We start from the raw sequence: 230,686 nt of genomic DNA, 5'->3' as shown, positions 1-230,686 counted from the left end.
TGGAAGCCAGCGCCGAGCGCATCGACAACCTTCGGTTGGCCTCCGATCGTCTGGAAGCCCGTATTCAACAACTGGAAGCCCGCAAGGCCGCCGAACAGCAACCGCCAGCCCAAGACGCTGCGACCGATAAAGAGGACTGAACGTGTCGCGTTTGTGGCGTTTGTGGAAAATCCTGTTCGTATTCACCAAATACCGTCTGGATGGCCTGATTCCCCTACACTTGCTGCCGCTGAGTGTGCGCATTTTGCTGTGGCTGGCACCGTGGCGTCTGCGCCCGGTACCGGCCAAGCTGAGCCGTGGTGCCCGCTTGCGGATGGCGCTGGAAGCCCTCGGTCCTATTTTCATCAAGTTCGGACAAATCCTGTCGACCCGCCCGGATCTGGTGCCGGAAGACATTGTTCAGGAGCTGAAGCTGCTGCAAGACAAGGTGCCGCCGTTTCCGGAAGACGAAGCCATAGCGCTGATCGAATCGCAACTGGGCGACACCATTGCTAACCTGTTTGCCGAGTTTTCCAGCAAGCCACTGGCGTCAGCCTCGATCGCTCAGGTCCATACCGCCAAACTGAATGACGGCAAGGATGTAGTGGTGAAAGTGGTGCGTCCGGGCATCGAACACACCATTGAACGCGACCTGCAGCTGCTGGAAACCATGGCCCGACTGGCCGTGACCTACTCTTCCGAAGCCCGTCGCCTGAAGCCGCTGGAAGTGGTCGAAGACTACCGCCACACTATTTATGGCGAGCTGAACCTGCAAATTGAAGCCTCCAACGCCACCCAGCTGCGCCGCAATTTCTCAGAATCCGGCCATCTTTACGTGCCGGAAGTATACTGGGAGTACACCCGCAGCAAGGTGATGACCAGCGAGCGTATTTACGGCATTCCAGTGGCCAACATCGACGAACTGCGGGCCCAGAACACCGATATGAAACTGCTGGCCGAACGCGGGGTGGAAATCTTCTTCACCCAGGTGTTCCGCGACAGCTTTTTCCACGCCGACATGCACCCCGGCAACATTTTTGTTTCACGTGAAAACCCACAGGACCCGGAATACATCGGCATCGACTGTGGCATCGTTGGCAGTTTGACCGAAGAAGACCAACACTATCTGGCGATGAACCTGCTGGCCTTCTTCAATCAGGATTATTATCAGGTGGCGCAACTGCACGTCGATTCCGGCTGGGTGCCCGCCACCACCAAGGTGCATGAACTGGCTGCGGCCATTCGCAGCGTCTGTGAACCGATTTTTGAAAAGCCGCTGGCCGAAATTTCCTTTGGTCAGGTGCTGATTCAATTGTTCAGCACCGCTCGCCGCTTCGATATGGAAGTGCAGCCACAGCTGGTGCTGCTGCAAAAAACCCTGCTCAACATCGAAGGGCTGGGCCGTCAGTTGTACCCACAGCTGGACCTCTGGAGCACCGCCAAGCCGTTTCTGGAACGCTGGATGCGCGAACGCTTTGGTCCCAAAGCCGCATTTGCCGAACTCAAGCGCCAGCTGCCGACCTGGATTGAAAAAGCGCCGAAAATGCCGGGACTGGTGCACGGTGCCCTGACTCGTCTGAACCACATGGACGAAAATCAGGCCCAGCTGCAACGGGAAATCATGGCCCTGCGCAAGGCGCTGGAAGAACAGAACCGTCAGAAACGCCATCTGACGCTGGGCTCGCTGGTGTCGTTATCAGGTCTGGCACTGTGGTGGCAAGCCATTGCCCTCGGTATTCCCGAAGTGCTGGGCATTGGCATCGGAGCCTTCGGTCTGCTGTGGATTTTGCTGAAAGCCTGACGCTCAACAAGCGCCATAATGTCGGGTATGCTCGGCGGCTATCAGACAGTTTGAGTCCAGGCATTCAAAAGCCTGCGACCAACACCAACGATTGAATAAAAACGGCCCCGGGCCGAACAAGTGAGAGAGACATGAGCGACTGGCTGGATGCAGTAAAGTGGGATGACAAGGGTTTGGTACCGGCGATTGCCCAGGACCATCAAACCGGTCGCATCCTGATGATGGCCTGGATGGATCGCGAAGCCCTGACCCTGACTGTGCAGGAAAACCGCGCCATCTATTATTCCCGCTCGCGCCAGAAATTGTGGCGTAAGGGCGAGTCGTCCGGCCATGTGCAGAAACTCCACGAAGTCCGTCTCGACTGCGACGCCGATGTGATTGTGTTGCAGGTTGAACAAATTGGCGGCATCGCGTGCCATACTGGCCGGGAAAGCTGTTTTTATCAGGTCTGGCAAGACGGTGAATGGGTCGCCGTTGATCCGGTACTGAAAGACCCGAAAGACATTTACTGAGCCTTATTCATCAAGCCTTGCCGTTCCAAGTCATAGAGTTGTTATTTTTATGAGTGATATTCTTGCCGCCCTGGGCGATATTCTTGAAGAGCGCAAAGGCGCTTCTGCGGATTCTTCCTACGTTGCCAGCCTCTACCACAAGGGTCTGAACAAGATTCTGGAAAAGGTCGGCGAAGAAGCCACCGAGACCATTCTGGCGGCCAAAGACGCTGAAACCAGCGGCGACAACAAGGACGTGATCTACGAAACCGCCGATCTGTGGTTCCACAGTCTGGTGGCGTTGGCCCAGCTGGGTGAACGTCCGGAGGCGGTCATCAACGAACTGGCACGCCGTTTCGACATGTCCGGGCTGGAAGAAAAAGCCTCACGTCAGCCAAAATAAGCGGCGACGGCAACCAAGGAACGAACAGCATCCATGTCTGACTGTATTTTTTGCAACATCGTGGCCGGTAACATCCCCGCCAACAAGGTCTTCGAAGACGATGACTTTCTGGCGTTCCACGATATTGCCCCCAAGGCCGACACCCACTTGCTGGTGATCCCGAAGCAGCACATCGTTAACCTTGACGACCTGACTGCCGAGCACGCCGGGCTGATGGGCAAACTGATGCTGACGCTGCCGAAAATTGCCAGCCAGCAGGGCCTCAGCGGCTATCGCACCATAACCAATACAGGCGCGGAAGGCGGACAGGAAGTCTTCCACATGCATTTCCATATTCTGGGCGGCAGCGCGCTGCCCGGATTCTGATTTCTGGAGAACACACTATGCTCGGCGGTATCAGCATTTGGCAGCTGCTCATCATTGCAGTGATCGTTATTCTGATTTTTGGCACCAAGAAACTGCGCAACATGGGCGGTGACCTGGGCGGTGCGATCAAGAACTTCAAGTCTGCCATGAACGACGATGGCGACAAGAAAGACACAGACTCCGATCCCAAGAGTCTGGCACAGGATCAGAACAACACCATGAACAAGGACGCTGACTTCAGCGAACAGAAAGACAAGGATCAGAAGCACTCCTGATGTTCGATATCGGCTTCCTTGAACTGGTTGTTGTCGGCGTACTGGGCTTGCTGGTGTTGGGCCCCGAACGACTGCCCAAAGCAGCCCGCACCATTGGTCTGATGATTGGCCGTGTGCGCCGTACCATGAACGGCCTGCAAGACGAACTGGAACGCCAGGTACGTGCCGAAGAACTGAAAGAAAAGCTCAAGGACCCCTACGCCACCTTTCTGGATGACGATGAGCGCAAGCCCAAGGCAGTACTGGAAGCCGAGCGGGCAGCCCGTGGTGAAGCCGCGGCTTCGCCACAGGAAATCGATCCCGACGGTGGTCACCGCATCCAGCCGGATGCGCCTGCGACTCAGGATCAGCAGAACAAGCCATGACCCAGGATTCCGAACAGCCCCTGATTGCCCATCTGGTTGAACTCCGCAACCGCCTGCTGAAAGCCGTACTGATTGTGCTGCTGCTGTTTCTGGGCATGTTTTACTTCGCCAACGACCTCTACCTGATTCTGGTTGAGCCGCTGTCAGCGCTGCTGCCGGAAACCCAGGGCGGCCAGATGATTGCCACCGGCGTAGCCGCGCCGTTTCTGGTGCCGTTCAAACTGACGCTGGTGCTGTCGGTGCTGATCGCCATGCCGTTTATCCTGCATCAGGCCTGGGCGTTTATCTCACCGGGGCTGTACCAGCACGAGAAGAAGTTCGCTGTGCCACTGCTGTTGTCGAGCATTGTGCTGTTTTACGCCGGTATTGCCTTTGCCTACTACGTCGTGCTGCCACTGGCATTCGGCTTCTTCACCTTTGCTGCACCGGAAGGCATCTCGGTGATGCCGGACATCTCCAACATCCTCGATTTCATCCTGAAAATCTTCTTCGCGTTTGGCATCGCCTTCGAGATCCCGGTGGCCACTTTCCTGATGGTGCTGAGCGGCATCACCACGGTGCAGTCTCTGGGCCAGAAACGGCCTTATATTTTCCTCGGCTGCTTTGTCGTCGGCATGCTGGTCACGCCACCGGATGTGATCTCACAAACCATTCTGGCGCTGCCTATGTACGCCCTGTTTGAAGGCGGAGTGCTGGCCTCACGACTGATCCGCAAGCCAGCTGACGACACCGACGACGAGGCCCGGTACGACTGATTCTGATCAGTTGTTGTGCGGTTAACGACCAGCGCCACAGGATCTGCTGAAGCCTGTGGCCAATACCTGATACACTCGCCGTTAATTACTCTTCCAAATGCAGGAAATCACCCAAGATGCCGGAAGTTATCCCTGACGACTCTGTCGGTCTGGTTACTCCCCAAACCTTTCATTGTGATACCCCGCTGACCTTACGCAGTGGCCGGGTGCTGTCCCAGTACGATCTGGTGTATGAAACCTACGGTGAACTGAACGCCAGCAAAACCAATGCGATCCTGATCTGCCACGCCCTCAGTGGTGACCAGCACGCTGCTGGCTACAACAGCATGGACGACTCCAAGCCCGGTTGGTGGGACAACGCCATTGGCCCGGGCAAACCGATCGATACCACGCGCTTTTTCGTGGTGGCACTGAACAACCTCGGTGGTTGCAGTGGCTCTACCGGCCCAACCAGCATCAATCCCGATACCGGCAAGCCGTACGGCCCGGATTTCCCGATTGTGGCCGTGCGTGACTGGGTATCCAGTCAGGCCGAGCTGGCCGATCATCTCGGCATCCAGCGCTGGGCCGCGGTCGTAGGTGGCAGTCTGGGCGGTATGCAGGTGCTGCGCTGGTCAATCCAGTTCCCGCAACGCATCGCCAACGCCGTGGTGGTTGCCTCGGCTCCGAAGCTATCGGCGCAGAACATCGCCTTTAACGAAGTCGCCCGTCAGGCCATTGCCAAAGACCCGGACTTCCACGACGGCAATTACCTGGAACATGGCACCATTCCGAAAGTGGGTCTGACCCAGGCTCGCATGCTGGGCCACCTGACCTATCTGTCGGAAGACGCCATGCGCCAGAAGTTCGGCCGCGACCTGCGCGAAGGCAAGCTCAACTACAGCTTTGCCCCCGAGTTTCAGGTGGAAAGCTACCTGCACTATCAGGGCGAGAAATTCAGCACCCGCTTTGACGCCAACACCTACATGTTGATGACCAAGGCGCTGGACTACTTCGACCCATCGGCCGATTACGACCACGATCTGGTGAAGTGCCTCAGCAACGCCCAGTGCAAATTCCTGCTGGTGTCGTTCACCACCGACTGGCGCTTCTCTCCCGCCCGTTCGAAGGAAATCGTCAACGCCCTGATGGAAGCCGATAAAGACGTCAGCTACGCCTGCATCGACTCCGACGGCGGCCACGACGCCTTCCTGCTCGACAACCCGCGCTATCACGCGGTGCTGTCGGCCTTCATGAACCGCATTGCCAACCGGCTGGAGGCCCAGGCATGAGCCCGACGACCTTGCAGTCACTGCGTCCCGACCTCGCCATCATTCAGGAATGGATTCAGCCCAACAGCCAGGTGCTCGACCTTGGCTGCGGCGAAGGCACCCTGCTGCAATTCCTCAGCGAGCACAAAAATGTGCGCGGCTATGGTCTGGAAATCAATCCTGACAAAATCACCGCTGCCATTGCCAATGGCGTCAACGTAGTAGAACAGGACCTCAACAACGGCCTGTACAACTACAAGGACAACAGCATTGATACCGTGGTGATGACCCAGGCCCTGCAAGCGGTGCAACGGCCAGACGAATTGCTGGATGAAATGCTGCGCGTTGGCGACGAAGCCATCGTCACCTTTCCGAACTTCGGCCACTGGCGTACACGCATGTACCTGGCTCTGAAAGGCCGCATGCCGATGTCAGAAACCCTGCCGCACAAGTGGTACGACACGCCAAACATCCATTTGTGTACCGTCAGTGACTTTGAAGAGCTGTGCCAGCAGAAAAATATTCGTATCCTGAGCAAGACGGTGGTCGACGATCATCACCAGGAACACTGGGCGATTCGTTTGTGGCCATCCTTATTGGGCGAAATTGCGGTTTACCACCTGACCCGGAGGTCCTGATGAAACGCTGGCTGAACGCAGTAAGGAACATAACCCTGATGTGCCTGCTGGCCCTGCCCGCCTGGGCAGACCGCGGTGAACAAAAGCAGGTCTTTGGCAATTACGAGGTGCACTACATCGGCCTCACCACCAGTTTCCTGACGCCGGAAGTGGCCCGTGCCTACGGCATTGAGCGTTCCGGCCGCATGGGTATGCTGAATATTTCAGTGCTCAACAGCGCCGAAAAAAGCGACGTGCCACAGCCGGTAGAAGCCAAGGTTAACGGCACCCTGAAAAACCTGATTGGCCAGAGCAAGTCGCTGGAATTCAAGGAAATCAAGGAAACCAACGCCGTCTACTATGTGGCCACCTTCCGCTTTGACGAAGAAGAGGTCTACCGCATCAACCTGCAGGTCCAGCCGGATGGCGTCAGCCGCAGCTTTGATGTGAAGTTCAGCCAACGCTTCTACGAAGAATAACCCCGGAGCCACCATGAAGATCGTCCTCGCCAGTGGCAACGCTGGCAAACTGCGTGAATTCTCACAGCTGTTCGACACCCACTTCGGCGACCAGAACATCGAACTGGTACCGCAAAAGGAACTGGGCGTCAGCGACGCCGACGAAACCGGCCTCAGCTTTGTTGAAAACGCCATTCTGAAAGCCCGCCATGCCTGTGCAGCCACCGGCTTGCCAGCACTGGCGGACGACTCCGGCATTGAAGTCGACGCCCTCAAGGGCCAGCCGGGTATTTATTCTGCCCGCTTTGCCGCCATGCACAACGCAGGTTCAGGCGACGCCGACAACAACAGCCTGCTGCTGCAAAAACTGCAGGGCGTTGCCACAGAGCAACGCAGCGCCCGCTTCCAGTGTGTGCTGGTGTACATGCGCCATGCCGACGACCCAACCCCGCAGATTTTTCAGGGCAGCTGGGAAGGCACCATTCTGACCAGCGCTGCAGGCAGCAACGGCTTTGGCTACGACCCGCTGTTCTGGGTTGAAAGCGAGCAATGCGCCAGTGCGGAACTCGACAAGGCACGCAAGAATCAGATCTCTCACAGGGGCCAGGCCATCCAGCAGCTGATCCAGCGCTGGCGCCGATAATCCCCGACGCGCCGCGGCGAACAACCGCCGAGGCGCGTAGCAAACCGTATAACGGTTATTTCACAGACCTACCGGATAGATGCACATCGTGGAAATTCTCGAACAACTGCAAAACAAGATTAACCAGACCATTCAGTCGCTGGAAAACCTGCAACTGAGCAACATGGAACTGCAAGAAGAACTCGATCAGGCACGCAGCCAGCTGAGCGAAACCCAGCAGGCGCTGGAAACGGCCCAGCAGCAAAACGCCGAGCTGAGCGAAGAAAAGGCCCAGCTGCAGCAACAGCACAACGACGTGACCGAACAGAAGAACGCCATCGAAGCCCGTGTTCAGTCACTGCTGCAAACCCTCGACATCGCTGTGTCTGACCTGATGCCAGTAGCAGCGGATTCCGCTCAGGAAGACGTTCAGGAAGACCTTCAAGACAGCAGCGTACAGGAAGACCTGTACCCGAACGACAACGCGGACGAGCAGATCGTCCAGCAAGCCAACGACCAACTGGCAAACGTTCAATACGGAAACTGAGATCGTGCCCGTTTTGCCGCCATTAAGTCTGTACATCCACGTGCCCTGGTGCGTGCGTAAATGCCCCTACTGCGACTTCAACTCGCACAAGGCCGACGACCAGATTCCGGAAGATGACTACGTGGCGGCGCTATTGGCCGACCTGCAAACCGAACTGCCGTTTGTCAACGGCCGTTCGGTGCAGACCATCTTTATTGGTGGCGGCACCCCCAGCCTGATGAGCGCCGACGGCTACCAACGGCTGTTCGATGGCCTGCGCCAGCAGCTGCACTTTGCCGAAGACATCGAAATCACGCTGGAAGCCAACCCCGGCACCTTTGAAGCCGAGCGCTTCAAAGCCTATCGCCAGTTAGGCATCAACCGACTGTCAATGGGTATCCAGAGCTTCAACGACCTGCACCTGCAAAAGCTGGGACGTATTCACGACAGCCAGCAGGCCCAGGCGGCCATTCGCTCGGCTTTCGAAGCCGGTTTCGACAACATCAACATCGACCTGATGCACGGCCTGCCCGGACAGTCGTTAGCCGATGCCATGTACGACATCGACACCGCCCTGAGCTTCAACACCCCTCACCTGTCGTGGTATCAGCTCACCATCGAGCCCAATACCGAATTCTACAAACGTCCGCCGATCTTGCCGGAAGACGAAACCCTGTGGGACATTCAGGAGGCTGGCCAAAAGAAACTGGCCGAAGCCGGTTTTCAGCACTACGAAATCTCCGCCTTTGCCCAGCCGGGCAAGCAAGCCCGCCATAACCTCAATTACTGGCGCTTTGGCGACTACCTCTGCATTGGTGCTGGCGCCCACGGCAAAGTCAGCTGGTACGACGACAACGGCCAGCTTCACAGCCAGCGTCGCTGGAAAACCCGCGCGCCCAAAGACTACCTCAACCCGGACAAGCAATTTCTGGCGGGCAGCGACAACATCGACGCCGAAGACATGGGCTTTGAATGTCTGATGAACGCCCTGCGCCTGCACGAAGGCATGCCCGTGCGCATGTTTGAACAACGCACCGGCGTAACCCTGGCGATGGTGCAAGAGCCTGTGGATAAAGCCATTTCGATGGGTTTGCTGGAAATCGCAGACGTCGCTCAAGCAGACCTGAACGAACCCTGGATACGCGCCACCGAACGCGGCCGCTTGTACCTCAACGAACTGCTGGGGCTGTTTTTGTAACAGCGTCTGATCGCTTACGATTCATTGCGTAGGTTGAGCCCCGCCCAACTGGTGCGTGGCTCTGATGCGTGGCTCTGATGTGTACGCGAAGCGGCTGCCATCAGACACAGCATCGTTGGATGGCACTCGCTGCGCTCGCTTATCCAACCTACCCGAGATTTTCGTAACGTCCTTGTTTATCCCACCACCATAGATCTGATGCGTGGCCCTGTTGTGTAGGTCTGATAAAGACGCGAAGCGGCTGCCATCAGACACAGCATCGTTGGATGGCACTCGCTGCGCGAGCTTATCCAACCTACCCGGTTTTTCTGAACGACGCTTTATCCCGTTTACACCTTGATATTGACGTTATATAGGCTCTTGGCTTCCTGAAGCCGGTGCAGGGTAATCTCCCGCACGGTGTTCTTACTCAACTCAATATGACGCTTTAACTCAGCGATTGCTTGCACGGTATCCCGAGCCAGAATCAGCCCCAAAATGCGATGGTGCTCATCGTAGGTCGCCTCAATACGACCCGGCTGGGTGAAATCGAGCCTGCGGATGATCTTCAGGCGCTCACAAACGCCCTGATGCAACAAAGCCATTTCCTTGTTACCGGCTGCCGCCACCAATTTGTCGTGGAAGGTTTCATCCAGAATCGCCACCGCATCGGAGTCCGACCAACGGTCGGACTTATCCACCGACCACACGGCCACCAGCTCCGCCAGACGCTCGGCAACGTCATCGGCTTCGCACAGCCGTCGTACCGATTCCGACTCCATCAGGATGCGGCAGTCGTACAAATCCTCGAAATACTTGAAGTCAAATGGCCGCACCTGCCAGCCACTGCGGAAATGCACCTGTACGTATCCGTCTCGCTCCAGCCGGTAGAGCGCTTCCCGAACGGGTGTACGGGAAGCTTCCATACGTTTGGCGATTTCCGATTCACTGAAGCGGTCGCCGGGTAACAGCTGGAAGTCGAAGATGTCTTTCTTCAGCTGTTGATAGATGCGCTCGGCGACGTTCACCGGGCGCTTGGTGGTTGCAGTCATGTGTACTTACTGACCTGTTGATTCGACATCGTCTAAAACCGGCTGGCCCCTTGCCTCTTGGGGAGATCTTATCTCCCCGGCGGCACGCCATCCCCTCTGCTTTGTGCTACCGATTCGCTATTCAATTCTCACTGCGAACGCACAACGAGCACGCCCAGATGCGGCATCCATGCCTTAACTGGGCTAGCCGGCCATCCATGGCCGGACTGCTCTGTGTGTCCTTGTTCAAATTGGCTCATATTGATGCGCAGTTTTCGGTGACGCAAAGCCTCTTTTCAAAGCAACCTTTGAAGTAGGCGTTACTTGCAAATCAGCCTTTCAAACTCTGGATATACGCGCGCCAGCCGCCAAATTCACTGATATGGGTCGCACCTTCCAGACCCGCTGGCTCGCAGATAAAGCCTTTTACCAAACGGCCGTCTTCCAGTTCCAGTGTGCCGATGCCCAGTGGTTGTGGAATCTCTTCCACAAACGCGCCAAAGGCTTCTTCGGTGACCCGCCACACTTCCACAATCAAGGAGTGGCCTGTTTCCTCAGAACCTTCCGGCAGACGTACCAGACCCGGTTTTGGTGGCGTGGTGTTGGCCAGTGCGTAAAGCTGGTATTTCGGCGCGGTTTTGGTTTGCTCCAGCAGCGCGGCGTTGCGGCTGGTGAGCTGATGGTTCAGCGGCATGCCGGTCAGGTGAGCTCCAACCACGGCAACGTCGATGGTTTTTTCACTCTTGCGGCCCAGCAGTACCGGCGCTTCCGGCAGCTTCAGTGCCGCTTCCCAGCGGCTGGCAAAGCTCAGCAAGGCCATTTCCTGCCAGGCCTTGGCAATGATGGTCACGCCGAATGGCAGGCCGTCAGCGCGCAGTTGCGCAGGCACAGCAATAGCCGACAGGTCGGAAAGGTTTACAAAGTTGGTGTACACGCCGTTGCGGGAATTTTCCAGTACAGGCTCGGCTTTCAAAGCTGCGTGGCTAGGGAAATGCGGGGAGGTTGGAACAAACAGCGCGTCGATATCAGCGAAGAAGGCATCGACCGAGCGCATCAGTTCCAGACGGCGGTATTCGGCATTAAACGCCTGCACGGCGGTTGGCGTTTTACCGCCCAGTACAATGCCTTTTACCACCGGGTCGAGTCCAGGAAGGTCCTGTTCCATGAACTCGCCAACAGCAGCGTAGCGTTCTGCTACCCAAGGGCCTTCGTACAACAAGGCCGCTACTTCGAATAGGGGGCCGAAATCCTTTTCGACCAGCTCGAAACCGGTAGATCGAGCCATTAAACATGCTTGTTCAAAGGCTCGTTGTTGTTCCTCATCCCCAAACCACTCCGGGTTGGCGGGTATGGCCAAGCGACGAATCCGCGTCTGTGCAGGTGTTTCATCGGGTCGGGAATACGGGTCGTTTCCGTCAAACCCACCGGCGACACTCAGAACCTGCTCGGCATCCTGGCTGTTCAGCGCAAAGATGGAAACAACGTCCAATGATCTACAAGCAGGAACTACGCCAGAAGTGCTCAACAGGCCTTTGGTGGCCTTCATACCCACCAAATGGTTAAAGCCTGCGGGCACCCGGCCGGAGCCTGCGGTGTCGGTTCCCAGTGAAAATGCCACCTGACCGCGAGCAACCGTCACGGCAGAACCAGAACTGGAACCACCGCTGACGTATTCCGGGTCAAAGCTGTTGGCCACTGCACCATAAGGAGACCGAGCCCCCACCAGACCGGTGGCAAACTGGTCCAGATTGCATTTGCCCATCACCACCGCACCGGCCGCTTTCAGCAATTTAACAACGTGAGCATCCTGCGCGGGAGTGAAGGCAAACTCCGGACAGCCCGCTGTGGTTTCAAAGCCCAGTGCATCAATATTGTCTTTTACTGCGAACGGCACACCAAAAAGGGGCATGTCTGCCACCGACTTGCCTTCCAGTGCAGCCAGTTGAGCCGCCAAAGCGTCATCGCTGGCCAGCGCAATCCAGCCGCTGCCATGGAAGGGTTTATCGCCATCCAGCTCTTCCGCCCGGATGGCCTCCAGCAAGGCCGGCAGCAGCTGTTGCGGGCTATAGCCCTTGTTATAAGCGTTTTTCCAATCGGACAGATTCCAGCCGAGCAGGTTATCTGGCAGGTTTTCAGGTTGGGCTTGAGCGGTAAAAGACATGATGGCTCCAGTTGCACACTAACTTGTATACAAGACAATGTACCAGATCCGTGCCAAGGTATAGAGACCGGGTTAACGAAGCTGGCTGTCCTTACTGCCCCGTCGGTTAATACCCGCGCTGGCTTTGTATTCCTTCTCCAATTCAGACTGACACTGAATGCACAGCCGCACGCCCGGTACCGCCTGTCGGCGTGCCTCAGGAATCGGCTTATCGCATTCTTCGCAGAATTCCAGACTGTCGCCCACACTCATGCTGCTGCGCGCTTGGGCCACAGCATCCTCCACCGTGGCATCAATCTGATCCTGCACCGCACCGTCTCTTGCCCAGCCTGATGCCATCGCGTTCTCCCTTTGTTGTGTTGCACAAAAGCAGTATGAGTATGCGCTTCAAATAACAGGATGGGGTATTGCAGGCGACATACCCGCAGCCATTGCCGACAAGTCGCTACTGTTAGGACATGGAGTGGCTACCAAGGCAGGCCACAGCGTGGGTTTCTAATTCGCTCCCCAGCGCCAATTCAGCCCCAGTTGCACCTCCGTACCCGTGACGGAGTAGCTGTAGACCCGGTTGCTGCTGTCTACAAATTTGTCGAACGCTTCGTTGGTGAGGTTGTTGGCGTCCAGGCTGAGGGTCAGTTTGCGGTTGAGTTTCCAGCTGGCCCAGGCACCAACAATGGCCGAGGCATTGACCCCTTCGCGGTCGTTGCCATTGTTGCCTGGCACCAGCGTCAGGTAGCGGGATCGGGCACGCAGGGTAACGCCCGTTTCAAAATGACTGCCGCGATACCACAGTGAGCCATTCAGTACATGCCGGGATAACCCCGGTGGCGGCAAGGTAATGCTGCCGTCGTCCAGCGGATAGCGTGTCAGCGCTTTACTGAGCGCGTAGCTGGCATCAAGGCCGAATCGGTTCCAAACCGGAGGCAGCCAGCTGAACGGCACCTGTACGTTGAGCTCCAAACCACTGATGTCGGTGCCTGGGCCATTCACCGGCCGGCGGTAATCGTAGGCTCCAGAGCCGCTGTCCTGGGCTTCCCAACCGGGGTTGTAGTACGGCAGTTGGTCGAGGGTGACCGTGCGGGATTCGGTAACAATCAGGCTATCGATGCGGGTATAGAACAGCCCGGCTGCCAGCAAGGCATAGCCCTGGCCGTACCACTCGATGCCCAGATCAAAGGCATGGGCACGGCTTGGACGCAGTTCGGTATTACCGCTTTCGACAATGCGGGCGCTGGTGCGCATCAGTAGCGGAGTGGTCAGGGCATCGATGGATGGCCGGGAGATTTCGCGGCTATAGCCCAGGCGCAGCAACAGGTCGTCACGCGGCTGGGCGACCAAATGCAGCGATGGCAGCCAGTCACCATAACGAAAGTGTTCGTTCACCGGTTCAATTTGGCTGCTGTTACCGGTGCCTGTGCCAGTTGCGTCATCGCTGTCATCAATCAGCAGGCTGCCAATCACCTGCTGGCGGGTAGTGGCATAACGCACACCAACATCGCCACGCAGTGGCCACGGCAGCTGCCACAGTTCAAAGGCGCTTTGCCACCAACCGGCCCATGAGGTTTCCTGCAGCTGGCGTTGCTGGGTTGGGTCTTTTTCCAGCAAGCTGTCATTCAATCCCAGTGCTTTCAGCAGCCCTTGTTGTCCCACTGCCCAGCGGCTCGGCAAGCCAGAGACACCGAGTCCACGGCCAAAATGTCCCGGTGTTGTGTCTATGTAACCCATGGCATCGCCATCGTCACTTTGCCAGGTATAGGAAGCCTGCTGACGCTCGTTAGAGAAGTGCTGATACTTGACGCCCAACCAATGGGTCAGGCCAGAGTTTTGCTGAAACGCCAGTTCGGTTTCCGCCACCTTGTAGCGGTTAACCACTCTGTCTTCGTACAAGGTAACGCGCCAAAGCTCCCACTCAGCCGGGTCTTGTATGTCGAAGCCATAACGATTGACCGAGATACGGTCGTTGCTGCGGAGGTCAAAGCTGAAGTCCTGATCCGGCGCCAGCAGCGAAATATTGTTGTGCAGTGGACTGTGGAACACCGAGGCCTGATAGCCCAATGCCGCAGCAACCGACCAACGCTCATCCAGTGCCAGCGACCAATCCAGCTTCAGTTGTCCAAGGCGGGTGCAGTCTTCTTCATGGTTGTGCTCGGAGCGAATATCAACGTCTGAGAATGCGCCATACACCATGCCCTCGGGCCCCAGCTCAAAGTCATTCACCGTAACGTCGCTGAGGTCCTGGGTGCGAATACCCGCCGACGTAATGTGGTATTCGTGCATGTCCTGCTTGTGGCGGGAGCCCATCAGGGTCAGATCCAAATTCCCCCATGTACGGTTACGCCATTGCAAAACACTGGCGAAACCCAGCGTGGTTAACTGGCGGTTGAGAATGTCATAGCGATTGTGGCGCGGGTAAAACACGCCGCTGTCCAGCTGCTGTTGCTGGGCTTCAGAAAGCTGACTCTGCTCGCCCCAGTCCGCCTGCTGCCAACGCACGGTGGAATACCCTTGCTCGGAGGTCGTCCGTTTGCGGTAACTGACACTGGTGGCCCAGCCGAAATCTCCCGACTGACTCAGCCCCTGAAAACCAGCGCCCAAACTGGCACCACCGGTATCGTTACGAACGTTGGACTCCCCTTGCAAGGTCAGCCACTGCTGGCGCTCGCCTGCCAACAGACTGCGGTCGTCGAAGGGCCTCGGCGTACTCATATCCACCGAGCCACCAATCGCACCTTCCGCCGTCCGGGCGTTGCCCGATTTCACAATACTGATGCGGTTGAACAGGCCTTCTGGCAATACGTTGAAATCAAAACTGCGGGAGTTATTCACCGAGCCCCTGGCATCAATGCTGGTGCCCGTCGCCAGCATCGGCATGCCATTGATGCTGACGCGGGTAAATTCCGAGCCCAGCCCACGAACGCTGATATTACGATCAACCCCGGCTTCCTGACTGAAGGTCACCGCTGCCCGGGTTGCCAGCGCTGCCGTGATCCGGCTTTGGCCTCCCAACTGGCCTGCCGCCACGTGGGCCGCTTCTTCAAGGGTATTGCTGGCGTAACGTGTGGCAATGGAAGGGGCGCTGTCAAAGCGGCTGGCGGTAACCAGAACCTCGGGCTGCCACAGGGTATCCGTGACTGAAGCCTCGGCTTCTGACTTACGGTCGTTAGCTGGATAATGAGTTGGATAAAAAGAAAACACCACGCCAGCAGCTGTCATTCGGAACTGCCAATGGGTGTCCTGAACCGCCAATTCCAGAAAGCGCTGCAGCGAACAGCGCCCCAGCGGCTGGTTTATCCAGCGAGCGTGATCTGTAGCCGACGGCTGAGGTCGTGCCGCCATCACCGCACTGGTGCCAAAGTGACGACTGAGCTGCTCTATCAGGTGTTCTATCGAGGTTTGACTGACGCCATCAAAGAAACAGCCCTGTTCAGAAACAGGCTCAGGCAGAGAATCTGGCAAGGGTTCAGCAAAGGAAGGCCGGGATAACGCGAAAAGTGTCAAGACTGGCAGCAACAGAGCGTACCAGCCAGAACTCCGTTGTCTGGCTGGGCTCAAACTCCAAAGATCAAGCATGCCGCTGATAGTACCCAAACCTGAAAACCCTGTGCCCGACGGACGTTATGGCAGCGTCAGTTCGGTCTGTTGTAGCCAGCTCAACCGTCAGAAAAGAGCAGCCGCTAGAGAAAAACCGAAGGCTGCCAGCACCCGATACGCTACCAAATCGACCTGCCATTCTAGGTCACAGGGTATGACAGAGGTATGAAGCGGCTTCTTTTGTAATAATGAAGAAAAGGCAACCGTAACGACCCCTCTGCATGCTGCTGCTCGTGATCCGATGGCCACTAACCTGACGCCCGATCACAGCCAGCAAGCACACAGACCCACAGTCCGCACTGCATACACCTAACGCCGCAGCGCCAGCACTGGGCCAAACCATCAGGGACACCGTTCTGCCAACGTTTTAGCAATACCTTTTATCCCTTTAACATCAAGGAAACTCCATGAACGCAGAACAACCTTCCCTTGGCGGTGACCCTCATTCCCGTCAGAACATTGTGATTGTGGGTGGCGGCGCTGGCGGCCTCGAGTTGGCCACGCACCTGGGCCACAAACTCGGGCGCAAGCACAAAGCCAAAATCACCCTGATCGACCGCAAACGCACCCACATCTGGAAACCGCTGCTGCACGAAGTGGCCACCGGCACCCTCGACACCGGTACCGAAAGTGTTTCCTACCACGCCCATGGCGCTCGCCATGGTTACCAGTTTGAACTGGGCGAACTGACCAACCTCGATACCCGCAACAAAACCTACACGCTGGCGCCGCGTCTGGACCAGGACGGCAAAGTCCTGATGCCATCCCGCGAGCTGCCGTATGACACCCTGATCATGGCCGTTGGCAGCATCAGCAACGACTTCGGCACGCCGGGCGTTCAGGAGCATTGCTACCTGCTCGACTCTACCCGTCAGGCCGACCGCTTCCATACCGCCCTGATCGACCGTTTCACCGACATTCACCAGAACCGACCGGGTGATCGACTGCGCATTGCCATCGTGGGTGCCGGTGCAACCGGCGTAGAGCTGTCGGCCGAACTGCACCGGGTAACCGAGCTGCTGCGCTCTTACGGCATGGCCGGCATGTCACGCCATCAGCTGGAAGTCACTCTGGTTGAAGCCGGGCCGCGGGTACTGCCAGCGCTGCCGGAACGTATCTCGACCTCGGTAACCCGCGAGCTGATTAACATTGGCGTCAAGGTCAGTACCTCCACCATGGTCAGCTCCGCCGATGAAAACGGCCTGCTGACCAAAGACGGCGAGCGCATCGACGCCGACCTGATGGTATGGGCCGCCGGGGTTAAAGCGCCGGATTTTGTCGGCAAGATTGACGGCCTGTCGCTCAATCGCGGCAACCAGATCGAAACCAACGAATACCTGCAAGCCAAAGACCCCGAAGGCAATGTGATTGACGGCCTTTGGGTGATTGGTGACTGCTGCTCGTTCACCATGGAAGACGGCACCCGTGTGCCGCCACGCGCCCAATCAGCCCACCAGATGGCCAGTTGTGTGTTCAAGAACCTGATGAACCAGCGCGTTGCCAAACCACTGAAAGGCTTCGCCTATCACGACCATGGCTCACTGGTGAGCCTCAGCCGCTACAGCGCGGTTGGCAGCCTGATGGGCAACCTCAGCAGTAAGTCGATGTTTGTCGAAGGCAAGCTGGCGCGCTTGTTCTACATCTCGCTGTACCGCATGCACCAGATCGCGATTCACGGCAAATTCCGTGGCGCATTGATCGTGGTGTTGGACTGGCTGACCCGAGTGATCAAACCCAAGATGAAGTTGCACTAAGCCAGCTCCCCCGAAGAACGCTTTAGCCGCTCTTCGGGGGCTTTGACTACAAAGAATGCACTAAGAACCACTATTCGGCTGGTTTTGTCACCCAAACCATTAATGTCAGCTTTCTTGAGGCGAAAATACCGCGTGTTTATCGCGTCACCACTTGCCAAACGGCAAAGAGATCAGCAAGCTGCCGCCCAAAGCGATCAATCCACCGGAATTTCTGCCCATTTGCCTCCTCCAAGCCCCTATAGCGGCCTTGAGCCACGGGCGACCCTACGAATTTCTGGCTAAAGAACGCGTGCCACTAGCGTTGAATACCTAACGAGTAATATGACGAATCAAACAGCAACGACAACAGATGCCAAGTGCGATATTGGCTTTATCGGCCTCGGTGTCATGGGCGCCAACCTGACCCTGAACCTGGCCGACCACGGTTACTCAGTAGCCTGTTTTGACCTCGACACCGAAAAAACCCAAGCCATTCTGGAAAAAGACCAGGCTGAAAGTGGCGATCAACCTGCCCGCCTGATTGGCTGTGATTCGTTCGCAGATTTACTCAGCAACATCGCAGCACCGCACATCATCATGTTGTCGGTACCTGCCGGTGCTCCTGTCGACGCAGTTTGCGCCCAGCTGATTGAAGCCGGTTTGCCACGCGACAGCATTGTCATCGACACCGGCAACAGCCTGTGGACCGACTCCGTCGAGCGCGAAGCCCGCCTGAGCAAGGATCTGGTGTTCTTCTCGACCGCCGTATCCGGTGGTGAAGTGGGTGCTCGTTTTGGCCCATCGCTGATGCCAGCAGGCAACGCTGACGCCTGGGCACGCATTGAGCCCGTGATGAATGCCATTGCCGCCAAGGTCGACCCAACTAGCGGCCTGCCGCTGGAGTCGTTTGAACCGGGTAAACCCGTCACCGAAGGCGAGCCGTGCGTTACTTACATTGGCCCGGCTGGCTCTGGCCACTACGTGAAAATGGTGCATAACGGCATCGAATACGCCGACATGCAGCTGATCTGCGAGGCCTACCACGCCATGCGCAGCACCCTTGCGATGACACCGGCCGAAATCGCCGCCGTCTTCAGCGAGTGGAACAAAGGCAAGCTGAACAGCTATCTGATGGAAATCAGCGCCGAAGTACTGGCCCAGACCGATGCCACTACCGACGTACCGCTGGTGGATATGATTCTGGATCGCGCCGGCCAAAAAGGCACCGGCCTGTGGACCGCCGTTGGCGCACTGGAGCTGGGCAGCCCGGCACAAACCATCGCCTCTGCCGTGTTTGCTCGCAGCCTGTCGGCCCTGAAAGACGAGCGCCGCGTGGCCAGTCAGCAGCTGTCTGGCCCGGTTGCAGCGCCGGTTTCCGAAGAAGAAAAAGCCGTTGCGATCAGCCAACTGGAGCAAGCACTGTACTGCTCCAAAATATGCGCCTACGCCCAGGGCTTCCAGCTGATGGCAACCGCCTCCAACACCCATAACTGGAACCTGAACTTCGCCGAAATCGCCAAAATCTGGCGTGCAGGCTGCATCATCCGTGCGGTGTTCCTGCAGTCGATTACCGACGCCTTCGAAAAAGACAGCCAGTTAAGCAACCTGTTGCTGGACCCGTTCTTTAACGAACAAATTGCCGAATACCAAAGCGACTGGCGCCAGGCCATCGCCAAGGCCACCATCGCTGGCGTGCCTTGCCCGGCCATGATGTCGGCACTTAGCTACTACGACAGCTACCGCACCGACGTGCTGCCTGCCAACCTGCTGCAAGGCCAGCGTGACTACTTTGGCGCGCACACATACCAGCGTGTGGATAAACCAGCCGAAGAGGCCTACCACACCCAGTGGAGCACGCCGGGACGGCCTGAGGTAAAGGTTTAAGTTCGGATCTTTACCCGTCCAGCCCAGCGTGACAACGCAAAAGCCAAGGCTCCCATGTGAAACATGGGAGCCTTGGCTTGAATTTCCCCTCTGGAACCCGCCTTAGCCCAGCAAAGCCCTGTTGTCACTCAGCCGCTGATCCAGCGTTGTTTGAATAGCCTTGATGGTTGCAGGCTGAACTCCGACGTCTGTTGCAATACTCTTAAACCTCGCCAACACCGCAACGATGTGCTGAATATCCTGCTGCGCCAGACGCCAGTTGGCATATCCCGCATTACTTGCCAGTTTCTGTATCGTTTTCAGAGGTGGTTGTTTGCCGTAGCCACCATAAGCCGTTGCATGTTCATTGAATGGATGCGGGCTGTAGGTCACGTCGTAAAACGGCGCAGGTTGCCACTGCCCTTTATCATGCTGAAGAAATGCCCAGTTTTTACTGTGGTCATCCTGATTGGCAGCAAACAGATTGAACATGGCGCGCCGGAATTGCAGTTGTCCCACCGCTGGAGATCGACACAACTGCCTGCTGGCTTTGATCAAGTCTTCATAGTCGAGGCTGGGCGAGCGGAAATCAGCATCCAGTAACCCGCAAGCACTGTGCATATGCAGTCGACCAGCAGCACCCTCAGATTGGCTCAACCAATCAAAGCGCTTGATCGCCAGCCAGGACCGTGCACCAGACTGCGGCGCGGCATCCAATAACTGCCATTGCGGTGGATTCAATCCGGCTTGTTCAGCCAATGTCAGATACACCGCTTCGCATAAACCTTCTTCGTGGCCCAGCGGCAAATTCCGCGAAGTAAACTTCACCAGCCAGGCGTCATCACCTTGCTGGGGTATGGTTCGACATTCGCCATGGTCGCTTGCCTTCATATACACCTGCGCCTTCGGCCTGGCACCACCAGAGCTGCCTGCGGCCACCAAGGTGCTGAGCACTTCTTCCGTCTGGCCATCAAACACCGACTGGGCCTGTAGCCCCAGCGTTGCCAAATCCAGCTGGTGCCCTTCGGCCGGACGATAATCCGACATCGGTGAAAATGACAAAGCCCCCATCGCACTCTGGCCAACAAAGGCCAGACGGTCCATGGGAGTCAGTTGATGCGGCTGAATGCCGTGCTGGCGGAACACCCGATCCTGCAACAGCAACCCCCAGCCATCCGGCAGACTGTCAGCGAACAGACCGTGCAAACCACCGTGAGGGGCTTTGGGAGCCAGTTGAAGGTCTGTTGTCGCTTGTAGCGTAAAAGGCGACAACCCGGCATAGCCATCAAGATAACCCGGGTCATATTGAAAGAAAGTGCCCTGGCGATTCTGCGCCAACGTCCCAACCGGGACCTGTTGTCCGTCAGACAAGGTACGCTCAACAACCAGCTTCTGAATGGGCTTAAAACTCATCGTCAAGCACCTCGTCGATGGAGGTTGGCATACGCTGTTTGCCGGAAGAAGAAGGCTGGGCCAGCTCATACAGACGCTGCAAATCGTCGAGGCTTTGCCATAGCAGTAACAACTGTCGGAAAGAGATTTGCCCCGTCAGCTCGAAGCGTTTGATCGTTGCCGAAGGCACACTGCTGCGTTGCGCCAACGCATCACGAGATAGCCCCTCAGCCTTGCGCTGCTTGCGAAGATAAGCCGAAAATGCCTGCTGGACATCAGTATCATCGAGTAATCTGAACGAGTTCATAATCAGACCATTTGGATAACATAGTATCTATTTTAGCTAATTTTTAAGAAAAATAGATAATATAATATCCAAACAAATCTTATATTCTGACGCTAGAACTGTATCGTTGCTACGCTCTGGTAGCAACGTGGTGGCAGAGGCGCCCACGTGGAACGTGGGAGTCAGTTCACCTAAGGCCTTCAAATCTGCACCAAGCCTGCCTCCCCCAAAAGCGATGGCGTGCTCTTTGGTCTCGCCTCCAGGCTGCCAGCTGTATCACAATTTTCTAACTCTGCCCGAAAACACATCACAAATAATCACTTCCCTGCTTGGCAAGCTGATTACCCAGAGTTATTGATTGCGCTAAATTTTCGATACTTTCAGGAAGATGTGATGACCAGGGAAGAATTTATCAGACAAAAAACGCTTGAAGCACAGCTTCGAGGCAAGTTTAAAGAAAACGCTCATCTGTTGGAGTTTCTGAGTGCCGAGCAAGTTTTCAAAATATGGAAGGAAAAAGTTGGCCCAACCTCTGCGGAAAAAGCTCTCACAGGCGTAAAAGATTTCGAGGCGGCAAGTAACTATGTCCCTGTCATTTTAGACTCCGTACTACTCGGGAAGATAGCTTCTGACCTTGGCATCAGCGGTAGAATCCAAAGTAAATTTGTTCAAGGTAAACAGTATATAATAGTCAAAGGGAACGCTGGAAACCGATCATTATTGAAAGGCACAAGATATCTAGCGAACAACCTAAAAATCGTTAATCTTGCAATCACTCAGAAAGGTATCAACAACTCTCTTATATCAGGTGCCAGACTGACTCTAATCATAGCTATTCCGATTAACGCATTAAAAGCATGCCTTGAGGACGAGGCAAAGCTGGCGCATTTCATTGGAGAAACAGCATCGGATGTTGTTAAACTTGGCATTGCTTCAATGATCAGTTCAATAACCGTATGGATTTTATACAGCAACGCTATTGCAGCCGGAGCCAGTATTGTTGCTACCGGGCCGTTTGCAGTAGCTATATTAGCCGGAGTTCTTGCAGGGTTAGGCTTAAACTATCTGGATGAAACTTTCCATATCACAGACAAGCTAATAAACGCTTTAGCGGAAATTCCTACTAAACTTAAGGAAGTGGACCGTAAAGCAATTAGATTCGTGAACAAATTTAATGAACATTTAGACTGGCAATATGAGACTGGCCAAGACGTAGGAAGAGGTCTGTTTTACTGATGTTTGCTCCTAAGGCCGCGTTGATAGCTCTGGATGTTATCGCCATAATTGTAGTTGGGCTGGTGATAAATGGATATTCGTCAACACTAACTGAAGTTAGAGATGGCGCCGAGATAATAAGCACTTCGAGGCCATTTGGAATATTTTTATCAACAATATCAATTCCACTCTACCATCTGGTGATTGTATTCGGAAACCGGGTCGGAACCACCTTGGCCCACGGCCTATTTTTTCTGGTGGTTGGAACTACTATAGCCTCCGGTTTTATGATCGATTACGCGGTTGACTCTTACATTGCCAAAAGTGAATACAAAGAATGTGCGAACCTAAAAAACCGCATAAATATAAGTACATTCAACTACTATTCACTTTCAGGTGACTGTATCAAACCGGATTAACCTGCCTGGGGATCACAAATCCCCAAACAGGTTCTTCAAACCGGCCAGTGTTTCCTGACCGCGTTTTTTCTGTTCTTCCGGTGAGCGTTCCACTTTGCCTTCCCATTCGATGTCGTCGGGTGGCAGTTCGTCGAGGAAGCGGGAGTGGGTGGTGTCCATGGTTTCGCCAAATTGGCGGCGCTTGGCGGCGTAAGTAAGCGTTAACGTACGCTTGGCGCGGGTGATGCCCACATACATCAGGCGGCGTTCTTCTTCGATGGTGTCGGCTTCGATGCTGTTGCGGTGGGGCATCAGCTCTTCTTCCATACCAATCATGTAGACGTGTGGGTATTCCAGACCCTTGGAGGCGTGCAGAGTCAGAAGTTGTACCTGGTCGGATTCGTCTTCTTCGGCTTGCTGTTCCAGCATGTCGCGCAGAATGAGTTTGCCGATGGCGTCTTCGATGGTCATTTCATCGCCCACTTCGTCGGCTTTTTCGATCATTTTCGAGATCGAGTCGACCAGAAACCAGACGTTTTTCATGCGCCGTTCGGCCTGATTGGGGGTGCCTGAGTTTTGCATCAGGTAGCCTTCGTAGTCGATGTCGTTAAGCATCTCCTTGATGGCGGCAATCGGGTCGTCGGTATAGGCGTTGCGGGTGATGGTATCGAGCCAGTGGCCGAAGCGGCGCAGACGGTCGACGGCTTTCGGGGTCAGCAGCTGTTCCAGTCCCATTTCGGTGGTGGCGCTGAGCAGGCCGGTGCCACGGGTCGCGGCGTATTCACTGAGTTTTTCGATGGTGGTGGGGCCAATTTCACGACGAGGGGTGTTCACCACACGCAGGAAGGCGGCGTCGTCGGCCGGGTTCACGATCAGCCGCAGGTAACCCATGATGTCCTTGATTTCGTTGCGGCCAAAGAACGACTGACCACCGCTGAGTTTGTAGGGCACCTGGTAGGCTTGCAGCTTCATTTCAATCATGCGGGCCTGGTGGTTACCGCGATACAGCACCGCAAAGTCCTTGTAGCCGCAGCCATAACGCAGACGGCGTTCGACGATTTCAGAAGCCACCCGTTCGGCTTCAATTTCGTCGTTTTTGCACTTCAGAATGCGAATCGGGTCGCCGTAGCCCATGTCGGACCAGAGCCGTTTGTCGAACTCGTGGGGGTTGTTGTCGATCACCCGGTTGGCGGCGTTCAGAATCAGGCCGGTGGAGCGGTAGTTTTGTTCCAGTTTCACCAGCTTCAGATTCGGGAAGTCTTTTTTCAGCAGCGACAGGTTTTCCGGCTTGGCACCCCGCCAGGCGTAAATCGACTGGTCGTCGTCCCCTACCACGGTCAAACCGCCACGGTAGCCCACCAGCAGCTTCACCATTTCGTACTGCGAGGTGTTGGTGTCCTGATATTCGTCCACCAGCAGGTAACGGATTTTCTTCTGCCAGCGGGTCAGGGCTTCGGGGTCGTTCATAAACAGCAGCGTCGGCCCCATGATGAGGTCGTCAAAGTCGACCGCGTTGTAGGCCTTCAGCATGCGCTGATACACGGAGTAGGTCTGGGCGATCATCATTTCCTGCGGGCTGGCCGCCTGATTGATGGCCAAATCCGGGGTGATCAGGTCGTTCTTGAGGTTGGAAATGGTGTTCTGCACCAGGTCGATCATGTCGCCGTCGTCGCCATGTTCGCGCTGCATGACGTCGCGGATGATGTTCTTGCAGTCGTCCTGGTCGAGGATCGAAAAGCCGGCCTTGTAGCCGGTGGCTTTCAGCTCCTGACGAATGATGTTGAGGCCGAGGTTGTGGAAGGTCGATACCGTCAGGCCACGGGCACCGCCCTTGCCCACCAGCGAGCTAACCCGCTCCTTCATCTCGCGGGCGGCCTTGTTGGTAAAGGTTACCGCCGCAATGTGGTGGGATTTGATGCCACAGGATTCAATCAGGTAGGCGATCTTGCGGGTAATTACCGAGGTCTTGCCCGAACCCGCACCCGCCAGTACCAGCAAGGGGCCATCGATGTATTTGGCGGCTTCTTTTTGACGGGGGTTTAGATGGGATAAATCGACCACGGGCGCTTCCTCTGAACTGGCCGGGCATTCTAGCTCAGAGGTGTGTGAATTTCAGTGTGGCAATTGCAAAAATGCCATTGTCAGAGTTGTTCAAAAAGGATTGCACGACGGGTCTTTGGGCCACCGCAAAGCAGGCCTGATGGGCGCAAGCGCACCATCCTTGCGGTGAGTAGGAAAACCTGCGCCCAACAGTTATCCACAGCCTACGATTAGCGGCCGTCCTCTTCTTCCGGCATGTCACCAAAGAACAGTTCGTTCTGGTACTGGCCGGTTTTGCCATTGTGGTATTGCAGCAAGGCGTACACACCCGCTCCGATCACTCCCAACAGAATCAGCAAACCAAAGAAACGGCCCACCGCCGCCCAGGCATTTTTGCGCTTGATGGCTTTTTTGCGATCAGTCGCCATACGCGGTGCTCTCCCGATAAACCCACTACTGCAAAGTGTGGTTCAAATCGGTCGATTTACCAGCCAGTGCGGTCAATCGCTTGTAGGGTCAGCTGCCCGGGTCACCGGTTGCTCCGGCAATTGTTGAATCAGCCATAGCACGGCAACGCCTGCAAACATCACCAGCGTCGACACCAGCAGTGCCAGCCGGTATTCGCCAGTCATGCTCAGCACATAGCCGGTGATGGCCGGTGCCACCATTTGCGACACGCTGTATCCCAGCGTCGCGGCCGCCATGTAGCTGGCCGGATTGTGTGGAAAACGCCGGCCTACTAGTGTCAGGGTCAAATTCACGATGCCAATGAAAGTACCACCCCACAGCACGGCGGCCAGCAGGTTCAGCGCAACCCAGTCACTGATAGCAGGCAGCAACATGGAAAAAGCCTGCAGAACATAAGCCAGAATCAACGCCCGAATCTGGCCGATGGCCACCGCAACCTTGTCCCACAGGAAAGTAGACGGCGCGGCCGCCAAACCAACAATCACCCAGCACCACGGGCCTGCGCCATTCAACAGCGGCAGACGTTCAAGAATATCCACAATAAACGTGGCGCCCATCACGTAACCACAACCACCACAGAAATAGGCCAGCATCATCAGTACCATCCAGCGCTTACTGGTGGCATTAAACGCCGGGTTATCCACCGAGGGTTGTGACGCCAGCGACGCGGGCGCAGGCATCCAGATCCAGGCTGGCACCAAGAACAGCACCCCAACGATGCCCAACAGCAACCACTGCTGGTCCCAGCTCAGCTGCTCCAGCATCAGTCCGGTGCATACACCGGTAACCACAATGCCCAGCCCGGCACCGGTAAAATGCAACCCCAGCTGGGGCTTGTGGCCAGTGCGTATCAGCCAGTTCAATGCCAGCCCGGACGCCAGCAGCAGCCCGGCAATGCCACTGAAGCCGCCAATCAGGCGACTGATGTACCACACCAGCGGATCGTTACTGAGCCCCATGGCCAATGTGCTGAGCACGGCCAGAATCAGGCACAGGCGGTACAGGTAAAATTTGCGATGAGGGTCTTTGGTGAAGGTCGCCAGTAAGGTGCCTGCGGTGTAACCAAGGTAAATAAACGTGGCCAACCAACCGGCTACCAGCGGCGACAAACCCGCTTGCTGCTGCATCACCGGCAGCAGCGGCGTGTAGGCAAAACGGGCAATGCCCAGCGACAACACCAGAGCACACAGCCCTGCCGCCATCACTTTGTAGCGTTCAGTATCATGCTGCCGGGGTTCCGATGCCCGCGGGGGTTCAGACCGGGACAGAAGGTTGGCGTTGGACAAAAAAACGGCTCCGATGAGAAAACAACAACCGAAGCGTCAGACTACGAGGATTCCGGGTTGGCGGCCATGCCGCTTTGGTGGGGCGGGGCATCTGCGCCCATCCATGTCCTGTTATGTCCTGCCTACGGGTTATTCCATCTGGCTACGTAGCCAGTTGATGGCACCTTCAGCGCGTGCTGACAGTGGCCATTCGGCCCGATGGATCAGCCAGAGGGTATCCAGAATGCGCTGTGGCAGTGCCACCACGTCAATGTCCTGCTGACGGCCAAAGGCTTCACGGGCATAACGCGGCAAGACGGTAAAGCCCATGCCTCTGGCCACCGGTTCCAGAATCAGGCCAACCTGATTCACAAAACCGCGGTCTGGCAGGCAACGCACACCGGCGTTGCCAGGAAACACCCTTGCCAACAACCGGGTGGCCATATCGTAGCCGTCCGGATGGTCGATGAAGCCCAGCGCCACCAGATCCTGCCACTGCGACACCTTTGCCCCTTTTGGCACCACCAGCTCCAGCACTTCTTCACAGAAAGCCTCAGCAGCCAGCTTTGGATCGTCCGGCTTGCGAGTCACCAGCCCCAGTTCGTAGCGGTTATCCAGCACCGCTTCGATCACATCCACATCCGGCGCAAAACGGTAGCGGATGGCCAATTGTGGATGTTGTTGCTGCCAATCCAGCAGCAGCGGATAGAGGGTCAGGCCAATGCTGCCGGGGCTGGTAATACTGATCACACCGGCGCCAACGTCTTGCTCGACCAGGCGTGACTGCAAGCGTTTTTCCGCACCGATCAGTTCCTGGTGGTATTGCAGCAGCGCATGTCCCGCCGGAGTCAGTTCCAGCTGGCGGGGATAACGTACCAGCAGTTGGCCGTATTCAGATTCCAGATTGCGGATGTGGTGGCTAACCGCCGCCTGCGTCAGGTCCAGCGACTCCGCTGCCCGAGTAAAGCTGCCATGGGCCGATACGCTGGCAAACGAGCGCAGCCATTGAGGGTTGATCATTACAAAGTTTTATCCAATGTATTACTTGGCGTTAGTTTTCATTATGCATCGGGTTTTCTAGGCTGCACAGACATTTCATTGCCCGGAGCTTCGCCATGAGCACCTACCCGCGTTCGTTTTCCCATATTGGCCTGTCGGTCACCGACCTCGACGCCGCCGTGACCTTTTACACCGAGGTGATGGGCTGGTACCTGATCATGCCGCCAACCGAAATCCGCGAAGATGACAGCGCCATTGGTGTGATGTGCACCGATGTGTTTGGCGCAGGCTGGGATAGTTTCCGCATTGCCCACCTGTCTACTGGCGATCGCGTTGGCGTTGAAATTTTTGAGTTCAAAAACGCCAAAAAGCCCGACAACAACTTCGAATACTGGAAAACCAGCGTCTTCCATTTCTGTGTGCAAGACCCGGATGTGGAAGGTCTGGCGGCCAAAATTGTTGCCGCAGGTGGCAAGCAACGGATGCCGGTACGTGAATACTTTCCCGGCGAAAAGCCCTACCGCATGGTGTATATGGAAGATCCGTTCGGCAACATTCTGGAAATCTACAGCCACAGCTACGAGCTGACCTATTCCGCTGGTGCTTACCAGTCATAACGCGATATTGAGCCCGTAACATCCATGACGAATTTACCCTCTCATTATCGTGCCTGGTGCTGGCAACAGGGCCAGCAACCCGGCGATCTGGTCTCGCAAACCCTGACGCCCAGAGCCTTGCAGCCCAACGAGGTGTGGGTGGCCAACCACAGCATCGGTTTGAACCCAGTTGACTGGAAAGTGTTGGGTAGCAGCAGCTGGAACGTAGGCAAAGTGCCCGGCTGTGATGGCGCCGGAACCGTGATTGCCGTTGGTGCCAACGTCGACCCCGACTGGCTTGGCCAGCGTGTGGCCTACCATCAGGATTTACGCTGCGACGGCAGTTTTGCCGAACTCACCGCCGTGGCCGCCCGTGCCTTGATGGCACTGCCGGGTTATCTGGATTTTGACACCGCTGCCAGCTTCCCCTGCCCCGGTCTGACGGCCTGGCAAGCCATCAGCAAAGCCGCCCTGCAACGGGAAAACGCCATTCTGGTGTCTGGCGCTGGCGGTGCCGTTGGTCATTATCTGGTGCAGTTTGCCCACGCCATGGGCTTATGGGTCGATGTGTTGTGCCACCCACGGCACTGGCAACGGTTGCAGTCGCTGGGAGCCAACCGCGGCTTCGAGCATGTCGAAGCCGCACTGACGGCCGGTCGGGTGTATCACGCCGTGATTGATGCCGTCAGCGAGCAACAAGCCCGCCAACTGGTGCCCGCGTTGCGCGCTAACGGTCATTTGGTGTGTATTCAGGGACGTCTGTCAGAATGGCCCAATGACCCCTTTGGACTGTCGCTGTCGCTGCATGAAGTTGCTCTTGGGGCACTGCACCGTTATGGCGATGACGATGCCTGGTATACCCTGACGCACAAGGGCGAAGCGCTGCTGCACGATATTCAGCAAGGCCGACTGGAACCCGAAACCCTGCATCGCTATGACTTTGAGTCACTGCCCACCGCGTTGCAGGATTTACGCAACCGCCGGGTCAGCGGCAAGCTGCTGGTGCAAACGGTCAGGAACTGACCGGAGCTCGGGCCGCTGACGGCTGCTGCGCCAGACGATCAAGGCTGCGGTAGCCAATGGCTTCCATCAGGTGAGGCTTCTGGATCTCTGCCGATTGCGCCAGATCGGCAATGGTACGGGCCAGCTTCACCACCCGATGATAGCCGCGGGCACTGAGGTTGAGCTTTTCAGCCGCCCGTAAGAACCATTGCTCATCATCGCTGCTTAACTTGCACATGACGTCGCGCTGTTGGCCTGCCAGTTCTGCATTGGTGCAGCCCTGCCGGTCGAGTTGCCGGGTTCTGGCCGCCAGTACCCGTTGCTGAACCTCACGGCTGGATTCTCCCGGTGGCGACTGCTGCAAGATGGCGGTGGGCACCGAAGGGACTTCGACATGCAGGTCGATGCGGTCTAATAGAGGCCCGGAGGTTTGGCCCTGATAGCGGCGAATCTGCTCTTCGTTGCAGCGGCAGCGCCCGGACGGGTCGCCAAAATAGCCACACGGGCACGGATTCATCGCTGCCACCAGCTGAAAACGCGCCGGAAAAGTCACGCTGCGCTGCGCCCGGCTGATGACAATACGGCCGCTTTCCAAAGGCTCGCGCAGTACATCCAGCACCTTGCGGCTGTACTCCGGCAGTTCATCCAGAAACAGCACACCGCCATGGGCCAATGAGATTTCCCCCGGTCTGGGGTTGGTACCACCGCCCACCAGCGCAACGCCGGAGGCGGTATGATGCGGCGCCCGAAACGGCCGCTGACGCCAGCGATCAAGCCAGTCCGAGCCAGTGGCCGCAATGGAATACACCGCCGCCGACTCCAGCGCCTCGCTTTCGTTCATGGGCGGCAAGATACCCGGCAAACGGCTGGCCAGCATGGTTTTGCCGGTACCCGGCGGGCCAATAAACAGCAGGTTGTGGCCACCCGCTGCGGCTACTTCCAACGCCCGTCTTGCCTGTGGCTGGCCTTTTACATCGAGCAAGTCGGCGACGGATACATCGCGCCCTTCATCTGTTAGCTCCGCCTGCACCTTGGGCAGGGTGTCGTCACCGCGCAAGTACGACACCACCTGTGCCAGCGACAAGGCCGTCGACATGTCACACTGTTCCGACAGCGACACCTCGGCTTCATTACCCACCGGCAACACCAGACGCCGCCCGGCCTGACCACAGCGTACGGCGCTGGGCAAGGCACCGGTAATGGCTCTTAGCTCGCCGTTCAAGGCAAGTTCGCCCAGAAATTCATGGCCCTCAACGCTGTCGAGCGGCACTTGCCCGGAAGCCGCCAGAATACCCAGTGCAATGGCCAGATCGAAACGGCCACCGTCTTTGGGCAGATCGGCCGGTGCCAGATTGATAGTGATGCGCTTGGCGGGAAAGTCGAAGCCCGACGTCAGAATGGCACTGCGAACGCGATCCTTGCTTTCGCGCACGGCGGCTTCCGGCATGCCGACCAGACTGAGCGACGGCAAGCCGCCGGAAAGGTGAACTTCGACCTGAACTTCGGGGGATTCAACGCCCAACTGGGCGCGGGTGTGCACACTGGCAAATGACATAAGCAATCCTTGCTATCGTTTGCGGACATAAAGAAACAACGGGGTCGAGTGTATTTCAGGACCCGATTCGGTCAATGGTCAGGCCGGGCCAGCACTCGGGCTGCCGTACTGGTGATCAAGTTGCGATGCCGCGCCAAATCCACGCTATCCTTACAGTTTTCATCGAGTAAGAGGTATTCCGATGCTGGCGCGTCTCCTAACCCCGGCGAAGTCTGTACTGACCGCCGCCCTACCATTGGCGTTGGCGGCCTGTGGTGGTTCATCAGGATCGGACAGTGAGGATAATACCATCGCCGTCAGCGGCCGCCTGTCGGTCGCCGATGGTGTCGCCGTTGACTCCGACATTAACGACATTTTCGCCACCTACGCCAGCAACGACACTCGTGCAGAAGCACAGGCCATCAACAGCCTGTTGTCGGTGCAGGGGTTTGTTAATGCAGAAGGAACCGACGGCGATGTATCCGGCTACCCGGAACTGGAGCGCTTCGATGATGCCGCCGACGTGCAGGATTTTTATCTGGTCAACCTGGCGGCAGCGCAAACCGTCAACCTGCGGGTCATCGACTACAGTTTCAGCTTCGATGATCCCGGCTATTACGGCGATGTCGATTTGCAGGTTCTTGATGCCAACGGCAACTCCGTTGCTATTTCCCACACCGATGGCCCGCTGGAACGCATTACCGTCACCAGTGCTGGTCAGTACTACATTCGGGTGTACGCCTTCGAAGGTGCCAGCAAGTACATCCTGAGCTTCGATTCTGCTTCTACCAGCAGCACCACGGCCGTCAACCAGTTTGTGCCGGGCGAAATGCTGGTACAAAGCAGCGACAAAACCGCTGCCAGTGCCACGGCAACAGCCCGCAGTATTCTCAGCCAACGAGGCCTGCAAGCCGGTAACTCCGACGCCCTTGGCCATCGTGGCCCGACACTGGTACAGTTCGATATCCCAACCGCTTCAACCCAACACGTCAGCCCGCTATTGAATGGCCCAGCCGTGGATGACACCGAGGGTGACTATGAAGCCAAGTTCCAGACCATCATGGCCATCAAGGCCGTCGCCAAACAGGATGGGGTGGAATTGGCCGAGCCAAACTACATTCGCCAACCGCTGGCGACCACGCCAAACGACACCCTGTATCGCTATCAATGGGATCTCGACATCATCGACCTGCCTGACGCCTGGGATATCACCACCGGCGAACGCGCCGATGGTGTCGACGTGGTGGTGGCCGTGATTGATACCGGCATTTACATGGATCACCCGGACCTGAGTGGCCAGTTAACCAGCGATGGCTACGATTTTATTTCCGACACCAACATCTCCAACGATGGCGACGGCATTGATGCCGACCCGGATGACCCGGGCGACAGCAATCTTGCTGGCCAGAGCTCCTGGCACGGTACTCATGTGGCGGGCACCATCGCTGCCGCCAGCAACAACTCCACCGGCATTGCCGGCATTGCCTGGGGCGCCAAAATCATGCCGGTACGCGTATTGGGTGTGGGCGGTGGTAAAACCAGCGACATCGTTCAGGGCATGTATTACGCCGCCGGCCTGAGCAACAGCAGTGGCACCCTGCCAACCCAAACGGCCGACATCATTAACATGAGCCTGGGCGGCACCGAATCATCGACCTTTGAAGCCAACGCCGTCAGCGATATCTACGACGCCGGCGTGTTGGTGGTCGCCGCTTCCGGGAATGACGGCACCAGCGAGATCAATTACCCGGCAGGCTACGATCACGTGATTGCCGTTGGTGCCACCGATGGCTACGACAACATTACCTATTACTCCAACTTCGGCAGCCATCTCGACCTGTCGGCACCGGGGGGGGATGGTTCTACCGATGCCCAAGGTGACGGGCAGGAGGATGGCATTGTCAGCACCGTTGCTGACGACACCAATGGCAGTCGCGAGGCGGCCTATGCCTTGTATGAAGGCACCTCGATGGCAGCCCCTCATGTCGCCGGTGTGCTGGCGTTGATGAAGGCCGTGTACCCGGCCATCACCGTTGAAAATGTTGAAGCGCTGATCGCCAACGGCTACATCAGTGATGATCTGGGCGCGGAAGGCAAGGACAACTACCACGGCTATGGCCGCATCAATGCCCTCAAGGCTGTCACCTGGGCGCAAACTCTGGCCAACGGCGGCAGCGTTGATTTGCCAGTGATTCTGGATACCGACCCGGACACCCTGGCCATTGGTCAACAGGACAGCGCCACCTTTGAAATCAGCAACCGTGGCGCCGGTGATCCAACCATTACCAGTGTGACCACTACAGCCAGCTGGCTGAGCATCAACGTTTCCAGCGTCGACGCCGATGGCTTTGGCAGTTACACCGCCACAGTGGACCGCAGCGACCTGGCCGACGGCAGCTACAGCACAGAAATACGGATTACCTCAACGTCATCCGATTCCGATGACGAAACCACCCTGCCAGTGACCATGCAGGTCGGCGACTTTGATACCGAAGGGGAGATGGTGCAGCAATACGTGCTGTTGCTGGATGAGAATGGCGCAACCGTTGATACCGTGCGCGCGGACGCCAATGGCAACTACCAGTTTGGTGTTGCCGATGCGGGTAACTATTACATCCTCGCGGGCTCCGATATCGATGTCGACAACCACCTCTGCACCGCAGGTGAAACCTGTGGCCACTACCCGAATACTGCGGAACCTGAGCTGATCACCGTCGCTGAGCGGGCTATTAGCGGTCTGGACTTTGAGGTTGATTTACAAACAACCCGTGGCGTCAGCTATCGCCGTCAGTCCAAAGGCACAAGCAGCGACAGCACCGTCATCAATAAAGTCATCTCTCTGGATTAACACCGCTGTTGCAGGGTGGGAGAAAGGGTAGCCGTACTTGCACGCGGCTACCCTTGGTTGCAAATTCATACGGGTATCACTAACGAATTCACCTTGTTGTTGTGACATTCCGACTAGACTCAATCGTTATGGTTATCAATACGTAATTCGGAAAGGGGTTGTTCATGGCTTTTTCGTTGCTGAAACATACACGCACCCAATATTGGCCCGCTCTGGCCTTGAGTCTGATGCTGGTGGGGTGCGGTGGCGCAGCGGGAGGCACGGACGACCCTGTGGATAACACCATCGATTCTGTCACCGACTCTGATACCGACACTGACTCAGATACCGACACCGACTCAGATACCGATACGGACTCTGATACTGACACCGGCTCAGATACCGATACGGACTCTGATACTGACACCGGCTCAGATACAGATACCGGGGCTGAACCAGAGCCGGTGGTCGTCAGCCTCAGCGGCACAGTGACCGCCAGCAGCGGCATTCTGGTTGATAGCGACATCAACGATATCAACGCCGACTACGCCAGCAATAACAGCCTCGCCAATGCCCAGCTGTTCGACAGCCAACTGACCATCCATGGCTTTGTCAGCCAACAGGCGACCGGGGCGATTCTATCGGGCAACGCCGCACTGGAACGTTTTGCCAGCCAGGCCGATGAGTTCGACTACTTCTACACCACCCTCGATGCCGGCCAGCAGCTGGTTCTGACCGGGCTCGACAGCAGCGCAGACAACGCCGCAGAACTGCCAGATCTGGATCTTTACCTGATCAACAACAGCGGCAATCTGGTCGGCCAATCAATCAGTACGGGCAACGATGAAGCCATTACCGTCGCCACCCATGGTGACTATTACCTACTGGTCGCCGCGTTCAGCGGATTCAGCAAGTACACCCTCCGCATTGTCGACGCCTCACAAGCAACGGCTAGCCATAACGGCTCTACCGATGCCTTTGTCAGCGGCGAAATGCTGCTACAAACCGCAGCAACCACAGACCGATCCATCCAGAGCAAGACGCAAACAAAACAGAACGAGCAAAAAGCACTGATGGCATCCGGGCTGACGAGTGGTTTTGAATTAAGCGCTGCCACTCAAGGGCCAACCCGGGTCCGTTTCGAGATCGATACCGCTTCACGTACGGCCTTGAACAGCAGTCAGGATGTATCCGCTGGCGACTACCAGGACAAACTCCAGACCCTGAAGGCCATCAAGCGCGTCGGCCAGCAACCCGGCGTACTGTACGCCGAACCCAACTACATTCGCCAGCCGTTCAATACCCCGAACGACACCTTTTACCGCTTTCAATGGCACCTCGATATCATCGATGGGCCGACTGCCTGGGACATCACCACCGGTGAACGCACCGATGGCAGTGAAGTAGTGGTCGCCGTCGTTGATACCGGCGTATTTCTGCAACATGAAGACCTCGTCGGCCAGCTGACCGGCGACGGTTACGACTTTATCTCCCTGCCCAGCATGTCGAACGACGGCGATGGCCTCGATAACGATCCCAACGACCCCGGCGACAGCACCACTCAAGGGCAAAGCTCCTGGCACGGCACCCATGTAGCCGGCACCATTGCCGCAGCGACCAACAACAACCTTGGCATTGCCGGCGTTGCCTGGGGTGCCAAAGTGATGCCGGTGCGGGTATTGGGCATTGGCGGTGGCACCACGTATGACATTCTGCAAGGCATGTACTACGCCGCCGGACTGCCCAATGACAGCGGTACGGTGCCGAATCAGGCCGCCGACATCATTAACCTTAGCCTCGGAGGCACCGCCTACTCCTTTGCCGAAGAGCAGGCCGTTAACGACATTCATGCTGAGGGTGTGATCATTGTGGCCGCTTCTGGCAACACAGGTAATGACGTGGTCAATTACCCCGCTGCCTACGACTATGTGGTGGCAGTGGGCGCCACCGATAGCACCGACAGCATCACCTACTATTCCAATTACGGCAGCCATCTGGATCTGTCGGCTCCCGGTGGTGACACCCGCCTCGACACCAACAGCGACGGGCAACCGGACGGCATTCTCAGCGGTCTGGTGAACGACTCTGGGACCACACCCACATCCGGCTACGGTTTTTACGAAGGCACTTCCATGGCGGCTCCCCATGTTGCCGGGGTCATTGCCCTGATGAAGGCCGTTCACCCATCACTGACGGCAGAACAGCTCGATCTGCTGATCATGGCAGGTCACCTGAGTGACGACCTCGGAGACACCGGACGGGACGACTACCACGGCTACGGCCGCATCAACGCCTTGAAAGCCGTTACGGCCGCGCAACTGGCAGCCGACGGCGACACTGTCGTGTTACCCGTGGTGCTGAGCCTGGACAGCAGCAGCCTCAACATTGGCTATGCAGACCATGCCAGCGTGACGATCAATAGCATTGGCGGCGGCACACCGGAGTTAACGTCGGTGCTGAGCGATGTCGACTGGCTTTCGGTCACCGCGGAAGCGGTCGATGCACAAGGGTTTGGCCGCTATCAAGTGTTGCCAAATCGCAGCGAACTGAGCGACGGCAGCTATACCGCCACCATCACCTTCAGTACCGACGACGGCACGCAAGCGCAAGTGGCCGTCAGCATTACCGTGGGCGATCTGGGCAGCGAAAGTCAGCTGTCGGTTCAATACGTGATCCTGATGGACGCAGCTGGCAACACGCTGGCTGTGACCCTCGCCGATACCGAGGGCCAATATCAGTTTGATGATGTAACAGGCAATCAGAGTTACCAAATCATGGCAGGATCGGATCTGGATGCCGACCTGACCCTCTGCAGCAACGGAGAAACCTGCGGCCAGTACGGCGGGCAAACCGGTGATGACAGCACAGCGGACGTAGGCGGGGAAGACCTGACGGGGCTCGATATCAGCGTCGAGCTGCAAACCGATGATCAGGCAGCCATTGCACGGCCTTGATCCTGCGTCAGGAAAGCAAGCAGCGGATAGAAAGAAGCAGGAACTGACCCGAGCCGCATGGCCGACTGGTTGAAAACGGAGAACAACCAGCCACACCAGTGCCGCTCGAGTCAGTCCCTGAAACTTTAAAAGGAAAACGATCAGCCGACCAAGGCAGCCTTCACACTGTCAGACATTGGTGTGGTCGCACGGCCAATCAGTGCACTCAATGTTTTACTGTTGTCGAATAAACCACCTTTGGATGCGCCGGTATCGGATTCGGCCAACAGCACCGCCAATCCTTCGGGCAAACCTGCTTGCTTCAATGCACCGGCGTAATCAGCTTCCGGCAGATTCACATACGGAATCTCCTTACCAGACTCGGCACTGATGATGGCTGCCAACTCAGTCAGGGTATAGGCATCGTCACCCGCCAGTTCATAGACCTTGCCAGCCTGATCGTCAGAAGCAGTCAAAACCGCAGCTGCAGCAGCAGCGTAGTCAGCACGAGCGGCAGAAGAAATCTTGCCATCACCGGCACAGCCGTACAGGGCTTCCAGTTGCAGCGCCGCTGGTGCACCCATGGCGTAGTTTTCGCTGTACCAGCCATTGCGCAGCAGCACGAACGGTACGCCACTTTCTGCCAGCAAGGCTTCGGTTTGTTTGTGCTCTGCCGCCAACGGCAGTGGCGACTCTGCGGCGTTCAGAATCGACGTATAGGCGACCAGTGCCACACCGGCTTCCTTAGCCGCTTCGATGGCGTTCTTGTGCTGCACAAAACGCTGACCCACTTCACTGGAAGAAATCAGCAACAGCTTGTCGGCACCGGCAAAGGCAGATACCAGGGTTTCCGGTTTGGTGTAATCGGCTTCATGCACGACCACGCCCTGCTCGGCCAAATCCGCCACTTTTTCCGGGCTACGCACCGCAGCAACGATGTCCGTGGCAGCAACCTTGCCACCGGCCAACAGCTGTTCAATCACCAGACGGCCCAACTGGCCGGATGCACCTGTTACAACAATCATGGGACTCTCCTGTTTTTCTTTCTGTGTAAAAGCGAATGACAACAGGCTAATACCAATGCTAACTTTTAGTAAGTACAAACAAAAAGGTTAGTATCATGAAATCGTCGGCCACCCCGCCAGAAAAGGCCCAACAAGACACCCAAACGGCCACCCTGACCGACAAGCTGAGAAGCGGCGATTTGTTCGCAAGCCCTTGTCCTTCAAGGCAAATTCTGAAAAACGTCAGCAGTCGCTGGGGCGTGTTGATCCTGATTTCCCTGCGCGATGGAACACACAGATTCAGCGAATTGCGCAAGCGCATCGGCGGCGTCAGCGAAAAAATGCTGGCGCAATCGCTGCAAGCCCTGGAAGCCGATGGCTTTGTGCAACGCATCGCCTACCCAGTCGTGCCGCCTCATGTGGAATACAGCCTGAGCAACAGCGGCGAAGAAGTTGCCCGACTGGTCGCCGCACTGGCTGACTGGATTGAAGTGAACACCGATGAGATTGTTGCCGCCAAAGAACAGCGGGCTGCGGAAACTGAAGTCTGAGGTCTGGACAATAGTGTGGGAGAGAGCTTGCTCTCGATAGACACAAGCCATCGGCAGCAAGCTACCTCCCACAGCGTTGTGGAGTAAAGACAAACCTGTAAATCATGAAAAACCGCGTGTCGGCTACCAAAAAACCGCGCATCAAGATGAGCCGTTTTTTGTGAAGGCGAACAGGACATCACGGCCATGGATGGCCGGATAGCACGGTTAAGGCATGGATGCCGCATCCGGGCGAGTTCGTTGTGAGCCAAAGCAAAGAAACGATTAGCGAATCGGTGGCGCAAAGCAGAGGCGGTCCGACGTATCGGGGTGGCCTACCGCCGGGGCGATACTGCGTTCCGGGAGAAGCTCTCCCCAAGAGGTACAAGGCTCAGCTTGCTCTCGATAGGCACAAGCCATCTGCTGCAAGCTCCCTCCTACAACTTTCTTGTAGGTCGGATAAGCTTGCGCCATCCGACAAAGGGACAGCCAAAACACGTCAGATGGCAGTCGCTTCGCGTCTTTATCTGACCTACGATGATTCTCCCGACTCCCGACCACTCTTACAAATGCGCCGCCCGGAAGTGCCAATCACGGGTGCCCATACGGTTGTAAACCGCTTCTCTTAATACCGGGTCGATCTCGGAGGAATTGGGATCAAACAGCCCACACATGGCGAATGCCTTGCGGAAGTTGATTTCGGCACCGAGGTATTCGTACACCACCCGCGCGCAGCAGGGCATGCGTTCGCCACTGCCCGACACCCCGATACGTAACCCCGACAAGCGGGTAATGCGGTTTTTGAACGACGGGAACAGGATGGTTTGGGTCATCTCGTTGCCGGTGAGGGATTCGTAATCCGATAAGAAAATACGGTCGCTGAGGAAACTCACCAACCCAACGTATTTGCCGTGACACATTGGACTATCGGGTGTTTCACGCAGCCGCTCACTGCGCTGGTAATAAATGCCGTCGCCCTGACGCTCGATGCAGACCAGTGTGCGCAAAATCTGGCCGGGGCATGCCATCGACAGGTAATACTCAAAGTAGTACCCCAGATAACGATCGACATCGTCGCTGTTAAAGCCCTGCAAGCGTTGCAGGTGCTCGGATTCCATCGGTGCTTCAGTGGTCGAGACACTGTTCACCGCCACTGGCCGCACCTGAATCAGTCGTCGGAACTGGTCATGGGGCAGCAGAATCTCATGCTCTTCCACCCCAAAGAAGTCGCAAATACGCCGCATGGTGTTGGCCGATGGTCGGGCCTTGCCAGCCAGATAGCGATTGAACTGGGGGCGGTTCAGCGTCAGCTGCCGACACACTTCGGCAATCGAGCGGTAGTAGCTGCTGAGTAATCGCAAATTGTGTGAAAAGTCTTCCATCTGGAATCCGGTGTGACTGGTAGGGATGCGGCTTGCGGGTTGTTCAGCAACACATTATACCAGCCGAGCTGATGCACTTTTGTTCAAAAGTGGCGCTATTTGATGCCACAAAGGCTCCCATTAGCGACAAATAGAGACAAGTCGACAACTTCTTCATCCCGAGCGGCTTTGTTGCAATAAATCCGTCATCAATAAGAACAAATCCCGCTCTGCCGGGATGGAGAAAAAAATGCTCGATTATCTGAATGACCTGCTGTGGGGCAAGGTCCTGATTGCCGTCCTGATCGGCCTCGGTTTGCTGTTCACGGTTGGCTCCCGTTTTGTTCAATTCCGCTACTTCGGTCGTATGTTTGGCATCCTGCGTGCCAGCGAATCTGCTCGTGACAAGCACGGTCACTTGAGTTCTTTCCAGGCGCTGCTGCTGTCGGTTGCCGGTCGTGTTGGCGGCGGTAACATCGCCGGTGTTGCGGTTGCGATTACCTTGGGAGGCCCAGGCGCGATTTTCTGGATGTGGGTGGTTGGCCTGATGGGTATGGCAACCAGCTTCTTCGAATGTACGCTGGCACAGGCTTACAAAAAGAACGATTCTGACGGCGCCTACCGTGGTGGCCCTGCTTATTACATCCGTCGTGGTCTGGGCAAGCAGTGGACCTGGCTGGCCGGTCTGTACTCTGTATTGCTGCTGCTGACCTTCGGTTTTGGCTTCACTGCCATGCAGTCCTACTCCGTTGCGACCTCTTTCGAAGACGCTTTCGGTATTCCTGTTTACCACACCGGTATTGGCCTTGCGTTGATCGTTGGTCTGATCATCTTCGGTGGCGTAAAGCGTATCGCCCGTGTATCTGAAGTGCTGGTTCCAGTGATGGCTGGCGGTTACCTGGCGATTGCGCTGGTGGTTCTGGGCATGAACATTTCTGCAGTGCCTGACGTACTGGCGCTGATTGTGAAAAGTGCTTTCGGTCTGGAACAGGCTGTTGGTGGTGGTGTTGGTGCTGCGATCCTGATGGGCGTCAAGCGTGGCCTGTTCTCCAACGAAGCCGGTCTGGGTTCTGCTCCTAACGTTGCGGCTGTGGCTTATGTTCCACACCCTGCTGCTCAAGGCATCGTGCAGTCGTTCTCTGTGTTCATCGACACCATCATCCTGTGTTCCTGTACTGCGTTCGTGATTCTGCTGAGCGGTATCTACGATCCAGCCACCATTGGTGAGCACGGCGGTGTGGCCCTGACCCAGATCGCTCTGGCAGATCATGTCGGTGAATGGGGTCGTGCGTTTGTTTCCGTCGCCCTGCTGATGTTTGGTTTCAGCACCATTCTGTACAACTACTACCTGGGCGAGAACTCCCTGAGCTTCTTCCGCGAAGGCAGCGCAACCCTGCTGAACGGCTTCCGTGTGGTACTGATCTGTCTGTGCTGCTGGGGTGCCATCATGGATCTGGGTACGGTATTCGCTTTCGCCGACGTCACCATGGGTCTGCTGGCGCTGGCTAACCTGTTCGCTCTGGCGCTGCTGTTCAAGAAAGGTCTGCGTCTGATGAAGGACTACGACGAGCAGCTGAAAGCCGGTATCAAACAGCCGGTATTCGATGCCAAACAATTTGAAGACATGAACGTTGATGCTGCTGCCTGGGAACTGGAACCAGAGCATCAGGCCGTGCTGAAACAGCGCGCCAAATAACACACGCTTCACGGCTTTGACGGGCGGTCGTTTGGTCGCCTCTGCCCGTCACCCCTTGCGCCACTCCACCCCGCTCTCACCGTTGGAGTGGCGCCCTTTTTAACCAAACCTATATTTCTTATTCCCTTACTTCCACATTTTCGGGGTGGACACTATGACTACGCGACGCGAACACGATTTACTGGGTGATCTGGACATTCCGGCCGAGGCCTGGTTCGGCGTTCAAACCCAACGAGCGGTAAATAACTTTGCCATTACCGGCGTGCCTATCAGCCATTTTCCGCAATTGATTCGCGCGCTGGCATTGGTCAAAAAGGCCGCTGCCAAAGCCAACGAAGACATTGGTTACCTGCCAGCCGCCAAGGCCAGTGTCATCATGGATGCCTGTGACGACATCGCCGACGGTGCCTTGCACGACCAGTTTGTGGTCGACCTGATCCAGGGCGGTGCCGGTACTTCCACCAACATGAACGCCAACGAAGTGATCGCCAACCTGGCGCTGCACAAGTTGGGTCATAGCAAGGGCGAGTACCAGTTCCTGCACCCGAACGACGACGTTAACTGCTCGCAGTCCACCAACGACGCCTACCCGACCGCCGCCTGTCTGGCCATTCAATTTGCCGCCGAACCACTGATGGAAGCCATCAAGAGTCTGGTTGCAGCCTTTGAAGCCAAGGGCAAGGAATTCGCCGATGTGGTGAAAATGGGCCGTACCCAGCTGCAAGACGCTGTGCCGATGACCCTGGGTCAGGAATTCGAAGCCTTTGCCGTCAACCTGAATGAAGACATCGACCGTCTGAAAGAAGTCTGTCTGCTGCTGTGTGAAGTGAACCTGGGCGGTACCGCCATTGGTACCGGCATCAACACCCACCCGGATTACGCCAAAAAGGCCGTCAGCTACCTGGCCGACTTCTCTGGCAAGCCGATGGTACCGGCCGCCAACCTGGTCGAAGCCACCTCTGACATGGGCGCGTTTGTGATGTTCTCTGGCGTGTTGCGCCGTTTTGCCATCAAGCTCAGCAAGATCGCCAACGACCTGCGCCTGCTGTCCAGCGGCCCGCGCACCGGCTTTGGCGAGATCCGTCTGCCGCCAATGCAGCCAGGTTCGTCCATCATGCCAGGCAAGGTGAACCCGGTGATTCCGGAAGCGGTTAACCAGACGGCTTTCCAGGTGATTGCCAACGACCTCGCCGTCACTCTGGGCGCGGAAGCAGGTCAGTTGCAGCTCAACGCCATGGAGCCGCTGATTATCTACAATCTGTTGAATTCCATGCGAATGCTGGGTAACGCCTGTGATATGTTCGAAAACAAGTGCATCCGCGGCATTGAAGCAAACCGCGAACGCTGTGCCGAGCTGCTGGAAATCAGCATTGGCAGCATCACCGCACTGGTGCCACACATTGGCTACTCGAATGCCTCCCGCATTGCCAAACAGGCGTTGCACAGTGGCAGCACCGTACGGGAACTGATTCTGTCCGAAGGACTGCTGGATGAAGCCGAGCTCGAACGACTGTTAAGCCCACAGTCGATGCTGGCACCCAAAAGCCGAGACAAGTGAGGGCCATGAATGAATAACACCAAGCGAATACTGGTGATCTACACGGGAGGCACCATTGGTATGGTGCCGTCCGATCAGGGTTACGTTCCAGCGCCGGGCTTCGAAGCCCGGGTACGCAAGCATCTGAATGATGACATTGTTCAGCAATTGCCTGAGTTCGAAGTACTGGAAATGGATCAGCTGATCGACAGCTCCAACGCCGTGCCTGCCGACTGGGCACGGGTCGCGACGCTGTTGCAGCAACACTGGCAACAATACGACGGTTTTGTGGTGCTGCACGGTACCGATACCATGGCCTATACCGCCGCGGCATTATCTTTCATGATAACGCCAATGGATAAACCGGTTATCGTTACAGGTTCCCAGATTCCATTGGGTGTTATTCGTTCAGATGCTGTCGATAATTTAACCAACTCTTTGCTATTTGCGACCTCAAATGAACTGTTTGAGGTCTGTATTTGTTTTGGCAATCGTTTATTGCGCGGTAACCGCGCCAGTAAACTGAAAACCACCGCACTCGATACTTTTGACTCGCCCAACTTTGAACATTTGGGAAAAATGCAAATAGACGTCGAATTGTACGGCGATTTATTACTACGCGGTGACAAAGCCGACTTTTGTATTCCCGAGTTCAGCAATTCGTCCGTAAAACTACTGATGCTGTATCCGGGCATAACCGCCGATATGATCGAAGCGCCTCTAAAGGCCGCTGATACTCGCGCCGTGATCATGATCAGTTACGGCGTTGGCAACCCGCCAGACGCCAATCCCACACTGATTCCGGCGCTTGAAGACGCCATTTCACGGGGCATCGCAGTGGTTAATTTGAGCCACTGTTTATGGGGCGATATTGAGCAGGGAGCCTACTCAACCGGCGCCACCCTGAACCGCATTGGCGTGATTGGTGGACGCGATATCACCCTCGAAGCCGCCTTTGCCAAATTGCACTGGCTCACTTCCATGGGCTTTGACCAGAATGGAATCAGTGCCGGATTTACAACGCCGAAGGCCGGTGAGATCAAGGCTTGAGGACATTGTAAATAAGCCGTCATCATAGGTGTGACATATTTGTCAATTCCCAATTTATTCAATAAAAACGGGAACCATATCATGACATTCGGCGCAGATTGGGTAGATACTCAGGCCACGTGAACGCAGCGTATTTCCGCCATAACCCTGTGATATGAGTCACCTATCGGGAACTTCTAATCATCAATATAAGCGGTTTTACGGTTGATTAACCGATAGGGTTTGTTTTATATACTTACCCGCCAATTGGAAAACGCCTTTAGGCTTACTCTAAAAAACGGAGAACATCATGAAAAAACAGGTTCTGGCTCTGGCTATCGCAGCCGCCACTTCCGCCCCAGCATTCGCTGTTGAAGCTACTACTGACTTCTACGGCTCCCTGCGTCTGAAGCTGACCGACGGTAGCGATTCCGCTATGGACGTTACCAACAACTTCTCCCGTATCGGTATCAAAGGCTCTGTTGAAACTGACCTGGACAACGTAAAAGCCCTGTACCGCTACGAAGTTGGTGTTGGCAAGTGGGACGCTGACGATGAAAGCGCCACTGCTAACGAAGGCAACATCCGCAGCCGTCTGGCTTGGGTTGGCCTGGAAGGCGACTTCGGTACTGTTAAAATCGGTCAAGACTGGACTCCTTACGCTCAGGCGCTGACCTTCACTACCGATATCATGAGCAGCTACTCTCCATACCCATTCATTGCTGCCCACTACCGCGCTGACTCCCAGATCTCTTACTACTCCCCGGATTTCGGTGGCTTCAGCTTCGCAGCTGCAACCATGACCGATACCGACAAGAACACCGGTGAGAACGTTGACTCTTTCGAACTGACCGGTACTGTTAAAGCCGACATGTTCACTGTTTCCCTGGGTACCATTCAGGAAGCAAGCGACACCATGGCTGACGTTATCTCCCTGGGTGTTAGCATGACTGCTGGCGACCTGTACCTGGGTGTTCTGGCCGAACAGCTGGACGACACTGACACTACTGACAGCCAGACTTACCTGAGCTTCGCAGCTCAGTACAACGTACCAACTGGTGCAATCGCTGCATACGCGTACGACCTGGATGACGACGCTGGTTCTACCGGTTTCGCTGCTGAATACCAGCACTCTCTGGGTGACGCAACTACCGTTTGGGTTGAATTTGCTAACGACAGCACTGACGACGCCGACGACGTTCAGAACTACTCTGTTGGTCTGAAAGTAGACTTCTAATTGCTGCTTTAGCAAATTAGTACGTCAGAAAACGGCCCTTCGGGGCCGTTTTTGCGTTTTAGGGGCGATGTATTAGCGACTGATTCCTGACCTCACAACTCTCCGCTTTCCAAACTCACACGCCATCTTCTCAAGCCCGCTGCAAGCGCCACTGCTCTGGCGTCATGCCCACCTGATTTCGGAACATCACAATAAACGCCGAGGCACTGTTGTAGCCGAGATCCAGGGCAATGCTTTCAACCGCTTGACCGCTTTCCAGCAAGGCAAACGCCTTCACCACCTTCAAACGCTGACGCCACTCTCGCAACGACAAGCCTAACAGCCGATCGAATTTACGAATCAGCGTCCGCTCACTGGTGTGCACCAGTGCCGCCAACTGAGCCGCTGTACGCTCATCCGCCGGGTTTTGCCACAAGATGTCCAGTACTGGCCCCAATACGCCGTCATCCGACATCGGCAAGTAGGAACCCTGCACCTCCGCGGCAACCAGTTGATCCACCAGCACGCGCAATAACCGCTGGGTCGCCGCCGCCGGTTGCTGACTGGCATCCCGCAACTGATTCAGCAGCGCCCGGGTCAGGGCATTCACCTGCAGCAAAGCGGCCTGCTGCGGCAGTCCCTCACACAGGTCCGGCCGGATGTAGAAGGAGCCATGACACGCCTGCGCCCGGCTGATGCCATTGTGCTCGGTGCTGGGCGGCAACCAGATGCCAAACTGCGGCGGCGCCACAAAATGAAACCCTTCTACCTGTACCTCAATCGGCCCGGTGTAAGAGCACACGAACTCGCCCCAGGCATGGGTATGAACCGGGTACAGGGTGTCATTGCGGGTAACCGCCGCCCGATACACCAGCGCATCGGTTTCTGCGCCGTACAACACCACACTTTCCTGCGGGTCAGAACTGCCCGCATGGCGGGAATCAAACTTGGGAGACAGCAACTCCCGTTGTGGGCTGCTGCTGGGGCTGCTGTCGGGGCCATGGGCCAGGAAGCGCGGATTTGGCATTTATTCATCCACAGATGGCGTTAATTCAATATCAATATTCAAAAGTGCCAAACCATAATAGCCAATCCAACCCATCTTGTCCGGTGACCATCATGCCCAGCAACAAACCTCTCGATGCCCTAGCCATTGGCCTGATGGTGATCACCACCTTTGTCATGAGCCAACAGCAGATCCTCTCCAAACTGGCCGCGGATGATATGAGCCCAACCCTGCAAATCGGCTTGCGCTCATTGTTCAGCGTGATTCTGATTGGCGGTTGGGTCTGGTTACGCGGTCTGCACCGCAGCTTTGTCAGCGGTGCGGTAGTACCCGGTATGCTGGCGGGCGTGCTGTTCGCGCTGGAATACCTGGGTCTGGGTGAAGGCCTGAAGCATACCACCGCCTCTCACGCGGTGGTGTTCCTCTACACCGCACCGGTGTTTGCCGCACTGGGACTGCATTTCACCGTCGCTCACGAACGGCTGTCCAGTATCCAGTGGCTGGGCGTCTGTGCAGCCTTTGGTGGCATTGCCCTGGCGTTCCTCTGGAACGACACCGTCAGTGGCGAGAGCAGCCTGCTGGGCGATTTCTACTGTGTTTTGGGTGGTCTGGCCTGGGGCGCAACCACGGTGTTGATTCGCAACACGGTATTGAGCCAGGCGCCGGTGATGCAAACCCTGACCTGGCAATTGCTGGGTGCCAGCGTGATTCTGGTTGGCTACGGCCTGATCAGCAACGACAGCCCGATTGTGTGGAGCAACAAGGTGCTGTTGAGCCTGTCGATCCAGACGCTGATCATTTCCATTGCCGCACTGCTGACCTGGTTCTGGCTGCTGCGTATCTATCAGGCGTCCCGGCTTGGCGTCCTGTCCTTTATGACTCCGCTGTGGGGGGTGGCCATGGGCGTGCTGCTATTGGACGAGCCGCTGGAAGCAGGCTTTGTTGCTGGCGCGCTGTTGGTACTGGGGGGCATTTTGCTGGTCAGCGGTGACGACTGGTTGCGTCAACGTGCCATCAAGCGCCAGCAGGCGTTGCAGAGCCCTGCCTCAACAACTACAGCCAAAGACGCCCAAACCGTGTTGTAATCGAACACCCTGGCGGCCCGTTGCGCCGCCATCATGGACAGGAGAGCGCTATGGCCGATGCTAATGACAACAACAGCCAGAACACAGCACGGACTTCCACCCGGAACGCCACACCAGACTCAGTAACAGCTATCAATCATCTTGAACAGTGGTTCCAGCAGTACAAGATGCAGCCACTGATTCAGGCGCCCATGGCCGGTGTGGCAACGCCAGAATTGGCGGCAGCGGTGAGTAATGCCGGCGCACTGGGTTCGATTGGCATTGGCGCCAGCTCCGTTGGTCAGGCCCGCGATATGATTCACGCAACCCGGGCACTGACCAACAAGCCATTCAACGTGAATGTGTTCTGCCATGCTAGAGCCCAACGCGATACCGACTGCGAAGCCAACTGGGTTGCCAGTCTGACACCCTTCTTTGACGAATTTGAAGCACCAGCCCCGACACAGCTCAACGAGATCTACACCAGTTTTATCCACAGCCCTGAAGCCCAGGCCATGTTGTTGGAAGAAGCCCCCGCCGTAGTCAGTTTCCACTTTGGCTTGCCAGACAAAGCACTCATCACGGCTTTCAAGGCCGCTGGCACCCTGACCCTGGCAACGGCGACCAACTTGCACGAAGCCGAACAAGCCCGACAGGCCGGTATCGACGCGATTGTTGCCCAAGGCTACGAAGCAGGAGGCCACCGCGGCATGTTCGATCCCTGCGCCAGCGACCAGCAATTGCCCACCGCCGTGCTGGTACGAATGCTGGCTACCGAACAGCCGTTACCTGTGATTGCCGCTGGCGGCATCATGGACGGCGCCAGCATGAACGCCATGAAAGCCCTCGGTGCTAGCGCCGTACAACTGGGTACTGCCTTTGTGCTGTGCCCGGAATCCGCCGCCAATGCCGGTTATCGAGCGCGCCTGAAAAACGCCGCAGAACACACCACAGAGATGACGCTCGCCATTTCAGGGCGTCCTGCACGTGGGCTGAGCAATCGGCTGACTCGCCATGGCATCGAAGCCGCTATAGCGGTGGCAGACTACCCACTGGCCTACGACGTCGCCAAACAACTGAATGCCGCTGCCAGCGCCAAGGGCAATAATGATTTTGCAGCCCATTGGGCAGGTCAGGGTGCGCCGCTGTCGCGAGAAATGACCGCGGCCGGAATGGTGAAAGTGTTGCTCGAAGAAGCAAACTGGTAAGGCTTATTCCACCGTGACGCTCTTGGCCAGGTTTCGCGGCTGGCTTCTTGGCCAGTTCACTTGGCTGGCCGACGTCGATGCCCTTGATCACGGCGACGTAGTCGTTCAGAGGTTTAGAACACGAACACGTCGCCACAGGTACTCCCCACAACCCATGCGGGTCAAAGCGATCATCGAAGGAGTGATGGAACAGCCGTCGTTGAAGAAAAATCCTTCGGCAGTCGTGGTCGGTATTTTCGAGACCACACTGACCAGGTGATACAGGTTCGACTATCATTCAAGGTTCAATACCTCTTCACATTCCGTAAGACCAACCAAGACAATGAACTTCGATATTACTGCTGTTATCAACATCATGGGCCTGACTGCTGTCGCGGTCTTTGCAATATCCGGTGCACTTGATGCCGCTCGGCAACGCATGGATATTCTGGGCTTCATGCTGATTGGAACGGTCACGGGCATCGGAGGCGGTACGCTTCGGGATCTGGTCTTGGGCAACTTGCCGGTGTTTTGGATTCGGGAGCCTATATGGCTCAGCGTCTGTCTGTTGGCGTCAGCCATCACTTACTTTGTAACGCCCATGCTCAAGTCCCTTTCGAGGGCATTGATCTGGATGGATGCCGTGGGACTTGCCCTGTTTGCGGTAGTAGGGACAGAGGTAACACTCAATTTTGGGGCTCCCCCTCTGATCGCTGTCTGTCTGGGGGTCATCACAGCCACCTTTGGCGGGATTGCACGAGATGTATTGTGCCGCAGCAACCTGACACTGATGAACGACGAGCTCTACATCACCACCGCGCTGGCAGGTTCCAGTGCATACCTGGTGCTTGACGGCTTGGAACTCCCGTCGAGCTACAGCTTGATAGGTGGTTTCTGTGTGGGATTCTGTTTGAGAGCGCTGGCGATCCGATTCAAGATCAAGCTGCCGAATCTTTATAAATAGTGTTCCAACCAACTCCAGACTTTTCTTCTGTGGCGTGAGGACTGACTCCCTCCTGACAGCACAGCAGGAGAGAGTTTTCAGAGAATCTATCGAACAAGCAAGCTGGTAAGGCTTATTCCACCGTGACGCTCTTGGCCAGGTTTCTTGGCTGGTCGACGTCGGTGCCCTTGATCACGGCAACGTAGTAGCTCAGCAGTTGCAGCGGCAAGGTGTAGACGATCGGTGCGATCACGTCGTCACAGGCAGGCACCGGCACCACGATCATGTTTTCAGCGGCGCTGATGGCGGCAGACTCTTCCGCGAAGACGTACAGCTCGCCGCCACGGGCGCGCACTTCCTCAATGTTGGATTTGAGCTTTTCCATCAGGTCGTTGTGAGGCGCCACCACGACGATCGGCATTTCTGCGTCGATCAGCGCCAGCGGGCCGTGTTTCAGCTCACCGGCTGCGTAGGCTTCCGCATGGATGTAGGAGATTTCTTTCAGCTTCAACGCCCCTTCCATCGCGATCGGGTACTGGTCCCCACGACCCAGGAACAAGGCGTTGTGCTTGTCGGCGAAGTGCTCCGCCAGACGTTCAATGTCGTCGTTCATCGACAGCGTTTGCTGAATCAGGCCCGGCAGGCTTTCCAGTGCCTTGGCGATGCGCTGTTGCACAGCACTGGCATCGGCAGCGCGTTCAGCCAAAGCGGCGGTCAGCAGCAGCAAGGCCGTCAGCTGGGTGGTGAAAGCCTTGGTAGAAGCGACGCCAATTTCGGCCCCGGCCCGGGTCAGTACCGTCATGTCGGACTCACGCACCAGCGAGGAGCCCGGCACATTACAGATCGACAGGGTTTTGGTGATGCCCAGTTCCTTGGCCTGACGCAGTGCAGCCAGCGTGTCGGCGGTTTCGCCACTCTGGGAAATGGTCACCAACAGGGTATTCGGACGAATTACCGGACGGCGGTAACGGAACTCGGAGGCAATTTCGACGTTGCAGGAAATCCCCGCCAGCGACTCAATCCAGTAACGCGCGGTCACCCCGGCGTGGTAGCTGGTGCCGCAGGCAATGATCTGAACGGCATCGACGTCGGACAGGTCGCCCAGCGCTTCCAGATTGAGCTGGCCATTCAGCAAACGGCCTTCCAGCGTATTGGCGATGGCCTGCGGCTGCTCGTGGATTTCTTTCAGCATGTAGTGGCGGTATTCACCCTTGTCACCAGCGTCGTGCTCAACCGAGCTTTCGCGCACTTCACGCTCTACCGGCTGGTTTTCAAGGTCGAAAATACGCACGCTCTGACGGGTAATTTCCGCCACATCGCCCTCTTCCAGAAAAGCAAAACGACGGGTAACAGGCAGCAGCGCCAGTTGGTCTGAGGCGATGAAATGTTCGCCGATACCAAAGCCCACCACCAGCGGGCTACCCGAACGGGCGACCACCATGCGCTCTGGCGTCTGGCGATTGATCGCCACCATGCCGTAGGCACCTTCCAGACGACTGCGAACCTGCTGCACCGCCGTGAGCAAATCGGCACCGCCGCTGACCGCACGCGCCACCAGATGAGCGATCACCTCGGTATCGGTCTGCGATTGGAACTGGTAACCATCGGCTTGCAGTTCTGCCCGCAAGGCTTCGTGATTTTCAATAATGCCGTTGTGCACGACGGCGATATCACCGGACACGTGCGGGTGCGCATTGGCTTCGGACGGCTCGCCGTGAGTTGCCCAACGGGTATGAGCGATACCGGTACCGCCAGGCAGGCCTTGTTCCGCCACCGCATCGGCCAGTGCTTGCACTTTGCCCAGACGACGCAGGCGTTGCAGTTGCGGCTCACTGGCACTGGCGTCCAGCACGGCAACACCGGCGGAGTCGTAGCCACGGTATTCAAGACGACGGAGTCCTTCCAGCAGAATTTCAACCACATCACGCTGGGCAACCGCACCCACAATGCCACACATACGAGCTTCTCCTGAACCAAGGCTCTGACGTTAACAACAACCATTTCGCAGACTCAGACATCGCCAATACGGCAGAAATTCCGGCTGCAACAAAAGAGCTGAGGTTAACACAAAGGACTGCAAAGAATTGAGTGACGGGCAGGTTTCGGGCGGGATTTCAGAGTGAATCGACCACCACCTGATTACGGCCACCTTGCTTGGCCCGGTACAAGGCTTTATCGGCCCGTTCAAAGACAGTTTCCAGACGTTCGCCCTTGCGCGCTTCGGCCAGTCCGAATGACATGGTGATGGACACCGGGTCACCCTTGAAGTGGTACGGCAGGGACTCAATGGCCGCGCGCAGCTGTTCGGCACTCTGGCTGGCTTCTGTCAGGGTCTGGGATTGCAGGATGATGACAAACTCTTCGCCGCCATAGCGGGCCAGAAAGTGCGGTTTGGCCACATGCTTGCCGAGGGTTTTGGCGATCAGCTTCAGCACCCGGTCGCCAGCCTGATGACCAAACTGGTCATTGATGCGTTTGAAGTAATCAACATCGGCCACCACCAGTACCAGCGAGCCCCCCTCGTCCAGCTGCTTCCAGAGCTTGCGGGTGTGGGCACTGTAGGCATGTCGGTTGGGTAATCCGGTGAGGGCGTCCTTGTAGGCCAATTGTTGCTGCCGTTCAAACGCTTGCCGCGTGGCACTGGCCTGACGTTCAACGTCCTGCAACCGTTGGTTCAGTGCAACGATTTCCTGCTGCTGGGCTTCTTCGCGCTGCTGTTCATGGGCGTCGAAGGTTTCCAACGCCGAGACGATGGCCACCAGATGGGATTGCAGCCGCGCGCCCAGGGTTTCGAGTTCGCCGTCGTCATTGGCGAGGCTGCGTAAATGCCCCACCTGCTGCTGCACTTCGTTGCTTAAATTCAATCGCGCCTGCTGGCTGCCTTCACTGCTGAAGCACTCTTTTTGCAGGTGCTGTTGCAGGTTCATCAGCTGATCATCCAGCTGGTGCAGGAAGCTCTGCATCGCCGTCTGGCTGGCTGACAGTGCCGTCATGACCAGATCAGCCAATTGCTCCAGCAGGTCCACCAGATCGGGCAAGGAAGGCCCCGCCAGCAGTTGCTGGCGCAAGCTTTGGGCGGCGTCCTGCTGGCTATCCGACAGGTTCAGCTGATCCAGCAAACGCAGCAACCCCTGACACAGGTTCTGCTGCACCTTCATGGCTTCTTGCAACGTCTGGTCATCCGCCTCAACCAAGGGGGAATCTGGCATTGATGCGGTGGCTTCTTCCAAATGGTTGCTGTCTTTGCTAGCGGCGGCTTTCTTGCTGCCAAACAGCCGTTGCCACAGTGACGGGCCTGTTTCAGCTTCCGCATTGGCGCCACCCACTGGGGATGATGGCATGGCATCGAGCCAATCGGCGACCAGTTGCAAGGCACTCAGTGAGGTATCCAGCTCACTGTCGAGCCGTTTGCGTAACGACCGCAGCCGCTGCAGCTCAGTGCTCTCAAGCGGTAAATCCAGCAAGGTGGCGGCAGAATGCTGCAAGGCCTGCAGCAATTGTTGATTCGTCGCCGACTGACGGCTTTCAAAGGAACGGATCAGGGTTGATAGTGAGTCGGTTTGAGGAGCGTTGCCCTGCTTCTTGATTTGCTGTCGCAGGCCCTGCAATTCAGGATCGAGCGCACTGTCCTGTCCCTCTGCCAACAGGCAAACCACCACAAAGGAACGCCGCCAGGCTTCCTGTTGTTGCTTCCACGCCTCCTCATCCTGTTCCTGCTGCTGCAACAGATCGAGGTATTTGGCTCGCCAGCGCTCTGCGTCGCCGAGGGACTTATCCATACGATTTATCCAAACGATTGTTCCATGCGAGGGCCCGCAGGTTCAGTGCATTCTGTAACCAGTATAGATTCCCTTGCCGATTCGGCTAACGCAGTGATGTAACAAACAGTTGCCGCCAAACGGCAGGCACAAAAAAACCGGGCATTGCCCGGTTTTTGCTGCACAGACGACCGTTCAGTTGCCGTTGCGCTCTTTCTCGATGAGGAAGTTAACCACATCAATCATCTTGTCCTGACCACCCGCGGAGCTGGCGGAAACAACGTACTTGCCGTTCACAATCAGAGCCGGAACACCGCTGATCTTGAACGAACGAATGCGCTGGTCAGCTTGCTTCATACGGGATTCCACCGCAAAGCTCTCGTAGGTTTTGTCGAACTGATCGGCAGTGATGCCACCGTGCTGTACCAGGAAGTCGCGCTGGTCGTCTTCAGACAGCAGGCGCTGCTTTTCCAGGTGGATGGCACGGAAAATCGGGGTATGTACCTTGTCGAGGATGCCCAGCACATCAGCGGTGTAGAACAGACGGGCATGAGCCACCCAGGCGCGACCGAACATCGCAGGCACCGCGGTGAATTTCACATCAGATGGCAGCTCGGCTTTCCAGGGCTCAACGTAGTTTTCCAGATGGAAGCAGTGCGGGCAACCAAACCAGAAGGCCTCTTCAACGTGGATTTTGCCATCGGCCATTACCGGCACAGGTTGACTCAGGGTGGTGTAGCCATTGCCGTCGCTGTAGGTATCTGCGACAGCCAGTGAGGCCAGCATCATCAAGGGTACGGCCATCCAACGTTTGATCTGCGCGAGCATAGGGGTCTCCATTTCAATGTCGCAAATTCTTGTTCGCTATTGAGCGTAATTCTCACATAAAGGTTCCGTTACATACTAGGGACCCTCTGAAAAACTCCACACAGCTCTCGGCTCTGGCTTGCTGCTTCGCCCTACGGGGATGGCAGGACAGCCAGGTGCCGTATAAAAACATAAAAAAAGCGGCCGAAGCCGCTTCTTTCACTCTCAGGTTGCCCGAATTAACGCAGGCCCTGAATGTAGTTGGACACGGCTTCGATTTCGGAGTCGTGTAAACGGTAGGCGATGTCGCGCATCATGCGGGTGTCGCCATCGTTCATACGGGTGCCGGCACTGAAGGCGTGCAGCTGCTTGCTGGTGTAGGCATCATGCTGACCAGACAGCATTGGGAAACCCGCCAGGTCCATGCCTTTACCGGCTGGGCCATGACAGGCCATACAGGCTGGTACGCCTTTCTTCTCGATGCCTGCACGATAGATCTTCTCACCCAGAGCCACCAATTCTTCCTTGGCGCCGCCACCGGTCGCGTCTTGCGCGCTGAAGTAAGCGGCCAGGTCGGCAATGTCGTTGTCGCTCAGGTTAGCAACAAACGCGGTCATTTCCGGTACCGAACGATTGCCATCGCGGATGTCCTTGATCTGCTTGATCAGGTAGCGTTCGCCCTGACCGGCAATTTTCGGAAACGTTGGCACCATGCTGTTACCGTCTGCTCCGTGGCAGGCTGCACACATTACAGATTTTGCTTTGCCCGCTTCCGCGTCACCACTGTAGGCGGAGTTCGCGTCACTGGCATGTGCAGCGGACATGAGTCCGGCTGAAACAAAGAGGCTAATCAACAGGTTTTTCATCGTCAGATCCAGGTTGTAAGTGAATTCTTATCGTTGCAGGCGTTATATCTCCACGAGCCTGTTATTTTGGCGTAGACATAAAGGTGATCAGCGCCTTGTATTGTTCGGCTGTGCAATCCATACACAGCCCACGTGGAGGCATGGCATTGAAGCCATTGGTGACGTGGTTTACCAGCGTATCCATACCCTTTTCCAGGCGAGGGGCCCAGGATGCAGCATCATGGGCTGCGGGTGCCCCCAACATGGCGGCAGTTTGAGGAGAATGACAGGCAGCACACGCGGTGTTGTACTTGGCTTCGGCATCGAAGGCCTGCACATTGGCAGAGAGGGCTACTGCAGATACGGCGAACAGGGTAAGAAGTTTGTTCATTTTCAGATCTCTCATCATTATTAGTTTGATACTTCTGAAGGTCTCTCATTGAGCTCTTGGCGGCTTTGTTGAGACTCTTACCCATGAATGATACACGCTGTGGTAAACTGGCAACGCCATTCATTAGGTCATGCATTATATATCATCAAAAACCGGACGGTCATTACGTTTACCCCATGCCAAATCAGCATTCCTTGACTTATACCAAGACCCACTACCTTCGTAGTGCCGCAAAGCTCAGCCAATGTCCTGAGGAGATTACCCGGGAAGTTGCATTTGCCGGTCGCTCCAATGCTGGCAAGTCGAGCGCGTTGAACTGTTTGACCGGCCAAAGAAAGCTGGCCCGTACCAGTAAAACGCCTGGCCGCACGCAATTGATCAACTATTTCCAGATTGGCGAACTGCCACTGGCGATTGTCGACCTGCCAGGATACGGCTATGCCAAAGTACCGGTGGGCGTAAAAAATGCGTGGCAAAAAGAACTGGGTGACTATCTTCAGAACCGGGATGAATTGGTAGGCCTGGTACTACTAATGGATATACGTCACCCACTGACGGATTTCGACACTGGCATGATCCAGTGGGCGGAAGACAACGGCATGCCGTTGCATCTGATTCTGACCAAGGCCGACAAGCTTAAGCGCGGTGCGGCCCAGAACACCCTGCTGCAAGTGCGCAAAGCGGTTAAAGACATGAGCACTCCAGTGACGGTGCAGACGTTCTCATCACTGAAAGCCCAGGGGCTGGATGTGCTGAAGCAGCGCCTGAATGAGCTGCTGGTGCCGGATCAGGAAGACGATGCCGACAGCGCTGAAGCCGACTTGCCAGAGTCTGAAGACTAACAAGCTGTCTTGCTTGCCCTTATTGTCCGAGCGAACATCCGTTCGGCGGGCTACCTGCTAAACCCGGAGGCCACTCCGGGTGACCCATATTCGGCCATCACCAATCTGGCCCCTGTCACAATAAATAACAAAAACCCCACCTTTTTGCTGTTATCGGGAACTTTGTCAACGAATCCCTGTTCTATATTCAACATATTCCCGGTGTGGAATTGTGATGATGCGAACCGTCATCTATTCATAGGTAGTTCTACTCTTCGGTTATTCCCCCAGAATCCGAAGCTGGCCCGCCCGTTTCCCCTTACGCGCGGGTCTTTTTTTGTCTGTTGTTTATGTACCGCTGAGAGATGGAACCTGATGGACACGAGTGCCCATCCTATGGATCACCAGAACGCATAACACCTGCATAGGATGGTGCGCTTGCGCCCATCAAACAGCTGTTCGTTAGTGCGCCTGTTCCCAATTATCACCAATGCCCGCTTCTACCAGCAATGGCACCTTCAGCTCCGCCGCTGCTTGCATGCGCTGTTTAAGGGCTTCAGCAAAGGCTTCGGCTTGCTCTGCTTTCACTTCCAGAATCAATTCATCGTGCACCTGCATGATCATGCGGGCGTCGAAGCCAGAGTCTGGCAGCCAATCGAACACCTGTACCATGGCACGTTTGATGATGTCGGCGGCACTGCCCTGCATCGGCGCGTTGATCGCCGTGCGTTCGGCATGCTGACGACGCGGCACATTGCGCGATTTGATTTCCGGCAGGTACAACCGACGACCAAAGATGGTTTCAACATAGCCCTGCTCTTTGGCGTGCTCGCGGGTGTTTTCCATGTAGTCGGCCACGCCCGGGTAACGCTGGAAGTACAGGTTTACGTAGTCCTGTGCTTCGTTACGGCCAATGCCCAACTGCTTGGCCAGGCCAAAGGCCGACATGCCATAGATCAGACCGAAGTTGATCGCCTTGGCGCTGCGACGCTGGTTATCGGTAACCTCGTCTTCGGCCACTTCAAACACTTCCGCGGCGGTGGCGCGGTGAATATCACGGCCTTCGCCAAAAGCTTTCAGCAAACCGTCGTCGTTCGACAGGTGCGCCATGATGCGCAGCTCAATCTGGGAGTAATCCGCCGCCACCAGCTTGTAGCCTTCCGGCGCGATAAAGGCCTGACGAATACGGCGACCTTCTTCAGAGCGCACCGGAATGTTCTGCAGGTTAGGGTCACTGGAGGACAGTCGGCCCGTTGCTGTGACCGCCTGATGATAGGAGGTATGCACGCGGCCAGTTTTACCAGCAATCATGGTTGGCAGTTTGTCGGTGTAGGTGCTTTTCAGCTTCGACAGACCACGGTGATCAATGATGATTTGCGGCAGCTCAAAGCCGTCTTCTGCCAGTTGCACCAGCACTTCTTCCGCGGTGGATGGCGCGCCTTTCGGGGTTTTCTTGATCACTGGCAGTTCGAGCTTCTCGAACAGGATTTCACCCAGCTGCTTCGGTGAACCCAGGTTGAACACCTGTCCGGCAGCATCGTGGGCTTGCTGCTCCAGCTGTTGCAGCTTCTGTTCAATTTCGGCGCTTTGGGCATGCAGCTTATCGGCGTCGATCAGCGCACCCAGTGATTCCATGGCCGTCAGCACCGGCATGGCTGGCATTTCGATGTCGCTGAACACACTGGCGAGGCTGCCGTGCTTTTGCAGTTTTGGCCACAGGGTCTGGTGCAAACGCAGGGTGATATCAGCATCTTCGGCAGCGTAAGGGCCTGCCACGTCCAGCTCGATCTGGTTGAAGGTTTTCTGCTTGGCACCCTTGCCGACGATCTCTTCAAAGGTCACGGTTTTGTAGCCCAGATATTTGAGCGCCAGGCTGTCCATGTCGTGGCGGGTGGCAACGGAATCCAGAATGTAGCTTTCCAGCTGGGTGTCGAACTCCACGCCTTTCAGTTCGATGCCATGGTTGGCCAGAACGTGGGCGTCGTATTTCATGTGCTGGCCGACTTTCTTCTGGTTTTCGTCTTCCAGAATCGGCTTCAGCTGCGCCAGCACCTCGTCCCGGTCGAGCTGCGCAGGCGCGCCTTCGTAGTCGTGCGCCAGCGGCACATAGGCGGCCTTGCCCACTTCGACAGCAAACGACACACCGACGATTTCGGCTTCCTTGTACACCAGAGAGGTGGTTTCGGTATCAAAGGCGAACAGCTCACTGTCTTTCAGCAGCTTGATCCAACCGTCAAGGCCATCCTGGGTCAGGATGATTTCGTATTCGCCTTTTTCACTGGAAACGGCTGGCTCATTATCTTCAAAACTGCCTTCTGAACTGCCGTCAGCGCTGGTTTCAGAGCTTGCTGCGGAAGCGGTAGAAGACCCTTTGGCAGAAGCTTCTCCGGCATCCGCCAGCTCGGCAATCCAGCCTTTGAATTCCATGGTTTTGAACAGCTCCAGCAGCGCTGGCTTGTCGATCTCGCTGTTCTTCAACTCACCTAACGGCTGCTCAAGTTCGACGTCGCACTTGATGGTGGCCAGTTCTTTCGACAGGAAGGCCTGATCCTTGTGTTCTTCCAGTTTGGCAGCCATGGTTTTGGCGCCACGGAAGGACAGCTCTTTGACCTTGTCGAGGTTGGCGTAAATGTCTTCCAGTGACCCCAGACCGGCGACCAGACCAACGGCGGTTTTCTCGCCGACTTTCGGTACACCCGGGATGTTATCGACCTTGTCGCCCATTAAGGCCAGATAATCGATGATGTGCTCCGGCGGCACGCCGAATTTTTCCTTCACGCCGTCCACATCCATGAAAACATTGGTCATGGTGTTGATCAGCGACACATGCGGGTCAACCAGCTGAGCCATGTCCTTGTCGCCGGTGGACACAATCACCTGACAGCCGCTCGATTCGGCTTGTGACGCCAGCGTGCCAATCACGTCGTCGGCTTCAACGCCTTCAATGATCAGCAGCGGCAAGCCCATGGCACGAATGATGTTGTGGATAGGTTCAATCTGCTCGCGCAGCTCACCCGGCATCGGCGGACGGTTGGCCTTGTACTCGCTGTACATGTCGTTGCGGAAGGTTTTGCCCTTGGCATCAAACACCACCACCATCTGGGCATCCGGATAGTCCTTCTGCAGCCGTTTGATCATGCTGATCACGCCTTTCACGGCGTTGGTGTGCAGGCCGTCCGAATTGGTCAACAGCGGCAAGGCGTGAAAGGCACGGAACAGATAGGAGGATCCGTCGATCAAAACGACTGTTTTGGACGCTGTCTGGGACATAGAAAATACCTGGGAAGTCACGGTATGTGGCAGATATTGATCAAAGCACTGGGGTTGCTGAGCAAGGCCACATACAATAAATCGAAGCTTTAAATTGAAGGGCATCCTAACATGAAGACCAACAATCGTCTGGCTCGTAACGCACGGACGTTACTCTTTTCGCTGGCTTGCTGCCTGCCATTGGCGACGGTCGTGATGCCTGCGCACGCGGCCGGCTCAACCGAAGAAACCGTGACCATCCGCAACGATGGCGACAACACCTATTACGAATTCCGGGTGAACGGTGAACTGGTTGAAATCAAGGTGCAGCCGAAGGTCGGCAAGCCTTACTATCTGGTGCCGTCACCGGATGACGACCAGAACCTGATGCGCCGGGACAACCCCGATGTGGTGGTGCCCAAGTGGGTGATTTTCCGCTGGTAAGTCAGACCAGGGATTGCAGTGCGGTGCGCAGCTCACGGGCATTCCAGATGCCCTGGGCGCCGTACCAGAGGCTGTTCAGACAGGCCAACTGACGGTTGGCTTGTTGCCAGTCAGGCTGTTCCGGATCGATGCCAAGATCGACCAGCAGCATGGCTTGTTCGGCAGGGTTGCCTTCCGACATCTGCACCAGACTGGCGATGTCCCACAGCGGGTGACCTACCGTGGCGTACTCCCAGTCGATCAGTCGCCATTGGTTGTTCGACCACTTCCAGTTGTCCGGATTGGGGTCCATATGGCACAGCGAACGCTCCGGCCCGGGCAGTTCGGCCATGCCCGCTTGCAGTTGCTGTTTGAGCTGCTGCCAGTCGCTGTTCCAGCGCCCTTCCAGACGCTGTTCAATGGCCTGCCAGTACACCTCGGCCTTGGCGCACACGTCCATCACTTCCAGACCGAAATGCCATTCGCTGGTCAGCGGCAGGTCATGCAGTCTGTGCAGACGTTGTTGCAGCTGCGGCCACGGCTGATGCCCCTGTTTCAGCACGTCGCGTAGCGACGGGCCGTCGAGGTATTCCACAATCCAGTAGATATCGTCCGGGCAGCGGTACAACACTCGCGGTGCCAGACCGGCTTCCGCCGCCCGTTGCTGAATGAAGTATTCGTGGTCGCGACGGATATCCAGATCGCCGGAGTTGGCGGCGTTGATGCGGATTACCCAGCGCTGTTCGTTAACGCTGAGCAACCAGCTCTGGTTGGTCAGGCCGCCGCACAGTGGCCGCAGCTGATTGGGCTGCGGCGCCTGTTCAAGCAACTGCCAGAGTCTCCAGTCAGACAACACCCCAGACAACACGTCAGCCGACTGGTGTGTGCTGGAAGCGGCTTGCTGCGCGGACAGCAGAGTAGAAGAAGGCATCCAGTCGATATCAGGCTGACTGACCCAGCGCCAGGTCATCCTGCTGACTGCGGTAATCTTTCAGCCACAGCCAGAAGCCGCCCACTGCCAGTACCACGTAAATGGCCATCAGGAAGGCGGTTGGGTACAGACCGCGGTCGATGTACAGGTAAATCGCCACGGCGTCGATTACGACCCAGTAGATCCAGTTTTCCAGTACCTTGCGGGTCACCATCCAGGTGGTAATCACTGCCCCCCAGGTGGTGAAGGAATCCAGATACGGCAGCGCCGCCGAGGTGTTTTCCGTCAGCAAATAGCCGCTGGTAAAGGTCAGTACGGCGATCGCCAGCAGCACCAGTCCATGCTGTTTAAAGCCCCAGCTTTGTACCGGCAGTGGTGTTGAATCGACGTTTGAGGCCGCACCGCCGCCGCTGTTACTGCCCGAGCGCCAGGCCCACCAGCCGTATACCGCCATGACCAGATAGTAGACATTGAGCGCCGATTCCATCACCAGACTGACATCCCAGAACAGCCAGCTGAAAATGGCGGTACTGCCAAACGCGGCATACCAGCAGAGGTTACTCTGGCGCATGGCGAACACCAGATAGGCAACGCCGAGAATCACAGCAATCCATTCGGCCATGCTCTGTGCGGCAAAGCCTTCAATGATGGCATTTACGATATCAGTCATAGTCAGTATCCGGGGTGGAGAAATCAGCCGTGGGGTTTCAGTGCAGGATCGAGGTTAACCCCCGGGATCATCTTGTAGACAAAGATGGCCTTGCCGTAGGTTTCGAACGAGCGCTTCATTTCGGCGCTGATGGTGTTCATCACCAGATCGTATTCACCAAACACCTGAGTGCTCATGGTGTTGCACTCCACCACCAGGCCTTCTACCGCTTGCAAGCGTTCGATAAACGCCTTGATGGCCGGTTTGTATTCGTCAGCCAGTGGGTATTTGCTGATATCAACGGAAAGCTCCATAGCGGGCTCCTTGCAAGGTTGGGTGTATCGATGAGTTGCCCGGCTGGCTGGCAGTCTGCCTCCCGCCGGGCGTCTGATTCCGCATCAGAAGTAGTATTTGCCTTCTACGCCAAACAACCGTGGGGTGCCGTACTGCACCCAGCGTTCATTGGTATAGCCATCACGCGGGTCGTTACCGAAGTGGAAACCACGCACTTCGTAATCGACGTTGGTCAGGTTACGGCCATACAGCGCCAGTTGCCACTGGCTGGCATCGTAGCCAATGCGAGCATGCCACAGCTGGTAGGCGCTGGATTTTTCGTTATGGCTGTCGGACAGGTAGAAGCTGTCCTTGGCTTCCTGCTCTACCGTCAGGCTGAAGCCGTTGCCCAGCAGGTAGTTCAGACGGTTGGTGAAGCTGTATTCCGGCGACTGAGCCTGCTCGCGTCCGTTCATGCTGAAGGTGCCATCGTCGGTTTCGTACTGATAATCGAGGAATTCGGTTTTCAGGTAACCACCGGAGAAGGCCCAGTCGACTTGCTCGGACAGTGCCAGATCGAACTCCACTTCCACACCGTAGTTCTGACCTTCAGCCGCGTTGGCGAGGTAATCCTGGAAGGTAAAACCACCGGTGTCGTTTGGTATCGCATACGAACTTTTCACCTGCTGGTCCTTGCGCAGGATATAAAACGCGGCAACACGAGTCTGCAGGCGGTCGTTGAGACTGCTGGATTTCAGACCGGCTTCCCAGGCGTAGTTGTATTCGGTATCGAAGGTGCGGTTGGCCTCGCTGATATCCGGGTCGGTGTTGACGCCACCGGCTTTGAAACCACGGGCCAACGAGGCATAGGCCAGCTGGTTCTCGTTGAGCAGGTATTCAGCCGTGATTTTGCCGCCCCACAAGTTCTCGGTGCGATCTTCATCAATGCTGTTGCTGTCGTTGTAGTCGGTCGACCAGCGCTCGGCACGCAAGCCCAGAGTCAGACTCAGCTGTTCATTGATGACGCTGCTCAGCTCACCGTAAAGCGCCTGGGACGCGGTTTCCAGTTCGCTATCGAACGGGCCCGTCCAGGTATATTCACGATCCAGTGATTCGTCCCGGCTCATGCGGTAGTAGCCCACCACCCAATCGGTGCTATCGCCAAACAGACGACCTTGCTCGGATGAGGTCAGGCGCAGGTCCAGTTCACGACGCTGGTAATCACGCAGGTAACGGTCGGTAGACGAGTAGCCATCTGCATCGGCCAGACATTCCCCCTGGGTGGTGTCACACGGGTCCGGTGTATACACAGGGTCGTCAGACATCCAGATGTACTGGCCGTAGGCCCAGTCTTCGTCGTAGCTGTATTCGGTATCCGAGTTGCTGCCAGACAGATGAACGCGCAGGTCGAAGGCGTCAGCGGCTTCGGAAGTCCAGGTCAGTGCAGCAGCGTTGGTGTTCTGCACGTCCTTGCCCGGCTCATCGGAGTAGGTGGTACGGGTGTTATCCAGCGAGAAACCGTCATAGCCGTTATCCACGTTGATACGCAGCAGGGTCAGATCGAGCTGGTTACGGGCATTCAGCTCCACCGCGGCTTTCAGACGCAGCAGTTGCTCGTCGATGTTCTGGGTATCGTCGCGATCCAGATACGCATTGCGCATGTAGCCATCGGAGGTGTTTTTGTGGGCCGCCAGACGCAGTTTCACCTTGTCGGATACCGCACCGGATACCGCCGCACCCAGGGCGCGGGTGTTGTAGTTGCCAAGCTTGCCGCTGACCATGCCTTCAAATTCATCGGTCGGGGCGTTGCTTTCAATGTTGATCATGCCGGCCAGTGCGTTGGCACCAAACCGGGTGCCTTGCGGGCCACGTAACACTTCCACCTGCTGCACATCAAACAGGCCAGCACCACCACCCAAACCGGTCATGTCGATGCCGTCCACGCGCAAACCCACCGACGGGTTCACCGGGTCGACAAACTGGCTGCGCTCACCAATGCCACGAATCTGGTAGTAACGGCCACGGGACGCGCCGGAGCTGAAGTTCACGTTGGGGGCAAGCGACAGCACGCTTTCCAGATGATCGGCGGAACGTTCTTCAATGGCTGCCTCGCCAACCACGGTGGTGGCTTCCGGAATGGTTTGCACATCGGCCTGACGGAAGTCGGCGGTCACCACCACTTCTTCCTCAATGTTATCCACAGTGCTTGCCTGAACGGGCAAGACAACGGCGGCAGTCAGTGCCACTAACAGGGGAGATTTCTGGAACTTCACTGGGGTCAATCCTCTTTAATACTGAGCAAAAGGAGACCCGGTTCAGACGGAACTGCGTAGGTGATTGCGTCAGGCAACCGCTAGAAGAAACCGAACTGCCGCAGAGCTGCGACACTCGCCCATTCCTACGCCGGTACTAACCGGATCAGGTTCTAGGGGTTTATGCCGATGGCAAGTCTCAGGCTACAAAGCGAGCCACCCCCTGGGACGGGCGCAATTATACAGTTTTCGGCCGATAGGCCAAGATTTATACAGGGTTGTACACACTCTCAGGGGAAAACGTCTATTTCCCCTGAGAATCGACGGTCGCTACGGTGTAGCGACAGGCATCATCAAATTCCACTTGAATTCCGCAGTAAAAGACTCAATTTTATAGTCATAGATTTCGTGATTAAGCGCTTATAACAACTCGGGAGAATCCGCTCATGTTGCGCATTGCATTATTCCTGGCCACTAACCTGGCCGTTATTTTTATTGCCAGCATTACGCTGCGATTACTGGGCTTCGAAGGCTATATGAATGCCCAGGGGCTGAACTTCGGCGCCTTGCTGGTGTTCTGTCTGGTGTTCGGCATGGTCGGCTCGTTTATTTCCTTGCTGCTGTCCAAGTGGATGGCCAAGAAAGGCATGAACGTGCAAATCATCGACTCACCGCAGAACGCCGGTGAACAATGGTTGCTGAGCACGGTACAGGAGCTGTCTCAGAAAGCCGGTATCAAAACCCCGGAAGTGGGTATTTTTGCTTCTTCGGCGCCTAACGCTTTTGCCACCGGCTGGAACAGGAACGACGCACTGGTGGCGGTTTCCACCGGTTTGCTGCAACGCATGGACAAGGAACAGGTAAAAGCCGTGCTGGGCCACGAGATTGGTCACGTGGCCAACGGTGACATGGTGACGCTGGCGCTGATTCAGGGTGTAGTGAACGCTTTTGTGATGTTCTTCGCCCGCATCATCGGTAACTTCGTCGACAAGGCGATTCTGAAGAACGAAGACGGCCCTGGCATTGGTTTCTTCGTTGCGACTCTGGTTTCCGAACTGGTGCTGGGTATTCTGGCCTCGTTCATTGTCGCCTGGTTCAGCCGTCGTCGTGAGTACCGTGCCGATATCGCCGGTGCCGACCTGGTCAGCCCGGTGGCTATGATCAGTGCACTGGCGGCGTTGCAAGACGCCTATGACCAACCGTCCGAACTGAACGGCGAACTGGTGGCCTTTGGTATTCGTGGTGAAGGCAAGCTGTCTGCACTGGCAGCGTCCCACCCACCTCTGCCTGACCGTATCAACGCCCTGAAGCAGCGTTACGGCGTGTAATTGCCCTGGCGTCTGGCGTCTGACGATCAACATCCTGAATGCCAGACACAAAAAAACCGCCACTCTTACGAGGGGCGGTTTTTTATTACCCGAAAGTCAGGTCGCGGATCAAACGTCAGCGATGGACTTCAGTGGGTAGTTGGCAGGCAGTTCGGAAACCTTTGCCACACCAGTGTCGATAGCAGCTTGTGCAACCGCACCAGCAACCACGCCCAGCAGACGGGAATCAACGGCTTTAGGAATGATGTAGTCCTTGCCGAATTCCAGAGCATCCAGACCGTAAGCGTCCAGAACTTCCTGAGTCACAGGCTCTTTCGCCAGCGCAGCCAGTGCCTTGGCAGCAGCCAGTTTCATTTCTTCGTTGATGCGCTTGGCACGTACGTCCAGAGCACCACGGAAGATGAATGGGAAGCCCAGTACGTTGTTTACCTGGTTAGGGTAGTCAGAACGGCCAGTTGCCATGATGGCGTCTGGACGAGCTTCAGCAACGACTTCCGGCATGATTTCCGGAACAGGGTTGGCACAAGCGAAGATGATCGGGTTTTCAGCCATGGTAGCGATCTGTTCGCCAGTTACCATGTTTGGACCAGACAGACCCAGGAAGATGTCGGCACCGTTCAGTGCGTCGTCGATGGTGCGCTTGTCGGTATCAACAGCGAACATGGACTTGTACTGGTTCAGGTCGTCACGACCGCTGTGGATCACGCCTTTACGGTCACACATGAAGATGTTTTCTGGCTTCATACCGGCCAGGATCATCAGCTTGGAGCAGGAGATCGCTGCAGCGCCAGCGCCCAGTACGGCCATTTTGGCGTCTTCGATCTTCTTGCCAACCACTTCCAGTGCGTTCAGGGCACCGGCAACGGTCACAATCGCAGTACCATGCTGGTCGTCATGGAATACCGGAATGTCACACTGCTCGATCAGGGTGCGTTCGATTTCGAAGCACTCAGGAGCCTTGATGTCTTCCAGGTTGATGCCACCGAAGGTGTTGGCAATGCGACGAACGGTGTCGATGAACGCTTGTGGGCTTTCGCTTTCCACTTCGATATCGATGGAGTCAACGCCAGCGAAACGCTTGAACAGCAGGGATTTACCTTCCATTACTGGCTTGGAAGCCAGTGGACCCAGGTCGCCCAGACCCAGAATTGCAGTACCGTCAGAAATTACGGCAACCAGGTTACCCTTGGCGGTGTATTTGTAGGCATTCTCAGGATCGGCGGCAATTTCCTTTACCGGCTCAGCCACACCTGGGCTGTAGGCCAGTGACAGGTCGCGAGAGGTCGCTGCAGGCGTGCTCAGCTCAACGCTGATTTTGCCTGGCTTTGGAAATTGATGGTAATCCAGAGCTGCTTGCTTGAAATCTTCTGACATAGTGCTCATCCAGTCGTTTTTTGTGTTGTGAATACCTCACGACCGCTGCCTAACACCATTGTCTAACTGGACAGCGGGCAAAGAGGGGCATCTTTAATAACAAAAAGAAATTGGCTTTTCCACTAAATCAATGGAAATGGTGACTATAAGCAGAACAGACATTTATGCCCATTTTTCACAGCTCAGTTGGTAGAAGTACCTACAGGGAAGCGTAATGTCACTCTAAGTCCCGGTTCGCAATTGCGGGCATATACATTTCCTGAATGGAGTTCGGCCACGCGATAAACCAGCGCCAGACCAAGGCCGTAACCGGAATCAGAGCCGATTTTGGGACTGCGAGCCGGGTCAATCTGGGTGAATGGCGTGAAAATACGCTCCAGCATGTCGTCTGGCACCCCTGGCCCCTGATCCTGAACCGAGATTTCGACCCACCGTTCGTGCTGTTGCACGCTCAGGGTCAGCACACCACCTTCTGGCGAAAAACGGATGGCATTGCGCAGCAGGTTGTCGACCGCACGCTCCACCAGCATCCAGTCCCAGTGGCAGGCATCGAGGTCGGCCTGAATATCGGTGTTGAGGGTCAAACCCTTGTCGTCTATTTCCACTTCGGCATCCATCAGCCAGATTTTGACGTGATGGGCCGGGTTATCGGTTTCGGCCTGCAACTGACCAGCGTTGAGCTGTGCCAGCCGCGCCAGATCGAGAATCTGGGCAATCAGACCATCCACCTGCTCGACCGCCCGTTCAATGCGGTCATGTTCTTTCAGCACAATGCCATCGGTGTCTTTTTTACGCGCAATGCCCAGTGCCATTTGCAAGCGGGTAAGCGGCGAGCGCAGTTCGTGGGAGACATCGCGCAGCAACTGTCGTTGGCTTTGCAGCAGCCGGTTGGTCGCCCCGGCCATGCTGGCCACTTCAGCGATCAAGACACCAATTTCATCGTGACGGTTCTCATCGGCACCCAGCTCGGACACGTCGAAGTTGCCCTGCGACATTTGCCGCACCACCCGCTGCAAACGCCGCATTGGGTGCGTCAGGCTCCAGACCAGCGCGAAACACAGCAGGGTCACCACCACAAACACCACGATCGGCAACACCCAGCGACGGTTGTCGTCGAGGAAGTTCGACCAGGCCTGACGGGAAACCCCCATATACAGGTAATTGCCGCTTTGCACTGGCCCCAACATCAGCCAGCCATCGTTCTGGCCGTACATCACCTTGCCTTCCAGCGCCGCGGTATCGGCAAACTCTTCGAGATCGTGGGGTAACTCACCGACCCGGTTTACCTGCACCGACACCAGATTCCAGCCGGGCTGCAATTGGCTCCAGAGCATGCGGCCCTCGGCCATGATCGGGGGTTGGCGTTCAATCAGCGATACCAGCAAACGGGCATCGTTCTGGGAGGCGGGTTTGATAAAGTCGTTGGAGAGCCAGTCGCTGGTCACGACCGCAACGGCCATTGCCAGCGACAACGCCAGCCAAAACCAGAGAAACACCTTGAGGTATAGGGATTGATACCAGCGTACTCTTTTCTGGCCTGGACTGACGGTTTTCATAACATGGAAGGAATCAGGATTTCACCAGCAGGTAGCCACGGCTGCGCACGGTCTTGATCCAATCACCACCATCCATACGGCGGCCCAGTTTCTTGCGCAGGTTGCTGACGTGCATATCAATCGAACGGTCGTAAGCCATCAACGCACGGCCCAGTGCCGCCATCGACAGGTTGTCCTTGCTGACCAGTTCACCGGCGTGTTCCATCAGGCATTGCAGCACACCGAATTCGGCGCCCGTCAGGGTCAGGTGTTCGCCACTGATGGAAACACTGCGATCGGTCGGTTTGAGGGTCAGATCGCCCACCGCCAGAATGCCATCGTCGCTTTCGTGAGCAGGCTCGCCCGCCAGCTCAATACGGCGGAACAGGGCACGGATACGCGCCACCAGCTCATGGTGATGATACGGCTTGGCAATGTAATCGTCTGCGCCGTGCTCCAGACCCAGCACCCGATCAACGCTTTCGCCACGGGCAGTCAGCATGATCACGGGAATGGTCGACTCAACACGCAACTTGCGCAGCAGTTCGAAACCGTTCAGCCCCGGCAGCATAACGTCGAGCAGCACCAGATCGTAGCGGTCGCTAAGGGCTTCCGTCAGGCCGGTTTCACCGTCGTGTACGGCGTTAACTTCAAACCCTTCCATGGAAAGGTATTCTTGCAGCAGTTCGCCCAGTTCAACGTCATCGTCAATAAGCAGTATAGATTTCATCATGATCCTCCGGCCGCCAGTCTAGGCGCTATCCGGTCTATCCCAAATCGGGTTTACGATAATTTGCAACGACCCGCGCAGTGTCGCGCAAGCCGGGTTAATGATCCATTAAGGTTGCCATCCAGCGGCTTTGCGGGCGGGTTTCCAGGGCGATTTTCACCACCATGGTCAGCGGGATCGACAACAACATCCCTACCGGCCCCAACACCCAGCCCCAGAATACTAACGACAGAAACACCACCAGCGTTGACAAGCCCAGGGTTCGACCCATCATTCGAGGCTCAATCACATTGCCAAACAGGGTGTTGACCACCATGTAGGTAATGATGGTGGCCAGCGCTTCCGCCGGGCCGAGCTGAATCAGCGCAACCAGTACCGCTGGCACCGCTGCAATAATGGAACCGATATTGGGGATATAGTTCAGCAAAAATGCCACCAGTGCCCACATCGGCGCGTAATCCACCCCGATGATCCACAACACCAGACCAATACTGACCCCGGTGCCCATGCTCATCAGGGTTTTGATGGCCAGATACCGTTGCACCAGTGCACTAAAGCGTTCGAAATTGCTTAACGCTGTGGTGTGCTCACCGAACGCCCGTTTCAGTTTGTCCGGCATGCCCGAGGCTTCCATCAGAATAAAGATCACGGTGAACAGAATCAGGAAGGCATTGGTGAGTACACCGCCCAGGCCATTGAAGACGGTGGCGACCGCGTTCATGGCCACGCCAGGATTGATGTACTCCTTGAGAACATTTTTGGGCACGTCGATGCCAAAGCCCTGCACCCAGTCGATGGTTTGCGAAAACAGGGATTGCAGTTTGGTTTCGTAGGTTGGCATGTCCTGATAGAAGGCATTAATGGTGCCCCCCAGAAACATCGCCAGCGCCGATCCCAGCACCAGAAAACCAACTACCAATATCAGTACGGCCAGAATGCCCGGCACGCCACGACGCCCCAGCCAATGCAGCAGCGGCGCACTCATCACCGCAATGAACACCGACAACAGAAACGGCACAAGCATGTCTGCCGCACTTTTGATACCCGCAATAACGATAATGGCGGATGCCAGCGTCAGTAATACACTGCTGGCCAATTGAGTATTATTCGACACGTTCCACTCCATGATGCATGGTCGATCTTTAGCATTTCTCCACGGAAGGTACATCACTCCCATGAAATTCGCACCACAGATACTTTCCCGCTGCGGCAGACTTGGCAAAGGTAATTTACTCGCGTATAGTCCGCGACCTTCTGCGGAAGTGGCGAAATTGGTAGACGCACTGGATTTAGGTTCCAGCGCCGCAAGGTGTGAGAGTTCGAGTCTCTCCTTCCGCACCATTCCTGATTTCAGGGGCCGGTTATGATTGGCTTTCTGATCCTGCTGTTTTTTCTTGTTGCTGGCATGTTCGCCCAGCAAACCCTGTCATTACCCATCCCGGCATCCATTGCTGGCATGTTGCTATTGCTGACGTTTTTGCTGTTGCGCGGCTCTGTGCCTCAGTCGTTGCGCCAAACCACCCAGTTTTTAGCCCCCTGGCTGCCGATGTTTCTGGTGCCCGTCAGCGTTGGCATTGTGATGCACAAGCAGCTGCTGGCAGACCATGGCCTGATGCTGTTGATGATTCTGACCGTCAGCCTGATTCCCGGTGTACTGGTGTGCGCAGCCTGCATGCACATCGGTGTTGCTGCGAAAGTTGCCGCGAAAGAAGGCAACGCCAGTGGGGAGAACGACCAATGATGACCCTGCTGCAAACCCCGCTGTTCTGGGCCATGCTGACCATTGCCGCGTTTGTACTGAGCCAGCAAGCCTATCTGAAGCTGCGCAAGCCGGTGTTCCTGCCACCGATTTTGTTGGCCATCGTAATCCTGATTGCGGTGCTGCTGCTGACCCATACCGATTACGCCGTCTATATGGAAGGCGGTCAGTACCTGCACGACATGCTCGGCCCCTTGATTGTGATGCTGGCCGTGCCGCTCTATCAGCAGCTCAAGCACATGAAAAAACACTGGCTACGGATCATGCTGGCGGTGTCCTGCGGCAGCCTGACTACCGTACTGGTGGCCTGGGGCATGACCGTTTGGCTGATTGGCGACCCGCTGATCAGCACCACCATGGTGACCAAGTCGATCACAACACCGGTGGCGGTTGCCATTACCAACCAGATTGGCGGCAACGCCTCGCTGGCGTCAGGTTTTGTAATTATTACCGGAATCCTCGGTGCCGTGCTGATTGTGCCTATACTGAAACTGCTCAATATGAATCAGCCAGCAACCGCGGGGTTGAGCCTGGGAGTGTGCGGCCATGCCATTGGCACCGGCCGGGCACTGGAACTGGGCGAAACCGAGTCGGCATATGCCGCCATGGCCATGACCCTGACGGCCACCCTGCACGCAATTTTACTGCCCTGGCTGATGCTGTGATGCCCTTGTTTGGCCGCTGACGTTCTGTCGTTCAGGGCCTGCCTGGGCACCTTAACCAGAACCAGCCAAGGGATTGCCATGTCACTTGTAGCCCGTCAGCTCGTGCTGTTGCTGACCCTGTTTCTGATTGCCACGGCCATGATGGCAGTCAGTATTTTCGACATTCTGGATCAGGCTGAAAAACTCAACGGCCTTGATGACGCAGTGTCGATGCTGGCGGCCGCCCTGATCCTGATGTTTCTGGCTGGGCTCGCCAGTCTGGTGTTGTTTTCCGGCTACTGGCGCAAAAACCGCCACCACGTGCTGCGCAAGGGATTCAGCTGGGACCACGTCAATGGTCTGGTGCTGCACATCAACAGCAAACAACAGATTCTGGATGCCAACCCCCAGTTCGAACAGCTGTTCGGTTTGCGCAAGGGCCAGTCGCTGAACCAACTGCAAGCGGGCGACGAAAGGCAGGAAGTCGCCAAGCAGCTGCGCCACGCCCTCACCACCCAATCCATGGTGCAGTTTGAAGTCAGCTTGTTGGATCAGGCCGACGAATGGACCCGTTGGAGTGTGGTTGCCCGCCCCTGGCAAAACGATGAGCACCGCGCAGGCAAAGGCCAGACCGACTGCCTGCTGCTGACCGCCGATGACATCAGCATGCGCTTTTTTGCCGAAGAGCAATTGCGCGAAGAACGCCAGCGGCTGTCGACTTACATCGACACCATGCAAACCCTGCTGATCGTGTGCAATCAGGACGGGCTGGTTTTGCACACCAACCCGGAAGCCCAAAAGCGTTTGCAGCTGCCCGAACACCAGATCAAGGGCTACCCGCTAACCTACCTGTTGCCGAGCCATGCCAGCGCCATTCTGAACCAGCAATGGCAAAACCTTCTCAGTCGCGCCAGCGGCAGCCTGACCACCGAATTCCCGCTGATTACCTCCACCGGCAAACAGCACATCATTCGCTGGCGCATGACGGTGCTGAAACTGTCAGGCCAAACCCAGGTGCTACTGGCGGGGCTGGATATTTCAGAGGACGTTGCCAACAAGGAAGCGCTGGAATCCGCCAACATCAAGATTCGCGAAGCGCTGGCTCAGGCAGAGCAGGCCAACCGCTCCAAGTCGGTGTTTCTGGCCAACATGAGCCACGAGATTCGCACACCGATGAACGGCATTCTGGGGGCCTCCGAACTGGCACTGGACACCGAGCTGGACGAAGACCAACGCCACTATCTGGATATTATCCACAGCAGCAGCCATGCCCTGTTGGATATTCTGAACGACATTCTCGACCTGTCGAAAATTGAATCCGGCAAGCTGGAACTGGAACAGATCGAGTTCGACCTCGACACCCTGCTGACCGAGCTGCATGCGCTGTTTCGGGAGCCTGCCCGTCGCAAAGGACTGGATCTGGTGTATTTGTACAGCGGTGAATTGCCAGTGTTCTGGCTTGGCGACCCCAAACGCATTCGCCAGATCATCACCAACCTGATCAGCAACGCCATGAAGTTCACCGAGCAGGGACGCATCAGCATTCGGGTCGATGGCCAGCTGGACGACAAGGGCCAACAGCAACTGAACATTGCCGTCACCGATACCGGCATTGGCATTCCGCCCGAGAAGCAGCAACAGATCTTTTCTGCCTTCCGTCAGGCCGACAGCAGCACCAGCCGCCGCTTTGGCGGTACCGGTCTGGGGCTGACCATTTGCCGTTACCTGGCTCGCGCCATGCAAGGTGAAGTCAGCCTCCACAGCGTGCAGGGCGAAGGCAGCACCTTTACGTTATCCATCCCGCTGACCGCGGCGCAACATCAGCAGTCTTCCGCGATGGCTGCCGAAGCCAAGCGGCATGCACGTCTGAAAGGCTCGGTGTTGCTGGCTGAAGACAATGACGTTAACCGCCGGGTGGCGGTGAAGATGCTGGAGAAGCTCGGTTTGCACTGCACGGTGGCGGAAGATGGTCTGGCAGCGGTGCAAGCCGTTCAGAGCCAGCACTTTGATCTGGTGTTAATGGACATCAACATGCCGGTGATGGATGGCATTACCGCCACCCGTCGTATTCGCGAATCGGACATGCCCAACAACAACCTGCCGATTCTGGCGCTGACCGCCAACGCCATGATGGAAGATCGCCAGCGCTGTTTGCAGGCCGGCATGAACGGGTTTATCAGCAAACCCATCAAGGTCGATGCCTTGCGCATCGCCATTGCCGAAGCCCTGCCACGGCTGACGTTCAATTAATTCGGAGACCCTCTGAAGAGATTCGCTGGCGGCGCTTACAGCACCTCGCCTTCAAACTGCCCCGCCAGCCAGCTGCGCGCCAATGACAATGCTGCCAACGCTCGGCCTTCGGTGAAGTCGTCACGGGCAAACAAGGCATCCAGCTGATCCAATGGCCACGGCACCAGCTCCAGCGGTTCTGGCTCATCGCCTTCCAGTTTGGATGGCGTCAGCCCACGCGCCAGCACCACATCAATGCCGCCACTCATGTAGCTGGGCGACAGACTCAGGCGCTTGAGATACACAAATTCGCTGGCGGCAAAGCCAATTTCTTCCTGCAATTCCCGGTTACAGGCATCACGGATGGTTTCGCCCATGTCTACCGCGCCCTTTGGCAGCGTCAGGGTGTAATCGTCAATACCGCCGCCGTATTCACGGATCAGGGCGACCTGATTGTCGTCCATCAGCGCCACCATCATCACCGCCCCATGACCACCGGAGACCAACCGCTCATAGGTGCGCTCGACGCCATTGCTGAACTGCAAATCGACCGATTCCACCGTAAACAAGCGGCTACGGGCGACAACAGAACGGTGCAGAATTCGAGGTTTTTTATCCATATCAGCCACGCTTACAATAACCTCACATGAAAAAAAGTAGGTGAGCGGAGTATAAACCCCATGACTGTAATCGACTGGCAGCAGATTGATATCGTACTTCTGGACATGGACGGCACCCTGCTGGACCTGCACTTCGACAACTATTTCTGGCTCACTCACGTCCCTGCTGAATACGCCCGCCTGCACAACCTCAGCCTGGATGACGCCCTGACCGAGCTGAACAAAAGCTTTATTGGCCTGCGCGGCACCCTCAACTGGTATTGCCTCGACCACTGGACCGAACTCACCGGTCTGCCCATCGCCGAGCTGAAGAAAGACGTCGCCAACAAAATTGGCTGGCGTCCGCATACCCGGGAGTTCCTGACCCGCCTTGGCGACATGGGTAAACGCCGGGTGATTGTCACCAACGCTCACCGCGACAGCGTCGACCTGAAACTGCTGCACACCGGCCTGGACCAGTACGTCGATCGCATCATCAGCTCCCACGATTACCGCGAACCGAAAGAAAGTCAGGCATTTTGGCAGCACCTGAGCCGTAACGAAGCCTTCCAACCCGACCGCGCCCTACTGATTGATGACAGCCTCGCTGTGTTAGAATCGGCGCAACGCTGGGGCATCGGCCAACTGCTGGCCATCCAGCACCCGGACAGCGCCAAACCGGCTCAGCCGCAGGATCGCTTCCCCGGCATTCATCATTTCGACGAACTGGACATACTCCAGGGAGAGTAACGACCGCGTGACTGACAACAGCCAGAAGGTACGCCTCGACAAATGGTTATGGGCGGCCCGTTTTTTCAAAACCCGCTCGCTGGCCAAAACCGCCATCGAAGGCGGCAAGGTGCATTACGAAGGTCAGCGCTGCAAAGTCAGCAAAATGGCCGACGTCGGCGACACCCTGCTGATTCGTCAGGGCTTCGACGAGAAAGAAGTGGTCATCAAGGCGTTATCGGAACAGCGCCGTGGCGCACCGGAAGCCCGCTTGCTTTATGAAGAAACGCCCCAAAGTATCAAGGCCCGAATGGACAAGTCCGAACAGCGCAAGGTGCTGAAAGCCTCGATGCCAACCCCGGACCACAAACCCAACAAGAAAGAGCGCCGCGATATGCGTCGCTTTGAAAAGATCTACCAGGATCTCTGACCCGACAGGTGAATTGAATGACCCAGACCAGTGCGGACCAGCTCCAGCGCTTCTCTTTTGACGACGTTGCGATTCGTGGCGAAGTTGCCCACTTGAATCAGGCCTATCAGGACGTCCTGAGCCGTCATCAATACCCGCAACCGATTGCTGTGGCGGTGGGCAAACTGATGGCCGCCACCGCGATGCTGAGCGCCAACCTCAAGTTCAAGGGCCGTCTGACCTTGCAAATTCGTCTGCCGGGCAACATCTCGCTGATTCAGGCAGAAACCGACGAACAAGGCCAGTTGCGCGCCATCGCCCGCTACGACGAAAACCAGCCCAGCGAAGAACTGAGTTTTGAAGACGGCCAGATGGTGATCACCATTGAACCGGATCAGGGCCAGCGCTATCAGGGCATCACCCTGATTGAAGGCGGCGACGTTGCCGCCGCTCTGGAAGAGTATTTCGTGCAGTCCGAACAGCTCGCCAGCCGCTTCTGGCTGATGTGCGATGGCCAGCAAGCGGCTGGTTTCATGCTGCAGCAGCTGCCGTCCAAGCGCACCGACGACGACATTGACGCCTGGGACCGGGTCAGCCACCTGGCCGCCACCATCAAGCAGCAAGAACTGCTGGAGCTGGCTAACGAAGAGTTGCTGCACCGCCTTTACCACGAAGAAAACGTGCGCGTGTATCCGGCCAGTTCTCTCAGCTTCCATTGCACCTGCTCACGTGACCGTCTGGCCAACGCCCTGCATCAGGTCGGCAAAACCGCCATCAGCGAAATGATTGAAGAAAGCGGTCACATCGACGTTAACTGCGAATTTTGTCAGCAACACTACCGCTTCGACGAAACCGACATGAGCGAATTGTTCCCTGAGAATAATTTGCATTAAGTGATATAGTACCGCGCCGCTATTCCCTGGCAGGCAATAGCGGCCACAGAGATCTACTAACACTCGTAAGGTCAGCAGAATAGCAGACTGTTATACGGGTTATTGATCTGGCCAATGGCCAGACACTTAGCGCAAGGCTGGTTTTCTGGCATACTTGCGCGTCTCTCAGCACAAGATCACTCGAAAGCACACGAGTGAATGAACAAAACGACTGGTAATGGCCCAAAAGGCCACCGCAACTGCGAGGACCCATCTGGGTATCGATATGACCACTGTATACACGGATTTATCTACGCCTTTTCTGGTAGAACAAGCGATTGCTCGTGGCGAAGGCGAACTGCAAGACAACGGCGCACTGGTAGTAAAAACCGGCGCACGTACTGGCCGTTCCCCGATGGACAAGTTCATCGTTGAAGAGCCAAGCAGCAAAGACGCTATCGACTGGGGCAACATCAACCGTCCATTTGATGCCGACAAGTTCGACGCCCTGTGGGACCGTGTAGAAGAGTTCGTATCCCAGACTGATAGCTTCGTTTCCCACGTCCACGTAGGCTCTGACCCGCAGCACTACCTGGCCGTTAAAATGACCACCCAGACTGCCTGGCAGAACCTGTTTGGCCGTAACCTGTTCATCCTGCCAGAAAGCTACAACCCTTCCGACAAGGAAGAGTGGCAGATCCTGAACGTTGCTGGCTTCGAATGTGTTCCAGAGCGTGACGGCACCAACTCTGACGGTTGTGTGATCGTTAACTTCGCTCAGCGCAAGGTACTGATCGCTGGCATGCGTTACGCCGGTGAAATGAAGAAGGCCATGTTCGGTGTGCAGAACTTCCTGCTGCCAGAAAAAGACGTACTGCCAATGCACTGCTCCGCCAACGTTGGCGAAGATGGCGACGTTTGCCTGTTCTTCGGTCTGTCCGGTACCGGTAAAACCACCCTGTCCGCCGACCCTGAGCGTTACCTGATTGGTGACGACGAGCACGGTTGGGGCAAGGGCACCGTATTCAACCTGGAAGGTGGTTGCTACGCCAAGACCATCAACCTGTCCAAGAAGAACGAGCCAATCATCTGGGACGCCATCCGCTTTGGCGCCATCGTTGAAAACGTAGTGATTAACGAGACCACTCGCACTGCCGACTACGACGACACTTCCCTGACTGAAAACGGTCGTTGTGCCTACCCTCTGACTCACGTTGAAAAGCGTGTTGAAGAGAACATGGCTGGCGAACCAAAAGCCGTTATCTTCCTGACCTGTGACATGACCGGCGTACTGCCTCCAGTGTCCATCCTGAACAACGAACAGGCGGCTTACCACTTCCTGTCTGGCTACACCGCACTGGTTGGTTCAACCGAAATGGGCGGCGTGAAAGGCCTGCGTTCTACCTTCTCTACCTGCTTCGGCGCACCATTCTTCCCACGTCCAGCTGGCGAATACGCCGAACTGCTGATCAAGCGCGTGAAAGAATTCGACTCCCAGGTGTACCTGGTCAACACTGGCTGGACCGGTGGTCCAAACGGTGCTGGCGGTGAGCGCTTCTCCATCCCGACTACCCGTGCTGTGATCGCTGCGATCCAGACTGGTCAGCTGCGCGGTGTTGAAACCGAAACCGTTCCTGTGTTCGGTCTGGAAGTTCCAACCGCACTGGAAGGCGTTGACAGCAAGGTTCTGAACCCACGCAACGCATGGGCCGATCAGGACAAGTACGACACAGCAGCACAGCAGCTGGCTGGCCAGTTCATCGAAAACTTCAAGAAGTACGATGTATCTGACGCCATCCTGGCAGCCGGTCCGAAACTGGACTGAGTGACTGACCTGTAGAAAATGCCCCCACGGCCTTTGGCCCTGGGGGCATTTTTTTGCTCGCTTGCCGGGCCACCCGCCGCTTTTCTTCCGTTAACCCGCACCAGAAGGGCTTGAAAAGCCCCACCACATCACGCCATTTGGTCATCCAATCGATATATGATTGCGCCCCTTCAATAACACAAGGAAGTATCTACGATGGCTTTTTGGGGCATATTCGTCGGCGTCGTCTGTATTCTGGCGATCATTGGTTTGGGCTTTGTGCGCTCAGCACAACGTATGAAAATTGAACGCATTCGTTCAGAGCTGGAAAGCCAGGGCAAAACGCCGGACGAAATCAACGAGCGACTGGATGCGCTGGGCTACGACATACCAACCCAGGTCACGCCGGTACTGATCAGCGCTGCCGTACTGTCCTTTATGCTAGGCGCATTCAACCAGATATTCTTCTACGCCGAACCCGGCTATATCTACCACGTCCGCACCATCACTGGTGACGAAAAAGTGGTCTCGGACGTGGGCTATAACGTCTACCTGTTTGGCCGTTACAACGCCTGGAAGCGCTCCATGACCGTGCAAGCCATTGCCGGCCGTTCGGAGCGACTGGATGCCGAAAGTGACCAGTCTGACGCCAGCGCGATACTGCCACCACTGAACATCATGTTCCTCGATCAGGTTGATGCCGATGCCGAAGCCACCGTGCGCTTCTCGATTCCGGAGGACGAGCAAAACTTCCTCAAACTGGCCCATGAATACCGCTCCCCCGAGAACCTGCTGCGCACCGCTCTGATGCCTGCGTTCAAGGAAACCCTGCAAGCCACCGCGTCATTGATGAGCGCGGAAGAGTACTACTCGGGCAGCCGCTCCGAATTCAATACCGAATTCGAAAATCAGATGAACAGCGGCATTTACATCGTGCGCCGGGAAGAAATTCTCAAAAGCACCGGCCGCAAAGTCACCAGTACCGCCAACGCCTCTCTGGGCAAAAACCAACAGGAATACGGCGACGAAACCAAAACCACCTTTGTGGTTAACAAGGTACTGGGCGAAGACGGCCAACCTCGCCGCAAAGTACAGAAATTCACCAATTTGGGCATCGCCGTACTGGACGCCCGCGTCACCGACATGCGCCCCAACAACAAGTTTGTTGAACGCATGCAGCTGAAGCAAAAAGCCTCCGCCGACCGCGCCATCGCCCGGGAACAACGGATACAGGAAGAAGAACAGCGCTTGCTGGCAATCGCCAAGGGTGAACGCGAAGTGGCCGAGCGTCAGGCGCAAGCCAAGGTGGAACAGATTCAACGGACGACTGAAGCAGAGACCGAAAAGCAGCTGGCTTTAACCAACGCCCAGAAGCTGAAAGAACAGGCGGAAATTGCCAAGGAAACCGCCCAGATCGAACTGGAGAAAGCCCGCATCGAAGCGGAAACCCAGCGCACCCTGGCCGATGCTGAAGCCTACCAGAAAGAAGTGATTCTGAAGGCCGACAACGCCCTTGCCCAAAAACTGCAAGCTGAAATCGAAATCCAGAAAACCTGGGCTGACGCCTTTGCTCGCCGTGCCGTCCCTACCAACGTCTTTGGTAGCGGCAGTGGCTCAGGCGCACCGACCGGTTCGGACTCCGAAGTCCAGGCCTTTATGCAACTGCTGACGCTGGATGCTGCCAAGCGGTTGAGCTACTCACGCGAGATTGAAGGCAAATAAGCCAGTTACAGGCATTCTACACAGGGTAAATCCTGCCAAAGGGCGGGATTTACTCAAAATGTCACTGGTTCGTGCTACCCTAACCCCTGTATATTTAACCATACAAACTGTGTTTTCCAGCGATCACAGAGCCATCGAATTCAGAAGAAACAAGACGGACCCCCTTCCCTATGCTGCTCGAATCCATTGGCCAACGCCTGGCCGAAGAACTCAACATTCGCCCGCAACAAGTCAGCGCTGCTGTTGGCCTGTTGGATGAAGGGGCAACGGTTCCCTTTATTTCCCGCTACCGTAAGGAAGTCACCGGCTCGCTGGACGACAGCCAGCTGCGGACGCTGGAAGAACGCTTGCGCTACCTGCGCGAGATGGAAGACCGCCGCGATGCCATTCTCAAAAGCATTGAAGAACAGGGCAAACTCAGCGACGAGCTGAAGCGCGACATTCTGGGTGCCGATACCAAGACCCGTCTGGAAGATTTGTACCTGCCGTACAAGAAGAAGCGCCGCACCAAGGGCCAAATCGCCATTGAAGCCGGTCTGGAGCCGCTGGCCGATCGCCTGTTAGACAACCCGGACCTGAACCCGGAAGCCGAAGCGGCCGCCTTTATTAACAGCGAAAAAGACGTCAACGACACCAAAGCTGCGCTGGATGGCGCCAAGTACATCCTGATGGAACGCTTCGCTGAAGACGCCAACCTGCTGGCCAAACTGCGTCAGTTCCTCAAGCAGGAGGCCACGCTCTCGGTGCGCGTGGTACCGGGCAAGGAAAACGAAGGCGCCAAGTTCGCTGACTACTTCGAACACGACGAAGCTTTGAAAAGCGTGCCAAGCCATCGTGCGCTGGCGATTCTGCGTGGCCGCAACGAAGGCGTGTTGAATTTTTCACTGGCCACCGCTGCCGAGTTGGAAGACAAGCTGGCCAGCAGCCCTTGCGAAGCCATGATTGCCGAGCACTTTGCCATTAAAAACGAACAACGTGCTGCCGACCGCTGGCTGGCCGAAGTGGTGAAATGGACCTGGCGCATCAAATTGCTGACGCACCTGGAAACCGAACTGGTTGGCCAGCTACGCGAAGTGGCCGAAGAATCTGCCATCAAGGTATTCGCCGACAACCTCAAGGACCTGCTGCTGGCAGCACCTGCGGGTTCCAAGGTGACCATGGGCCTGGACCCGGGCTTGCGTACCGGTGTGAAAGTGGCGGTTGTGGATAACACCGGTAAGGTGGTCGACCACAGCACTGTTTACTGCACTCCGCCACAGAACAAGTTCGCCGAATCCGAAGCGGTGTTGATGGCCATGATCGCCAAACACGGCGTACAACTGATTGCCATCGGCAACGGTACCGGCTCCCGTGAAACCGACAAGTTCGTCGGCGACATGCTGAAGAAGATCAATCCAAAACTGGACGCCAGCCAGAAGGTCCAGAAAATCATGGTCAACGAAGCCGGCGCGTCGGTGTACTCCGCCTCCGAACTGGCCGCAAAGGAATTCCCGGATCTGGACGTGACCATTCGTGGCGCCGTGTCCATCGCCCGCCGTCTGCAAGACCCGCTGGCGGAACTGGTGAAAATCGAACCGAAGTCCATTGGTGTGGGCCAGTACCAGCACGACGTGAACCAGAGCCAACTGGCGCGTTCACTGGACGCCGTTGTTGAAGACTGTGTGAACTCGGTTGGTGTCGACCTCAACATGGCCTCCGCGCCGCTGCTGAGCCGTATTTCCGGTTTGAACAGCACACTGGCCAACAACATCGTTGCCTTCCGTGACACTAACGGTCGCTTCAACAGCCGTGACGACCTGAAACAGGTACCACGCCTGGGGGCAAAGACCTTCGAACAGGCGGCAGGTTTCCTGCGCATTATGGACGGCAGCAACCCACTCGACGCGTCAGCAGTGCACCCGGAATCCTACAAGGTGGTGCAAACCATCGCGCAAGAATCCGGCCGTGATATCAAGAGCCTGGTGGGCGACCGTGGTTTGCTGAAAGCCGTCAACGCCGAGAAGTTCGCCACCGAACAGACCGGTGTGATCACCATCAAGGACATTCTGGCCGAGCTGGAAAAGCCGGGCCGCGATCCGCGTCCTGAGTTCAAGTTCGCTGAATTCCAGGAAGGTGTCGAAAAGATCTCCGACCTCAAGCCAAACATGGTGCTGGAAGGCGTCATTACCAACGTCGCCGCCTTTGGTGCATTCGTTGATATCGGCGTGCATCAGGACGGCCTGGTGCACATCTCGGCACTGTCCGACACCTTTGTGAAAGACCCGCGCGACGTCGTCAAAGCCGGTGACATCGTTAAAGTGAAGGTGATGGAAGTCGACGTACCACGCCAGCGTATTGGCCTGTCGATGCGTATGAGCGACGACGCCAACGAAAAAGCCGCGGAAAAACTCGGTGGTGGTGATAAGCGCAGCCAATCCCGTCGTTCAGGTAATGGCGGCGGCAAGAGCCAAAAGACGTCTTTTGGTGGCAACCAGCAAGGTCAGGGTGCCATGGCTGGCGCACTGGCTGCAGCGTTTGCCAACGCAAAGAAGAAGTAAGTAGAAACAAAGGCCCCTGATTGGAATCATCAGGGGCCTTTGGATTACGTCGCTGCTGAAAACGTCCGAATGGTCTTCATTGTCTGTTTAGCCAGATCACTGTTTGGAAACTCCTGCAACGCCCGTTCGAAGGCAGCAATTGCCTCCTCTCCACGCTCCAGCTGCACCAGACAGCTGCCGATATTCACCAGCGCTAACTCCCGGTAACAAGGCTTGCTACAAGACAACAGAAACAGATAACGCCCCTTATCGATCCACTGGTGCCGACTGAAAAAGTCGTAGCTGTCCTTGAAGTGCTGCATCGCCTGTTCAAAATTCCCGGCATGAGCTGCCGACATACCCGCGCGATGATGCCTTGCCACCCCGCGTCTCAAGACCAGGAACAAGACAAAATACGCGACGATTGACCATGTGAAGGCATCACCTGTCTGCAACCAGTTAAACAGCGCTTCAAAGCCGAACATCACGGCAAGATGGATAAACAATGTGTACCACGCTACTTGCTGCGTGGTTGGTTTACTGGAAAACATGGCTGCTCCTTAGCCTGCGTCTATCTTGTCGAAGGAGGGTTTAAACCCCTCATCAATGGACAGGTAGAAGGATTTTATATAGGCATATTTCTCTTTGATTTTTGGATACTCTGAAATCAGTGATCTCATTTTTTCCGGCTCAGAGAAAATCATGCCAACATATTCGTTGTAATCATTCTCGACTCCCGTCTCGCCGTAATAGGAAACAAGGCCTCGTTTGAAGTAATATTCTTCTTCTTTTATTTCAACGTCGCGCTCCAGCACAGCAATAAAATAGAAAGGATTTTTATCCGACTCATACTTAAAATCCTTACCCAGAATATTTCTCCAGCCGATCTCATCGAAAGAGTATTTTTCCATTAGCATGGAGCTAAGCTCATGATGGAACGTAGAAGCAACATATTCATCTGGTACAACCCCAGAATCTGACTCCGTAGCTATGTACAAAGCGCCGAGGCCGGGATCATAGGTCCCTCCTGAGCTTAGCCCTCGATTTACCAGATGAGACACTATAACGACAATTTTAAGATCAGATTTAACACTATCTGGAAGCACTCGTACTTCGTCACTTAACAATTCAAAAAGATGAATTACCCTGGCTTTGGACTCAACCGGCTCACCCGAGTTTTCCGTTCCAATCTGACTAGTACTCTTCCAGCTCTCGGGAGTGACATCACCAGTCAAACCATTACTGAACTTAACACCAAGTGAACTTTCGAGTCGGCTATCATATTCTTCAAAAATAGTAACCGACTTCAAATAGTCTATTATTCCGTATCCTTTCGACTGAACGATAATTTCAATCGAAAGGAAAAGAAAAAAAGAATAAACAACATACTTAAGGTTTTTTTTACTCATCAACAAGGTCTATATCCGTATCCACATTGGCAATCGCAGGTGTTGAAACGCCCAGAATCCCGGCTGCCCATGTACGAGCTTTACCCGCTGTTTCATACACTACTTTTTCAGTACGTTGAGCAAAGCTGATCAAACTCGACTCTATCTTTGTAGCATAACGGCCTAGTCGCATTGTAATTCTGCCAATCGGTTTGGTGCCTATTACTAATGCCCCCCGAATCATCGCGGCTGCAAGCGCAAAACAGACGGCGTCGTCAGCAATACCAAGACCTGCGGTCAGAAAGTCCTCAATAATCGTCCCAACGATAAGGCCCACTGCCGTGAGTATGATTCCACCTGCGCCCAACGAACTACCCAAGTCATCCCAAATGGTCTCACTCTGTTGCTGAAACGCACTACGATCACCTTTTTTACCCTCGGGATTATCCATAACAGCAACGATTGCTACCGTAATCTCTGTCCCCAAAACCGTCGCACGTCCCACCTTGGCCTTGGAAAAGTTGAAGGTTTGGCTACCTTTCAGTGCGGGCTTTCCATCAACCACCGCGGCTTCCATACTGACTTTTACACCGTTGAGTTGTGCCGCAATTCCCGAGGACAACTTCACCGAGCCCGTTGCTTTATCCAATTCCAGCTTGGTATCTGCAATCAACTTACCAACGATTGTTTCAGCTTCTTTTTGAGTAGCCAGCTCAATAGCGCCAGACTGCTTGATGGTGGTCGACAAGTCAGAGTCGTTTTTGATTTCCACCAGCAGTTTGCCCTCCATCTCCATCGTCATGGTGACCATGGGTGTCTTCACCTTGCGAAGCTCGACTTTGCCCAGATCAATTTCTACTTTTGGAGCGTCAATCATCTTTGCCTTGGCATGCCCAAGTGGCTTCTCTCCATTGGGCAACGACTTGTTGCTGCACATATAGCGACTGACGATACGATCTTCATTGACGCCCTTGGCGGAGAGTTGTTTCCGCTTCTCGATGATTTCGTCTCTGACCCGAATCATCTTAATGCGATCCACCGCCTTGGCTTTGTTCGCCGCTGGAATCACCAGCTTCTGGCCAACCAGAATCAGATCCGGGTCCAGAATCACGGTGCCAGTCTCGCATACGACCCGAGGCTGGTTGTTGTAGTTGAAAATCACCGGCCACAGGGTCGGATCTTTATAGAAGCGTTGCGACAAGTCCCAGAGGCAGTCGCCTTTCTGGACGGTATAAGGGGTGTTTCGATCGGCTTGCATTCGGGCATTCCTTGCGCGGTCAATAAAATTGCCGCCAGTTTCATGCCCTGTTTTGCTTAATTCCGGTAAGTCATCACAGTTCAGAGCCTGTAGACGAAACTTTATCCCTGTATGAGACCTGTGCAGCGATTTGGAAAAGTGATTTTCTGTTGTGCCCGATTCGCCCCGTACTACCGCTGGCCAGTTTCTTTTATACTGCGCCGATATTTGCCCGGAATCGAGACGACCTTGGCCACTACAACTTCCACCATTGCCTCCCGAGATCCTGCGTACCAGCAAGCACTGGATATGCTTGGAGATGACACCGTTGCTGCGGCGCTGGCGCGTTTGCAGCGTGGTATCGAAAAAGAGGGGCTGCGTTGCTCCAATGAAGGCGTGATCAGTCAGAAACCGCATCCCAAAGGTCTGGGTTCAACGCTGACGCACCCGAGCATCACCACGGATTATTCGGAAGCGCTGCTGGAGTTTATTACGCCGGTGTATGGCAGTGCCCACGAGGCCATTGCCAGTCTGGATGTCGCGCACCGTTTTGCTTTCAGCCAGATGGAGGCCGAGCTGATCTGGCCAAGCTCCATGCCGTGTGTGCTGAATGGTGAAATGTCGGTCCCTATTGCCGACTATGGCAGCAGCAATATTGGTCGTCTGAAGCACGTTTACCGTCATGGTTTGTGGCACCGTTATGGCCGCATCATGCAGTGCATTGCCGGTATTCATTACAACTTCTCGGTGCCGGATAGCCTGTGGGAGGCGTTGAAGCAGCAGGATGACGTGGCTGGCGAATCCATGCAGGATTTTGTCTCGCGCCGTTATTTTGGTCTGATCCGTAACTTCCGCCGTTATTCCTGGCTGTTGTTGTACCTGTTTGGTGCTTCGCCAGCGGTGTGTCGCACCTTCCTCGAAGGCAAACAGCACAACCTCGAAACCCTGCATAAACACACCTTGTACGCCCCTTACGCCACCTCCCTGCGTATGAGCGATCTGGGTTATACCAACAACGCTCAGGCCGGCTTGCGCGTGTGTTACAACAGCGTTGATGACTATGTCCGCACCCTCGGTGCCGCAATGGAAATCAAGGAGCCGCGTTATCAGGACATGGGGGTTCAGAACGACGCTGGCGACTACATGCAGCTGAATACCAACCTGCTGCAAATTGAAAACGAGTTCTACAGCGACATTCGCCCTAAACGGGTGGCCAAACACGGCGAAAAACCGTTGCAGTCGCTGGACCGCTACGGCGTTGAATACATCGAAGTGCGTTGTACCGACCTGAACCCGTACCTGCCGGTTGGCATCGACGTGCCACAAGCAGCCTTCATGGATACCTTCCTGATGTACTGTCTGCTGAAAGACAGTGCGCCGATTGATGATGTTGAATTCAACTGTCTGCGCCAGAATCTGGAAAAAACCGTGATGCGCGGCCGTGAGCCGGGGCTGATGCTGAGCCGCTGCCGCGAATGTGGCGGCGACGATATTTCCCTGCAAGACTGGGGATTGGAGTTACTCGACGACATGGCCGATCTGGCTCTGCGCATGGATCAGGCCAACCATCACAGCTTCCATCAGGACTCACTCCAGCAACAGCGCCTGAAGGTGATCGATGCCAATCTGACACCGTCCGCCATGGTGCTGAACACGCTGAAAGAAACCGGTATGGAATTCGCTGAATTTACGCTGGATCAGGCCTGCCAACACCGCAAGGCAATGTCCGAGCCTCTGACTGGCGCCACCGCCCAGCACTGGAAAGACAAGGCCAAACGGTCGCTCGAAGAGCAGGCCGCACTGGAAGCCGGCGACGACATGCCCTTCGATCAGTTCCGGCATCAATACCTGAATCGCTGAGCGGCTTTAAGTACCCGAACCAACCAGTCAACCAGAACAAAACAGGCCAGCATTGCTGGCCTGTTCAGGTTTGGCACCAGGGTCCCTAGTTTTGCACCACAAAGGTATTGAAGAACAGGTCATCCACGTAGGGCATGCCTTCCAGCCGTTGCATGGTGCGACGCATCTCTTCCAGCGCCAGCCCGCGTATCGACTCACGTCCCTGCGACGAGTTAATTACCTTGGGTTCCTGGGCACTCAGCAGGAACACCAGCGCGTTACGCAACGACGGCTTGTGCTGGGTGACCTTTCCCGCCGCTTCCGAGGACGACACCTTGAGGGCAATCTCCGTACGCAAGTAACGCATGCGGCCAGTGCTGCCAAAGTTGATCACCAGCGCGGGCTCAAAATAGATGTACTGCACGCTGGAAACGCCCCCGGCTTCCTCCTCGGCACGCGCCTCTGTGCCCAGCAGTGCCAGCAGCACCACAAAAACTCCCATGAAGCGGAACATAATCAACTCCCGATGGCCTTACTTTGCTGATTTACCATCAAGCTTAGCAGGGGATCGGCGCTTGTCCGGTCACTGCGCAAAAGGAATGACACAAGGCCGTGATATATTCAGGCCACTGTCGATATCAACCGAACCATTTGACTTCAGGGAAGCACAATGAGCCCCACCCCTCTTCGTTTTCTGTACCTCGCCGGATTCTTTATTTGCGCCGCCTTGCTGGGCACCGCCTACTACTTCGAAATTGTCGAGTTTATGGAGCCCTGCCCGCTGTGTATGGCCCAGCGTTTCTTTGTGCTGATGGTGGGTATTTTCTGTTTGCTGGCATTCCTGTTCGATAACTTCCGGATTCCTTCCCGGCTGTCGCTGGGGCTTGGCAGCGCCTTTGCCATTGGTGGCGCCTTCGTCGCCGACCACCACGTCTATATCCAGAACCTGCCACCGGAAGATGTACCGGCCTGTGGCCCCAGCTTTGAGTACCTGATGGACACTCTGCCACTGGACGCCTTGCTGAACATCATGCTGGAAGGCAACGGCAACTGTGCCGATATTTCCTGGATGTACATGGACATGAGCATGCCGCAATGGATGCGTTTGATTTTCATCGTGTTTGCGGTGGTTGGTGTGATCAGCCTGATCATCAGCTGGCGTCGTGGCAACCGTCTGCAAGCGGCCTGAACAAGCACAGACACCCGAAAACGCAAGCGCAAAAAGGCAAAAAAGCTGCTTGATTGCGCCTCTGGCCCGGGCCTATATTGGTCGACAGGGCCGGAAGAACTACCGTAAGAATCACTCCAGGCCTATGGCAAACCCTTGCGACACAGCAAGGTTTCCAGAGACCGCAACAGGAGCCCGCTATGCTCGAAAAAGTCAACAATGCCAAGGAACGCTGGGGTGGAGTTCACACCGTCGTTGATACCTGGCTGAACAGCCGCCAGGCGCTGATCGTTCAATTTTATAATCTGTCTGCCGCCAAGCCGCTGTGCCCGGAACAGCCACCACTGGCTGAACTGGTGCAAGGCTTCTGCCAAACCATGATGGATTACTGCTCAGCAGGCCATTTCGATATTTACGAACGCCTGATGACGGAAGCTCGTGAGTTTGACGATGGCGGTGTCGAGTTTGCCGAAACCATCGTGCCACGTCTGGATGAACTGACCGGCGTGTGCGTCGACTTCAACGACAACTACGACCGCTACTGCGATATGGAACAACTGGGCAAGCTGCCTGCGGCGCTGTCGCTGTTGGGTGAAGTGCTGGAAGAGCGCTTTGCGCTGGAAGACCAGCTGATTGAGCGTTTGCACACTGCCCACGCCGAAGCCGTTGCCGACTGATCCATCGGCCTGATCAGCGTTGGTCTGTCGCCCGACAGGCCAGCGCTATTAATTCCAACGTTATCCCCCGTCTTCCCCTTCTCGCTTTCTCCTTTTTGCTTATTCACTGTTACCAGCGATTTGCCGGACACTGCCCGCAACATGCCCTCTGGTGGTCTAGACTTAATGGACTTATCCATCCGTCGTGTCTGAACAGACAGGAGAGTCCCACGATGACGAAAGGCATCGTCAGCCAGCTACTGGGCCTGATTCTGGCTATTGCCGCACTCAGCGGCTGTATGCCACAGGGTGAAAGCCCACAGGATCAACGTGAAGTCGCCCGTCAGGGGCTTTACTCTGCCCGCTTCAGCCACGACGGCAGCTGGCTGTTTGTGGGCAGTTTGCATCATGGCGGCAGCCTTTGGTCCAGCTGGCCACCAGAGCGGCACTTCGACTGGAATCACGCCGAAGGCGCGCAAACCGAAATTCTGGCCAGCGCCTTTTCCAACGACAAACGCTTCGTCGCCACCGCTTCCAATCGCACCATTGTGCTGTGGATTCGCCAAACCGGCGAAGCCTTCAGCTTCTGGAACGCCCCCGGCGATATTCTCGACATTGCCCTGACAGGCACTGGCCGTTACGCCGCGCTGGCCATGCAGGATTATTCCGCCACCATTTTTGATATTCAGAACGGCGGTATTTACCACCGTTTGCAGCATCAGGGGACGGTCTTTGATGTCTCGATTGATGGCAGCGATCGTCTGATCGCCAGTGGCAGCGACGACCTCACGGCACGGGTCTGGCAGCTGGAAAGTGGCAAGGAGTTGCTGCGGCTGCAGCACGGTAATCAGGTCAGAACCGTGGAATTAAGCCGCGATGGCCGCTGGCTGTTTACCTCGGCCATGCGGGAACCCGGCGTCATCTGGGACAGCAGCAGCGGCCGCAAACTGGTCGAGATTGCCAAACCCGCGGGCCACTATTCCGCCGTGAAGTTTTCCCACGATGGTCGTTATCTGCTGACGGGCAGCAGCGATGGTCTGGTCGCTGTCTGGAAAACCAGCGATGGCAGTCTGGTAAAACAATGGAAACTGGGCAGCACGTTCAGCTGGAACCAACCCCGGGTACTGGTGGAAGACGTGGCCTTTGCGGGCTCGTATTACTACGCGGTGACCACCGACGGCCAGCTATTCCGAATGAAATAGCGTTGGATCAGTTCTGCATCAGCGCGTCCATGTCCTTGGTGCGCTGGTTCAGCATTTCTTGAATTTGCTTGGCATCTTCCATCGCCTGCTTGGCCGCCGCAGGGTTCATAAAGGCGTCTTGCGGGGCAATTTTATCTTCCTTGGGCTCGGCCTTGGCCAGAGTTGCCTTCGGTTCAGGGGCTTTGACCGGAGCCAGAATATTAGCCGCGGTATCAATACTGACAGCAATGGCATTGGCACCAGCCGGTGGTTTTTCACCAAAGTGCCAGCTGCCGTTGGCATCCTGCCATTTGTAATAGGTTTGGCGGGTTTGCTCCGTCGACAGTGTGGTGTCGATCATGGCTTCCATCTGCTCGCCCATCTGGCTCTTCATCACATAAGGGAAGGCAAAGGCACCTCCCACAACGATTGCCAGTACGATCCATGTTTTTGTCGATAACATCGGCCTGTTCCCTTGGGCATGTATTTGAGATAGCGTTTTACAGTTCTATACACGCACCAGTGTATCCCAAACCCCAAATACGACAAAGCAGAGCGGCTGCTCTGCTTTGTTGTTCAGGCCAACGCGCAACCTGAATATCAGAAGTCGAACTGAGCCGACAGGGTGACCTTGGTCGGCGCACCCGGCCACAGTTTCAGGGCATTACGGCCACCGCTGTAGTACACCTCGTTGGTCAGGTTGGCGACGGTCAGTGAGTACTTGCTGCTCATGCGCTCGTAGTACAACGCCATGTCCATCACGGTGTAACCCGGCAAGCGCACGCGACTGCCAGATGCCGTACCGGTGTATCGCTCAGACTGGTATTTGGCACCGAAGCTGCCACCAACGAAGCCACCAGCCACCATTTGCGGGTAGTTGTAACGGGTCCATACCGAGCCGGAATGTACCGGTGCAAAGGCCGGTGCGTTGTAGCGGGTATCGGCGTCGGTGGTATCGGTAATGCGAGCATTGACCCAGGCGTAGTTGGCTTGCAGCTGCCACACGTCCGACAGCTGGTACTGACCGTTGAACTCGGCGCCACGACTGTGCACGCTGCCCAGCAGCTCGTTATCACCGGCTTCGTTTTCTTCAACGATGTTGTGTTTGTTGATATCAAAGTACGCCAGTTGCAGGTTCAGGCGCTGATCTTCAGAGGCGTACTTGGCACCCACTTCGTATTGCTCGGCCTGCTCCGGGTCCAGCTGCTCGCCATCGGCGTCCAGCGTGCCCACGGTTTGCGGATCGAAGGACTCGGCGTAGCTGGCGTATACCGAGGTCGTCAGGGTTGGCTGATACACCACACCGGCGTTGTAGTTGGTACTGCTGGTGCGGGTAGCGTCACCGCTGTCGTTATCGATACGGCGGTAATCACCCTGCTGCTGGTCGTAGCGGGCACCGGCAACCAGCGTCCAGGCATCGCTCAGGTATACGCGGTCAAAGGCGTACACACCGGCGTTGTAGAGCTTCCAGCGGCGCATGCTGCCCGGTACATCCGCAATCGATTCGTCTTCCTGATAGTAAACCGGGTCGGCAATGGAAATCGGGGTGCTCGACGTACGCCAATCCAGACGATCGTACTGACGGTATTCGTAACCGCCGTTGATGCCCACCAGCAAATCGTGACGCACAGCGCCATCGAATGACCAGGCCACGCTGGTATCGAGGAAGTGGTAAGCACGACGGTTAAGCTGATGACGGTCACGACGACGCAGGGTGCCATCGCTGTTGACCCGGTTGTTCTCGTAGCGCTGGTTTTCGTCTTCGTGCAGCACGCTGCGCCATTTCACGTTCAGGGTGGCGTCACGGTTCAGCTGCTGAACGTAGGAAACGCCCAATGCGTAGCCTTCATCGCGTTCAAAGTCGCCCGGCTCCTGATAGTAGGTTTCGATTGATTCAACCGAATCCAGGTCAGTGCCATCGGCCAAAGCCAGACCCTGGTCTGCACCGCGTTTCTCGTAGGTGTATTCCAGTTGCACGTCCAGACGGCTGTCGGCCCATACCCGTGAGAAGCTCGGGTACAGGTAACGGGTGTTGGTGTCGACGTAGTCGCGGAAGCTGTTGCTGTGCTCAGCACCACCGATCAGGCGATAGAGGTATTCGCTGTCGTCATCCATGGCACCCGTAACGTCAAACGAGCCGTTGTAACCGCCCTTGTTCTGATTAACGTAGTTCTGGTACGAGACATCCGCTTGTCCGTGAAATTCTGCTTCCGGCTTTTTGGTCACCATGTTGACCATACCGCCTGGCTCCATCAGGCCGTACAGCACCGATGCCGGGCCTTTCAGCACATCGACACGTTCCAGGTTGGCCGTTACCGGCGCACCAAAGCGAGACACCAGACCCGGCAAACCATCGACCTGCACGTTCTGCAAGTCGGCCGACATACCACGGATGGTGAAGGAGTTGGCTGCTTCACCCGAGCGCGATACACCGGCCAGATAGCCGTAGGCCGCTTCCAGCGTGCTGGCTTTCAGGTCTTCCAGCATGGTGTCGTTGATGGTGTTCTGGCTGAATGGCGTCTCCAGCTGGGCAGCTTCCATCTTCAAGGCGGTGCTGGACGATTGTTCGAACCAGGATTGCTGTTTGGCGGTCACCACCAGAGTGTCGACCACGGCGTCAGAATCCGCAGTGGCAGCGTTGTCATCGGCATATGCCAACGATACAGAAGCACTGGCAACAGCCAGTACCAGAAGATGTTTTGAAGTCATAGATACAACCAGAGGAGCAGAAGCGAGCGGGCAGACGCCCTTGAAAACGCGGCAGTTTATACAAATGACAATAATTATCAATTATGTATGAGATTTGATCTTTTTGTCCTGTTTTGAAACATTTGAACAGTATGCTTGCTTCTTGCTCATCGCTCACTGCCGTTCAACCTTGCCGATTCCAACAGAATGTCGGTATTTCTGAGGGCCAGAGGGCAATTTCACGGGAATTTTTCGCGTCAACTTCTAGACTGTTAAAGAGATTCCGGATGCAGGTGGTTGCAATATAAGGGCATTACTGGTTAAAACATAGCCAGCAGAGCACTCGCCATCGCTCATTTTGATCCGGAACGGAACCATCGGTAGACGAGCATGTTGCAAACAGCGGAAGCACAACCAGACGTGCGTGTGATTCAGCACGAACAACCCTTTCGGGTGTTGGTTGCCAACGCCAAGGGTGGCTGTGGCAAAACGACGCTCGCCACCAACCTTGCCAGCCTGTACGCCAGTCAGCACCTCAATACGGCGTTGATCGACTACGACCCGCAGTCATCCGCCACCGAATGGCTGCAAGCCCGCGACCACCTGCTGCCCGCCATTCATGGTGTGGTGGCCTGCAAGGCAGCGCCGGGGCAAGTTACCCGCTCGTTTGATGTACGGGTGCCAAGTGACACCCAGCGCATCATTATTGATACCCCGGCAGGTCTGACCGGCAACGCCCTCAGTGACCGCATTCGCCAGTGCGATGCCGTTATTATTCCGGTGCTGCCCTCCGCCATTGATATTAGGGCCGCCACGACCTTTATTCGCGACATCATGCTGAGCCACAGTTTTCGCCAGACCAGCCGTTCCATTGCCGTTGTTGCCAACCGCACCCGCAAGAACACCCTGGTGTACAACAAGCTGGCGCTGTTTCTGCGCAGTCTGAAGATTCCCTTTATTACGTCGCTACGTGATACCCAAGGCTATGTTCGCACCAGTGAATTGGGACAAGGCATGATTGATGATCCCGGCCGGGACCCAAAAGACGAGGCCCACTGGGAGCCTCTGTTGGAATGGCTGGACGATGTCCACGCCAGTATTGAATTCAAACGCAAGCTGGGGCGTTAATTGTCTCCACTGGGCTGCGAGGCATCGTCCTCGTCGTTCTGCTCCATGTCATCCTGCTCCACGTCGTCGTCAGCAGACTCAACCTCATCGTGATGATCAGCGGCTTTTGCCACCACAAACGCCAGCAAGTTATCCACAAGGGCGTTCATACAAGCCGGTGAGACATCGGCACCATCCAGCTTCAGCACCTGACGCAGGTTTTCCGTCACGCTGTCGCGCAATGGCTCGTCTTCCGGGCATTCATCGGCAAATTCATCCAGCACCACATGCAAACCGGCCATCGCCAGATGCTCGGCTTCCAGTTCAAGGTCCTTGATGCGTTCACGGAACTGGCCACGGACGTCGTCCCGACCGGCCTTGGGCAGGGTTTGTCGAACCCCGCGCAGTGGCTCCACCACCGAGCTGCGCCAGCTCAAATAGCCTTCCAGCGCCAGATCAAAATCCTCGTCGTCGGGCCAGGCACCGTTGTCGGTCGCCAACCACAAGGCACCCAGCAGCAACAGCACGTCGGCACCCTGCTGTTGGCATTCCAACAGAATGGTTTCGGCGTCCTCAAACGGGTAGAAATCCAATGCGAACTGCCACAGTGGGTTGTCCAATGATTCTGTGGCACACTGCGCCGCCATTGCCGCTTCCTTTTGTCGTCGTAAAAAATGATCGAATTTAATCAGGTTTCCCTGCAAAGGGGTACGCAAACCCTACTGAAAAACGCCAGTCTTCGCATTCATGATGGCCAAAAGCTCGCTTTGATCGGTCCCAATGGGGCAGGCAAGTCGAGTCTGTTCGCCCTTTTGAACGGTGAACTGAGTGTAGACGGTGGCGAGCTGGCCTTGCCAGCAAAATGGCGCAAGGCGCACATGGCGCAGGAAGTGGTCGCCACCGACCGCACCGCGCTGGACTACGCCATCGACGGCGACAAGACCTACCGCGAAATCGAAGCCGGCATTGCCAACGCCAAAGACGACAACGAACTGACCCGCTGGCTCGACCAGATGGACCAGCACAAGGGCTACGAAGTACCGGTAAAAGCCGAACAGCTGTTGCACGGTCTGGGCTTTTCACAATCCGATCTCAAGCGTTCGGTAAAAGACTTCTCCGGTGGCTGGCGTATTCGTCTGAATCTGGCTCAGGCGCTGATGATGCCGTCCGACCTGTTGCTGCTGGACGAACCCACCAACCACCTGGATCTGGAAGCGACCCTGTGGCTGGAAGGCTACCTTCGCAAATACCCGGGCACCCTGCTGTTTATTTCCCACGACCGCGATTTCATCGACGGTGTGGCCGATCATATTGTCCACCTGCACGACCAGCAGCTGACCGTGTACCCGGGCAACTACAGCGCCTACGAACGCATTCGTGCCGAAAAACTGGCCCAGCAGCAAGTGCTGTTCGAGAAGCAGCAAACCCGTGTGGCCGAAATCGAAAAGTTTGTTACCCGCTTCAAGGCCAAGGCCTCCAAAGCCAAGCAGGCCCAAAGCCGCTTGAAAGAACTGCAACGGATGGAGCTGATTGCACCGGCCCACGTCGACTCACCATTCCGCTTTGAATTCCCGTGCTACGAAAAGATGTCGACGCCGTTGCTGACGCTGGATCAGGCCGATCTTGGCTATCAATTGCCAGACAGCACCACCAAAACCCTGCTGCCCAACGTTGGCCTGTCGATCGTTCCAGGTCATCGCATCGGCTTGCTGGGGCCCAACGGCGCCGGTAAATCCACGCTGCTGAAAACCCTTTGCGAAGAAATCCCGCTGTTGACCGGCAAGCGTACCCACGGCGAGCACATTCGCATTGGCTATTTTGCCCAGCATCAGCTGGAGTCGCTGGATACCTCGGCCTCCGGCATGCTGATTCTGCAACGCCTGAAGCCCAAGGCCAGCGAACAGGAAATCCGTAACTTCCTCGGTGGTTTTGGCTTCCACGGCGACCGCGCATTGGAAGTGATCGAGCCTTTCTCTGGTGGTGAAAAAGCCCGTATGGCGCTGGCCTGCGTGGCCTGGATGAAGCCTAATCTGCTGATTCTCGACGAACCAACCAACCACCTCGATATCGAGATGCGTGAAGCGTTGACGCTGGCGTTGCAGAACTTCCCCGGCGCCATTTTGATCGTCAGCCACGATCGTCACCTGCTGAAAGCTTCGGTAGACGAATACTGGCTGGTCGATCACGGCAAGGTACAGCCGTTCGATGGCGACCTTGACGACTACCATCATTACCTGAATCAGCGTGAAAACATCGCCGTTACCGACGCATCAGGCTCAGATTCAGGCACCGCCCCGAAAGCGGCTCCAACCGTCGACCGCAAGGAACAGAAACGTCTGGAAGCCGAGCGCCGCCAGCGTCTGGCACCACTGCGCAAGAAACAACAAGCCGCAGAAAAGCTGGTCGAAAAGCTGCAAGGCCAGCTCGACAAGGTCGAAGAGCAATTGGGCGACGCCAGCATCTATGACGACGGTCGCAAGGACGATCTGCGCAAGGCGCTGGAACAGCAAGGCTCCATCAAGAGCCAGCTGGAAGACGCCGAAATGGAATGGATGGACCTCACCGAGCAACTGGAAGACGCTGACTGAGGCGCCGCTCTGCTCTACACAGCTGCTTTGCACCTGCGACAATTGGTCTCACCCCGGTCGCAGGTGCTGACAGTCAGGCTGTTTTACACTGGCGCTTTGAATTTGCCGACCCCAGCCTGCTGTTGTTATGTCCTCCCCCTCACCCCGAAACCCCCGTTCTGGCAAACGCCAATCCCGCCAGCTGTGGCTGACCGTGCACCTGTGGCTGGGACTCAGTGCCGGGCTGCTGTTTGCGCTGATTGGCCTGACCGGCAGCGCGCTGGTGTTTTACCCGGAAATCGACGAGTGGCTGAACCCTCACATTGTGGTGGCTGACGACTGCCAGCCGCAGTCCCTCGACGTGATTTACCAGAGCCTGTTGGCAGCCCATCCCGAACGCTCGTCCGGTTGGCGACTGGAGATGCCATCGGCGCAGCAGTCAGCCCTGACCGCCCGTTATATGAAACCGGCAGAAACTGCAGGCGAGACCTTCGCCCCTTTGCTGGTATCCATTAATCCCTGCACGCTTGAGCAAACCCCGAGGTTTTGGGGCCAGACTCTGATGACCTGGATCTATCAGCTGCACTTTGAGCTGCTGGTCGACCTGCCCGGCCGTTTGATCGTCGCCGTGGTCGGCGTTCTGGCGCTGATCTCAACCCTGTCGGGCTTGTATCTGTGGTGGCCCAGCCATTGGCGCAAGTGGCCGCAAGCACTGCGTTGGCGGCCTTCCGGCCACCCGGTTCGCAATAACCTGCAACTGCACAATCTGGCAGCGCTCTACAGTTTGCCGGTGGTACTGGGGCTGATTGTGACGGGCGTGATTCTGGCGCAACCGGGCTGGTTCCAACCGGCCACCGGTGCGCTGTTACCGAGCCGTCCTACGCCGGATCTGACCGCGGCACTCGCACAGACATCACCATCAACAGAAACAGAAACACCCAGACAGCCGCCGATCAGCCTGGAACAGGTACTGACAATCACCCGCCAGACACTGCCCGGCGGTGATATCCGCTGGCTCTACCTGCCAGCAGACCCAGCCGGCGTTGTGATGGTAAGGGTGTATATGGATCAGTTCAGCCAAGGAGAAGCCAGCTACCGGTTCGCCAACAACAAGCTCTGGATCGATCGCCGCAGCGGCGAGGTAATAGCACAACGCCGCGTTGCCGACGCCCGTGCTGGCGACCTATTCTGGCAGTGGCTGCACCCGCTCCACAACGGAGAGGTGTTTGGCCTGTTGGGCCGGATGCTGGTGTTTGTTAGCGGCCTGGTGCCCGCACTGTTGTGCTGGACTGGCTGGGTTCGCTGGCGGCAAAAACGCCGCGCCCGGCTTCAATAAATCCACTAGCTCCAGCTCAAATAGCTCCAGGTCAGAACTCCAGTCGTCCCTCGTGGTAACGGCTCTTGATACCGTAATCCTGCTGGATACGCTCGGCCCACTGAGTAGCAATGGCTTCAAAGATGCCCTGCTGACGCAGCTGCTCAGCGGCGTCCTGCCAGGCTTTGGCAGTGGTTTCGGAGGTGCCCGAGCGCGACATCATCAGGTAGACGTCATTCGAGCGCCGACGGTACAGCTCCTCGAATTGCTGGCAATCGACGGCCAGCCGCAGGCATTCGTGAGCCATGCCCAATGGCTCGAAGAACAAGGCTGAAATGCGCTGGCTTTGCAGCTTGCGCACATTAAGACCATGACGCGCCACCGCCACCAGATTGTCGAAGCCGTTCTGGTGGAGGAATTTTTCACGCACATCGCCGCGTACTACCCCAATGCTATCGAGCCGACGGGCCTCTTCAACATGACCAAACGGCATCAACCGGCCCTTGAGGCCATACAGCACCCAGGGCTTGTTCAGCACCGGCGTGATCATATGGTATTTCTGCTCGCGTTCGGGAGTACGGGTAAAGCCCAGCAGCAGTACATTGGGCTGGGTATCGGCCATCTCTAACGCCCGTTGCTCGGGCATCATGACAATGTGGTCGCGGTTGCCCAGCTGGGTTTGCATGGCCCGCACCAGATCAATCACATAGCCATCCAGCGTACCAACGTCATTGCGAAAGCTGGCCGGTGGCTCGTCCACCGCAATGATGGTCAGTGGCGCTGCCAAAACCGGCAACGCCAGACAACACAGCAGAATCAGGCTGTAACGGACGCGAGAGAACATACAGGCACACTCCACCCTAAACAAAAAGCTAAGGACCCTCTGAATAACTCTGCACAGCTCTGCGCGAGTCCTGCAGGTTGTCAGAACAAGGCGGCGAATGCAGCGGAATGACGAGTCCTTTCCAAGTTCGCCAACACCGTTCTGGCGGGCTGCAGGCAGCACCCTACGGGGAAGACAGGGCATTGCTGACTCTGTGTCGCTGATTTTTGACTTGACCCGTCAGGCCTACAAATCAGCTTCGTGATTCAGCGTCGCCCTGTCATCCAGAGCGGGCACTGAGTTATTCAGAGGGTCCCTAATGATCAAAAGCTGAGAACCAAAAGCTTTAGCCTAGTCGCAAATGTGCCCGTGTGCCTTGCAGGAAGGGAATCAGGCCTGTTTAGCCGGTCTTGGCCAGCCCAGCACGACCGACAGCAGCAACATCAGTCCCAAGGCCCAGCAATAGCCAACTGAACCAACCAGCATCAGTGGTGACAGGCCAGCAATCGACGCGGCCAACAGCATCTGCGCACCGTAAGGCAGAATGCCCTGAATCACACAGGAAGCGATGTCCATCAAACTGGCGCTGCGACGCGGATCAACCTGATAGCGCTCGGCAATGTCCTTGGCCAGACTGCCGGAAATCAGAATTGCCACGGTGTTATTGGCCGTACAGGCGTTCGACAACAGCACGCTCGCCACAATACTGGTTTCGCCCAGACGACGGTTGCCACTGTTGGCGGCCACCCGGCTGAAGCGATCAATCTGATTGGCAATCCAGTTGAGGCCGCCCTCCGACTTCATCAGCGCCCCCAAACCACCAATCAACAACGACAGAATCAGGATTTCCTGCATGCCGGTGTAGCCGGCGTAAATATCGGCCGACCACTGCTGCACGGTGTAATCCGGCACATTGATCAAACCAATCACACCAGAGAGGAAAATACCGGTTAGCAGCACCACCAGAACATTCAGGCCGGACACCGCCAGAATCAGTACCACGGCATAGGGCAATACACTGATCAGACTGCTGGTCATCGGCTCAACCGGCACCTCGCCGCTGCCCTGGAAGAACAGCCAGACCAATGTCAGCAGCGCCGCAGGCAAGGCAATGCGGAAGTTCAGGCGGAATTTGTCTTTCATACTGCAACCCTGGGTGCGAGTCGCGGCAATGGTGGTATCGGAGATGATCGACAGGTTATCACCGAACATGGCACCGCCCATCACAGTACCCACGGTCAATGGCAAGGCCATGCCAGTGGCATCACTCAAACCCACTGCAATCGGAGCCACCGCGGCGATGGTACCCATCGAAGTCCCCATCGCCGTCGCCATTAACGCCGTAACAACAAACAAGCCCGGCAGCACCAGCATGGATGGCACCAGCTCAAGGCTCCAGTGCACCGCCGCTTCGACACCGCCAATGGCCTTGCCCATGCTGGCAAAACCACCCGCTAGCAAGAAGATCAGCAACATGGTGACGATGGTCTGGTCACCACAGCCTTTGATGAAGGTTTCAACACGTTCGTTGATGGAGCCGCGGGCCAACAGCAGCGCCAGCACAATGGCAGGCAGAATGGCGACCGGTGCGGAGATTTTGTAGAAAGCAAAGTCGGCACCTTGCAGTTGGTAGTACACACCACTGCCAATAAACAGGGCCAGAAACAGCAGCATGGGCAGCAGCGCCCAGGGAGAAGATCGGGTCATGGAATCACTCGCTTGTTAACTATTGGCGGCGATTCTACGGATTAAAAAAGCGAAGAATAATATCTTTTGGTTATGAGTAAATAGCAGTGAAATCGCCCCCTGAAACATCATTCAAAGGGCGAAAAACAACTGAATTGAGCCGAATAAGGCGTTATGACTTTTTGGTTGGTCGCTGCCAGCCATCAATGTTGCGTTGCTTGCCTCGCGCCACGGCCAGTTGGTTGTCATCCACCTTGCTGGTAATGACCGAACCGGCGGCAATGGTGGCACCAGCGCCTACTTCCACCGGAGCGACCAGCGCCGAGTTGGAACCAATAAAGGCGTTGTCGCCAATGCGAGTCAGCGACTTGTTCACACCGTCGTAGTTACAGGTGATGGTACCAGCACCGACGTTAACGCCTTCACCGACGTCGGCATCGCCAATGTAGCTCAGGTGATTGACCTTGGAACCGGCGCCAATGCGAGCTTTTTTCACTTCGCAGAAGTTACCTACGCGGGCGCCGGTATCGAGATCGGCGCCCGGACGCAGGCGAGCGTAAGGGCCGATGTTACAGCCTTCGGCGAGGCTGGCATTGTCGATGTGGCTGTAGGCTTCGATGCGGCTACCAGCGGAGATTTCGCTGTCGCGCACCACGCAGTAAGGGCCGATATGAACACCGTTGCCCAGAATCACATGGCCTTCGAACACACAGCCAACGTCGATAAATACATCCGAACCAACCACCAGTGAGCCGCGTACATCCAGTCGTGCCGGATCGGCCAGGGCAACACCCAGCCGCATCAGGTCGTCAGCCTGGGTCGCCTGATACACACGCTCCAGGGTTGCCAGTTGCAGGCGGTCGTTAACCCCTTGCACTTCAAACTCGCTGGACGGGTGTTCGGCCACCACTTCAACGCCTTCTGCCACCGCCAGTGCCACAATGTCGGTCAGGTAGTATTCACCCTGAGCATTGTTGGACGACAACTGCGGCAACCAGCGCTTCAGGTGCTTGGCCGAGACCGCCAGAATGCCGGTGTTTACTTCACGAATCTGGCGCTCGGCTTCGCTGGCGTCTTTCTGCTCAACAATGGCCTGTACCTCTCCAGCGGCATTACGCACGATGCGGCCGTAACCGGTCGGGTTATCCAGTTCAATGGTCAGCAAGACCAGTGCGCCGGCGTTGTTCGCGCTTTCGTTGTCATCAGAAACAGCCGTTTTCGCCAGCAAACCGGCCAGGGTTTGTGGCGCGATCAAGGGCACATCGCCATACAACACCAACACCACGGCGTCGTCATCAACGTTGGGCATGGCCTGCGCCACGGCGTGACCAGTGCCTTTTTGTTCCGCCTGTACCGCCCACTGCACCGGGTAATCACCGGCTTTACCGATGACGTCGCGGACGCTGTCAGCACCGTGACCAATCACCACATGCTGCTCCGCCCCCTGCAACTGCCCGGCGCTGTCGAGCACATGCTGCAGCATGGGCTTGCCGGCCAGTGTGTGCAGCACTTTTGGCAGTTCGGACTTCATCCGCGAGCCCTTGCCTGCAGCCAGCGTTACCACCGCCAGCTTCTCTGGCAGTACGGCACGTTCAAGGCTGGCGTGAATCGTCGGCGATGGCACTCGGTTGGCAGAGGAGCTGTTGGACATATTGAAACTCGCGGTGGCAAATGAAATGAAAAGTCACGACTACAGATAGCAAACAGGCCGCATTTTAGCGGCCTGTGCAGGAAGATCCAAAGTGCTGGGTCAGTTATTTCAGCAGACGGGAGAAGAAACCGCCTTCGTCATGCTCGTCAGCGTGTTCGTCGGCATGATCGTCATGGTCGCTGTGATCGTCGTCACTGTGTCCTTCATGAGCATGTTCTTCATGAGCATCTCCTTCGTGCTCATGTTCATCATGGGCGTGTTCATCATCAGCATGTTCTTCTACAGCGTGGCCATGATGATGGTGGTGGCCGTCGTCGCCGCCCTCGTACACGGTGTTGTCCAACGCCGTTGCGGCCTTGTCATCCACCGCCGACAAGCAGCGGTAAGCGCGCTCGGCCATGTCTTTCAGCAAGTTGGGATAACCATCCGCCGACAATGGAATCTGCATCGCCATCGGGTCCAGCTCTTCGCGGCCAACCTGCACACCGTCAACCAGACGATCGACCATGGCCGGTGAGAACTCCGGCTCCGAGAATACACATACCACGTCGCCGCGCTGCAATTGCTGACGCATTTCCTGCAAGGTACGCAGGCCCGGCTTCTGTTCCGGGCTGAGGGTAAAGGCACCTTTCATGTTCAGGCCCATGCTGTAAACCCAGTGGTCGTAGGCACGGTGGAACACAAAGAAACCGCGGTCGCGCACCGGTGCCAGTGTCTCATGGGCATCCTGTACAGCCTGATCGAGGCTTTGGTCAAACGCGGCCGGGTCAACCTCCAGCTGCTCGGCAAGACGGTGTTGCAGCTGGCGAGCAACGGCAACCGAAAACCACCAGTGGGGGTCATTGCGGGCCTCATCACCAATTAACGCCGGATCTTGCTGGTACAATCGCTTGCCTTCTTTGGCGGCGTTGATCCACACCTTGTCGGGCCAGCGTTTGGCAAAACCGGCCAGGTACGGCTCGCTCTCGGGACCTGCCCAGACAATGATGTCGGCATTCTGGATCACATCGATATCCGATGGACGCAAGGAAAAGTCGTGCGGGGTCATGCCCGCAGGCACCAGCACCTCAATATTTTCGGGTGCGACAACCGACGCCGCAATCAGCGCCAACGGATGCACACTGGCCAGCACACGCGGGCTGTGATCGCCGTTTTCAGCAGCTTGAGCTGCAAATGAGCAGCTGGCGGACAGTGCGACCAGGAAAGAAAGTGTAAAAGAAATCAGAATGTTCATTGTGTCTCGCGTCGACTGTCGTAAAATTGCAATGTTATAACTCAAGGTTGGTAAAGTCATGAGCGCAAACGTTTATTTACCCCACAATCATTCTCATTGTGTCGAAAATGCCATCGACCGCGCTCGCGCGATCTGTGAAGAACGCGGTGCTCGCCTCACCAAGGTACGGCTGCGCGTGCTGGAGCTGATCTGGCAAAGCCACAAGCCGATGGGGGCTTACGACCTACTGGGCATTCTCGCCAGCGAGGGCTTCAATCCGGCGCCGCCAACCGTGTACCGGGCACTCGACTTCCTGCTTGATCTGGGACTGATCCACCGTCTGCACTCGCTCAATGCGTTCACCGGCTGTGATCATCCGACCACAGAACACCCATCCTGTTTCTTTGTTTGCGAACAATGTGGTCAGGCTCAGGAACTGGCCGACGAAAAACTGCAAGCGCTGACCGCCCAGGTTGAAACTCTGCTGGGCGTCAAGGTTAACCACCAGCTCACCGAACTGTCCGGCCTGTGCCCGGCCTGCAAGCCGGAGGCAGCTGCCTGAGCATGGCCGACAACCTTCTGATCCGTGCCGACCAGCTCAACCTCGCCCGTCGCCACAAACAGGTGCTGCAAGACATCTCGCTGCAAATCAACGCTGGCCAAATCGTTACCCTGATTGGCCCCAACGGCTGTGGTAAATCAACGCTGGTACGGGTGCTGCTGGGTCTGGAAGGGGTCGATTCCGGCACCATTCAGCGCCGCAAAAACCTCAAGGTGGGCTACATGCCCCAGCAACTGCGACTGGAGCCACGGCTACCCATCACGGTAGACGGTTTTCTGAAATTGTCCCGTGGTGCCACCCGCAAAAGCATTGATGGCTGGCTGCAGCGGCTGGGCATCACCGGCTTGCAGAATCAGGATATTCAGGATCTGTCTGGTGGTGAATGGCAGCGGGTGCTGCTGGCCCGGGCCCTGCTGCTGAAGCCTCAGCTGCTGGTGCTGGACGAGCCGGTACAGGGAGTTGATGTACAAGGCCAACACGAACTTTACCGGCTGATTCCGCAACTGCGCGATGAACTCGGCTGCGGGGTGTTGATGGTGTCTCACGACCTCCATCTGGTGATGGCCGCCACCGACGAAGTGATTTGCATGAACGGCCATATCTGCTGTTCAGGCCACCCGGAACACGTGTCCAATTCGCAGGAATACATCGAATTGTTTGGCCAGCATTCCGCACCAGTGGCTGCCTACACCCACCACCACGACCACCATCACTGCCTCGATGGCCACGTCGAGGACGAACCGGTGTGCCACGACCCGGCACACCTGCACGACCACAGCCACACCTCTGCCAAGGCCCCTTCAAGCGAGCAACCATGAACGACTGGATGATGAATTACTGGTGGCTGATGCCGCTGCTCAGTGGTGTATTGCTGGCCTGCGTGACCGGCCCGCTGGGCAGTTTTGTGGTGTGGCGACGGATGGCATTTTTTGGCGACACCCTGGCCCACGGCGCCTTGCTGGGCATTACCCTTGGGGTGCTGTCGGACCTTAATCCGACGCTGGCACTGGTACTCAGCTCCGCCGTACTGGCACTGGTGCTGTATCCGATGCAGCGCATCGAAACCCTCAGTTCCGACACCTTGTTGGCGATCATCTCCCACAGCATGCTGGCGGTGGGTCTGGTGGTGCTGAGTCTGGCTCAAGGCGTACGGGTCGACCTGATGGGCTATCTGTTTGGCGACCTGCTGGCCGTGACCGGCGACGATGCCTTGATGGTGGCTGCCGCGGCAATGGTTTGTCTGGGGCTGATTGCCTGGCAATGGCGTGGCTTGCTGGCCACCACCATCAGCCAGGAGCTGGCCAGTATTGATGGCTACCCGGTGTCCCGTCTTAACCTGATGCTGGTATTGATACTGGCGCTGGTGATTGCACTGGCGATGAAAATCGTCGGCATTCTGTTGGTCAGCGCCATGCTGATTATCCCACCGGCTGCTGCTCGCAGCCTGTCCCGCACGCCGGAACAAATGGTGGTGATCGCCGCGCTGGTCGGGGTATTGGCCGTGATTGCCGGTATGTCGGCATCGTTCTACTGGGACACTCCGGCGGGCCCCAGCATTGTGGTTGCTGCCACCTTGATGTTTGTTGCCAGTCTGGCGGTCAAACGACGCTGATTATTCCTGATCAACGAGGGAACAAGGGTAAGGAGCCCTAGTCTCCTTCGTTGATCAGCGCCAATTCCAGCGGATACTCGCCCGAAATATCGATCAGGGTGACCCCACTGCCCCATGTCAGATAGGCCAGCTGCTGGTCAATAATCAGATCATCACAGGGCAGCCAGCCGTAGTTATTGCGCTCTTCCACTGCGCCGCTTTCCAGCACATCAAAACGCCACAAGCCGGATTCGGTACATACCCACAGCTGCTCATCGGCCAGCGCCAGCCCTTGTGGCTGATTGAGCTGGACCTCATCGATCAGCAGCGGATTGGTAATGTCTGAAATATCGTAAGCCAGCAAATGGTTGTTATATATGCTGCCGCTACAGAAGCCACTGGCATCATTCGACAAGGTAACGTACATGCGGTTACCACTGGCAATCACCGGGTCGCAACTGCGGGCGTGCTCAACCGCCGTTTCCAGCGCTAACTGTCCCTCATCATCGACCGTAGCGATCAAAGTGCCCGTGGTGGTGCCAAACATGACGCGTTCATCACCATAGGCGAAGGCCGTTTCCAGCGTTCGATTTACATACACGCTGTGCACGAGTTGCAGTACCCCGGCAGGACTGGTGTCGGTCTGTGGATCGTGAATGGCATAGCTGTTGATCTTGCTCTGATCAGTGACCACCAGATGGCCATTTTGTATGGTGAAGCGCGACGTCGAGCCGGACTGGCCACTTTGCTGGCCAGAGGAAGAACCACTGTCACCACCCACCTGGCAGCCGCTGAGTCCGATTGCTGTAACGAATACCGTAGCTAATGCCGCAAGCTGTGCTGTAGCGCGTTTGATCGGTTTCATCACGGTTGCTCCTGCCATTGGCCATAGAGGCGAAGGCGCCCCTTGTCGGTTTGGTAACCAATCACAACGCCTTCGTCCGGCAGCGTCGATACACCCCAGACGTATTCCCCGATATCCAGATCAGCGTCATCGGTGAATTCGTCCGGCGCAACATAGGTGAATACGTTGAAGTAGCGGGTCTCGCTGCCCGGCTCATAAAGGCCTTGTTGCAGGCTGGCCAGATCAATGGCAACCAGATCGGTGAAGGCATTCACGTACATCACATCATCCTTGATGCTGATGTCAGTGACGCCCGGCACCGGCAAATACACCTGCCGGGTCGGGTTCTGCGGGTCGCTGACATCAAAAATATGAATACCGCGCCAGCGGTCAACCACCGCCAGCCAGCCATCCAGCACATACAATTTTCCGGTCAGTTGCAGCGTGGCGGTGTTGCCGTATTCCGGGCTTATGTCCGCACGGATCTCACTGCTGCTGAGATAAACCAGCGTGTCGCAGTCACCTTCATCGCCACAATAGCAATCGACGCACTGTGTACAGGCCAGCTGCAACGCAAACAGGGGAAAAAGAGATAACCGGGCAACCGGTGTATGAAAGTGCGCTTTGGGCAGCGCATTGAAAGCGTGAGCCAGCAACAACAGTGGCATTGCAGCCAGCAGCGCCAGCACATCAAAAACATCGAACGTGGCCGCCGAAGATAGCGATTCTGACAGCCATTCCAGCACCACGCTGACCGCCAGCAGGGCAAACCACAGCCGTGGCCGATAACGCTCGGGAACCCAGATGGCAGCCAGCGTACCGGCGGCCAGCATCCACACAAACGAGGGCAGGGAGCCGGTAACGACGGTGCTGGTGCCAAGCCAGCCATCGTGGCGACCCCATTCAACAACCGCTGCTGCCAGCAGAACCCATGCTGTCCACAACCATGCCCTCCACAACCATGCCGTAGAAAACCACGGCAGCCGCAACGAGCACCTGACCGAATTAATTGCTGAAGTGACCACCGACTTGATCATCCATTTCATCCCTGAAACCTGACGTTGAACCAAGCCTACCATGCAGGCCTTGACGTGAGAATGACACTTCCTTGCAATTGGATCTTACTGCACCAGCTCAGTCAGCAAGGTCGTCATTTTGCCGGGCCAGAACGGCGGCTCAATGTAGCCACGGTAGTGCCAGTCCGGGCTGACCACCGCGAGGTTGGCCGAATGATCCATCAGATAAGCCATGCCGTCGCCCCGCTCCACCCGGGCATAAAAGCCATTCAGCTCGCCCGCCACCGAGCGCAGGGAATCCGGGTTGCCCGTCAGCGCCACAAACTCCGGATTGAAGTAGGTCATGTACGGCTCCAGTGCAGCGGGGGTATCACGGGCCGGATCGATCGAAACAAACACCACCTGCCACTGCGCTCTTACCCCTTCCGGCAGCTGCTTCCAGACCCGGTTCAGCTCCGCCAATGTAGTCGGGCAAATATCCGGGCAGAAGGTGTAGCCAAAGAACACCAGCTTCCAGCGCTTTTCAAAGCTGGCCTGATTGCGAGGCACGGCGTACTGGTCAACAAACTCAAAGTCCGACACCTGCCGGCTACTGCCAAACAACACCGCACCGTCCTGCTGCCAGGCCGGATAGCGTTCCGGTTGATGGCTCGAACAGGCAATCCCGAATGCCAAAGCCGCCAACAGGGCTGCAAACAGGGCCGAGGCCAGTACAATCGCACCTTTCATTGTTTCTCTCCTGACTATCTGACCTGAGTATATCAGCCATGACCCGCACGGATTCTGCTTCACCTGACACCGCCCTTGCGACACAAGGTCGCATCTGGGCAATCGCCTGGCCGGTAATGCTCAGCAACATCACCGTGCCCTTGCTGGGCCTGGTCGACAGCGCAATTCTGGGACACTTGCCCAACGCCGCCTACCTGGGCGCGGTGGCCATCGGTGCCCAGCTGTTTACCATGCTGTGCTGGAGCTTCGGCTTTCTGCGCATGGGCACCACGGCACTGTCTGCCCGCAGCCATCAGGCCGATGCCCAGCATCAGGTGCTGATCAACGCCATCTGGCTGGCGCTGCCGCTGAGTCTGACCGTGTGGCTGCTGGGCACCTTGCTGTATCCCCTGGTGCTGCCCTTGATGGACGCATCAAACGAAGTCGAAGCCGGCGCGGCTACTTATCTGGCTATCCGGCTGTTCTCCGTGCCCGCGGTGCTGTTGCAATACTGCTTGCTGGGTTGGTTTATTGGCCGTGGCCAAACCCGTGTGCCACTGGTGATTATGACCGTCACCAACCTGATCAACGGCGGGCTCGATGCGCTGTTTGTGTACGGTTTGGGTATGACCACCGACGGCGTCGCCCTTGGCAGTGTGATCGCCGATTGGAGCGGACTGGCAGTTGGCCTCTACTACGCCCACCGCAGCGGTGCCTTTCAGCCGCTGCTAAGCCAGCTGGACAAGGGACTGGCTGGACTGTGGCACAGCCGCCCCGACTGGCCAACGCTCAAACCTGTGGTACAGGTGAACCACCAGCTGTTTGTACGCACCCTCACCCTGTTGCTGGTGTTTGCCTTTTTTAATGCCCAGGGCGCCCAGCAAGGGGAGCTGGTGCTGGCCACCAACAGCCTGATCATTACCCTGCTGCTGCTGATTTCCAACGCTCTGGATGGCATTGCCCACGCGGCTGAGAGCCTCACCGGACAGGCGCTGGCGCGGTTTGCCGGCAATCGCTCGCAAACCACCAAGCAGGGCGCTGTGGATTCTGAAGACAGTGTGGCGCACACCACCCGACAGGTACGAATCACCTTCCTGCTTACCGGTGTCAATTCTCTGGCACTGGGAATATTGATGACGCTGCTGTTTGCGTTTGGCTCTCACTGGATCTGGCCAATGTTAACCAACAACCAGGACTTGCTGGCGGTTTTGGACCAATATCAACACTGGTTGATCTGGCTGCCAATGGTGGGTTGGTGGAGCTACTGGCTCGACGGTTTATGCATTGGCGCAGGAGCAACGGCGACCATGCGAAACGCCATGCTGGCGGCGGCACTGCTGGTGTTTGTGCCGTTGTGGTGGCTACTTGATGGTCAGGGCAACAGCGGCCTGTGGATCAGCTTTTATGCCTTTTTACTGGCACGGGCGCTATTTGTGATCCAGTTCTCAGTCTCCTTGTACAGACAACCTGTCAATTATGCACCGCGTTCCTGACGTCACTGGCGAGGGCGTCAAGTTTTACTATACTTTTACTACAAGGAACGAAAAGCAAACCTAACCAATTGATTTTATTGGTATTTTTAAAAACGAGGCCACAATGTCAGATTCGGCAGTTTCCATCCTCAGTGTGCAACCCTCGCTGGCTGGCCAAAAAGCCGGGCTGGAAAAACGCATCACCGCGCGGCTGAACCAGCTCAGCCGGGTTGTGCAAACCGCAGAGTCGAAGGCTGTCGCCCAGCTGAGCCAGTTTGTGATGGACTACTGCATGTACTTTCTGGAGTTGGAAAACACCCTCGCCGATAACGCGCCCAAATTGCTGCAACGCATTCATTCGGCCATGCCGCTGTTGGAAATGTGCGCGCCAGTGAACAGCTGTGGCAGCGTGATGCTGATGCGCCGCGCCTGGTTTGCCTTGCGGGTTGCAGAAGAGATGAATGACCTGTGGCTCAGCCGCACCGGCGAAACCCTCACCAACCACGACCTGGCCACCGCCAACATCGTGGTGCAGGCACTGCTGGACGAAGACGACGCCGACATGATCGACAGCCTGGTCAACAACAGCTGTCGCCATCCGGAACGGCTGTTTTACAACACCCACGCAGTGGACCAGCAGCCGGGCAAGGTCTCCCGCATTTGCCAGCACTGGCCTTGTCTGGCCGATGCCTTCGGCCTGCCAAGCGCTATCGTCTGACGGAGCCCTTAGTTACTCGCTTAACTACGCCCTTAGCTACGTTCTTAACTACGCCCTTAACTACATCCTTAACTATGCCCTGCCGGTGCGCCATCCAGTGCCGGTAGCATGTCTGGCACCCGTTCAACCATAAAATCCAGCAACGCCCGTACCCGGGCGCTGCTGCGCATGTCCTTGTGGTACACAAACCACATGAACGACGGATCTTCCTTAACGCCAAAATTCACCGGCACCAGCTCGTGGTGGATATTACTGGCACGCTGTAGAAACCCAACCGGGCCGATGCCCATGCCTTCCGACACCGCCGAGAAAATATCGGTAAAGCTGTTGCTCTCGAAGACAATCTGGTCGGGATTGATATTGGCCATCAACTCGCGAATGCCCGACATCTGACGCTTGCGCCCGGATGGCAGCACCCACTGGTGGTGTTTGACCTCGGCCAGATTGGTCGGCACGCCATAACGGCGAATGTAAGACGGCGACGCGTAGTATTGCATCGACGCCGGAATCAGCTTGCGGGCAATCAAATCCGGCTCGGTTGGCTGAGCGCCCATCCGAATCGCCACATGCACATCGCCGCTCACCAGCGACGCCCGCTCGTCGGTGGCCATCACCTGCACCCGAATTTGCGGATATTGCTCACGGAAGGCATGCAGCATGGGGGCAAAAAACAGCGAGAAGTCCGACACCGTGGAAATACGCAGCGTTCCGGATGGCGAACTTTCCTGAGTCGCCAGGCCACTATACAAACGCAGCATGTCGTCAGCGATAGGACGCATCCGCGCCAACATGAATTGCCCGGCATCCGTAAGCTGGTAACCGCGCTGGTGACGAATGAACAAACGCACGCCTAACTGCTGCTCAAGCCGCGTGATACGGCGCAATACGGTGGAATGGTTCAGCCCCAACCGCTCGGCAGCACGGCTCAGGGTGCCCAGTTCAGCCACCCGGTAGGCGACGTGCAAATCGTCCCAGTTGAAGTCTTCAGCTTGCATGTTTGCAATCTCACCGAAAAGTTTTGTGCATTTTTGCACAATTATTGTCGATCTTTCGCTATTTTTCTCAGAACCGGATTTGCGTACTGTGAGTCATTATCAAATACCGGAACCGCAACCAACCATGATGAAAAATACCCAAACCGGCTACGGCCTGGTGGCCATTCTGTTGCACTGGATCATGGTGCTGGCCATTTTTGGCATGTTCGGCCTTGGCTTGTACATGGTTGAACTGACTTACTACGACAGCTGGTATCACGGCTCGCTGGAAACCCACAAAGCCATTGGTGTGCTGGTTGCACTGGTGTTTGTGGTGCGCTTTGGCTGGCGTCAGCTGAATCCGTCACCGGCCGGTCTGTCGACCAAGAAGCTGGAAAACACCGCCGCCCATTTCGCTCATCTGGGTTTATACCTGGTGATTGCCGTGCTGCTGGTCAGCGGCTACCTGATTTCTACCGCCGACGGCCGGGCCGTCGACGTGTTTGGCCTGTTTTCCGTACCGGCGACCCTGACCGAGCGTGGCTCGCAGGAAGAAATTGCCGGTGAAGTACACGAAATTCTGGCCTGGCTGTTGATGGCCATGGTGGCTGTGCACGCGCTGGCGGCACTGAAGCACCACGTCATCAACAAGGACAACACTTTAAAACGCATGCTGAAGCCGGGCTTGTGAAGCCGGTCGCAGCGTCACCCTTAACCGTACGAAATACTGAATCTCTCCCGATCTGAATCAGGGAAGACCAAAAGGAGTCCGACCATGAAAAAACTGCTGATTGCCCTGTCCGTATCCGCGGCAGCCATGACCGCTACCGTTGCCAACGCCGCTGACTACGTGATTGACACCAAAGGTGCCCACGCGTCCATCAACTTCAAGGTGAAGCACCTGGGTTACAGCTGGCTGACCGGCCGTTTCAACAGCTTCGAAGGCGATTTCGAGTGGGACAAGGCCAAGCCTGCCGACTCCGAAATTGAAGTGACCATCGACGTGGCGTCCATCGACTCCAACCACGCCGAGCGTGACAAGCACCTGCGCAGCAAGGACTTCCTGTACGTTGACGAATACCCAACCGCTACCTTCAAGAGCACTGGCTACAAAGCCACTGGCGAAGGCAAAGGCGAACTGACTGGCGAATTCACCCTGCGTGGCGTAACCAAGACCCTGACCTTCCCGGTTTCCCAGCTGGGTGAAGGCAAAGACCCATGGGGTGGCTACCGCACCGGTTTCACCGGCACTACCCAGATCATGCTGGGCGACTTCAACATGGACGGCTACCTGGGTAACGTACCGGTAGAACTGGAACTGAACGTCGAAGGCATCCGCAAGTAAGCCTGACGCTTTTCCAGCACCTTCAAAAAAGCCCTGTCAGAGTCATCTGACAGGGCTTTTTGTTGATTGGCGGTTTGCTCTGCTTTCGAACGGCTGAACGCTGGTGCTTACATCAGCCGTTCGGCGAGGGTATTGGCCAGCTCGGTTTGCAGCTTTTCTGCCACCGCTTCAGAAGCTTTTTGCCAGGCCACCGTTTCCAGCCCGGAAATGCCGCGAGCAGTATCACTGAACGACGACAGCACCCGCTGATCGGCGTCCTGAATCTGCACTCGTGCTTTAACAAACGCGTAGTAGCGATTGTCCTGGGTGCGATTGGAGCGTTCAGCCGAGACATCAAACAGCAGGTCGTAGCTGCCAGCCTGTTGAACCTTCAGCCCCTGCGACGTCAGCGCCTGCAGCAATTCCCCCGACATGGAACGGGCGGTGGCATTGCTGAAGTTCACCTTCACCACCAGCGTATCCAGCAAGTCCAGCACCCGCTGCTGCAACTGACGATGGTTTGCCAGCAACGGCGCAGCCTTGTTGTCCATAGCCACCAGCGCCAGCTTGTCGGCATAGGCCTGACGTTCTGCCAGCAGGTTGAGCACTGGCAACATCACCCGCAGTTGTTGCAGGGTATCGCCTTCGGGCTGCACCTGAGCGTACTGGTCCAGCTGCTGTTCCACTTCGGTAATTTGCTGGCGCAAACGCGCAGCGGCAGCATTGCGATCCAGCTCGGCCAACGCATAGGCGGTGCCATTGACCACCGAGGCCTCCTTGATGATTACCTCATCGAGGGTCACTTCCGCCACCTGACTGCGAACTTTCTGCTGCACCCGACGCTGCACTGAGGTTGCTTGCCCGGAAGCGTTGGTTTCGGTGGTGATGGACGAGAAGTCCCCTGAAATCGTCACCCGTAGCTGGCTGACCAGATCAATACGAGCCAGCTCGCCGGCCCGTCGTACCGCCGAAGCGGCATCACCAATCACTTCGATGCTGCCAACGCCGTAGGCCATGCCACTGCGGTGTGGTGGGTTTACCGACCATTCCGGAGCACCGTTCAGTGCCGCCAACGAAGCGGCCTCGGCGCGCTGCGCGGCCGTCTGGCCGGTATCGGTCGATGGCATACCGGCACACGCCGCCAGCATTGCGGTAGACGCCAGCAGCGCCAATGGCTTGATCACCATACGAAAGTGCTCCTTGTATCAGATCGGCTTACAAGCTGTAGGACGACTTGTTCTGGTACTTCTGGATTTTCTTCTGGCCGTTCCACACTTCGATGTTGCTTTCCATGTCGATCAGCTTCAGATCCACCTGATAGAAGGTCACGCGCTCATCGTCGACCTGATCAACAATTGAATTGATGGTGCCAGACAAGGCGAAATCAGCCGCTTGCTCCTGACCCTGCTGCTTGGCTTGGGCCGCATTCAATTCCTGGTCTGCACGTTCTTCACGAATCGCCGCACGCTCGTCGCCGCCAGCAACAAAGTTGGCCTTGCCGGAGCGGATGATGCTGCGCTTGATGTCGTTGATGAAAGTGTCCACAGCGATGTGTTCGTGGGACTTGTTGCTGATGCGCTGAATGATCACCGTTGGCTTGCGGTTGTTGTTCATTTCAAACTCGGTGGCCCACGGGAACGACACCATGTCGGCAATCATTTCCTCAGCGACCAAACGCGAGTCGGTGGCATTCCAGCGGTCTGACAGGGCAATCTCTTCCTTGGCATCCACCCGCTTCACCTCGGTTGAGGTGCAACCGGACAGGGCGGCCAAAGCCACGCCGCCAACCAGAGCGGTTTTCATGATGCTGTTCAGGGTGCGTGAAAGTGTCATTCTTTGCGTCCTCTGCCTGTGTGGACTGGCCGTCAGACCAGCAATATCAGTAATCGGTTATTAATCAGTAATCGGTTGTTGGCGTGTTGCCCATCGAGCGCACTTGCCATAGACCAATCTGACCCGGTTTGAGTGTCATTCGGGTATTGTGGTTCTCACGGATACCGGTTTCCAGCTCGGATGTCAGTGTCAGGTCGTATTCCCCTGCCGCCAGAGTCATGCGCCGGATACGAATGTCCTGCGGCAACAGCTGCCAGCTGCGGGTTTCCGACGCCTCGGTCAGCTGGGTCAGCAAGCCACCGGCAAAGGCCAATAGCCCGGAAGAATCCACCGAGCTGCCAATGCTCTTCACCGACAGCGCCTTGATGGCCGAGCGCGCCAGCGCCTGCTGAATTTCCGAAGACGACGTCAGCAACTTTTGCTGCAAGCCCATTTGCGCCGGGCTGGCGGCTTTTTCCAACGTCAATCGCTGTATCTGCTGTAAGGTGCGGGCATTGGTTTGGCTGCTGGTTTGGTTACTGGCTTCGCTATTGTTTGCGATAGTAACCGGAGCAATCTGCAAATTACTGCTGCCCAGTACCGGCAAAGGCTTGTAGTACGGCACGGTGACGCGCAAAAAGCCACTGATCGCCGTGTCCAGATTCAGGTCTTCCACCGTGCTCCACAGCGGCCCCAGATAAATGGTTTTCACAAATGGGGTGATGGGGAAATTACCGGCCTTGGCATCCAGATACGCTGTAATGATGTTGTAGACGCCCTTGTCGGCGTAGAGCATGTAGAACCAGGTCCAGGCGTCACGGCCACCCGAGATCGGCCGGATTTTCAGCGAACGGGTGTTGGGGTCGGCCCACATTTGCAGGTTCATTTCTTCCAGCGGCGGCGCAAAACCCTTGTGCTCAACCACCATCAGCTGGGCATCGTCAGGGCTGGCCTGTTGCAGCTCGTTGCGTTGTTCGGCAGTCAGTTTGTGTTCGGCAATGTCCTTGATCTCATCGTCAAAGCCACCGCTGAAACGCATCATCCGAGCGGTATCCAGCCACGCCTGACGGGTCATGTCGGTGCCCAAACGAAACTGCTCGGCATAGCCCTGCTCGTAGCTTTCCGCTGCCTTGCGGTAGCTGATGCGGGCATCGTCGTACTCGCCGTTCATTTCAAAGCTGAGGCCGGTGAGGTAATGAGCCAGAGCATCGTCGCGGTAAATCAGGGTGTTCTTGTCAAACTGATCGCCGTTAAGCGCACTGAGCAGCTTCATGATTTTGTTGAACGAGCTGTCGGAGTCGGCCTTGGCTTCCTCGTAATCCCCCAACTGATCGTTGAGGTCATTGAGCTTGATGATCATGCGGCGGGCTTCTACCCGCGCGCCGTCCAGTGCATCCAGCTTCTGGTTACGGCTGCTGGCCTGACTGGCCAAGCCCAGGTAATTGAGTGCCTTGTAGTAATTGATCAGCAGTTTTTCATGCATCTGACCGGCGTAATCCGCCTGACGGGCGTTGGAAAACATCGCCAGGGTCTGATTCATGATGCTGGTGGTTTCCAGCTGTTCGGAAACCCGTTCTGCTTGTTCGAAAGATTGGTTACTGGCGGCGTAGTCGCCATCCAGATGCTGGATAACGCCCAGCTCCAGAAAGTACAACAAGCGGTCGGCGCCATTGGGCGACAGGGCTTGTTTGAGCTTGTCCTCCGACGCCTGAAAGTTACCTTGCTTGAGGTCGTTGTACATGGGCTGTAAGCCCGCGCTGTAGGTCGCACAGCCGTTCAGCCACAGCAGTAAGCAGGTAATGGTCAGGAATCTTGTGCAGTGTGACAGCACGCGATTTCTCTCCTTGAAAGCGGTGCAATCAGTCTAGCCGAGTGTGCCCAAGTGACCAATGGGTTTGTGGAAATCGCGGGTCTGGGGTCTGGGGTATGGGGTCTGGGGTCTGGGGTCTGGGGTCTGGGGTATGGGGTCGGGCGGGCGTGCAGCCTCTGGGGGCTGGCCAATAGTGTGGGAGGGAGCTTGCTCTCGATAAGCCATCGGCAGCAAGCTGCCTCCTACAAAACAGCAGCTCGTAGGCTGGGCCATGCCCGGCAATTGTTGGGCGGGGCCCAACCCACAAAAAGCAGATCGTAGGGTGTATTGGCCGAAGGCGTAATACACCACAACTGCCCGGCCTAAGAATTACTCCTTCGGCTCCAACCCCATGATTTTCAAAGGCTTTTCTTCGTCATCATAAAGCGCCTTGCCGTCCATCGGGGTAACCCGAGTGGTCAGCTCGGTGGCCAGCGCGTCTTCCTGCGCTTGCTCGGTCGAGGTTTGTACAAAGCCGCAGGCAATGCATTCGCGCACTTCCTCACCGGCGTCGTTTGAGAACATCACCGTCTTGTCCATTTCGGCGCACCGTGGGCACACCACGCCAGCAATAAAGCGGCGTGGGCGTTGAATGGCTTCGGACATCAGGCAGTTTCTCCTTCAGCAACGTCAATGCCGCAGTGGCGCAGCAGCGGTTCCACCGATGGCGCACGGCCACGGAAGTTTTCAAACAGCACTCCGGCTTCGCGGGAGCCGCCCTGGCTGAGGATCTCATCCAGGAAGCTCTGGCCGGTGGCCTTGTTGAAAATGCCTTCTTCTTCAAAGCGGGAGAAGGCATCGGCACTCAGTACTTCAGCCCACTTGTAGCTGTAGTAACCGGCGGCGTAACCACCTGCAAAGATGTGGGTAAAGCTGTGCTGGAAGCGGCTGAAATCAACGGTTGGCACCACGGTCACTTTCGAGCGCACGTCGTCCAGCAGTGCTTGTACATCGGCACCCTGATCGCGGAATTCGTGATGCAGGCGGAAATCGAACAGCGCAAATTCCAGCTGGCGCACGGTCGCCATAGCGGACTGGAAGTTCTTCGCTGCCAGCAGCTTGTCGAGCAGCTCCTGTGGCAGTGGCTCGCCGGTTTCGTAATGGCCAGAAATAAACGCCAGTGCTTCCGGCTCGTAGCACCAGTTTTCAAGGAACTGGCTTGGCAGCTCCACCGCATCCCAGGCCACGCCGGAGATACCGCTCACTGCGGCAACGTCCATACGGGTCAGCATGTGGTGCAAACCATGGCCGAACTCGTGGAACAGCGTGGTCAGCTCGTCGTGGGTCAGCAGCGCAGGCTGGTCGCCCACTGGCGGGGTGAAGTTACACACCAGATAGGCCACTGGCAGCTGCAGGCCAGATGCGGTGTTACGACGGGTACGGCACACATCCATCCAGGCACCGCCACGCTTTTTCTCGCGGGCATACAGGTCCAGATAGAACGACGCCAACTGCTGGCCGTCTTTATGAATTTCAAAGAAACGGGCGTCCGGGTGATAGGTATCGAAATCGGTCTTCTCGACGAATTCCAGATCGAACAGGTTCGATACGGTTTTGAACATGCCCTGAATCACGGTATCCACCGGCAGGTACGGACGGATGTCTTCCTGCGAAATGGCGTAACGCTGCTGACGCAGTTTTTCGGCGTAATAGCCCACGTCCCACGGTTGCAGGTCGTCGGCACCAAATTCTTCTTTGGCGAAGGCTTTGAGCTCGGCGATTTCACGCTCGGCCTGTGGCTTGGCTTTAACCGCCAGGTCATCCAGGAAACCCAGCACCTGATCGGCGGATTCGGCCATTTTGCTGGCCACCGACAATTCAGCGTAGCTGTTGTAGCCCAGCAGTTGCGCCTTTTCGTAGCGCAGCTGCAGGATTTCCTTCATCAGGTCGGTGTTATCAAATTGACCGGCGTTAGGGCCAATTTCAGAGGCCTTGGTAACGTTGGCGCGATACACCTCTTCGCGCAGCTCGCGGCTGTCGGCGTAGGTCAGAATCGGATAGAAGGACGGGAAGTCCAGCGTCACCACATAGCCGCTCAACTCTTTCTGCTGAGCCAGTTGGGCCAGTAGTTGTTTGGCGCTGTCTGGCAGACCGTCCAGCATGGATTCATCGGTAATGTGCTTGTGCCAGGCGTGGGTGGCGTCCAGTACGTTTTCGCTGAACTTGCTGGTCAGCTCGGACAAACGCTGGCTGATGTCGCCAAAGCGCTTCTTCTTGTCTTCCGGCAAATCCACACCGGCCAGATGGAAGTCACGCAGTTCGTTGTTGATGGTGGTTTGCTGCTGCACGCTCAGCTGGTCGAACTCCGGCGAGGCTTTCAGCGCTTTGTAGGCATTGCACAGCTCGGTGTTCTGGCCAATTTCAGTGCTGTACTGGCTCAGCAGCGGCAAACAGGCATTGTAGGCTTCACGCAGGGCTTCGGAGTTTTTCACGCCGTTGAGGTGGCCAACAGGCGACCATGCCTTGCTCAGTTCGTCGTCCCATTCTTCGATCGGCGCGGCGAAGTTATCCCAGCTCGGCGTCTCGCCAGAGGCTTTCAGCTCGGCCAGCAAATTGGCCAGACGCTCGCGATTGCGGTTCAGCAGGGATTCAATCGCTGGTTTGACGTGGGCAGGTTCAATCGCCGAGAAGGCTGGCAGAACCTGATTTTCGAGCAATGGATTCGACATAAGTGCGTTCCGATAATCACTGGGTCATGACGTACAGGGGACATCTGTTTAATCCGGTGCTCGCTCACAAAGAGCAGTTCAGAATTAAAAACATGTCCCCTACAGTATTTGGGCCGAATCGCGGGTTTTCAAGTAGCGCGGCGGTTTTCACCGCCGCAATGGTCAAGCCGCTGAATCAGCACGGCGACGGCGACCTCTCATCCCCAACAGTGAGATGGGCAGTAACAGCGGTAACAACAACCAGCCGCTGCCACCGGATGAACCGCCGGATTCCGAACCTGGCTCTGGCTCGGGTTCAGGCTCGGGCCAGCTGAGATCCAGCCCAGGCCACACATCCGTGATGCCGTCGCCATCGCTGTCACCCATATCGTGGCCGGCGACGGTCATCACGGGCGCTTCGCTGTCGCTGCCAAAATTCCAGTAGCCGCTGGCACCAGACGTCGCAAACCCCGTAAAGACCAGCCCGTTGCAACCATCTTGCTGGTTATCTGCGCACTGGATATCCGCCAGACTGGCAGTCGAGGCAACCTCGCGGTAACCCGCCAGTTCGTTGCCGATGGCATAGCGGTTACTGAAGTCGGAAGGCCAATAGGCTTCCGACAGATTCAAATAAATGCCCTCGCCGACCAGCGCACCAGTGAAGTTATTGCTGTGCTCGTCGTTCACGCGCACCAGGCTGATGACCCGCTCAAGCTGCGTTCCGTAGTTCAGCACCGGATCACTGTCCTGACCCAGCACTCCGCCAATGCGAGCGTAGTGATCAACCGCCGGGGCGGCCGCCACCGTTCCGGTGAGCAGCACATCACGAATACTGTCATAACTGCTGTTGCCAATCAGACCACCGAGGGTGCCGCCAATGTTGCCGTCCACCCATGCCGGCGCGGCGGTCATATCGACTTCGGCGTAGGCCCACTGCAACTGGCTGTTGTTGCTGTAGCCAACCACGCCGCCGGCCTGGGTAACATTTTGAGCTGTCGTGCGCACCGCCACCGCGGTAATGGCGCTGGCGGTTCCCATGCCACCCGCCACCGCGCCGGTGTAAGTACCATTGCGAATATCGGCATCCACTATCAGATTGCTGATGGCCGGACTGTCGTCCATAAAGCCCAACAAACCGCCCAGATATCGGCTGTCGTCGCCATCCATGGTGACTTGCGCCTGAATATTGCTCACCTGGGTACGCCAGCCATAGCCCAGCAAAGCCCCGCTGTTGTCGCCCCCTTGAATTGAAGCGTGCAGGATCAGGTCGTGAAGGTTGGCTTCTTCGGCGTAGGAAAACAGGCCAGTGAAGGATTCACCCGGGCGGTTGATGGTTAAATTCAGAATCCGGTGGCCGTTGCCGTTAAATTCAGCCGCCAGCTTCATGGCAAAGCCGTCGCCTATGGGCGCAAACCCCAAACCTTCGTTCCAGTAGGCATCGTCGGCATCAAATTCGCCGTTGAGGTTGGTGTCGAAGTTGAGATCGTTGGCCAATTCATAACCATGACAGCCCGCTTCCGGACAGCCATCGGAAACGCCGTAAAGGGTTTGGCCATATAGCATTTGCCAGCCACTGCTGTCGTCGTATTCATGGCGAATCTGATCGAGGTCGGCGAGGTCGTTAATTTCAATCAGGCCGTCATTATCAAGGTCGTAATCGTCGCGCTCTGCTGTGTTGCCAGACTGGCTGGCGGCAAGCAATAACGCACTCAACAGGATGTGATGAGGGTTCATGCGAGCTCCTTTCGCGGTGCTTCTGTGTTGTGTTTTTTATTTATCTTATTGTTAATTACAACGATATTATCACCGCTGAAAAAATCGAAAACCCATGGCGATAAAATGACCACACCGAGGCGGCAAAAATGCCAATTCGTTCTCATCCGCCAGCGGCCTTGTGACACCCTCCCGTCCTTTAACAAACTCGCGATGCATTGTTCCGCTGTTCTCCCTTTGCGGCGCACGTTTGCGGTGAAATACTGTCTCCCTAGGGCTGTTTCCTTAAGGCAGCCTCCCTGCTGTTGCTACCTGCCACTCTGGACCTTCCATGACCGAATACTTTATTCAGGCGTTTATTTATCTGGCCGCTGCCGTGGTGCTGGTGCCACTGGCCAAGCAACTTGGGCTTGGCTCGGTGCTGGGCTATCTGATTGCCGGGGTACTGATCGGCCCGGTACTGGGGCTGGTAGGCAGCGAAACCACCACCATTCAGCACTTTGCCGAGTTTGGTGTGGTGATGATGCTGTTCCTGGTGGGGCTGGAGTTACAGCCCAAAGCCTTGTGGGGCATCCGCGACCGGCTGTTCGGCCTCGGTGGTCTGCAAGTGGTGCTGACCAGCGCACTGGTTGCCGTGGCAGCCCATTGGCTGGGGCTGCAATGGCCCACCGCCGTTGCGGTGGGGATGATTTTGTCGCTGTCGTCGACCGCCATCGTGTTGCAGACCCTTAACGAGAAAAACCTCAACAAAACCGATGGCGGCACCAGCGCGTTTTCGGTGTTGTTGTTTCAGGACATCGCGGTGATCCCGATGCTGGCGCTGTTCCCATTGCTGGCGCTGCCCGAGCTGCAACAGGCAGGCTCTGCCGCCGCCAGCCACGGTGACGACCTCAGTCTGGTGGCGCATCTGCCGATGTGGGGCAAAACCCTCGCGGTACTGGCCTCGGTGGCTGCGGTGGTGCTGGGTGGCCATTTTCTAAGTCGGCCGCTGTTTCGGTACGTGGCCAAGTCCCATGCCCGCGAGATTTTTACCGCCACCGCGCTGATGTTGGTGGTTGGCATTGCAGCCCTGATGCACCTGGTAGGACTGTCACCGGCACTGGGGGCCTTTTTGGCCGGTGTGGTGCTGGCCAGCAGTGAGTTTCGCCATGAAATTGAAAGCGATATGGAGCCGTTCAAGGGGCTGCTGCTGGGGCTGTTTTTTATCACCGTCGGGGCCGGTGTCGACTTTGCCTTACTGGCCTCGCAGCTGCTGACCATTGTTGGGCTGACGCTGGCGCTGATGCTGGCCAAAGGTCTGGTGCTGGCGGCGCTGGCACGCTTGTTCAAGCTGAAAACCGGCGACCGCTGGCAGTTTGCCATGAGCCTCGCCCAGGCCGGTGAATTCGGCTTTGTACTGCTGACTTATGCCTACAGTGTGCACGTGTTGTCGGCCGAACAATCGCAGCTGCTGTCGTTGGTGGTGGCCTTGTCGATGTTCCTGACTCCGGCGCTGTTTATCCTGCTGGAGAAGGTGGTGTTTCCCAACCTGAGTCGCAGCGGCGATCAGCGCGACGCCGATGCCATTGAGCATCATGGTCCGGTGATCATTGCCGGAGTTGGCCGCTTCGGCCAGGTGGTGAATCGTCTGCTGGTGTCCAATGGCTTTGATACCGTCTTGCTGGACCACAAGATCAGTCAGATTGAGCTGATGCGCCGCATCAACGTCAAAGGCTATTACGGCGACGCCACCCGGCCCGACCTGCTGGAAACCGCCGGTATTGCCGAAGCCAGCCTGCTGGTGATTGCCATCGACGAGAAGAAGCACGTGCTCAATCTGGTGCGTTTTGTGAAGCGCCGCTACCCTCATGTCAAAATCATCGCCCGGGCGTTCGACCGGGGTCATCACTACAAACTGCAGGACGCAGGTGCCGATTTTGTGATCACCGAAACCTACTATTCGGCACTGGAAGCCGGTAGTCAGGCGCTACGAATGCTGGGTTACAGCGATATCGTCGCCGAACAACGCAAGGCGGTGTTCAACAAGACCGAAGCCCGTTTCCGCGAAAAACTGTACCTGAGCTGGCGCGATCAGGGCGGTGAAAAAGGCTTTAACGATCATTACCGGGGTCTGGTGATCAACCTGCAGGAAGCACTCTACAAGGCGATGCAAAAAGCCGATGAACTCGATACCGACGAAGCGTTTGAAGACGACACTCGCACCGTGATGCCGGTAGCCGAGTATGTATCGAGCAAGGCGGTGTCGGAGGTGGTGAAAGAGCGCAAGCGTCGGCAGCAAGAAGAACACAGCGACGAAGACGATAATTTACCGGCCTAGGGACCCGGTAGGCGATAACGCTGTAGGAGGGAATTGATTCCCGATGCTAGGGCTGTCCGTGTTTGTTCCAGGGCTTGGGGCTTGGCATGGCTACGATAGTTTCGAGAGCAAGCCCTCTCCCACAGCTATTTCACACAATTATTTCACACAGCTTTTTACCGCCGCACTCTCCCACAGCTCTCTCCCACAGCTCTTCAGACAAATAGGCTCAAGGCAGCGGTGTGTATTCCTGATCATCGCCCGGAATCGTGGCAAAACGCTGCTGCTGCCAATCATCCCGGGCCTGTTCTATTCGACTCCAGTCGAACGAGACAAAATTCCAGTTAATCCGTGGAATCGTTGGCCAGTGGTCGCCGCCCAGCATCAGGATTCGGCTGTGTTGCAGCGCAGTCACCATGTCTTCGGTGTCCAGCAGCAAAAAGTCGCCGTCACAAAACAGTTCGTCGGCCACCATGATCCGGCCTTCGAGCACATACACCGCGCACTCTTGCGCTTCTGTCGGGGCTTGCAGCAAGGCGCCGGTTTGCAGGGTCAGGTCGAGGTAACACATCGGGCTGTGGGTGTTCACCGGTGAGGTCTGGCCATAAGCAACACCGGCAATCAGGATACCGTTGACCCCGTCCAGCACTACGGCTGGCAGTTGATCACGGCGGTAGTGGTCAAAGGCGGGCTCGCAGTCGGCCTGTTGTGCCGGTAACGCCACCCAGGCCTGAATGCCATTCAGCTGGTGCCTGACACCACGCACCGCTTCGGTTTCGCGCTCGGAATGCACAATGCCCTTGCCGGCCACCATCCAGTTCACCTCTCCCGGCAGGATTTCCAGTTCGTTGCCCAGGCTGTCGCGATGAAGAATCGAGCCTTGCAGCAGGTAGGTGATGGTCGACAAGCCAATGTGCGGGTGTGGTTTCACGTTCAGGCCAGTACCCGCTTCAAAGGTCACCGGGCCCATGCGGTCGAAGAAGACAAACGGCCCCACCATGCGTTTTTGCCCATGCGGCAAAATGCGCGTCACGCTGATGCCATCCAGATCCCGTGTTTTGCCTGCCAACAAACGCGCCATGGTGCCCTCCCAAATCCCGTTTTACACCATGATTCCGAAGCCCCGTCAGGCGGTCAACCGGGAGATAGCAAGACACTCTGTTGAGGTTGTTTCCTGGGTTATTCGAAAGGTTGTTTGAGGGGTATCTGGGTGGTTGTTTCGATTACAGAACGATCTGTCCCTATAATGTAAATACGAACAATTATCGTTGACGAAACGCTAAAAAACACTTCAAATAATAACGATTCTCGTTATTGTCGGAGTATGCTGTGCGATACTGGCGTCGTTTGGTTCTTTTGTCATCCATCACCGGTTTAAGCTGTGCTGTCGGGGCACCATCCGCCCTTGCTGCCGCGGTGCCCGCCTCGCAAACCGCTGATTACAGCAGCGACGAAACCGACGACAGCCCGATGATGCTGCAACCTATGGTCGTCACCGCCAGCCGCACGCTGGAACCACTGGCCAACACCACCATGCGTACCCAGGTACTGGAAGGCGAAGACATCGAACGTCTGCAAAGCCGCGATCTGGCTGACGCCCTGCGACTGGTGCCGGGCATTCAGCTGCGAGAGATTCACGGCCGCACCGGCAAGGAAGTGCATCTGCAAGGCTTCAATGGCGACCGCGTGCTGGTGCTGGTCAACGGCCAGCCAGTATCTGCGACCACCGGCTCTACCGTCGACGTCACCCAGCTGACCGCACTGGACGTTGAACGCATTGAGGTGGTGCCTGGCGCGGCCTCTTCGCTGTATGGCAGTGCCGCCATGGGCGGTGTGGTGAACGTCATCACCCGCCAGCAGCCCAGTCAGCTGCGCTTGCTGAGCGAAGCCGGCAGCTACGGCGACGACGAACTCAGCGATAGCCTGGCACCACAACGCCACTATCTGGTCAGCGCCGGACTCAATTCAGAGGCCTGGAGTGGTCAGGTCAGCATCGACCGTCGGGATTCTTCAGAAGTTGACCTTAACCCCGATAGCTATGCCTCCAACGGTTTCGACGGCAGCAAAACCAACTCCAACGCACAGCTGGGCTATCACTGGAATACCAGCGATGCCAATAGTGGCGGCGTCAATGTCGGTGTCAGCCACTATCTGGAAGACCTGCAACAACGTCTGAGCGAAACCACCAACAAATACGAAGATCTGGTGCGCCGCGGCATTAATCTGTCGGCTTACCAGAACAGCGCCAACGGCCGCTTTGGCCTGACGGCCATGGCCCAGCAGCAGTACGACGCCACCCTGCAAGAAAACACCGACAGCAACATCGACGCCGGCCGCTTGCAACGTAAGGCTCACTATCGCCAGCAAAAAGTCAGTGCCGAGTGGGCTTCCGCCGGCGACCTGCTGTCGCTGGCGAACGGACCAACGCTGCAACTGGTGGCAGGCATCGAGCACTTTCGTGAAGACATCAAACAGCACAAACGCCAGTTAAAGCTGGGCGACCTGCAGGATTATGAAACCGATACCGACGATGCCTCCGACGGCGTTGTTGTTACCGACAGCATTACTTACACCGACATTGGCGATGGTCTGCTGGAGATGCGCTCAGTCGAGGTCGGTGGCAAGCGCAACAGCACCGATGTGTTCAGCCAGGCGACGCTCGGCCTGGGGCCAAAAAATCCGGATTCCGGCGCCGCTGACTTCACCATCGGAGTGGGCTTGCGGGCGCAATACGACAGCGACTTTGGCAGCCATCTGGCCCCTACCCTGAGTGCCCGTCAAAACTGGTCAATGGGCGGCGACTGGCAGCTGCAAACTCGCCAAAGCTGGGGAGCAGGCTACCGGGTCGGCAACCTCAAGGAACGCCACTACACCTTTGACCACAGCATTTATGGCTACATCGTCGAAGGCAACCCGGATCTGGAGCCAGAGCGTTCTGTCAGCACCCAGGCATCGGTACTGGTCACCAACAAGCACAGCTGGCATGTCGAAATGTCGGTATTCCAGAACCGCATCGGCGACCTGATTGAGACCGAAAACACCGGCACCATCGATCCCTCAACCGGCGCCACCATCTACAGCTACGGCAACATCGAAGAGGCCCGCACTCGCGGCTATGAGCTGTCGAGCCAATGGCAAATCAACCGCGACTTGCAGCAGCGGGTGTCCTTCAGCTACCTCGACGCCCGCGACCTCGGCAGTGATTTACCGCTGCCGAACCGCGCCAAACATCACGCCAAGCTGATCTGGCTGTGGGACGCCAGCGACAACATCAACCTCAACCTGATGGGTGAATACGAAGGCAGCTTCTACTCATCCGTCACCGAAACGGCGCTGGAAACCTCACCGGCCTACTGGCGCTGGGACCTCACCGCCAGCCTCAGCAGCGACTGGTACGGCTTTGACCAACGCTGGTTCGGCGGCATCAAGAACCTCACGGATAGCGTCCGCAGCGGCGATGACAACTACGACCGTCGACCCACCGAAGGCCGTTACATCTACGCCGGTTTCGACTTCCGATTCTAAAAAAAAGCAGCACACAACAACGAATTACCTATACAGAGAACAGGAGCCCAAGCAATGAACATCACCTCCAAACCCAACGCATTACTGATGGCCATGATGGCCGCCGTGGCCCTAACTGGCTGTGGTTCCGACAGCGATTCAGACGACAGCAGCGATAACGACAGTGACGTTGCCGCCTACACCACGTTGCAAGTGAATGCCGCCAGCTACACCGACTGGCAGTACGTTGACCTGGAATCCGGCGCCGTGCTGACACTGACCGCTGAAGAAGCGGCAGCATCAACAGAGTGGGATATCGCCCTGCGTCGTACCGCCATCATGCTGAACGGTGGTGATTCTGGCCCGGGCTCCGTACAAGCAGCCGTTGCTGACGCCCAGGACGAGTTCTATGACGACGAAGACGCAGCCAACGCCTCCGTGTTCCTGAATGCCGATGCCGATATCGAAGCCGAAGCCCTGAGCGTTGCCTACGACACCAGCACTCTGACCTACCAGGCTGACGCCAACGAACCAGCCACTACCGACTGGTACAGCTACGACTTCACTACCCACACCATCAGCGCCGATACCAGCGTTGGCTACCTGCTGCGTCATGCCGATGCGGCAACCTACAGCAAGGTGTTCATTACCGAAGTCAGCTCTTCCGGCATCAGCCTGAGCTACGTCACCCAGGCCGCTGACACCGTTCAGTTCGCCGAAACCGAAGTTACTTTCAGCGCCACCTTTGCCGATGACGCCAGCAGCTCCGACGCTACCCTGATCTGTCTGGATCTGGATACCGCAGCCGCCGTCGACTGTGACAGCAATGAGGATTGGGAATGGATGTACCAGTACGACGCCGCCAACCGCGCCGTTAACATCTGGACCAACGGCGGCGTATACGGCTCTGGCAATGCCGCCGTGTTTGGCCCGATCAGCAGCACAGACCTGGCCGACTACACCAGTGCAACCAACGTTAACGGCTACGACATTTCCAGCCACTACAGCACCGACAGCAGCACTGGCCTGTTTGCCGAACAAAGCTGGTACGCCTACAACCTGGAAGGCGCACACAAGCTGTGGCCAAACTTCCGTACCTACCTGATTGACCTCGACAGCAGCGACGAAAGCAGCGCCCAAATTGCCCTGCAAGTGTCTGACTACTACAGCCTGGGCGACTCCGGCAGCCCGGAAATCCGCTTCCGCACCCTGGCCACCGAGGAATAAGCATGACCACGCCACTCGATTTCAAATCACTGCCGTTGGCAGAAGCGTGGCAACGGCTGGTCGAAGACCAGCCGAAACTGCGTATTCGTGATGCCGCCGAATTGCTGGACACCAGCGAAGCCGAACTGCTGGCCAGCCAACTCAATGGTGGCGAGTTCCAGCAGCAAACCGTGCGTCGTCTGCAAGGGCCGTTTGGCCCCTTGCTGAAGCAGCTGGACCAGGTTGGCGAAGTCATGGTGCTGACCCGCAACGCCGCCATGGTTCACGAGAAAACCGGTCAGTTCAAAGACCTGACCCTGCACGGCCCGGCCGAGCGCCAAATGGGTCTGGCACTGGGCACCATCGACCTGCGTCTGTTTCTGAACCACTTCGTGTTTGGTTTTGAAGTGGAAAACCAGACGCCTCATGGCCTGCGTCGCAGCCTGCAATTCTTTGACGCCAGCGGCACCGCCGTTCACAAGGTTTACGCCCGTGACGGCAGCGACCTGAACGTTTGGCAGCAACTGGTGAGCGAGTTCCTCGCCGCCGACCAAAGCGCCGAACTGAACACCACCGCCGTGGTGGAAGAATCGCTGCTGGGCGCGCCGGTAGAGCTGGACGCCGACGCCCTCAATCAGGACTGGAAAGCACTCAAGGATGTGCACCACTTCCAGGCCATGCTGAAAAAGCACAACCTCAATCGCGTACCGGCCTACGAGGCCATCGGCAACGAATTTGCCATGCCACTGGCCACGGAAGCCTTTGAGCAGGCGCTGGAAAGCGCCCGCGAAACCCAAATGCCAATCATGGTGTTTGTTGGCAACAAGGGCTGCATCCAGATCCACACCGGCCCGGTTCACAACCTCAAGCGTTTGGGCCCGTGGTTCAACGTACTGGATGACGGTTTCAACCTGCACGCCAGCACCGACCAGATTGGCTCTGCCTGGCTGGTACGCAAACCCACCAGCGACGGCATCATCAGCTCGCTGGAAGTGTTCGACCGTAATGGCCAACAACTGGCCATGCTGTTTGGTCAGCGCGAAAACGGCCAGCCGGAACGCAGTGAATGGCGCACCTTGCTGCAAAGCATTGCCAGCCTGCACAAGCTGGACATCCCGCAGGAGCAAACCGCGTGAGTGCCGACACCATGAATCTGAAAAAACTGCTGGGAGCAGCCATCTTGCTGTTGGGGTTGGCCGTATTACTGGCCGCCCCCAAAGCCGATGCTGCCACCCCGGAGCAGGGCCAACGGGTCGTCAGTATTGACGGCTCGATCACCGAAATCGTTTATGCACTGGGCCAGCAACAACAGCTGGTGGGCGTTGATACCACCAGCCGTTACCCGGTCGAAGCCCAGCAACTGCCGCAGGTAGGTTACATGCGTCAGCTGTCGGTAGAGGGCATCCTGTCGCTGCAACCGGATCTGATTCTGACCACCGAAGACGCCGGCCCGGCCAGCGTGTTTGAACAGCTGCAAGCCGCCGGTGTGACCATTGTGCGCACCCGCAAGGACTACAGTCTGGAAGGTGTGCTGAACAAGGTCGACGTGGTCGCCAAAGCTCTGGGCCAACCCGCCACGGGCAACGCCCTGAAACAGCAAATTGAACAGCAAGTCCGCAAGGCACTGGCCCGTATTCCGGACCAGCCAGCACCGGCGACGCTGTTCCTGTTAGGCGCTGGCAACCGGGGTTTGATGGCCGCCGGTCACGGCACCCAGGCCGAAGCCATGCTGCAAATGCTGCATACCCGTAACGCGGTGGACTACCCGGGCTACAAGCCCATCAGCCCCGAAGGCGCAATTCAGGCGGCACCGGAGGTGGTGATTGTTGGCCATACCCAACCGGGCGCAGCGGATCAGGTCAGTGAAACACTGGCGATGACACCGGCGATGCAGCAACAGCGCATTCACGCGGTGGACGTCAGTCTGACACTGGGCTTTGGCCCACGCCTGCCGCAAGCGATAGACCAGCTGGTGGATCTGATCTGGTATCCACAGTCCCTGCCATCTGAAACGGCTACCGCCGAGTAATCTGTGCCATGACCACCGCCTCAGCCGATTCTGTTCGTAGCAACACGACGGACAACAACGACAGCAACAGCAGCACCTCAGACAGCAGCACACCTATTGTGAACCGCCAGCGGCTGTTGTGGTTGCTGTTGCTGAGTGGCCTTGGCGCAGGAGTCGTGATTGCGCTGTGCTGGGGGCCGGTGGCAATCAGTCCCTCACAGGTGTTCGATTCGTTGTGGTCGTTGCTGCACGGTGATGCCATTGCCGGTTCCAACGACTGGGTTGTGCGCGAGCTGCGTTTACCCAGAGTGTTACTGGCGCTGTTGGTCGGTGCCGGTTTGGCGGTGGCGGGTGTGGTCACCCAGGGCGTGTTCCGCAATCCATTGGCCGACCCCGGCCTGATTGGAGTTGCCAGCGGTGCCGCATTGGCAGCGGTGGCGGTGATTGTGCTGTCGGATTCGATCCTGTTTTTCTGGGCCGATCTGACCGGTCCATTGGCACTGCCATTGGCCGCTTTTGGTGGCGGCTTGCTGGTCACCTGGGTGATGTATCGGCTCGGCACCTGGCGCGGTGAAACCCAGGTCGCCATGCTGTTGCTGGCCGGGGTCGCCATCAACGTATTAACCGGCGCGGCGACCGGCGTGCTGACCTATCTGGCCGACGACCAGCAACTGCGCAGCATGACCTTCTGGTCGATGGGCAGTCTGGCTTACGGCCGCTGGCCGGAAGTGATGGCCATGAGCCTGTTTATCCTGTTGCCCGTGCTGCTGTGCCTGCGTTACGGCCGTGCGCTGAACGCCATGCTGCTGGGTGAACAAGTGGCTGGCCATCTGGGCCTCGATGTACAACGCTGCAAACGCTGGCTGCTGGCCGCCGCCGCACTGATGGTCGGTGCCGGTGTGGCGGTGGCAGGCATTATTGGTTTTATCGGCTTGGTCGTGCCGCACTTGCTGCGCCTGATCATCGGTCCGGATCATCGCCTGTTGCTGCCAATGTCGGCGCTGGCGGGCGGTCTGCTGCTGTTGGTAGCCGATACCCTGGCCCGCAACGTTATTGCCCCGCAAGACTTGCCAGTCGGCTTGTTGATGGCCTTGATTGGCGGCCCACTCTTCCTGTCGATGCTGCTGCATCAAGTCCGTGGCCGTATGGGCTAACAGAGGGTCATCATGTCTGACGTTATCCAAATCGAACCTGTGTCCCGCCCAGTAGAACAAGCCGAGCTGCTGACGCTCGACGGCGTGGCAGTAGAACGCCATGGCAAACAACTGCTGCACCCTACCCGGCTGACGCTGGGCTGTGGCGAGAAACTGGCCATTCTTGGCCCCAACGGCGCGGGCAAATCGACCCTGCTGAAATGTCTGGCCGGTGATATCCGCGACTACGCTGGCCACATTCATTTCGACCAGCAACCGCTGACAGCGCTGAACGGCAATCACCGCGCCCGTCGCATTGCGGTGATGCCGCAACATGCTGAAATGATGTTCCCGTTCCGGGTCAGCGAAGTAGTAGCCCTTGGCCGCACGCCCTTTACCGATGAAATCGTTACCCGTCACTGGCAGGAACGGGCCATGCAACTGACCGAATGCTGGCACCTGCGCGACCGTCGCTATCCCAGCCTGTCCGGTGGTGAGCAACAACGCGTGCAACTGGCCCGGGTACTGGTGCAAATCTGGCAAGCGCTGGAAAACGCCACCGACAACCATCTGTTACTGCTGGACGAGTGCACCTCGGCCCTCGACCCAGCCCACCAGCACAGCATCATGGACGCGGTAAACCGATTCGCCACATCCGGTGTTGGCGTGATCGCCGTGATGCACGACGTCGCCCTTGCCGCCAGCTGGGCCGACACCGTTGTGCTGCTGAAAAACGGCGCAGTGATGTACCACGGGGACAGCAGGGGGCTCACCGACGCCCAACTGTTGGCAGACTGCTACGACCTGCCCATTGAGCTGGCCAAACGCCACGCCGCCAGCAACGCCCTCTGGATGTAGCGCCAGACCAGCAAACCATTCGCGGCCAGAAATTCTCATAACCAGAAATTCTCATCGCTAATAACCACGAGCCGCACCCATAAAAAAACCGGATGTTCCATGTGGAACATCCGGTTTTTTAAAACGATGCTGGCGCTAGCGCGCCAGCAAATCAGGCATCCAGAAACGGATAGTCGGTATAACCCTCGGCACCCGGGGTATAGAAAGTGTTCTGGTTTGGCTCGTTCAATGCCGCACCGGCTTTCACACGCTCCGGGAAGTCCGGGTTAGCCAGTACCGGCACACCAAAGGCAACAGAGTCGGCTTGCTTGTCGGTAATGGCCTGAGCCGCTTCTTCGGCGCTGTAACCCATGTTCACCATCAAGTGGCCCTTGTAGTTTTCCCGCGCTGGCGTCACCACATCGGCTTTTTGCACACCGAAGAAATCCGCTCGCATGATGTGCAGGTAAGCCAGATCAAAGCGATTCAGTTCTTTCGCCAACCAGGCCGTCCAGCCCACGGGGTCTTCGGTTTTCATATCCTGGAAGCTGTTCAGTGGCGACAAACGCAGGCCAACCTTATCGGCACCAATTTCTTCGGTAACGGCCGTTAGTACCTCAAACAGGAAACGGGCACGGTTTTCAATCGGGCCGCCGTACTCATCCGAACGGGTGTTAGCACTTTCACGCAGGAACTGGTCAATCAGGTAGCCATTGGCACCGTGTACTTCAACACCGTCAAAACCGGCCTTGATGGCGTTGGCCGCGGCCTTACGGAAATCTTCCACAATGGCGGCAATTTCTTCTTTGGTAAGCGCCCGTGGCTTGGTGTATGGCTTTTTGCCTTCCGGGGTGTGGGTTTCGTCGTTAATGGCAATGGCCGAAGACGATACCGCTTCCTTACCACCGTTTAGCAGCGGATGCGCTGCACGACCGGCGTGCCAGATTTGAATCACAATTTTGCCGCCCTTGGCGTGTACTGCGTCGGTTACCTGCTTCCAGGCCGCCACTTGTTCGTCGGAGTAGATACCCGGGTCGTTACCAAACGCCGAGGTTTCCGGGCTGACCATGGAGCATTCGGTGATCACCAAACCGGTGCTGGCACGCTGGCTGTAATACTCGGCCATCAGCGCGTTCGGAAGATGGCCTTCGGCACGGGCACGGGTCAGCGGCGCCATGGCAAAGCGGTTGGCCATGGCAATAGAACCGGCATTAACCGGCGTAAACAGGGATTCGGTGTTCGACATGATCGATCTCCAGGGCATGTATGTACCGACACTATATGGGCCTTGCGAGTGGGATTTTCAGGGGCCATTTTGGTAACAGACCGTTGCACTGGTGTATCGGTCTGGCAGCGCTGTCAGGGGCGCTGCGCTATCAGCTCAAGCGGTATCAACAACGCCCATGAACCTTGCGTTCAAGGCCATCCGGCGGCACAGTGCAACAACAAAGAGCCACACCTACACCCATACCATGGCTGTTATCAGCCCTGCCAATAACAATCATCAGCCGCGACGATGACGGAGTTTCCATGAGCAAAAGCGTACGCCCTTACCAGCAACACACCCCAAAATTGGGCGAGCGCGCCTTTGTCGATTGCAGTGCAGTGGTCATTGGCGATGTGGAACTGGGCGACGACAGCTCGGTGTGGCCATTGGCGGTGATTCGTGGCGATATGCACAAGGTTCGCATTGGTGCCCGCACCAGCGTGCAAGACGGTGCCGTGCTGCACATTACCCACGCGTCCGACTACAACCCCGGCGGCTACCCACTGATCATTGGCGACGACGTCACCATTGGCCATCAGGCCATGCTGCACGGCTGCACCATTGGCAGCCGTGTTCTGGTAGGCATGAAGTCGATGATCATGGACGGTGCGGTGGTTGAAGACGAAGTCATTGTTGGTGCCGGAGCAACCGTGACGCCAGGCAAGGTACTGAAAAGCGGCTGGGTTTACATGGGCACCCCGGCCAAACCGGTGCGCGAGATTACCGACAAGGAACGCAGCTTCTTCACCTACGGTGCCGGTAACTACGTGAAATTAAAGGACAAGCACCTGGCCGAAGGTTACGACAAGGACGACTGAGTCATTACCGAAGCGATTACCACGAACCTGACCGCCCTTCGTACCGCAAGTCTGACAGCTACGCGGGATTTGTCGGCAGCCCAGCCGCTGTCTATAGTGATGAGTCCCCTGCTGCCAGCGATTCATCTGTTTTCATTCGCCGAGGTTCCCCATGACTGACATCTGCATGTTCCCGATTCCGGACTGCGTGACCTTCCCCGGCACCGTATTCCCGCTGCACGTGTTTGAGCCGCGCTACCGTCAGATGATCCAGCACTGCCTCGACAACGACGCACTGGTCGCCATTTGCCACACCGAAAAACTGGTCAGCCTTGGCAAGCCCAATGACAATCTGAAAGCTGCGTTGCGCTCCAATCAGGCCACCTACAAGCCCTACCCGGTGTTTTCTGCTGGCCGCTGCGAATTGCTGGAAACCACCGACGACGGCCGCCTGTACCTCAACGTGCACATTGAACAACGCTTCAAAGCCATCGCCGAAAAGCAGACCCTGCCGTTTATGGTGTTTGAGTGCGAACCCTTTGAAGACCGGGTACTGGACGACGAAGAACAGCAACTGGCGGAACAGCTGCACGAGAAAATTCTGAAACGACTACAGGCGCTGGCGCAAAACGAACCAGCATTGCAAGAAGCCATGCCGATTGAACTGTGGGCCACTAAAACCCCGATGGAATTCAGCTTCGAGCTGTTTGGTGTGCTGTCGTTTGGCGCCGAAACCCAACAACAGATCCTGGAAATGGATTGCGTCACCGAGCGGCTGGCGTACGCGCTGGAAATGCTCAATCAGGCCAGCGAATAAACGCCAGCCTGTTCAACGCGCCTGTCTTGAATATATTCACAACGCATAGGATGGGCACTTGTGCCCATCAAGCCGATTTGCCACCACAACAAGCACTCTCTGCCTTCGCCACAGGCCCGGCCGACGCACTGCACGAAGAGCCAGCAGCCGACGGCGCACAACAGCTGCTACTGACCTCTGCCCCGCTTGCCAGGCTGGCCCGCGCATCACGCAAAATGCCCCAGGCAGAATGAATAATAATCAGCGCCACCAGCGTGGCGATCAGCCAGTCCGGCCATGGCGATTCAAACCACACCACCAGTCCGGCCGCCACCAGCACACCGACATTGGCGATCATATCGTTACGGGAGCAAATCCAGCTGGCACGCAGATTAATGTCGCCAGAACGGCGGCTGAACAACAAACCAAAACACGCGGCATTCACCACCAGCGCCAGCGCTGCAATCCAGCCCATGGTATCGGCTTCCGGTGTGCTGCCCTGACTGATGCGCCAGCCCACATGCACCAACACCCCCACACCCAGAACCATCTGCAACGAGCCATTCAGCAGCGCCGCGCGGGCCTTTTCAGTCACGCCGCGCCCCACCGCATACAGGCTCAAGCCGTACACCAGTGCATCGGCCAGCATATCGAGCGAATCGGCCATCAGGCCACTCGAGCGGGCCATCCAGCCAGCGCCAAACTCGACCACAAACATGGCCGCATTCAGCACCAACACCGTCCATAACAAGGTTCTTTGGCTTTGGTCTTCGGCCGACGGCCCACAGCAACCGGACATAACACACTCCTTCGGGGATTCCCGATCATTGACAGGAGCATGCTAAACCTTCAAGTCACTATAAGGTCAATCACCACAAGCCGACGGATGTAACCTCGCCGCAAACACCTTAATCCGCCACGCTGGTGTACATGCCGGTGATGCTGTCCATCTTCTTCAGAATGCTTTCCATGGTGGTATTGATGTTGGCCGGTACCGGCTCCTTACCAGCACTCAGGTCCAGACCCGGAGACGCAAAACGCCAGTACACCGACACCGAGTCCAACTCCTTGCTGATCTCGGCGGTGTTCAATGGCGACGCTTTCAGCTCATCCAGCGTTTTAAGAAATTCTTCCGCCGACTGCTGCAATTCTGCCGCCTGATTATCGCGGTCGACCCCCCAATAGATGGCGCTGTAAGCCTTGGCGATACGCTGCGACAACATGCTCTGGCGGCCCGACAAATTAACGATATCGGCGACGTGATGACCCGACTCCTTCTCAATCGCCTGCGCCAACGCATGAGACGCCGTCAGCAACTGCTGGCTAAGCGGTAACAGCTCCGCAGCGGCCTCCCGCGACGTCATTGCCGACATGGCCTCCGGCTGAAACGCCATCCAGACATCGTCCACGGCCAGCCAGTCGGACTCCAGCGAATGCGATTCGGCGTAACCCTTAAGCTCCTTCAACTGCTTCTGAAACAGCTCGACCGACTCCATCCGCTCGGCATTGGCCTTGTCTTCCCGCACACCAGCGCCATACAAGAGGTAATTCTTCATCATACGCTGGCTCAACATGCGCTGACTGGCAGCCATATCCATCGCTTCAAACTCGCTCAAGGCATGAGCGCCAAGCGGCAATAAACCGGCCAGCACAGTGCTGATCAGCAGACCAATACGTAGAGATTTCATCGCGACAACTCCGTAAACACGAATCCAGAACTGAGAACGACCACACACAGTGGCTCGGGAAAGGGACATTAAACCGAAAAAGGGGGGAATTCACCCCAAATGAGAGTATTTTTCAATCAATCCTTGGCATGGATCGGGTCGGCCTCGCATTTTCCTGACCGCCCACGGGATTTATTTCCAGCGGCCTGAATCACACAGCACAGAACCAAGCCCATGAGAGCGATATGAAAATCCAGCAACTCGCCAAACAAACCGGCATCAGCAGCCAAACCATCCGCTACTACGAACAGATCGGCCTGCTGCCCGAGGCCAAACGCGGAGAAAACGGCTACCGCAGCTACGGCGACAGCGATATTGAACGACTGGTATTTATCCGGCGCTGCAAAGCCCTGCACATACCACTGGCCGACATGAAACGCCTGGTGCAACTGAAATCGGACGCCGCCGCCCCCTGCGAAGAAGTTGACCGCATCATCCGCAACCAACTGGTGGAAGTGCAGCATCGGCTGGAAGAACTTCAACAGCTGGAAGCCACGCTCAAAGCGTTATCCACAGGCTGCCACAACGACACCGTATCGAACTGCGAAATCATGAAAAAGCTGGCCACCAGCGAACAAGCGGAATGACCATCGGCAGCAAGCTTCCTCCCACAACCATGCAGAATCGTAGGATGTAATAGCGGAACGCGTATTACATCAGAACCAGTAGCGCGCATTTAGCAAGCCAGCGCCTGCAGCCCGATAGCACCTGGCAAATGTGGGAGCGAGCTTGCTCGCGAAAAGACCATCGGCAGCAAGCTACCTCCCACAGCCATGCAGTATCGTAGGATGTAATAGCGGAACGCGTATTACATCAAAGCCACGGCACACCGGCTCATCTCCTCTCAATTAAGGCAAACGAGCCTGCACATGCCCGGGCAACCACTGCAACGACCAACGACGCGCCACCTGCCACCACGCCGACAGCAACAACAACGCCGAGCCCAGCAGCAAACCCACCACTGCATAGCCCGCCTCGCTGGACTGGTACACCCCTTCAAACAAGGTGTAAAACGCAAAAATCACATACGCCAACGACGACACCATAAAGGCCCGGCGATCAATCACCAGCGACAGCCACACCAGCAGCAAATAAATACCCACCACCAGCCAGGACGCCAAACTGTCTGCGCTTTCACCAACCATCTGCACGCCCATAAACAACGGGTGAACAATCAAAGGAGCCGACAGCAAATGCAGCCAGAAAGCCACATCCGAGCGATAACTCAAACGCTGGCGATCCGACAGATCCCACCACATCGCAAACGCAAAGGTCGCGACACCCGCCAGCAAGAACAAACTCCACAGCCAGGACTCCGGCCAATACTCCACCACCAGACTCAGCAAAAACCCCATCACCGTCGCGGTTAACGCCGCAATAGTCACCGGCACCCGAAAACGCCACCAATGCAGTCCCACCAACAGCGCCATCAGCAACAGCCCGGCACTGCCATACAAATCTGACTCACGGACTTCCGCCGCAGTCAAAGCGCCAAACACCAGAACATGCCCCAGCCCCGCCACATAGCTGATCAACAAAGCCACCGCTGGCAACGCCATACGACGGCGACGTACAAAATACTCCGACAGCCCCCAGGACGCCGCCGCCACCGCCAAACCGGGAACAATATCCCCGGACATCAGCATCCACAGCGACACCAACACCACCGTGCAGGCAATCACCACAAAAATATCGTTAAAGCCCGTCAGCAGACGAAAGCTCTCCTCATCCACATGCGGCGTCGCCCGCCGCTGCTCCACCATGCCGCGAAAACGCTCAACCGCCTGACGATTAAACACCCCCTGCTGAACCGCCGACTCCAGATCTTCATCCGTGTACATAACACTCTCCTCAATAGACCACAGCGATCATAAAGGCTGACAGAACCCCGTGATAGACAAGAACCAATCTCAAACACAGAAATGCAAAATACGTAACGGGATTCGAGAAAAAGAAGGGCGGATAGAAGAGAGAAAAGAAAGGCAGATGAGTGGGTATGAGCCGAATAGCCACTCTATTCGGCTTGATTATTGAGCCGAATAACCACATTATTCGGCTCATCGTTCAAAAAACACTCGATACTCATGCAAACACACTGGATCTGGCAACACAGCAACTGGCCCGACTTCCACTGGGATGAACAGCAAGTTCAGCCCCTGCTTAGAAGCGTGCGCATGAACATCGGCGTCCTGATTGGCAAAACCGGCGAGCAAACCAACCCGGCTCAATCACTGGATACCTTGCTTGCCAACGTGCTGTCGTCATCCGCGATTGAAGGTGAAAAGCTCGACGCGCGCTCTGTACGATCGTCACTGGCCCGCCGCATCGGTGTGGATGAACAGCAACCCTCCCCGGTAAGCGAGCAGTCCGAAGGCATTGCCCAGATCATGGTCGACGCCATTCATCAGGCACACACACCACTGACCCTTGAACGCCTGTTCCAATGGCACCACTGGCTGTTTCCGGCCCCGGAAACCATGATCCTCAGCCGTCCTGAACACATCGGCGAATTGCGTGGTGATAGCCCAATGCAGGTGGTGTCAGGCCGCGAGGACAATCCCACCGTCCATTTTGAAGCACCGCCCCGTGATGTACTGACAAACGAAGTCGAACGTTTTATCGACTGGTTCAACAGCAGCAGTGCAGATGCCCTGCTTGACCCGCTACTGCGCGCTGCATTAGTACACCTGTGGTTTGTCACCTTGCACCCGTTCGATGACGGTAACGGTCGTATCACTCGCGTACTGACCGATATGGTACTGGCTCAGGCCGACGAGCAAGGCATTCGCCTGTACGCCATGTCTGTTGCGATACTGGAACGCCGCGCCAGCTACTACGAGATACTGGAAAATACCCAGCGTGGCGATCTGGATATAACGAAGTGGATACTCTGGTTCCTGCAAACCCTCGACCACACCATTAGCCAGGCACAACAACACATCGACCGCACACTGGCCAAAACCCGCTTTTGGCAGCGGTTCCACGATGCCGGGTTAAGCAAGGAACAGATCAAGGTACTCAACCGCCTGCTAGATGGCGGCGAAAACGGCTTTGAGGATGGAATCAGTGCAGGCCAATACCAAAAGGTCGCCAAGGTGAGTAAAGCCACCGCCACCCGACACCTTGCCGACTTACTCGACAAGGGCTGTATCGAAAAACTGCCGGGTGGAGGTAGGAGTACGAGATATACAGTAAATCTGTAACCCTGGGAGCGCGGGCCGCTGGCCCGCAAGATTCATACATTAGCTGTGTAACCAACCACTTTATCTATCCTTGGGATAATTTCGCAGCAGCTTTCCACATAAAGGCAGGCATGGGCTGCTCCAGTTCCCATGTAATATTCATTGGTTGCGAGCCTGTGTGAGCCACGTAATTCACACAGCCCAAATTCACGAACCCCATGGTACGGCCATCAATGCCTTTTGCCCTTTCACGAACGAACAGCACGCATTTCTTTCCGTTAACTTTTTGATTTATATAGCTTAAACCTACTCCTTTATCTGGCCGTGCACTGTTCTGCGTTTGCCAATGGAATAGCGTTTCTGTGACGGCGTAATCGTGGTACATCACAGCAGGAGAGAAGTGTTTTTCGGATTTTTCCAAAGTCACAAACATCAGCTCAACATCGCTATCTTTGATGGCTAAACGTCCTTCGCGGGAGGTCGATTTTTTCTCAAATGTAGAAGCAGAGAAGCCCGCCAATATTTGCTCACGGGTGTAGCGGCTATGAACCTTAAGTGGGGCATCATAAGCTGTCATCGGTGACTGCTCGACGTGATCCATTTGTTCTATAAGGTGCTTCAGAACCGTCGTCAGCTCTTGCTGCAAAGGTTTATTGGCCAAGGCAGATAAGCTGCTTTCTAGCGAATCAAAACCACCTTCAGAGCCCGATTTTTCCCAGAAGGCGTAATGTGTCATCAGCCCATATGCTTGCTCATCTTCTGTTTCCAATGGCATACGGAAGTTAGAACGACACAAGCGTTGTAAGAATTGAAGGTAATCCAGACTGGTGCAGACCATAAGATGCGAGTAAATAGCACGCCCATATGCGGCTACTAGCTCATCGCTTGCTGAAGGTTCGTTCACTTCATTCAAGGCACTTTCGACTAATGCACTCCAACCTCGAAGATTGCCAACCTTCAATCGATAAATATCCTCTAGCTGTACCTGAGGGTTGATCGTCAGAAAATTTTCGAGTGTTGGTTCTAAGTTCGTCTGATGCGGGAAATTACGAATCAACTTCCGCAAGCCATTGAGGTTCAAAACGGCAGCAGAAATATTCTTCAGCACTTGCTCCTGCGTTTGCTTGTCAATTTGCAGCTGACAGCCTGCCGGTAAATGTGGGAAACCATCTTCAACTTCTGATTTGATCGACGTCTGAGTTTTTCCGACCAAAGCCCGCAGGCGAGAAGCGAAGTCGTACTCCGCGCGCGACTGCCCAACGAAATCGAGCACAGTGCAGCTGTCTTTGCCTTCTTTAAGGCGTAGCCCTCGGCCTAATTGCTGCAAGAAAACAGTTAAAGATTCCGTAGGACGCAAAAACAACAAGGTATCAACCTCGGGAATATCGACACCTTCATTGAACATATCGACAACGCACAAAATGTTGATGGCGCCACTGCGCAGCTCAGCACGAAGTTGGTCACGATCAGAACTGTTTGCAGACGTTAGAACAGCTGCTTTAAAACCTCTTTGCTTGAATTGCTCAGTCGTGAATTCCGCATGGCTTTGGTCAACGCAGAATGCTAACGCTTTGAAACTCGATAGGTCCGTCAGTAACTCTTCCATGGTCGCGATAATTTTCTGAATCCGTTCAGGGTGTTCACGATAAAGCCGGCTCAACTCTGCTTGCTCGTATTTTCCCTGCTTCCATGGAACAGCCGTTAGGCTTACATCATCGTGGATCATGAAGTAATGGAACGGTGACAGTAAGCGCTGATTGACGGCTTCAGGTAGGCGAATTTCAGCCGCGACCCGATGATCAAAATCGGCCAATATATTCTCGCCATCTTGGCGCTCTGGCGTCGCTGTCAGGCCGAGCAGAATATCAGGGCTGAAGTGCTCCAATATTTTTCGGTATGAGCTAGCTGCGACATGATGGACCTCATCAATCACGATAAAGTCGTAGTAATCGGTGGAAAGATTTAGCTGCTCATTGGCGAGTGCATTGTTCAGCGTTTGTACCATTACAAACAGCTGCTCGTATGATTCAGGGGTTTGCCCCGAATGCCACAAGTCACCCCACTTGCGATCTCTTAGAACAGCGCGATAACTCGCTAGCGCCTGTTTCAGAATTTCTTGTCGATGCGCAACAAACAGAAATTTGGCCGCCGGGTGCTGTTTTACATAACGCGCAAAATCAAACGCCGATATCAGGGTTTTTCCGGTGCCAGTCGCTGCAACAACTAAATTACGTTTACGACTATGAACCACCCGTTCTACATCGAGCTTTTCTAAGATTTCTTTCTGATGCGGAAATGGCGTGATGTCGAAGTAGATGTCAGGGCCGTTGTCTTCGCTGCTGCCTCGTTCAGCGCGAAGCGCCTGACGCAATTTTTGCTGACAAGGCTCCGAGCCGTCATACGGCTCAAAGTCTTTGGAATTCCAGTACACCTCAAACGTGTTCAGAGATTTATCCAGAATATGCGGGATTTCTTTCGAGGTAATTTTAAGGTTCCACTCCAAGCCACTGGTCAACGCTGAGTGGGATAGATTTGAAGAGCCAATATAGCCCGTGTGGAAGCCCGTTTTGCGCTTGAACATATAAGACTTCGCGTGGAGTCGCTCTCGCTGGGTGTTGTAGCTCAGCTTGATTTCTGTATTGGGCAGCGAAGACAGAAATTGGATTGCTTTGTAATCCGTCGCCCCCATGTAGGACGTCGTAATGACTTTGAGCTTACGGCCAGATTTCGTGAATTCCTCTAGCTCGTCTTTGAAGATTCGAATGCCGGTCCATTTGATGAAGGAAACCAGCAAGTAAATTTCATCGGCAGATAGAATCTCTCGCTTTATTTCGCCATCGAGTGACAGTTCCGCGTTACTACCGCAAAACAACTCGCTTTCTGAAAGCCCTGTTAACGGCGTTATACGATCAACGTGATTTTTAAGATTGGCCGCGACAGGATTCTGCTCTTGTAGAAATGCCGTCAAGATTTTCCCCTGCATATCCAGCAGGTTGCCACTTACGACAGAAGGGTCTTTGACTTGCTGAGCAACCCAGCCAATCAACTGATTGGCAAACTCCAACTTTGCTTGAACAGGATTCTTGGCGGGAGGCAGCTCGTCCAACGCGATCGTTAGCAGGTGAGTTAAAAAACGAGCGAGCCATAACGCAGCTTCTTCTTTGTCTAGGTCTCGTTCTCCGGCATAAAAGCCCGTTGCAGGCAGCGACTCTCTCAACGACTCTGTAATGAGCTGCTCGTAAATTCCCTGTTCCATCTGTCTCTCCTAAATAATAAACAGATAGTAACAGCGATAAGGTTTCAAAAAAGAATCAAAAAATACGTTATATCAATTAATCACCACCCATCTGATACCAAGTCAGAGAGCAGCAAGTCCCTAAGCCCCCAAGTTTGCAAAGATGGAAAGTCGTTCAAAAGAGACTCCGCAAACGAACGTACCGACTGATTCGAAGTCTCTCGATCGAAATCAAACGCCGCGTAAGACAAACCATTAGGCATCTGCACGTATATCGAGGCAGCCACTATTTCAGAAACTAATTCCGTCTCTGTTGGATCAAGCCGACGCCAATGGGTAACTCCGTCTTCGACATAATCGACGACCATGTGAACAAGCGTCAGACCAAGTGCAGTATGAATATCTTGGTCGTTAATCATTTTGGGAATCATAGAGCGTTAGTCCTCATCCACCACTTCAACAAACCCGTCCGCAGCAACTTCCGTGATGACATAACCCAGCCGGTTTACAACGCTGAACCCACTACAGAGCGTCGGCCATTCCTCACCACCGTCCAAGTAAGTCCATACACAATGTGGATCGGCTTCTAACGCTTGTTTTACCAATTCAAATTCTTTACCTGCAATGCCAAGCAAACAGCCGCCATAGGCTGCGTTGCTATCCAGAGGATTCGTTATTGGCCGGTATTGTTCGAAAAATTCGCGGTCGTTGATCGTTTTCATAGCGGTGCCTTTGCTAGAGGGAATACTCCTGGTCTAGCAGCACCTGCCGTTTAATCAACCACCTCCACCACACCCTCTGGCTCCAGTTGCGTTACCACGTAGCCTATCGCCCGTACGGTGGTAAAGCCGCAGCTGAGTACGCGGCTGCCGTCTTTCTTTTCAATCAGCGTCCATACCTGTTCGGGGGTTTCTTGCATAAAGGTCATCACGCGGTGGTAGTCGGGGTTTTCCTTACCCAGTAGCCAACCGTGGTAGTCGGCGTTGTTGTTGAACGGGTTGGGCATGGGGCGGTAGTCCTGTTGGAACTGTGCCTGGCTGATGGTGCGCATGGTGTGGCCTTTTTGTGGTCGGTGGCGTGGTTCTTGTTAGTGTGCTTCTTGTTAGCGGAGGCAGACACTACAGGAGTTTTGTCCTGAAGGCAGGTTATTAGGGGAACTGGCTTTGATATGGCTTTGGTCGCCATGACACCCCGCCGGAAAGCGGCTAGTCTTTCAGAACAGTTTTCGTACACGCACATGCATACGGTCATAGACACCGGAAGACGAACCGACAACAACCAGGGAGAGGTTATGAAGCAGGTAGACGCGACTCTTTTAACCATCGAGGATCTCAAGGCACTGGTGTACGGCGCTTGTTTCTGCGCTTCCGGCGGTGGTGGTCCCATCAGCATGGCGCTGACGTTTTTGCAGAAGATGCAGCAGCCTGTGCCGCTGGTGTCTTTGGAGCAGCTGGATCACAGCCAACTGGCGTTGGTGCCTGCCGATATGGGTTCACCCGATGCAGCGTTGAAGGGGCTGGGCTATACCGCGCCGGTGAATGCCTGCAAAACCCTGCGGGCGTATTTGCAGCAGCAACATCAGTCGGTCGGCTATCTGATGCCAATCGAGATTGGTGCGGTGAACAGCCTGATTCCGTTTTATCTGGCTGAACAACTGGGTTCGGGGCTGGCGGTGATCGATGCCGACCCGTCCGGCCGTTCGGTGCCGCAATTAAACGAGACCCTGCTGGATTTATCCCAACAGGCCATTTGCCCGGCGGCGGTGGCGTCTGATACACACACCAGCTCAGACAACAGTACGCCCCCTGCCCTTTGCCGTTATTCCGGCGAACCCTATCACTCCGAGCTGATCACCGAGCCGCTGTCGGCCACCGAGCTGGAAGACAAGGCCCGCCAGATTGTGTCCGGGCCAGAATACCAGCAGGTGGGCGGGCTCAGTTGCTATCCGTTGTCGGCGGAGTGGCTGGCCACAGCTCAGTCATCGTTAGTGACGGGTTCGTTGCACAAGGCGGTGAAAATTGGCCACCAGCTGTTGAAAAATACCGATGCCAGCCAGCTTTCAGCAGCACTGAGCGCCAATCAGATCGAGCATTATTTGTTGTTCCGCGGCACGCTGACAGACATTCAGAACCATACGGTGGGCGGTTTTGATCTGGGTAAGTTGGTGTTTGAAGGTGCCGCACCAGCGGATGGCGACAAGGCCAACAATGTCGATCAAGGCTCGTCCGGCACAGCCAAGCCGGCGTTCTGGGTCTACTATAAGAACGAGAGTCTGATTGCCTGGGACGTCCAGCAGCAACAGCCGCGGGTGTTAGCACCGGATTGCATCAATCTGCGGCTGGTAGAAACCCACGGCGACAAAACCGCCGGTTCACCCCTTTCGACCGCTGATATTGCCACTGGACAGCTGTGCGAAATCTGGGGAACGGCGTGCGCACCAGCGATGCGCAACAGCCAGTTGGTGGCGCGTGTTCAGCAGGACATCGCCCAGCTCAGTAGCCAGTTCCCTGAGCTCCAGTCGTACGACCTTGGCTATCGGACACTCAGTGACCTGAACGCAACGTCTTGATAACAGCGGTGAATATGGAACCAACACAGCTCGATCTGGAGTCCAGTCTGTTCTGGGGGCTTTGGCACAACTCCCCCGATAATATGTTCATTCTGAAGGTGCAACCTGACGACTACTACATCATGAGCACCAATCAGTCGCTAGCCTCCACCGTTGATCAGTCCATCATCGACATGAACGGCAAGCCGTTGCGCAGTATTCTGCCGCCGGATTTCTGGAATTTCGTCACTCCCAACTACCAGCGCTGCGTCGACGAGCGCAAACCCATCCAGTACGAAGAAGAAGACACATTCACCGCCGATACCATCACCTACTGGAGCACCTTGCTGTCGCCGGTGTTTGGTAGCGACGGCAATGTGGAATACATTTTTGGTATTTCCCGCAACATCACGGACCTTAAACACGCCGAACAGCGGGCCCAGCAGGCAGCCGAAGAAGCCGAGCGTGCCAACCGGGTAAAAACCGCATTCCTGGCCAACATGAGCCACGAGCTGCGCACGCCGCTGAACGGTATTCGTTCGGCCACCGAATTGATGGCTGAAGCCGACTCCCGCAATGAACAGTCGGAACTATGTGGGCTGATTTCTTCCGCCACCGACGCCATGACACGCCTGACCAGCGATATTCTGGATTATGCCCGCATCGACTCCGGCCATCTGCGGATGGAATCCCGGCCGTTTTCCCTGCGCGCCTTGTGCAGCGACGTCAGCCAGCTGTTGCACGTCAGCGCCCATAACAAAGGGCTGGTGATGAGCTGTCACCTGGACCCATTAATACCCGACGCTCTGGTTGGCGATGCCGGGCGCATCAAGCAGGTGCTGCTAAACCTGGCGGGCAACGCCATCAAATTTACCGATGTTGGCCATGTGGATATTGCGTTGCGGCTGGTACAGCAAGGCGATGGCACCATCCGGGTACAGGGCGAGGTATCGGATACCGGCATCGGCATTCGTCAGGAAGACATTGGCCGGCTGTTTCAGGCTTTCAGCCAGGTCGACGATTCCACCACCCGGCAATATCAGGGCACCGGTTTGGGGCTGGTAATCTGCAAGGATTTGCTGGAACGGATGGAGGGCCGGATCGAGGTCGACAGCGAGTTCGGCAAAGGCTCTACCTTCCGCTTTGAGTTTCAGCTGGACGTGGCAGAGCAACAACCAGACACATCCAGCACCGCGACTTCTCAACTCGACGAACACAGCGACAGCCTGGCCGGAATCAAGGTGCTGTTGGTGGAAGACAACATCATTAACCAGACCGTCGCCACCAAGCTGCTGGAAAAAGAGTCGATGGAAGTCACCATCGCCCACCACGGCAAAGCGGCACTGGAGCTGTGCGAACAGCGCACCTTTGACGTCGTATTGATGGACTGGCACATGCCTGTGATGGACGGGCTGGAAGCCACCCGGGCTATTCGTCAGCTGTCGTGGCAGTGGCAAACCATTCCCATCATCGCGTTAACCGCCAATGCGCTGGAGTCCGACCAGCTCACTTGCCTGGCAGCGGGCATGAACGCCGTGATCACCAAACCCATGAACCGCGACTCGCTGTTTGCCACCATTCGCAAGCTGCTGGCTGGCCAGGGCTAGTTGTTGGACTCGACCGGATTTGGTTGAAGAGAAATAGGCGGAACCGGCTTGGGCAGAATATCGCTCAAACGCAGCTCTATTTCCTGCAAGGTGATGTTGGCGTCGGTCGACATCAACAAGGCGATGGTGCCCGTCACCACCGCTGCGGCCAGCGAAGTGCCATCCAACAAACGGTAATCATTCTGGTTGGCGGTACTGGCAATGGCTTGGCCAATGGCGTGGTAATCGATGCTGGGGCCATGATTACTGCTGTCCAGCTGCACGTAACTCTCGTTGTAGGCACCCACCACAATGGCGTTGGCCAACGCCGCTTCAGTGCTGCCTGAACGAATCAAACGCCCCTCGTTGCCAGCCGAGAATACAATCGGCAAACCGCGCCCTGCCCGGCCATGCAAGGCCAGTTCGTTAATCACTTCGGCCACTGGCTGCATCAGCATCGGCGAAGTCCAGCTGCAATTCACCACATCGGCTCCGGCCAGCGCCGCCAGGTGAAAGGAAAGGATGGTGTCCGAGGTCCAGCTGTCCGGTTGTCGAATGGCAATCAGGGCGGCATTGGGGGCAATGCCTTCCGGTGCCCGCTGATCTTGTCGACCAAACAGAATACCCGCCACCCGGGTGCCATGGGATTCCTGCAACGAGGTCGGTATGGCCGACATGCGGCGGTTTTCGGCATCAAATTCAAACCGCAGGGGCACGTGCTGAAGCTGGGAGTGCTGTAAATCGAAGCCGTCGTCGATCACGGCAATGGTGACCCCTTCACCGTGCGTGCGTTGCCACAGAAACGGCAGCGCCCGAATGCGATAAGGGTTGCTGCTGTCGCGCTTGGCCAGCTCTTCTTCGTCGACTTCCTGAGGCAGCGCATGAAATCGTGTGCCCAGCGGCATGATGTCGGGCTGCACCAATTGCACGCCCGGCAGCTGTTGCAGTTTTGGCAGCCATTCGCGCAGGCTGTCGAACTCATGGAACTCCAGCCGCCAGAATTGCTTGCGGCCCTTGAAAATCGGCTTCAGGCTTTTAATGACGGAGTCTTGGGCCAGCAGCTTGTCGGGTTCGAAGTCCCGGTTGGTGCCTAATACAGCACGGTTCGACACTCGCACACGCTGCTTGCTGCTGCGTACGCGATAAATCCCCGGGCTTTCCTGACGCAACACCAGAGTCTGACCGAAGTTGGTCAGCTCAATGTCCGTCGGATCTGCCTGAACAGACGGTATACCGGCAACCAGAACCCATGCGATGACATAAGCGAAAACGCTTTTCATCGACACCCCTCACAAAATTAAAAATCTGAATGTAATTTTTTGTAGCGTGAAGTGTAATTATTAACCGCTCAACAACACAACTCCCTGACCGCCCAAGACCCATCACAGGTCTCTTTCCAAGCTATCCAAACGTCGGTTTTCACTTCAAAATAGCGAATCTGTACTGATTCAATATAGCCCCGATATACCGCAGCGCCATCGCACACCACCCCTGTACGTTTTTTAGCCAGACACCATCGCCATGCCTGATAACCTTGTAAAAAGCACGGCCGTTAACCGATTGCGGCAACAAGAAAAAGCCCAGTCCCGACGGCCGTTCATTACCCGTGGCTCAAGACTGCAACGCTGCGATCACTGCTTGCTGGCGGAAACCCTGTGTATCTGTTCGGAAACGCCGGATGCGTGTGGCCAAACCGCCGTGTGTTTGCTGTATTTCAAGGGTGAGGTGTTCAAACCCAGCAACAGCGGTCGCCTGATTGCTGATGTACTGGCCGACAACCACGCCTACCTGTGGAGCCGCACCGAGCCAGACCCGGCGCTGCTGGCGTTACTGAGCAATCCCAACTACGCGCCGGTGATTATTTTCCCCAGCCAGTACGCCGAGGCTGAGCGCAGCCTGAGTGACCAGCCAGCCATCGACGGCTTTCAGCAACAGGCACAGCAAGACGGCAAAACCGTGTTATTGGTGTTTTTGGACGGCACCTGGCGCGAGGCCCGCAAAATGTTCCGCAGCCACTGGCTGAGCCAACTGCCGGTGCTCGGCATTCAGCCGCAACAAAGCAGCGGCTACGCCTTGCGCGAAGCCTTCCATGAACATCAGCTCGGCACCGCCGAAGTGGCGATCGAGGTGTTGAGAGCACTGCATGACCATAGCGCCGCCGATGCCTTACAGGCGTACTTCCGTTTGTTCCGCCAACGCTATCTGGAAGGTAAGCCGGGGCGCGACTGATGGCGTCAGGGGCCCTGAATTGGCTTTAATTCACGCTTGCTCTGACTTGGGTTGTACAGAGTGAAGCCTCGGGATGTACAATTCCGACCGTTTATTTTCCCAACCGCATTCAAAAAGACAGATTCCCATGGGCAGAGCGTTTCAAAACCGTAAAGAATCCATGGCCAAAACGGCCGCGGCAAAAACCAAGGTCTACTCCAAGTACGGCCGTGAAATCTACGTAACCGCCAAAGCAGGCGGTACCGATCCGGCTGGTAACCTGGCACTGCGCTCCCTGATCGATCGCGCCAAGAAGGACCAGGTTCCTACTCACGTAATCGAAAAAGCCATCGACAAGGCTTCCGGTACCGGCGGTGAAGATTACCAACCAGCGTTGTACGAAGGCATTGCACCGGGCGGCGCCATGGTGCTGATCAGCGCTCTGACCGACAACCCGAACCGTACCTTCGGCGAAATCCGTGGTGTGTTCTCCAAGTGCAAGGCGAAACTGGGCTCCCAGGGTTCTGTTTCCCACATGTTCGATCACCGCGCAATGTTCGTATTTGCTGACGAAAGTGAAGACGAATCCATGGAAGTGCTGCTGGAAGCCGATGTTGACGTAGCCGACATCGAATGCGAAGACGGCATGGTGACGGTACTGGTTCCACCAACTGAATTCTTCAAAACCAAAACTGCACTGACCGAATGGCGTGAAGGCATTGATTTTGAAGTGGAAGAAATCACCTACCTGCCACAGATGCCGCACCCGATCAGCGGTGACGATGTTGACCAGTTCGAGCGTTTTGCTGGCCTGATCAACGATCTGGAAGACGTGCAGGAAATCTACCACAACGGTGAATTTGAGAGCTGAGTTCGGCTTTGCTTTCGATATCAAAAACGGCGCCTTGAGCGCCGTTTTTTGTGGCTGCCATATTATCAGTTCAGGTACTGATTGCTGGCGGCTTGTCTGAGTTCAGGCCTATGTCAGGCATCCGTGCGGATGTTCACGCCCTTGTATTGATCTTCCATGATGGTTTCAAAACGTCGGTTGCCCGGTGTGCCCCGGCGACGGTTACGACGGTTGGGCAAGGCCGCTTGTGGTGGCTCGACAACCGACGTGGCGGTTTCTGGCTGCGCTCCGGCGGCGGCCATCAAACGCGTGTAGGCGTCCTGGATTTTACTGAAGCCATCCGTGCTCATTTGCGGGTTGTGGTCGGGATGAAACGCCCGTACGAGACGCCGGTACGCCTGTCGTACTTGTTCCGCGTTCGCTCCGTCTTCCAGACCCAGCGTGTGATAACAATGTTTGAGATTGGATGCAGTCACAGCAAGAGACCATTCGATTACAACTGATTACAAACACTAACCAGATACCCACGCACAAACAATCGGTAAGACCGAATTGTCAGGTTGTTTTTCATACAACCAATAAAACTATCACTAAAGCCTTCCCATTAGCTGTCGACGCGCTGAAACAGCGCATGAATTCGTCATTGGATTGTCATGCAGGTGTCAATGACCAGTCACTGAACGGTCATACGATATTTCTCAATTTATTAAAACGCCTGTTCGACAGGCGAATAATTGCGAGGGTATTCGGATGACGCTGGACATGATGAAGAAAACCGCCTTGGCCGTTGCCATGGCGTCTGTATTGGCTGCCTGTGGCTCGGATGGTGATGACGGTGCACAAGGCGCTACCGGTGCAACAGGCGCGACTGGTGCAGCGGGAGCGACGGGCTCAACCGGAGCAACAGGCGCCGCAGGCGAAAACGGCTTCAGCGGCCAGCTGGTTCAGATTGGCCGTTACGAGTCTGGCATCTACGACGATGGCGGCGCTGAAATCGTCGCCTTCGACGCCACCACCAACAAGCTGTTTGTGGTGAACTCCGGCGACGCCGTTGTTGATGTGCTGGACCTGAACGATCCAGCCGCACCAACCAAGCTGGCCAGTATCACTGCTGCGGATGCCGGTGTTGCCGATTTCACCGTTGGCGGTGCCAACAGCGTTGCCGTCAGCAATGGCATTCTGGCTGTTGCGGTAGAAGCCGATACCAAGCAAGACAACGGTCGCGCCTATTTCTACAACGCCGACACCCTGGCCTTCATCGCTGCTGTGGAAGTGGGTGCCCTGCCGGACATGATCACCTTCAGCCACGACGGTGCCTATGCACTGGTTGCCAACGAAGGTGAGCCAAACGACGACTACAGCGTCGATCCGGAAGGCTCGGTTTCCATCATTGCCATCACCAACGGTGTTCCAGCTGCCACGGCCACCACCGCCGGTTTCAGTGCCTTTAACGCCAGTGAAGCCGACCTGAAAGCCGACGGCGTTCGCATCTTTGGCCCCGGTGCCACCGTTGCTCAGGATCTGGAACCGGAATACATCACCGTGTCTGCAGACAACAGCACCGCGTTTGTGGCGCTGCAGGAAAACAACGCGCTGGCGATTATCGACATCGCTGCGGGCAGCGTCACCGACGTGGTTGCGCTGGGCTACAAGGATCACAGCCTGCAAGGCAATGGTCTGGATGCCAACAAGGAAGACAAGGTTGCCAACATTCAGCCACAGCCGCTGATGGGCATGTACATGCCAGACTCCATCTCTTCCTACAGCTTCAACGGCAACACCTACATTGTGAGCGCCAACGAAGGCGACGCCCGTGACTACGCAGGCTTCAGCGAAGAGTCCGATCTGGCCGACCTGACCCTCGACACCACGGCTTTCAGCAGCGACCAGATTGCCACCCTGCAAGACGCCGACGCCGGTCTTGGCGGCCTGACCGTTTCCGCTGTTGACGGTGACACCGATGGCGACGGCGATACCGACGTTATCTACAGCTACGGCGGCCGTTCCTTCTCAATCTGGAACGCCGCAGGCGAACTGGTGTTCGATTCCGGTGATCAAATCGAGCAAATCGTTGCCGATACCACGCCGTACTACTTCAACGCCTCCAACACCAACAACAAGATCGACAACCGTTCCGACAACAAGGGTCCTGAGCCTGAAGGTCTGGCGATTGGCGAAGTGAACGGCAGCACCTATGCCTTTGTGGGTCTGGAGCGTCAGGGCGGCATCATGGTGTTCAACATCACCAACCCGTTTGCCCCTCAATTTGTAAGCTACGAGCTGAACCGCGACTTCTCGGTCGACATTGGTGAAATCGAAGATGGCAACCTGACTGCTGCGGCCGCTGGTGATCTGGCACCGGAAGGTCTGGCCTTTGTGTCCGCCGACAACAGCCCAAGCGGCAACGCGCTGCTGATTGTGGGTAACGAAGTGTCCGGTACCACTACGGTGTACGAGTTCAAGTAACCGCTGTTTGGGCGTCGCTTGCGACGCCCATAAAAAAACCGGCTTTTGAATCATCAAAAGCCGGTTTTTTGGTTTCTCTTTCTGCAGTGATCAGCAGCGATTAACGACGACGATCACCACGCAGCATGGCCAACACGGGCTCAACGTCCGGGCGCTTGCCACGCCACACGTGGAAGGCTTCTGCAGCCTGTCCCACCAGCATGCCAAGGCCGTCAATGGTACGTGCCACACCGCGCTCTACCGCCCAGGCGTTAAAAACGGTCAGGTCAGCGCCATACATCATGTCGTAGGTAACGGTATCGGCGTTCACCAGCGAGTCTTTCAACGGTGGCAGTTCGCCGCCCAGACTGGCCGAGGTGCCGTTGATGATCAGGTCGAATGTGCCTTCCAGCTCGTCAAAGCCACAGCCTTTGAGAGTGCCCAGGTCGGCAAAGTCATCGGCCAACGCCTGTGCCTTGCTGACGGTACGGTTGGCAATCACCAGCTCTGCCGGTTGCTCGGACAGAATCGGCTGCAACACCCCGCGTACGGCACCACCAGCGCCCAGAATCAGAATGCGGCGATTTTTCATCGAAACACTGTAGCGATGCAGGTCGGCGACCAGTCCGGCACCGTCGGTGTTGTCACCCACAATGGTGCCATCGTCCAGCAGCTTTAGGGTATTCACGGCCCCGGCGCGGCTGGCCCTCTCGGTGTGACTGTCGGCAAAGCGAAACGCCTCTTCCTTGAACGGCACAGTGACATTCATGCCCTTGCCGCCGCCGTGTTCAAAGAACATGCGGGCTTCGCGTTCAAAGCCATCAACCGGGAACAGCAGCGCGGTGTAGAGGATGTCTTCGCCGGTTTCAGCGGCAAACGCCATCTGGATTTGCGGCGATTTACTGTGGCCGATCGGATTTCCGACGACAGCGTAACGGTCAGTCATCTTTCTGGTTCCTTAGCTGGGGCCACGGTCAGACCGCCGCCCGTCATCATCAAACCCACTCTTTGTGGGGCAAAAAGTCGCTGTACAAGCGCGCTTCCGCAGAACCCGGTTCCGGGTTCCAGTCGTAGTCCCAATGCACCACCGGTGGCATCGACATCAGAATCGACTCGGTACGACCGCCGGTCTGCAAACCAAAAATGGTGCCGCGGTCGAATACCAGATTGAACTCAACATAGCGGCCGCGACGGTAACACTGGAACTTGCGTTCCCGCTCGCCCCAGGTTTCATGCTTACGGCGTGCCAGAATCGGCACATAGGCATCAATAAAGCCGTTGCCCACCGCCTGCATAAAGTCGAAGCTTTTGGCGAAGTTCAGCTCACCATCCCAGCGGTTCAGATCGTCGAAGAACAGCCCGCCAACACCGCGACTTTCGTTGCGGTGCTTGAGATAAAAGTAGTCGTCGCACCACTTTTTGTATTCAGCAAAGACGCCGTCGCCAAAGGGTTCACAGAGATCCTTCGCGGTTTGGTGCCAATGCACCACATCGTCTTCGTAAGGATAGAATGGTGTGAGGTCGAAGCCACCACCAAACCACCAGACTGGCGCTTCGCCTTCTTTTTCGGCCACAAACAAGCGTACGTTGGCGTGAGAGGTCGGCACGTAAGGGTTTTGCGGGTGAATCACCAGCGATACTCCCAGCGCCTGAAAACTGCGACCGGCCAACTCAGGGCGGTTAGCGGTTGCCGATGCAGGCAACTGCGCACCTTTCACATGGGAAAAGTTAACACCGCCCTTTTCAATCACGGCACCGTTGGCCATCACCCGGGTGCGGCCACCGCCAGTCAGTTGCAGGGCACCTTCCGATTCGCCCCGTTCCCAGGCGTCTTCCTCAAAGCGAGCCTTGCCGTCTTCGGCTTCAATGGCGGCACAGATGCGGTCCTGCAAATCCAGCAGAAAGGCTTTGACGGCCTGAACATCACATTGGCTGCTGTCAGTCATAGCAAATCCTTGTGGTTTGGCTCAGCGCAAACGAGCGCCGTCCAGTGTACGAATTTCAGAAGGTTGGGCGCGGCCACCCAGATCACCCGGCAGGATGAAATCCAGCTGGCTGCCGAAATACGAACGCAGCTTCAGCGGCGTGCGAGCTGGCTCGGCACCGGCCGGGTTGGCCGAAGTCGACACCAGCGGCCCCACTTCCAGACACAAGGCCCTTACCAACGGGTGGTCAGGAATTCGAACCGCCAGCGACGAGTGGGTTCCGCGCAGCATCGGGCTAACCTCTGGCTTGCACGGCAGCACCCAGGAAACCGGCCCCGGCCAGCTGGCCTGTACCAGCTCAAGGTCGGCATCAGACAGTGGTTCCAACCAGTCTTCCAGTTGTGACAACGACGCTGCCACGACCACCAGCCCTTTGTGCCAGGGGCGCTGTTTCAGATCGAGAATACGTTGGATGGCGTCGTCATCGTCGGGCAGACAACCCAGTCCCCAGACGGCTTCGGTGGGATAACCAATGACACCACCATGGGCCAGCGCAGACGCGGCCTGACGGAGGTGCCAGGAATTGATGAATCTGGCCAAAAGGAAATTTCCTGCATGGATAACGGCTTTATTTTGGCATTACTTTAAACCTGAACGGACAATAAGTCAGCCGCGCGTCCACGCCACACAGCGTTTACAGCAGCCATCAAAAGCCCCTGAAAGAGCGCATGGATCAACGCAAACGGCGATAGCCACCCGCTTCCTGCCGCAACCAACCGTCCAGTTCCAGCTCCAGTAACTCGGCCAGCAGCACCGACACAGCAGCCCCAGTGCGAATGGCCAGCACGTCCAGACTGGTGGTGTTGGCAAAGTCGAGTTGCTGTACCAGTGCAGGCACCTGGACTGCGTCCGGCGCTGGCGTTGAATCCGCCGCGAGCTCGCTATTGGCCGATGGGCTGGTGAGGTTGAATAGCCCCAGTTCTTCCAATACATCACCGGCATCCCGTACCAGCGTGGCACCGTCGCGCAATAACAGGTGACAGCCTGCTGCCAGTGGGTTGGTGACCGCCCCCGGCAAGGCCATCACATCGCGGCCCTGACTGGCGGCCAATCGGGCAGTAATCAGAGAGCCGGATTTTTCTGCCGCTTCGGCCACCACCACAATCTGGCTCAAGCCACTGACAATACGGTTTCTACCGGGAAAGAAGGCTGGCAAGGGCGCGGTGCCCGGCGGCAGCTCGGACAGAATCAATCCGGTTTCGGCGATGCGCTGGTACAAACGACGATGACGCTTGGGGTACACCACATCAATGCCACAGCCCAGTACCGCTACCGTCGAGCCGCCCGCAGCCAGTGCGCCGTCGTGAGCGGCACCATCAATCCCCAAAGCCAGACCACTGACCACACAGACACCGGCCTTGGCCAGATCATGGGCACACTGCCAGGTCCATTCGCGGGCATAAGGTGTCGGGTTACGACTGCCAACCAAAGCCACCATGGGCTGTTTCAGCACCTGCGGGTTGCCGTACCAGTTCATCCACAAGGGCGCATCCGGCAGGCTGGCCAAGGCTTCGGGGTAGCTACTGCAATCGCTGCCCATGATGCCCTTGTGGAAACCGTCGGGCCATTCCAGCAGAGCGTGGAAGTCGCCATGATCCAGCGGTTGCTGCAAGGCTGCCAAGGCGTCCGGGGCAAGCCCCATGGCCTGCAATTCGGCGTCGCTGGCGTTGGCCAAGGGAGCCAAACCACCCAGCTGTTCGCGGAGGGCATACAACGACTGGCGACCGATTCCCTTAACCCGGGAGAGCTGCCACCAGCGTCCTAGAAGATGCTCTATCGCCGCTACTCGCGCCGACAGGCTTGTTGTCTCGTCCATAAGTCAGTCCGGTAATTGAAATGTGCCGGAACGGGCCATCCGTGCCCGTTGGGGTAACCTGCTGAGGTCCTCGTAGCAGGACAGTCAGCAGGCCTTATCCGTTATTACGGATTTTCAAAGCCATCACCCACCCGCAGTGGGCGGGTGGCTTTCATCACCAGCGCGTAAGACAGTTTGTCGAACGTGCGGAATACCATCATGGTGCCGGCACGTTCCGCTGGCAAGCGTACTTTCTCTTTGGCAACACGGTCATATACCACCGCACCGGCCTTGTGGATCACCAGAATATCGCCTGGCTCCAAATAGTCACGTTCACCGCGGTTGATAACAACCACATCATATTGACCAACCTGGGATACCCCGCCGGATACCGCCATGATCTGGCCGGTGACGTCGTGTTTAGGGCTTTTCGGGAAAAACTGGGTCACCAGCTCACGATCTTCGGTTGGCAGCAGCAAATCGCCAATGGAAGCTTGCTGGGTGGTGCGATCCAGTTCCAGCGTGGCAATGTCGTCGTCGCGGGCACGCACTCGGGCCAAGCCCACATCCACCGCTTCCAGACCCAGCTGTTCGCCGGTTTCCGGATCAACGTACATCTGGCTACGACGGAACACGCCGTAGGCTTCGGCGTTGTGGGTGTCGAAGTCACCACGGGCGTAAATCTTGCTGCCAGCGCCCATCAGCAGGTGATCGTCTTCACCGGCAATGATGCGTGGAGCGTTCTGCAGCTCTGCTTCGTCGACCACACGGTGCTCGGTCAGATAGCCACGAATGGCACTCATCGGAATCGCCGGAATCGCCGATTCAATGGATTCAATGCGGGCGGTGGCGGTCAGTTTCACGGTACGGCTGGCCTGACCACGGGAGATCACACCCACGCGGGTTTCACCGTTTACCTGAATCAGGCCGATCACATCACCGGGAAAAATCAGGTGAGGGTTTTCAATTTGGCTATTCTGATACCAGATTTCCGGCCACTGCCAAGGGTCGTTGGTGAACTTGCCAGAGATGTCCCAGAGGGTATCTCCCTTCACTACAACGTACTGACTGGGCGCGTTCGGAAGCAATTGCAATGCCGATGCACTGAGGGAAAACCCAATCAGCCCGATAGCCAGCAAACGCTTGAAGGTTTTGCTCATCCTCTATTCCCTTTATCATCCACAACTGAAATAAACTGAATTCACCGGGTTGGTGGCACAGCGTGCTGACGCATTGGCAATTGATAGCCAGTAGCTGCATGCAAGCCCAAGTGTAACAAGCCATCAGCACCAAGTTCTATAAAAGTACCCTGAGCCATGGCACTACTACCCATACTTGAATTTCCAGACCAGCGTCTGCGTACTGTAGCGAAACCTGTCGAACAAGTAGATGACCGAATTCGCAAGATCATCGACGACATGTTCGAAACCATGTACGACGCCCCGGGCATCGGCCTTGCCGCCACCCAGGTCAATATCCACGAACGCATCATTACCATTGATGTCAGCGAAGACAACAGCGAGCCGCTGGTTTTCATCAACCCCGAGATTACGGTACTTGAGGGTGATGAGGAAACCATGCAGGAAGGCTGTCTGTCGGTGCCTGGCTTCTACGAGGAAGTGACCCGCATCGAACATTGTCTGGTGAAGGCCATCGACAAGGACGGCAAGCCGTTTGAACTGGAATGCACCGGCCTGCTGGCTGTCTGCATCCAGCATGAGGTGGATCACCTCGAAGGCAAGCTGATGGTGGATTATATCTCGCCGCTGAAGCGCAACCGCATCAAGGACAAGCTGGAAAAGAAACACAAGCGCGAAGCGCGGTCGGGTAAATAACCCGACTTTTACAAGGCACCGTGAATGGCTTTGAACATTATTTTCGCCGGCACCCCGGATTTTGCCGCCGAGCACCTGCAAGCACTGGTCGCCAGTGAACATAACGTGATTGCTGTCTACAGCCAACCGGATCGTCCGGCTGGCCGCGGCAAGAAGCTGCAACCCAGCCCGGTTAAAAAAGTCGCGCTGGAGCACGACCTGCCGGTCTACCAGCCGCTGAACTTCAAGCAGGCTGAAGACGTTGAACAGCTGCAAGCGCTTAACGCCGACATCATGATTGTGGTGGCCTACGGCCTGATTTTGCCGAAGGTGATTCTGGATGCGCCGAAACACGGCTGCCTCAACGTCCACGCGTCTATTTTGCCGCGCTGGCGCGGTGCTGCACCAATCCAGCGTTGCATCGAAGCCGGCGACAAAATGACCGGCATCACCATCATGCAGATGGACGTTGGCCTCGATACCGGCGACATGCTCAGCAAGGTGACCACCGGCATCAATGCCGATGACACCGGCGGCAGCCTGCACGATCGTCTGGCCGACATGGGCCCAGCGGCGCTGCTGCAAACCCTGCAACAGGTTGAAGCGGGCGAACTGAAGCCCGAAGTGCAAAACGATGCGCTGGCCAACTACGCCCACAAGCTGACCAAGGAAGAAGCACTGATCCACTGGGACGACAACGCCGAAGGCATCGCCCTGCGAGTGCGTGCCTTCAACCCGTTCCCGATGACCTACACCGTTCTGGGCAACGATCGTATCAAGGTATTGCAGGCCGAGGTTCTGGCCGACGCCAAAGCCACGGTGCAAACCCCGGGTACGATTCTGGCGGTCAGCAAGCAAGGCATCGACGTTGCCTGCAACGACGGTGTGCTGCGTCTGACCAAAATCCAGCTGGCTGGCAAAAAGCCGATGAACGTCGCCGACGTCATCAATGGCCAGCCGACTCTCTTCCAACCTAACTACGTGCTGGCCAGTCAACTTTGAGCGATTCCAACTCCCCTGCTTCCCCACAAGGTCATCACCAACCCGGTAATGACCCGTGGGCGAAAGCCAAACGCCTGCAATCCCACAATGTGCGGGCGCTGGCCGCCATCGCCCTACAACGGGTGGTAGAAGGCGCATCGCTCAACACCGTGATGCCAGACATCGAGCGCCAATGCCCGGATGAAGACCGTGGTTTTCTGCGCGACCTGATTCTGGGCAGCTGTCGCTACCATCATCGCCTTAACGCGCTGGCCAAAATGCTGCTGAACAACTCCTTCAACAACGAGCAGGCGATCCTGCACCAGTTGTTGATTGTTGGTCTGTACCAGCTGGATGTTCAGCAAAAAGAGGCCCACGCAGCGGTGCACACCACCGTTGAAGCCGCGTCCGAGCTGGGCCACGATCAGGCCCGCGGAGTGATGAACGCTTGCCTGCGCCGCTATTTGCGCGAACAGGAAGAACTCACCAAAGCCATCGCCAACAACCCGGTAACCACCACCAGCCACCCGAAATGGCTGGTGAAAATGCTCACCAAGGGCTGGCCCGAGCAGTGGCCTGAGATTCTGGCCAACAACAACGAACTGCCGCCGCTGTGCCTGCGCGTCAACGAACGCGAATACAGCCGCGACGAGTACCTGGCCAAGCTGTTCGAAGCCAACATTGATGCACGCTTGGCGCACCACAGCGACAACGGCATTTATCTGGCCGAACGCTGTGACATTACCAAGCTACCGGGCTTTGCCGACGGTGCCTTCAGCGTACAGGACGAAGCCGCCCAGTTGGCCGCCGAGCTGCTGAACCCGCAAGACGGTGAAAAAGTCCTCGATGCCTGCTGCGCCCCGGGTGGCAAAAGCTGTCATTTGCTGGAGCTGGCCGACATCGACCTGACGGCGGTCGACCTCGAAGCCTCACGCATGACCCGCGTTGAAGAAAACCTCACGCGCCTGAAGCTGAACGCCAAACTGATCAGCGCCGATGTGATCGACAGCGCCAGCTGGTGGGACGGCGAACCGTTCGACGCCATTTTGCTGGATGCGCCGTGTTCGGCCACCGGCGTGATTCGCCGTCACCCGGACATCAAGCTGCTGCGTCGTCGTGAAGACATTGAACAGTTGGCCGACGTACAAGCAGCCATTCTGGATGCCTGCTGGGCGATGCTGAAGCCTGGCGGCCGTTTGCTGTACGCCACCTGCTCGGTATTGCCGCAGGAAAACAGCGAGCAAATCGAAGCCTTTTTGAGTCGTCATGCCGATCTGGTAAACAAACCAGCGCTTTTGTCACTGGACAAGCCGTGGGGAAGCGCCTGTAATGCCGGTCGTCAACTTTTCCCGACGCCCGATGGCACCGACGGCTTCTACTACGCCCTGTTGCAGAAGCCCGTTGCTGACACGGACGCCGTACCTCCAGCCCAGTCTCAGGGAGAGGCGGAGCACGTATGAAGATCATTATTCTGGGTGCCGGCCAGGTAGGCGGCACACTGGCCGAAAACCTGGCCGTTGAGCAGAACGACATCACCGTGGTCGACACCGACCAGAGCCGTCTGCGCGAGCTGCAAGACCGCATCGACATCAAAACCGTTTCCGGCCATGGCTCGTTTCCCTACGTGCTGCGCGAAGCCGGTGCCGACGATGCCGACATGCTGGTGGCCGTCACCAACTCTGACGAAACCAATATGGTGGCCTGTCAGGTGGCGTACTCCTTGTTCCGCACCCCGACCAAGATCAGCCGTATTCGCTCCAGCGCGTATCTGAAACAAAAAGACCTGTTCCGGATCGATGCCTTTCCCATCGACGTATTGATCTCGCCTGAACAGGTAGTAACCACTTACATACGCCGTCTGCTTGAATATCCGGGGGCCTTGCAGGTACTCGACTTCGCTGACGAACGCGTACAGCTGGTTGCGGTGAAAGCCTATTACGGCGGTCCGCTTGTGGGACAGGCGATCCACCAGCTGAAGAGCCACCTGCCCGACGTCGATACCCGGGTGGCGGCGGTGTTCCGTCGCAACAAGGCGATTGAGCCGACCGGCGATACCGTGATTGAAGCCGACGACGAGGTGTTCTTCGTCGCGGCCAAGGCTCACATCAAAAAGGTGATGTCGGAGCTGCGTCGGGCCGAAGATTCCTACAAGCGCATCTTTATTGCCGGTGGCGGCAACATTGGTTATCGCCTCGCCAAGGCGCTGGAAAAAGACTTCAACATCAAGATTCTGGAACGTCACCCGGAACGGGCTCGCTACCTCAGCGAGAACCTCGACCGTGCGGTGGTGTTGCGCGGCACGGCCACCGACAAGGCCTTGCTGGAAGAAGAAAACATCGAGAACACCGACGTGTTCTGTGCTCTGACCAACGATGACGAGGTCAACATCATGTCGTCGTTGCTGGCCAAGCGTTCCGGTGCCCGCAAGGTGATGACCCTGATCAACAAGGCCGCCTACGTCGACCTGGTGCAGGGCGGTGCCATTGATATCGCCATTTCGCCGCAAACCGCCACCATTGGCTCGCTGCTGACCCACGTTCGTCGTGGCGACGTAGTGAACGTTCACTCCCTGCGTCGCGGCGCAGCCGAAGCCATTGAGGCCGTTGCCCATGGCGATGCCATGTCGTCGAAAGTAGTTGGCCGTGCCATCAAGGACATTCAGCTGCCACCGGGTACTACCATTGGTGCCATTGTGCGCGGCGACGAAGTAATCATGGCCACCGGCGACGTGGTCGTCGAATCCGACGACCACGTGATTCTGTTCGTGGTCGACAAACGCCACATCGCCGATGTGGAGAAACTCTTCCAGGTCGGTCTGGGCTTCTTCTGACGGGCTGGGAGGCCACTCATGCATTTATCAGTTATTGCCCGGGTACTGGGTATATTCCTGATGCTGTTCAGCCTGACCATGTTGCCGCCCATGCTGGTGTCGATGTGGTTCAACGACGGTGCGCTGATGGCCTTCGCCAGCGCCCTGCTGATTACCTTCGGTTTTGGTTTTGTCTGCTGGCTGCCGGTACGTTCGGCCCATCACGACCTGCGTACCCGCGACGGCTTTGTCATCACGGTGCTGTTCTGGATGGTACTTGCGCTGTCGGGGTCGATTCCCTTTATGCTGTCCGAAAGCCCGGGGCTGAGCTTTACCGACGCCTTTTTTGAGTCGCTGTCGGGCTGGACCACCACGGGTGCCACCATCATGACTGGCCTCGATAACCTGCCGGAAAGCATTCTCTGGTATCGCCAGCAGCTGCAATGGCTGGGCGGTATGGGGATTATCGTATTGGCGGTAGCGGTATTGCCGATGCTTGGCATTGGCGGCATGCAGCTGTTCCGCGCCGAAACCCCGGGGCCACTGAAAGATTCCAAGCTGACCCCGCGCATCACCGAAACCGCCAAGGCGCTGTGGTACATCTACCTGAGCCTGACGGTGTCCTGCGCGCTGGCCTACTGGTTTGCCGGGATGAGCGCCTTTGATGCCATCGGCCACAGCTTTGCCACCGTGGCGATTGGCGGCTTCTCGACCCACGATGCCTCCATTGGCTACTTCGACAGCGCCACCATCGAGATGATTGCGGTGGTGTTTATGCTGATTTCATCACTCAACTTTGCGCTGCATTTTTTCGCCCTGCGCTACCACTCGTTCCTGCATTATTTCCGCGATGCCGAGCTGAAATTCTTCCTCACCGTGATGGGCGGCGGCATTGCCCTGACCATTCCGGCACTGTGGCTGACCGACACCTACGGGCTGGCGGAATCCGTTCGCTACGGCATTTTTGAAACCGTGTCGGTGGCCACCACCACCGGTTTTGGCACCGCCGACTTCTCTACCTGGCCGATCTTCCTGCCAGTGCTGCTGTTTATGATGGCGTTTATTGGTGGTTGCGCCAGCTCCACCGGCGGCGGCATGAAGGTGATTCGGGTGCTGCTGATCTTCAAGCAGGGTTCCCGTGAGATCAAACGCCTGATTCACCCCAATGCGGTGATTCCGGTGAAGATCGGCCGCGACCCGGTATCCGAACGGGTACTGGAAGCCGTCTGGGGGTTCTTCGCCCTGTATGTGATTACCTACATGGTGATGATGATTGCCTTGCTGGCCACCGGCCTGGATCACGTAACGGCGTTCTCCGCAGTGGGTGCCTGCCTCAACAACCTTGGCCCGGGTCTGGGCGAAGTGGCGGCCAACTACGGCAGCATCAGCGACGCCGCCAAGTGGATTTGTGCGCTCACCATGCTGCTGGGACGGCTGGAGATTTTCACCTTGCTGGTACTGATCACCCCGGCGTTCTGGCGCGGTTGATTCGCCCCTTGCTCGCGCCTGAGCGACGCCAATAAAAAAGCAGCCAACTGGCTGCTTTTTTTGTCCTTTAACACATCGTCGTTACGGCACACCCGCGGCTTTGTAGGGGTTCTTGCCGCCATCAGGCTGACGTTTGAAGCGCTTGTAGGTCCACTGATATTGCTCTGGTGCCGCGGCGGCTACCGCCGCCACCGAACGGTTCATGGCCGCGCAGGCTTCATCGGCGTTATCGCTGTAAATACCGTCATCCGGCTTCATAAAGTACAGGTCAAAGCCATCGGCGTTGGGACGTCGTACGGTGTAGGCAAACAAGGCCTGGGCCTTGGTGCGCTGCAATAATTCAAACGGCATCCGTGGAGTCAGTGTGGAGACGCCCATAAAAGGAACAAACACCCCACTGCGTACTTCCGGCTCCTGATCGGGCAGGAATCCCGCCACACCGCCTTTTTGCAGGGTACGAAACAGCGCTTTGACGCCGGCAGGCGTGGTCGGAACCAGCTTTGCACCGGAGGATTCACGGCGATCGCGCATCCACTGATCGAACACCGGGTTCTTGGCCGGTTTGAACATCACCGTCAGCTCCAGCAGCGAACTCAGGTAGTAATTGATCAGTTCCCAGTTGCCCTGGTGCGGTGCCAGCATCAGCAAGCCGCGCTCATCGGCCATCGCTTCGTCCAGCAGCTCCTTGTTGTGAACCTGCTTGATGTACTTCAACGCTGCCTGCTGCCCCTTGCCCCAGAAGCCGCCCATTTCAGCGCCAACAATGCCGCTGTGCAGGCACACCTGCTTCAGCCGCTGTTCGCGCTCGGCGTCGCTCAGGTCGGGATAGCACAAGCCAAGGTTTACCCGCGCCACTTCGCGGGCCCGGGTCCGACGCCAGTACATGCCATGGCCTATCAAACGGCCCAGCCCTTGCGCCGCAGCTAGCGGTAGCAAGCCCATGGCCTTGATCAGGCCGATGGTCAGTTTTCCGGAAATTGCTTCCACGTTCATATCTCGGTGTTGGTCCAGCAGGCTCGGAAGTGTACGGCTTCGACAGCGCCTTACAAGTCTGCGTTCACCCATGCTGGCTGGCCGCCAGCATGGGGCTGCGGTTTTTCAGAGCAGCTGGCGTGGCTGGTCTACACTGAATGGCAGTAAACGCAGGGGTTTCCATGACAACAGCAGCTCAACAACTGGGCCAGAAGCAGATTCTGGTCATCGATGACATGGTCGAGTCGCGCAGTGCCATCAAGCGCATGCTGGTGCAATTGGGCGGCGAGAAAATCGACACCGCCACCGACGGCGATGATGCCATGGCCAAAATACAGGCCAAGGATTACGATCTGGTGATCTCGGACTACAACCTTGGCAAAGGCAAGGACGGCCAGCAGATTCTGGAAGAAGCCCGTTACACCAAACGCCTGAAAGCCACTTCGATCTTTATTATGGTTACCGGCGAAAACGCCTCGGACATGGTGATGGGCGCGCTGGAATACGAGCCCGATGCCTACCTGACCAAGCCCATTACGCCACAGATTCTGGCCCAGCGACTGAAACGCATCATCAACACCAAGAACATCATGCAGGAGATGCTGCAAGCCATTGATGGCGACCGCACCATGAAAGCCATTGAGCTGGGCAACAAGCTGATTGAACGCCAGCCGCAATTCATGCCCGCCATCATTCGCCATATCGGCCCGCTGTACATATTGCACAAGGAATACAACAACGCCATCCGGGTGTATTCGATGGTGCTGAACGACCATTACCGCTCATGGGCGCGACTGGGACAGGCAATTTGCATGCACCGGCTGGGCGATTCGCTCAGCGCCTTGGCGCTGCTGAAAGAAACCCTCCGCCGCCAACCCCGCTACGTGCAATGCTACGACTGGATGGCGCGCATTTACCTCAGCATGGAAGACCGTCAGAAAGCCCAGCAGCTGCTGGAGCAAGCAGTCAGTATTTCGCCCAAGGCGGTGTTGCGACAGCGTGAGCTGGGCCAACTGGCGATGCAAAACGAAGATTGGGAAGTGGCCGCCAACGCCTTCGACCAGGCCGTGCGGCTGGGGCGTAACTCGTGCCATAAAAACATCGACGCCTACCTTAACCTGGCCGACTGCGCCCACCCGCTGCTAATGGATGATTCCGTCGCTCATCGCCGCCTGGGTCAAAAAGTTCAGCGAGCTTTGGCGGAATTGCAGACGGACTTCAACAACAAAAGCGCGATACAATATGCCGGTCTTCTCGCTGAAGCCCGCATCTGTCATGCCATGAAGCAGCCGGAGAAATCCAACCACGCGCTGAACATGGCCGAGCTGATGTTCAAGGAAATGGAAGCCGCGCCGGTTGAGGATGCGCTGTCACTGACGTCCACCATGATCCAGTGTGGTCAGCACGTCAAAGCCAACGACTTGCTGCGCACCATCGACGGCATGCAGCTGACCCCGGCCCAGCGCCAGCGCATGGAAGAGCAAATGAGTTTGCTCGACGAAGCCGAGATTCGCCAGAACAGCGACCGCATCAATGCCGAAGGCATTGGCTTTTACGAGCGTGGCGAACTGGAAAGCGCCCGGCAGTCGTTTGACATGGCCTGCGCCTACCCCGAAGCCGGCATCAGTGTGATACTGAATGCCATTCAGGTACGCGTCAGCATGATCAAGCAGCCCGGTTGCAGCAGCGAACAACGCCAGCAACTGCTGCGCGAATGCCGCCCGCTGTTCAAGCGCATCGGCATGCTTGGCGAGAACGACGACCGCTACCAGCGGCTCGAAACACTCAAAGCCAACTTCACACGCTTGCTCCAGGAGCCAGCAACATGAAATTTGATTACATGGTCGGGGCTGTTATCCACGACCTGAAAAACCAGCTCAGTACCCTGCTGGCCTGCGAACAGGAGGCCCTCAGCCAGATTCCTGAACGCTATCATCACGTGCTCAAACCGGTGCTGCAAAACACCAACCGACTGCAAAACGACACCTTGCAGATGATGACCCTGTTCCGCATGGAAAAGGAGCGCGACTACCCGCTGGACGACGCCTGGCCCCACGACACCGTGTTGGACGCCATTGCCTCCATCCAGATTCAGTTTCCGAACATCAAGTTCACCAACGACATCAGCGAAGAGCTGCAAGGCTTCTACAACGACGACCTGCTGCACATGGCGCTGATCACCCTGATGACCAACAGCGCCCAGGCCGGAGCCACCGCCCTGCGCCTGACCGCCACCATCGACAACGCCTGGTTGATCATCCGGGTCGAAGACAACGGCCACGGCTTCGACCAAAGCGTGCTGAATGGCGACACCATCACCACCAAAGTGGGTGGCAGTGGCTTGGGCCTGTATCTGGTTGGCGAGATTGCCCGTCACCATAAATTTGGCGAACAAGTCGGCAAAATCAGCTGCAGCAACCTGCCCAAGGGCGGCGCCGAAGTAAGTATTCACATACCTCATTACTGAGGCAGATCAGGCATCGCAATTATCCCGAGTGCCAAAGGCACCCGGGTGCAAAGCGATGGTTTTTTTGGGCATATAGAAATATGGGGTTATGAGCTGTGGCGTTGAGGGAATGTGACGACGTGATCCACTGCATACCGAACTTCGACAACAACAGCACACAACAGACACGCCATCTTCAAACCTCTCTCACACCGCTCATACGTCGGTCACAGATCCGCGTGAGGCCCAAACACCTCGTAGTGAATACGCTGCAGACTCACTCCCAACACCAACAACTGACGCTTGATCGCTGCCATAAAACCGACCGGACCACAGAGATAAAAATCACCATCGGCCAGCGGTAATTGTTCCGCCTCCCCAGCCAGCGCCATGGTGCCGCGACGCAGCTGCTCTGCGACTTCATCCCCTTCCCGATACCAACTGATTTGAGTAAACGGCCGCTGCGCATTCAACTGCACCAACCGCTCACGAAAGCTGTGTTGCTGCTGCCGTTCACAGGCATGCAGCCAGACCACTTCACGCCGGGATTGCTCGGCCCAGAGGGTTTCCAGTATTGCCATCATCGGGGTCACCCCAACACCAGCAGATATCAGTGCCACCGGGGTATCAGCAGGTTGCAGCCAGAAATCTCCCACCGGGGCAAACAGCTCAACCTCGTCACCCACTTGCAGTTGGTCATGCAGGTAGTGCGACACCACTCCTGGCTGGTCAGTCCCTTCGCGTTTCACCGAAATGCGGTAGCTATCGGCCCGCCAGGCATCTGATAGTGAGTACTGACGAATCTCCTTGTGGCCATTTTCATTGGGCTGAACTTCAATGCCCAGATACTGGCCGGGCTGATAACGCGCCACCGGGCCACCATCCACCGGCACAAACCGAAAGCTGCAAACCAACTCGGATTCCGGTGTTTTCTCAGCCAGTCGAAAGCGACGACGTCCCCGCCAGCCGCCCTCAGCCGCTTCATTGGACTGATAGATTTGCGCTTCGCGCTCAATAAAGATGTTCGCCAGCACACCGTATGCCGCCGTCCAGGCATCCTCAACCTCAGGGGTGAAGGCTTCTCCCGCCAGTTCGCGCAAGGTCTCGATCAAGTGACTCCCAACAATGGCGTACTGTGACGGTTGAATGTTGAGGCTTGCGTGTTTGTTGGCAATGCGCTCAACCAGCACAACCAGCTGGCTCGGCTCCTCGATGTGCGTGGCATAGGCCGCTATCGAAGAGAACAGCGCCATGGCCTGACGCCCACTGTGCTGGTTCGACATATTGAAAATGTCTTGCAGTTCGGGGTTATGGCGAAACATACGCTGATAAAAGTGCTCGGTAATCGCCGTTCCGGCCGACTGCAGCAGTGGAATGGTACTTTTAACCACATCAATTTGACGTTGGGACAACATGGAAGTAACTCCTTCAGAGGGAAGGTCCCGACCGGCAACATGCCAACCAGAGACCCCGGGATTCAAAAACGGGATACCGGCTCAGGCTTGCTGACGCAGCCACTGGTTACGTTTGTTTTCGGCAACAAAGCGCATGATGAAGCCGAACTTGATCAGCGTGGCCCACAGCAAGGTGCTGATGTGAAACAGCCCTTGCAGCAGCAACGAAAACTGCTCCGCCAGGGTGTAGCTGAACACTACCGATAGCAGTGTCATCAGCAGCCCCAGCAACATCGCCCAGTTGCCCGCAACGAACAGCTGCTGGTACCCAATCAGCTCTGCAGGCAGCACCTGCGAGGAGGAGAGGTGAAGAGATGAGAAATGAAGAGAAGACCACATAACACGCTCCTGGCTCAGTATCTTCTCTGGCTTTAGCGACTTCCGTGCCAGCCAACAAAATCCAATAAAAACAATAAGTTAAAATCACAACGAGCCAAATAGAGTCATTTGGACTACACTAACAAAATGTTAAAACGACTTCAGGGTGTCAAATTGACTCACATATCCATCAATGCGCTGATCGAACTGGCGCTGGACCTGAGCCGTAGCTTGTCGAGCAACGATCGTTTCGAGCGCCTGCTGGCGACCGTACGACAAGCCATTCCCTGTGATGCGGTGGTGTTACTGGCCAAACAAGGGGAGCTGCTCAAGCCGCTGGCACAGCAAGGCCTGACTCCCGACAGCATGGGTCGCCGCTTCGAGATCGACAGCCACCCACGTTTTCAGCACATCTGTCGTAGCCACAACGCCCTGCGTTTTGCCGCCGACTGCGAGTTGCCAGACCCCTACGACGGCTTACTGCTAACCGACGATCACGACCTGCCCATTCATGCCTGCATGGGGCTGCCGCTGATGTTTGAAGACACCCTGATTGGAGTTCTTACACTCGATAGCCTGACCCCCGGGGAATTTGACGACATTCCTGAACGTACTCTGGAAATCATTGCCGCCATGGCAGCCGCCAGCCTCAACACCGCGCTGACTCTGGCACTGCTGGAACGCAATTCCGCCCGCGCCGAAGCATTGGTGAACGAACTGACGCGCCCTATGCCACACCAGCAACAGGTCGACATCATTGGTCAGAGCCTGCCGATTCAACAGCTCAAAACCGACATCCAGACCGTGGCGCAATCCGATCTCACAGTACTGATCCTGGGCGAGACCGGCACCGGCAAGGAGCTGGTCGCCCAGTCCATCCACCAGCAATCCCGTCGCCGCGAGGGCCCCCTGGTGTACATCAACTGCGCCGCCTTGCCCGAAAACCTGATCGAAAGCGAACTGTTCGGCCACGTGCGCGGCTCATTCACCGGAGCCACCCAAAACCGCACCGGCAAATTCCTGCTGGCCGATGGTGGCACACTGTTTCTGGATGAAATTGGCGAACTGCCTCTGGCACTGCAAAGCAAGCTGCTGAGAGCCCTGCAAAGCGGTGAAATCCAGACGCTCGGAGAAGACACGCCAAGAACCGTCGATGTACGCGTGATTGCCGCCACCAATCGAAATCTGGCCGATGAAGTGCGCGACAATCGTTTCAGGGCCGACCTGTATCACCGCCTGAGCGTGTACCCGATTCAGGTTCCTCCTTTGCGAGAGCGCGGCAGTGATATCGCTCTGCTGGCCGGTTTTTTCGCCGAACGCAGTCGCCGCAAGCTGGGCATTCGCAACCTCCGCATACAGCCCGATGCCATTCAAGCCATGCTGCACTACAACTGGCCGGGCAATGTGCGCGAGCTGGAACATCTGATTGACCGTGCATCCCTGCGTGCCCGTAGCCGCTCGCAGCGCACCGGCAGCAGCGGCGTAATCGACATCGAACGTGCAGACCTTGGTACTCTGCTGGATGAGCACGCTGTGCCAGTAAGCGCGTCTTTTACTGCTACAACGACAGCTACAAGTACAGTTGCAACCACAGCCAGTACTCCCTCTGTGGCTGAAGCAAACGCAATAACCGGCCTACGTGACGCCACCGAACAACTGCAACGACGGCTGATTATGGAAGCGTTGGAACAGCATCAGGGCAACTGGGCGGCGGCTGCCCGTCAGCTACAACTGGACCGCGCCAACCTCAGCAGACTGGCCAAGCGATTGGGCATTCATGTCCAACGCTCGGTGCACACACAGCCACCGGAATAAACAAACCGCCTGACGAACCACAGAACCCCAGCCAATTGCCCCTGTGAACCCGCGTCTGCCCTGCTATAATCGCCGCCTTTGTTTTTTCGCGGTTATTACGGACAACCGCCATTCCAAACCCCAGGGGTAGAAGCTGTGAGCCAGAGTCGCCATAACGTCAAAACCTTTCAGGGCATGATTGCCGCCCTGCAAGAGTACTGGTCCGATCAGGGCTGTGTGATTAACCAACCACTCGATCTTGAAGTCGGCGCCGGTACGTTCCATGTACACACCTTCCTGCGCGCGGTTGGCCCGGAGACCTGGAACTCTGCCTACGTTCAGCCAAGCCGTCGTCCAACCGACGGTCGTTACGGCGAAAACCCGAACCGTCTGCAGCACTACTACCAGTTTCAGGTAGTGATGAAGCCCTCGCCATCCAACTTCCAGGAGCTGTATCTGGGCTCCCTGAATGCGTTGGGCGTCGACACTCTGGTGCACGACATTCGCTTCGTAGAAGACAACTGGGAATCCCCAACACTGGGTGCCTGGGGTCTGGGTTGGGAAGTATGGCTGAACGGCATGGAAGTGACCCAGTTCACTTACTTCCAGCAAGCCGGTGGTCTGGAATGTTTCCCGGTGATGGGTGAAATCACCTACGGTCTGGAACGTATTGCCATGTACCTGCAGGAAGTAGACTCCGTTTACGACCTGGTCTGGACCTACGGCCCGGATGGCAAACCGGTAACCTACGGCGACGTGTTCCACCAGAACGAAGTGGAGCAGTCCACCTACAACTTCGAACACGCTGATGTCGATTTCCTGTTTCAGGCCTTCGACCAGTACGAAAAAGACTGCAACAAGCTGGTGGCCGCCAACCTGCCACTGCCAGCCTACGAGCAGACCCTGAAAGCCTCCCACACCTTCAACCTGCTGGATGCTCGCGGTGCGATTTCCGTGACCGAGCGTCAGGGTTACATCCTGCGTGTGCGCACCCTGGCCCGTGCCGTAGCGCATTGCTACTACGACAGCCGCGCCGAGAAGGGCTTCCCACTGGCCGAAGAAGGCATCCGTGAGGAAATCCTTGCCAAATGGCAGGCCGACAAAGAGAAGGAAGCGGAAAAAGCGCGCAAGAAGGCTGAGAAAGAAGCAGCCAAGCAGGAGGGTAAATAATGGCAACTCAAGATTTTCTGGTCGAACTGGGTACCGAAGAACTGCCACCGATGGCACTGAAGTCCCTGACTGACGCCTTTGCTGGCGGCATCGAAAACGGTCTGAAAGACGCTGGCCTGAGCTTTGGCGAGATCGAAATTTTCGCCGCTCCGCGCCGCATGGCCGTGCGCATTGCCGATCTGGCCGACAAGCAAGCCGATCAGGAAGAAACCCTGTTTGGCCCACCAGCCAAGATCGCCTACGACGCCGATGGCAACCTGACCAAAGCCGCTCTGGGCTTTGCCCAGCGTGCAGGCGTTGAAGCGGCGGACCTGAAAGAAGCGCCGGAATCCGAAGGCAAGAACGCTGGCAAGCTGATGATCCAGCGTACTATCGCAGGCAAGAACACCGTTGAGCTACTGGCCGACATGGTTCAGAACAGCCTCGACAAACTGCCGATTCCAAAGCGCATGCGCTGGGGGGCTTCCCGCGTTGAATTCGTGCGTCCGGTACAGTGGCTGGTGATGCTGTTTGGCAACGACGTCGTCGACGCCGAAGTGATGGGCCTGAAAGCCGGTCGCTTGTCCCGTGGCCACCGCTTCCACGCGCCTGCCGAAGTGAGCATTGACTCACCGGCCAGTTACCGTGAAACCATGCGTTCCGTGTACGTCATGGCCAGCTTTGAAGAGCGTTCCGAGCTTATCGCCAAACAGGTGGCTGCCGAAGGTGAAAAGCTGGGTGGCGAAGCCATCATCGGCGACGACCTGCTGGAAGAAGTGACTGCCCTGAACGAGTGGCCGGTGGCACTGGCAGGCTCCTTCGAAGAAGAGTTCCTGACCGTTCCGGCGGAAGCACTGGTGTCTTCCATGAAAGAACACCAGAAATACTTCCACGTAATGAAAGACGGTACCCTGCTGAACAACTTCATTACCGTCTCCAACATCGAGTCGAAAGACCCGACTCAGGTGATTGCCGGTAACGAAAAAGTGATTCGTCCACGTCTGGCCGACGCCAAGTTCTTCTGGGACACCGACCGCAAGCAGACTCTGGAAAGCCGCTTCGAGAAACTCGAAAACGTGGTGTGGGTGAACGCGCTGGGCTCCATCGCCGACAAGGCTCGTCGTATCTCTACGCTGGGTCAGAAAATCGCTACCGCCACCGGTGGCGACACTGCGCTGGTAGAACGTGCCGCCAAGCTGTGCAAGAACGATCTGGTTTCCCAGATGGTGTTCGAATTCACCGACCTGCAAGGTCTGGCCGGTAAGTACTACGCCGAAAACGACGGCGAGAACGCCGAAGTCGCGCAGTCCATCATCGAACAGTACATGCCTGCCTTCGCAGGTGACGAACTGCCAGCCAGCGCCACCGGTACCGCCATCGCTTTGGCCGACCGTCTGGACTCACTGGCGGGTCTGTTTGGCATTGGCCAGCTGCCAACCGGCTCCAAGGACCCGTACGCCCTGCGTCGTGCGTCTTTGGGTGTGCTGCGTATTCTGGTTGAAAAGCAGATTGATCTGGACCTCAACGAACTGATCGACTGGGCGTTGGACAACAACTGGTCTGCCGAACTGAAAGCCGACACCAAAGCCACGCTGGTTGAATACATGTTGGATCGTTTCCAGGCCTGGTACAGCGACGAAAACATCCCGGCCGAAGTGTTCCAGTCCGTGCGCGCACTGGGCGTGACCAAACCACTGGACATCGACCGTCGTGTGAAAGCCGTACACGCCTTCTACCAGCTGGAATCTGCCCAGGCACTGGCCGCCGCCAACAAGCGGGTATCCAACATCCTGGCCAAGAATGAAGGCGACAAGGTAACCGCCGCTGTGGATGCTGCCCTGTTCCAACAGGACGAAGAAAAAGCCCTATTCGAACAAATGACCGGCCTTGCCGACCTGACCGGCCCACTGCTGATCAAAGGCGACTACCAGGGTGCCCTCAACGCACTGGCACAACTGCGCAACGTGGTTGACGCCTTCTTCGACAACGTCATGGTCATGGCCGACGACGAAGCGGTGAAAACCAACCGACTGGCACTGCTGAAGCAACTGCGCAGCATGTTTGTTGGTATTGCCGACATCGGTCTGCTGCAGGGCTAACGCTCGTTCGCCAGTAATTGATCGACTGCACGATCACATCAAAGCCACCGAACCTGTGTTCGGTGGCTTTTTTGTATCCTGATGTTTTGTGCATTGGCAAGTAACCCGTCTTCAGCGATACCCAGTCATACCAACAACTGACTGCGGGCCAGCACTACTGAATTCTCAGCACCAACAGCTGCTTCGGCTGTTGAACCAGTGACTGTTATTTCAGCTGAGCTATGCGCCACTGTGACGGCCAGCATGATCTGCTGGTACTGCCCCCAGAACGTTGCTCGTCCAGCTGCATCAATAGAATCACTGACCATCTCAACGCTACCTTGTCGCAAGCACATCCTCCCAAACTCTGCCAGATCAATGCCTCGCCCCTGTTGCTTGACCCAACTTTCATAGCAACACCACCAACGATACCAAAGCTGTACTTTGCTCAATGGCTGCTGCTTCGACCAATGTTCTTGCAGATCAACAGAGCCGAACAAAGCCACCATGTCGTCCAGTGATCGCTTTTCGGACAGCCGTTCTATATCGACACCCACCGCAGCGTCGGGATCAATAGCACAGGCCAGCTGTGCGCAACTGTGAGAAAGTGAAACGCCCATTTTCCTGGCTTCCAGCATTGATATAGCGGCTTGCTCTACTAACAAGGCCCCTGATTGTTGCTGACCAATCCGCCAATCGTGGGGCTGGCCACCAAAGCGCTCGGATAATGACAGCCGCAAAAACCAGTGACCCGCCAGATAGGTCAGACGCCTTGACGGAGAGGTCATATCTCTCAGTCGCCCCGTTTCACTAGCGCTCAGCCAGAGCTGATCAGGCGGAGGGGAGATGGCGGATTGTTCGGCCAGGTGGACGGTACAGCCGGATAAATACTCGCTCATAGACCCCAGATTGTTGTTTATTGGTTAGTCAACAAAGCGGCCGAAAAGCGTCTTTACGCTTGCCTGACGATGTCTGGCCAGTACAATACGCCGCCAATTATATGGATGAGAGTGTTCCGTGTCCGGTATTAAATGCAGCGTCAGGGATTGGGCCGTATGGATGCCGGTTTCAGATGACTCGAACAGCAATAGCCATCAGGTCAGCGCACCGTCACTGGGCCTGATTCCGGCCATGATGAGGCGCCGACTTGGCCAGCAGGGCAAGATGGCTGTTTCCGTGTGCTCGGCACTGATCGAGAAGCAGCCACAGCTGCCAATGGTTTTTTGCAGCCGCCACGGTGAAATCCAGCGTTCACTGGAAATTCTCACCACTCTGATTGATGGCGAAACGCCGTCGCCAATGGCATTCAGCCTGTCGGTCCACAATGCCGTCAGTGGCATACTGTCGATTGCTACCCACAATACCCACGCGATTACTGCCATGGCAGCAGGTGAGCACGCCATCGTCAATGCACTCACCGAAGCCTGCATGATTCTGCATGCCAATGATCATGACGCAGTACTGTGTGTGATTCACGACCTGCCATTGCCGGAATTGTATGACGATGCAGGCATTGATCCGGCTGAGCCCTACGCCATTGCCCTGCTACTGGAACAAGCTGGTGATTGCCCGATCAGTATCGACTTCGAGCACAAGCAAAACACCCAGCCTGGCATGCTGGAGCAGGTAGCGATGCTGGCTGAGTTGCTGCACGGCAACACTGAACAAGTGCCGCTGGCTGCTGCCCAAATTACACGCCTGCCGGTGACACCGTGAGCAGCCTGCTGAGCCGTGTATGGCGTACAGTCGCAACCGCATTCTGCTTCGCCACATTTGGTGTTGGCGGTAGCCTGATTGCGCTGATCGTCAGTCCGGCACTGGTCTTGCTGGTGCGCCATCAGCGGCGGCGTCAGGCTCTGGGAAAACGTTTTGTCAGCCTCTGTTTCCTGTTGTTTATCAACCTGATGCGAGCCGTCGGCGTGATGACATACACCATTCGCAACCGTGAACTGCTGGAGCAGCCGGGACAACTGATTCTGGCCAATCACCCATCACTGATTGATACCATTTTCCTGATCGCCTTCGCTCGCAATGCCGATTGTGTGGTGAAGGGTAAACTGCTGAAAAACCCTTTTACCTGGGGAGCTATACGGCTCACAGGCTACATTGCCAACAGTACAGCAGAAGGGGTGATCGCGGCTGCCGGAGACTCTATGAAGTCAGGCAACAATCTGATCATTTTCCCAGAAGGGACCCGTACCACGGCGGGCAAAGCACAGGTAATGAAACGCGGGGCGGCCAATATTGCTATCAAGACAGCAACCAACATCCGGCCAGTGGTTATCCGCTGTGAACCCGCGGCATTAACCAAGGAAATCAAGTGGTACCAGGTTCCCAAACGCCGGGTCCATATGACTCTGGACGTACGCCCGACCATTTCGGTAGAACAGTACGCCAATTCGCAAAACCAGGCTCTGGCGGCGCGTCAGCTGACGCAGCAACTGGAGCAATATTTTAATAAGGCGGTGAGCACGACTCCGGCACCTGACGGCGATCAGAATAACGGATGTCTGAATCAACCACTCAGCCGCTCACTGTAGTAGAAGTAGGACCGAAACCATGACAAGAGATGAAATCAGCGGCCACGTAACCCGTGTCATTATCGAACTGTTCGACATTGAAGAAGACAAGATCAACGACGATGCCCGCCTGTACGAAGACCTGGATATCGACAGCATTGATGCCGTCGACATGGTCGTTGAAATGAAAAAGATCACCGGCAAGAAGATCAACCCGGAGAACTTCAAAAGCGTTCGCACTGTCGGCGATGTGATCACCGCCGTTGAGGCGCTATACCAGAACTAACTGGCCGCGAGTCACCCATGAAGCTGTTCTTTACCATTGTGATGGTGGTGCTGTCGGTATGTTATCCGCCTGCAGTGTATTTGGGTCTGCAATATTTCAGTGCCAAATATCTCGCCTTGCTACTGCTGACGCTGGGGGTCGCACGTAGCCTCACCAATGGTGCCCTGAACAGCAGTAGCCGCTGGATCATGGTTGGCTTGCTGGCGCTACTGTCAGGCTGGACCTGGTTTGCTGAAAGCGATGTTGCCCTGAAGCTCTATCCAGTACTGATCAGCCTGAATTTGCTGGTGCTGTTTGGCTGGAGCTTGTGGCACCCGCCCACCATCGTCGAAAAACTCGCAAGACTTCAGGATTCCAACCTGCCCCCCAGTGGTATCGCCTACACCCGCAAGGTCACCAAGGTATGGTGTGGCTTTTTTTTGGTCAACGGCAGCATCGCTCTGGCGACAGTGCTGCATGGCAACGACCAGCTCTGGACCCTGTACAACGGACTGATTTCCTATCTGCTGATGGGAACCCTGATGGCCGGTGAATTTCTGGTTCGCCGCCGCGTAAAGGCACAACATGGTTGATTCCCTCACCCGCTTTGAAAGCCGCTACCAACAGCCGGCTAACCCACACGCCCTGTTGTTTGCAGGTAACGAAGGCCACCTCGACGTCGCCAGCTGGCTACAACGTGTAGCCGACTGGCAGGCCCGACTCGACCAACAGCAGGCCAGCGCCACACCTCTACGACGTTGCGCGGTATTTCATCCCGATCTGGCGGAATTCAGCGCCATTGTTTTTGCTCTGTGGTCGCGCAAACTGATTGCCTGTGTTCCAGGCGCCAATAACAGTGGCACCATAGAAGCGCTGGAACCTTTGGTAGATGCGTTCGCTGGTGACTTTCCAGCCACCAGCAAAACCTGTTTACACGCTGCCGCCGGATCAGGCCGCGAGCCGCTTCAAGCGTTGCAACAACCATTGGATTACGATCAGGAACTGCTGGAAATCTTTACTTCCGGCTCCTCTGGCGAACCCAAGGCGATCACCAAAACATTGCGCCAGATGGCCGCCGAAACCACCGCGTTGGAGCAGCTCTGGGGCGCAGACCTCGCCGCTGCCAGCTGTGCTATCGGCACCGTCAGTCATCACCATATTTATGGCATGCTGTACCGCCAGTTGTGGCCATTGAGTCAGGGCCGCCCGATGTGGCGAGATACCTGTGCCTTTATCGAGGACGTCACCCAGGCTATCGCCACGCTGGATGAGTCATCGTTCATGCTGATCAGCAGTCCGACTCACCTGTCGCGACTGCCAGACAACTTCGATTGGCAACCATTGCAACAATACAGCCGCATGCTGTTCAGCTCCGGTGCGCCACTCCCGGAGGATGCCTCCATTGCATCGGCAGCAGCGTTTGCGACCAATGTGAACGAGATTCTGGGCAGCTCCGAAACCGGTGGTATCGCCTGGCGTCGCCAGCACCGTGTTGACCAGAGTCACTGGACTCCGGGTCCCGGTATTAATGTGCGTGTCAGCCCCGATAACCAGTGCCTCGAGATACGTTCTCCGTTTCTACCGGACATGGAGTGGTACGCCACCACCGACCGGGTGCAACTGAATAATGACAACACGTTTACCTTGCTGGGCCGCACCGACCGTATTACCAAGGTCGAGGGCAAACGCCTGTCGCTGACAGCCATGGACAATCAACTGCAGACCAGCGAGCTGGTTCGCGAAGCCCGATCTCTGGTACTGCGTGGCCACCGCGATGAAGTGGCGGCGGTCATCACGTTGTCGGTAGCTGGCCTGCAGAGACTCCAGCAAGCAGGCCGAAAGGCACTGTTTGATGAGCTGCGCGAACAGCTGCTGAATTGGTTTGAACGGCCGTTACTGCCGCGCAAGTGGCGCATCGTACTGGACATTCCCCGTAACTCCCAGGGTAAGACCCTACTGCAGGATCTGATCGATTTGTTTGCTCCCAATAACGACATGCCGGTGATCATGACCGAACATCGCATCGACAATGGCATTCAGCTGGATTTGCAGATTCCGGCCCAATTGCGCTGGTTTGAAGGCCACTTCGACGATCATCCAATCCTGCCAGGTGTGGTGCAGACCGACTGGGCCATCAACCTGGGGCAAAAATATCTCAACCTGCAAGGCGAGTTTCAGGGCATCAAGAACCTCAAGTTTGCCAATCCGATCCTGCCCGGTGATCGCGTCAGTCTGACGCTATCACTGAAGGCACGGGACAGTTCCCACGATCTGGTATTTGCCTATCGCCACGACGACAAGGCCCATTCCAGCGGCGCGATCAGTTTCAGCGATCCGCATTAATACCGCTGGCCAATAACAAACAGGACGACAACACAAAGATTATGGTTACCTTCAACGGCTCCCGTCTAAGCATCGAAGACATCAACGCGCTGGCACTGCAACAGCAACCGGCGCAACTGGATACCGACGCAGCCTTTCGCCAGCGTATTCGTCGCGGCAGTGAATTTCTCGACAACCTGCTGGCCGAAGACGGCGAAATTTATGGTGTGACCACCGGCTATGGCGATAGCTGTACCGTCACCATTCCGCCAGAGTTGGTGGCCGAGCTGCCAAAGCACCTGTACACCTTCCATGGCTGTGGCATGGGTGCCATTTTGCCGGTTGAAAGCGGTCGTGCAGTGCTGGCTACCCGTTTGGCCTCGTTGTGCCAGGGCTTCTCCGGTGTATCTGAAGCCTTACTGGAGCAGCTCGAACGACTGTTGCAACACGACATCGTGCCGCTGATCCCGGAAGAAGGCTCTGTTGGCGCCAGTGGCGACCTGACGCCACTATCGTACGTCGCGGCGGTACTGTGTGGTGAACGAGAGGTGTACTTCAAAGGTGAGGTCCGCGCCACCGCCGAGGTCTTTGCTGAACTGGATATCCAGCCATTAACCCTGCGTCCGAAAGAAGGCCTGGCGATCATGAACGGCACTGCGGTGATGACGGCCATCGCCTGCCAGGCGTTCAGCCGGGCCCGTTATCTGGAACAAGTGGCCACCCGCATTACCGCGCTGGCCACCATCGCCGCCAAGGGCAACGCCCACCACTACAACGAAATCCTGTTCAGCGCCAAGCCCCATGCGGGCCCTCAAAAAGTTGCCAGCTGGCTGCGTGACGACCTCGAAACCGGCAAGCCGCCGCGCAATCCGAACCGCCTGCAGGACCGCTACTCGCTGCGCTGTGCGCCACACGTTATTGGTGTACTGAGCGAAACCCTCGACTGGAACCGCACCCTGATCGAGAACGAACTGAACAGCGCCAACGACAACCCGATCATCGATGGCGAAGGCGAACACGTGTTACACGGCGGCCATTTCTACGGCGGCCATATCGCCATGGCGATGGACACCCTCAAAAACGCGGTTGCCAACGTCGCCGACCTGCTCGACCGTCAAATGGCGATGCTGGTTGATACCAAGTTCAACCACGGCCTGCCGTCCAACCTGTCCGGCGCAGAAGGCCCACGCAAGGCCATCAGCCACGGCCTCAAGGCGGTACAGATTGGCGTTTCAGCCTGGACCGCCGAAGCACTGAAGCACACCATGCCTGCCAGTGTGTTCTCGCGTTCCACCGAGTGTCACAACCAGGATAAGGTTTCGATGGGCACCATTGCCGCCCGTGACTGTCTGCGTGTATTGCAACTCACCGAACAGGTCGCTGCGGCCTGCTTGCTGGCCGCGGTGCAGGGTCTTGAGCTGCGCATCAAACAGGGCGACATCGAGGAAGAGGCCGTTTCTGCCACCCTCAAGGCGACTCTGGCCGCAGTCCGTGAAAGCAGCCCGTTCCTTGCCGAGGATCGCCCACTGGAACGTGAACTGCGCCAATTGGTAGACCGACTGCAACAACAGCGTATTGCGCTGTATGAGAGCCATGCATGATCAGTGCGACCGTTGACATCAAGGTGCCCTTCCACGACGTCGATATGATGAACGTGGTGTGGCACGGCCATTACGCCAAATATCTCGAAATTGCCCGTTGTGTGCTGCTCGACAAGATCGGCTACAACTACAACGAGATGAAAGAGTCCGGCTATGCCTGGCCTGTTGTCGACCTGCACATCCGCTACCCGGGGCCTGCTGTGTTTGGGGAGACCATCCAGGTCACGGCAACGCTGTCGGAATGGGAAGACCAGCTGAAGATCCGTTACGAAATCCGCAACCAGCACGGCAAACGACTGACCCGCGCCACCACCACCATGGTGGCCGTTGATATGTCGACCCAGACCATGTGCTATGAATCGCCGCAGATCCTGCTCGACAAGATCAAGGCGGCGCAGCCGTGAACCGCAGCAAGTTCCAACGGCTGCCTGCTGTACTGTCAGGGCTGCTGCTGAGCGGCCTTTGCGGCACTGCGGTTGCACAGCAATCGGTGCAACAAACGGCACCAGAACAGCGGCAGGAAATTGCGTTCGAGAACCAACTCGACAGCGCCGCAGTGGCGCAAATCCTGACGCCCACGGACGCGCTGGCAGGTAGCTTTGAGCAACAGAAATACCTTGCCGTACTGCCACGGCCACTGAACTCCAGCGGTCACTTCGACTATGCCGCAGGCAAGGGCCTTGAATGGGCAATCGAAAAGCCGATTGCCAGCACCGTTATCATCAGTGAGCAGGGCATTTCGCAGCAACAAGGCGGCAAGGTAGTGTGGCAGAGTGACGCCAACAGCGCCGAAACCAGCACCGTCGCCAACATCATGGCCGCAATTTTTGCGGGCGATCTGCAAACCCTGTCGGCCACCTTTGATATCAGCGGCCAGCAAAGCGCCGATAACCAGTACTGGCAACTGCAGCTGACGCCACAAAGTGATGTGCTGAAAAACTTCTTCAACCGCATCGACATGAGTGGCCAGCTCAACAGTACCGGGCAAAACCTGCTGCGAGGACTGACACTGCACGAGGCCAACGGCGATCGCACCGAAATTCGCTTCAGCCTCACCCGCCTTCATGACCAATAAGCACGCTTCCCAGCCAAACGCCCAAACACAGGCGCAGCCAGATACACAGTCACATTTGCTATCCAACAAACTTTGGCTCGGTCTGGCGGTCTGGCTATTGGTAATGTTGGCGGCCACCGCCTCGCTGGTGTGGCAGACCCGACAGGGGCTGTCGTTTGATACCAGCATCATGTCGCTGCTGCCGAAAGGCCAGGCCAATCCGGCGGCGGATTTTGCCAATGACAAGTTAACCGGCAATGCCAGCCAGCAACTGTTGCTAATCGCCTCCGGCGACCGTCAGCAAAGTCTGCAAGACGCCAATATGGTAACCGCCGCCTTGCGGCAATCCGGCTTGTTCAAACAAGTGCAAGGCAAGGCCGACAGCCAGCAAGTCCAAGCCATGCTGCAAAGCCTGGCCGGCTGGCGTTACCAGCACCTGACCAGTGAAGATCGCCAGGCGTTAGCAGCGCTGGACCTGACAGCCGATGACCCAACATCCGCCCTATCCTCCGGCCAACCAGACTCAGACAGTGCCAATAACGAACTCATCAACCGCGCCATTGGCCGTTTGTATTCACCGCTGGGCGGCAATCTGGCCCAGCATCTGGTCGATGATCCCTTACAGCTGTTCGATCACTGGCGTCAGCAGGCGATTCCCGATCTCGGCATCCAGCTGCAGGACGACTGGCCGACCCGAATTGAGCACACCGACAGCGGCGAGCAGTGGCACCGAATCATTGTCGCCGAGCTCGACGGCAGTCCGTTCGCCATGGGCTATCAGGCGCAGGTGTCAGCACTGCTGCACAATCTTGAACAGGCCAGCCAGCAGCTCTCCTACACCGGCCTGATCGTGCATGCGACCTGGGGCGCCAATCAGGCCCGGCAGGAAATTTCCACCATCGGGGCACTATCAATGGCTGGCATTGTGCTGTTGATGCTGCTGGTATTTCGGCGTCTGAGCTATTTGCTATTGGTATTTTTACCTTTGCTGAGCGGCTGTGTGCTGGCAATGGCAGCCAGCCTGCTGATCTTTGATCGGGTCCATATGATCACGCTGGCCTTTGGTGCCAGTCTGGTGGGCGTGGCCATCGACTATTCGCTGCACTTCCTTTGCCATCGGCTCGAACAGGTGGAAGACGGCGATGCCCGCTATGACAGCCACAATAACACCCCCACCCCCGATAAGCACAGCCAGCATTCAACGGTAGTGGCAGCCATTACCCTCGGCATGATTTCCAGCGTGCTGGCTTATCTGGCTCAGGCGGCAGCGCCATTTCCCGGTTTACAGCAAATGGCGGTTTTTTCAGCGCTGGGCCTCGTCGGAGCCTGGCTTACTGTCGTTGGGCTACTGCCGTGGCTTACCCGTCGCCTGCCCACCAGCGCCCGACCACAAAGGATTCTCGCCGGGCTGGATCTGGCTCGTCAGCGCTGGCCGCGGATTCATCAACCGCTAGTTGCGACAGTGATTGTGATACTGGCACTGGTAGCACTGATCCGGCTGCCACAGCTGCCTTTTGATGACAGCATTGTGCGCCTGCAAACCTCGCCGCTGAGCCTGTTACAGGCCGACCAGCGGGTTAACCAGATTGCTGGTGGCACCTCATGGGCACGTTATCTGCTGGTGTCTGGCAGCAGCGAGCAGGATTTGCTGCAGAACGCCGAGCAATTGCAGCCCGCGCTCGAACAGCTGCGGGCAGCGAACAACGGCCTGCGTATTATCAGCGTCAGCCAGCAGCTTGCTTCGCTCAAGCGCCAGCAAGCCAATACCGAATTGCAGGCTGCGACTGTGTATCAGCACGGCGGTTTGCTCGATCAGTTCCTCTCACAGCTGGGCGCATCTGAACTGGCCAGCGCCGCTCGTGATGACTTCAACAGCCAACGCCAGCAGCAAGTCCGCCCTGAACAATGGCTGGCCTCGCCGTTAAGCGATAGCAGCCGCCACCTGTGGCTGGGCCAATTTGATGGCCGCTTTTATAGCGTGATCAATATGGCAGGACAGATTCCTGCCGACATTAATCAGCAGTTACAACAGGCCCTTGATGATTCCGGCCTCAGTCAACAGGTGTTACTGGTCGACCAACCGGCGGCTATCAGTACGGTGCTGAGTCACTATCGCCACAGTATGTTGGGCTGGATTGTGCTGGCGTATCTCGCTGTGCTGGTATTGCTGACATTGAAGTATCGACTGCAAGCCTGGCGCGTGGTCGCAGGGCCAGCGTTGGCTAGCCTGCTGACACTGAGCTTACTGTCGGCACTGGGAATGCAGCTGACGGTATTCAATCTGCTGGCGTTATTACTGGTACTGGGGATCGGTCTGGATGCCGGTATTTTCCTGATCAACAGCCGCAATAGCCTTTACACCTGGCTGGCGGTGTTTATGTCCGGCCTGACGACCCTGCTGGCGTTTGGCCTGTTGGCGCTGTCGAACACGCCAGTGCTGATGTACTTCGGCAGCACCGTACTATGTGGTGTGATACTGGTGTGGTTGTTAACCCCCGTTTTCACCTTGCAGCGACATCCGTCCTGATTTGCTTCCGGTATCCATCATCCATGTATGAACAAAGCCCGATACGCTTTTTGATCCTGCCCCTACTGTTACTGGCCTCGCTGGTCTCTGGCTGTAGCCTGCTACAACCCAGACCAGAGGACTTGCAGCTGCCCTTGATGCCTCCAACCGATTATCCATTTGAGGGCCAGGTCACTCAGGTTGTCAGCAAGGTTGATGATGAATCTTCCAGCCTGCTGGCGAGTTGGTCAGTGCAAGATGGCATCATGACGCTGGTGGGCCTGACCGCGACCGGGCAGGAATTGTTGCGCGCTCGCTATGATGGCATTGAGCTGACTGAAACAGTCTCTCCGCTGCTGCCGTCACAGGTGAACGCTCGCGTTATCCTGGCCCAGATCCAGATGGCTTACTGGCCACTGGAATCAATCAACAAGCGTCTGAACGGCAGTCCATGGCAGCTGATGGCAGTGTCGGATGGCCGCCGCTTGGTTTATCATTCGCGCCTTGTTTTGGACATTACGCCTGAAACCATCACTGCCGATGAGCACGGTGGTTTCTGGCACACACTGCTAATTTCGATTCCGGTTGCCGACCAGCAGATCCGGATCACAACGCTCGATATGGACAGGAAGTGATGCAGCACAATCCCGTGTATCTCAATCAGTTGGGTATGGTCTGCTCACTGGGGAACGACACGCAATCGGTCTGGCAAACGCTGCAACAAGCCGACGCCCAACCACTGATGTTATCCGAGCAATGGACCAACCGGCCGGTATATGTCGGCGAAGTCCGCCATGGTTTGCCTGCGCTTGAAGCACTGCCGGAAGCGCAGCGCTCGCGTAACAACCAACTACTGCTGTGTGCCTGGCAACAGCTACGCGAAAGCTTCGAAACGCTCAGCGCCAATGTTTCACCTGAACGGATTGGTATCGTTCTGGGTTCCAGTACCAGCGGTATCGCCGAAGCCTGCACTACGGTCGAAAACTGGCACAAATACAAGGTTCCGGCCTCTCCCACTCGCTATGCGATTCAGGAAATTTCAGCGCCCGCTATGACCCTGGCAGATTGGACCGGTGCCCAAGGCCCTGCATTTGTGATTTCCACCGCATGCTCTTCCGGAGCCAAGGCACTGGCCAGCGCTCGTCGGTTGATCCAGCAAGACGTCTGCGATGTGGTGATTGCCGGCGGCGTAGACTCGCTGGCCGCCATGACACTGAATGGCTTCGACGCACTCGAGAGTATGTCAGACGGTTTGTGCAACCCATTCGGAAGGGATCGCGATGGCATCAACATCGGCGAAGGTGCCGCAATTTTTGTGATGAGCAAAACCCCTGCTGCTATCAGCCTTGCAGGCTGCGGGGAAACCTCTGATGCCCACCATATTTCAGCACCTCACCCGGATGGTGCCGGTGCCATTGCTGCCATGACCCAAGCCCTGCAGGATGCCGACGTCGCAGCCAGCAACATTGATTATATCAACCTCCACGGTACCGCTACCGAGCAGAACGATCGTATGGAAGCCAAAGCCGTTTACAGCGTATTTGGCAGTGAGGTTCCATGCTCATCAACCAAGCGCCTGACCGGCCACACGCTGGGGGCCGCGGGGGCCATTGAAGCCGGATTGTGCTGGCTGACCCTGACCGAACAAACCGCGCTGCCACCCCATCGCTGGGACGGCAATGGCGATACCGAGCTGCAACCCATCCAGCTCACAAACGGGTCCCTGCAGCAATGCGAGAATGTGCAACAACCCCCTCGCTTGGCGCTGAGCAATTCCTTCGCGTTCGGCGGCAACAACATTTCACTGATATTTGAACGACAGCATGGCCACTGAAACTCCTTGCCCATACCCGGTAGACGAACTGGTACCGCATTCAGGCGATATGAGCTTGCTGGATGAGGTGGTTTCTTTCAGCGAAGAGACCCTGACTGCTCGTGTTGTGATCGGTCCACAGTCCACGTTCTTCCGCGACGGTGGTGTTCCTGCCTGGGTCGGGATTGAATACATGGCCCAAGCCGTTGCTGCCTGGGCCGGTTGCGGTGAAAAGCGGACTGGCGGCGACCCCAAAGTTGGCTTTTTACTCGGCAGCCGCAAGTTCAGCAGTAGCTGTGCGGTGTTCCCGCAAGGAGCCGAACTGATTATTCACATTGAACGGGAACTGCAGGACGACAGCGGCCTGGGCTCGTTCCAGTGTTCACTCACATTTGATGACCAGCAGCAGCAAGCACGCCTGAATGTATTTCAGCCGCCTGACGCAGCTGCTTTTATGGAAACCGCCAAGGGATAATTTATGTCTGATTCCAAAACCGTTCTCGTAACCGGCTCCAGCCGTGGCATTGGCAAGGCCATCGCGCTGCGCCTAGCACGTGAAGGCTTTGACATCGTCGTACATTGCCGCAGCAAACGCGAAGAAGCCGAACAGGTTCAGGCAGAGATCGAAGCCCTTGGCCGCACTGTCAGAGTACTGCAGTTTGATATCGCCGACCGTCAGAGCACCCGCGCAACCCTTGAAAGCGATGTTGAAACCCACGGTGCCTACTACGGTGTGGTGGCCAATGCTGGCCTGACCCGCGACAATGCTTTTCCGGCGCTTACCGATGACGAGTGGGACTCGGTGATTCACACCAACCTGGACGGTTTCTTTAACGTAGTGCAACCGCTGACCATGCCAATGATCCGCCGTCGCAAACCAGGCCGTATCGTTGCCATGTCGTCGGTTTCTGGCGTTACCGGCAACCGTGGTCAAGTCAACTACAGCGCTTCCAAAGCTGGCCTGATCGGCGCCTGCAAGGCACTGGCGGTCGAACTGGCCAAACGCAATATTACGGTTAACTGTGTCGCTCCTGGCCTGATTGATACGGATATGATCGATGAACACATTGTCGATGAAGCGATGAAAATTATTCCAGCCAAACGCATGGGCAAGCCGGAAGAAGTCGCTGCAGTGGTCAGTTTCCTGATGTCAGAGGACGCAGGCTACGTCACTCGTCAGGTGATTTCAGTGAATGGAGGTATGTGCTGATGCGTCGTGTGGTGATTACCGGTATGGCGGCGATTTCGCCAATCGGGCAAGACTGGGAAACCATTGCCAGCAATCTCAAACAGCTCAATACGGGCATTCAATATATCGAGGAGTGGGACAAGTACGAAGGTCTGAACACCCGCTTGGGTGGTCCGGCCGACTGCTTTGAAAAGCCAGCCCATTACAGCCGTAAGGCCACCCGCAGCATGGGGCGCATGTCGATCATGGCGACACGGGCGACCGAGTTGGCACTGCAACAGGCTGGCCTGCTGGATGACGAATCCATCAAGGACGGCCGCATGGGCGTGTCTGTTGGTTCGTCTTCCGGTACCCCGGATGCTATCGGTGAATTTGGCCAGATGCTGTTCAACCACTCGGTGAACGGTCTTAACGCCACCTCTTATGTACGCATGATGCCGCATACCGCGCCGGTCAATATTGGTGTTCATTTCGGCCTCAAGGGCCGGGTCATCACCACATCCAGTGCCTGTACGTCCGGTAGTCAGGGCATTGGTTACGCCTATGAAGCGATCAAACATGGCCACCAGCAAATGATGGTCGCTGGTGGTTGTGAAGAGCTGAGCGCAACCCAGGCTGCGGTGTTCGATACCCTGTTCGCCACCAGTACCAATAATGATCGCCCGGATCGGGCACCACGCCCGTTCGACAAGGATCGCGATGGTTTGGTGATTGGCGAGGGTGCCGGCATCGTGATTCTTGAAGAACTGGAATCCGCCCGTGCCCGTGGGGCCACTATTCTGGCTGAGATAGTCGGCTTCGGTACCAATTCCGACGGCGCTCATATTACCCAACCCAATGCCACCACAATGCAAATTGCGATGGAAATGTCGCTACGTGATGCCGGGCTGACAGCCGATGACATTGGTTACGTCAGTGCTCATGGCACAGCAACCGACCGCGGTGATGTAGCTGAAAGCCAGGCAACCTTCAAAGTGGTTGGCAAAAAGCCGATCAGCTCATTCAAGAGCTTCACCGGCCATACTCTGGGTGCCTGTGGTGCACTGGAGGCAATTGTTTCAGTACATATGATGAACGAGGGCTGGTTTCACGCCACCGCCAATCTGGAAACCCCCGACAGCGATTGCGCCGACCTTGACTACATCATGGGTGAGGCCCGCAAGATCGAAACCGCTCATGTCATGAGCAACAACTTCGCCTTCGGTGGAATCAATACTTCGTTGATTCTGAAGCGCTGGAAAGGCGAATAACCGAGCCGTTTCATGAGCCAAATAAAAAAGGGTAAGTGACCATTCACTTACCCTTTTTTATTTATCGCTACTGGCGCTACTGCAATCACGCACTGCCATGCCACAGCCAATTCATACCTTCAGCCCCGACAAATCTCAACGATGGTATTGAGACGACGCTCAGCCTGTTTAACAAACGGGTTATTCAGATCCCAGGCGTAGCCAGCAAGAATTGAACTGATCATGGCGCGAATCTGTTCACTGCCGTTCTGATAGAAAATGACGTCCTGAAAACGACCGTCGTACCAGGCTTCGACAAAGGTACGGAACACATCCACACCGTGCTTCAATGGCTCGGCGTATTCCGCTTGCCAATCTACCGCCTTCCCTTGTAAATGGCGATCCAGAACATCAGCCGCCATCGATGCCGACTTCATTGCGATGGTGACACCGGATGAAAATACCGGATCGAGGAATTCACCGGCATTGCCCAGCAAAGCGTATCCAGGCCCAACAAGACTCGTCACATTAGCGCTGTATCCGTGAATCTCGTTGACGGGGTCCGGGTATTCAGCATTAGCAAGCAGACGACTCAGGTGCTCGTCTTCCGCAACCAGTGCCTTTAATCGCTCTTCAGATTCCAGGTGACGGTATTGATCGAAAAACGCCTCTTTCGCCACCACGCCCAATGAGCACTTGTTGTTTGCAAATGGGATTAACCAGTACCAAACATCACGATGCTGCGGGTGAACAGTGATCAGAATTTTTTCACGATCAAACTGCTGGCAGTCAATGTTATCGATCACATGAGTAAACAGAGACTGGCGTACCGGAAAACCGGATGGCGCTTCCAGATCCAGCAATCGCGGCAGGACCCTGCCAAAGCCGGAAGCATCCAGCAGAAAGCGGGCTGTTACAGCGAAGTCCTTGCCATCCCCATCAACGCCATGAACGGTGACGCTGTCGTCGGAGTTCTCGATGGTACGGATTTCATGGCGATAGTGAATGCTCACTCCTTGTTTTGCGGCAGAGTCAGCGAGAATCTTGTCGAAGGTGGCGCGCTGGACCTGAAAGGTGGTGCCATGGCCCGGTGAAAACTTCTCCCGAAAATCGAAAAAGCTATAGTCGTTGGCAAAGCGGAAAGCCGCACCATTTTTGAACTGGAATGCCGGTTCTGCCTGCACAGCCTCCAGCATGCCAGCCTGCTCTACAAACTCCATGCATTGCGGCAGCAGGCTTTCACCAATGGAAAAACGCGGAAAGGTTTGTTTTTCAAGAATAGTAACCTTGTAACCCTTACGCTTTAACAAGGTACCGGCGACGGCACCGGAAGGCCCGGCGCCAATGATTACTACATCTGCCGACTTTTCTGGGTGGGGCATGTATCGATCGTCCTTATTTCCTTTCAGTCCGAACACATGTTCGGGCCCTACGTAGTCAAGCTGGCATATTACATGTCAATGGCCAGCTTGATGATGACTAATCCATTAATTAGTTCTGTGACGCTGGTATCTTCAAAATCGAGCGTGGATAATACGCGCCCATTACGCGCAGGCAACAACGACATACAAAAGGAAAACCCCGGTGAGCAACCTTGACCTCCAGATCAAACAACTGATTATTGATTCTCTTAATCTGGAAGACATTACCCCGGATGAGATCGACAGTGACGCGCCACTGTTTGGCGATGGTCTGGGCCTGGATTCCATTGATGCACTGGAGCTTGGTGTGGCAATCAAAAAGACGTTCAATATTGCCCTGACAGATAACTCTGAAGAAAACCGCGAACACTTTGCATCTGTAAATGCGCTGGTTGCCCTGGTTGAAGCACGCGCCGCTTGATTCGGAGCACACGGACGTGACCTATTGCTTCATCATCCCCTGTTACAACCACTCAACCACCCTGCAGGCCACCGTTGACGGCTTGCTGGGCTTCGGTCTCCCCATCATAGTGATTGACGATGGCTCGGCTGCAGAACACGGTGCCCGTATTCGCAATGTCTGTGGTCAATATGCAGACGTCACCTTGCTGAACCAGTCACCTAACGCAGGTAAAGGCGAAGCCGTTATTGCCGGTATACGCCATGCCAAAGATCAAGGTTACAGCCATGCTTTACAGGTGGATGCCGATGGTCAGCACAATCTCGATGATATCCCTGCCATGCTGCGCGCTTCGCAGCAAACCCCGACGGCACTAGTCAGCGGTCGTCCGATCTATGACGATTCGGTGCCTAAAGCGCGCCTGTACGGCCGTTACGCCACCCATGTGTGGGTCTGGATCGAAACGCTGTCGCTGGATATCCCGGACTCCATGTGTGGCTTCCGGATCTATCCGGTCGCTTCCTTCTGTGATCTCGCAGACCGGGTTCGCATTGGCCGACGTATGGACTTCGACACGGAGATCATGGTGCGCCTCTACTGGCGCAACGTGCCGGTGATTTTTATACCGACCAGGGTTATTTATCCGGAAGGTGGAACCTCCAATTTTCAGGTATGGCGCGACAATGTCATGATCAGCTGGATGCACACCAAACTCTTCTTCGGCATGCTATGGCGCTCACCGGTGCTACTGGCTCGCAAGTTTGCCGGTTAACGGTATGAGCGACCGAAAAATCAACGAGACCGATAAACACTGGTCGGAAGTGCACGAAAAAGGTACGTCACTGGGGCTGAATTTCCTGCTATATACCTACAAGTATCTTGGCAGGCCCGTCTTTACTCTGGTGGTGAGTTTTATCATCGGCTATTTCTATCTGTTTGCCCGTACCCAGCGACAAGCCGCCAAAGACTTTCAACAGCAAGCTGCCCACTTGCGTCGCAAGCGAGGCATGGCGGAATGGAAACCCAGACCTTTCAGACAGTTCCTCAATTTTGGCCTGTCAGCACTCGACAAGGTCTCGGCCTGGACCGGTGATATTCGCGAGAAAGACATCGACTTCGCCAACTTCGAGGTAATGAAGCGTGCAGTAAATAGCGGTAAAGGCGGCGTTATTCTGATTTCCCACCACGGCAACATGGAAATATGCCGGGCGATCGGTAAAGAAATACCGAACCTCCGCATCAATGCTGTGGTTCACACTCGCAACGCAGCCAAATTCAATCACCTGATGCAGAAGGTAGCACCTGACTCAGGCCTTAACCTGTTCGAAGTGACATCATTTGGGCCGGACACTGCGATTCGCATGATGGATAAAATCCAGCAAGGTGAATTCATTGTGATTGTTGCTGACCGTACTTCGGTACAGCACCGCGAACGCAGCGTTGATATTGAATTCATGGAGCGCGTTGCCTGGTTGCCGGAAGGGCCATTTGTATTGGCCTCTATCCTTCGCTGCCCGGTGCATTTCATGTCCTGTGTACGCCGTGGCAAACGCTTTGCAGCTGACTTCACACCGTATCGGGAGCCTCTGATACTGGACCGCAAAAATCGCCAACAGGCGATTCGTACAGCGGCCCAGGACTATGCCAGCTGGCTGGAGACCCAAGCGTTACATCAACCAGACCAGTGGTTTAATTTCTTCGATTTCTGGAAAAAACCAGAGCACGATCAGGAGAACGCCGGAAAAAAATAACCCGAAGCTGTCTGTCACATCTTCGGGTCATCAGGTTACTCCTTGATGCTTTCTACCTTGCCGTTTTCATCAAAGTTCACCAGAAAGGTATTAAAGCGACTGTTCCAGTAACGCCACACATTGCTTTCCAATGATGGAGTGACATGCTGGGGTGGGAAACCAATCGCAAGGGTCACGCCCTTCTTGCTCATCCCCTCGTACACCTGTCCGTTCTTGAGGCCTTTCCGGTCGATTTCACTCAGGTCTTGCAATGCCGAGTCGTCGCAGCGAGTACCGAAGTATTTCTTCAAGTTTGTATCAAAATCACCACTGGCCTTGTGGAAAACGTATTGATAACGCTGACCTTCGTAATTGAATAGCAGCTGGCTGCTATTCACATCAACCAGTTCCACTTCAGAACAACGTGGGATCAGGCCGTCTTGCTGATAGTTGATTGAAAACAGCCGTTTACGTGCAACGTCCGGGTGCAGGTTGGTCTGGGTATAAACCGTTTTGGCATCGAGCATCGACTCGCCATCGACCATCATTTCCGGGGATGAAGAACAAGCAACCAGCAGTGTACTGGTACCCAATGTGGCAAGCAGGGAAATATTTTTCATATAACTCACAATCCTTTGATCAAAGGCAGCGGGCGCTGCGATCTTACTACCGCAGAGCCTTACTGCAGTGGCGCGAGACTAACACAAGTTCAGCCACTGGAACGCGCTTGCTTCGCTGTTTTGGAAATCATCCCCAAACCGCTATGCTGCTGCCACGATTGACCTTGTGAGTGGAAACCATGACCAACCCCCTGATCATCCTCGATCGCGACGGCGTTCTTAACGAAGACACCGATGCTTACGTAAAATCCGTTGATGAATGGATCCCGTTACCCGGCAGTGCAGCGGCGGTTGGCCAATTGTGCAAGGCAGGTTTTCAGGTGGCGATTGCGACCAACCAGAGCGGTTTGGCGCGGGGCTATTTTCAGCCGTCCGACCTCGATGCCATGCACGCCAAAATGACTGCGCTGGCCGCCGCCGAAGGTGGCGAATTTGCTCATATTGCGTTTTGCCCACATGGCCCGGATGATCACTGCGATTGCCGCAAGCCGTTGCCGGGGCTGATTCACCAGATCGAGCAGGCGTTAGACAACTCCGCCGAAGGCGCGTGGATGATTGGCGACTCGATTCGTGATCTGGAAGCAGGTGCAGCGGCCGGTTGTAAGGTCGCACTGGTACGAACCGGTAAAGGTGCCAAGTCCGAGCCCAGGCTGGCCGCTCACGAACAGTTGTTCGAAGCGCCGGTATTCGACGATCTGGCGGCGTTCACCCGCTTCCTGCTGGACGGTGCCCATTAAGTGCTATTGGAAGCCAAAGGGCTTTCGGGTACTGTCACAACTGGCGTTCCGGTTCCCTGCCGGAAACAGTCATAGGAAATGACGTAACAATCAAAACTTTCAGGCAATGGTATAAACGCACCTGAACGTTTCATCACACAGGCCTGTGCAGGATTTATGAGCAATACCAGCCAAACGGCGATTGAAAACGCGGCATCCCAACCGTTCAGCCACAAGCTGAGAAGCGTGCTGTTCTACATCTGGCTGGCGCTGGTTACCATCTTCTGGTTTGTCCCTTCCATGCTGATTGGCATGCTGCTGCCACTGAAGGCCCGTAACTTCTGGATCATGGGCATCTACTGCCGCATGTGCATGTTCGGCCTGCGTTGGATTGCGGGCATTCGCTGCGAAGTGGAAGGTGCCGAGAACATTCCTCGCGATGGCCGTGGCCACGTGATTCTGAGCAAGCACCAGAGCACCTGGGAAACCTTTATGCTGCCCACCCTCATCTACCCGCACGTGCAGGTGGTGAAGAAAGAGCTGGCGTATTTGCCGCTGTTTGGCTGGGCGCTGTGGATGATCCGACCGATCTTTATCGACCGCTCGAAGAAAGCCAACGCCCTCAAACAGGTAGTGCAGCAAGGCTCTGAGCGACTCAGCGCCGGTGTGCATGTCTTGGTGTTCCCGGAAGGCTCCAGAATCCCGTCAGGCAAGCGTAAGGTATTTTCCAAAGGCGGTGCCATGCTGGCCAGCAAAAGCGGCGCTCCGGTGGTTATGGTGGCCCACAACAGCGGTGATCACTGGCCTAACACCCATTGGGTGAAGTCCCCGGGGGTTATCAAAGTGGTGTTCAGCGAACCGTTTGAATCCGCCGGCATGACCACCGCCGAACTGAACGCCAAAAACGAAGCCTGGATCAACGAAACCGTTGAGCGTATTTCCGAAGTGCCATTCACGGGCGAATACGTCGAAGCGGCAACCAGCGGCAAGCGTTTCTGATTCAGCGCTTCGCACTCCGGCAACAGAAACAAAAAAAACTCCCCTTAAAACGAAGCGGAGTTTTTTTTGTAACTCTATTTTGCTTAAGGCTGAGTACGCTTTTCCGATCCCAAATCGCTCTCCATGTCGTGTGGTGCTTCTTCCAGCAAAAATGTATCCGGCACCGCAAACGCCTCGTTACTCGTACTCTTGTGACAGGTTGCATAGATCTGGCGGTTGGTCGCCACAGTACAGCTCTTCGCAGACCCCATGCCATAAACCGAACAGGCATCGTCAGCCGCAGCCCACTGGGCGGCAGTACAATCTTTTTCGGCCATGGCAGGCATCGCCAGTATCAGACCAGTCAGACAAAGTAACTTTTTCATGTCAATATCCCTTTGTGTCTTGTGGAATGTGGCGGCCAAACGCCGCCCACAAACTCAGTAAAAACAAAGCGAAGAGTTGAAACTTCACCCATTTGGGTGACTGCTGCTGTGATGGGCTCTGGATCACAGTTTTGCCGTGATTGATCACGGCAGTAATGGCCCCGGCAATAACGGAGCTCCCTCAAAAACGAAAAAACCTCCCCTTCGAAAGAAGCGGAGGTTTTTTTGTGTCCGTAGACAAGAGCAACGAACAAAGAGAACGACAACGAAGGCAGCCATCTTGCTGCCTCTCGTTTTCTGGTTACAGCACCTGTTTACAACACCCGTCACAACACCCGTCACAACACCATGGTCGCCAGCCAGCCAGCGGCCAGCAACGGCAGGTTGAAGTGCAGGAAGGTCGGGATCACGGTGTCACGCATGTGGTTGTGCTGGCCGTCGGCGTTCAGACCCGCGGTTGGGCCAAGGGTGGAATCCGAAGCCGGGGAACCAGCATCGCCCAGCGCACCAGCGGTGCCAATCAGGGCCACAATCGCCAGCGGGCTGAAGCCCATCGCCATACACAGCGGCACGTAGATGGCGGCAATGATCGGAATGGTCGAGAACGACGAACCAATACCCATGGTCAGCAACAAGCCCACCAGCAGCAGCAGGAAGGACGTCAGCGCCTTGTTGTCGCCCAGGAAGTCCGCAGCACCATTCACCAACAGGTCGATGTGGCCAGTGGTTTTCAGCACTTCAGAGAAACCGTTGGCGGCGATCATGATAAAGCCAATGGAAGCCATCATCTTGATGCCGTCCAGAATCACCCCTTCGGACTCGTTCCAGCGGATTACGCCGGTAGCCGAGAACAACAGGAAACCGGCCATCGCGCCCAGCACCATGGAATCAGTAATCAGCTGAATGGCAAACGCCGCAACGATAGCAACACCCGCAACCCACAAGGACTTGGCGTTGTATTCGCGCTGGCCATTTTCGGCCGCGTCGATTTTTTCGAGGCTGTATTCACGTGGCTTGCGGTAGCTGACAAAGCCCGCCACCAGCAAACCGAACAGCATGCCTGCCGCTGGCAAGGCCATGGCTTCCACTACCGATACACCTTCAACATCCAGACCAGCCGCTGCCACCTGACCCAGCAGGATCTTGTCCAGGTAAATGGCACCAAAGCCCACCGGCAGGAACATGTAAGGGGTGATCAGACCGAAGGTCAGTACACAGGCAATCAAACGGCGATCCAGCTTGAGCTTGGCCATCACCATCAGCAGTGGCGGCACCAGAATCGGGATAAAGGCGATGTGAATCGGCACCAGGTTCTGCGAACACACGGCGGCGACCAGCAGCATTGCCAGCAGACCTTGAGCCAGCCACTGGCTACCGCTTTCGTTCTGCACGCCGACTTTTTTCAGCATCGAATCCGCCAGCAATTGCGGCAAGCCCGACAGCGAAATCGCGACGGCAAATACACCCAGCATGGCGTAGCTTAGGGCAATGCCCGCGCCGCCGCCAATGCCATCGTTAAAGGCGTTGAGAGTATCGTTGATCGACAGGCCGCCAACCAGACCGCCCACAAAGGCAGCCACGATCATCGACAGCATTACATGCATTCGGGCCAGGCTCAGTACCAGCATCAGTACTACGGCCACGACAACAGCGTTCATTCAGCAGAGTCTCCAGACGTTAATGGGTTCAGACAGCAGGGCGCTGCCCGGAAGAGGAATTCAGAAAAGGCGCGGAAGTTAACACAACTGAAACTTGCTAACATCCGACTGTAGCAATCTTCACGTTGTTCTTTGGCTACGCCACTGCAAAACAGGAAAATCGCCCATGAGCGCTACCCAAAAACTGTTTTCCCGCTACCTGCCCACCATCCAGCCCGGGCGGCTGCAATGGATAGGATTACGCACCGAACGCCGTGGTGCCGTACAGATGGTAGAACACACCCGCGCGGTGAAAGAACTTGGCCTAACGGGCGACAGACGTTGCGAAGGCACACCGGGCTCCGCCCGTCAGGTAACGCTGATCATGGCCGAACACATCGACGTGATTGCCCGCCTGCTGCAACGCGACCAGATCGACCCTGCCCTGCTACGCCGCAATCTGGTAGTAAGCGGCATCAACTTGCAAGCACTGCGACACCAGAAGCTACAGATCGGCGAGGCCATCTTTGAACTCACCGCCCAATGCCATCCATGCAGCCGTATGGAAGAAGCCCTTGGCCCCGGCTGCACCGCTGCCATGCTGATGCACGGCGGGCTCTGCGCCAAAGTGATTCAGAGCGGCGATATTCGGGTGGGCGATGCGGTGGTGCCGGTGCTGGAGAAACCAGAAGAGCAGCTGGGGTTGTTTTAAAGGGATGGACGCTGTGGTCGCTAGACGTCGGAAGTCTGACGTCTGAGGCAAAGCGGTTTACTTGTAGGAGCGAGTCGGGACGCTCAGCCTTACTGTGCTGGCTCCCACGCTCCGCGTGGTATGCCAGAGGAGATTACGCCAGAAGCGACCGTAGGACGTATTAGCCGAAGGCGTAATACATCAACGAGTGCCTGCGGGTTTCCACGTTCCACGTGGAACATGGCATCCCTGTTCGCGAATGAATTCGCTCCTACAAACAGTCAATGCAGAACGCGTATTCATTCCTGAGCAGCAACTGTCTGATGGCAGCCGCTTCGCGTCTTTATCAGTCCTACATATCTTATTCATATTACGTCAAATCATGGGCGCAGACGTTTCACGTGAAACACCGAATCTCTATTCGCGAATGAATTCGCTTCTACAAACAGTCGATGTTAAAGGTGGTATTACCAAGCAGTACCTGTCTGATGGCAGCCGCTTCGCGTCTTTATCAGACGTACAAATAGTATTCACACGGCGTTAATAGATGTACGGAGAGATGTTTCACGTGGAACGCAGCACTGGATTCGTGAATTAGATAGCACGTCCCGATTCGCTCATACAGAAAACGTTCTCGCTCTCCTACCACCATAAACACAAACCCCAGAAACAAAAACGCCAGCTCAATGAGCTGGCGTTTACGTGCTATCTGAGTGTTTCACGTGAAACACTCAAGTAGACATCAAAGCGGTTGGATTAGTCCACCAGACCTTTGATTTCAACTACCGGGTTTACGTCGGCGTCGTAGTCTACGCCGTCGATACCGAAGCCGAACAGGCGCAGGAATTCTGCTTTGTAGCCTGCGAAGTCGGTGTCGGTGCTGATGGTTTCAGTAGTGATTTTGTCCCACGCAGCTTCAACGGCTTTTTGCACTTCTGGCTTCAGTTCCAGTTCGTCAACACGGGCACGGCCTTCTTCGTCCAGACGAGGGGTGTCGGTGTACAGGCATTCGGTATACAGACGGTACAGCTGTTCGATACAGCCTTCGTGAGTGCCTTCTTCCTTCATCACCTTGAACAGCAGGGACAGGTACAGAGGCATGATTGGAATGGCGGAGGACGCCTGGGTCACAACGGCTTTCAGTACGGCTACACGAGCGTCACCGCCCTTCTCGGCCAGCTTGGAACGGATGTCCAGAACCTTCTTGTCCAGATCCTGTTTGGCCTGACCGATGGTGCCACCCCAGTAGATATCGCGAGTCACGTCATCGCCCAGGTAGGTGAAGGCAGAGGTTTTGGCGCCGTCGGCCAGTACACCGGCTTCGTCCAGAGCGTCCATCCACATCTGCCAGTCTTCGCCACCCATAACGGCAACGGTGTTGCTGATGTCTTCGTCGGACGCCGCAGTCAGGGTGAATTCCTGAATTTCTTCTTTGTCGGTGTTGATGCCCAGCAGGGTCACGTCTTTGCCGATTGGCTTCAGGGTGCTGTTGTACACCACGCCGGTTTTAGGGTGGGTGCGACGAGGAGCCGCCAGAGAGTAGATCACCAGATCCACCTGACCCATGTCTTCCTTGATGGTGTCGATGGCTTTTTGCTTCAGTTCGTCGGTGAAGGCATCGCCGTTGATGCTCTTGGCGTACAGGCCCTCGGCTTCAGCGAACTTGTGGAAGGCTGCGCTGTTGTACCAGCCGGCAGTGCCTGGCTTCTTCTCTGTGCCTTCTTTTTCGAAGAACACGCCCAGGGTGGATGCTCCCGCACCGAACGCAGCAGCGATACGAGCAGCCAGACCGTAGCCAGTGGAGGAACCGATTACCAGTACGCGCTTTGGCATATCGATGCTGCCCTGCGCTTTGATGAAGTCGATTTGCTCTTTGACGTTGGCTTCACAACCCGTTGGGTGTGTGGTTACGCACATAAAACCGCGAACGCGTGGTTTGATAATCATGGATCATTCCTGTCGGCATGTATTCGGTAACAGCACGTCGCAGCGGGTTTCCATACACGACGGCCAATGTTTTGTGGCGGTTATTGTAACTGCCCTGCCCTTGCTTGCCAGCCCATCTTGAGGACATGGACTGTTGAACGGACTTGAGGTGTTTCACGTGGAACACCATGATGTTTTGTTCTGTGTTTTGCATTCCCATCAGGGCAAAGCAGAGCCCACCCCGGCGATTCTGGCCAATCAGGCTACTCAGGAGCCGCGAACAACAGACACAAAAAAGCCCTTGGCGGTTCAACCGACAAGGGCTTTTCAATACCGCTAAAACAGGATCAGAAATCCAGGTTCGCTACGTTCAACGCGTTAGACTCAATGAAGGCACGACGTGGTTCTACTTCGTCGCCCATCAGGGTGGTGAACATCTTGTCGGCAGCGATGGCATCTTCAATGCCTACTTGCAGCATGCGACGGGTGTTCGGGTCCATGGTGGTTTCCCACAGCTGTTCCGGGTTCATCTCGCCCAGACCTTTGTATCGCTGAATGGTAAAGCCACGCTTGGCTTCGCCCAGCAACCACTGCACGGCATCCCAGAAGTCCTTGATCGGGAAGACGCGTTCGCCACGCTGGATGTAGGCATCTTCTTCCAGCGTGTCAGACAGCTTCTTGCTCATGGCGGCCAGCTTGCGGTAGCCAGAGCCTTCGAAGAACTCCTTGTCGAGCACGTATTCACGGGCCAGACCGTGGGTTACTACTTCGATCTTGACGTTGTAAACGTCGCGCTCGCCATCTTGCTGATGCTTGACGTTGAAGTGGCTGCCACTGCGGCCTGCGTCTGGCAGCGCTTCGTCCAGGCGCTTGGCCCAGGCTTCCATGGCACTTTCATCAGACAGCTGGCTGGATTCCACCACAGGCAGACTCAGCATTTCGTGCAAAGCAGCTACCGGGTACAGGTTCGCCAGACGCTGAATGGTTTCCTGCGCGGCGCGGTACTCGGCCACCAGCTCGGCAAAGGCCTGATCGGTAATGGCTGGAACGTCGGCAGATGGGTACAGGGCGGCCTTTTCCAGTGCCACGTGGGTCAGATACTCTTCAAGGGCGTTCTCGTCCTTGATGTACTGTTCTTGCTTACCACGCTTGATTTTGTACAGCGGTGGCTGAGCAATGAATACGTGACCACGCTCGATGATTTCCGGCATTTGACGGAAGAAGAAGGTCAACAGCAGCGTACGAATATGCGCACCATCGACGTCCGCATCGGTCATGATGATGATGCTGTGGTAGCGCAGCTTGTCCGGGTTGAACTCTTCACGACCAATACCACAGCCCAGCGCGGTAATCAGGGTGCCAACTTCCGCAGAGGACAGCATCTTGTCGAAGCGGGCTTTTTCAACGTTAAGGATCTTACCTTTCAATGGCAGGATCGCCTGGGTACGACGGTCTCGGCCCTGTTTGGCGGAACCGCCGGCCGAGTCACCCTCCACCAGGTACACTTCGGAAAGTGCCGGGTCTTTTTCCTGACAGTCGGCCAGTTTGCCTGGCAAACCAGCGATGTCCAAGGCGCCTTTACGGCGGGTCATTTCACGGGCTTTACGAGCCGCTTCACGGGCACGGGCAGCGTCGATCATCTTGCCCACAAGATCTTTTGCGGTTTGCGGGTTTTCCAGCAGGTATTCCTGGAACAGACGGCCCATTTCCTGCTCAACCGCAGGCTTCACTTCGGAAGATACCAGTTTGTCCTTGGTCTGGGAGCTGAACTTCGGATCAGGCACTTTCACCGAAATAATGGCGGTCAGGCCTTCACGGGCGTCGTCACCGGTGGTGGATACCTTGTTCTTTTTATCCAGACCTTCCTGAGTGATATAGGTGTTCAGGGAGCGAGTCAGCGCCGCACGGAAACCGGCCAGGTGGGTACCACCATCACGCTGTGGAATGTTGTTGGTGTAGCAGTGAATGCTTTCCTGGAAGGTGTCGTTCCACTGCATCGCCACTTCAACAGAGATACCGTCTTCACGCTCAGCGTTGAAGTGGAAGACTTCGTTCAGCGCCGTTTTACCTTCGTTCAGGTATTTAACGAAGGAAGCCAAACCGCCTTCAAATTCAAACAGGTCTTCCTTGTCCGCCACGCGCTCGTCTTTCAGGTGAATACGCACACCAGAGTTAAGGAACGACAGTTCACGCAGACGCTTGGCCAGGTAGTCGTAAGAGAATTCGGTTTTGGTGAAGGTCTCTTTCGACGGCAGGAAGGTCACCGCAGTACCCGAGGTTTCCGATACGCCGACTTCTTTCAGCGGGTAATCCGGTACACCGTGGGTGTATTCCTGCTCGTACAGCTTGCCACCACGACGGATGGTCAGCTTCAGTTTTTCAGACAGGGCGTTTACCACAGAAACACCCACGCCGTGCAGACCACCGGACACCTTGTAGCTGTTGTCGTCGAACTTACCACCAGCGTGCAGTACGGTCAGAATCACCTCAGCGGCCGATACGCCCTCTTCCGGGTGCAGTTCGGTTGGAATGCCACGGCCGTTATCGGATACCGATACCGAGTTGTCCTGATGAATCACCACGTCCACCTGATCACAGTGGCCAGCCAGTGCTTCGTCGATGGAGTTGTCGACCACCTCGAACACCATGTGGTGCAGACCGGTGCCATCGTCAGTATCACCAATGTACATACCTGGACGTTTGCGCACGGCGTCCAGACCTTTCAGTACCTTAATACTGGACGAATCGTAACTCTGCTCACTCATTCGGTGTTCCTCTTAAACGTAACTGCCAGCCGCGTCTGAATGGGGCGCGTCTGGCTGGCAATTGAATGCGGGTATCAGCCCTGCGGCTCTTCTGCGTTTGCTTGATCAAGCCGGGGTTCTTCCCGGACCTCGCCGCGTTCCACGTGGAACACTTTGTAGTCAGACGGGCTCCAGCTTTCCATTAGCTGCCGCTTTTCAATACTGGTGATAAAGACCTGACATTTTAAATCTTCCAGCAGCTGGCATAAAGCCAAACGATGGCCAGAATCCAGCTCTGACGCCAGGTCGTCGACCAGATAAATGGGCGCAGTACCACAGTGCTGTTTGAATAGAATGCCTTGTGTCAGCTTCAGCGCCGCCACAACGGTTTTTTGTTGGCCACGCGACAGCACATCTGCTGCCGCCAGCTTATCGACCTTGATGCGCAGCTCGGCACGGTGCGGCCCGGATTGGGTGTAACCGACCTGCAAGTCGCGCTCTCGCTGACGGTTTAACACGTCAGCCAGATTGGAATCTTTTTCCCAGCCCGGGTAATAGGCCAGGCGCACCTGAATATTGGGATCGAGCGCCTTGAGGGTTTCTTCAAACCGCGGCACAAACTGCTCGATGTAATGAATCCGGTGCTGATGAATTTTTTCGCTGGCTTCCACGAAGCCGCTGTCCCAGGCGTCCAGCCAACTCTCTTCTTTTTGCTTCAGCACGCTGTTGCGTTGCTTCAGCACCTTGCGGAATACCCGCCACTGTTCGATAAATTCCGGCACCACATGGAACACACCCCAATCGAGAAACTGGCGGCGGTCTTCCGGTGAACCAACTAACAGGCGGAAGGTATTGGGTTCTATCACCTGTACGGGCAAATGCGTCGCCACATCCGCCTGCGAGGTCAGCACCGAGCCGTCAAAGCGGAACAGCACGTCGCCATTGCGCAGGCGCAGGCTGTAGAGTTCCTTGAGGTCTTCATCTTCCATATCCACAGCGCTGTTTTCGTCAGCGGGTTCCGTCGACAAACCACAGCGCAGCTCCAGCCGGTCGGCTTCATGCTTGATCAGCTGTTTGATCTGATTGGAACGGAAAGACTTGCCAGTCGACAGCAAGGCGATGGATTCCAGCAAGGAGCTTTTGCCACTGCCGTTATCGCCGTAGATAAAGTTCACCCGCGGGTGAGGCTGGAGGTCGAGTGGCGCAAGGTTCCTTACGCCACTGACAGAGAGTTGCCGAATCGGCATAGAAAGAGGTCCTGAGACTACAGACGCATTGGCATCACAACGTACAGGGAATCACCAGACTCCGGCTCTTCCAGCAACGCGCTGCTGTTAGCGTCAGACAGGGTCATTTTCACCTGTTCGGTGTTCAGTACCGACATCACGTCCTGCAAGTAGGATACGTTGAAGCCCATTTCCAGACCGCTGCCATCATAGGCAACCGCAAGGGATTCTTCCGCCTCTTCCTGCTCCGGGTTGTTGGCAAACACTTTCAGCAGATCCGGGCCCAGCACCAGACGTACGCCACGGTACTTCTCGTTGGACAGAATCGCGGTACGCTGGAACACCTGACGCAGTTCCTGACGGTCGGCCAACAGCACGTTGGAGCCGTTCTTTGGAATCACGCGGGTGTAGTCCGGGAACTTGCCGTCCACCAGCTTGCTGGTGAAGGTGAAGTTTTCAGTCCGGGCACGCAGGTGGTTGTTGCTGATCGACAGGGTGACGCTGTTCTCGCCTTCAGTCAGCAGCTTCGCCAGTTCCAGTACGCCCTTACGCGGTACGATGATCTGGGAGTGCTCGTCCGGGCCAGCCACATCCACACAACAGGTCGCCAGACGGTGACCGTCGGTGGCGACCGTGCGCAGGGAGTCAGCACCCACTTCAAACAGCATGCCGTTGAGGTAGTAACGAACGTCCTGTTGCGCCATGGCAAAGCTGGAGCGGTCGATGGCACGACGCAGCACTTGCTGTTGCATGGTGAACTGTTGTTCTTCGCCAACAGATTCAATGTTCGGGAATTCAGTAGCCGGCAGCGTCGACAAGGTAAAACGTGAACGACCAGAGCGTACATTCACACGCTGGTCTTCCAGCGCGATTTCAATCTGGGAGCCATCCTGCAAGGAACGGCAGATGTCCATCAGCTTCTTGCCGGGTACGGTAACTTCACCTTCAACCCCAACCTCGTCCAGGGTAACGCGACCGATCAGTTCCACCTCAAGGTCGGTACCTGTCAGAGACAGCTGTTGTCCACGCACTTCCAACAGTACGTTGGATAGCACCGGCAGGGTCTGTCGTTTTTCAACAACACCCGCTACCAGTTGCAGGGGGCGTAACAAAGCTTCCCTAGAGATTACGAATTTCATGGTTCTCCACTCAGGTCCTAGGTTGTCAGTGAACGCAGCAGATTCTTGTAGTCCTCAAGCACGTCTGCGTTGGTCTGTTGCAGCTCTTTTACTTTACGGCAGGCATGCAACACCGTGGTGTGGTCCCGACCACCAAAAGCTTCGCCAATTTCCGGCAAGCTGTGGTTGGTCAATTCCTTGCTCAAGGCCATCGCCACCTGGCGTGGACGAGCAATGGATCGGGTCCGGCGCTTAGATGATAAATCAGAGATCTTGATTTTGTAATACTCAGCCACGGTACGCTGAATATTATCAATGCTTACCTGGCGCTCTTGCAAAGCCAGCAGGTCTTTCAACGATTCCTTGATAAAAGGAAGGTCGATCTTGCTACCGGTGAACTGGGCGCTGGCGATCACTCGTTTAAGGGCACCTTCCAGCTCACGCACGTTCGAGCGAATACGCTGGGCCACAAAAAAGGCGGCGTCATCCGGCAAGTCTACACCGCTTTGCTCGGCCTTTTTCATCAGAATGGCTACCCGGGTTTCCAGTTCTGGCGGTTCAACGCCGACCGTCAGCCCCCAGCCGAAACGGCTCTTCAAACGTTCTTCCAGACCGTTGATCTCTTTTGGATAGCGGTCACAGGTCAGAATCATCTGCTGGCCGCCTTCCAACAAGGCGTTAAAGGTATGAAAAAATTCTTCCTGGGAACGTTCCTTGCCCGCAAAAAACTGAATGTCGTCAATCAGTAAGGCATCCAGCCCCCGGTAAAACCGCTTGAACTCGTTAATGGCGTTCAATTGCAGCGCTTTTACCATGTCCTGCACAAAACGCTCGGAGTGAACGTAGAGCACTTTGGCGTTGGGGTTCTTGGTTTGCAGGAAATTCCCCACGGCGTGCATCAAGTGAGTCTTACCCAGACCGACACCGCCATATATAAAGAGGGGGTTATAAGAGCCGCCAGCATTTTCTGCCACCTGGCGAGCCGCCGCCTGAGCCAACTGGTTCGACTTACCTTCAACAAAGGTTTTGAAGGTAAAGGAAGGGTTCAGGAACGAACGGTGCTTCAAACCACCTTCTACCTGCACTTCGCGACGCGGCGCCGGTTGCTTTGGCGCGGCCATCGCCGGCGCAACCGGTGCAGGTGCTTCTTCTATAGTATTGCTACCGTGACCAATGAAGTCATCCTGGATCGGCTCATCATCTTCCGCCCGCGCGCGGGTTTCAGCAAAGCTTGGCGCTTGTGGCGCAGCCGGGGCTGGCGGAGGGGGTGGCGGCGCGGTGCTGGCTTGTGGCGCACGGAACATCGGCTGGGATTCCCCTACCGTCAGATCCACGTGCGTCAGACGACCGCCATTCAGCTCAGAAAGAATTTCCTGAATGCGAGTCAGGTACTTGTCCTTGACCCAGTCCTTCACAAACCGGTTGGGTGCACTCAGCACCATGCGCTGGTTCTGCTCGGAAGCAATCAAGGGCCGAATCCAGGTGTTGTACTGCTGGGTTGGCAATTCATGTTCCAGATACCGCAAACACTCTTCCCACAGAGCCGTCACATACACCTCTTTTCACGACATAGCTTAAACGAGGCGCTAGTCTATCCAATGACTCCCACGTTATCCACAAGTTAAACAGAGATTTAATCAAAACCCAGTAGAAATGCGTATTCCAGAGCTGTTAATCTGTGGAAAACCGGAGCACAAATGGAATTTTCATCCACAAAAAATCGTGACGGGAAATGACCAGCCTACCAAAGCGCGCTTTTTTCCACCCCTTCCGGTCAGCTTAATCCCATTCTCATCACCGTAAACTGACAAGGTTTTGAAGATAAAAAATCCTTTTAAATCATGGCGTTAAATGACTTATTCACAGTCTTGGCGCGACATAACAGCAGCAACTTCAACAATCACTCTTTTTTCTCATCACCAAACATTGTTCATCAGTACTGAAAACTGTTCGAAAACCGCCAAATCGGTCACCAAAATTGGTTATAAATCCGCCATTGCCATTGGGGTCGCTTTCTCATACAATTGCCGCCCTTAAAAATTGACCCCAAAACTCAACCGGGTATCCGATTATGAAACGTACATTTCAACCAAGCGTTCTGAAGCGCAAGCGTAACCACGGTTTCCGTGCACGTATGGCTACCAAGAATGGCCGTCAGGTTCTGGCACGTCGTCGTGCTAAAGGCCGTAAGAGCCTGTCTGCCTAAGCGAGCTAAATGCTCCCGACCAACGGGTTATCAATGACTGAATTTGGCTTTGGCCGTGATGCCAGACTTCTGAAACCGGCTGAGTTCAAACGGGTTTTTGATAACACCGGGTGGCGCGGGAGTACTCCCCACTTGCTTGTCCTGGCTTCTTCAAACCAGCAACAGAATGCTCGTCTGGGCTTTGTGCTGGCCAAGAAGCAAATCAGACATGCGGTTGACAGGAATCGTGTCAAACGTCTGATTCGCGAATCCTTTCGACATCACCAGCATGAGCTTGAGTCCCGTGACTACGTGATTCTGGCCCGCTCCGGTGTGACGAAACTGGACAACCGTGAGTTACGTGAGATGATTGACGCCCTCTGGTTTCGACTGAAGCGACCCAATCATGGCAAGTCCGGTAACAAACACAAAAAGCGTCGTTAAGCTTCCCGCCAAAGCGCTTTTGTGGCTTGTCGGTGTGTATCGATACGCCATCAGCCCCTTGTTGCCCTCCCGCTGTCGTTTTTATCCGACCTGTTCTGCCTATGCGGTAGAAGCTATCCAGAAACACGGTGCACTCAAAGGCAGTCAGCTGACCGCCCGGCGTTTGTGCAAGTGTCACCCATGGGGCACCCATGGCGTTGATCTGGTTCCTGAACCGAATTCTTCCCCTTCCAACTGTTGTCAACGGAAACCCTGAACATGGATATCCGCCGTACGGTTATTTACGCTGGCTTGGCGATCACAAGCTACATGCTCTTCATCAACTGGAATAACGACTACGGTCACCATTCCACGGTTGATACTCCCATTGCGATTGAGTCTGAAGTCAGCTCTGACGCTCCGGTAACCGCCTCTTCTGCGGACACCGAGCTGCCTGCTGTTGCCAGCGATGCAGTGGCTCCGACCACCACCGCCAAGGCACCGAGTGGTGAGCTGATCACTGTCGATACCGATGTGTTGAAAGTCACCATCAACCCGAACGGTGGTGAAATCACCGAGGTGTTGCTGCCACAATTCCCGGTTTCCATCGACAAGCCAGACGTGCCGTTTGTGCTGATGGAAAACAACCAGCGTCGTACCTACGTGGCCCAGAGTGGTCTGATTGGGCGTGACGGTGTGGATACCGATGGCGCTGCGCTGTACCACGCTGAAACCAACCGTTACAGCCTGGAAGACGGCTCTGACGCGGTGGAAGTGGTGTTGTCGACGGAAACCGACAAGGCTCTGATCGAGAAAGTATTCACCTTCAAGCGTGGCGAATACCTGATTGACGTGCAGTACCGCATCCACAACCGTTCCGACAACGACTGGCGCGGTATTTTCTACGCCCAGCTGAAGCGTGACGGCTCTGCCGATCCATCCCAGAGCGGTGGTATGGGCATGCAGTCCTACCTCGGTGCGGCGCTGACAACCAGCGAAAACCGTTACGAGAAAGTGACGTTTGACGACCTGGAAGACGACAGCTTCAAAGCCGTTGAAGAAGGTGGTTGGGCAGCCATGCTGCAACACTACTTCCTGTCTGCCTGGGTACCGGCACAGGATCAGCAGCACACCTACAACGGCCGTTATGTGCGTGGTAACTACATCTTTGGTTTCTACGACCAGCCGCTGAACGTGGAAGCTGGTGAAACCGCGACCACTGGCGCCAAGCTGTACGTCGGTCCTAAGGACCAGGACAGCCTTGAAAACATCGCTGAGAACCTGAACCTGACCGTCGACTACGGCTGGTTGTGGTTCATCGCCCAGCCGCTGTTCCACGTGCTGACCTTCTTCCACAGCCTGATCGGCAACTGGGGTGTGGCGATTATCCTGCTGACCCTGTGTGTGAAGCTGCTGTTCTTCTACCCGTCTGCAATGAGCTACCGCTCCATGGCCAACATGCGTAAGGTTGCGCCGGAAATGCAGGCACTGAAAGAGAAGTACGCCGATAACCGCGAGAAGCTGGGTCAGGAAATGATGAAGCTGTACCGCGACAAGAAGATCAACCCGCTGGGTGGCTGTCTGCCAATCCTGATCCAGATGCCGGTTTTCATCTCGCTGTACTGGGTACTGATGGAATCCGTTGAACTGCGTCAGGCGCCGTTTGCACTGTGGATTCAGGACATGTCCGTAATGGACCCATACTTCATCCTGCCACTGATCATGGGTGCTTCCATGTTCATCCAGATGAAGCTGAACCCGACTCCGCCAGACCCGATGCAGGCGCGTGTGATGCAATTCATGCCAATTGTGTTCACCATCTTCTTCCTGTGGTTCCCGGCTGGTCTGGTACTGTACTGGGTAGTGAACAACATTCTGTCCATCGCTCAGCAGTACTACATCACTCGTCAGATCGAGCGCGAAGCCTGATTTCGTTTGCTTGATTGACCTGAAAACGGGAGCTTCGGCTCCCGTTTTTCGTGGTAAAACTGCGTTATCTGTTCCGCCATGCCGCAACGTCATTGAGGATTGCCATGATTGAGTCCATTCATCAGGACACCATTGTCGCTATTGCCACCGCTACGGGCCGTGGTGGAGTCGGCATCATTCGCCTCTCAGGGCCGCAGGCGCGTGAAATCGGCCAGGCTGTCATACAGCGTGAGGCAAAGCCGCGATACGCCCACTACGGGCCATTCACGAGCTCTGACGCCGTGGTGCTGGATGAAGGCATTGCGCTGTACTTTCCTGGCCCCAATTCGTTCACTGGCGAAGACGTGTTCGAACTGCAAGGCCACGGTGGCCCGGTGGTGCTCGATCTGCTGCTGAACGACTGTGTCGCGCGAGGTGCCCGGCTGGCTCGCCCTGGTGAGTTTTCCGAACGGGCGTTCCTCAACGACAAGATGGATCTGACCCAGGCCGAGGCCATTGCCGACCTGATCGACTCAGCCTCTGAACAGGCTGCGCGCTGCGCCCTGCGCTCGCTGCAAGGGGAGTTTTCCGCCCGGGTGCAAACCCTGCTGGACGCGCTGGTGCAACTGCGTATCTACGTCGAAGCCGCGATTGATTTTCCGGAAGAAGAAATCGACTTCCTGTCGGATGGCAAAGTCGAAGGCATGCTGCGCGATGCCCGTGCTGCGTTGGCGGATGTGATTCAGGCGGCCAACCAAGGGACCATTTTGCGCGAAGGCATGAACGTGGTGATTGCCGGGCGTCCCAATGCAGGTAAGTCCTCACTTCTGAACGCTCTGGCCGGTCAGGAACGGGCCATTGTGACCGACATTGCCGGGACCACCCGCGACGTTCTGCGCGAACACATTCACATTGATGGCATGCCCCTGCACATCATCGATACCGCGGGCCTGCGTGATGCGCCGGATGAAGTGGAGCGTATTGGTATCCAGCGCGCCTGGGACGAAATTCGCCAGTCCGACCGGGTGCTGCTGATGATCGACAGCACCAGTGCTGAAACCGATCCACAGCAGCTGCTGCATGCGCTGTACGACGAAAGCGGCCTGCAGCAGCAAACCGATGCCTTGCTGAACAGTGGCCGGATTACGGTGGTGCGTAACAAGGCCGACGTTTCTGGCGAACAGGTTGGCTTTGGCGACCGCGATGGCTTCCCAACCCTGACCCTGTCAGCGCGCTCCCGGCAAGGGGTTCAGCTGCTGCGTGAGCACCTCAAGGACGTGATGGGTTACGACAGTGCGTCGGAAGGTGGCTTCCTCGCCCGTCGTCGTCACGTCGACGCTCTGAACCGGGCGGCAGAGGCGCTTGATAACGGCATGCACCAGTTGTTAGGTATGGGCGCAGGAGAACTGCTGGCTGAAGATTTGCGGGCGGCGCAGAAAGCGCTGGGAGAAATTACCGGGGAGTTCAGTGCCGACGATTTGCTGGGTGAAATCTTCGGGTCGTTCTGTATCGGTAAATAAGGTCAGGCCACTGAAGGGCTATACCGATAAAGCGGATGTTACGGAGTAAGCGAATACTCACTCCGTAGCACTCGAATCAGGTGTGACGGCTGCGGCCAATCAGTTCCCTGAGCGAATAAAACACAGCTCTTCTTCACGGTCGTGATCGGCTGGAATTGAGGATACGGTGGTTTGCTCAGAGGTTTGTTGGCTGGTTTCCATAGTCTTGGGTAGAGATGCTCGTCAGAGGTTAAATGATGAACAAATTCTAACGCCAAAACCCACAGTCGATTTACCTGATCTTTTTCACAAGAACGGTGAAAAAACCAAAAAAGTGGAAAAATGAAAGACAGCTGCCCATGAATGCTGAAAGCACTGGACAGCTGTTCTTTTCAGGAAAGGCATTACTGAAATGGCTTTCAGAATCAGCCTGAGCAGGTGTTAAAGCGAGGCGATCCAGTCCTGTACGGCCGCCAGATTGACCGCATCGTTGCGAACCCGGTCGGCGACCAAAGCGCCTTGCAGGGACGACACCACCACCCGTGCCAGGGCTTCGCGGCCCAACGACATAAAGCGCACGTTAGCCAGCGACTCCAGCACCCATTCATACAAGGCATCGTAGAACTCATTGGTGGCAGCAAAACTGTCGGCCGTCAGCTCGTGGGTGCCCGCCGAATAGGCGCTTGCCATGCACTGGCGGTCTTTGGTGAAGTATTCAGTAAAGACATCGCACAGCACCTGCAGCCGTTGCTTGCCGCTGGTGCCTTCGGTGCGCTCTTCCAGCAGCTCGAAAAAGGCCTTCTGATAGTCCTTGATCAGCTCCAGCAACAAGGCGTCGCGGCTCTTGAAGTGGTAATGCACAGAGCTGGATTTAATGCCTGCTGCCTTGCCCATTTCGCGGAAACTCGCGGCAGCCAGGTTTTTGGTACAGATCTGGTCGGTCGCAATCGATTTCAGATGTTCTCTGGTGTCACTCATGGCCCTTCTCCCTGTGCAGAATATGATCAAAAGTCTATCGGTTGTTAGGAATTATGAGAACGCCCGGAAGTGGATTTTGTTCAAAAAATTAACAATTACCGACTAAAGTCCGAGCCAAAGCGGCCGTTGCTGTCTCTATGCCCTTGATAACGCCCTTGTCAGTGTCTGCCCGAAATCCTTGTGGTGCCGCTGCTGGCGGTGAATTTCTTGACTATGGTTAAGGGACTGAAACGGGAGCTTTACCTATGCGCTTGATCGCCTCCACTGCCCTGGCCTTGCTGTTGGCCGGCTGTATATCGGTCGACAACGACGATGACGTCACCAACGAGCTGGGCAACGAAGTCAGCCGTGAAACCCTGACCCTGAACGGCTTCTGGGATGGCCAGTTTGATCAGACCGGCGACCTGCGGGTACTGATCTACCAGGGCACGGTGTACGCACTGGATGCTACACAGGGCTACTACGGCACCATTTCGCTGGATGAAACCACCCAGATCGCGGTGATGGAGCTGACCTCCTACCTGATCACCGCCAGTGATGAAACGGCCTTGCACTACCTCGCCGATGGCACCACTCAAAGCTATGTGATGGAAGGTCTGGCCTACTCGACGACCACCAGTGCCGACACCCTGGTAGGCGACTACGAGAACGACACCAGCGCGGGCAATTTCCTGCTGTCGGACGACGGCACCTGGGACAACAACGCCAGTATTTCCCAGGTGGTTGGCCAGTGGAGTGCCGGGGATTACTCCCTGTACATCGAGCCGCTGGCCGGTACCGCGAGCTTGCGGGCGATTACCTCGGTTACCGGTGGTTGCACCTTTGATGGCTACATCACTCCGGTCGACAGCGACTTTAACCTTTACAGTGTGTCGATCACCGAACGTAAGAACTGCGACGACTACAACGCCAAGGATGTGCGCGGTTACGCGACCCTGACTGCCAATGGCGAGTTGGAGTTTTTCATCCGTGGTTCCGAGCTTGTTTACTACATGATTTTCTCTGCCGTGGCGGCAGATGACGAAACCGACGCCTGAGCGCAAGCCTCACCCCTCCTTCTTTCTTGAATCCATTTCCAGCGAAGCCCTGTTTTAACTGCGGCTCGCTGGCCTCTTTTTTGGGCGAATCTTACTTTTTCTTATTGACTGTTTGGTCAAAAATCCTGTTTTGGCTGTAGATAAGTCTGTTGAAAGATGTGGCAAACCCTTGTTATTGAGCGGTAAATTCTGGTGAAAACCTGCTTTCTGAAATTTCCGCTGTTTTTGAAACTGATTCTTCATTCTTGAGTTATAAACAGCCAAAACCCTTGAAATAACTGGGAAAATTTAAGTTATTCAAGGGTTGTGGAAAAGGTTATTTACAGCTTGTTTCAATGAATATCTGGTGTGGATGGTTGCTTTGTTCAAGAATTGCACAGCAAGCTATCTGTGTGCGGGGGAAGTTGGTATACTCCGCGCCCTTTTCCCCTTGAGTATGTGAGGTTGCAGTGGAATATCCCGTTCGATATGACGTGATTGTGGTTGGCGGTGGTCATGCTGGTACGGAGGCGGCCCTTGCGGCAGCCCGTGCCGGAAGCAAGACCCTGTTGTTAACCCACAACACCGACACCGTCGGCGTGATGTCCTGCAACCCGGCAATTGGCGGCATCGGCAAGAGCCATCTGGTGAAGGAAATTGATGCCCTCGGTGGTGCCATGGCGATCGCCACCGATCTTGGCGGCATTCAGTTCCGTACCCTTAACAGCCGCAAAGGTCCGGCGGTTCGTGCTACGCGTGCCCAGGCTGACCGTCAGCTGTATCGGGCGGCAATTCGCAACATCGTCGAGAATCAGCCCAATCTGGAGATCTTCCAGGCGGGCTGTGATGACCTGATCATGGATGGCGACGGTGTGGGTGCAACGGTGTGCGGTGTGGTGACTGACAGCCGGGTACGCATCCACTCAACAACCGTGGTGCTGACTGCCGGTACTTTCCTGGGGGGCAAGATTCACATTGGTCTGGAAAACCACGCCGGTGGACGTGCTGGGGATATCCCATCGATTGCACTGGCCCAGCGCCTGCGCGAGATGCCATTTGATGTGGGTCGTTTGAAAACCGGTACGCCGGCGCGAATCGACCGTCGCAGCGTCGACTTTTCCGTTATGCAGGAACAGTGGGGCGATACCCCTCTGCCCGTGATGTCGTTTATGGGGTCGGTAGACCAGCACCCGGAGCAGGTGTGCTGCTACATCACTCATACCAATGAAAAGACCCACGAGATCATTCGCAACAATTTGCACCGTTCGGCCATGTACTCCGGCAACATCGACGGTGTGGGTCCGCGTTACTGCCCTTCTATTGAAGACAAGGTGACCCGCTTCGCCGACAAGGACAGCCACCAGGTATTTGTTGAGCCGGAAGGCCTTAACAGCAACGAGCTGTACCCCAACGGTATTTCCACCAGTCTGCCGTTTGATGTGCAGATTGATTACATCCAGTCGATGCGTGGTTTCGAGAACGCCCACATTACCCGTCCGGGTTACGCCATTGAATACGATTACTTCAACCCTCAGCAGTTGAAGCACTCGCTGGAAACCCGCTGCATCAATAACCTGTTCTTCGCCGGTCAGATCAACGGCACCACAGGTTATGAAGAAGCCGGTGCCCAGGGTTTGCTGGCCGGCACCAACGCCGCCTTGCGGGCGATGGAAAAAGACCTGTGGGTACCGCGCCGTGACCAGTCCTATATTGGTGTATTGGTCGACGACCTGATCACCATGGGGACCAAGGAGCCGTACCGCATGTTCACCAGTCGGGCGGAATACCGTCTGGTGCTACGTGAAGACAATGCCGACCTGCGCCTGACCGAAATTGGCCGTGAGCTGGGTATTGTTGATGACGTGCGTTGGGCCGCCTTCTGTGAAAAGCGCGAAGCCATCGAGCTGGAATCCCAGCGCCTGAAAACCACCTGGGTGCAGCCAAAAACCGCCGAAGCGGAGGCGCTGGAAGGCCTGGGTGAGGCGGCGATTACCCGCGAGTACAACCTCCACGACCTGCTCAAACGTCCGGGTCTGACCTACGACCAGATCGCGACTCTTAAGGGTGAGCCGGCATCCGCTGATGCCCGGGTTGCCGAGCAGGTGGAAATTCAGGCCAAGTACGACGGCTATATAGCCCGTCAGTTGGAAGAAATTGAGCAGCTGCGTCGCTACGAAAACACCCGCCTGCCAGAGGATCTGGATTACTCGGCCATTGGTGGTCTGTCCAATGAAGTGAAGCAAAAGCTGCAAGACCTGCAGCCGGAAACCCTCGGTGTGGCCTCTCGCATTCAGGGCATTACCCCGGCGGCCATCAGCCAGATTCTGATTCATCTGAAAAAGCGCAATCTGGCCAACAAAACCGTCGCCTGAACCGTCACCTTAACGGCCACCTGAACCCCTGACGGCATCGGGTGGCCTATCTGAATCGACGGGATTGCAAGAATTCCGTCACAGTTCATGACGGCGGGTATGCCCTTTGTGCTAGTATCCGCCCCCTTTCGCGAATGGGTCGCAGCCTGCGATCCATTGTCCGACATTGGCAGTCTGTTGTTGTCGGTATTTCGCGCTAGAATCGAGTCTCTCCCCGAACCGGATAAAAGATATATGTCGCTGCTGGCTGGTATTTCTGAATCCATGCGTCGCCGCCTGATGGCCGGTTTGCAACGCATGCAGCTGGAACCCACCGAACAACAGGTTGAATTGCTGCTGGGCTACTTGTCCCTGCTGATCAAATGGAACAAGGCCTATAACCTGACCTCGATCCGTGACCCTGAAAAAATGGTCGATCTGCATTTGCTCGACAGTCTGGCAGTGGTGTCCTTCTTTGCCGAAGGCGAAAACATCATTGATGTGGGTACCGGTCCGGGCCTGCCAGGCATGATTCTGGCCATCATGTACCCGAACAAACGCCTGACCCTGCTCGACAGCAATGGCAAAAAGACCCGCTTCATGTTCCAGGCCAAAACCGAACTGGGTTTGACCAACGTGACCATCGTGAACGACCGGGTTGAGGCGTATCATCCACCAGAACCCTTCGATATGATTGCCAGCCGGGCGTTTGCCTCATTGCAGGACATGGTTAGCTGGTGTCAGCACCTGCGCGCTGACAATGGCCGCTTCCTGGCCATGAAAGGCCAGTTTCCGCAGCAAGAGCTGGATGCACTGCCAGCGGGATATGAACTGGAAGCCTCGTATCCTATCGAAGTGCCGGGTGTCGAAGGACAGCGCCATATGTTGCGTCTGAAAGCCGTTGATCAACACTGATATTTCTCCAGAGTGGCAAACTATGATTTTGGCGATCACAAACCAGAAAGGTGGGGTCGGAAAAACCACCACAGCCATTAACCTGTCGGCATCGCTGGCGGCGACCAAGCGCCGGGTGCTGCTGCTCGATCTGGACCCGCAGGGCAACGCCACCATGGGCAGTGGGGTTGATAAGTACTCGCTGGAAAACTCTCTCTACGAAGTGCTGACCAAGCGTTGTGAGATTGAAGACGCCATCGTGCCAGCAGCCGATGCCGGTTATGACCTGTTGCCATCGAACGCCGACCTGACGGCTGCTGAAGTGGAGCTGATCAACGTGATTGGTCGCGAACAGCGCCTCAGCAAGGCACTCGACCGGGTGCGTGACCGTTACGACTACATCCTGATCGACTGTCCGCCGTCGCTGAACATGCTGACGATCAACGCGCTGGTGGCATCCAGTGGTGTGGTGATTCCAATGCAATGTGAGTATTACGCCCTGGAAGGTCTCAGCGCGCTGATGGAAACCATTGATTCCATCAAGGACGCCTACAACCCGGAACTCAAGATTGAAGGCCTGTTGCGGACCATGTACGACCCACGCAACGGTCTGACCAATGAAGTATCGGCTCAGCTACAACAGCACTTTGGCGACCGTGTCTACGACACTGTGATTCCGCGCAACGTGCGACTGGCCGAAGCCCCCAGCCACGGCATTCCGGTATTGATGTACGACCGTAATTCCCGTGGTGCCATCGCCTATCTGGCGCTGGCGGGTGAAATGAATCGTCGCCATCGTGCAGTGGCCGCCACTGCCCAGTAAGACTACGGAACTAGATATGACCAAACGCAAACGTGGCCTTGGCCGAGGCCTCGATGCCCTGTTGGCAGGCAGCCAGGCGGTAGCAGACGAACCCGCTGTCGAGGTGGCCGAAGCCGCTGCGGCACCGGTAGCAGAACCCGAAGTCCGCAAGGACGGTGAACTGACCGAGCTGGCACTGGACGTGTTGCAGCCGGGCCAGTACCAGCCTCGTCGTGATATGGAGCCTGAAGCCCTCGAAGAGCTGGCGGCCTCGATCAAGGCCCAGGGTCTGATGCAGCCAATTGTGGTGCGTCGCCTGGCCGCAGACGACCAGCGCTTTGAAATCATCGCCGGTGAGCGTCGCTGGCGTGCCAGTCGACTGGCTGGACTGGACGTGATTCCGGTGCTGATCCGTGATGTGCCGGATGAAGCCGCCATTGCCATGGCGCTGATCGAAAACATCCAGCGCGAAAACCTCAATCCGATGGAAGAAGCCATTGCCCTGCACCGCTTGCAGCAGGAATTTGAGCTGACCCAGCAGGAAGTGGCCAAGGCGGTGGGTAAAAACCGCACCACCATCGCCAACCTGTTGCGTCTGATGAAGCTCAACCCGGACGTCAAGACGCTGCTGGAAAATGGCGACATCGAAATGGGCCACGCCCGTGCGCTTTTGGGGCTGGAAGGTCAGGCCCAGAGTGATGCCGCGGCACAAGTGGTCGCCAAGGCCTTGACCGTGCGTCAAACCGAGACCCTGGTGCGTGCTCATGAGCAAAAACAGCAGCAGGAACAAGCGCCCAAAGCCCGCCCGGATGCCGATGTCGAGCGACTGGAACGTGTGCTGGGTGAGCGTCTGGGGGCCAATGTCTCCATCAGCCATAACGCCAAAGGCAAGGGCAAGCTGGTGATCAATTACAGCAGTCTGGATGAGCTGGACGGCATTTTGGGCCACATTCAATAAGCTGGCATTGCAGGGTATGAGACCAAAGTGTCATGCCCTGCAGGCACATTTGTCCTTTTTTACCCCTTCCCCTGTCCGTAAAGCCCTGTAACCACGGCGCTGGCGCCGGATACCCCCTCCTTTTGTTGATCTGTCTCCCTGTCCAAAGCACTACGACCAAATAATCAACGTCAAGAACCGTAACTGGTTGAAGGGCAAAGGGGTTGCCCATATAATCACCGCGCTTTTGCATCGGCCTAAGCAGAAATCCAACAATGAAACGAGGTCGGTTTGTCTACTGTGCCGCGCCCGCCAGCGTATCGAATCGTCATCTTGCAACTGACGCTGGCCCTGATTTCTGCTTGTGTTGCCTGGATACATAGCGATGTAGCCGCCAGGTCGGCGTTAATGGGAGGACTCACCTGTGCAGTCCCCAACGCTTACTTCATCTGGCGCGCGTTCCGCTATAGCGGTGCCCGGTCGGCACCGAAAATCGTGCAATCGCTTTACCAGGGCGAAACCTGGAAATTTGTTCTCACGGCGCTGTTTTTTTCTGTCATCTTCATCCGCGTCGAAGACCTGAATGCACTTGCACTGTTTGCAGGATTTATGACGGTGCAGCTGGGCCATCTGGCCTCAGCAAAAGTCTCAAATTTTTAAACATCTGGATTGAGAGTGTACGATGGCTGGAAACTCCCAAGAGTATATTGCGCACCATTTAACCAACCTTACATTTGGCAAATTGCCTGAAGGTTATGTTCGTCAAGACCACGACGGTAACGAAACGGTACTGACAGAATCCACCTGGACCATGGCTCACAATGGTCAGGAAGCAGCGGATATGGGCTTTATGGCCTTCCACGTTGACTCCCTGGGCTGGTCCCTGGCAATGGGTATTCTGTTCTGCTGGTTGTTCCGCAAGGTCGCCAAGTCTGCAACGTCTGATCAACCAGGCAAGCTGCAGAACTTCGTTGAGTCTGTTGTGGGCTTCGTTGACGGCACTGTGAAAGAAACTTTCCACGGTCGTAACCCGCTGGTTGCGCCGCTGGCCCTGACTATTTTTGTCTGGGTTTTCCTGATGAACTCCCTCAAGTGGCTGCCGGTTGATCTGGTACCGAGCATCGCTCACGCCATGGGTCTGGAATACTTCAAGATCGTACCAACAGCTGATCCTAACGGTACGCTGGGTCTGTCGCTGGGTGTCTTCCTGCTGATTATCTACTACAGCATCAAGGTCAAAGGCATCGGTGGTTTCACCAAGGAACTGACGTTGACCCCGTTCAACCACCCGATTGCAATCCCGTTCAACCTGTTCCTGGAAGTACTGGGCCTGCTGACCAAACCACTGTCTCTGGCACTGCGTTTGTTCGGTAACATGTACGCCGGTGAAGTTGTATTTATCCTGATTGCATTGCTGCCGTTCTACATCCAATGGGGTCTGAACGTGCCGTGGGCTATTTTCCACATCCTGGTGATTCCGCTGCAGGCGTTCATCTTCATGGTTCTGACTATCGTATATCTGAGTCAGGCCCACGAAGACCACTAAGGCGAATCGACAGTTAAATTTAACCTGTAACAAACTTACTTAATCAAACTTTAGGAGTCTCAAATGGAACTCGTATACATTGCTGCAGCAATCATGATTGGTCTGGGTGCCCTGGGTACTGGTATTGGCTTCGCCCTGCTGGGTGGCAAGCTGATCGAAGGTACTGCACGTCAGCCTGAGCTGGGTCCACAGCTGCAAACCAAAACCTTCCTGATGGCAGGTCTGCTGGATGCTGTTCCAATGATCGGTGTTGGTATCGCGATGTACCTGATCTTCGTTGTAGCAGGCTAATCACCCGAGCGATCCAGTGATGGATCGTCTTGATGAAACCTGACCAACGAATTCGTAAGAGGTAAATCGCCGTGAACATGAATCTGACCATCCTGGGTCAATTGATTGCCTTCGCGATTTTCGTCTGGTTCTGCATGAAGTACGTCTGGCCACCAATTACCAGCGCCATGCAGGAACGTGAAAAGAAAATTGCCGATGGTCTGGACGCAGCAAACCGTGCAGAACGCGACCTGGAACTGGCCCAAGAAAAAGCCGCTTCCCAACTGCGTGAAAGCAAGGAAAAAGCGGCCGAAATCATCGAACAGGCTAACAAGCGTGCTAACCAAATCGTCGACGAAGCCAAAGATACGGCCCGCGCCGAAGGTGACCGCATTGTTGCCGCTGCTCAAGCTGAAGTTGAGCAAGAGGTAAACCGCGCGAAAGAAGCTCTGCGCAAGCAGGTATCTGAACTGGCCGTTGTCGGCGCAGCCAAGATCCTGGGCAAGTCAGTCGACGCATCTGCTCACGCTGATGTACTGAACCAACTGACTGAAGAGCTTTAAGCGAGGTTGCCATGGCTGAATTAACTACTCTCGCTCGGCCATACGCCAAAGCCGTGTTTGCTGAAGCACAAGAGAAGAATGCACTGGACGCCTGGTCTGACGATCTGGCCGTTCTTGCCGCCTACACTGCAGACGCAGATATGGCCAAGGTGCTTGAGCACCCTTCTCTGACTGCCAGCCAGCAAACACAGGCTCTGGTAGACGTATGTGGCGACAAGCTTAATGGCGCAGCCAAAAACCTGGTAAACGTTCTGGCCGAAAACAAGCGCCTGCCGTTGCTGACCACCATCGCTGCCATGTACGAAGAGTACAAGGCAGACCTGCAGAACTCGATCGATGTTGTTGTGACATCCGCGTTCGCACTGAGCGATGAACAGTCAGACAAACTGGCCCAGGCACTGAAAGCCAAACTGCAACGCGATGTACACATGTCCAGCGAAGTTGATGAGTCTCTCATCGGTGGCGCTGTGATCCGTGCAGGCGACCTGGTTATTGACGGCTCAATCAAAGGCAAGCTGTCAAAGTTGGCCGAAGCGATGAACTCCTAATTGAGGGACGATTGCATGCAGCAACTGAATCCATCTGAGATCAGTGAAGTCATTAAAAAGCGCATCGAAAGTCTCGATGTGACTTCACAAGCCCAGAACGAGGGCACCGTCGTATCTGTATCCGACGGTATCGTTCGTATTCACGGTCTGGCTGACGCCATGTACGGTGAAATGATTGAATTTGAAGGCAACGTATACGGTCTGGCACTGAACCTGGAACGCGACTCTGTTGGCGCGGTTATCCTGGGTGATTACCAGGATCTGGCTGAAGGTCAGACTGCCAAGTGTACTGGTCGTATTCTGGAAGTACCTACTGGCAAGGCTCTGCTGGGTCGTGTTGTAGATACTCTGGGTAACCCAATCGACGGCAAAGGCCCAATCGAAGCCGCAGAAATGCGTCCGGTTGAGCGTGTTGCACCAGGCGTTATCGCCCGTCAGGGTGTAGACCAGCCACTGGAGACCGGCTACAAGGCCGTTGACTCCATGGTACCGGTAGGCCGTGGCCAGCGTGAGCTGGTGATTGGTGACCGTCAGACTGGTAAGACTGCGATGGCGATCGACGCCATCATCAACCAGAAAGGTACCGGCGTTAAGTGTATCTACGTTGCCGTAGGTCAGAAGCAGTCTTCCATTGCTAACGTTGTACGTAAGCTGGAAGAGCACGGCGCTCTGGAACACACCATCATCGTTGCCGCTGGTGCAGCCGATCCTGCAGCAATGCAGTTCCTGGCTCCATACTCCGGTTGTGCGATGGGTGAATACTTCCTGGACAACGGTGAAGATGCTCTGATCGTATATGACGATTTGACCAAGCAAGCCTGGGCATACCGTCAGATCTCCCTGTTGCTGAAGCGCCCACCAGGCCGTGAAGCATACCCGGGTGACGTTTTCTACCTGCACTCCCGTCTGCTGGAACGTGCATGTCGCGTAAACGCTGACTACGTGAAGTCTGTAAGCGGTGTTGAAGGCAAGACCGGTTCCCTGACCGCTCTGCCAATCATCGAAACCCAGGGTGGCGACGTTTCTGCGTTCGTACCGACCAACGTAATTTCCATTACTGACGGTCAGATCTTCCTGGAAACCAACCTGTTCAACTCCGGCGTACGTCCGGCGATGAACGCGGGTATCTCTGTATCCCGTGTAGGTGGTGCTGCACAGACCAAGATCATCAAGAAGCTGGGTGGCGGTATTCGTCTGGCTCTGGCTCAGTACCGTGAACTGGCGGCATTTGCCCAGTTTGCTTCTGACCTGGACGAAGCTACCCGTAAGCAGCTGGAACATGGTAAGGCCGTAACCGAGCTGATGAAGCAAGGTCAGTACGCCCCTATGTCTACTGCTGAAATGGGTCTGGTGATTTTCGCTGCTACTGAAGGCTTCCTGGAAGACGTTGATGTAGCCAAGATCAAGTCCTTTGAAGCTGCTCTGCTGAGCTACGCCAACAGCGAATTTGCTGAACTGATGGCGAAGATCAACGTTAAGGGCGACTACAACGACGAGATTAAGGCTGGCCTGATTGAGTGTATTGAAACCTTCAAGAACTCACAGTCCTGGTAAGTCCTGTGCTGGCGGCCCCTCGGGTGCTGCCAGCTGGATTCAACCTTCAACGTAAGGCAGCTTAATTATGGCAGTCGGTAAAGAAATTAAAGAGCAGATTACGAGCGTAAAAAGCACGCAGAAAATTACTTCAGCAATGGAAAAAGTTGCTGTAAGTAAAATGCGTCGCGCTCAGCTGCGTATGGAAAAAAGCCGCCCCTACGCGGAAAAAATCCGTAACGTAATTGGCCATCTGGCTAACGCGACTTCTGAATACCGCCATCGTTATCTGCAAGATCGCGACGTGAAACGCGTTGGTTACATTGTGGTTTCCTCCGACCGTGGCCTGTGTGGCGGTTTGAACAACAACCTGTTCAAGCGTGTTGCCCAGCAGTCCAAAGAATGGAAAGACCAGGGTGTTGATGTGGACTTCTGCTCCATCGGTGCAAAAGCTTCCCTGTTTTTCAACAACTTTGGTGGCAACGTTCTGGCTTCTTCTGCCCACCTGGGTGATGCGCCTGAACTGTCCAGTCTGATCGGTGCGGTGAAAGTGATGTTGGATGCGTACGATGAAGGCAAGATTGATCGCCTCTACATCGTCCACAACCGCTTTGTGAACACCATGACCCAACAGCCGGTTGCGGAACAAATTCTGCCGCTGAAAGCAGATGAAGAGTTCACCCGTGATCACTCATGGGACTACATCTACGAGCCTGGTGCTGAAGAAATCATCGACAGCCTGCTGGTTCGCTTCATTGAGTCTCAAGTGTATCAGGGTGTGGTTGAGAACAACGCCTGTGAACAGGCTGCGCGTATGCTGGCGATGAAAAACGCCACCGATAACGCGGGCAGCATGATCAACGACCTGAACCTGTTGTACAACAAGGCTCGTCAGGCGGCGATCACCCAGGAAATCTCTGAAATCGTTGGCGGCGCCGCGGCTGTATAAGCCGGGCACATAGGTTTTAAGTTAAGAGGAACCGAAAATGAGCGGATCTATCGTACAGATCATCGGTGCCGTAATCGACGTGGAATTCCCACGCGACACAGTACCAAAGGTCTACGACGCCCTGACCGTTGATGGTACCGAAACCACCCTGGAAGTTCAGCAGCAGCTGGGCGACGGCGTAGTTCGTACTATTGCAATGGGCTCCACTGAAGGCCTGAAGCGTGGCCTGAACGTGACTAACACTGGTGCTCCAATCTCCGTGCCTGTTGGTACCGAGACTCTGGGTCGCATCATGGACGTATTGGGTCGTCCGATCGACGAATGTGGCCCTATCGGTGAGAAAGAGACCTACTCTATCCACCGTAAAGCGCCAAGCTTCGACGAGCAAGCAAACTCCACTGACCTGCTGGAAACCGGTATCAAGGTAATTGACCTGGTTTGCCCATTCGCCAAGGGTGGTAAAGTTGGTCTGTTCGGTGGTGCCGGTGTAGGTAAAACCGTAAACATGATGGAGCTGATCAACAACATTGCGAAGGCACACTCCGGTCTGTCCGTATTCGCTGGTGTTGGTGAGCGTACTCGTGAAGGTAACGACTTCTACTACGAAATGGCTGAATCCGGTGTTGTAAACCTGGACGACAAAGCCGCTTCCAAGGTAGCAATGGTTTACGGTCAGATGAACGAGCCGCCGGGTAACCGTCTGCGTGTTGCACTGACTGGTCTGACCATGGCCGAGAAGTTCCGTGACGAAGGTAAAGACGTACTGTTGTTCGTTGACAACATCTACCGTTACACCCTGGCGGGAACCGAGGTTTCTGCACTGCTGGGTCGTATGCCTTCTGCGGTAGGTTACCAGCCTACTCTGGCTGAAGAGATGGGTGTTCTGCAGGAGCGTATTACCTCCACCAAGAACGGCTCCATTACTTCTATCCAGGCGGTATACGTTCCTGCGGATGACTTGACTGACCCATCCCCAGCGACCACCTTTGCTCACCTGGACTCCACCGTAGTACTGTCCCGTGACATCGCGTCCAAAGGTATTTACCCGGCGATCGACCCACTGGATTCCACCTCTCGTCAGTTGGACCCACTGGTAATCGGTAACGAACACTACGACGTAGCTCGTGGCGTTCAGAATGTTCTGCAGCGCTACAAAGAGCTGAAAGACATCATCGCGATTCTGGGTATGGACGAACTGTCCGACGAAGACAAGCAGCTGGTAGCCCGTGCTCGTAAGATTGAGCGCTTCCTGTCTCAGCCATTCCACGTGGCCGAGATCTTCACCGGCGCTCCTGGTAAGTACGTTTCACTGAAAGAAACCATCCGTGGTTTCCAGGGCATCCTGAACGGTGAATTCGACGAACTGCCAGAGCAGGCCTTCTACATGGTTGGCACCATCGACGAAGCGATCGAGAAAGCCAAAAACATGTAATCCGGGCTGGCGGAATTAACCCCGGTTGATTCCGCCTCCTCAACCTGAGGACAACGTTATGGCGATGACCGTACACTGCGATATCGTCAGTGCAGAAGAAAGCCTCTTTGGTGGTCTGGTAGAGCGAGTAATCGCTTCTGGCCAGATGGGTGAACTGGGTATTGAGCCGGGCCACGCTGCCCTGCTGACTCCCCTGAAGCCTGGCCCAGTCCGTGTCGTCAAACAAGGTGGCGCGGAAGAGGTTATCTACGTTTCAGGTGGATTCCTGGAAGTTCAGCCGAATGTCGTAACCATTCTGGCTGACACCGCAATTCGCGCTGATGACGTTGATGAAGCCGCTGCACTGGAAGCCAAGAAGCACGCCGAGCAGGCACTGGAAAATCAGAGTTCCGACCTTGATTACTCCCGCGCCCTGACTCAGCTGGCTGAAGCCGCAGCTCAGCTGCGTACCATTCAGCAGCTTCGCGAGAAACTGGGCAAGCACTAAGCTTTACCGGTATTCTTCTGAAAGAACCCACTCTGTTTACTCAGCGTGGGTTTTTTTATACCTGTGATTTGTGCTGCTGAAACGCAGCCAGCTGCGGCGATATATACTGGCCAGCAGCTTCGCGAGAAACTGGGCAAGCACTAAGCTTTACCTGTTTCAGAAAGAACCCGTCCGATGTAAGTCTGGCGGGTTTTTTTGTGCTTGGCGTCTGGCATGAATGTTGAATGTAGGCTGGGCCCCGCCCAGCAAATGTTGGGCATGGCCCAACCTACGTTTGTGATGATTGGCACCGCTGCCATGTAGGGTGCGCACTGCGCACCGTCTGATATGCTGGATGCAAACACTGGTGCGAGTTACACACCCTAACGCTCGCTGAACACCTGCCAGGCACTCTCCACCACCGAGGCATGCCGTCTGGCCAGTCGTGCATGGTCGCTGTCGTAACCACCTCCGATCACGGTCACAACCGGGATGCCGGCTTGTTGGCAGCGTCGTAACACCCACTCATCCCGCGCTTGTATGCCTTCCAGCGTCACGTTCAGGTGGCCAAGGGCGTCATGCTCCCAAACGTCGACACCAGCGTCGTAAATCACCAGATCGGGTTGTTGCTGTTCTAACAGCTGATCGAAGGTTTCCCTGACGACCTGTAGATAGGCGTCGTCATCCAGATAGCGCTCGAGGCCAATATCGAGGTCGCTCTGACTCTTGCGGAAGGGGAAGTTCTTCTCGCAGTGGATCGAGCAGGTGAAGGCTCTGGGCTCGTCCGCCAACAGGGCTGCCGTGCCGTCGCCCTGATGCACGTCGAGGTCGAAGATCAGTACCGAGTTGACTTCGCCCCGGCTGAGCAGGGTTTTGGCCGTGTAGGCGAGGTCGTTAACCAGACAAAAGCCGGAGCCAAAGTCATAGTGAGCATGATGGGTACCACCGGCAAGGTGACTGGCCATGCCATGTTGCAGTGCCAGTCGGGCGGCCAGCACGGTGCCGTTGGGGGCAGTAAAGGTCCGGTCGACCAGTCCCTGACTCCACGGCAGTCCCAGTCGCCGCCAGGCTTTGGGTTCAATGCTGTCGTCCTGCAAGCCCATCAGGTACACCGGGCTATGGGTAATGGCCAGATCGCTGATGCTGGCTTCCGCTGGCTGGTAGAGGTTGTCTGCTGTGGCAATGCCCTTGGCCACCAGATGATCGTACAGGCGTACGAATTTCGACATCACAAAGCGGTGCTCAGCAGGAAACGGGCACGAATAGTTTGGGTGGTAAACCAGCGGCAATCTCATGTTTCTACAGGTGACAGGTAGTCGATAAAGTCCTTGGGGTTCAGCGGTGCGCTGAACAGGTAGCCCTGGAATTTACCGCATCCGTGCTTCAGCAGGTAGTCATGCTGTTCACGGGTTTCGACCCCTTCGGCGATGATCTCCAGTTTCAGGTTACGACCCAACTGGATGATGTAGTCGATGATATTGGCGTTGGCCTTGTCGGCGTTGTGAATGTGGTTCACAAAGCTGCGGTCGATCTTGAGGGTCTGGATCGGCAGGCTTTGCAGGTAGCTGAGCGACGAGTAGCCGGTACCAAAGTCATCCAGCGAGACGGCGTAGCCGAGCTTCACCAGTCGGTGAATCAGCTCTCGTACCAGGCTCTTGTCGCGTACAAAGACGCCTTCGGTGATTTCCAGTTCGATCATTTCCGGCGCCAGGTTGGCGACTTTGGTGTGGTGCAGCAAACGGTCGAGGAATTCCGGGTCGAGGAATTGCGCCGGGCTGATGTTGATCGCCAGACGTTCGAATCCGGCGGGCAGGCAACCTTGCTGAATCCACTGCTGCAACAGGCTGCAGGATTCCGACAAGATCCAGTCACCGAGGTCGACAATCAGGTTGGCTTCCTCGGCGGCGGCAATAAAGATATCCGGCCGTACCGGCTTGCCGTGGTTCATCCAGCGGCACAGCACTTCAGCGCCGGTCACGCAGTTGTTTTCATCCACCTGAGGCTGGAACACCAGCGAGAACAGCTGGGCCTTGATGGCGTCGTGAAGGTCGTTGACCAGATTAAGCTTGTCCTGGGTTTCCCGCTGCATGTGTTCGTTGAACAGGCTCCAGGCGTTACGGCCGTTGGCCTTGGCGTAGTACATGGCGGTATCGGCCTGACGAATCAGGTCGGCCGCGGTGGTTTGCTGAAACGGGAACACCGAGATGCCAATACTGGCCGACAGGTGGAAGGTGTGGCGCTCATACACAAAGGGTTGCCGGAACTGCTCCAACAGCTGGGAGGCCAGCGTGGTGGCGCGGTCGATGGAGACGTTGACGTCGGCCACCAGTTCACCCTGTACCACCAGAAACTCATCGCCGCCAATGCGGGCACAGAGGTCATCGTCATTGCTGGAGTGTTTCAGCCTTGAGGCGGCCTCCCGCAAAATGGCGTCGCCAACCGGGTGGCCCAGCGAATCGTTGATGTTCTTGAAATGGTCGAGGTCGATAAACAGCAAGGCACCAAACAAACCGACGTCGCGGGCGGTATCGAGCTGCTGCTGGACCACGCTGAGGGCCATTTCGCGGTTGCCGAGGTTGGTGAGGTTGTCGTAGTGGGCGCGGTATTCAATTTCGACTTGCTTGCGGTGCAGCTCGGTGACGTCGCGGATCACCCACAGCACGTGTTGTTGATCGTTGCCGGAGTCGGCTTGCTGAAACGGCGACATGCGCGATTCCAGATGCATGCCGGCATGGTAGAGCGATTCAATGATCAGCTGGCCCTGCTCCAGCGCTGACTGCCAGCAATGACGCACCTTGTCCTGCTGGCTTTTGTCGATCCATTGCCACATCAGGGTGCCGGTGACACTCTCGTCCAGCTCCGGGATGTCGGTATTGCGAGAGCCAAACCGTTCGCAGATGCAGCCATTGCTGTCGATCACCAGCGCCAGGTCGGGAAAGGTCTGGGAGAACGCCCGCTCCAGTGCATGCTGGTGTTTAACCCGCCGGATCGAGTCGCGCAAGTGATGGTGCAGCTGCTCGAAGGCAATACCCAGCTGCTGGAATTCGCGGCTGCCGGATATCGCCAGCGTGGTGCCGGAATCGTTGCGGGTCTGGGAGTCGATGTATTGGCGCAGCTGTCGCATCGGGGTCAGTACCTGACCACGGATCAGACGGGCCATGCCATAGAAAAACAGCAATAAAATCCCCAGCACCAGCGCCAGCTTGTTGGAAAACTCCGACATCATGGCCTGGTATTCGCCACTCAGGTCATAGCTGGCGTAGATCGCTGCCCGCTCCATCTGGCGACTGCCTTCCGGGTAATAATGAATCGGCAGGACAATGTGCAGCAGATTGCTGTCCGGCTTCATCGACAACGGCTCGAAGGGTTCGACCTCAATGGCCGTGGCCTGGTTGGTCGCCCCCGGATAGCGTCGACCAATATCCGCCCGGCGGGTGGAAAACAGGTAACGATTGTTTTTGATCAGGTCGATGCGTTGCACGGTCGGGTGCGTGGCCATCATGGCGATGGTGCGGTCGGCCAATTCAAAATCGTCGTTGGTCAGTGCGTGTTGCACCTGTTGTTTCAGCACCGACAGCTCGTAGCGGATTTTGGTGTTCCAGTCGGAGGTGAAATTCTTTTCCGACAAATCAAACAGGAAGTAGCCGACCGATACGCTGACGGCGATGACCGCCAGTACCGTCCATGACAACAGCACTTCCCGGATGGAGTAGTGCTTGATCGGTTTTCCCTCGGGCTGCTGTTTCACTGCATAGCTCCCAATACAACGGCATCGGTGACATGTAGGGGGGGATACTCGCCTGAAGCGAGCAGGTCCTGATCATTGAGAATTCGATGCAACTGCATGGCGGTTTGTTGCACCGGTGCTGCCTGACTTTCTTCAGGTGGCTGCAAAAAGGCGAGGTTCTGGGTCAGGCTGGGAATATGAATGCCCTCCCAGGCACTGCTGATGTCGTCCAGCCCAAGGCGCTGGTTGGCGTAGCGGAGGGCTTCTGGCTGTTGCTGCTGCAGTTGCTGCCAGGCTTGATGAAAACCGCGTACCAGCGTAATCAGGGCACCCTTGTGGCGATTTACCAGATCGCTGTGAACCACCATCACATCAACGATCTGGCCGGGAATATCGGCGCTGGTAAACAGCGTGCGAGCGCCCAGCTCTTGCAAGTCATTAAGGACCGGCGTGAAGGTCACCACGGCATCAACGTCGCCAGCCAGATAGGCTTCCAACTGCTGGTTAACGTTCATAGGAATGATGGTGACGTCTTCGCGCGACAGACCGGCCTGTTGCAGCAACTGGGTGGTCATCAAGGCCCCGAGGGCGCTGGTTTCAGCAGCAATGCGCTGGCCTTTCAGGCCTGCCAGGCTGAGAATGCCCGGCTTGGCCACCACCGCATCGGCCCCCTGGGACTGGTCGCAGATCATGATGATGGTCAGGTCCATGCCTTCGGAGGCCAGCAACAGGGCCTCATCAAGGGTCAGGGCTCCGCCTTCCAGCACGCCCTGACGCAGGCCATCCATCACCGCCGAGGCATCCGGCATTTCCACCAGACGAATATTGGCGGGCTCCAGCAGATCCAGCTCTCGGGCAACGTACATCGGCTCGTAGCCCGGCCAGGTGTTGGAGCCGATGCGCAACAAGGAGGTCTCCTGCTGACAGCCGCCTAACAGCGAAAACAGGGCAAGGGTGAGCAGGAGTCGTACAGCAGCCACGAGGCCTCCAGGATAAAAAACTACGTGAAGTGTAGCAGTGGATTGGTCGCTTATCAGACCAATGGCGAGTGTTTTGGCGGGTGGCTTTGTGTACCCTGTTTCAGAGGCTCCCTAATCCGTTTCCGTTTCGGGCAGGTCATTATGAAAAAACACAATAAAAAGAATAAAGCCGAAAATCAGGCCATTTCCCGCTTTGAAAATTTCTTCTATCGCTTTGTGGCGTGGTTTCCGATCCTGACGTTGCCGTCAATCGTGTGGGAAATGTTTGCTGCGGAGGACTATGCACCGGCATCGCTGATCGCGGTGATGCACGCCGTGCTGGTGTTCCGTTTTGTCACCGTGGCCCAACAGCAGGGCTGGTTCAAACGTTTTTTCGGTAAGAAAGCGGCGGGATAAAGTAGTCTGGGGTCTGGGGTCTGGGGTCTGGGGTCTGGAGTCTGGGCCGGTAGGTTGGATAAACGAGCGCAGCGAGTGCCATCCAACGCTTAGGGGCTAATAACTTTCCAGCGCCAGGATCGCATCGCCAGATGGCTTGATGGGCACGAGTGCCCATCCTATGCGCCGACGCCCGACGCCCGACGCCCGACGCTTAACGCTGTGCCAGCAACGCCTTGGCACGACCAGCCGCAGCACGTACCTGGTTCGGTGCGGTGCCACCAATGTGGTCACGGGCAGCCACAGAACCTTCCAGAGTCAGCACGTCGAAGACGTCTTCGGTGATTTCGGTGGAGAACTGCTGCAGTTCTTCCAGCGTCATTTCGCTCAGATCCTTGCCAGTTTCTACGCCGTAACCCACCGCTTTACCCACGATTTCGTGTGCATCACGGAATGGAATGCCCTTGCGAACCACGTAGTCGGCCAAATCGGTCGCGGTAGAGAAGCCACGCTTGGCGGCTTCATACATGCTTTCCTTGTTGGCTTGCAGGTGCGGAGCCATGTCAGCGAAGGCACGCAGGGAGTCACGCAGGGTGTCGACGGTGTCGAACAGCGGTTCCTTGTCTTCCTGGTTATCCTTGTTGTAGGCCAGTGGCTGGGACTTCATCAGGGTCAGTAGGGAGATCATGTGGCCGTAAACACGGCCGGTCTTGCCACGCACCAGTTCCGGCACGTCCGGGTTTTTCTTCTGCGGCATGATGGAAGAACCGGTGCAGAAGCGATCTGGCAGATCGACAAACTGGAACTGGGCAGAGGCCCACAGCACTAGCTCTTCCGAGAAGCGGGACATGTGCATCATGATCAGTGACGCCGCGCTGGTGAATTCAATGGCGAAGTCACGATCAGAAACGGAATCCAGGCTGTTTTCGGTCGGTGCATCAAAGCCCAGCAGTTCGCAGGTGTAAGCGCGGTCGATCGGGTAAGTGGTACCGGCCAGTGCAGCCGCGCCCAGTGGCATCTGGTTAACGCGCTTGCGGCAGTCCTGCAGACGGGCGTAGTCGCGGGTCAGCATTTCGTTCCAGGCCAGCAGGTGGTGACCAAAGGTCACTGGCTGAGCGGTTTGCAGGTGGGTGAAGCCCGGCATGATGGTGTCGGCTTCTTTTTCGGCCAGTTCTACCAGACCCTGTTGCAGGCGAGTCAACTCAGCGGAGATCACGTCGATCTCGTCGCGCATGTACAGACGAATATCGGTGGCCACCTGGTCGTTACGGGAACGGCCGGTGTGCAGCTTCTTGCCAGTGATGCCGATTTTCTTGGTCAGACCGGCTTCGATGTTCATGTGCACGTCTTCCAGCGCCACAGACCATTCGAATTCACCGCGTTCGATTTCAATACGAACTTCTTCCAGACCACGGATGATGTCGTCACGCTCGGCGTCGGTCAGTACGCCCACCTTACACAGCATTTTGGCGTGGGCGATGGAGCCCTGAATGTCCTGACGGTACATGCGCTGGTCAAAGTCCACAGACGCCGTGTAACGAGCGACAAAGGCATCGGTTGGTTCGGAAAAACGGCCGCCCCAGGAGGCATTGGTGGCTTGATCAGTCATGGGTATCCCTCAGAAAACGCAGTTTGGCTGCATCGGTCAATTCAAAGCGCAACAGTATACCTGCGCAGCGGTGGCGGGTTAACCCGAATACACCGCTGACGGCGGGTCAAATCACGCTGATGTGGAACAGGCACTTGCCGGGATAGCGGGCGGACGCCACACTGGGCGCTTTGTGACCCTCACTGGTACTGCCCGGATGTCGATGCCCGCAAGGGCGGCCGAACACAGCCGCAAACAACAATTACTGGAAGCTTTTTTCCTGCCCGACCTTTGCAACACCCGCGCAATCCTCTATTTGCTGGCGGTCAGTGAAGGTCTGGTGATGATTCTGACGCTGATGGAATCCACTCTGGAAGCCTTCTCGATGCAGCGTTTTGGGCTGGTGTCGCTGTTTGTGCAGTGGGTAGCGCTGATATCGGTGGCCTTGCTGTGTCAGTTACGGCGGCTGTTGGTTGGCTTGCAGGTGCTAACCGCGTCGCTGCTGGCGTTGCTGCTGGTGCAGCTGGTGACATTGGCGGTGGGGTTGATGGCCGACTGGCTCTGGCCCAGCCTGGCCTACGATACCGACTGGCTCTGGCTCGGGCGCAATGCCTTGGTCAGTGCCTTGGTAACGGCGCTGGCGCTGCGGTACTTCTATGTGCAAAGCCAGTGGCGGATGCAGGCGCAGGCGGAGCTGCGGGCACGTCTGGCGGCCTTGCAGGCCAATATTCGGCCGCATTTCTTTTTTAATACCCTCAATACCGTGGCGGCGCTGATTGTGACGGACCCCGACAAGGCCGAAACCATGTTGCTGGATTTGGCCCAGCTGTTCCGGGTGGTGTTGAACGGCGACGACCAGCCATCCACGCTGGCGCAGGAAGTCGAGCTTGGTCAGCGTTATCTCGATATTGAACGCACGCGTCTGGGTGAGCGTTTGAGGGTTGAATGGCAGCTGCCTGAGCCAATGCCGGATGTGGTGCTGCCGTCGCTGGTGTTGCAGCCGCTGCTGGAAAACGCCATTTACCATGGGGTGCAGCCCATGCGTCAGGGCGGTTGGGTGCGAGTGAATGCCCGTCAGCTGTCGCCCCGGCAGTTGTGCATCGAAGTAACTAACGCCCGTCCGGAAAAACCGACCGCTCGTGGAAATGGCATTGCCCAGCAGAACATCGGTGCCAGACTGGCGGCCATGTTTGGCGATGACGCCCGGCTACAGATTCATGAAACACCCGAGCAGTATCAGGTTCGGCTATTGGTTCCGGTAGCCGCATGAGGAGTTGATGATGGGATATCGAACCTTGCTGGTGGACGACGAGCCATTGGCCCGCGAACGGTTGGCCCGCCTGTTGGAGGCCCACCCACAATTTGAACTGGCAGCGGCCCTCGACAGTGGCGATGCGATGCTGGAATGGCTGCAACAGCACAGTGCCGAACTGGTGCTGCTGGATATTCAGATGCCTGGCCGCACGGGGCTCGAAGCCGCTGCTGAGCTGACCTCGATGGCCCAGCCACCGCTGGTGGTGTTCTGC

Annotated in this window: 208 protein-coding genes, 1 tRNA gene and 1 riboswitch (2 of these 210 running past the window's edge); of the genes, 125 read left to right on the top strand and 84 right to left on the bottom strand. The window is 56.3% G+C overall.

Going from position 1 to position 230,686, the window contains the following annotated elements; genetic code table 11:
• The 14 genes from G516_RS0102045 to hemW all read left to right on the top strand — a co-directional run.
• A protein-coding gene (locus G516_RS0102045) for a ubiquinone biosynthesis accessory factor UbiJ (protein ID WP_028292249.1) crosses the window boundary here: on the top strand, positions 1-140 show its final stretch. It extends 550 nt beyond the left edge of the window; the window shows 140 of its 690 coding nt (coding positions 551-690); the start codon falls outside the window, past its left edge; it ends in the stop codon at positions 138-140.
• A gap of 2 nt (positions 141-142) precedes the next feature.
• Positions 143-1,780: a ubiquinone biosynthesis regulatory protein kinase UbiB gene (gene ubiB, locus G516_RS0102040; protein WP_028292248.1), complete on the top strand. Its 1,638-nt coding sequence runs from the start codon at positions 143-145 to the stop codon at positions 1,778-1,780.
• Between the two features lie 131 nt (positions 1,781-1,911).
• Complete coding sequence (gene hisI / locus G516_RS0102035; protein WP_028292247.1) at positions 1,912-2,292, top strand: phosphoribosyl-AMP cyclohydrolase; 381 nt, start codon at positions 1,912-1,914, stop codon at positions 2,290-2,292.
• Positions 2,293-2,341: 49 nt separating this feature from the next.
• Positions 2,342-2,674 (top strand): phosphoribosyl-ATP diphosphatase, encoded by a 333-nt coding sequence (locus tag G516_RS0102030; protein ID WP_028292246.1) that lies wholly within the window; start codon positions 2,342-2,344, stop codon positions 2,672-2,674.
• Between the two features lie 33 nt (positions 2,675-2,707).
• Positions 2,708-3,040 (top strand): histidine triad nucleotide-binding protein, encoded by a 333-nt coding sequence (locus tag G516_RS0102025; RefSeq protein ID WP_028292245.1) that lies wholly within the window; start codon positions 2,708-2,710, stop codon positions 3,038-3,040.
• A gap of 17 nt (positions 3,041-3,057) precedes the next feature.
• Positions 3,058-3,315, top strand: a complete 258-nt coding sequence (gene tatA, locus G516_RS0102020; RefSeq protein ID WP_028292244.1) for a Sec-independent protein translocase subunit TatA — start codon at positions 3,058-3,060, stop codon at positions 3,313-3,315.
• On the top strand, positions 3,315-3,680 hold the full coding sequence (gene tatB, locus G516_RS20655; protein ID WP_051218838.1) for a Sec-independent protein translocase protein TatB: 366 nt from the start codon (positions 3,315-3,317) through the stop codon (positions 3,678-3,680). Before tatA ends, tatB begins: the two co-directional genes overlap by 1 nt.
• A complete protein-coding gene (gene tatC / locus G516_RS0102010; RefSeq protein WP_028292243.1) occupies positions 3,677-4,435 on the top strand; it encodes a twin-arginine translocase subunit TatC in 759 nt (252 codons plus the stop codon). Before tatB ends, tatC begins: the two co-directional genes overlap by 4 nt.
• Before the next feature lie 116 nt (positions 4,436-4,551).
• On the top strand, positions 4,552-5,706 hold the full coding sequence (gene metX / locus G516_RS0102005) for a homoserine O-succinyltransferase MetX (protein WP_028292242.1): 1,155 nt from the start codon (positions 4,552-4,554) through the stop codon (positions 5,704-5,706).
• Complete coding sequence (metW, locus tag G516_RS0102000) at positions 5,703-6,323, top strand: methionine biosynthesis protein MetW (protein WP_456090128.1); 621 nt, start codon at positions 5,703-5,705, stop codon at positions 6,321-6,323. Before metX ends, metW begins: the two co-directional genes overlap by 4 nt.
• Complete coding sequence (locus G516_RS0101995; RefSeq protein WP_028292240.1) at positions 6,323-6,781, top strand: DUF4426 domain-containing protein; 459 nt, start codon at positions 6,323-6,325, stop codon at positions 6,779-6,781. Before metW ends, G516_RS0101995 begins: the two co-directional genes overlap by 1 nt.
• 13 nt (positions 6,782-6,794) lie before the next feature.
• Positions 6,795-7,403, top strand: a complete 609-nt coding sequence (gene rdgB, locus G516_RS0101990) for an RdgB/HAM1 family non-canonical purine NTP pyrophosphatase (RefSeq protein ID WP_028292239.1) — start codon at positions 6,795-6,797, stop codon at positions 7,401-7,403.
• Between the two features lie 88 nt (positions 7,404-7,491).
• Entirely contained in the window at positions 7,492-7,929 is a 438-nt protein-coding gene (locus G516_RS24995; protein WP_245582586.1) for a hypothetical protein, read from the top strand.
• A gap of 4 nt (positions 7,930-7,933) precedes the next feature.
• Positions 7,934-9,106: a radical SAM family heme chaperone HemW gene (gene hemW, locus G516_RS0101980; RefSeq protein WP_322785965.1), complete on the top strand. Its 1,173-nt coding sequence runs from the start codon at positions 7,934-7,936 to the stop codon at positions 9,104-9,106.
• Between the two features lie 329 nt (positions 9,107-9,435).
• Here hemW and G516_RS0101975 read toward each other — a convergent pair whose 3' ends face one another.
• The 4 genes from G516_RS0101975 to G516_RS0101960 all read right to left on the bottom strand — a co-directional run bounded on the left by G516_RS0101975 (position 9,436) and on the right by G516_RS0101960 (position 15,733).
• Complete coding sequence (locus G516_RS0101975) at positions 9,436-10,137, bottom strand: GntR family transcriptional regulator (protein WP_028292236.1); 702 nt, start codon at positions 10,135-10,137, stop codon at positions 9,436-9,438.
• A gap of 310 nt (positions 10,138-10,447) precedes the next feature.
• On the bottom strand, positions 10,448-12,277 hold the full coding sequence (gene atzF, locus G516_RS0101970; RefSeq protein WP_211225042.1) for an allophanate hydrolase: 1,830 nt from the start codon (positions 12,275-12,277) through the stop codon (positions 10,448-10,450).
• Positions 12,278-12,349: 72 nt separating this feature from the next.
• A complete protein-coding gene (locus G516_RS0101965) occupies positions 12,350-12,616 on the bottom strand; it encodes a DksA/TraR family C4-type zinc finger protein (protein WP_028292234.1) in 267 nt (88 codons plus the stop codon).
• Positions 12,617-12,772: 156 nt separating this feature from the next.
• A complete protein-coding gene (locus tag G516_RS0101960; RefSeq protein ID WP_028292233.1) occupies positions 12,773-15,733 on the bottom strand; it encodes a TonB-dependent receptor in 2,961 nt (986 codons plus the stop codon).
• A 542-nt stretch (positions 15,734-16,275) separates the two neighbouring features.
• Between G516_RS0101960 and G516_RS0101955 the strand changes: the two genes are divergently transcribed.
• Entirely contained in the window at positions 16,276-17,622 is a 1,347-nt protein-coding gene (locus G516_RS0101955) for an NAD(P)/FAD-dependent oxidoreductase (RefSeq protein ID WP_051218837.1), read from the top strand.
• Positions 17,623-17,943: 321 nt separating this feature from the next.
• On the top strand, positions 17,944-19,485 hold the full coding sequence (gene gndA / locus G516_RS0101950) for an NADP-dependent phosphogluconate dehydrogenase (RefSeq protein WP_028292231.1): 1,542 nt from the start codon (positions 17,944-17,946) through the stop codon (positions 19,483-19,485).
• A 102-nt stretch (positions 19,486-19,587) separates the two neighbouring features.
• Here gndA and G516_RS0101945 read toward each other — a convergent pair whose 3' ends face one another.
• Both G516_RS0101945 and G516_RS0101940 read right to left on the bottom strand, forming a co-directional pair.
• Positions 19,588-20,877 (bottom strand): type II toxin-antitoxin system HipA family toxin, encoded by a 1,290-nt coding sequence (locus G516_RS0101945; RefSeq protein ID WP_028292230.1) that lies wholly within the window; start codon positions 20,875-20,877, stop codon positions 19,588-19,590.
• The gene (locus G516_RS0101940) at positions 20,867-21,163 is read right to left on the bottom strand and encodes a helix-turn-helix domain-containing protein (protein WP_028292229.1); all 297 of its coding nucleotides are present in this window, start codon (positions 21,161-21,163) and stop codon (positions 20,867-20,869) included. The genes G516_RS0101945 and G516_RS0101940 overlap by 11 nt, the downstream gene beginning before the upstream one ends.
• 372 nt (positions 21,164-21,535) lie before the next feature.
• Between G516_RS0101940 and G516_RS0101935 the strand changes: the two genes are divergently transcribed.
• Positions 21,536-22,378, top strand: a complete 843-nt coding sequence (locus G516_RS0101935) for a hypothetical protein (RefSeq protein ID WP_028292228.1) — start codon at positions 21,536-21,538, stop codon at positions 22,376-22,378.
• Positions 22,378-22,776 (top strand): hypothetical protein, encoded by a 399-nt coding sequence (locus G516_RS0101930; protein WP_028292227.1) that lies wholly within the window; start codon positions 22,378-22,380, stop codon positions 22,774-22,776. The genes G516_RS0101935 and G516_RS0101930 overlap by 1 nt, the downstream gene beginning before the upstream one ends.
• A 12-nt stretch (positions 22,777-22,788) precedes the next feature.
• Here G516_RS0101930 and rep read toward each other — a convergent pair whose 3' ends face one another.
• The 4 genes from rep to G516_RS0101910 all read right to left on the bottom strand — a co-directional run bounded on the left by rep (position 22,789) and on the right by G516_RS0101910 (position 27,548).
• Positions 22,789-24,816 carry a DNA helicase Rep gene (gene rep, locus G516_RS0101925; RefSeq protein WP_028292226.1) on the bottom strand — a complete coding sequence of 676 codons (2,028 nt, stop codon included), beginning with the start codon at positions 24,814-24,816 and terminating at the stop codon, positions 22,789-22,791.
• 209 nt (positions 24,817-25,025) lie between these two features.
• On the bottom strand, positions 25,026-25,223 hold the full coding sequence (locus G516_RS0101920; protein ID WP_028292225.1) for a hypothetical protein: 198 nt from the start codon (positions 25,221-25,223) through the stop codon (positions 25,026-25,028).
• 72 nt (positions 25,224-25,295) lie between these two features.
• The gene (locus G516_RS20650) at positions 25,296-26,465 is read right to left on the bottom strand and encodes a YbfB/YjiJ family MFS transporter (protein WP_036533811.1); all 1,170 of its coding nucleotides are present in this window, start codon (positions 26,463-26,465) and stop codon (positions 25,296-25,298) included.
• Positions 26,466-26,678: 213 nt separating this feature from the next.
• Positions 26,679-27,548, bottom strand: coding sequence for a LysR family transcriptional regulator (locus G516_RS0101910; protein ID WP_028292224.1), 870 nt, complete (start codon positions 27,546-27,548; stop codon positions 26,679-26,681).
• A 95-nt stretch (positions 27,549-27,643) separates the two neighbouring features.
• Here G516_RS0101910 and G516_RS0101905 point away from each other — a divergent pair, with 95 nt between their 5' ends.
• Both G516_RS0101905 and G516_RS0101900 read left to right on the top strand, forming a co-directional pair.
• Entirely contained in the window at positions 27,644-28,144 is a 501-nt protein-coding gene (locus G516_RS0101905) for a lactoylglutathione lyase family protein (RefSeq protein WP_028292223.1), read from the top strand.
• Positions 28,145-28,168: 24 nt separating this feature from the next.
• Positions 28,169-29,146 (top strand): zinc-binding dehydrogenase, encoded by a 978-nt coding sequence (locus tag G516_RS0101900; RefSeq protein WP_028292222.1) that lies wholly within the window; start codon positions 28,169-28,171, stop codon positions 29,144-29,146.
• Here G516_RS0101900 and G516_RS0101895 read toward each other — a convergent pair.
• Entirely contained in the window at positions 29,136-30,680 is a 1,545-nt protein-coding gene (locus G516_RS0101895) for a YifB family Mg chelatase-like AAA ATPase (RefSeq protein WP_028292221.1), read from the bottom strand. The two genes, G516_RS0101900 and G516_RS0101895, sit on opposite strands and share 11 nt — an antisense overlap.
• Positions 30,681-30,861: 181 nt before the next feature.
• Here G516_RS0101895 and G516_RS20645 point away from each other — a divergent pair, with 181 nt between their 5' ends.
• Both G516_RS20645 and G516_RS0101885 read left to right on the top strand, forming a co-directional pair.
• Positions 30,862-33,507 (top strand): S8 family serine peptidase, encoded by a 2,646-nt coding sequence (locus G516_RS20645; protein ID WP_051218836.1) that lies wholly within the window; start codon positions 30,862-30,864, stop codon positions 33,505-33,507.
• 164 nt (positions 33,508-33,671) lie between these two features.
• On the top strand, positions 33,672-36,440 hold the full coding sequence (locus G516_RS0101885; protein ID WP_028292220.1) for a S8 family peptidase: 2,769 nt from the start codon (positions 33,672-33,674) through the stop codon (positions 36,438-36,440).
• Positions 36,441-36,580: 140 nt separating this feature from the next.
• Here the strand turns inward: G516_RS0101885 and G516_RS0101880 are convergent, their stop codons facing one another.
• On the bottom strand, positions 36,581-37,444 hold the full coding sequence (locus G516_RS0101880; RefSeq protein WP_028292219.1) for an SDR family oxidoreductase: 864 nt from the start codon (positions 37,442-37,444) through the stop codon (positions 36,581-36,583).
• 95 nt (positions 37,445-37,539) lie between these two features.
• On the opposite strand from G516_RS0101880, the gene G516_RS0101875 reads away from it, so the two are divergent.
• Positions 37,540-37,974: a winged helix-turn-helix transcriptional regulator gene (locus tag G516_RS0101875; RefSeq protein WP_051218835.1), complete on the top strand. Its 435-nt coding sequence runs from the start codon at positions 37,540-37,542 to the stop codon at positions 37,972-37,974.
• A 542-nt stretch (positions 37,975-38,516) separates the two neighbouring features.
• Here G516_RS0101875 and G516_RS0101870 read toward each other — a convergent pair.
• On the bottom strand, positions 38,517-39,335 hold the full coding sequence (locus G516_RS0101870) for a helix-turn-helix domain-containing protein (protein WP_036533808.1): 819 nt from the start codon (positions 39,333-39,335) through the stop codon (positions 38,517-38,519).
• A 229-nt stretch (positions 39,336-39,564) separates the two neighbouring features.
• On the opposite strand from G516_RS0101870, the gene G516_RS0101865 reads away from it, so the two are divergent.
• The 4 genes from G516_RS0101865 to G516_RS0101850 all read left to right on the top strand — a co-directional run bounded on the left by G516_RS0101865 (position 39,565) and on the right by G516_RS0101850 (position 44,813).
• Complete coding sequence (locus G516_RS0101865) at positions 39,565-41,010, top strand: alanine/glycine:cation symporter family protein (protein WP_028292216.1); 1,446 nt, start codon at positions 39,565-39,567, stop codon at positions 41,008-41,010.
• Positions 41,011-41,164: 154 nt separating this feature from the next.
• Positions 41,165-42,568 carry an aspartate ammonia-lyase gene (locus G516_RS0101860; RefSeq protein ID WP_028292215.1) on the top strand — a complete coding sequence of 468 codons (1,404 nt, stop codon included), beginning with the start codon at positions 41,165-41,167 and terminating at the stop codon, positions 42,566-42,568.
• Between the two features lie 9 nt (positions 42,569-42,577).
• Positions 42,578-43,597 (top strand): asparaginase, encoded by a 1,020-nt coding sequence (locus G516_RS0101855; protein WP_028292214.1) that lies wholly within the window; start codon positions 42,578-42,580, stop codon positions 43,595-43,597.
• A 289-nt stretch (positions 43,598-43,886) separates the two neighbouring features.
• The gene (locus tag G516_RS0101850) at positions 43,887-44,813 is read left to right on the top strand and encodes a porin (protein WP_028292213.1); all 927 of its coding nucleotides are present in this window, start codon (positions 43,887-43,889) and stop codon (positions 44,811-44,813) included.
• Positions 44,814-44,943: 130 nt separating this feature from the next.
• On the opposite strand, the gene G516_RS0101845 is transcribed toward G516_RS0101850, so the two are convergent.
• Positions 44,944-45,819, bottom strand: coding sequence for an AraC family transcriptional regulator (locus G516_RS0101845; RefSeq protein ID WP_084644802.1), 876 nt, complete (start codon positions 45,817-45,819; stop codon positions 44,944-44,946).
• Positions 45,820-45,911: 92 nt separating this feature from the next.
• Between G516_RS0101845 and G516_RS20640 the strand changes: the two genes are divergently transcribed.
• The 3 genes from G516_RS20640 (at position 45,912) to G516_RS0101825 (ending at position 49,013) form a co-directional block, all read left to right on the top strand.
• Complete coding sequence (locus tag G516_RS20640) at positions 45,912-46,883, top strand: DMT family transporter (RefSeq protein ID WP_051218880.1); 972 nt, start codon at positions 45,912-45,914, stop codon at positions 46,881-46,883.
• A gap of 50 nt (positions 46,884-46,933) precedes the next feature.
• Positions 46,934-48,070 carry an NAD(P)H-dependent flavin oxidoreductase gene (locus G516_RS0101835; RefSeq protein ID WP_245582585.1) on the top strand — a complete coding sequence of 379 codons (1,137 nt, stop codon included), beginning with the start codon at positions 46,934-46,936 and terminating at the stop codon, positions 48,068-48,070.
• Positions 48,071-48,392: 322 nt separating this feature from the next.
• Entirely contained in the window at positions 48,393-49,013 is a 621-nt protein-coding gene (locus tag G516_RS0101825; RefSeq protein WP_028292209.1) for a trimeric intracellular cation channel family protein, read from the top strand.
• A gap of 112 nt (positions 49,014-49,125) precedes the next feature.
• Here the strand turns inward: G516_RS0101825 and glmS are convergent, their stop codons facing one another.
• The 5 genes from glmS to G516_RS0101800 all read right to left on the bottom strand — a co-directional run bounded on the left by glmS (position 49,126) and on the right by G516_RS0101800 (position 54,793).
• Positions 49,126-50,949, bottom strand: a complete 1,824-nt coding sequence (gene glmS / locus G516_RS0101820; RefSeq protein WP_028292208.1) for a glutamine--fructose-6-phosphate transaminase (isomerizing) — start codon at positions 50,947-50,949, stop codon at positions 49,126-49,128.
• Positions 50,950-51,106: 157 nt separating this feature from the next.
• Positions 51,107-52,771: a GGDEF domain-containing protein gene (locus tag G516_RS0101815; RefSeq protein WP_028292207.1), complete on the bottom strand. Its 1,665-nt coding sequence runs from the start codon at positions 52,769-52,771 to the stop codon at positions 51,107-51,109.
• Positions 52,772-52,945: 174 nt separating this feature from the next.
• Positions 52,946-53,578 carry a thiol:disulfide interchange protein DsbA/DsbL gene (locus tag G516_RS0101810; protein WP_028292206.1) on the bottom strand — a complete coding sequence of 211 codons (633 nt, stop codon included), beginning with the start codon at positions 53,576-53,578 and terminating at the stop codon, positions 52,946-52,948.
• A gap of 218 nt (positions 53,579-53,796) precedes the next feature.
• Positions 53,797-54,381, bottom strand: coding sequence for a c-type cytochrome (locus G516_RS0101805; RefSeq protein ID WP_456090127.1), 585 nt, complete (start codon positions 54,379-54,381; stop codon positions 53,797-53,799).
• A 103-nt stretch (positions 54,382-54,484) separates the two neighbouring features.
• Complete coding sequence (locus G516_RS0101800; protein ID WP_028292204.1) at positions 54,485-54,793, bottom strand: c-type cytochrome; 309 nt, start codon at positions 54,791-54,793, stop codon at positions 54,485-54,487.
• Positions 54,794-54,987: 194 nt separating this feature from the next.
• Between G516_RS0101800 and yihA the strand changes: the two genes are divergently transcribed.
• Complete coding sequence (gene yihA, locus G516_RS0101795; protein WP_028292203.1) at positions 54,988-55,635, top strand: ribosome biogenesis GTP-binding protein YihA/YsxC; 648 nt, start codon at positions 54,988-54,990, stop codon at positions 55,633-55,635.
• Between the two features lie 441 nt (positions 55,636-56,076).
• On the opposite strand, the gene polA is transcribed toward yihA, so the two are convergent.
• Positions 56,077-58,884, bottom strand: coding sequence for a DNA polymerase I (gene polA, locus G516_RS0101790; RefSeq protein ID WP_028292202.1), 2,808 nt, complete (start codon positions 58,882-58,884; stop codon positions 56,077-56,079).
• Positions 58,885-58,995: 111 nt separating this feature from the next.
• Here polA and G516_RS0101785 point away from each other — a divergent pair, with 111 nt between their 5' ends.
• The gene (locus tag G516_RS0101785; protein ID WP_028292201.1) at positions 58,996-59,307 is read left to right on the top strand and encodes a DUF2782 domain-containing protein; all 312 of its coding nucleotides are present in this window, start codon (positions 58,996-58,998) and stop codon (positions 59,305-59,307) included.
• A gap of 1 nt (position 59,308) precedes the next feature.
• Here G516_RS0101785 and G516_RS0101780 read toward each other — a convergent pair whose 3' ends face one another.
• The 4 genes from G516_RS0101780 to G516_RS0101765 all read right to left on the bottom strand — a co-directional run bounded on the left by G516_RS0101780 (position 59,309) and on the right by G516_RS0101765 (position 63,412).
• Positions 59,309-60,256: a choline/ethanolamine kinase family protein gene (locus G516_RS0101780; RefSeq protein ID WP_028292200.1), complete on the bottom strand. Its 948-nt coding sequence runs from the start codon at positions 60,254-60,256 to the stop codon at positions 59,309-59,311.
• Positions 60,228-60,887 (bottom strand): nicotinamide riboside transporter PnuC, encoded by a 660-nt coding sequence (gene pnuC, locus G516_RS0101775; RefSeq protein ID WP_028292199.1) that lies wholly within the window; start codon positions 60,885-60,887, stop codon positions 60,228-60,230. Before pnuC ends, G516_RS0101780 begins: the two co-directional genes overlap by 29 nt.
• Before the next feature lie 23 nt (positions 60,888-60,910).
• A complete protein-coding gene (locus G516_RS0101770) occupies positions 60,911-61,180 on the bottom strand; it encodes a hypothetical protein (protein WP_028292198.1) in 270 nt (89 codons plus the stop codon).
• Positions 61,181-61,264: 84 nt separating this feature from the next.
• Positions 61,265-63,412: a TonB-dependent receptor gene (locus tag G516_RS0101765; RefSeq protein ID WP_028292197.1), complete on the bottom strand. Its 2,148-nt coding sequence runs from the start codon at positions 63,410-63,412 to the stop codon at positions 61,265-61,267.
• A gap of 105 nt (positions 63,413-63,517) precedes the next feature.
• Positions 63,518-63,625: riboswitch (TPP riboswitch) on the bottom strand.
• 212 nt (positions 63,626-63,837) lie between these two features.
• Between G516_RS0101765 and htpX the strand changes: the two genes are divergently transcribed.
• Entirely contained in the window at positions 63,838-64,719 is an 882-nt protein-coding gene (htpX, locus tag G516_RS0101760; RefSeq protein WP_028292196.1) for a protease HtpX, read from the top strand.
• Between the two features lie 108 nt (positions 64,720-64,827).
• On the opposite strand, the gene G516_RS0101755 is transcribed toward htpX, so the two are convergent.
• The 4 genes from G516_RS0101755 to G516_RS0101740 form a co-directional block, all read right to left on the bottom strand.
• Positions 64,828-66,093, bottom strand: a complete 1,266-nt coding sequence (locus G516_RS0101755; RefSeq protein ID WP_028292195.1) for a malic enzyme-like NAD(P)-binding protein — start codon at positions 66,091-66,093, stop codon at positions 64,828-64,830.
• Between the two features lie 182 nt (positions 66,094-66,275).
• Complete coding sequence (locus G516_RS0101750) at positions 66,276-67,649, bottom strand: HAMP domain-containing sensor histidine kinase (protein WP_084644800.1); 1,374 nt, start codon at positions 67,647-67,649, stop codon at positions 66,276-66,278.
• Positions 67,650-67,662: 13 nt separating this feature from the next.
• The gene (locus tag G516_RS0101745; RefSeq protein ID WP_407635446.1) at positions 67,663-68,361 is read right to left on the bottom strand and encodes a response regulator; all 699 of its coding nucleotides are present in this window, start codon (positions 68,359-68,361) and stop codon (positions 67,663-67,665) included.
• A gap of 94 nt (positions 68,362-68,455) precedes the next feature.
• The gene (locus G516_RS0101740) at positions 68,456-69,472 is read right to left on the bottom strand and encodes an AI-2E family transporter (protein WP_245582584.1); all 1,017 of its coding nucleotides are present in this window, start codon (positions 69,470-69,472) and stop codon (positions 68,456-68,458) included.
• Between the two features lie 142 nt (positions 69,473-69,614).
• Here G516_RS0101740 and G516_RS0101735 point away from each other — a divergent pair.
• From G516_RS0101735 to G516_RS23635, 4 genes are all read left to right on the top strand, one after another.
• Positions 69,615-69,699: transfer RNA gene (locus G516_RS0101735), tRNA-Leu, on the top strand.
• 22 nt (positions 69,700-69,721) lie between these two features.
• The gene (locus tag G516_RS0101730) at positions 69,722-70,099 is read left to right on the top strand and encodes a CidA/LrgA family protein (RefSeq protein ID WP_028292191.1); all 378 of its coding nucleotides are present in this window, start codon (positions 69,722-69,724) and stop codon (positions 70,097-70,099) included.
• Positions 70,096-70,782 (top strand): LrgB family protein, encoded by a 687-nt coding sequence (locus G516_RS0101725; RefSeq protein ID WP_036533795.1) that lies wholly within the window; start codon positions 70,096-70,098, stop codon positions 70,780-70,782. The genes G516_RS0101730 and G516_RS0101725 overlap by 4 nt, the downstream gene beginning before the upstream one ends.
• A gap of 78 nt (positions 70,783-70,860) precedes the next feature.
• Entirely contained in the window at positions 70,861-73,011 is a 2,151-nt protein-coding gene (locus tag G516_RS23635; RefSeq protein WP_051218833.1) for a PAS domain-containing hybrid sensor histidine kinase/response regulator, read from the top strand.
• Between the two features lie 35 nt (positions 73,012-73,046).
• Here the strand turns inward: G516_RS23635 and nudE are convergent, their stop codons facing one another.
• A complete protein-coding gene (nudE, locus tag G516_RS0101715) occupies positions 73,047-73,610 on the bottom strand; it encodes an ADP compounds hydrolase NudE (protein WP_028292189.1) in 564 nt (187 codons plus the stop codon).
• Positions 73,611-73,670: 60 nt separating this feature from the next.
• Between nudE and yrfG the strand changes: the two genes are divergently transcribed.
• From yrfG to G516_RS0101685, 6 genes are all read left to right on the top strand, one after another.
• The gene (gene yrfG / locus G516_RS0101710) at positions 73,671-74,339 is read left to right on the top strand and encodes a GMP/IMP nucleotidase (protein ID WP_036533792.1); all 669 of its coding nucleotides are present in this window, start codon (positions 73,671-73,673) and stop codon (positions 74,337-74,339) included.
• Between the two features lie 7 nt (positions 74,340-74,346).
• Positions 74,347-74,748, top strand: a complete 402-nt coding sequence (hslR, locus tag G516_RS0101705) for a ribosome-associated heat shock protein Hsp15 (protein WP_028292187.1) — start codon at positions 74,347-74,349, stop codon at positions 74,746-74,748.
• A 17-nt stretch (positions 74,749-74,765) separates the two neighbouring features.
• Positions 74,766-75,620 (top strand): Hsp33 family molecular chaperone HslO, encoded by an 855-nt coding sequence (hslO, locus tag G516_RS0101700; protein ID WP_028292186.1) that lies wholly within the window; start codon positions 74,766-74,768, stop codon positions 75,618-75,620.
• A gap of 217 nt (positions 75,621-75,837) precedes the next feature.
• Complete coding sequence (locus G516_RS0101695; protein ID WP_084644799.1) at positions 75,838-77,424, top strand: phosphoenolpyruvate carboxykinase; 1,587 nt, start codon at positions 75,838-75,840, stop codon at positions 77,422-77,424.
• Between the two features lie 195 nt (positions 77,425-77,619).
• A complete protein-coding gene (locus G516_RS0101690; RefSeq protein ID WP_245582583.1) occupies positions 77,620-79,125 on the top strand; it encodes an SPFH domain-containing protein in 1,506 nt (501 codons plus the stop codon).
• A gap of 170 nt (positions 79,126-79,295) precedes the next feature.
• On the top strand, positions 79,296-81,662 hold the full coding sequence (locus G516_RS0101685; RefSeq protein WP_028292183.1) for a Tex family protein: 2,367 nt from the start codon (positions 79,296-79,298) through the stop codon (positions 81,660-81,662).
• 44 nt (positions 81,663-81,706) lie between these two features.
• Here G516_RS0101685 and G516_RS20630 read toward each other — a convergent pair whose 3' ends face one another.
• Genes G516_RS20630 through G516_RS0101670 form a run of 3 tightly spaced genes read right to left on the bottom strand, consistent with a single transcriptional unit; the run spans position 81,707 to position 84,287 of the window.
• Positions 81,707-82,192 (bottom strand): tetratricopeptide repeat protein, encoded by a 486-nt coding sequence (locus G516_RS20630; RefSeq protein ID WP_051218832.1) that lies wholly within the window; start codon positions 82,190-82,192, stop codon positions 81,707-81,709.
• A gap of 9 nt (positions 82,193-82,201) precedes the next feature.
• Complete coding sequence (locus G516_RS0101675) at positions 82,202-83,050, bottom strand: hypothetical protein (RefSeq protein ID WP_028292182.1); 849 nt, start codon at positions 83,048-83,050, stop codon at positions 82,202-82,204.
• Complete coding sequence (locus tag G516_RS0101670; protein WP_028292181.1) at positions 83,043-84,287, bottom strand: LysM peptidoglycan-binding domain-containing protein; 1,245 nt, start codon at positions 84,285-84,287, stop codon at positions 83,043-83,045. Before G516_RS0101670 ends, G516_RS0101675 begins: the two co-directional genes overlap by 8 nt.
• A 228-nt stretch (positions 84,288-84,515) precedes the next feature.
• Here G516_RS0101670 and gshA point away from each other — a divergent pair, with 228 nt between their 5' ends.
• Positions 84,516-86,126 (top strand): glutamate--cysteine ligase, encoded by a 1,611-nt coding sequence (gene gshA / locus G516_RS0101665; RefSeq protein WP_245582582.1) that lies wholly within the window; start codon positions 84,516-84,518, stop codon positions 86,124-86,126.
• A gap of 85 nt (positions 86,127-86,211) precedes the next feature.
• Here gshA and G516_RS0101660 read toward each other — a convergent pair whose 3' ends face one another.
• A complete protein-coding gene (locus G516_RS0101660; protein WP_051218831.1) occupies positions 86,212-86,619 on the bottom strand; it encodes a flagellar basal body-associated FliL family protein in 408 nt (135 codons plus the stop codon).
• A gap of 156 nt (positions 86,620-86,775) precedes the next feature.
• On the opposite strand from G516_RS0101660, the gene G516_RS0101655 reads away from it, so the two are divergent.
• The 3 genes from G516_RS0101655 to G516_RS0101645 all read left to right on the top strand — a co-directional run bounded on the left by G516_RS0101655 (position 86,776) and on the right by G516_RS0101645 (position 89,131).
• The gene (locus G516_RS0101655; protein ID WP_028292178.1) at positions 86,776-87,294 is read left to right on the top strand and encodes a disulfide bond formation protein B; all 519 of its coding nucleotides are present in this window, start codon (positions 86,776-86,778) and stop codon (positions 87,292-87,294) included.
• A 179-nt stretch (positions 87,295-87,473) separates the two neighbouring features.
• Entirely contained in the window at positions 87,474-87,950 is a 477-nt protein-coding gene (locus tag G516_RS0101650; RefSeq protein WP_028292177.1) for an Rsd/AlgQ family anti-sigma factor, read from the top strand.
• A 212-nt stretch (positions 87,951-88,162) separates the two neighbouring features.
• Entirely contained in the window at positions 88,163-89,131 is a 969-nt protein-coding gene (locus G516_RS0101645; RefSeq protein WP_028292176.1) for a WD40 repeat domain-containing protein, read from the top strand.
• 7 nt (positions 89,132-89,138) lie between these two features.
• On the opposite strand, the gene G516_RS0101640 is transcribed toward G516_RS0101645, so the two are convergent.
• Entirely contained in the window at positions 89,139-89,573 is a 435-nt protein-coding gene (locus tag G516_RS0101640; RefSeq protein ID WP_028292175.1) for a DUF4124 domain-containing protein, read from the bottom strand.
• Between the two features lie 137 nt (positions 89,574-89,710).
• Positions 89,711-91,819, bottom strand: a complete 2,109-nt coding sequence (locus G516_RS0101635) for a TonB-dependent siderophore receptor (RefSeq protein WP_051218830.1) — start codon at positions 91,817-91,819, stop codon at positions 89,711-89,713.
• Between the two features lie 369 nt (positions 91,820-92,188).
• Between G516_RS0101635 and G516_RS0101630 the strand changes: the two genes are divergently transcribed.
• Positions 92,189-92,926, top strand: coding sequence for a ParA family protein (locus tag G516_RS0101630; protein WP_051218829.1), 738 nt, complete (start codon positions 92,189-92,191; stop codon positions 92,924-92,926).
• On the opposite strand, the gene G516_RS23630 is transcribed toward G516_RS0101630, so the two are convergent.
• Positions 92,923-93,552 (bottom strand): TIGR02444 family protein, encoded by a 630-nt coding sequence (locus tag G516_RS23630; protein WP_051218828.1) that lies wholly within the window; start codon positions 93,550-93,552, stop codon positions 92,923-92,925. The genes G516_RS0101630 and G516_RS23630 overlap by 4 nt on opposite strands.
• A 27-nt stretch (positions 93,553-93,579) precedes the next feature.
• Between G516_RS23630 and G516_RS0101620 the strand changes: the two genes are divergently transcribed.
• Together G516_RS0101620 and G516_RS0101615 are read left to right on the top strand one after the other, a co-directional pair.
• Positions 93,580-95,493 (top strand): ATP-binding cassette domain-containing protein, encoded by a 1,914-nt coding sequence (locus tag G516_RS0101620; protein ID WP_028292172.1) that lies wholly within the window; start codon positions 93,580-93,582, stop codon positions 95,491-95,493.
• Between the two features lie 127 nt (positions 95,494-95,620).
• Positions 95,621-96,808 (top strand): PepSY-associated TM helix domain-containing protein, encoded by a 1,188-nt coding sequence (locus G516_RS0101615; protein WP_051218827.1) that lies wholly within the window; start codon positions 95,621-95,623, stop codon positions 96,806-96,808.
• A 31-nt stretch (positions 96,809-96,839) separates the two neighbouring features.
• Here G516_RS0101615 and G516_RS0101610 read toward each other — a convergent pair whose 3' ends face one another.
• The 4 genes from G516_RS0101610 to G516_RS0101595 all read right to left on the bottom strand — a co-directional run bounded on the left by G516_RS0101610 (position 96,840) and on the right by G516_RS0101595 (position 102,181).
• On the bottom strand, positions 96,840-97,631 hold the full coding sequence (locus tag G516_RS0101610) for a substrate-binding periplasmic protein (protein ID WP_028292170.1): 792 nt from the start codon (positions 97,629-97,631) through the stop codon (positions 96,840-96,842).
• A 369-nt stretch (positions 97,632-98,000) separates the two neighbouring features.
• Complete coding sequence (locus tag G516_RS0101605; RefSeq protein ID WP_028292169.1) at positions 98,001-99,317, bottom strand: Na+/H+ antiporter NhaC family protein; 1,317 nt, start codon at positions 99,315-99,317, stop codon at positions 98,001-98,003.
• A gap of 151 nt (positions 99,318-99,468) precedes the next feature.
• Positions 99,469-100,827 carry a bifunctional UDP-N-acetylglucosamine diphosphorylase/glucosamine-1-phosphate N-acetyltransferase GlmU gene (glmU, locus tag G516_RS0101600; protein ID WP_051218878.1) on the bottom strand — a complete coding sequence of 453 codons (1,359 nt, stop codon included), beginning with the start codon at positions 100,825-100,827 and terminating at the stop codon, positions 99,469-99,471.
• A 223-nt stretch (positions 100,828-101,050) separates the two neighbouring features.
• Positions 101,051-102,181, bottom strand: coding sequence for a metal ABC transporter solute-binding protein, Zn/Mn family (locus G516_RS0101595; RefSeq protein ID WP_028292167.1), 1,131 nt, complete (start codon positions 102,179-102,181; stop codon positions 101,051-101,053).
• Between the two features lie 58 nt (positions 102,182-102,239).
• Between G516_RS0101595 and G516_RS0101590 the strand changes: the two genes are divergently transcribed.
• Genes G516_RS0101590 through znuB form a run of 3 tightly spaced genes read left to right on the top strand, consistent with a single transcriptional unit; the run spans position 102,240 to position 104,334 of the window.
• Positions 102,240-102,722: a Fur family transcriptional regulator gene (locus tag G516_RS0101590; RefSeq protein ID WP_028292166.1), complete on the top strand. Its 483-nt coding sequence runs from the start codon at positions 102,240-102,242 to the stop codon at positions 102,720-102,722.
• 2 nt (positions 102,723-102,724) lie between these two features.
• Positions 102,725-103,540, top strand: a complete 816-nt coding sequence (znuC, locus tag G516_RS0101585; RefSeq protein WP_051218826.1) for a zinc ABC transporter ATP-binding protein ZnuC — start codon at positions 102,725-102,727, stop codon at positions 103,538-103,540.
• Positions 103,537-104,334: a zinc ABC transporter permease subunit ZnuB gene (znuB, locus tag G516_RS0101580; protein ID WP_028292164.1), complete on the top strand. Its 798-nt coding sequence runs from the start codon at positions 103,537-103,539 to the stop codon at positions 104,332-104,334. The genes znuC and znuB overlap by 4 nt, the downstream gene beginning before the upstream one ends.
• A 37-nt stretch (positions 104,335-104,371) precedes the next feature.
• Here the strand turns inward: znuB and G516_RS0101575 are convergent, their stop codons facing one another.
• The 3 genes from G516_RS0101575 to G516_RS20615 form a co-directional block, all read right to left on the bottom strand.
• On the bottom strand, positions 104,372-105,178 hold the full coding sequence (locus G516_RS0101575; protein WP_028292163.1) for an LVIVD repeat-containing protein: 807 nt from the start codon (positions 105,176-105,178) through the stop codon (positions 104,372-104,374).
• Complete coding sequence (locus G516_RS23625; RefSeq protein WP_051218825.1) at positions 105,178-106,101, bottom strand: LVIVD repeat-containing protein; 924 nt, start codon at positions 106,099-106,101, stop codon at positions 105,178-105,180. Before G516_RS23625 ends, G516_RS0101575 begins: the two co-directional genes overlap by 1 nt.
• A 177-nt stretch (positions 106,102-106,278) precedes the next feature.
• Positions 106,279-106,902, bottom strand: coding sequence for an SCO family protein (locus tag G516_RS20615; RefSeq protein WP_051218824.1), 624 nt, complete (start codon positions 106,900-106,902; stop codon positions 106,279-106,281).
• A 38-nt stretch (positions 106,903-106,940) separates the two neighbouring features.
• On the opposite strand from G516_RS20615, the gene G516_RS0101560 reads away from it, so the two are divergent.
• Together G516_RS0101560 and G516_RS0101555 are read left to right on the top strand one after the other, a co-directional pair.
• Positions 106,941-108,374: an MATE family efflux transporter gene (locus G516_RS0101560; protein WP_051218823.1), complete on the top strand. Its 1,434-nt coding sequence runs from the start codon at positions 106,941-106,943 to the stop codon at positions 108,372-108,374.
• 103 nt (positions 108,375-108,477) lie between these two features.
• Positions 108,478-109,071, top strand: coding sequence for a hypothetical protein (locus G516_RS0101555; RefSeq protein WP_028292161.1), 594 nt, complete (start codon positions 108,478-108,480; stop codon positions 109,069-109,071).
• 68 nt (positions 109,072-109,139) lie between these two features.
• Here the strand turns inward: G516_RS0101555 and G516_RS0101550 are convergent, their stop codons facing one another.
• Entirely contained in the window at positions 109,140-110,066 is a 927-nt protein-coding gene (locus G516_RS0101550; protein WP_036533784.1) for a LysR family transcriptional regulator, read from the bottom strand.
• 124 nt (positions 110,067-110,190) lie between these two features.
• On the opposite strand from G516_RS0101550, the gene G516_RS0101545 reads away from it, so the two are divergent.
• Both G516_RS0101545 and G516_RS0101540 read left to right on the top strand, forming a co-directional pair.
• Positions 110,191-110,736 (top strand): cytochrome b, encoded by a 546-nt coding sequence (locus G516_RS0101545; protein ID WP_028292159.1) that lies wholly within the window; start codon positions 110,191-110,193, stop codon positions 110,734-110,736.
• 84 nt (positions 110,737-110,820) lie between these two features.
• Positions 110,821-111,390 carry a YceI family protein gene (locus G516_RS0101540; RefSeq protein ID WP_028292158.1) on the top strand — a complete coding sequence of 190 codons (570 nt, stop codon included), beginning with the start codon at positions 110,821-110,823 and terminating at the stop codon, positions 111,388-111,390.
• Positions 111,391-111,497: 107 nt separating this feature from the next.
• Here G516_RS0101540 and G516_RS0101535 read toward each other — a convergent pair whose 3' ends face one another.
• The 6 genes from G516_RS0101535 to G516_RS0101510 all read right to left on the bottom strand — a co-directional run bounded on the left by G516_RS0101535 (position 111,498) and on the right by G516_RS0101510 (position 119,412).
• Positions 111,498-112,556, bottom strand: a complete 1,059-nt coding sequence (locus G516_RS0101535; protein WP_028292157.1) for an LPP20 family lipoprotein — start codon at positions 112,554-112,556, stop codon at positions 111,498-111,500.
• A 28-nt stretch (positions 112,557-112,584) separates the two neighbouring features.
• Positions 112,585-113,202 carry a penicillin-binding protein activator LpoB gene (locus G516_RS0101530; protein WP_084644795.1) on the bottom strand — a complete coding sequence of 206 codons (618 nt, stop codon included), beginning with the start codon at positions 113,200-113,202 and terminating at the stop codon, positions 112,585-112,587.
• 64 nt (positions 113,203-113,266) lie between these two features.
• Complete coding sequence (locus G516_RS0101525) at positions 113,267-115,012, bottom strand: hypothetical protein (protein ID WP_028292155.1); 1,746 nt, start codon at positions 115,010-115,012, stop codon at positions 113,267-113,269.
• 348 nt (positions 115,013-115,360) lie between these two features.
• Positions 115,361-115,636, bottom strand: coding sequence for a YheV family putative zinc ribbon protein (locus tag G516_RS0101520; RefSeq protein ID WP_028292154.1), 276 nt, complete (start codon positions 115,634-115,636; stop codon positions 115,361-115,363).
• A complete protein-coding gene (prlC, locus tag G516_RS0101515) occupies positions 115,636-117,699 on the bottom strand; it encodes an oligopeptidase A (RefSeq protein ID WP_028292153.1) in 2,064 nt (687 codons plus the stop codon). The genes G516_RS0101520 and prlC overlap by 1 nt, the downstream gene beginning before the upstream one ends.
• 162 nt (positions 117,700-117,861) lie before the next feature.
• Positions 117,862-119,412, bottom strand: coding sequence for a hypothetical protein (locus G516_RS0101510; protein WP_028292152.1), 1,551 nt, complete (start codon positions 119,410-119,412; stop codon positions 117,862-117,864).
• 310 nt (positions 119,413-119,722) lie between these two features.
• Here G516_RS0101510 and G516_RS20610 point away from each other — a divergent pair, with 310 nt between their 5' ends.
• Positions 119,723-121,708 carry a monovalent cation:proton antiporter-2 (CPA2) family protein gene (locus G516_RS20610; RefSeq protein WP_084644794.1) on the top strand — a complete coding sequence of 662 codons (1,986 nt, stop codon included), beginning with the start codon at positions 119,723-119,725 and terminating at the stop codon, positions 121,706-121,708.
• A gap of 208 nt (positions 121,709-121,916) precedes the next feature.
• Here G516_RS20610 and G516_RS0101500 read toward each other — a convergent pair whose 3' ends face one another.
• A complete protein-coding gene (locus tag G516_RS0101500; RefSeq protein ID WP_028292151.1) occupies positions 121,917-122,768 on the bottom strand; it encodes a pirin family protein in 852 nt (283 codons plus the stop codon).
• Positions 122,769-123,016: 248 nt separating this feature from the next.
• On the opposite strand from G516_RS0101500, the gene G516_RS0101495 reads away from it, so the two are divergent.
• From G516_RS0101495 to G516_RS20590, 6 genes are read left to right on the top strand one after another with little or no spacing between them, the layout of a single operon-like run.
• Entirely contained in the window at positions 123,017-125,212 is a 2,196-nt protein-coding gene (locus G516_RS0101495; RefSeq protein WP_156878917.1) for a TonB-dependent receptor plug domain-containing protein, read from the top strand.
• A gap of 54 nt (positions 125,213-125,266) precedes the next feature.
• Positions 125,267-126,418: an HmuY family protein gene (locus G516_RS20605; protein WP_051218822.1), complete on the top strand. Its 1,152-nt coding sequence runs from the start codon at positions 125,267-125,269 to the stop codon at positions 126,416-126,418.
• Positions 126,419-126,420: 2 nt separating this feature from the next.
• A complete protein-coding gene (locus tag G516_RS0101485) occupies positions 126,421-127,533 on the top strand; it encodes a hemin-degrading factor (RefSeq protein WP_028292149.1) in 1,113 nt (370 codons plus the stop codon).
• Positions 127,530-128,426 carry a heme/hemin ABC transporter substrate-binding protein gene (locus G516_RS20600; protein WP_051218821.1) on the top strand — a complete coding sequence of 299 codons (897 nt, stop codon included), beginning with the start codon at positions 127,530-127,532 and terminating at the stop codon, positions 128,424-128,426. The genes G516_RS0101485 and G516_RS20600 overlap by 4 nt, the downstream gene beginning before the upstream one ends.
• A gap of 8 nt (positions 128,427-128,434) precedes the next feature.
• Positions 128,435-129,559 carry a FecCD family ABC transporter permease gene (locus G516_RS20595; protein WP_036533777.1) on the top strand — a complete coding sequence of 375 codons (1,125 nt, stop codon included), beginning with the start codon at positions 128,435-128,437 and terminating at the stop codon, positions 129,557-129,559.
• 12 nt (positions 129,560-129,571) lie between these two features.
• Entirely contained in the window at positions 129,572-130,396 is an 825-nt protein-coding gene (locus G516_RS20590; RefSeq protein WP_051218820.1) for a heme ABC transporter ATP-binding protein, read from the top strand.
• A gap of 151 nt (positions 130,397-130,547) precedes the next feature.
• On the opposite strand, the gene G516_RS0101465 is transcribed toward G516_RS20590, so the two are convergent.
• On the bottom strand, positions 130,548-131,621 hold the full coding sequence (locus tag G516_RS0101465) for an alkene reductase (RefSeq protein WP_028292148.1): 1,074 nt from the start codon (positions 131,619-131,621) through the stop codon (positions 130,548-130,550).
• A 284-nt stretch (positions 131,622-131,905) separates the two neighbouring features.
• Here G516_RS0101465 and G516_RS0101460 point away from each other — a divergent pair, with 284 nt between their 5' ends.
• Entirely contained in the window at positions 131,906-132,460 is a 555-nt protein-coding gene (locus tag G516_RS0101460; protein ID WP_028292147.1) for a gamma carbonic anhydrase family protein, read from the top strand.
• 151 nt (positions 132,461-132,611) lie between these two features.
• Entirely contained in the window at positions 132,612-133,256 is a 645-nt protein-coding gene (locus tag G516_RS0101455) for an LON peptidase substrate-binding domain-containing protein (RefSeq protein ID WP_028292146.1), read from the top strand.
• Positions 133,257-133,323: 67 nt separating this feature from the next.
• Here the strand turns inward: G516_RS0101455 and G516_RS0101450 are convergent, their stop codons facing one another.
• Together G516_RS0101450 and G516_RS0101445 are read right to left on the bottom strand one after the other, a co-directional pair.
• Entirely contained in the window at positions 133,324-134,034 is a 711-nt protein-coding gene (locus G516_RS0101450) for a cation transporter (RefSeq protein ID WP_028292145.1), read from the bottom strand.
• A gap of 109 nt (positions 134,035-134,143) precedes the next feature.
• Positions 134,144-134,923: a type IV pili methyl-accepting chemotaxis transducer N-terminal domain-containing protein gene (locus tag G516_RS0101445; RefSeq protein ID WP_028292144.1), complete on the bottom strand. Its 780-nt coding sequence runs from the start codon at positions 134,921-134,923 to the stop codon at positions 134,144-134,146.
• A gap of 224 nt (positions 134,924-135,147) precedes the next feature.
• Here G516_RS0101445 and G516_RS0101440 point away from each other — a divergent pair, with 224 nt between their 5' ends.
• A complete protein-coding gene (locus G516_RS0101440) occupies positions 135,148-135,549 on the top strand; it encodes a Cd(II)/Pb(II)-responsive transcriptional regulator (RefSeq protein ID WP_028292143.1) in 402 nt (133 codons plus the stop codon).
• A 261-nt stretch (positions 135,550-135,810) separates the two neighbouring features.
• Here G516_RS0101440 and G516_RS0101435 read toward each other — a convergent pair whose 3' ends face one another.
• Positions 135,811-136,803, bottom strand: coding sequence for a hypothetical protein (locus tag G516_RS0101435; protein ID WP_028292142.1), 993 nt, complete (start codon positions 136,801-136,803; stop codon positions 135,811-135,813).
• Positions 136,804-137,046: 243 nt separating this feature from the next.
• Here G516_RS0101435 and G516_RS0101430 point away from each other — a divergent pair, with 243 nt between their 5' ends.
• Complete coding sequence (locus tag G516_RS0101430; protein WP_028292141.1) at positions 137,047-138,165, top strand: Fic family protein; 1,119 nt, start codon at positions 137,047-137,049, stop codon at positions 138,163-138,165.
• A gap of 64 nt (positions 138,166-138,229) precedes the next feature.
• Here G516_RS0101430 and G516_RS0101425 read toward each other — a convergent pair whose 3' ends face one another.
• The 4 genes from G516_RS0101425 to G516_RS0101410 all read right to left on the bottom strand — a co-directional run bounded on the left by G516_RS0101425 (position 138,230) and on the right by G516_RS0101410 (position 142,430).
• Positions 138,230-141,400: a DUF3427 domain-containing protein gene (locus tag G516_RS0101425; RefSeq protein ID WP_028292140.1), complete on the bottom strand. Its 3,171-nt coding sequence runs from the start codon at positions 141,398-141,400 to the stop codon at positions 138,230-138,232.
• 80 nt (positions 141,401-141,480) lie between these two features.
• Positions 141,481-141,810: a hypothetical protein gene (locus G516_RS0101420; RefSeq protein ID WP_028292139.1), complete on the bottom strand. Its 330-nt coding sequence runs from the start codon at positions 141,808-141,810 to the stop codon at positions 141,481-141,483.
• Positions 141,811-141,816: 6 nt separating this feature from the next.
• Complete coding sequence (locus G516_RS0101415; RefSeq protein ID WP_028292138.1) at positions 141,817-142,101, bottom strand: hypothetical protein; 285 nt, start codon at positions 142,099-142,101, stop codon at positions 141,817-141,819.
• A gap of 50 nt (positions 142,102-142,151) precedes the next feature.
• Entirely contained in the window at positions 142,152-142,430 is a 279-nt protein-coding gene (locus G516_RS0101410; protein WP_028292137.1) for a hypothetical protein, read from the bottom strand.
• A 240-nt stretch (positions 142,431-142,670) separates the two neighbouring features.
• Between G516_RS0101410 and G516_RS0101405 the strand changes: the two genes are divergently transcribed.
• Together G516_RS0101405 and G516_RS20585 are read left to right on the top strand one after the other, a co-directional pair.
• Positions 142,671-143,948 carry a DUF917 domain-containing protein gene (locus G516_RS0101405; protein ID WP_028292136.1) on the top strand — a complete coding sequence of 426 codons (1,278 nt, stop codon included), beginning with the start codon at positions 142,671-142,673 and terminating at the stop codon, positions 143,946-143,948.
• A 14-nt stretch (positions 143,949-143,962) separates the two neighbouring features.
• Positions 143,963-145,534, top strand: a complete 1,572-nt coding sequence (locus G516_RS20585; RefSeq protein WP_051218819.1) for an ATP-binding protein — start codon at positions 143,963-143,965, stop codon at positions 145,532-145,534.
• On the opposite strand, the gene G516_RS0101395 is transcribed toward G516_RS20585, so the two are convergent.
• Positions 145,531-146,793, bottom strand: a complete 1,263-nt coding sequence (locus G516_RS0101395; RefSeq protein WP_028292135.1) for a S8 family peptidase — start codon at positions 146,791-146,793, stop codon at positions 145,531-145,533. The genes G516_RS20585 and G516_RS0101395 overlap by 4 nt on opposite strands.
• A 241-nt stretch (positions 146,794-147,034) precedes the next feature.
• On the opposite strand from G516_RS0101395, the gene G516_RS0101390 reads away from it, so the two are divergent.
• Both G516_RS0101390 and G516_RS0101385 read left to right on the top strand, forming a co-directional pair.
• Entirely contained in the window at positions 147,035-147,742 is a 708-nt protein-coding gene (locus tag G516_RS0101390) for a tRNA-uridine aminocarboxypropyltransferase (RefSeq protein ID WP_036533769.1), read from the top strand.
• A 127-nt stretch (positions 147,743-147,869) separates the two neighbouring features.
• Entirely contained in the window at positions 147,870-148,592 is a 723-nt protein-coding gene (locus G516_RS0101385; RefSeq protein ID WP_028292133.1) for a YebC/PmpR family DNA-binding transcriptional regulator, read from the top strand.
• Between the two features lie 113 nt (positions 148,593-148,705).
• On the opposite strand, the gene G516_RS24230 is transcribed toward G516_RS0101385, so the two are convergent.
• Positions 148,706-149,047, bottom strand: a complete 342-nt coding sequence (locus G516_RS24230; protein WP_169449485.1) for a J domain-containing protein — start codon at positions 149,045-149,047, stop codon at positions 148,706-148,708.
• Between the two features lie 274 nt (positions 149,048-149,321).
• On the opposite strand from G516_RS24230, the gene G516_RS0101375 reads away from it, so the two are divergent.
• A complete protein-coding gene (locus G516_RS0101375) occupies positions 149,322-151,037 on the top strand; it encodes a choice-of-anchor I family protein (protein WP_211225041.1) in 1,716 nt (571 codons plus the stop codon).
• Between the two features lie 100 nt (positions 151,038-151,137).
• Here the strand turns inward: G516_RS0101375 and aroE are convergent, their stop codons facing one another.
• The 5 genes from aroE to G516_RS0101350 form a co-directional block, all read right to left on the bottom strand.
• On the bottom strand, positions 151,138-151,962 hold the full coding sequence (gene aroE, locus G516_RS0101370; protein ID WP_028292130.1) for a shikimate dehydrogenase: 825 nt from the start codon (positions 151,960-151,962) through the stop codon (positions 151,138-151,140).
• Positions 151,963-152,011: 49 nt separating this feature from the next.
• Positions 152,012-152,962: an oxygen-dependent coproporphyrinogen oxidase gene (gene hemF, locus G516_RS0101365; RefSeq protein WP_028292129.1), complete on the bottom strand. Its 951-nt coding sequence runs from the start codon at positions 152,960-152,962 to the stop codon at positions 152,012-152,014.
• 21 nt (positions 152,963-152,983) lie between these two features.
• The gene (locus tag G516_RS0101360; protein ID WP_245582581.1) at positions 152,984-153,541 is read right to left on the bottom strand and encodes an L-threonylcarbamoyladenylate synthase; all 558 of its coding nucleotides are present in this window, start codon (positions 153,539-153,541) and stop codon (positions 152,984-152,986) included.
• Between the two features lie 133 nt (positions 153,542-153,674).
• Positions 153,675-154,817, bottom strand: a complete 1,143-nt coding sequence (gene dprA, locus G516_RS0101355; RefSeq protein ID WP_028292127.1) for a DNA-processing protein DprA — start codon at positions 154,815-154,817, stop codon at positions 153,675-153,677.
• Positions 154,818-154,921: 104 nt separating this feature from the next.
• Entirely contained in the window at positions 154,922-155,956 is a 1,035-nt protein-coding gene (locus tag G516_RS0101350) for a LysM peptidoglycan-binding domain-containing protein (protein ID WP_028292126.1), read from the bottom strand.
• 156 nt (positions 155,957-156,112) lie between these two features.
• Between G516_RS0101350 and def the strand changes: the two genes are divergently transcribed.
• The 5 genes from def to G516_RS0101325 are packed head-to-tail and all read left to right on the top strand — an operon-like array spanning position 156,113 to position 161,888.
• A complete protein-coding gene (gene def / locus G516_RS0101345) occupies positions 156,113-156,631 on the top strand; it encodes a peptide deformylase (RefSeq protein ID WP_028292125.1) in 519 nt (172 codons plus the stop codon).
• A gap of 24 nt (positions 156,632-156,655) precedes the next feature.
• Positions 156,656-157,612, top strand: coding sequence for a methionyl-tRNA formyltransferase (gene fmt / locus G516_RS0101340; RefSeq protein WP_084644789.1), 957 nt, complete (start codon positions 156,656-156,658; stop codon positions 157,610-157,612).
• Positions 157,609-159,051: a 16S rRNA (cytosine(967)-C(5))-methyltransferase RsmB gene (rsmB, locus tag G516_RS20580; protein ID WP_245582580.1), complete on the top strand. Its 1,443-nt coding sequence runs from the start codon at positions 157,609-157,611 to the stop codon at positions 159,049-159,051. Before fmt ends, rsmB begins: the two co-directional genes overlap by 4 nt.
• Positions 159,048-160,421: a Trk system potassium transporter TrkA gene (gene trkA, locus G516_RS0101330; RefSeq protein WP_028292123.1), complete on the top strand. Its 1,374-nt coding sequence runs from the start codon at positions 159,048-159,050 to the stop codon at positions 160,419-160,421. Before rsmB ends, trkA begins: the two co-directional genes overlap by 4 nt.
• An 18-nt stretch (positions 160,422-160,439) precedes the next feature.
• On the top strand, positions 160,440-161,888 hold the full coding sequence (locus G516_RS0101325; RefSeq protein WP_028292122.1) for a TrkH family potassium uptake protein: 1,449 nt from the start codon (positions 160,440-160,442) through the stop codon (positions 161,886-161,888).
• Between the two features lie 81 nt (positions 161,889-161,969).
• Here G516_RS0101325 and G516_RS20575 read toward each other — a convergent pair whose 3' ends face one another.
• Positions 161,970-162,881 carry a lysophospholipid acyltransferase family protein gene (locus G516_RS20575; RefSeq protein WP_051218817.1) on the bottom strand — a complete coding sequence of 304 codons (912 nt, stop codon included), beginning with the start codon at positions 162,879-162,881 and terminating at the stop codon, positions 161,970-161,972.
• Between the two features lie 161 nt (positions 162,882-163,042).
• Between G516_RS20575 and G516_RS0101315 the strand changes: the two genes are divergently transcribed.
• The gene (locus tag G516_RS0101315; RefSeq protein WP_028292121.1) at positions 163,043-164,689 is read left to right on the top strand and encodes a response regulator; all 1,647 of its coding nucleotides are present in this window, start codon (positions 163,043-163,045) and stop codon (positions 164,687-164,689) included.
• On the top strand, positions 164,686-165,327 hold the full coding sequence (locus G516_RS0101310) for a sensor histidine kinase (RefSeq protein WP_028292120.1): 642 nt from the start codon (positions 164,686-164,688) through the stop codon (positions 165,325-165,327). The genes G516_RS0101315 and G516_RS0101310 overlap by 4 nt, the downstream gene beginning before the upstream one ends.
• Positions 165,328-165,533: 206 nt before the next feature.
• Here G516_RS0101310 and hmpA read toward each other — a convergent pair whose 3' ends face one another.
• Together hmpA and G516_RS0101300 are read right to left on the bottom strand one after the other, a co-directional pair.
• Positions 165,534-166,721, bottom strand: coding sequence for an NO-inducible flavohemoprotein (hmpA, locus tag G516_RS0101305; protein ID WP_028292119.1), 1,188 nt, complete (start codon positions 166,719-166,721; stop codon positions 165,534-165,536).
• A gap of 81 nt (positions 166,722-166,802) precedes the next feature.
• Complete coding sequence (locus tag G516_RS0101300; protein ID WP_028292118.1) at positions 166,803-167,099, bottom strand: hypothetical protein; 297 nt, start codon at positions 167,097-167,099, stop codon at positions 166,803-166,805.
• Positions 167,100-167,252: 153 nt separating this feature from the next.
• On the opposite strand from G516_RS0101300, the gene norR reads away from it, so the two are divergent.
• The 3 genes from norR (at position 167,253) to glyS (ending at position 172,120) form a co-directional block, all read left to right on the top strand.
• Complete coding sequence (norR, locus tag G516_RS0101295) at positions 167,253-168,893, top strand: nitric oxide reductase transcriptional regulator NorR (protein WP_028292117.1); 1,641 nt, start codon at positions 167,253-167,255, stop codon at positions 168,891-168,893.
• A gap of 135 nt (positions 168,894-169,028) precedes the next feature.
• On the top strand, positions 169,029-170,042 hold the full coding sequence (gene glyQ / locus G516_RS0101290; protein ID WP_028292116.1) for a glycine--tRNA ligase subunit alpha: 1,014 nt from the start codon (positions 169,029-169,031) through the stop codon (positions 170,040-170,042).
• Complete coding sequence (gene glyS / locus G516_RS0101285; protein ID WP_028292115.1) at positions 170,042-172,120, top strand: glycine--tRNA ligase subunit beta; 2,079 nt, start codon at positions 170,042-170,044, stop codon at positions 172,118-172,120. Before glyQ ends, glyS begins: the two co-directional genes overlap by 1 nt.
• Before the next feature lie 125 nt (positions 172,121-172,245).
• Here glyS and G516_RS0101280 read toward each other — a convergent pair whose 3' ends face one another.
• On the bottom strand, positions 172,246-172,998 hold the full coding sequence (locus G516_RS0101280) for a 4'-phosphopantetheinyl transferase family protein (protein WP_028292114.1): 753 nt from the start codon (positions 172,996-172,998) through the stop codon (positions 172,246-172,248).
• 118 nt (positions 172,999-173,116) lie between these two features.
• Between G516_RS0101280 and G516_RS23620 the strand changes: the two genes are divergently transcribed.
• Genes G516_RS23620 through G516_RS0101210 form a run of 14 tightly spaced genes read left to right on the top strand, consistent with a single transcriptional unit; the run spans position 173,117 to position 186,618 of the window.
• On the top strand, positions 173,117-173,815 hold the full coding sequence (locus tag G516_RS23620) for a beta-ketoacyl synthase chain length factor (RefSeq protein ID WP_169449484.1): 699 nt from the start codon (positions 173,117-173,119) through the stop codon (positions 173,813-173,815).
• Positions 173,812-174,639 (top strand): lysophospholipid acyltransferase family protein, encoded by an 828-nt coding sequence (locus tag G516_RS20565; protein ID WP_084644785.1) that lies wholly within the window; start codon positions 173,812-173,814, stop codon positions 174,637-174,639. The genes G516_RS23620 and G516_RS20565 overlap by 4 nt, the downstream gene beginning before the upstream one ends.
• Before the next feature lie 19 nt (positions 174,640-174,658).
• Positions 174,659-174,904, top strand: coding sequence for an acyl carrier protein (locus G516_RS0101265; RefSeq protein ID WP_028292113.1), 246 nt, complete (start codon positions 174,659-174,661; stop codon positions 174,902-174,904).
• A gap of 17 nt (positions 174,905-174,921) precedes the next feature.
• Entirely contained in the window at positions 174,922-175,476 is a 555-nt protein-coding gene (locus G516_RS0101260; protein WP_028292112.1) for a COG4648 family protein, read from the top strand.
• Positions 175,469-177,226, top strand: coding sequence for an ApeI family dehydratase (locus G516_RS20560; protein WP_051218814.1), 1,758 nt, complete (start codon positions 175,469-175,471; stop codon positions 177,224-177,226). Before G516_RS0101260 ends, G516_RS20560 begins: the two co-directional genes overlap by 8 nt.
• A 41-nt stretch (positions 177,227-177,267) precedes the next feature.
• Complete coding sequence (locus G516_RS0101250) at positions 177,268-178,806, top strand: HAL/PAL/TAL family ammonia-lyase (protein WP_028292111.1); 1,539 nt, start codon at positions 177,268-177,270, stop codon at positions 178,804-178,806.
• Positions 178,803-179,210 carry an acyl-CoA thioesterase gene (locus tag G516_RS0101245; RefSeq protein WP_028292110.1) on the top strand — a complete coding sequence of 136 codons (408 nt, stop codon included), beginning with the start codon at positions 178,803-178,805 and terminating at the stop codon, positions 179,208-179,210. Before G516_RS0101250 ends, G516_RS0101245 begins: the two co-directional genes overlap by 4 nt.
• A complete protein-coding gene (locus G516_RS0101240) occupies positions 179,207-179,881 on the top strand; it encodes an outer membrane lipoprotein carrier protein LolA (protein WP_028292109.1) in 675 nt (224 codons plus the stop codon). The genes G516_RS0101245 and G516_RS0101240 overlap by 4 nt, the downstream gene beginning before the upstream one ends.
• Entirely contained in the window at positions 179,871-182,387 is a 2,517-nt protein-coding gene (locus G516_RS20555) for an MMPL family transporter (RefSeq protein ID WP_036533762.1), read from the top strand. The genes G516_RS0101240 and G516_RS20555 overlap by 11 nt, the downstream gene beginning before the upstream one ends.
• Before the next feature lie 23 nt (positions 182,388-182,410).
• Positions 182,411-183,001, top strand: a complete 591-nt coding sequence (locus G516_RS23615; protein WP_028292108.1) for a DUF3261 domain-containing protein — start codon at positions 182,411-182,413, stop codon at positions 182,999-183,001.
• Positions 183,001-184,200 (top strand): beta-ketoacyl-ACP synthase, encoded by a 1,200-nt coding sequence (locus G516_RS0101225; RefSeq protein WP_028292107.1) that lies wholly within the window; start codon positions 183,001-183,003, stop codon positions 184,198-184,200. The genes G516_RS23615 and G516_RS0101225 overlap by 1 nt, the downstream gene beginning before the upstream one ends.
• Positions 184,190-184,654, top strand: coding sequence for an ApeP family dehydratase (locus G516_RS0101220; RefSeq protein ID WP_028292106.1), 465 nt, complete (start codon positions 184,190-184,192; stop codon positions 184,652-184,654). The genes G516_RS0101225 and G516_RS0101220 overlap by 11 nt, the downstream gene beginning before the upstream one ends.
• A gap of 3 nt (positions 184,655-184,657) precedes the next feature.
• Positions 184,658-185,389, top strand: a complete 732-nt coding sequence (locus G516_RS0101215) for a 3-ketoacyl-ACP reductase FabG2 (RefSeq protein WP_028292105.1) — start codon at positions 184,658-184,660, stop codon at positions 185,387-185,389.
• A complete protein-coding gene (locus G516_RS0101210) occupies positions 185,389-186,618 on the top strand; it encodes a beta-ketoacyl-ACP synthase (RefSeq protein WP_028292104.1) in 1,230 nt (409 codons plus the stop codon). Before G516_RS0101215 ends, G516_RS0101210 begins: the two co-directional genes overlap by 1 nt.
• Positions 186,619-186,737: 119 nt before the next feature.
• On the opposite strand, the gene G516_RS0101205 is transcribed toward G516_RS0101210, so the two are convergent.
• A complete protein-coding gene (locus tag G516_RS0101205; RefSeq protein WP_028292103.1) occupies positions 186,738-187,979 on the bottom strand; it encodes an NAD(P)/FAD-dependent oxidoreductase in 1,242 nt (413 codons plus the stop codon).
• Between the two features lie 202 nt (positions 187,980-188,181).
• Between G516_RS0101205 and G516_RS0101195 the strand changes: the two genes are divergently transcribed.
• The 3 genes from G516_RS0101195 to G516_RS24920 are packed head-to-tail and all read left to right on the top strand — an operon-like array spanning position 188,182 to position 190,169.
• Positions 188,182-188,439 carry a phosphopantetheine-binding protein gene (locus G516_RS0101195; RefSeq protein ID WP_028292102.1) on the top strand — a complete coding sequence of 86 codons (258 nt, stop codon included), beginning with the start codon at positions 188,182-188,184 and terminating at the stop codon, positions 188,437-188,439.
• A gap of 16 nt (positions 188,440-188,455) precedes the next feature.
• Positions 188,456-189,190, top strand: a complete 735-nt coding sequence (locus tag G516_RS24925) for a glycosyltransferase family 2 protein (protein ID WP_051218875.1) — start codon at positions 188,456-188,458, stop codon at positions 189,188-189,190.
• 4 nt (positions 189,191-189,194) lie between these two features.
• Positions 189,195-190,169, top strand: a complete 975-nt coding sequence (locus G516_RS24920; RefSeq protein WP_051218813.1) for an LpxL/LpxP family acyltransferase — start codon at positions 189,195-189,197, stop codon at positions 190,167-190,169.
• 35 nt (positions 190,170-190,204) lie between these two features.
• On the opposite strand, the gene G516_RS0101185 is transcribed toward G516_RS24920, so the two are convergent.
• Positions 190,205-190,768: a hypothetical protein gene (locus G516_RS0101185; protein WP_051218812.1), complete on the bottom strand. Its 564-nt coding sequence runs from the start codon at positions 190,766-190,768 to the stop codon at positions 190,205-190,207.
• 179 nt (positions 190,769-190,947) lie between these two features.
• Here G516_RS0101185 and gmhB point away from each other — a divergent pair, with 179 nt between their 5' ends.
• A complete protein-coding gene (gmhB, locus tag G516_RS0101180) occupies positions 190,948-191,505 on the top strand; it encodes a D-glycero-beta-D-manno-heptose 1,7-bisphosphate 7-phosphatase (protein WP_028292100.1) in 558 nt (185 codons plus the stop codon).
• 156 nt (positions 191,506-191,661) lie between these two features.
• The gene (locus tag G516_RS0101175) at positions 191,662-192,483 is read left to right on the top strand and encodes a lysophospholipid acyltransferase family protein (protein ID WP_051218811.1); all 822 of its coding nucleotides are present in this window, start codon (positions 191,662-191,664) and stop codon (positions 192,481-192,483) included.
• Positions 192,484-192,566: 83 nt separating this feature from the next.
• Here G516_RS0101175 and G516_RS0101170 read toward each other — a convergent pair whose 3' ends face one another.
• Both G516_RS0101170 and G516_RS0101165 read right to left on the bottom strand, forming a co-directional pair.
• Positions 192,567-192,848, bottom strand: coding sequence for a hypothetical protein (locus G516_RS0101170; RefSeq protein ID WP_028292098.1), 282 nt, complete (start codon positions 192,846-192,848; stop codon positions 192,567-192,569).
• A gap of 338 nt (positions 192,849-193,186) precedes the next feature.
• A complete protein-coding gene (locus G516_RS0101165; RefSeq protein WP_028292097.1) occupies positions 193,187-194,506 on the bottom strand; it encodes a Na+/H+ antiporter family protein in 1,320 nt (439 codons plus the stop codon).
• Positions 194,507-194,672: 166 nt separating this feature from the next.
• Here G516_RS0101165 and G516_RS0101160 point away from each other — a divergent pair, with 166 nt between their 5' ends.
• Positions 194,673-195,197, top strand: a complete 525-nt coding sequence (locus tag G516_RS0101160) for an MOSC domain-containing protein (RefSeq protein ID WP_028292096.1) — start codon at positions 194,673-194,675, stop codon at positions 195,195-195,197.
• Positions 195,198-195,932: 735 nt separating this feature from the next.
• Here the strand turns inward: G516_RS0101160 and fabV are convergent.
• The 5 genes from fabV to dnaA all read right to left on the bottom strand — a co-directional run bounded on the left by fabV (position 195,933) and on the right by dnaA (position 203,746).
• Positions 195,933-197,123, bottom strand: coding sequence for an enoyl-ACP reductase FabV (gene fabV, locus G516_RS0101155; RefSeq protein ID WP_028292095.1), 1,191 nt, complete (start codon positions 197,121-197,123; stop codon positions 195,933-195,935).
• Between the two features lie 326 nt (positions 197,124-197,449).
• Positions 197,450-199,867: a DNA topoisomerase (ATP-hydrolyzing) subunit B gene (gene gyrB, locus G516_RS0101150; RefSeq protein WP_028292094.1), complete on the bottom strand. Its 2,418-nt coding sequence runs from the start codon at positions 199,865-199,867 to the stop codon at positions 197,450-197,452.
• 74 nt (positions 199,868-199,941) lie between these two features.
• Positions 199,942-201,093 (bottom strand): DNA replication/repair protein RecF, encoded by a 1,152-nt coding sequence (recF, locus tag G516_RS20540; protein WP_036533753.1) that lies wholly within the window; start codon positions 201,091-201,093, stop codon positions 199,942-199,944.
• 17 nt (positions 201,094-201,110) lie between these two features.
• Positions 201,111-202,211, bottom strand: coding sequence for a DNA polymerase III subunit beta (gene dnaN / locus G516_RS0101140; RefSeq protein ID WP_028292093.1), 1,101 nt, complete (start codon positions 202,209-202,211; stop codon positions 201,111-201,113).
• A 17-nt stretch (positions 202,212-202,228) separates the two neighbouring features.
• A complete protein-coding gene (dnaA, locus tag G516_RS0101135) occupies positions 202,229-203,746 on the bottom strand; it encodes a chromosomal replication initiator protein DnaA (RefSeq protein ID WP_407635445.1) in 1,518 nt (505 codons plus the stop codon).
• A 515-nt stretch (positions 203,747-204,261) separates the two neighbouring features.
• Here dnaA and rpmH point away from each other — a divergent pair.
• From rpmH to mnmE, 5 genes are all read left to right on the top strand, one after another.
• Positions 204,262-204,396 (top strand): 50S ribosomal protein L34, encoded by a 135-nt coding sequence (rpmH, locus tag G516_RS0101130; protein WP_028292091.1) that lies wholly within the window; start codon positions 204,262-204,264, stop codon positions 204,394-204,396.
• Positions 204,397-204,405: 9 nt separating this feature from the next.
• A complete protein-coding gene (gene rnpA / locus G516_RS0101125; protein WP_322785963.1) occupies positions 204,406-204,819 on the top strand; it encodes a ribonuclease P protein component in 414 nt (137 codons plus the stop codon).
• Positions 204,782-205,075 carry a membrane protein insertion efficiency factor YidD gene (gene yidD, locus G516_RS24220; RefSeq protein WP_084644782.1) on the top strand — a complete coding sequence of 98 codons (294 nt, stop codon included), beginning with the start codon at positions 204,782-204,784 and terminating at the stop codon, positions 205,073-205,075. Before rnpA ends, yidD begins: the two co-directional genes overlap by 38 nt.
• 2 nt (positions 205,076-205,077) lie before the next feature.
• The gene (gene yidC / locus G516_RS0101120) at positions 205,078-206,727 is read left to right on the top strand and encodes a membrane protein insertase YidC (RefSeq protein ID WP_028292089.1); all 1,650 of its coding nucleotides are present in this window, start codon (positions 205,078-205,080) and stop codon (positions 206,725-206,727) included.
• A gap of 104 nt (positions 206,728-206,831) precedes the next feature.
• The gene (gene mnmE, locus G516_RS0101115; protein WP_028292088.1) at positions 206,832-208,226 is read left to right on the top strand and encodes a tRNA uridine-5-carboxymethylaminomethyl(34) synthesis GTPase MnmE; all 1,395 of its coding nucleotides are present in this window, start codon (positions 206,832-206,834) and stop codon (positions 208,224-208,226) included.
• 420 nt (positions 208,227-208,646) lie between these two features.
• On the opposite strand, the gene G516_RS0101105 is transcribed toward mnmE, so the two are convergent.
• Positions 208,647-209,183, bottom strand: a complete 537-nt coding sequence (locus G516_RS0101105; RefSeq protein WP_028292087.1) for a TetR/AcrR family transcriptional regulator — start codon at positions 209,181-209,183, stop codon at positions 208,647-208,649.
• 245 nt (positions 209,184-209,428) lie between these two features.
• Between G516_RS0101105 and G516_RS0101095 the strand changes: the two genes are divergently transcribed.
• From G516_RS0101095 to G516_RS0101030, 14 genes are all read left to right on the top strand, one after another.
• Entirely contained in the window at positions 209,429-210,220 is a 792-nt protein-coding gene (locus G516_RS0101095) for a hypothetical protein (protein ID WP_028292086.1), read from the top strand.
• Positions 210,221-210,669: 449 nt separating this feature from the next.
• Complete coding sequence (gene mnmG, locus G516_RS0101090) at positions 210,670-212,571, top strand: tRNA uridine-5-carboxymethylaminomethyl(34) synthesis enzyme MnmG (RefSeq protein ID WP_028292085.1); 1,902 nt, start codon at positions 210,670-210,672, stop codon at positions 212,569-212,571.
• Positions 212,572-212,805: 234 nt separating this feature from the next.
• A complete protein-coding gene (gene rsmG / locus G516_RS0101085; RefSeq protein WP_051218809.1) occupies positions 212,806-213,465 on the top strand; it encodes a 16S rRNA (guanine(527)-N(7))-methyltransferase RsmG in 660 nt (219 codons plus the stop codon).
• Between the two features lie 22 nt (positions 213,466-213,487).
• A complete protein-coding gene (locus G516_RS0101080; RefSeq protein ID WP_036533744.1) occupies positions 213,488-214,267 on the top strand; it encodes a ParA family protein in 780 nt (259 codons plus the stop codon).
• 16 nt (positions 214,268-214,283) lie between these two features.
• On the top strand, positions 214,284-215,204 hold the full coding sequence (locus G516_RS0101075; protein WP_028292082.1) for a ParB/RepB/Spo0J family partition protein: 921 nt from the start codon (positions 214,284-214,286) through the stop codon (positions 215,202-215,204).
• Positions 215,205-215,483: 279 nt separating this feature from the next.
• A complete protein-coding gene (locus tag G516_RS20535) occupies positions 215,484-215,843 on the top strand; it encodes an ATP synthase subunit I (RefSeq protein WP_245582591.1) in 360 nt (119 codons plus the stop codon).
• A 22-nt stretch (positions 215,844-215,865) separates the two neighbouring features.
• Positions 215,866-216,729, top strand: a complete 864-nt coding sequence (atpB, locus tag G516_RS0101065; RefSeq protein ID WP_028292080.1) for a F0F1 ATP synthase subunit A — start codon at positions 215,866-215,868, stop codon at positions 216,727-216,729.
• A gap of 63 nt (positions 216,730-216,792) precedes the next feature.
• Entirely contained in the window at positions 216,793-217,020 is a 228-nt protein-coding gene (gene atpE / locus G516_RS0101060; protein WP_028292079.1) for a F0F1 ATP synthase subunit C, read from the top strand.
• 71 nt (positions 217,021-217,091) lie between these two features.
• Positions 217,092-217,562, top strand: a complete 471-nt coding sequence (locus G516_RS0101055) for a F0F1 ATP synthase subunit B (RefSeq protein ID WP_028292078.1) — start codon at positions 217,092-217,094, stop codon at positions 217,560-217,562.
• A gap of 11 nt (positions 217,563-217,573) precedes the next feature.
• Positions 217,574-218,110: a F0F1 ATP synthase subunit delta gene (locus tag G516_RS0101050; RefSeq protein WP_028292077.1), complete on the top strand. Its 537-nt coding sequence runs from the start codon at positions 217,574-217,576 to the stop codon at positions 218,108-218,110.
• A 15-nt stretch (positions 218,111-218,125) separates the two neighbouring features.
• A complete protein-coding gene (gene atpA / locus G516_RS0101045) occupies positions 218,126-219,664 on the top strand; it encodes a F0F1 ATP synthase subunit alpha (protein WP_028292076.1) in 1,539 nt (512 codons plus the stop codon).
• A 67-nt stretch (positions 219,665-219,731) separates the two neighbouring features.
• A complete protein-coding gene (gene atpG / locus G516_RS0101040) occupies positions 219,732-220,592 on the top strand; it encodes a F0F1 ATP synthase subunit gamma (RefSeq protein ID WP_028292075.1) in 861 nt (286 codons plus the stop codon).
• Positions 220,593-220,629: 37 nt separating this feature from the next.
• Complete coding sequence (gene atpD, locus G516_RS0101035) at positions 220,630-222,024, top strand: F0F1 ATP synthase subunit beta (protein WP_028292074.1); 1,395 nt, start codon at positions 220,630-220,632, stop codon at positions 222,022-222,024.
• 58 nt (positions 222,025-222,082) lie between these two features.
• On the top strand, positions 222,083-222,511 hold the full coding sequence (locus tag G516_RS0101030) for a F0F1 ATP synthase subunit epsilon (protein ID WP_028292073.1): 429 nt from the start codon (positions 222,083-222,085) through the stop codon (positions 222,509-222,511).
• 362 nt (positions 222,512-222,873) lie between these two features.
• Here G516_RS0101030 and G516_RS0101025 read toward each other — a convergent pair whose 3' ends face one another.
• The 3 genes from G516_RS0101025 to G516_RS23595 form a co-directional block, all read right to left on the bottom strand.
• Positions 222,874-223,719, bottom strand: a complete 846-nt coding sequence (locus tag G516_RS0101025) for a histone deacetylase family protein (RefSeq protein ID WP_245582579.1) — start codon at positions 223,717-223,719, stop codon at positions 222,874-222,876.
• Positions 223,720-223,781: 62 nt separating this feature from the next.
• Positions 223,782-226,238, bottom strand: a complete 2,457-nt coding sequence (locus G516_RS23600) for a putative bifunctional diguanylate cyclase/phosphodiesterase (protein ID WP_051218808.1) — start codon at positions 226,236-226,238, stop codon at positions 223,782-223,784.
• Positions 226,235-227,197: an ABC transporter substrate-binding protein gene (locus tag G516_RS23595; RefSeq protein WP_051218807.1), complete on the bottom strand. Its 963-nt coding sequence runs from the start codon at positions 227,195-227,197 to the stop codon at positions 226,235-226,237. The genes G516_RS23600 and G516_RS23595 overlap by 4 nt, the downstream gene beginning before the upstream one ends.
• 24 nt (positions 227,198-227,221) lie before the next feature.
• On the opposite strand from G516_RS23595, the gene G516_RS0101010 reads away from it, so the two are divergent.
• Positions 227,222-227,593, top strand: coding sequence for a hypothetical protein (locus tag G516_RS0101010; RefSeq protein ID WP_156878916.1), 372 nt, complete (start codon positions 227,222-227,224; stop codon positions 227,591-227,593).
• A 193-nt stretch (positions 227,594-227,786) separates the two neighbouring features.
• Here the strand turns inward: G516_RS0101010 and argH are convergent, their stop codons facing one another.
• The gene (gene argH / locus G516_RS0101005) at positions 227,787-229,181 is read right to left on the bottom strand and encodes an argininosuccinate lyase (protein WP_028292070.1); all 1,395 of its coding nucleotides are present in this window, start codon (positions 229,179-229,181) and stop codon (positions 227,787-227,789) included.
• 196 nt (positions 229,182-229,377) lie between these two features.
• Here argH and G516_RS0100995 point away from each other — a divergent pair, with 196 nt between their 5' ends.
• Together G516_RS0100995 and G516_RS0100990 are read left to right on the top strand one after the other, a co-directional pair.
• On the top strand, positions 229,378-230,430 hold the full coding sequence (locus tag G516_RS0100995) for a sensor histidine kinase (RefSeq protein ID WP_051218806.1): 1,053 nt from the start codon (positions 229,378-229,380) through the stop codon (positions 230,428-230,430).
• Positions 230,431-230,437: 7 nt separating this feature from the next.
• Positions 230,438-230,686, top strand: the beginning of a protein-coding gene (locus G516_RS0100990; RefSeq protein ID WP_245582578.1) for a LytR/AlgR family response regulator transcription factor. The gene runs 525 nt beyond the window's last position; 249 of the gene's 774 nt are visible here — the first part of the coding sequence; its start codon is at positions 230,438-230,440; its stop codon lies off the right edge, out of view.

This window comes from Oceanobacter kriegii DSM 6294, assembly GCF_000422845.1.
In the GTDB taxonomy this organism is placed as follows: domain Bacteria; phylum Pseudomonadota; class Gammaproteobacteria; order Pseudomonadales; family Oceanobacteraceae; genus Oceanobacter; species Oceanobacter kriegii.
This window is presented reverse-complemented; position numbering and strand designations above follow the sequence as displayed.

Bases quoted from the DNA above. Each gene is read 5' to 3' on its own strand.
- hisI (WP_028292247.1), top strand. From the start codon at position 1,912: ATGAGCGACTGGCTGGATGCAGTAAAGTGGGATGACAAGGGTTTGGTA.
- G516_RS0102030 (WP_028292246.1), top strand. From the start codon at position 2,342: ATGAGTGATATTCTTGCCGCCCTGGGCGATATTCTTGAAGAGCGCAAA.
- G516_RS0102025 (WP_028292245.1), top strand. From the start codon at position 2,708: ATGTCTGACTGTATTTTTTGCAACATCGTGGCCGGTAACATCCCCGCC.
- tatA (WP_028292244.1), top strand. From the start codon at position 3,058: ATGCTCGGCGGTATCAGCATTTGGCAGCTGCTCATCATTGCAGTGATC.
- tatB (WP_051218838.1), top strand. From the start codon at position 3,315: ATGTTCGATATCGGCTTCCTTGAACTGGTTGTTGTCGGCGTACTGGGC.
- tatC (WP_028292243.1), top strand. From the start codon at position 3,677: ATGACCCAGGATTCCGAACAGCCCCTGATTGCCCATCTGGTTGAACTC.
- metX (WP_028292242.1), top strand. From the start codon at position 4,552: ATGCCGGAAGTTATCCCTGACGACTCTGTCGGTCTGGTTACTCCCCAA.
- metW (WP_456090128.1), top strand. From the start codon at position 5,703: ATGAGCCCGACGACCTTGCAGTCACTGCGTCCCGACCTCGCCATCATT.
- G516_RS0101995 (WP_028292240.1), top strand. From the start codon at position 6,323: ATGAAACGCTGGCTGAACGCAGTAAGGAACATAACCCTGATGTGCCTG.
- rdgB (WP_028292239.1), top strand. From the start codon at position 6,795: ATGAAGATCGTCCTCGCCAGTGGCAACGCTGGCAAACTGCGTGAATTC.
- G516_RS0101975 (WP_028292236.1), bottom strand. From the start codon at position 10,137: ATGACTGCAACCACCAAGCGCCCGGTGAACGTCGCCGAGCGCATCTAT.
- atzF (WP_211225042.1), bottom strand. From the start codon at position 12,277: ATGTCTTTTACCGCTCAAGCCCAACCTGAAAACCTGCCAGATAACCTG.
- G516_RS0101965 (WP_028292234.1), bottom strand. From the start codon at position 12,616: ATGGCATCAGGCTGGGCAAGAGACGGTGCGGTGCAGGATCAGATTGAT.
- G516_RS0101955 (WP_051218837.1), top strand. From the start codon at position 16,276: ATGAACGCAGAACAACCTTCCCTTGGCGGTGACCCTCATTCCCGTCAG.
- gndA (WP_028292231.1), top strand. From the start codon at position 17,944: ATGACGAATCAAACAGCAACGACAACAGATGCCAAGTGCGATATTGGC.
- G516_RS0101945 (WP_028292230.1), bottom strand. From the start codon at position 20,877: ATGAGTTTTAAGCCCATTCAGAAGCTGGTTGTTGAGCGTACCTTGTCT.
- G516_RS0101940 (WP_028292229.1), bottom strand. From the start codon at position 21,163: ATGAACTCGTTCAGATTACTCGATGATACTGATGTCCAGCAGGCATTT.
- G516_RS0101935 (WP_028292228.1), top strand. From the start codon at position 21,536: ATGACCAGGGAAGAATTTATCAGACAAAAAACGCTTGAAGCACAGCTT.
- G516_RS0101930 (WP_028292227.1), top strand. From the start codon at position 22,378: ATGTTTGCTCCTAAGGCCGCGTTGATAGCTCTGGATGTTATCGCCATA.
- G516_RS0101920 (WP_028292225.1), bottom strand. From the start codon at position 25,223: ATGGCGACTGATCGCAAAAAAGCCATCAAGCGCAAAAATGCCTGGGCG.
- G516_RS20650 (WP_036533811.1), bottom strand. From the start codon at position 26,465: ATGGCGGCAGGGCTGTGTGCTCTGGTGTTGTCGCTGGGCATTGCCCGT.
- G516_RS0101910 (WP_028292224.1), bottom strand. From the start codon at position 27,548: ATGATCAACCCTCAATGGCTGCGCTCGTTTGCCAGCGTATCGGCCCAT.
- G516_RS0101905 (WP_028292223.1), top strand. From the start codon at position 27,644: ATGAGCACCTACCCGCGTTCGTTTTCCCATATTGGCCTGTCGGTCACC.
- G516_RS0101900 (WP_028292222.1), top strand. From the start codon at position 28,169: ATGACGAATTTACCCTCTCATTATCGTGCCTGGTGCTGGCAACAGGGC.
- G516_RS0101895 (WP_028292221.1), bottom strand. From the start codon at position 30,680: ATGTCATTTGCCAGTGTGCACACCCGCGCCCAGTTGGGCGTTGAATCC.
- G516_RS20645 (WP_051218836.1), top strand. From the start codon at position 30,862: ATGCTGGCGCGTCTCCTAACCCCGGCGAAGTCTGTACTGACCGCCGCC.
- G516_RS0101885 (WP_028292220.1), top strand. From the start codon at position 33,672: ATGGCTTTTTCGTTGCTGAAACATACACGCACCCAATATTGGCCCGCT.
- G516_RS0101880 (WP_028292219.1), bottom strand. From the start codon at position 37,444: ATGATTGTTGTAACAGGTGCATCCGGCCAGTTGGGCCGTCTGGTGATT.
- G516_RS0101875 (WP_051218835.1), top strand. From the start codon at position 37,540: ATGAAATCGTCGGCCACCCCGCCAGAAAAGGCCCAACAAGACACCCAA.
- G516_RS0101870 (WP_036533808.1), bottom strand. From the start codon at position 39,335: ATGGAAGACTTTTCACACAATTTGCGATTACTCAGCAGCTACTACCGC.
- G516_RS0101865 (WP_028292216.1), top strand. From the start codon at position 39,565: ATGCTCGATTATCTGAATGACCTGCTGTGGGGCAAGGTCCTGATTGCC.
- G516_RS0101860 (WP_028292215.1), top strand. From the start codon at position 41,165: ATGACTACGCGACGCGAACACGATTTACTGGGTGATCTGGACATTCCG.
- G516_RS0101855 (WP_028292214.1), top strand. From the start codon at position 42,578: ATGAATAACACCAAGCGAATACTGGTGATCTACACGGGAGGCACCATT.
- G516_RS0101850 (WP_028292213.1), top strand. From the start codon at position 43,887: ATGAAAAAACAGGTTCTGGCTCTGGCTATCGCAGCCGCCACTTCCGCC.
- G516_RS0101845 (WP_084644802.1), bottom strand. From the start codon at position 45,819: ATGCCAAATCCGCGCTTCCTGGCCCATGGCCCCGACAGCAGCCCCAGC.
- G516_RS20640 (WP_051218880.1), top strand. From the start codon at position 45,912: ATGCCCAGCAACAAACCTCTCGATGCCCTAGCCATTGGCCTGATGGTG.
- G516_RS0101835 (WP_245582585.1), top strand. From the start codon at position 46,934: ATGGCCGATGCTAATGACAACAACAGCCAGAACACAGCACGGACTTCC.
- G516_RS0101825 (WP_028292209.1), top strand. From the start codon at position 48,393: ATGAACTTCGATATTACTGCTGTTATCAACATCATGGGCCTGACTGCT.
- glmS (WP_028292208.1), bottom strand. From the start codon at position 50,949: ATGTGTGGCATTGTGGGTGCGGTTGCCCAGCGTGATGTGGTTGAAATT.
- G516_RS0101815 (WP_028292207.1), bottom strand. From the start codon at position 52,771: ATGGATAAGTCCCTCGGCGACGCAGAGCGCTGGCGAGCCAAATACCTC.
- G516_RS0101810 (WP_028292206.1), bottom strand. From the start codon at position 53,578: ATGCTCGCGCAGATCAAACGTTGGATGGCCGTACCCTTGATGATGCTG.
- G516_RS0101805 (WP_456090127.1), bottom strand. From the start codon at position 54,381: ATGTCCGCTGCACATGCCAGTGACGCGAACTCCGCCTACAGTGGTGAC.
- G516_RS0101800 (WP_028292204.1), bottom strand. From the start codon at position 54,793: ATGAACAAACTTCTTACCCTGTTCGCCGTATCTGCAGTAGCCCTCTCT.
- polA (WP_028292202.1), bottom strand. From the start codon at position 58,884: ATGTCCCAGACAGCGTCCAAAACAGTCGTTTTGATCGACGGATCCTCC.
- G516_RS0101785 (WP_028292201.1), top strand. From the start codon at position 58,996: ATGAAGACCAACAATCGTCTGGCTCGTAACGCACGGACGTTACTCTTT.
- G516_RS0101780 (WP_028292200.1), bottom strand. From the start codon at position 60,256: ATGACCTGGCGCTGGGTCAGTCAGCCTGATATCGACTGGATGCCTTCT.
- pnuC (WP_028292199.1), bottom strand. From the start codon at position 60,887: ATGACTGATATCGTAAATGCCATCATTGAAGGCTTTGCCGCACAGAGC.
- G516_RS0101770 (WP_028292198.1), bottom strand. From the start codon at position 61,180: ATGGAGCTTTCCGTTGATATCAGCAAATACCCACTGGCTGACGAATAC.
- htpX (WP_028292196.1), top strand. From the start codon at position 63,838: ATGTTGCGCATTGCATTATTCCTGGCCACTAACCTGGCCGTTATTTTT.
- G516_RS0101755 (WP_028292195.1), bottom strand. From the start codon at position 66,093: ATGTCAGAAGATTTCAAGCAAGCAGCTCTGGATTACCATCAATTTCCA.
- G516_RS0101750 (WP_084644800.1), bottom strand. From the start codon at position 67,649: ATGAAAACCGTCAGTCCAGGCCAGAAAAGAGTACGCTGGTATCAATCC.
- G516_RS0101745 (WP_407635446.1), bottom strand. From the start codon at position 68,361: ATGATGAAATCTATACTGCTTATTGACGATGACGTTGAACTGGGCGAA.
- G516_RS0101730 (WP_028292191.1), top strand. From the start codon at position 69,722: ATGATTGGCTTTCTGATCCTGCTGTTTTTTCTTGTTGCTGGCATGTTC.
- G516_RS0101725 (WP_036533795.1), top strand. From the start codon at position 70,096: ATGATGACCCTGCTGCAAACCCCGCTGTTCTGGGCCATGCTGACCATT.
- G516_RS23635 (WP_051218833.1), top strand. From the start codon at position 70,861: ATGTCACTTGTAGCCCGTCAGCTCGTGCTGTTGCTGACCCTGTTTCTG.
- nudE (WP_028292189.1), bottom strand. From the start codon at position 73,610: ATGGATAAAAAACCTCGAATTCTGCACCGTTCTGTTGTCGCCCGTAGC.
- yrfG (WP_036533792.1), top strand. From the start codon at position 73,671: ATGACTGTAATCGACTGGCAGCAGATTGATATCGTACTTCTGGACATG.
- hslO (WP_028292186.1), top strand. From the start codon at position 74,766: ATGACCCAGACCAGTGCGGACCAGCTCCAGCGCTTCTCTTTTGACGAC.
- G516_RS0101695 (WP_084644799.1), top strand. From the start codon at position 75,838: ATGGCCCAAAAGGCCACCGCAACTGCGAGGACCCATCTGGGTATCGAT.
- G516_RS0101690 (WP_245582583.1), top strand. From the start codon at position 77,620: ATGGCTTTTTGGGGCATATTCGTCGGCGTCGTCTGTATTCTGGCGATC.
- G516_RS0101685 (WP_028292183.1), top strand. From the start codon at position 79,296: ATGCTGCTCGAATCCATTGGCCAACGCCTGGCCGAAGAACTCAACATT.
- G516_RS20630 (WP_051218832.1), bottom strand. From the start codon at position 82,192: ATGTTTTCCAGTAAACCAACCACGCAGCAAGTAGCGTGGTACACATTG.
- G516_RS0101675 (WP_028292182.1), bottom strand. From the start codon at position 83,050: ATGAGTAAAAAAAACCTTAAGTATGTTGTTTATTCTTTTTTTCTTTTC.
- G516_RS0101670 (WP_028292181.1), bottom strand. From the start codon at position 84,287: ATGCAAGCCGATCGAAACACCCCTTATACCGTCCAGAAAGGCGACTGC.
- G516_RS0101660 (WP_051218831.1), bottom strand. From the start codon at position 86,619: ATGTTCCGCTTCATGGGAGTTTTTGTGGTGCTGCTGGCACTGCTGGGC.
- G516_RS0101655 (WP_028292178.1), top strand. From the start codon at position 86,776: ATGAGCCCCACCCCTCTTCGTTTTCTGTACCTCGCCGGATTCTTTATT.
- G516_RS0101650 (WP_028292177.1), top strand. From the start codon at position 87,474: ATGCTCGAAAAAGTCAACAATGCCAAGGAACGCTGGGGTGGAGTTCAC.
- G516_RS0101645 (WP_028292176.1), top strand. From the start codon at position 88,163: ATGACGAAAGGCATCGTCAGCCAGCTACTGGGCCTGATTCTGGCTATT.
- G516_RS0101640 (WP_028292175.1), bottom strand. From the start codon at position 89,573: ATGTTATCGACAAAAACATGGATCGTACTGGCAATCGTTGTGGGAGGT.
- G516_RS0101635 (WP_051218830.1), bottom strand. From the start codon at position 91,819: ATGACTTCAAAACATCTTCTGGTACTGGCTGTTGCCAGTGCTTCTGTA.
- G516_RS0101630 (WP_051218829.1), top strand. From the start codon at position 92,189: ATGTTGCAAACAGCGGAAGCACAACCAGACGTGCGTGTGATTCAGCAC.
- G516_RS23630 (WP_051218828.1), bottom strand. From the start codon at position 93,552: ATGGCGGCGCAGTGTGCCACAGAATCATTGGACAACCCACTGTGGCAG.
- G516_RS0101620 (WP_028292172.1), top strand. From the start codon at position 93,580: ATGATCGAATTTAATCAGGTTTCCCTGCAAAGGGGTACGCAAACCCTA.
- G516_RS0101615 (WP_051218827.1), top strand. From the start codon at position 95,621: ATGTCCTCCCCCTCACCCCGAAACCCCCGTTCTGGCAAACGCCAATCC.
- G516_RS0101610 (WP_028292170.1), bottom strand. From the start codon at position 97,631: ATGTTCTCTCGCGTCCGTTACAGCCTGATTCTGCTGTGTTGTCTGGCG.
- G516_RS0101605 (WP_028292169.1), bottom strand. From the start codon at position 99,317: ATGACCCGATCTTCTCCCTGGGCGCTGCTGCCCATGCTGCTGTTTCTG.
- glmU (WP_051218878.1), bottom strand. From the start codon at position 100,827: ATGAAGTCCGAACTGCCAAAAGTGCTGCACACACTGGCCGGCAAGCCC.
- G516_RS0101595 (WP_028292167.1), bottom strand. From the start codon at position 102,181: ATGAACATTCTGATTTCTTTTACACTTTCTTTCCTGGTCGCACTGTCC.
- G516_RS0101590 (WP_028292166.1), top strand. From the start codon at position 102,240: ATGAGCGCAAACGTTTATTTACCCCACAATCATTCTCATTGTGTCGAA.
- znuC (WP_051218826.1), top strand. From the start codon at position 102,725: ATGGCCGACAACCTTCTGATCCGTGCCGACCAGCTCAACCTCGCCCGT.
- znuB (WP_028292164.1), top strand. From the start codon at position 103,537: ATGAACGACTGGATGATGAATTACTGGTGGCTGATGCCGCTGCTCAGT.
- G516_RS0101575 (WP_028292163.1), bottom strand. From the start codon at position 105,178: ATGAAACCGATCAAACGCGCTACAGCACAGCTTGCGGCATTAGCTACG.
- G516_RS20615 (WP_051218824.1), bottom strand. From the start codon at position 106,902: ATGAAAGGTGCGATTGTACTGGCCTCGGCCCTGTTTGCAGCCCTGTTG.
- G516_RS0101560 (WP_051218823.1), top strand. From the start codon at position 106,941: ATGACCCGCACGGATTCTGCTTCACCTGACACCGCCCTTGCGACACAA.
- G516_RS0101555 (WP_028292161.1), top strand. From the start codon at position 108,478: ATGTCAGATTCGGCAGTTTCCATCCTCAGTGTGCAACCCTCGCTGGCT.
- G516_RS0101550 (WP_036533784.1), bottom strand. From the start codon at position 110,066: ATGCAAGCTGAAGACTTCAACTGGGACGATTTGCACGTCGCCTACCGG.
- G516_RS0101545 (WP_028292159.1), top strand. From the start codon at position 110,191: ATGATGAAAAATACCCAAACCGGCTACGGCCTGGTGGCCATTCTGTTG.
- G516_RS0101540 (WP_028292158.1), top strand. From the start codon at position 110,821: ATGAAAAAACTGCTGATTGCCCTGTCCGTATCCGCGGCAGCCATGACC.
- G516_RS0101535 (WP_028292157.1), bottom strand. From the start codon at position 112,556: ATGGTGATCAAGCCATTGGCGCTGCTGGCGTCTACCGCAATGCTGGCG.
- G516_RS0101530 (WP_084644795.1), bottom strand. From the start codon at position 113,202: ATGACACTTTCACGCACCCTGAACAGCATCATGAAAACCGCTCTGGTT.
- G516_RS0101520 (WP_028292154.1), bottom strand. From the start codon at position 115,636: ATGTCCGAAGCCATTCAACGCCCACGCCGCTTTATTGCTGGCGTGGTG.
- prlC (WP_028292153.1), bottom strand. From the start codon at position 117,699: ATGTCGAATCCATTGCTCGAAAATCAGGTTCTGCCAGCCTTCTCGGCG.
- G516_RS0101510 (WP_028292152.1), bottom strand. From the start codon at position 119,412: ATGAACCCTCATCACATCCTGTTGAGTGCGTTATTGCTTGCCGCCAGC.
- G516_RS20610 (WP_084644794.1), top strand. From the start codon at position 119,723: ATGACCGAATACTTTATTCAGGCGTTTATTTATCTGGCCGCTGCCGTG.
- G516_RS0101500 (WP_028292151.1), bottom strand. From the start codon at position 122,768: ATGGCGCGTTTGTTGGCAGGCAAAACACGGGATCTGGATGGCATCAGC.
- G516_RS20605 (WP_051218822.1), top strand. From the start codon at position 125,267: ATGAACATCACCTCCAAACCCAACGCATTACTGATGGCCATGATGGCC.
- G516_RS0101485 (WP_028292149.1), top strand. From the start codon at position 126,421: ATGACCACGCCACTCGATTTCAAATCACTGCCGTTGGCAGAAGCGTGG.
- G516_RS20595 (WP_036533777.1), top strand. From the start codon at position 128,435: ATGACCACCGCCTCAGCCGATTCTGTTCGTAGCAACACGACGGACAAC.
- G516_RS20590 (WP_051218820.1), top strand. From the start codon at position 129,572: ATGTCTGACGTTATCCAAATCGAACCTGTGTCCCGCCCAGTAGAACAA.
- G516_RS0101465 (WP_028292148.1), bottom strand. From the start codon at position 131,621: ATGTCGAACACCGAATCCCTGTTTACGCCGGTTAATGCCGGTTCTATT.
- G516_RS0101460 (WP_028292147.1), top strand. From the start codon at position 131,906: ATGAGCAAAAGCGTACGCCCTTACCAGCAACACACCCCAAAATTGGGC.
- G516_RS0101455 (WP_028292146.1), top strand. From the start codon at position 132,612: ATGACTGACATCTGCATGTTCCCGATTCCGGACTGCGTGACCTTCCCC.
- G516_RS0101450 (WP_028292145.1), bottom strand. From the start codon at position 134,034: ATGTCCGGTTGCTGTGGGCCGTCGGCCGAAGACCAAAGCCAAAGAACC.
- G516_RS0101445 (WP_028292144.1), bottom strand. From the start codon at position 134,923: ATGAAATCTCTACGTATTGGTCTGCTGATCAGCACTGTGCTGGCCGGT.
- G516_RS0101440 (WP_028292143.1), top strand. From the start codon at position 135,148: ATGAAAATCCAGCAACTCGCCAAACAAACCGGCATCAGCAGCCAAACC.
- G516_RS0101435 (WP_028292142.1), bottom strand. From the start codon at position 136,803: ATGTACACGGATGAAGATCTGGAGTCGGCGGTTCAGCAGGGGGTGTTT.
- G516_RS0101430 (WP_028292141.1), top strand. From the start codon at position 137,047: ATGCAAACACACTGGATCTGGCAACACAGCAACTGGCCCGACTTCCAC.
- G516_RS0101425 (WP_028292140.1), bottom strand. From the start codon at position 141,400: ATGGAACAGGGAATTTACGAGCAGCTCATTACAGAGTCGTTGAGAGAG.
- G516_RS0101420 (WP_028292139.1), bottom strand. From the start codon at position 141,810: ATGATTCCCAAAATGATTAACGACCAAGATATTCATACTGCACTTGGT.
- G516_RS0101415 (WP_028292138.1), bottom strand. From the start codon at position 142,101: ATGAAAACGATCAACGACCGCGAATTTTTCGAACAATACCGGCCAATA.
- G516_RS0101410 (WP_028292137.1), bottom strand. From the start codon at position 142,430: ATGCGCACCATCAGCCAGGCACAGTTCCAACAGGACTACCGCCCCATG.
- G516_RS0101405 (WP_028292136.1), top strand. From the start codon at position 142,671: ATGAAGCAGGTAGACGCGACTCTTTTAACCATCGAGGATCTCAAGGCA.
- G516_RS20585 (WP_051218819.1), top strand. From the start codon at position 143,963: ATGGAACCAACACAGCTCGATCTGGAGTCCAGTCTGTTCTGGGGGCTT.
- G516_RS0101395 (WP_028292135.1), bottom strand. From the start codon at position 146,793: ATGAAAAGCGTTTTCGCTTATGTCATCGCATGGGTTCTGGTTGCCGGT.
- G516_RS0101390 (WP_036533769.1), top strand. From the start codon at position 147,035: ATGCCTGATAACCTTGTAAAAAGCACGGCCGTTAACCGATTGCGGCAA.
- G516_RS0101385 (WP_028292133.1), top strand. From the start codon at position 147,870: ATGGGCAGAGCGTTTCAAAACCGTAAAGAATCCATGGCCAAAACGGCC.
- G516_RS0101375 (WP_211225041.1), top strand. From the start codon at position 149,322: ATGACGCTGGACATGATGAAGAAAACCGCCTTGGCCGTTGCCATGGCG.
- aroE (WP_028292130.1), bottom strand. From the start codon at position 151,962: ATGACTGACCGTTACGCTGTCGTCGGAAATCCGATCGGCCACAGTAAA.
- hemF (WP_028292129.1), bottom strand. From the start codon at position 152,962: ATGACTGACAGCAGCCAATGTGATGTTCAGGCCGTCAAAGCCTTTCTG.
- dprA (WP_028292127.1), bottom strand. From the start codon at position 154,817: ATGGACGAGACAACAAGCCTGTCGGCGCGAGTAGCGGCGATAGAGCAT.
- G516_RS0101350 (WP_028292126.1), bottom strand. From the start codon at position 155,956: ATGAGCAAAACCTTCAAGCGTTTGCTGGCTATCGGGCTGATTGGGTTT.
- def (WP_028292125.1), top strand. From the start codon at position 156,113: ATGGCACTACTACCCATACTTGAATTTCCAGACCAGCGTCTGCGTACT.
- fmt (WP_084644789.1), top strand. From the start codon at position 156,656: ATGGCTTTGAACATTATTTTCGCCGGCACCCCGGATTTTGCCGCCGAG.
- trkA (WP_028292123.1), top strand. From the start codon at position 159,048: ATGAAGATCATTATTCTGGGTGCCGGCCAGGTAGGCGGCACACTGGCC.
- G516_RS0101325 (WP_028292122.1), top strand. From the start codon at position 160,440: ATGCATTTATCAGTTATTGCCCGGGTACTGGGTATATTCCTGATGCTG.
- G516_RS20575 (WP_051218817.1), bottom strand. From the start codon at position 162,881: ATGAACGTGGAAGCAATTTCCGGAAAACTGACCATCGGCCTGATCAAG.
- G516_RS0101315 (WP_028292121.1), top strand. From the start codon at position 163,043: ATGACAACAGCAGCTCAACAACTGGGCCAGAAGCAGATTCTGGTCATC.
- G516_RS0101310 (WP_028292120.1), top strand. From the start codon at position 164,686: ATGAAATTTGATTACATGGTCGGGGCTGTTATCCACGACCTGAAAAAC.
- hmpA (WP_028292119.1), bottom strand. From the start codon at position 166,721: ATGTTGTCCCAACGTCAAATTGATGTGGTTAAAAGTACCATTCCACTG.
- G516_RS0101300 (WP_028292118.1), bottom strand. From the start codon at position 167,099: ATGTGGTCTTCTCTTCATTTCTCATCTCTTCACCTCTCCTCCTCGCAG.
- glyS (WP_028292115.1), top strand. From the start codon at position 170,042: ATGGCAACTCAAGATTTTCTGGTCGAACTGGGTACCGAAGAACTGCCA.
- G516_RS0101280 (WP_028292114.1), bottom strand. From the start codon at position 172,998: ATGAGCGAGTATTTATCCGGCTGTACCGTCCACCTGGCCGAACAATCC.
- G516_RS0101265 (WP_028292113.1), top strand. From the start codon at position 174,659: ATGACAAGAGATGAAATCAGCGGCCACGTAACCCGTGTCATTATCGAA.
- G516_RS0101260 (WP_028292112.1), top strand. From the start codon at position 174,922: ATGAAGCTGTTCTTTACCATTGTGATGGTGGTGCTGTCGGTATGTTAT.
- G516_RS20560 (WP_051218814.1), top strand. From the start codon at position 175,469: ATGGTTGATTCCCTCACCCGCTTTGAAAGCCGCTACCAACAGCCGGCT.
- G516_RS0101250 (WP_028292111.1), top strand. From the start codon at position 177,268: ATGGTTACCTTCAACGGCTCCCGTCTAAGCATCGAAGACATCAACGCG.
- G516_RS0101245 (WP_028292110.1), top strand. From the start codon at position 178,803: ATGATCAGTGCGACCGTTGACATCAAGGTGCCCTTCCACGACGTCGAT.
- G516_RS20555 (WP_036533762.1), top strand. From the start codon at position 179,871: ATGACCAATAAGCACGCTTCCCAGCCAAACGCCCAAACACAGGCGCAG.
- G516_RS23615 (WP_028292108.1), top strand. From the start codon at position 182,411: ATGTATGAACAAAGCCCGATACGCTTTTTGATCCTGCCCCTACTGTTA.
- G516_RS0101225 (WP_028292107.1), top strand. From the start codon at position 183,001: ATGCAGCACAATCCCGTGTATCTCAATCAGTTGGGTATGGTCTGCTCA.
- G516_RS0101220 (WP_028292106.1), top strand. From the start codon at position 184,190: ATGGCCACTGAAACTCCTTGCCCATACCCGGTAGACGAACTGGTACCG.
- G516_RS0101215 (WP_028292105.1), top strand. From the start codon at position 184,658: ATGTCTGATTCCAAAACCGTTCTCGTAACCGGCTCCAGCCGTGGCATT.
- G516_RS0101210 (WP_028292104.1), top strand. From the start codon at position 185,389: ATGCGTCGTGTGGTGATTACCGGTATGGCGGCGATTTCGCCAATCGGG.
- G516_RS0101205 (WP_028292103.1), bottom strand. From the start codon at position 187,979: ATGCCCCACCCAGAAAAGTCGGCAGATGTAGTAATCATTGGCGCCGGG.
- G516_RS24920 (WP_051218813.1), top strand. From the start codon at position 189,195: ATGAGCGACCGAAAAATCAACGAGACCGATAAACACTGGTCGGAAGTG.
- G516_RS0101185 (WP_051218812.1), bottom strand. From the start codon at position 190,768: ATGAAAAATATTTCCCTGCTTGCCACATTGGGTACCAGTACACTGCTG.
- gmhB (WP_028292100.1), top strand. From the start codon at position 190,948: ATGACCAACCCCCTGATCATCCTCGATCGCGACGGCGTTCTTAACGAA.
- G516_RS0101175 (WP_051218811.1), top strand. From the start codon at position 191,662: ATGAGCAATACCAGCCAAACGGCGATTGAAAACGCGGCATCCCAACCG.
- G516_RS0101170 (WP_028292098.1), bottom strand. From the start codon at position 192,848: ATGAAAAAGTTACTTTGTCTGACTGGTCTGATACTGGCGATGCCTGCC.
- G516_RS0101165 (WP_028292097.1), bottom strand. From the start codon at position 194,506: ATGAACGCTGTTGTCGTGGCCGTAGTACTGATGCTGGTACTGAGCCTG.
- G516_RS0101160 (WP_028292096.1), top strand. From the start codon at position 194,673: ATGAGCGCTACCCAAAAACTGTTTTCCCGCTACCTGCCCACCATCCAG.
- fabV (WP_028292095.1), bottom strand. From the start codon at position 197,123: ATGATTATCAAACCACGCGTTCGCGGTTTTATGTGCGTAACCACACAC.
- gyrB (WP_028292094.1), bottom strand. From the start codon at position 199,867: ATGAGTGAGCAGAGTTACGATTCGTCCAGTATTAAGGTACTGAAAGGT.
- recF (WP_036533753.1), bottom strand. From the start codon at position 201,093: ATGCCGATTCGGCAACTCTCTGTCAGTGGCGTAAGGAACCTTGCGCCA.
- dnaN (WP_028292093.1), bottom strand. From the start codon at position 202,211: ATGAAATTCGTAATCTCTAGGGAAGCTTTGTTACGCCCCCTGCAACTG.
- rpmH (WP_028292091.1), top strand. From the start codon at position 204,262: ATGAAACGTACATTTCAACCAAGCGTTCTGAAGCGCAAGCGTAACCAC.
- rnpA (WP_322785963.1), top strand. From the start codon at position 204,406: ATGCTCCCGACCAACGGGTTATCAATGACTGAATTTGGCTTTGGCCGT.
- yidD (WP_084644782.1), top strand. From the start codon at position 204,782: ATGGCAAGTCCGGTAACAAACACAAAAAGCGTCGTTAAGCTTCCCGCC.
- yidC (WP_028292089.1), top strand. From the start codon at position 205,078: ATGGATATCCGCCGTACGGTTATTTACGCTGGCTTGGCGATCACAAGC.
- mnmE (WP_028292088.1), top strand. From the start codon at position 206,832: ATGATTGAGTCCATTCATCAGGACACCATTGTCGCTATTGCCACCGCT.
- G516_RS0101105 (WP_028292087.1), bottom strand. From the start codon at position 209,183: ATGAGTGACACCAGAGAACATCTGAAATCGATTGCGACCGACCAGATC.
- G516_RS0101095 (WP_028292086.1), top strand. From the start codon at position 209,429: ATGCGCTTGATCGCCTCCACTGCCCTGGCCTTGCTGTTGGCCGGCTGT.
- rsmG (WP_051218809.1), top strand. From the start codon at position 212,806: ATGTCGCTGCTGGCTGGTATTTCTGAATCCATGCGTCGCCGCCTGATG.
- G516_RS0101080 (WP_036533744.1), top strand. From the start codon at position 213,488: ATGATTTTGGCGATCACAAACCAGAAAGGTGGGGTCGGAAAAACCACC.
- G516_RS0101075 (WP_028292082.1), top strand. From the start codon at position 214,284: ATGACCAAACGCAAACGTGGCCTTGGCCGAGGCCTCGATGCCCTGTTG.
- atpB (WP_028292080.1), top strand. From the start codon at position 215,866: ATGGCTGGAAACTCCCAAGAGTATATTGCGCACCATTTAACCAACCTT.
- atpE (WP_028292079.1), top strand. From the start codon at position 216,793: ATGGAACTCGTATACATTGCTGCAGCAATCATGATTGGTCTGGGTGCC.
- G516_RS0101050 (WP_028292077.1), top strand. From the start codon at position 217,574: ATGGCTGAATTAACTACTCTCGCTCGGCCATACGCCAAAGCCGTGTTT.
- atpA (WP_028292076.1), top strand. From the start codon at position 218,126: ATGCAGCAACTGAATCCATCTGAGATCAGTGAAGTCATTAAAAAGCGC.
- atpG (WP_028292075.1), top strand. From the start codon at position 219,732: ATGGCAGTCGGTAAAGAAATTAAAGAGCAGATTACGAGCGTAAAAAGC.
- atpD (WP_028292074.1), top strand. From the start codon at position 220,630: ATGAGCGGATCTATCGTACAGATCATCGGTGCCGTAATCGACGTGGAA.
- G516_RS0101030 (WP_028292073.1), top strand. From the start codon at position 222,083: ATGGCGATGACCGTACACTGCGATATCGTCAGTGCAGAAGAAAGCCTC.
- G516_RS0101025 (WP_245582579.1), bottom strand. From the start codon at position 223,719: ATGTCGAAATTCGTACGCCTGTACGATCATCTGGTGGCCAAGGGCATT.
- argH (WP_028292070.1), bottom strand. From the start codon at position 229,181: ATGACTGATCAAGCCACCAATGCCTCCTGGGGCGGCCGTTTTTCCGAA.
- G516_RS0100995 (WP_051218806.1), top strand. From the start codon at position 229,378: ATGTCGATGCCCGCAAGGGCGGCCGAACACAGCCGCAAACAACAATTA.